212 protein-coding genes, 1 tRNA gene and 2 pseudogenes (2 of these 215 running past the window's edge) are annotated in these 230686 nt (G+C 50.5%); 98 read left to right on the top strand and 117 right to left on the bottom strand.

The features are described from left to right. A protein-coding gene (gene dut / locus G434_RS10080) for a dUTP diphosphatase (protein ID WP_000976070.1) crosses the window boundary here: on the bottom strand, positions 1 to 239 show its 5' portion. It extends 220 nt beyond the left edge of the window; 239 of the gene's 459 nt are visible here — the first part of the coding sequence; its start codon is at positions 237 to 239; its stop codon lies beyond the left edge, outside the window. Continuing rightward, complete coding sequence (gene coaBC, locus G434_RS10085) at positions 217 to 1437, bottom strand: bifunctional phosphopantothenoylcysteine decarboxylase/phosphopantothenate--cysteine ligase CoaBC (protein ID WP_000050153.1); 1221 nt, start codon at positions 1435 to 1437, stop codon at positions 217 to 219. Before coaBC ends, dut begins: the two co-directional genes overlap by 23 nt. Before the next feature lie 171 nt (positions 1438 to 1608). Between coaBC and radC the strand changes: the two genes are divergently transcribed. The 4 genes from radC to mutM all read left to right on the top strand — a co-directional run bounded on the left by radC (position 1609) and on the right by mutM (position 3825). Beyond that, positions 1609 to 2277, top strand: coding sequence for a RadC family protein (gene radC, locus G434_RS10090; protein ID WP_001297375.1), 669 nt, complete (start codon positions 1609 to 1611; stop codon positions 2275 to 2277). A 216-nt stretch (positions 2278 to 2493) separates the two neighbouring features. Further along, entirely contained in the window at positions 2494 to 2730 is a 237-nt protein-coding gene (rpmB, locus tag G434_RS10095) for a 50S ribosomal protein L28 (protein ID WP_000091955.1), read from the top strand. A 20-nt stretch (positions 2731 to 2750) separates the two neighbouring features. Further along, positions 2751 to 2918, top strand: a complete 168-nt coding sequence (rpmG, locus tag G434_RS10100) for a 50S ribosomal protein L33 (RefSeq protein ID WP_001051798.1) — start codon at positions 2751 to 2753, stop codon at positions 2916 to 2918. A 97-nt stretch (positions 2919 to 3015) separates the two neighbouring features. Then, complete coding sequence (mutM, locus tag G434_RS10105; RefSeq protein WP_001114533.1) at positions 3016 to 3825, top strand: bifunctional DNA-formamidopyrimidine glycosylase/DNA-(apurinic or apyrimidinic site) lyase; 810 nt, start codon at positions 3016 to 3018, stop codon at positions 3823 to 3825. A gap of 38 nt (positions 3826 to 3863) precedes the next feature. Here mutM and coaD read toward each other — a convergent pair whose 3' ends face one another. Continuing rightward, positions 3864 to 4343, bottom strand: coding sequence for a pantetheine-phosphate adenylyltransferase (gene coaD / locus G434_RS10110; protein WP_001171873.1), 480 nt, complete (start codon positions 4341 to 4343; stop codon positions 3864 to 3866). 7 nt (positions 4344 to 4350) lie between these two features. Next, on the bottom strand, positions 4351 to 5628 hold the full coding sequence (gene waaA / locus G434_RS10115; RefSeq protein ID WP_000891574.1) for a lipid IV(A) 3-deoxy-D-manno-octulosonic acid transferase: 1278 nt from the start codon (positions 5626 to 5628) through the stop codon (positions 4351 to 4353). 412 nt (positions 5629 to 6040) lie between these two features. On the opposite strand from waaA, the gene rfaQ reads away from it, so the two are divergent. Genes rfaQ through G434_RS10150 form a run of 7 tightly spaced genes read left to right on the top strand, consistent with a single transcriptional unit; the run spans position 6041 to position 12982 of the window. Then, the gene (gene rfaQ, locus G434_RS10120; RefSeq protein WP_000360390.1) at positions 6041 to 7099 is read left to right on the top strand and encodes a lipopolysaccharide core heptosyltransferase RfaQ; all 1059 of its coding nucleotides are present in this window, start codon (positions 6041 to 6043) and stop codon (positions 7097 to 7099) included. After that, positions 7096 to 8220, top strand: a complete 1125-nt coding sequence (locus G434_RS10125) for a glycosyltransferase family 4 protein (protein WP_000634253.1) — start codon at positions 7096 to 7098, stop codon at positions 8218 to 8220. Before rfaQ ends, G434_RS10125 begins: the two co-directional genes overlap by 4 nt. After that, entirely contained in the window at positions 8213 to 9010 is a 798-nt protein-coding gene (gene rfaP, locus G434_RS10130) for a lipopolysaccharide core heptose(I) kinase RfaP (protein WP_001300933.1), read from the top strand. The genes G434_RS10125 and rfaP overlap by 8 nt, the downstream gene beginning before the upstream one ends. A gap of 42 nt (positions 9011 to 9052) precedes the next feature. Then, on the top strand, positions 9053 to 10060 hold the full coding sequence (gene waaO, locus G434_RS10135) for a lipopolysaccharide 3-alpha-galactosyltransferase (protein ID WP_000080652.1): 1008 nt from the start codon (positions 9053 to 9055) through the stop codon (positions 10058 to 10060). A 25-nt stretch (positions 10061 to 10085) separates the two neighbouring features. Then, positions 10086 to 10793: a lipopolysaccharide core heptose(II) kinase RfaY gene (gene rfaY / locus G434_RS10140; protein WP_000639944.1), complete on the top strand. Its 708-nt coding sequence runs from the start codon at positions 10086 to 10088 to the stop codon at positions 10791 to 10793. Between the two features lie 24 nt (positions 10794 to 10817). Continuing rightward, positions 10818 to 11831, top strand: a complete 1014-nt coding sequence (locus G434_RS10145) for a UDP-glucose--(galactosyl) LPS alpha1,2-glucosyltransferase (RefSeq protein WP_000346019.1) — start codon at positions 10818 to 10820, stop codon at positions 11829 to 11831. Between the two features lie 8 nt (positions 11832 to 11839). Then, positions 11840 to 12982, top strand: a complete 1143-nt coding sequence (locus G434_RS10150; protein ID WP_000227800.1) for a lipopolysaccharide N-acetylglucosaminyltransferase — start codon at positions 11840 to 11842, stop codon at positions 12980 to 12982. A 37-nt stretch (positions 12983 to 13019) separates the two neighbouring features. On the opposite strand, the gene rfaL is transcribed toward G434_RS10150, so the two are convergent. Genes rfaL through rfaD form a run of 4 tightly spaced genes read right to left on the bottom strand, consistent with a single transcriptional unit; the run spans position 13020 to position 17209 of the window. Continuing rightward, on the bottom strand, positions 13020 to 14228 hold the full coding sequence (gene rfaL, locus G434_RS10155) for an O-antigen ligase RfaL (RefSeq protein ID WP_000204737.1): 1209 nt from the start codon (positions 14226 to 14228) through the stop codon (positions 13020 to 13022). Next, positions 14225 to 15217 (bottom strand): lipopolysaccharide heptosyltransferase RfaC, encoded by a 993-nt coding sequence (rfaC, locus tag G434_RS10160; protein ID WP_001264577.1) that lies wholly within the window; start codon positions 15215 to 15217, stop codon positions 14225 to 14227. The genes rfaL and rfaC overlap by 4 nt, the downstream gene beginning before the upstream one ends. Before the next feature lie 3 nt (positions 15218 to 15220). Continuing rightward, positions 15221 to 16267, bottom strand: a complete 1047-nt coding sequence (gene rfaF, locus G434_RS10165) for an ADP-heptose--LPS heptosyltransferase RfaF (RefSeq protein ID WP_000699227.1) — start codon at positions 16265 to 16267, stop codon at positions 15221 to 15223. A gap of 9 nt (positions 16268 to 16276) precedes the next feature. Then, positions 16277 to 17209: an ADP-glyceromanno-heptose 6-epimerase gene (gene rfaD / locus G434_RS10170; protein WP_000587750.1), complete on the bottom strand. Its 933-nt coding sequence runs from the start codon at positions 17207 to 17209 to the stop codon at positions 16277 to 16279. Between the two features lie 303 nt (positions 17210 to 17512). Here rfaD and yibB point away from each other — a divergent pair, with 303 nt between their 5' ends. The 4 genes from yibB (at position 17513) to waaH (ending at position 22150) form a co-directional block, all read left to right on the top strand. Then, positions 17513 to 18370, top strand: coding sequence for a protein YibB (yibB, locus tag G434_RS10175; RefSeq protein ID WP_000842829.1), 858 nt, complete (start codon positions 17513 to 17515; stop codon positions 18368 to 18370). Positions 18371 to 18645: 275 nt separating this feature from the next. Beyond that, positions 18646 to 19842: a glycine C-acetyltransferase gene (kbl, locus tag G434_RS10180; protein ID WP_001213834.1), complete on the top strand. Its 1197-nt coding sequence runs from the start codon at positions 18646 to 18648 to the stop codon at positions 19840 to 19842. A gap of 9 nt (positions 19843 to 19851) precedes the next feature. Next, on the top strand, positions 19852 to 20877 hold the full coding sequence (tdh, locus tag G434_RS10185) for an L-threonine 3-dehydrogenase (RefSeq protein WP_000646019.1): 1026 nt from the start codon (positions 19852 to 19854) through the stop codon (positions 20875 to 20877). Between the two features lie 238 nt (positions 20878 to 21115). After that, on the top strand, positions 21116 to 22150 hold the full coding sequence (gene waaH / locus G434_RS10190; RefSeq protein WP_000982100.1) for a UDP-glucuronate:LPS(HepIII) glycosyltransferase: 1035 nt from the start codon (positions 21116 to 21118) through the stop codon (positions 22148 to 22150). Here waaH and G434_RS10195 read toward each other — a convergent pair. From G434_RS10195 to gpmM, 3 genes are read right to left on the bottom strand one after another with little or no spacing between them, the layout of a single operon-like run. Further along, positions 22137 to 23096: a divergent polysaccharide deacetylase family protein gene (locus G434_RS10195; protein ID WP_000483832.1), complete on the bottom strand. Its 960-nt coding sequence runs from the start codon at positions 23094 to 23096 to the stop codon at positions 22137 to 22139. The two genes, waaH and G434_RS10195, sit on opposite strands and share 14 nt — an antisense overlap. 3 nt (positions 23097 to 23099) lie before the next feature. Further along, entirely contained in the window at positions 23100 to 24359 is a 1260-nt protein-coding gene (envC, locus tag G434_RS10200; RefSeq protein ID WP_000196271.1) for a murein hydrolase activator EnvC, read from the bottom strand. A gap of 33 nt (positions 24360 to 24392) precedes the next feature. Beyond that, positions 24393 to 25937 (bottom strand): 2,3-bisphosphoglycerate-independent phosphoglycerate mutase, encoded by a 1545-nt coding sequence (gpmM, locus tag G434_RS10205; protein WP_000116566.1) that lies wholly within the window; start codon positions 25935 to 25937, stop codon positions 24393 to 24395. Positions 25938 to 26181: 244 nt separating this feature from the next. On the opposite strand from gpmM, the gene G434_RS10210 reads away from it, so the two are divergent. The 6 genes from G434_RS10210 (at position 26182) to G434_RS29890 (ending at position 30888) form a co-directional block, all read left to right on the top strand. Then, complete coding sequence (locus G434_RS10210; RefSeq protein WP_001156181.1) at positions 26182 to 26613, top strand: rhodanese-like domain-containing protein; 432 nt, start codon at positions 26182 to 26184, stop codon at positions 26611 to 26613. A 142-nt stretch (positions 26614 to 26755) separates the two neighbouring features. Beyond that, the gene (gene grxC / locus G434_RS10215; RefSeq protein ID WP_000024389.1) at positions 26756 to 27007 is read left to right on the top strand and encodes a glutaredoxin 3; all 252 of its coding nucleotides are present in this window, start codon (positions 26756 to 26758) and stop codon (positions 27005 to 27007) included. 62 nt (positions 27008 to 27069) lie between these two features. Further along, positions 27070 to 27537, top strand: a complete 468-nt coding sequence (secB, locus tag G434_RS10220; RefSeq protein ID WP_000003377.1) for a protein-export chaperone SecB — start codon at positions 27070 to 27072, stop codon at positions 27535 to 27537. After that, positions 27537 to 28556, top strand: coding sequence for an NAD(P)H-dependent glycerol-3-phosphate dehydrogenase (gpsA, locus tag G434_RS10225; RefSeq protein ID WP_001076190.1), 1020 nt, complete (start codon positions 27537 to 27539; stop codon positions 28554 to 28556). Before secB ends, gpsA begins: the two co-directional genes overlap by 1 nt. 79 nt (positions 28557 to 28635) lie before the next feature. After that, the gene (gene cysE / locus G434_RS10230; protein ID WP_001277561.1) at positions 28636 to 29457 is read left to right on the top strand and encodes a serine O-acetyltransferase; all 822 of its coding nucleotides are present in this window, start codon (positions 28636 to 28638) and stop codon (positions 29455 to 29457) included. A gap of 82 nt (positions 29458 to 29539) precedes the next feature. Next, positions 29540 to 30888 (top strand): IS3-like element IS1397 family transposase gene (locus G434_RS29890; RefSeq protein WP_100190663.1). Its coding sequence is split into 2 segments (ribosomal slippage): positions 29540 to 30020 and positions 30020 to 30888, totalling 1350 coding nucleotides; the frame shifts between segments, so codons are not numbered across the junction. Positions 30889 to 30944: 56 nt separating this feature from the next. Here G434_RS29890 and trmL read toward each other — a convergent pair. The 8 genes from trmL to G434_RS10270 all read right to left on the bottom strand — a co-directional run bounded on the left by trmL (position 30945) and on the right by G434_RS10270 (position 42636). Beyond that, positions 30945 to 31418 (bottom strand): tRNA (uridine(34)/cytosine(34)/5-carboxymethylaminomethyluridine(34)-2'-O)-methyltransferase TrmL, encoded by a 474-nt coding sequence (trmL, locus tag G434_RS10240; protein ID WP_000932347.1) that lies wholly within the window; start codon positions 31416 to 31418, stop codon positions 30945 to 30947. Between the two features lie 72 nt (positions 31419 to 31490). Beyond that, positions 31491 to 32681, bottom strand: coding sequence for a quinone-dependent L-lactate dehydrogenase (lldD, locus tag G434_RS10245; RefSeq protein WP_000586962.1), 1191 nt, complete (start codon positions 32679 to 32681; stop codon positions 31491 to 31493). Continuing rightward, positions 32678 to 33454 carry a transcriptional regulator LldR gene (lldR, locus tag G434_RS10250; RefSeq protein WP_001304974.1) on the bottom strand — a complete coding sequence of 259 codons (777 nt, stop codon included), beginning with the start codon at positions 33452 to 33454 and terminating at the stop codon, positions 32678 to 32680. The genes lldD and lldR overlap by 4 nt, the downstream gene beginning before the upstream one ends. Next, positions 33454 to 35109 (bottom strand): L-lactate permease, encoded by a 1656-nt coding sequence (gene lldP / locus G434_RS10255; RefSeq protein ID WP_001297977.1) that lies wholly within the window; start codon positions 35107 to 35109, stop codon positions 33454 to 33456. Before lldP ends, lldR begins: the two co-directional genes overlap by 1 nt. Positions 35110 to 35519: 410 nt before the next feature. Then, a complete protein-coding gene (locus G434_RS27830; protein ID WP_001526446.1) occupies positions 35520 to 39737 on the bottom strand; it encodes a YadA family autotransporter adhesin in 4218 nt (1405 codons plus the stop codon). Next, entirely contained in the window at positions 39628 to 40986 is a 1359-nt protein-coding gene (locus G434_RS30985) for an ESPR domain-containing protein (protein WP_001322892.1), read from the bottom strand. The genes G434_RS27830 and G434_RS30985 overlap by 110 nt, the downstream gene beginning before the upstream one ends. 43 nt (positions 40987 to 41029) lie before the next feature. Then, positions 41030 to 41713, bottom strand: a complete 684-nt coding sequence (locus G434_RS10265; RefSeq protein ID WP_001049682.1) for a SadB/YajI family lipoprotein — start codon at positions 41711 to 41713, stop codon at positions 41030 to 41032. A gap of 560 nt (positions 41714 to 42273) precedes the next feature. Beyond that, on the bottom strand, positions 42274 to 42636 hold the full coding sequence (locus G434_RS10270; protein WP_000665680.1) for a YibL family ribosome-associated protein: 363 nt from the start codon (positions 42634 to 42636) through the stop codon (positions 42274 to 42276). Positions 42637 to 42919: 283 nt separating this feature from the next. Here G434_RS10270 and yibT point away from each other — a divergent pair, with 283 nt between their 5' ends. After that, a complete protein-coding gene (gene yibT, locus G434_RS10275) occupies positions 42920 to 43129 on the top strand; it encodes a protein YibT (protein ID WP_000517100.1) in 210 nt (69 codons plus the stop codon). 11 nt (positions 43130 to 43140) lie between these two features. Here the strand turns inward: yibT and mtlR are convergent, their stop codons facing one another. From mtlR to mtlA, 3 genes are all read right to left on the bottom strand, one after another. After that, entirely contained in the window at positions 43141 to 43728 is a 588-nt protein-coding gene (mtlR, locus tag G434_RS10280; RefSeq protein WP_000228269.1) for a mannitol operon repressor MtlR, read from the bottom strand. Beyond that, on the bottom strand, positions 43728 to 44876 hold the full coding sequence (gene mtlD, locus G434_RS10285; RefSeq protein ID WP_000645425.1) for a mannitol-1-phosphate 5-dehydrogenase: 1149 nt from the start codon (positions 44874 to 44876) through the stop codon (positions 43728 to 43730). Before mtlD ends, mtlR begins: the two co-directional genes overlap by 1 nt. A 228-nt stretch (positions 44877 to 45104) precedes the next feature. Further along, positions 45105 to 47018, bottom strand: coding sequence for a PTS mannitol transporter subunit IICBA (mtlA, locus tag G434_RS10290; RefSeq protein ID WP_000093252.1), 1914 nt, complete (start codon positions 47016 to 47018; stop codon positions 45105 to 45107). Between the two features lie 536 nt (positions 47019 to 47554). Here mtlA and G434_RS10295 point away from each other — a divergent pair. From G434_RS10295 to G434_RS10335, 9 genes are all read left to right on the top strand, one after another. Then, a complete protein-coding gene (locus tag G434_RS10295; RefSeq protein WP_000479624.1) occupies positions 47555 to 47917 on the top strand; it encodes a DUF3302 domain-containing protein in 363 nt (120 codons plus the stop codon). 2 nt (positions 47918 to 47919) lie between these two features. Next, a complete protein-coding gene (locus tag G434_RS10300; RefSeq protein ID WP_000364939.1) occupies positions 47920 to 49056 on the top strand; it encodes an HlyD family secretion protein in 1137 nt (378 codons plus the stop codon). Between the two features lie 70 nt (positions 49057 to 49126). Next, on the top strand, positions 49127 to 49735 hold the full coding sequence (locus G434_RS10305; RefSeq protein ID WP_000779792.1) for a glutathione S-transferase: 609 nt from the start codon (positions 49127 to 49129) through the stop codon (positions 49733 to 49735). 97 nt (positions 49736 to 49832) lie between these two features. Then, positions 49833 to 51224 carry an L-seryl-tRNA(Sec) selenium transferase gene (selA, locus tag G434_RS10310; RefSeq protein ID WP_000206242.1) on the top strand — a complete coding sequence of 464 codons (1392 nt, stop codon included), beginning with the start codon at positions 49833 to 49835 and terminating at the stop codon, positions 51222 to 51224. Further along, complete coding sequence (gene selB, locus G434_RS10315; RefSeq protein WP_000582424.1) at positions 51221 to 53065, top strand: selenocysteine-specific translation elongation factor; 1845 nt, start codon at positions 51221 to 51223, stop codon at positions 53063 to 53065. Before selA ends, selB begins: the two co-directional genes overlap by 4 nt. Positions 53066 to 53254: 189 nt before the next feature. Next, positions 53255 to 54406, top strand: a complete 1152-nt coding sequence (gene yiaY, locus G434_RS10320) for an L-threonine dehydrogenase (RefSeq protein ID WP_000741501.1) — start codon at positions 53255 to 53257, stop codon at positions 54404 to 54406. A 200-nt stretch (positions 54407 to 54606) separates the two neighbouring features. Then, the gene (aldB, locus tag G434_RS10325) at positions 54607 to 56145 is read left to right on the top strand and encodes an aldehyde dehydrogenase AldB (protein WP_001309845.1); all 1539 of its coding nucleotides are present in this window, start codon (positions 54607 to 54609) and stop codon (positions 56143 to 56145) included. Positions 56146 to 56422: 277 nt separating this feature from the next. After that, entirely contained in the window at positions 56423 to 56608 is a 186-nt protein-coding gene (locus G434_RS10330) for a type II toxin-antitoxin system HicA family toxin (RefSeq protein ID WP_000833473.1), read from the top strand. A gap of 16 nt (positions 56609 to 56624) precedes the next feature. Further along, the gene (locus tag G434_RS10335) at positions 56625 to 57035 is read left to right on the top strand and encodes a type II toxin-antitoxin system HicB family antitoxin (RefSeq protein ID WP_000499744.1); all 411 of its coding nucleotides are present in this window, start codon (positions 56625 to 56627) and stop codon (positions 57033 to 57035) included. A gap of 71 nt (positions 57036 to 57106) precedes the next feature. Here the strand turns inward: G434_RS10335 and G434_RS10340 are convergent, their stop codons facing one another. Then, positions 57107 to 59071 (bottom strand): glycoside hydrolase family 127 protein, encoded by a 1965-nt coding sequence (locus tag G434_RS10340; RefSeq protein ID WP_001026861.1) that lies wholly within the window; start codon positions 59069 to 59071, stop codon positions 57107 to 57109. 10 nt (positions 59072 to 59081) lie between these two features. Continuing rightward, positions 59082 to 60482: an MFS transporter gene (locus tag G434_RS10345; RefSeq protein WP_000204802.1), complete on the bottom strand. Its 1401-nt coding sequence runs from the start codon at positions 60480 to 60482 to the stop codon at positions 59082 to 59084. Positions 60483 to 60707: 225 nt separating this feature from the next. Between G434_RS10345 and G434_RS10350 the strand changes: the two genes are divergently transcribed. Continuing rightward, a complete protein-coding gene (locus tag G434_RS10350; protein WP_000891825.1) occupies positions 60708 to 61523 on the top strand; it encodes an AraC family transcriptional regulator in 816 nt (271 codons plus the stop codon). A gap of 31 nt (positions 61524 to 61554) precedes the next feature. On the opposite strand, the gene araD is transcribed toward G434_RS10350, so the two are convergent. The 9 genes from araD to yiaK form a co-directional block, all read right to left on the bottom strand. Further along, positions 61555 to 62250 (bottom strand): L-ribulose-5-phosphate 4-epimerase, encoded by a 696-nt coding sequence (araD, locus tag G434_RS10355; RefSeq protein ID WP_000893130.1) that lies wholly within the window; start codon positions 62248 to 62250, stop codon positions 61555 to 61557. Beyond that, a complete protein-coding gene (locus tag G434_RS10360; RefSeq protein WP_001309844.1) occupies positions 62244 to 63104 on the bottom strand; it encodes an L-ribulose-5-phosphate 3-epimerase in 861 nt (286 codons plus the stop codon). The genes araD and G434_RS10360 overlap by 7 nt, the downstream gene beginning before the upstream one ends. Continuing rightward, the gene (gene ulaD / locus G434_RS10365; RefSeq protein WP_000089515.1) at positions 63097 to 63759 is read right to left on the bottom strand and encodes a 3-keto-L-gulonate-6-phosphate decarboxylase UlaD; all 663 of its coding nucleotides are present in this window, start codon (positions 63757 to 63759) and stop codon (positions 63097 to 63099) included. The genes G434_RS10360 and ulaD overlap by 8 nt, the downstream gene beginning before the upstream one ends. Then, on the bottom strand, positions 63756 to 65252 hold the full coding sequence (lyxK, locus tag G434_RS10370; protein WP_000196069.1) for an L-xylulokinase: 1497 nt from the start codon (positions 65250 to 65252) through the stop codon (positions 63756 to 63758). The genes ulaD and lyxK overlap by 4 nt, the downstream gene beginning before the upstream one ends. Positions 65253 to 65255: 3 nt before the next feature. Beyond that, the gene (gene yiaO / locus G434_RS10375; protein ID WP_000776922.1) at positions 65256 to 66242 is read right to left on the bottom strand and encodes a 2,3-diketo-L-gulonate TRAP transporter substrate-binding protein YiaO; all 987 of its coding nucleotides are present in this window, start codon (positions 66240 to 66242) and stop codon (positions 65256 to 65258) included. 12 nt (positions 66243 to 66254) lie between these two features. After that, the gene (yiaN, locus tag G434_RS10380; RefSeq protein ID WP_000279612.1) at positions 66255 to 67532 is read right to left on the bottom strand and encodes a 2,3-diketo-L-gulonate TRAP transporter large permease YiaN; all 1278 of its coding nucleotides are present in this window, start codon (positions 67530 to 67532) and stop codon (positions 66255 to 66257) included. 2 nt (positions 67533 to 67534) lie between these two features. Further along, positions 67535 to 68008 (bottom strand): 2,3-diketo-L-gulonate TRAP transporter small permease YiaM, encoded by a 474-nt coding sequence (gene yiaM / locus G434_RS10385; protein ID WP_000721664.1) that lies wholly within the window; start codon positions 68006 to 68008, stop codon positions 67535 to 67537. Positions 68009 to 68125: 117 nt separating this feature from the next. Next, entirely contained in the window at positions 68126 to 68593 is a 468-nt protein-coding gene (locus tag G434_RS10390; protein WP_000576052.1) for a NanQ anomerase/TabA/YiaL family protein, read from the bottom strand. 10 nt (positions 68594 to 68603) lie between these two features. Beyond that, positions 68604 to 69602, bottom strand: a complete 999-nt coding sequence (gene yiaK / locus G434_RS10395) for a 3-dehydro-L-gulonate 2-dehydrogenase (RefSeq protein ID WP_000869020.1) — start codon at positions 69600 to 69602, stop codon at positions 68604 to 68606. 201 nt (positions 69603 to 69803) lie between these two features. On the opposite strand from yiaK, the gene yiaJ reads away from it, so the two are divergent. Both yiaJ and G434_RS10405 read left to right on the top strand, forming a co-directional pair. Then, entirely contained in the window at positions 69804 to 70652 is an 849-nt protein-coding gene (gene yiaJ, locus G434_RS10400; RefSeq protein WP_000514241.1) for an IclR family transcriptional regulator YiaJ, read from the top strand. A 101-nt stretch (positions 70653 to 70753) separates the two neighbouring features. Continuing rightward, positions 70754 to 71227, top strand: coding sequence for a 4Fe-4S binding protein (locus G434_RS10405; protein ID WP_001309843.1), 474 nt, complete (start codon positions 70754 to 70756; stop codon positions 71225 to 71227). A 38-nt stretch (positions 71228 to 71265) separates the two neighbouring features. Here the strand turns inward: G434_RS10405 and avtA are convergent, their stop codons facing one another. Both avtA and malS read right to left on the bottom strand, forming a co-directional pair. After that, positions 71266 to 72519: a valine--pyruvate transaminase gene (gene avtA / locus G434_RS10410; RefSeq protein ID WP_000144359.1), complete on the bottom strand. Its 1254-nt coding sequence runs from the start codon at positions 72517 to 72519 to the stop codon at positions 71266 to 71268. A 177-nt stretch (positions 72520 to 72696) separates the two neighbouring features. Then, positions 72697 to 74727, bottom strand: coding sequence for an alpha-amylase (gene malS / locus G434_RS10415; protein ID WP_000761238.1), 2031 nt, complete (start codon positions 74725 to 74727; stop codon positions 72697 to 72699). Positions 74728 to 75046: 319 nt separating this feature from the next. Between malS and G434_RS10420 the strand changes: the two genes are divergently transcribed. Then, positions 75047 to 75871 carry a protein bax gene (locus tag G434_RS10420; RefSeq protein ID WP_001297957.1) on the top strand — a complete coding sequence of 275 codons (825 nt, stop codon included), beginning with the start codon at positions 75047 to 75049 and terminating at the stop codon, positions 75869 to 75871. A gap of 107 nt (positions 75872 to 75978) precedes the next feature. On the opposite strand, the gene xylR is transcribed toward G434_RS10420, so the two are convergent. The 4 genes from xylR to xylF all read right to left on the bottom strand — a co-directional run bounded on the left by xylR (position 75979) and on the right by xylF (position 81005). Then, on the bottom strand, positions 75979 to 77157 hold the full coding sequence (gene xylR, locus G434_RS10425) for a D-xylose utilization transcriptional activator XylR (protein ID WP_000494484.1): 1179 nt from the start codon (positions 77155 to 77157) through the stop codon (positions 75979 to 75981). Positions 77158 to 77234: 77 nt separating this feature from the next. Continuing rightward, positions 77235 to 78416, bottom strand: coding sequence for a xylose ABC transporter permease XylH (gene xylH, locus G434_RS10430; RefSeq protein ID WP_000045987.1), 1182 nt, complete (start codon positions 78414 to 78416; stop codon positions 77235 to 77237). Further along, entirely contained in the window at positions 78394 to 79935 is a 1542-nt protein-coding gene (gene xylG / locus G434_RS10435; protein WP_001146493.1) for a D-xylose ABC transporter ATP-binding protein, read from the bottom strand. The genes xylH and xylG overlap by 23 nt, the downstream gene beginning before the upstream one ends. Positions 79936 to 80012: 77 nt before the next feature. Further along, a complete protein-coding gene (gene xylF, locus G434_RS10440) occupies positions 80013 to 81005 on the bottom strand; it encodes a D-xylose ABC transporter substrate-binding protein (protein ID WP_001306606.1) in 993 nt (330 codons plus the stop codon). Between the two features lie 365 nt (positions 81006 to 81370). Between xylF and xylA the strand changes: the two genes are divergently transcribed. The 4 genes from xylA (at position 81371) to yiaA (ending at position 85211) form a co-directional block, all read left to right on the top strand. Beyond that, complete coding sequence (gene xylA, locus G434_RS10445) at positions 81371 to 82693, top strand: xylose isomerase (protein ID WP_001149573.1); 1323 nt, start codon at positions 81371 to 81373, stop codon at positions 82691 to 82693. Positions 82694 to 82764: 71 nt separating this feature from the next. Continuing rightward, positions 82765 to 84219, top strand: coding sequence for a xylulokinase (xylB, locus tag G434_RS10450; RefSeq protein ID WP_000275357.1), 1455 nt, complete (start codon positions 82765 to 82767; stop codon positions 84217 to 84219). A 168-nt stretch (positions 84220 to 84387) separates the two neighbouring features. After that, the gene (yiaB, locus tag G434_RS10455; RefSeq protein ID WP_001377116.1) at positions 84388 to 84729 is read left to right on the top strand and encodes an inner membrane protein YiaB; all 342 of its coding nucleotides are present in this window, start codon (positions 84388 to 84390) and stop codon (positions 84727 to 84729) included. A gap of 44 nt (positions 84730 to 84773) precedes the next feature. Next, complete coding sequence (yiaA, locus tag G434_RS10460; RefSeq protein ID WP_001322902.1) at positions 84774 to 85211, top strand: inner membrane protein YiaA; 438 nt, start codon at positions 84774 to 84776, stop codon at positions 85209 to 85211. Between the two features lie 41 nt (positions 85212 to 85252). Here yiaA and wecH read toward each other — a convergent pair whose 3' ends face one another. Beyond that, positions 85253 to 86248 (bottom strand): O-acetyltransferase WecH, encoded by a 996-nt coding sequence (gene wecH / locus G434_RS10465; RefSeq protein WP_001182662.1) that lies wholly within the window; start codon positions 86246 to 86248, stop codon positions 85253 to 85255. A gap of 174 nt (positions 86249 to 86422) precedes the next feature. Here wecH and G434_RS10470 point away from each other — a divergent pair, with 174 nt between their 5' ends. From G434_RS10470 to hokA, 4 genes are all read left to right on the top strand, one after another. Next, a complete protein-coding gene (locus G434_RS10470) occupies positions 86423 to 86731 on the top strand; it encodes a YsaB family lipoprotein (protein ID WP_000980158.1) in 309 nt (102 codons plus the stop codon). Between the two features lie 94 nt (positions 86732 to 86825). Beyond that, the gene (gene glyQ / locus G434_RS10475) at positions 86826 to 87737 is read left to right on the top strand and encodes a glycine--tRNA ligase subunit alpha (RefSeq protein WP_001168544.1); all 912 of its coding nucleotides are present in this window, start codon (positions 86826 to 86828) and stop codon (positions 87735 to 87737) included. A gap of 9 nt (positions 87738 to 87746) precedes the next feature. After that, a complete protein-coding gene (gene glyS / locus G434_RS10480) occupies positions 87747 to 89816 on the top strand; it encodes a glycine--tRNA ligase subunit beta (protein WP_001291786.1) in 2070 nt (689 codons plus the stop codon). Between the two features lie 321 nt (positions 89817 to 90137). Further along, positions 90138 to 90290, top strand: coding sequence for a type I toxin-antitoxin system toxin HokA (gene hokA / locus G434_RS0125525; RefSeq protein WP_001135732.1), 153 nt, complete (start codon positions 90138 to 90140; stop codon positions 90288 to 90290). On the opposite strand, the gene G434_RS30505 is transcribed toward hokA, so the two are convergent. The 3 genes from G434_RS30505 to G434_RS10490 all read right to left on the bottom strand — a co-directional run bounded on the left by G434_RS30505 (position 90267) and on the right by G434_RS10490 (position 91261). Beyond that, entirely contained in the window at positions 90267 to 90338 is a 72-nt protein-coding gene (locus G434_RS30505) for a hypothetical protein (RefSeq protein WP_212734239.1), read from the bottom strand. The genes hokA and G434_RS30505 overlap by 24 nt on opposite strands. A 139-nt stretch (positions 90339 to 90477) precedes the next feature. Further along, the gene (gene cspA, locus G434_RS10485) at positions 90478 to 90690 is read right to left on the bottom strand and encodes a transcription antiterminator/RNA stability regulator CspE (RefSeq protein ID WP_000014594.1); all 213 of its coding nucleotides are present in this window, start codon (positions 90688 to 90690) and stop codon (positions 90478 to 90480) included. A gap of 280 nt (positions 90691 to 90970) precedes the next feature. Further along, positions 90971 to 91261 (bottom strand): HTH-type transcriptional regulator, encoded by a 291-nt coding sequence (locus tag G434_RS10490; protein WP_000455798.1) that lies wholly within the window; start codon positions 91259 to 91261, stop codon positions 90971 to 90973. A gap of 433 nt (positions 91262 to 91694) precedes the next feature. On the opposite strand from G434_RS10490, the gene G434_RS10495 reads away from it, so the two are divergent. After that, positions 91695 to 92405 carry a DUF3053 domain-containing protein gene (locus tag G434_RS10495; protein WP_000190516.1) on the top strand — a complete coding sequence of 237 codons (711 nt, stop codon included), beginning with the start codon at positions 91695 to 91697 and terminating at the stop codon, positions 92403 to 92405. Positions 92406 to 92454: 49 nt separating this feature from the next. On the opposite strand, the gene ghrB is transcribed toward G434_RS10495, so the two are convergent. Together ghrB and G434_RS10505 are read right to left on the bottom strand one after the other, a co-directional pair. Then, positions 92455 to 93429, bottom strand: coding sequence for a glyoxylate/hydroxypyruvate reductase GhrB (gene ghrB, locus G434_RS10500; RefSeq protein WP_000805006.1), 975 nt, complete (start codon positions 93427 to 93429; stop codon positions 92455 to 92457). 103 nt (positions 93430 to 93532) lie between these two features. Further along, entirely contained in the window at positions 93533 to 94192 is a 660-nt protein-coding gene (locus G434_RS10505; RefSeq protein WP_000747625.1) for an OmpA family lipoprotein, read from the bottom strand. A 152-nt stretch (positions 94193 to 94344) separates the two neighbouring features. Between G434_RS10505 and bisC the strand changes: the two genes are divergently transcribed. Beyond that, entirely contained in the window at positions 94345 to 96678 is a 2334-nt protein-coding gene (gene bisC, locus G434_RS10510; protein WP_000013999.1) for a biotin sulfoxide reductase, read from the top strand. Here the strand turns inward: bisC and G434_RS10515 are convergent. Both G434_RS10515 and tag read right to left on the bottom strand, forming a co-directional pair. Next, positions 96647 to 97087, bottom strand: coding sequence for an N-acetyltransferase (locus G434_RS10515; RefSeq protein WP_000617466.1), 441 nt, complete (start codon positions 97085 to 97087; stop codon positions 96647 to 96649). The two genes, bisC and G434_RS10515, sit on opposite strands and share 32 nt — an antisense overlap. Next, complete coding sequence (tag, locus tag G434_RS10520; protein ID WP_000438962.1) at positions 97084 to 97647, bottom strand: DNA-3-methyladenine glycosylase I; 564 nt, start codon at positions 97645 to 97647, stop codon at positions 97084 to 97086. The genes G434_RS10515 and tag overlap by 4 nt, the downstream gene beginning before the upstream one ends. A gap of 157 nt (positions 97648 to 97804) precedes the next feature. Here tag and G434_RS10525 point away from each other — a divergent pair, with 157 nt between their 5' ends. The 10 genes from G434_RS10525 to dppF all read left to right on the top strand — a co-directional run bounded on the left by G434_RS10525 (position 97805) and on the right by dppF (position 109988). Beyond that, positions 97805 to 98503 (top strand): autotransporter outer membrane beta-barrel domain-containing protein, encoded by a 699-nt coding sequence (locus G434_RS10525; RefSeq protein WP_000584468.1) that lies wholly within the window; start codon positions 97805 to 97807, stop codon positions 98501 to 98503. 228 nt (positions 98504 to 98731) lie between these two features. Then, a complete protein-coding gene (locus tag G434_RS10530; RefSeq protein ID WP_000189020.1) occupies positions 98732 to 99940 on the top strand; it encodes an L-lactate MFS transporter in 1209 nt (402 codons plus the stop codon). A gap of 323 nt (positions 99941 to 100263) precedes the next feature. Then, the gene (eptB, locus tag G434_RS10535) at positions 100264 to 101955 is read left to right on the top strand and encodes a kdo(2)-lipid A phosphoethanolamine 7''-transferase (protein ID WP_001269192.1); all 1692 of its coding nucleotides are present in this window, start codon (positions 100264 to 100266) and stop codon (positions 101953 to 101955) included. Between the two features lie 91 nt (positions 101956 to 102046). Continuing rightward, positions 102047 to 102123: transfer RNA gene (locus tag G434_RS10540), tRNA-Pro, on the top strand. A gap of 163 nt (positions 102124 to 102286) precedes the next feature. After that, positions 102287 to 103635 (top strand): IS3-like element IS1397 family transposase gene (locus G434_RS29885; protein WP_100222095.1). Its coding sequence is split into 2 segments (ribosomal slippage): positions 102287 to 102767 and positions 102767 to 103635, totalling 1350 coding nucleotides; the frame shifts between segments, so codons are not numbered across the junction. Between the two features lie 668 nt (positions 103636 to 104303). Continuing rightward, positions 104304 to 105911, top strand: a complete 1608-nt coding sequence (gene dppA / locus G434_RS10555) for a dipeptide ABC transporter substrate-binding protein DppA (protein ID WP_001222876.1) — start codon at positions 104304 to 104306, stop codon at positions 105909 to 105911. A 150-nt stretch (positions 105912 to 106061) separates the two neighbouring features. Next, a complete protein-coding gene (dppB, locus tag G434_RS10560; RefSeq protein WP_000938865.1) occupies positions 106062 to 107081 on the top strand; it encodes a dipeptide ABC transporter permease DppB in 1020 nt (339 codons plus the stop codon). 9 nt (positions 107082 to 107090) lie between these two features. Beyond that, on the top strand, positions 107091 to 107993 hold the full coding sequence (gene dppC, locus G434_RS10565) for a dipeptide ABC transporter permease DppC (protein ID WP_000084677.1): 903 nt from the start codon (positions 107091 to 107093) through the stop codon (positions 107991 to 107993). A gap of 10 nt (positions 107994 to 108003) precedes the next feature. Further along, positions 108004 to 108987, top strand: coding sequence for a dipeptide ABC transporter ATP-binding protein (dppD, locus tag G434_RS10570; RefSeq protein WP_001196486.1), 984 nt, complete (start codon positions 108004 to 108006; stop codon positions 108985 to 108987). Next, positions 108984 to 109988 carry a dipeptide ABC transporter ATP-binding subunit DppF gene (gene dppF, locus G434_RS10575; protein WP_000103574.1) on the top strand — a complete coding sequence of 335 codons (1005 nt, stop codon included), beginning with the start codon at positions 108984 to 108986 and terminating at the stop codon, positions 109986 to 109988. Before dppD ends, dppF begins: the two co-directional genes overlap by 4 nt. 29 nt (positions 109989 to 110017) lie before the next feature. Here the strand turns inward: dppF and G434_RS10580 are convergent, their stop codons facing one another. After that, complete coding sequence (locus G434_RS10580; protein WP_001309838.1) at positions 110018 to 111289, bottom strand: SLC5/6 family protein; 1272 nt, start codon at positions 111287 to 111289, stop codon at positions 110018 to 110020. 475 nt (positions 111290 to 111764) lie between these two features. On the opposite strand from G434_RS10580, the gene G434_RS29185 reads away from it, so the two are divergent. After that, positions 111765 to 111872, top strand: a complete 108-nt coding sequence (locus G434_RS29185; RefSeq protein WP_000170743.1) for a type I toxin-antitoxin system toxin Ldr family protein — start codon at positions 111765 to 111767, stop codon at positions 111870 to 111872. A 375-nt stretch (positions 111873 to 112247) separates the two neighbouring features. Further along, a complete protein-coding gene (locus tag G434_RS29875; RefSeq protein ID WP_000170736.1) occupies positions 112248 to 112355 on the top strand; it encodes a type I toxin-antitoxin system toxin Ldr family protein in 108 nt (35 codons plus the stop codon). 86 nt (positions 112356 to 112441) lie between these two features. Here G434_RS29875 and bcsG read toward each other — a convergent pair whose 3' ends face one another. Genes bcsG through bcsE form a run of 3 tightly spaced genes read right to left on the bottom strand, consistent with a single transcriptional unit; the run spans position 112442 to position 115877 of the window. Further along, positions 112442 to 114121: a cellulose biosynthesis protein BcsG gene (gene bcsG, locus G434_RS10585; RefSeq protein ID WP_000191563.1), complete on the bottom strand. Its 1680-nt coding sequence runs from the start codon at positions 114119 to 114121 to the stop codon at positions 112442 to 112444. Then, positions 114118 to 114309, bottom strand: coding sequence for a cellulose biosynthesis protein BcsF (gene bcsF, locus G434_RS10590; protein WP_000988308.1), 192 nt, complete (start codon positions 114307 to 114309; stop codon positions 114118 to 114120). The genes bcsG and bcsF overlap by 4 nt, the downstream gene beginning before the upstream one ends. Next, positions 114306 to 115877, bottom strand: coding sequence for a cellulose biosynthesis c-di-GMP-binding protein BcsE (gene bcsE, locus G434_RS10595; RefSeq protein WP_001204910.1), 1572 nt, complete (start codon positions 115875 to 115877; stop codon positions 114306 to 114308). Before bcsE ends, bcsF begins: the two co-directional genes overlap by 4 nt. A 271-nt stretch (positions 115878 to 116148) precedes the next feature. Between bcsE and bcsR the strand changes: the two genes are divergently transcribed. From bcsR to G434_RS10670, 14 genes and pseudogenes are all read left to right on the top strand, one after another. Further along, entirely contained in the window at positions 116149 to 116337 is a 189-nt protein-coding gene (gene bcsR, locus G434_RS10600) for a cellulose biosynthesis protein BcsR (protein ID WP_001063314.1), read from the top strand. Positions 116338 to 116348: 11 nt separating this feature from the next. Beyond that, complete coding sequence (gene bcsQ, locus G434_RS10605) at positions 116349 to 117101, top strand: cellulose biosynthesis protein BcsQ (RefSeq protein ID WP_000279519.1); 753 nt, start codon at positions 116349 to 116351, stop codon at positions 117099 to 117101. Beyond that, positions 117098 to 119715, top strand: a pseudogene (gene bcsA, locus G434_RS10610) (UDP-forming cellulose synthase catalytic subunit). The gene bcsQ and the pseudogene bcsA overlap by 4 nt, the downstream one beginning before the upstream one ends. A 10-nt stretch (positions 119716 to 119725) precedes the next feature. Next, a complete protein-coding gene (bcsB, locus tag G434_RS10615; RefSeq protein ID WP_001309834.1) occupies positions 119726 to 122065 on the top strand; it encodes a cellulose biosynthesis cyclic di-GMP-binding regulatory protein BcsB in 2340 nt (779 codons plus the stop codon). 6 nt (positions 122066 to 122071) lie between these two features. After that, on the top strand, positions 122072 to 123178 hold the full coding sequence (bcsZ, locus tag G434_RS10620; RefSeq protein ID WP_001302749.1) for a cellulose synthase complex periplasmic endoglucanase BcsZ: 1107 nt from the start codon (positions 122072 to 122074) through the stop codon (positions 123176 to 123178). Further along, positions 123160 to 126633, top strand: a pseudogene (gene bcsC, locus G434_RS27805) (cellulose synthase complex outer membrane protein BcsC). Before bcsZ ends, bcsC begins: the two are co-directional and overlap by 19 nt. Before the next feature lie 81 nt (positions 126634 to 126714). Continuing rightward, a complete protein-coding gene (gene hmsP / locus G434_RS10635; protein ID WP_001266310.1) occupies positions 126715 to 128703 on the top strand; it encodes a biofilm formation regulator HmsP in 1989 nt (662 codons plus the stop codon). A 182-nt stretch (positions 128704 to 128885) separates the two neighbouring features. After that, on the top strand, positions 128886 to 130172 hold the full coding sequence (gene dctA, locus G434_RS10640) for a C4-dicarboxylate transporter DctC (RefSeq protein WP_000858214.1): 1287 nt from the start codon (positions 128886 to 128888) through the stop codon (positions 130170 to 130172). Between the two features lie 219 nt (positions 130173 to 130391). Then, entirely contained in the window at positions 130392 to 131888 is a 1497-nt protein-coding gene (locus G434_RS10645) for a M16 family metallopeptidase (protein WP_001163160.1), read from the top strand. A gap of 203 nt (positions 131889 to 132091) precedes the next feature. After that, on the top strand, positions 132092 to 132517 hold the full coding sequence (locus G434_RS10650; RefSeq protein ID WP_000960686.1) for a hypothetical protein: 426 nt from the start codon (positions 132092 to 132094) through the stop codon (positions 132515 to 132517). Continuing rightward, positions 132517 to 132771, top strand: a complete 255-nt coding sequence (locus G434_RS10655; RefSeq protein ID WP_000323301.1) for a hypothetical protein — start codon at positions 132517 to 132519, stop codon at positions 132769 to 132771. The genes G434_RS10650 and G434_RS10655 overlap by 1 nt, the downstream gene beginning before the upstream one ends. 111 nt (positions 132772 to 132882) lie before the next feature. Further along, entirely contained in the window at positions 132883 to 133350 is a 468-nt protein-coding gene (locus G434_RS10660; RefSeq protein ID WP_224110744.1) for a hypothetical protein, read from the top strand. Positions 133351 to 133371: 21 nt separating this feature from the next. After that, complete coding sequence (locus G434_RS10665) at positions 133372 to 133674, top strand: hypothetical protein (RefSeq protein ID WP_000286426.1); 303 nt, start codon at positions 133372 to 133374, stop codon at positions 133672 to 133674. A 61-nt stretch (positions 133675 to 133735) separates the two neighbouring features. After that, positions 133736 to 134320, top strand: coding sequence for a hypothetical protein (locus G434_RS10670; protein WP_001244699.1), 585 nt, complete (start codon positions 133736 to 133738; stop codon positions 134318 to 134320). Here the strand turns inward: G434_RS10670 and kdgK are convergent. Further along, positions 134292 to 135221 carry a 2-dehydro-3-deoxygluconokinase gene (gene kdgK / locus G434_RS10675; protein WP_001306595.1) on the bottom strand — a complete coding sequence of 310 codons (930 nt, stop codon included), beginning with the start codon at positions 135219 to 135221 and terminating at the stop codon, positions 134292 to 134294. The genes G434_RS10670 and kdgK overlap by 29 nt on opposite strands. Before the next feature lie 231 nt (positions 135222 to 135452). Between kdgK and pdeH the strand changes: the two genes are divergently transcribed. After that, positions 135453 to 136220, top strand: a complete 768-nt coding sequence (gene pdeH / locus G434_RS10680; protein ID WP_001306594.1) for a cyclic-guanylate-specific phosphodiesterase — start codon at positions 135453 to 135455, stop codon at positions 136218 to 136220. 69 nt (positions 136221 to 136289) lie between these two features. Then, complete coding sequence (locus G434_RS10685; RefSeq protein WP_001306593.1) at positions 136290 to 138350, top strand: AsmA family protein; 2061 nt, start codon at positions 136290 to 136292, stop codon at positions 138348 to 138350. A gap of 181 nt (positions 138351 to 138531) precedes the next feature. On the opposite strand, the gene G434_RS10690 is transcribed toward G434_RS10685, so the two are convergent. The 3 genes from G434_RS10690 to G434_RS10700 form a co-directional block, all read right to left on the bottom strand. Continuing rightward, entirely contained in the window at positions 138532 to 139854 is a 1323-nt protein-coding gene (locus tag G434_RS10690; protein ID WP_001149003.1) for an MFS transporter, read from the bottom strand. 391 nt (positions 139855 to 140245) lie between these two features. Further along, a complete protein-coding gene (yhjD, locus tag G434_RS10695) occupies positions 140246 to 141259 on the bottom strand; it encodes an inner membrane protein YhjD (protein WP_000191259.1) in 1014 nt (337 codons plus the stop codon). Between the two features lie 48 nt (positions 141260 to 141307). Further along, positions 141308 to 142207, bottom strand: a complete 900-nt coding sequence (locus G434_RS10700) for a LysR family transcriptional regulator (protein ID WP_001309829.1) — start codon at positions 142205 to 142207, stop codon at positions 141308 to 141310. Between the two features lie 519 nt (positions 142208 to 142726). Here G434_RS10700 and G434_RS10705 point away from each other — a divergent pair. Next, complete coding sequence (locus G434_RS10705; RefSeq protein ID WP_001167666.1) at positions 142727 to 143329, top strand: helix-turn-helix transcriptional regulator; 603 nt, start codon at positions 142727 to 142729, stop codon at positions 143327 to 143329. A 50-nt stretch (positions 143330 to 143379) separates the two neighbouring features. Here G434_RS10705 and G434_RS10710 read toward each other — a convergent pair whose 3' ends face one another. After that, positions 143380 to 145029 (bottom strand): alpha,alpha-trehalase, encoded by a 1650-nt coding sequence (locus G434_RS10710; RefSeq protein WP_000934216.1) that lies wholly within the window; start codon positions 145027 to 145029, stop codon positions 143380 to 143382. Between the two features lie 404 nt (positions 145030 to 145433). Between G434_RS10710 and ccp the strand changes: the two genes are divergently transcribed. The 4 genes from ccp (at position 145434) to gadW (ending at position 150723) form a co-directional block, all read left to right on the top strand. Next, positions 145434 to 146831, top strand: coding sequence for a cytochrome c peroxidase (ccp, locus tag G434_RS10715; RefSeq protein ID WP_000784847.1), 1398 nt, complete (start codon positions 145434 to 145436; stop codon positions 146829 to 146831). A gap of 210 nt (positions 146832 to 147041) precedes the next feature. After that, entirely contained in the window at positions 147042 to 148442 is a 1401-nt protein-coding gene (locus G434_RS10720) for a glutamate decarboxylase (protein ID WP_000372259.1), read from the top strand. 359 nt (positions 148443 to 148801) lie between these two features. After that, positions 148802 to 149626, top strand: a complete 825-nt coding sequence (gene gadX, locus G434_RS10725; RefSeq protein ID WP_001191051.1) for an acid resistance transcriptional activator GadX — start codon at positions 148802 to 148804, stop codon at positions 149624 to 149626. A 368-nt stretch (positions 149627 to 149994) separates the two neighbouring features. Then, positions 149995 to 150723, top strand: a complete 729-nt coding sequence (gene gadW, locus G434_RS10730) for an acid resistance transcriptional activator GadW (protein WP_000150006.1) — start codon at positions 149995 to 149997, stop codon at positions 150721 to 150723. A 362-nt stretch (positions 150724 to 151085) separates the two neighbouring features. On the opposite strand, the gene mdtF is transcribed toward gadW, so the two are convergent. Together mdtF and mdtE are read right to left on the bottom strand one after the other, a co-directional pair. Continuing rightward, positions 151086 to 154199, bottom strand: coding sequence for a multidrug efflux pump RND permease MdtF (gene mdtF, locus G434_RS10735; RefSeq protein ID WP_000024845.1), 3114 nt, complete (start codon positions 154197 to 154199; stop codon positions 151086 to 151088). 24 nt (positions 154200 to 154223) lie between these two features. Beyond that, positions 154224 to 155333, bottom strand: a complete 1110-nt coding sequence (gene mdtE, locus G434_RS10740; protein ID WP_306174501.1) for a multidrug transporter subunit MdtE — start codon at positions 155331 to 155333, stop codon at positions 154224 to 154226. Between the two features lie 107 nt (positions 155334 to 155440). Between mdtE and G434_RS10745 the strand changes: the two genes are divergently transcribed. Then, complete coding sequence (locus G434_RS10745; protein WP_001205327.1) at positions 155441 to 155719, top strand: hypothetical protein; 279 nt, start codon at positions 155441 to 155443, stop codon at positions 155717 to 155719. Here the strand turns inward: G434_RS10745 and gadE are convergent, their stop codons facing one another. Then, entirely contained in the window at positions 155720 to 156247 is a 528-nt protein-coding gene (gadE, locus tag G434_RS10750; protein ID WP_000576690.1) for an acid resistance transcriptional activator GadE, read from the bottom strand. It lies immediately after the preceding gene. A gap of 796 nt (positions 156248 to 157043) precedes the next feature. Continuing rightward, on the bottom strand, positions 157044 to 157616 hold the full coding sequence (hdeD, locus tag G434_RS10755; RefSeq protein ID WP_000965681.1) for an acid-resistance protein HdeD: 573 nt from the start codon (positions 157614 to 157616) through the stop codon (positions 157044 to 157046). 254 nt (positions 157617 to 157870) lie between these two features. Here hdeD and hdeA point away from each other — a divergent pair, with 254 nt between their 5' ends. The 3 genes from hdeA (at position 157871) to G434_RS10770 (ending at position 159356) form a co-directional block, all read left to right on the top strand. Next, positions 157871 to 158203 (top strand): acid-activated periplasmic chaperone HdeA, encoded by a 333-nt coding sequence (gene hdeA, locus G434_RS10760; RefSeq protein ID WP_000756550.1) that lies wholly within the window; start codon positions 157871 to 157873, stop codon positions 158201 to 158203. Between the two features lie 115 nt (positions 158204 to 158318). Then, on the top strand, positions 158319 to 158645 hold the full coding sequence (hdeB, locus tag G434_RS10765; RefSeq protein WP_001298717.1) for an acid-activated periplasmic chaperone HdeB: 327 nt from the start codon (positions 158319 to 158321) through the stop codon (positions 158643 to 158645). A 63-nt stretch (positions 158646 to 158708) separates the two neighbouring features. Continuing rightward, positions 158709 to 159356 (top strand): MgtC/SapB family protein, encoded by a 648-nt coding sequence (locus G434_RS10770; RefSeq protein ID WP_001315061.1) that lies wholly within the window; start codon positions 158709 to 158711, stop codon positions 159354 to 159356. A gap of 51 nt (positions 159357 to 159407) precedes the next feature. Here G434_RS10770 and G434_RS10775 read toward each other — a convergent pair whose 3' ends face one another. The 6 genes from G434_RS10775 to shuT are packed head-to-tail and all read right to left on the bottom strand — an operon-like array spanning position 159408 to position 164617. Next, positions 159408 to 160178 carry a heme ABC transporter ATP-binding protein gene (locus G434_RS10775; protein ID WP_000622315.1) on the bottom strand — a complete coding sequence of 257 codons (771 nt, stop codon included), beginning with the start codon at positions 160176 to 160178 and terminating at the stop codon, positions 159408 to 159410. Next, positions 160175 to 161167, bottom strand: a complete 993-nt coding sequence (gene shuU, locus G434_RS10780) for a heme ABC transporter permease ShuU/ChuU (RefSeq protein ID WP_000910398.1) — start codon at positions 161165 to 161167, stop codon at positions 160175 to 160177. The genes G434_RS10775 and shuU overlap by 4 nt, the downstream gene beginning before the upstream one ends. Before the next feature lie 48 nt (positions 161168 to 161215). Then, positions 161216 to 161839, bottom strand: coding sequence for an anaerobilin reductase (chuY, locus tag G434_RS10785; protein ID WP_000189349.1), 624 nt, complete (start codon positions 161837 to 161839; stop codon positions 161216 to 161218). Next, positions 161839 to 162333, bottom strand: coding sequence for a heme utilization cystosolic carrier protein HutX (gene hutX, locus G434_RS10790; protein ID WP_000020046.1), 495 nt, complete (start codon positions 162331 to 162333; stop codon positions 161839 to 161841). The genes chuY and hutX overlap by 1 nt, the downstream gene beginning before the upstream one ends. Before the next feature lie 12 nt (positions 162334 to 162345). Next, positions 162346 to 163683: a heme anaerobic degradation radical SAM methyltransferase ChuW/HutW gene (gene hutW, locus G434_RS10795; protein ID WP_001095617.1), complete on the bottom strand. Its 1338-nt coding sequence runs from the start codon at positions 163681 to 163683 to the stop codon at positions 162346 to 162348. A gap of 19 nt (positions 163684 to 163702) precedes the next feature. Then, positions 163703 to 164617 carry a heme ABC transporter substrate-binding protein ShuT gene (shuT, locus tag G434_RS10800; RefSeq protein ID WP_001322813.1) on the bottom strand — a complete coding sequence of 305 codons (915 nt, stop codon included), beginning with the start codon at positions 164615 to 164617 and terminating at the stop codon, positions 163703 to 163705. Between the two features lie 683 nt (positions 164618 to 165300). On the opposite strand from shuT, the gene chuA reads away from it, so the two are divergent. Next, positions 165301 to 167283 (top strand): TonB-dependent heme/hemoglobin receptor ChuA/ShuA, encoded by a 1983-nt coding sequence (chuA, locus tag G434_RS10805; protein ID WP_000089587.1) that lies wholly within the window; start codon positions 165301 to 165303, stop codon positions 167281 to 167283. Positions 167284 to 167331: 48 nt separating this feature from the next. After that, entirely contained in the window at positions 167332 to 168360 is a 1029-nt protein-coding gene (chuS, locus tag G434_RS10810; RefSeq protein ID WP_001017183.1) for a hematinate-forming heme oxygenase ChuS, read from the top strand. A 60-nt stretch (positions 168361 to 168420) separates the two neighbouring features. Here chuS and G434_RS10815 read toward each other — a convergent pair whose 3' ends face one another. The 4 genes from G434_RS10815 to G434_RS10830 form a co-directional block, all read right to left on the bottom strand. After that, a complete protein-coding gene (locus G434_RS10815; protein ID WP_000478615.1) occupies positions 168421 to 168951 on the bottom strand; it encodes a helix-turn-helix transcriptional regulator in 531 nt (176 codons plus the stop codon). Positions 168952 to 169103: 152 nt separating this feature from the next. After that, positions 169104 to 169670: an outer membrane lipoprotein Slp gene (slp, locus tag G434_RS10820; RefSeq protein WP_001057453.1), complete on the bottom strand. Its 567-nt coding sequence runs from the start codon at positions 169668 to 169670 to the stop codon at positions 169104 to 169106. 244 nt (positions 169671 to 169914) lie between these two features. Next, positions 169915 to 171138 (bottom strand): hypothetical protein, encoded by a 1224-nt coding sequence (locus G434_RS10825; RefSeq protein WP_000020611.1) that lies wholly within the window; start codon positions 171136 to 171138, stop codon positions 169915 to 169917. A 580-nt stretch (positions 171139 to 171718) separates the two neighbouring features. After that, positions 171719 to 172720 (bottom strand): permease, encoded by a 1002-nt coding sequence (locus G434_RS10830; RefSeq protein WP_001306360.1) that lies wholly within the window; start codon positions 172718 to 172720, stop codon positions 171719 to 171721. A 107-nt stretch (positions 172721 to 172827) separates the two neighbouring features. Here G434_RS10830 and G434_RS10835 point away from each other — a divergent pair, with 107 nt between their 5' ends. Then, a complete protein-coding gene (locus G434_RS10835) occupies positions 172828 to 173124 on the top strand; it encodes an ArsR/SmtB family transcription factor (protein WP_001175589.1) in 297 nt (98 codons plus the stop codon). A 133-nt stretch (positions 173125 to 173257) separates the two neighbouring features. Here G434_RS10835 and arsC read toward each other — a convergent pair whose 3' ends face one another. The 6 genes from arsC to G434_RS30345 all read right to left on the bottom strand — a co-directional run bounded on the left by arsC (position 173258) and on the right by G434_RS30345 (position 178272). After that, a complete protein-coding gene (gene arsC, locus G434_RS10840; RefSeq protein WP_000065788.1) occupies positions 173258 to 173683 on the bottom strand; it encodes a glutaredoxin-dependent arsenate reductase in 426 nt (141 codons plus the stop codon). A gap of 12 nt (positions 173684 to 173695) precedes the next feature. Next, on the bottom strand, positions 173696 to 174985 hold the full coding sequence (gene arsB / locus G434_RS10845; RefSeq protein WP_000922631.1) for an arsenite/antimonite:H(+) antiporter ArsB: 1290 nt from the start codon (positions 174983 to 174985) through the stop codon (positions 173696 to 173698). Between the two features lie 42 nt (positions 174986 to 175027). Next, entirely contained in the window at positions 175028 to 176779 is a 1752-nt protein-coding gene (gene arsA, locus G434_RS10850) for an arsenical pump-driving ATPase (RefSeq protein WP_000670584.1), read from the bottom strand. Between the two features lie 17 nt (positions 176780 to 176796). After that, positions 176797 to 177159, bottom strand: coding sequence for an arsenite efflux transporter metallochaperone ArsD (arsD, locus tag G434_RS10855; protein WP_000855180.1), 363 nt, complete (start codon positions 177157 to 177159; stop codon positions 176797 to 176799). Between the two features lie 47 nt (positions 177160 to 177206). After that, the gene (locus G434_RS10860; protein ID WP_000008949.1) at positions 177207 to 177560 is read right to left on the bottom strand and encodes a transcriptional regulator; all 354 of its coding nucleotides are present in this window, start codon (positions 177558 to 177560) and stop codon (positions 177207 to 177209) included. A gap of 538 nt (positions 177561 to 178098) precedes the next feature. Next, complete coding sequence (locus G434_RS30345; protein WP_001297979.1) at positions 178099 to 178272, bottom strand: hypothetical protein; 174 nt, start codon at positions 178270 to 178272, stop codon at positions 178099 to 178101. A 27-nt stretch (positions 178273 to 178299) separates the two neighbouring features. Here G434_RS30345 and dinQ point away from each other — a divergent pair, with 27 nt between their 5' ends. Then, entirely contained in the window at positions 178300 to 178383 is an 84-nt protein-coding gene (gene dinQ / locus G434_RS0125480; protein ID WP_001295215.1) for a damage-inducible type I toxin DinQ, read from the top strand. A gap of 53 nt (positions 178384 to 178436) precedes the next feature. Here the strand turns inward: dinQ and gorA are convergent, their stop codons facing one another. Further along, a complete protein-coding gene (gene gorA / locus G434_RS10870; protein WP_000160811.1) occupies positions 178437 to 179789 on the bottom strand; it encodes a glutathione-disulfide reductase in 1353 nt (450 codons plus the stop codon). A 71-nt stretch (positions 179790 to 179860) separates the two neighbouring features. Then, complete coding sequence (gene rlmJ, locus G434_RS10875; protein WP_000954225.1) at positions 179861 to 180703, bottom strand: 23S rRNA (adenine(2030)-N(6))-methyltransferase; 843 nt, start codon at positions 180701 to 180703, stop codon at positions 179861 to 179863. A 202-nt stretch (positions 180704 to 180905) separates the two neighbouring features. On the opposite strand from rlmJ, the gene prlC reads away from it, so the two are divergent. Then, positions 180906 to 182948: an oligopeptidase A gene (gene prlC, locus G434_RS10880; protein WP_001309824.1), complete on the top strand. Its 2043-nt coding sequence runs from the start codon at positions 180906 to 180908 to the stop codon at positions 182946 to 182948. Positions 182949 to 182955: 7 nt separating this feature from the next. Continuing rightward, positions 182956 to 183708: a 16S rRNA (guanine(1516)-N(2))-methyltransferase RsmJ gene (gene rsmJ / locus G434_RS10885; RefSeq protein ID WP_000686620.1), complete on the top strand. Its 753-nt coding sequence runs from the start codon at positions 182956 to 182958 to the stop codon at positions 183706 to 183708. A gap of 48 nt (positions 183709 to 183756) precedes the next feature. On the opposite strand, the gene dtpB is transcribed toward rsmJ, so the two are convergent. Beyond that, positions 183757 to 185226 (bottom strand): dipeptide/tripeptide permease DtpB, encoded by a 1470-nt coding sequence (dtpB, locus tag G434_RS10890; protein WP_001098629.1) that lies wholly within the window; start codon positions 185224 to 185226, stop codon positions 183757 to 183759. A gap of 165 nt (positions 185227 to 185391) precedes the next feature. Here dtpB and G434_RS30500 point away from each other — a divergent pair, with 165 nt between their 5' ends. Continuing rightward, on the top strand, positions 185392 to 185445 hold the full coding sequence (locus tag G434_RS30500) for a protein YriB (protein WP_211180512.1): 54 nt from the start codon (positions 185392 to 185394) through the stop codon (positions 185443 to 185445). Between the two features lie 96 nt (positions 185446 to 185541). On the opposite strand, the gene uspA is transcribed toward G434_RS30500, so the two are convergent. After that, positions 185542 to 185976, bottom strand: coding sequence for a universal stress protein UspA (uspA, locus tag G434_RS10895; protein WP_000323571.1), 435 nt, complete (start codon positions 185974 to 185976; stop codon positions 185542 to 185544). A 390-nt stretch (positions 185977 to 186366) separates the two neighbouring features. Here uspA and uspB point away from each other — a divergent pair, with 390 nt between their 5' ends. Continuing rightward, positions 186367 to 186702, top strand: a complete 336-nt coding sequence (gene uspB / locus G434_RS10900) for a universal stress protein UspB (RefSeq protein WP_000626187.1) — start codon at positions 186367 to 186369, stop codon at positions 186700 to 186702. Positions 186703 to 186772: 70 nt separating this feature from the next. Here the strand turns inward: uspB and pitA are convergent, their stop codons facing one another. After that, positions 186773 to 188272, bottom strand: a complete 1500-nt coding sequence (pitA, locus tag G434_RS10905; RefSeq protein ID WP_000902780.1) for an inorganic phosphate transporter PitA — start codon at positions 188270 to 188272, stop codon at positions 186773 to 186775. 231 nt (positions 188273 to 188503) lie between these two features. On the opposite strand from pitA, the gene G434_RS10910 reads away from it, so the two are divergent. Continuing rightward, positions 188504 to 189706, top strand: coding sequence for a BaiN/RdsA family NAD(P)/FAD-dependent oxidoreductase (locus tag G434_RS10910; RefSeq protein ID WP_000439188.1), 1203 nt, complete (start codon positions 188504 to 188506; stop codon positions 189704 to 189706). A gap of 314 nt (positions 189707 to 190020) precedes the next feature. Here the strand turns inward: G434_RS10910 and G434_RS10915 are convergent, their stop codons facing one another. Beyond that, complete coding sequence (locus G434_RS10915; protein ID WP_001028899.1) at positions 190021 to 191073, bottom strand: DUF2776 domain-containing protein; 1053 nt, start codon at positions 191071 to 191073, stop codon at positions 190021 to 190023. Between the two features lie 382 nt (positions 191074 to 191455). On the opposite strand from G434_RS10915, the gene G434_RS10920 reads away from it, so the two are divergent. The 6 genes from G434_RS10920 (at position 191456) to G434_RS10940 (ending at position 200218) form a co-directional block, all read left to right on the top strand. After that, a complete protein-coding gene (locus G434_RS10920) occupies positions 191456 to 193045 on the top strand; it encodes a DUF4049 domain-containing protein (protein ID WP_000862327.1) in 1590 nt (529 codons plus the stop codon). A gap of 261 nt (positions 193046 to 193306) precedes the next feature. Next, positions 193307 to 194929, top strand: coding sequence for a DUF4049 domain-containing protein (locus G434_RS10925; protein WP_001322916.1), 1623 nt, complete (start codon positions 193307 to 193309; stop codon positions 194927 to 194929). Between the two features lie 189 nt (positions 194930 to 195118). Then, entirely contained in the window at positions 195119 to 195232 is a 114-nt protein-coding gene (yhiY, locus tag G434_RS30495; protein WP_001315057.1) for a protein YhiY, read from the top strand. 62 nt (positions 195233 to 195294) lie between these two features. Next, the gene (locus G434_RS10930; RefSeq protein WP_000361480.1) at positions 195295 to 196362 is read left to right on the top strand and encodes an HlyD family secretion protein; all 1068 of its coding nucleotides are present in this window, start codon (positions 195295 to 195297) and stop codon (positions 196360 to 196362) included. Beyond that, positions 196359 to 199094 (top strand): ribosome-associated ATPase/putative transporter RbbA, encoded by a 2736-nt coding sequence (gene rbbA, locus G434_RS10935; protein ID WP_000149141.1) that lies wholly within the window; start codon positions 196359 to 196361, stop codon positions 199092 to 199094. Before G434_RS10930 ends, rbbA begins: the two co-directional genes overlap by 4 nt. After that, positions 199094 to 200218 (top strand): ABC transporter permease, encoded by a 1125-nt coding sequence (locus G434_RS10940; RefSeq protein ID WP_001309820.1) that lies wholly within the window; start codon positions 199094 to 199096, stop codon positions 200216 to 200218. The genes rbbA and G434_RS10940 overlap by 1 nt, the downstream gene beginning before the upstream one ends. Before the next feature lie 90 nt (positions 200219 to 200308). On the opposite strand, the gene G434_RS10945 is transcribed toward G434_RS10940, so the two are convergent. From G434_RS10945 to G434_RS11105, 33 genes are all read right to left on the bottom strand, one after another. Then, complete coding sequence (locus tag G434_RS10945) at positions 200309 to 201160, bottom strand: class II aldolase (RefSeq protein ID WP_001131787.1); 852 nt, start codon at positions 201158 to 201160, stop codon at positions 200309 to 200311. Positions 201161 to 201190: 30 nt separating this feature from the next. Continuing rightward, on the bottom strand, positions 201191 to 201460 hold the full coding sequence (locus G434_RS10950; protein WP_000949584.1) for an HPr family phosphocarrier protein: 270 nt from the start codon (positions 201458 to 201460) through the stop codon (positions 201191 to 201193). Beyond that, positions 201450 to 202958 (bottom strand): FGGY-family carbohydrate kinase, encoded by a 1509-nt coding sequence (locus G434_RS10955; protein WP_001309819.1) that lies wholly within the window; start codon positions 202956 to 202958, stop codon positions 201450 to 201452. Before G434_RS10955 ends, G434_RS10950 begins: the two co-directional genes overlap by 11 nt. Further along, positions 202951 to 204309 carry a PTS galactitol transporter subunit IIC gene (locus tag G434_RS10960; RefSeq protein WP_001306345.1) on the bottom strand — a complete coding sequence of 453 codons (1359 nt, stop codon included), beginning with the start codon at positions 204307 to 204309 and terminating at the stop codon, positions 202951 to 202953. The genes G434_RS10955 and G434_RS10960 overlap by 8 nt, the downstream gene beginning before the upstream one ends. A gap of 76 nt (positions 204310 to 204385) precedes the next feature. Next, a complete protein-coding gene (locus tag G434_RS10965) occupies positions 204386 to 204667 on the bottom strand; it encodes a PTS sugar transporter subunit IIB (protein WP_000084021.1) in 282 nt (93 codons plus the stop codon). Next, complete coding sequence (locus G434_RS10970) at positions 204664 to 205137, bottom strand: PTS sugar transporter subunit IIA (protein ID WP_001377099.1); 474 nt, start codon at positions 205135 to 205137, stop codon at positions 204664 to 204666. Before G434_RS10970 ends, G434_RS10965 begins: the two co-directional genes overlap by 4 nt. Positions 205138 to 205161: 24 nt before the next feature. Continuing rightward, complete coding sequence (locus G434_RS10975) at positions 205162 to 205908, bottom strand: GntR family transcriptional regulator (protein ID WP_001322918.1); 747 nt, start codon at positions 205906 to 205908, stop codon at positions 205162 to 205164. Positions 205909 to 206106: 198 nt separating this feature from the next. Continuing rightward, positions 206107 to 206508 (bottom strand): nickel-responsive transcriptional regulator NikR, encoded by a 402-nt coding sequence (nikR, locus tag G434_RS10980; protein WP_001190062.1) that lies wholly within the window; start codon positions 206506 to 206508, stop codon positions 206107 to 206109. 4 nt (positions 206509 to 206512) lie between these two features. Beyond that, positions 206513 to 207319, bottom strand: coding sequence for a nickel import ATP-binding protein NikE (gene nikE, locus G434_RS10985; RefSeq protein ID WP_000173693.1), 807 nt, complete (start codon positions 207317 to 207319; stop codon positions 206513 to 206515). Further along, on the bottom strand, positions 207316 to 208080 hold the full coding sequence (nikD, locus tag G434_RS10990) for a nickel import ATP-binding protein NikD (protein WP_001136250.1): 765 nt from the start codon (positions 208078 to 208080) through the stop codon (positions 207316 to 207318). The genes nikE and nikD overlap by 4 nt, the downstream gene beginning before the upstream one ends. After that, positions 208080 to 208913: a nickel ABC transporter permease subunit NikC gene (gene nikC / locus G434_RS10995; protein WP_001008963.1), complete on the bottom strand. Its 834-nt coding sequence runs from the start codon at positions 208911 to 208913 to the stop codon at positions 208080 to 208082. The genes nikD and nikC overlap by 1 nt, the downstream gene beginning before the upstream one ends. Then, a complete protein-coding gene (gene nikB, locus G434_RS11000; protein ID WP_000947088.1) occupies positions 208910 to 209854 on the bottom strand; it encodes a nickel ABC transporter permease subunit NikB in 945 nt (314 codons plus the stop codon). The genes nikC and nikB overlap by 4 nt, the downstream gene beginning before the upstream one ends. Then, a complete protein-coding gene (gene nikA / locus G434_RS11005; protein WP_000493127.1) occupies positions 209854 to 211428 on the bottom strand; it encodes a nickel ABC transporter substrate-binding protein in 1575 nt (524 codons plus the stop codon). The genes nikB and nikA overlap by 1 nt, the downstream gene beginning before the upstream one ends. A gap of 110 nt (positions 211429 to 211538) precedes the next feature. Further along, positions 211539 to 212126, bottom strand: a complete 588-nt coding sequence (gene acpT / locus G434_RS11010; RefSeq protein ID WP_000285765.1) for a 4'-phosphopantetheinyl transferase AcpT — start codon at positions 212124 to 212126, stop codon at positions 211539 to 211541. 1 nt (position 212127) lies between these two features. Further along, on the bottom strand, positions 212128 to 213357 hold the full coding sequence (locus G434_RS11015; protein WP_000198470.1) for a beta-ketoacyl-ACP synthase: 1230 nt from the start codon (positions 213355 to 213357) through the stop codon (positions 212128 to 212130). Further along, positions 213354 to 214085 (bottom strand): 3-ketoacyl-ACP reductase FabG2, encoded by a 732-nt coding sequence (locus tag G434_RS11020; protein ID WP_000091666.1) that lies wholly within the window; start codon positions 214083 to 214085, stop codon positions 213354 to 213356. The genes G434_RS11015 and G434_RS11020 overlap by 4 nt, the downstream gene beginning before the upstream one ends. Then, positions 214085 to 214549 carry a hotdog family protein gene (locus G434_RS11025; protein WP_000020249.1) on the bottom strand — a complete coding sequence of 155 codons (465 nt, stop codon included), beginning with the start codon at positions 214547 to 214549 and terminating at the stop codon, positions 214085 to 214087. The genes G434_RS11020 and G434_RS11025 overlap by 1 nt, the downstream gene beginning before the upstream one ends. Then, positions 214546 to 215715 carry a beta-ketoacyl-[acyl-carrier-protein] synthase family protein gene (locus G434_RS11030; protein ID WP_001306340.1) on the bottom strand — a complete coding sequence of 390 codons (1170 nt, stop codon included), beginning with the start codon at positions 215713 to 215715 and terminating at the stop codon, positions 214546 to 214548. The genes G434_RS11025 and G434_RS11030 overlap by 4 nt, the downstream gene beginning before the upstream one ends. Position 215716: 1 nt before the next feature. Continuing rightward, entirely contained in the window at positions 215717 to 216301 is a 585-nt protein-coding gene (locus tag G434_RS11035) for a DUF3261 domain-containing protein (RefSeq protein ID WP_000595147.1), read from the bottom strand. Continuing rightward, a complete protein-coding gene (locus G434_RS11040; RefSeq protein ID WP_000180184.1) occupies positions 216298 to 218616 on the bottom strand; it encodes an MMPL family transporter in 2319 nt (772 codons plus the stop codon). Before G434_RS11040 ends, G434_RS11035 begins: the two co-directional genes overlap by 4 nt. After that, positions 218585 to 219190: a LolA family protein gene (locus G434_RS11045; protein ID WP_000670558.1), complete on the bottom strand. Its 606-nt coding sequence runs from the start codon at positions 219188 to 219190 to the stop codon at positions 218585 to 218587. Before G434_RS11045 ends, G434_RS11040 begins: the two co-directional genes overlap by 32 nt. Further along, positions 219187 to 219609 (bottom strand): acyl-CoA thioesterase, encoded by a 423-nt coding sequence (locus tag G434_RS11050; protein ID WP_000930891.1) that lies wholly within the window; start codon positions 219607 to 219609, stop codon positions 219187 to 219189. Before G434_RS11050 ends, G434_RS11045 begins: the two co-directional genes overlap by 4 nt. A 3-nt stretch (positions 219610 to 219612) precedes the next feature. Beyond that, complete coding sequence (locus G434_RS11055) at positions 219613 to 221289, bottom strand: glycosyltransferase family 2 protein (protein WP_000115628.1); 1677 nt, start codon at positions 221287 to 221289, stop codon at positions 219613 to 219615. Next, the gene (locus tag G434_RS11060; RefSeq protein ID WP_001306337.1) at positions 221280 to 221633 is read right to left on the bottom strand and encodes a 3-hydroxyacyl-ACP dehydratase FabZ family protein; all 354 of its coding nucleotides are present in this window, start codon (positions 221631 to 221633) and stop codon (positions 221280 to 221282) included. The genes G434_RS11055 and G434_RS11060 overlap by 10 nt, the downstream gene beginning before the upstream one ends. Further along, on the bottom strand, positions 221620 to 222981 hold the full coding sequence (locus G434_RS11065) for an AMP-binding protein (RefSeq protein ID WP_000815047.1): 1362 nt from the start codon (positions 222979 to 222981) through the stop codon (positions 221620 to 221622). The genes G434_RS11060 and G434_RS11065 overlap by 14 nt, the downstream gene beginning before the upstream one ends. Beyond that, positions 222978 to 223559: a COG4648 family protein gene (locus G434_RS11070; protein WP_000014366.1), complete on the bottom strand. Its 582-nt coding sequence runs from the start codon at positions 223557 to 223559 to the stop codon at positions 222978 to 222980. The genes G434_RS11065 and G434_RS11070 overlap by 4 nt, the downstream gene beginning before the upstream one ends. 4 nt (positions 223560 to 223563) lie before the next feature. Continuing rightward, positions 223564 to 223815, bottom strand: a complete 252-nt coding sequence (locus G434_RS11075) for an acyl carrier protein (protein WP_000139646.1) — start codon at positions 223813 to 223815, stop codon at positions 223564 to 223566. 11 nt (positions 223816 to 223826) lie between these two features. Beyond that, positions 223827 to 224084, bottom strand: coding sequence for a phosphopantetheine-binding protein (locus G434_RS11080; RefSeq protein ID WP_001148686.1), 258 nt, complete (start codon positions 224082 to 224084; stop codon positions 223827 to 223829). Further along, positions 224059 to 224880 (bottom strand): lysophospholipid acyltransferase family protein, encoded by an 822-nt coding sequence (locus tag G434_RS11085; RefSeq protein WP_001309817.1) that lies wholly within the window; start codon positions 224878 to 224880, stop codon positions 224059 to 224061. The genes G434_RS11080 and G434_RS11085 overlap by 26 nt, the downstream gene beginning before the upstream one ends. Then, a complete protein-coding gene (locus G434_RS11090; RefSeq protein ID WP_001306336.1) occupies positions 224877 to 225599 on the bottom strand; it encodes a beta-ketoacyl synthase chain length factor in 723 nt (240 codons plus the stop codon). The genes G434_RS11085 and G434_RS11090 overlap by 4 nt, the downstream gene beginning before the upstream one ends. 40 nt (positions 225600 to 225639) lie before the next feature. Next, positions 225640 to 226698 carry a methyltransferase gene (locus G434_RS11095; RefSeq protein WP_000273198.1) on the bottom strand — a complete coding sequence of 353 codons (1059 nt, stop codon included), beginning with the start codon at positions 226696 to 226698 and terminating at the stop codon, positions 225640 to 225642. 68 nt (positions 226699 to 226766) lie between these two features. Then, positions 226767 to 227144 carry a hypothetical protein gene (locus G434_RS11100; RefSeq protein WP_001306335.1) on the bottom strand — a complete coding sequence of 126 codons (378 nt, stop codon included), beginning with the start codon at positions 227142 to 227144 and terminating at the stop codon, positions 226767 to 226769. A gap of 391 nt (positions 227145 to 227535) precedes the next feature. Next, entirely contained in the window at positions 227536 to 228585 is a 1050-nt protein-coding gene (locus G434_RS11105; RefSeq protein ID WP_000449758.1) for an AI-2E family transporter, read from the bottom strand. A 98-nt stretch (positions 228586 to 228683) separates the two neighbouring features. Here G434_RS11105 and G434_RS11110 point away from each other — a divergent pair, with 98 nt between their 5' ends. Continuing rightward, positions 228684 to 229934 carry an MFS transporter gene (locus G434_RS11110; RefSeq protein ID WP_001322923.1) on the top strand — a complete coding sequence of 417 codons (1251 nt, stop codon included), beginning with the start codon at positions 228684 to 228686 and terminating at the stop codon, positions 229932 to 229934. A 3-nt stretch (positions 229935 to 229937) separates the two neighbouring features. Here the strand turns inward: G434_RS11110 and dcrB are convergent, their stop codons facing one another. Then, on the bottom strand, positions 229938 to 230495 hold the full coding sequence (gene dcrB, locus G434_RS11115) for a phage sensitivity protein DcrB (RefSeq protein ID WP_001245295.1): 558 nt from the start codon (positions 230493 to 230495) through the stop codon (positions 229938 to 229940). 72 nt (positions 230496 to 230567) lie between these two features. After that, positions 230568 to 230686, bottom strand: partial view of a 7-cyano-7-deazaguanine/7-aminomethyl-7-deazaguanine transporter gene (locus tag G434_RS11120; RefSeq protein WP_001100467.1) — the 3' end only. It continues 547 nt past the right edge of the window; the window shows 119 of its 666 coding nt (coding positions 548-666); the start codon falls outside the window, past its right edge; it ends in the stop codon at positions 230568 to 230570.

Below are 230686 nucleotides of genomic sequence, written 5' to 3'. Positions count from 1 at the left end.
ATACCGTGCTTATGTCCCAATCCGGAGCGCGGCAGCATCATTGCCGCCAGTGAAGGATCGGCAATATGAATCGCCAGCCCGGTCGGAACCAGCGTAGTGTCACCCGGAGCCAGTTCTACGGCGTCGTCGAGACAGGCACGCAGGTCAAGTCCGGCAGAGCCAGAGGTGGCATAAGTCGGGAGCGGAAATTCCTTCCCAACGCGCGGGTCCAGAATCTTAACGTCGATTTTTTTCATCATAACGGGTCACGATCTCGTCGAGTAATAATTGGCCAAGGAGCTCTTTGCGCTCAAGCGGTAAGACTTTATCTCCGTCCTGCCAGAAAAGGTGTAATGCGTTGTTGTCGCTGTTAAATCCTTGAGTTGGCTGGGAAACATCGTTCGCGCAGATCAGATCAAGGTTTTTACGGATACGTTTTTGCCGGGCGTATTCTTCCACATTATTTGTTTCGGCGGCAAATCCAACGACGTAGGGTCGATGGTCTTTTAGTGCGGCAACGCCTGCGACGATATCGGGGTTTTTAACCATTTTTATTGTTAATTCATCACCCTGCGTGGCCTGCTTTTTGATTTTCTCTGGGGCCACGGTAGCTGCGCGATAATCCGCCACGGCGGCGCAACCGATAAAAATATTTTGCTGCTGTACAGAAGCATTCACGGCCGCTTCCATTTCCAGCGCAGTCATCACATCAACACGTTTAACAAACGGTGGCGTCGGTAGTGAAACCGGACCTGATACCAGCGTGACGTTCGCGCCACGACGGGCAGCGGCGGCGGCGATAGCAAAACCCATCTTGCCTGAGCTGTGATTAGAGATATAACGCACCGGATCGAGCGGTTCACGCGTCGGGCCGGCGGTAATCATAATGTTCAGATGTTTCAGGTCGTTGACGGGCGAAAAATACGCTACCGCCATATCAACAATGGTTAACGGATCGAGCATTCGCCCAGGGCCGATATCACCACAAGCCTGACTGCCACTGTCTGGCCCCCAGATGAGCAAACCACGGGAAGCAAGCACCTCTAAATTATGCTGCGTGGCAGCGGCACGGTACATCTGCTGGTTCATGGCGGGGAGCACGGCTACAGGCGCAGGTGTGGCCAGACAAATCGTCGATACCAGATCATTCGCCATTCCGGCAGCAACACGGGCAATCAAATCTGCCGTGGCAGGGGCGAGAATCACTAAATCAGCCCATTTACCCAGCTCAATATGGCCCATAGCGGCTTCGGCTGCCGGGTCCAGCAGACTGTCGGAAACGGGATAACCAGAAACCGCCTGCAAGCTAAGTGGGGTGATAAAGGCTTTTGCCGCTTCGGTCATGGCTACGCGGACGTCGGCCCCGCGATCGCGCAAACGACGCACCAGTTCAGGGGTTTTATAGGCAGCAATACCGCCGCTGACGCCGAGAACGATTTTTTTACCGGCCAGGCTCATGATGATTTTTCCTGTTGGGTGACACCAGAAGTTGGCGATTTTATCACAATACTTTTGTTGTCGTGCCTTCACCTGAGAATCACTTTGCGAGGCGCTTTCCAGGATTGAAAACTGGCCGTCGATTTAACGGAACGGCTATGACAGGATGCGAGCACCACAAAGGAGGTGAAGGTGAAAAACAATGCACAGCTGTTGATGCCGCGCGAAAAAATGCTGAAGTTTGGTATTAGCGCCTTAACGGATGTCGAGCTGCTGGCGCTATTTCTGCGTACCGGAACGCGCGGTAAAGATGTATTAACCCTGGCAAAAGAGATGCTGGAGAATTTCGGCTCTCTTTATGGCTTGTTAACCTCTGAATATGAACAATTTAGTGGCGTTCATGGAATTGGCGTGGCGAAATTTGCCCAGTTAAAGGGGATTGCTGAACTGGCGCGGCGTTACTACAACGTGCGGATGCGTGAAGAAAGCCCTTTACTCAGCCCGGAGATGACGAGGGAATTTTTACAAAGCCAGCTCACGGGTGAAGAGCGGGAGATCTTTATGGTGATCTTTCTCGACTCACAACACCGGGTTATAACGCATAGCCGTCTTTTTTCCGGCACGCTAAACCATGTTGAAGTCCATCCTCGGGAAATTATCCGCGAAGCGATAAAAATAAATGCCTCGGCGCTGATCCTTGCACATAATCACCCTTCGGGTTGTGCTGAACCCAGTAAAGCGGATAAACTCATTACTGAACGGATAATAAAGAGTTGTCAGTTCATGGATTTACGCGTGCTCGACCATATCGTGATTGGGCGTGGAGAGTATGTTTCTTTTGCCGAACGCGGCTGGATTTAACCCGCTATGCGCGATCCTTCGGGATCTTTGTCTGTTCGGGACTTGAGCACATCGCTGAGTCAGCGTATACTACGCCACCTTTGAGAATCTCGGGTTTGGCATTTGGGCCTGGCAATCGAGAGTTCACATAGAACTGCGATGACCGGGCTGTAAAGCCTGACGAGGCGCCAATACCCCATACGAAGCTCGAGCTAATTTGATTTTTGGAGAATAGACATGTCCCGAGTCTGCCAAGTTACTGGCAAGCGTCCGGTGACCGGTAACAACCGTTCCCACGCACTGAACGCGACTAAACGCCGTTTCCTGCCGAACCTGCACTCTCACCGTTTCTGGGTTGAGAGCGAGAAGCGTTTTGTCACCCTGCGCGTATCTGCTAAAGGTATGCGTGTAATCGATAAAAAAGGCATCGATACAGTTCTGGCTGAACTGCGTGCCCGTGGCGAAAAGTACTAAGTACTTAGAGGAAATAAATCATGGCTAAAGGTATTCGTGAGAAAATCAAGCTGGTTTCTTCTGCTGGTACTGGTCACTTCTATACCACTACGAAGAACAAACGTACTAAGCCGGAAAAACTGGAACTGAAAAAATTCGATCCAGTTGTTCGCCAGCACGTGATCTACAAAGAAGCGAAAATCAAATAATTTTTGCTTTGATGTAACGAAAAACCTCGCCCCGGCGGGGTTTTTTGTTATCTGCCTGCCCCCATATTGACTGCATCTGTTCATTCCTGGAGATGCTATGCCTGAATTACCCGAAGTTGAAACCAGCCGTCGCGGCATAGAACCGCATCTCGTTGGTGCAACCATTCTTCATGCGGTGGTGCGCAACGGACGCTTGCGCTGGCCGGTTTCAGAAGAGATCTACCGTTTAAGCGACCAACCAGTGCTTAGCGTGCAGCGGCGGGCTAAATATCTGCTGCTGGAGCTGCCTGAGGGCTGGATTATCATTCATTTGGGGATGTCTGGCAGTCTGCGCATCCTTCCAGAAGAACTTCCCCCTGAAAAGCATGACCATGTGGATTTGGTGATGAGCAACGGTAAAGTGCTGCGCTACACCGATCCGCGCCGCTTTGGTGCCTGGCTATGGACCAAAGAGCTGGAAGGGCACAACGTTCTGGCCCATCTTGGACCGGAGCCGCTTAGTGACGATTTCAACGGTGAGTACCTGCATCAGAAGTGCGCGAAGAAAAAAACGGCGATTAAACCGTGGCTGATGGATAACAAGCTGGTGGTAGGCGTAGGGAATATCTATGCCAGCGAATCTCTGTTTGCGGCGGGGATCCATCCGGATCGGCTGGCGTCATCACTGTCGCTGGCAGAGTGTGAATTGTTAGCTCGGGTGATTAAAGCGGTGTTGCTGCGTTCGATTGAGCAGGGTGGTACAACGCTGAAAGATTTTCTGCAAAGTGATGGTAAACCGGGCTATTTCGCGCAGGAATTGCAGGTTTACGGGCGAAAAGGCGAACCCTGTCGGGTGTGCGGTACGCCGATTGTGGCGACTAAACATGCGCAGCGGGCAACGTTTTATTGTCGGCAGTGCCAGAAGTAATTCATGCGCGCCGGATGGCATACCATCCGGCATAAACGCTACGCTAACTTCGCCATCAGCGCCTGATGGACATTCTCCGGCAGGAAATGGGTGACATCGCCCTGATGGCGCGCCACCTCTTTCACCAACGATGAAGAGATAAACGACCACTCTTTCGACGGCATCAGAAACACACTTTCCAGTTCCGGCATTAAGTGGCGATTCATATGCGCCAGCTGCATTTCATATTCAAAATCCGCCACCGCACGCAGGCCACGAATCAGCACCGTAGCGTGTTGATTGCGGGCGAAGTTCGCCATCAAATCACTAAACCCGACCACTTCCACGTTCCCCAGATGCGCGGTTGCCTGCTGTGCCAGCTCCACACGCTCTTCCAGGGTAAACATCGGTTTTTTACTGGGGCTGGCGGCAATCGCCAGAATAACGTGATCGAACATTTGCGTGGCGCGCGTCACGATATCGATATGACCATTGGTAATGGGATCGAAAGTACCCGGATAAATCGCCCGTTTTTGCATAACAACCTCAATGCGTTTTCGGTGGCAGGTAAGGTTCCAGCAGTTGAAGCAGACGCTGTAGCGCGCCCTGGTTTTGATACAGTACTTCAACGGCATGACGGCCATAGAAACTACGGTAATCGGCGTCGGTGAGTAAAGAGGAAACCTCTTTTGCAAGCGTAGTGGCATCGGTAACGGTAATCAGCCCGCTTGCCTGCTCCAGCCGCGCGCAAATGTCTTTAAAGTTAAAAGTATGCGGCCCCATCAATACCGGAATAGCGTGTGCGGCAGCTTCCAGCGGATTATGCCCACCACGTTCAACCAGTGAACCGCCAACAAAGGCGAGATCGGCAATGCCATACAGTAACATCAGCTCGCCCATCGTATCGCCAACCACAACCTGCGTGCTGGTGGAGGGGACTTCCCCTGAAGAGCGTGTGATATAGCTTAGTCCAGCCTGGCGGACAAGGTTAATCGCATCCGGGAAGCGTTCCGGATGACGGGGTACCAGGATGAGCAATAAATTCGGGAATTGCTGTAACAATGCCTGATGTGCGGCGATCACCACACTCTCTTCGCCTTCGTGAGTGCTGGTGGCAATCCATACCGGGCGGTGTGGTGCCCACTGGCGGCGCAGCGTCACTGCTTTAGCAGCCAGTTGCGGCGTTACAGAAATATCGAATTTCAGGCTACCGGTAACGGTCACCTGATTATTTTTTGCGCCCAGTGATACAAAACGTGCACCATCTTCTTCATTTTGCGCAGCAATCAGCGTAATACGACGCAGCAAGCGACGGACGAATTTGCCCAGTTTGGCATAACCTGCGGCCGAGCGGGCAGAGAGTCGCGCGTTAGCGATCACCAGCGGAATTTTACGTTTATGTAGCGCCGCAATCAGGTTAGGCCATAGTTCGGTTTCCATAATCAACACTAGTTTAGGGTCGACTTTATTCAGGAAACGATTAAGTGCATCGGGCAGGTCATACGGCAGATAAACGTGCTGAACATCCTTCCCGAAAGCCGATTGTACGCGCTCCGAACCGGTTGGCGTCATGGTTGTTACGGTAATCGGTAAATCAGGATAACGATGACGCAGTGCGCGCACCAACGGGATCGCCGCCAGAGTTTCACCGACGGAGACGGAGTGCAGCATAATGCCGCCTGGTTTTAGCGGATGGCGGTAAAAACCGTAACGTTCACCCCAGCGTTTTCGATAGGCCGGAGCCTTACGTCCGCGCACCCAGAGCCGTATCCAGATCAGCGGCTGAATAAGGTAGAGAAGGGCGGTGTAAAGCAATTCGAGCATAGTAAATAGCTGACTTATGGATGTGCTGGGGATTCTATGTATTTAGCTGTGGCTTTACCATTACTTTTCCCGTTTTTGACTTAAATAGCAATTTACCCGCCAATTCTTGCTGAACATCTATACTTTTTTTGTATTTTTATGCGATTCATTGATTTCTGCAGTACGTGCAGGAAGGAATCGCAGAGCAACAGTGAAAGAATATGGTTGCTAATGATTTTATTTGATTGATTTCTTTATTGAAAATCAACAATGTGCTTAAAAATCATTCGGGTCGGATTGCCGCGAAAGAAGTGATACACTAGCGCGTCAATATCAGTGCGGTATCAGTATTCAGGTAGCTGTTGAGCCTGGGGCGGTAGCGTGCTTTTTCTGCTTCACCTTAATCGGATAATCTCAACAAAAAGAGTTACTTGTGGATAAGCCATTTCGAAGAATTTTGCTCATTAAGATGCGTTTTCATGGGGATATGTTATTAACTACTCCCGTCATTAGTTCGCTGAAAAAAAATTACCCTGACGCAAAAATCGATGTGCTGCTTTATCAGGACACCATCCCGATCCTGTCTGAAAATCCAGAGATTAACGCGCTCTACGGCATAAAAAATAAAAAAGCAAAAGCCGCAGAAAAAATTGCCAACTTTTTTCATCTCATCAAGGTATTACGTGCCAATAAGTATGACCTTATCGTTAATCTTACCGATCAATGGATGGTTGCTATACTGGTGCGCTTATTAAATGCCCGTGTGAAAATTTCCCAGGATTATCATCATCGGCAGGCTGCTTTTTGGCGTAATAGTTTCACTCATTTGGTGCCGTTGCAGGGTGGAAATGTGGTGGAAAGTAACTTATCCGTGCTGTCGCCATTGGGGCTTGAATCGTTGGTGAAGCAGACAACCATGAGTTACCCGCCTGCAAGCTGGAAACGTATGCGTCGCGAACTTGATCACGCTGGTGTTGGACAAAATTATGTGGTTATCCAACCTACGGCGCGGCAAATCTTCAAATGCTGGGACAACGCCAAGTTTTCCGCTGTGATTGATGCCTTACATGCTCGTGGTTATGAAGTCGTTCTGACGTCCGGCCCAGATAAAGACGATCTGGTCTGCGTCAATGAAATTGCGCAGGGATGCCAGACGCCACCAGTAACGGCGCTGGCCGGAAAGGTGACCTTCCCGGAACTTGGTGCGTTAATCGATCATGCGCAGCTGTTTATTGGCGTTGATTCCGCACCGGCGCATATTGCCGCAGCAGTTAATACGCCGCTGATATCGCTGTTTGGTGCGACAGACCATATTTTCTGGCGTCCCTGGTCAAATAACATGATTCAATTCTGGGCGGGAGATTACCGGGAAATGCCAACGCGCGATCAGCGTGACCGAAATGAGATGTATCTTTCGGTTATTCCGGCGGCAGATGTCATTGCTGCTGTCGATAAATTACTGCCCTCCTCCACGACAGGTACGTCGTTATGATCGTTGCTTTTTGTTTATATAAATATTTTCCCTTTGGCGGTTTGCAGCGCGATTTTATGCGTATTGCTCAGACAGTCGCCGCCCGAGGTCATCATGTTCGGGTTTATACCCAGTCGTGGGAAGGCGAATGTCCTGATGTATTTGAACTGATCAAAGTGCCGGTTAAATCGCATACCAATCACGGGCGCAATGCGGAGTATTTTGCCTGGGTGCAAAAACATTTACGCGAACATCCCGTCGATAAAGTCGTTGGATTCAACAAAATGCCGGGGCTGGACGTTTATTATGCCGCTGATGTTTGTTATGCCGAGAAAGTAGCGCAGGAAAAAGGCTTTTTCTATCGCCTGACGTCACGTTATCGCCATTATGCCGCCTTTGAGCGGGCAACCTTCGAACAGGGCAAGCCGACACAGCTGCTGATGCTGACAGATAAGCAAATCGCCGATTTCCAGAAACATTATCAGACTGAAGTGGAGCGTTTTCATATTCTGCCACCGGGGATTTATCCTGATCGTAAATATAGCCAGCAGCCAGCCAATAGCCGTGAAATCTTCCGTAAGAAGAATGGAATAACCGAACAACAATATTTATTGTTGCAGGTTGGTTCAGACTTCACGCGTAAAGGTGTCGATCGTTCCATTGAAGCACTTGCTTCGTTACCGGATTCGCTGCGCCACAACACATTGCTATATGTTGTTGGGCAGGATAAACCGCGAAAATTTGAGGCGCTGGCAGAAAAACGCGGCGTGCGCAGTAATGTTCACTTCTTCTCGGGGCGCAACGATGTCTCGGAATTAATGGCGGCGGCGGATTTATTACTGCATCCTGCCTACCAGGAAGCCGCGGGAATTGTACTGCTGGAAGCGATAACTGCAGGATTACCGGTACTAACAACAGCCGTTTGTGGCTATGCGCATTATATTGTCGACGCCAATTGCGGCGAGGCTATTGCTGAGCCATTCCGCCAGGAAACATTGAATGAGATTTTACGCAAAGCGTTAACGCAATCTTCATTGCGCCAGGCCTGGGCGGAAAATGCGCGACATTATGCTGATACACAAGATTTATACAGTCTGCCAGAGAAAGCGGCGGACATCATAACGGGTGGTCTGGATGGTTGAACTTAAAGAGCCGTTTGCCACGTTATGGCGCGGTAAAGATCCTTTTGAGGAAGTTAAAACCTTGCAGGGTGAGGTATTTCGTGAACTGGAAACTCGCCGCACTCTGCGCTTTGAAATGGCGGGCAAAAGCTATTTTCTCAAATGGCATCGCGGCACGACCCTGAAAGAGATAATCAAAAATTTACTCTCATTGCGGATGCCAGTATTAGGCGCAGACCGCGAATGGAATGCGATTCATCGACTGCGGGATGTCGGCGTTGATACTATGTATGGGGTGGCATTCGGCGAAAAAGGCATTAATCCGCTCACCAGAACCTCGTTTATTATAACTGAAGATCTGACACCAACCATCAGTCTGGAAGATTACTGTGCTGACTGGGCGACTAACCCACCAGATGTTCGCGTAAAGCGTATGCTTATTAAGCGTGTCGCGACGATGGTGCGCGATATGCATGCTGCGGGCATTAACCACCGTGACTGTTATATCTGTCATTTCCTGCTGCACTTGCCTTTTTCCGGTAAGGAAGAGGAGTTAAAAATTTCGGTAATTGACCTGCACCGGGCGCAGCTTCGCACGCGCGTTCCACGTCGTTGGCGCGATAAAGATCTTATAGGGCTTTATTTTTCTTCGATGAATATTGGCCTGACTCAGCGGGATATCTGGCGGTTTATGAAAGTGTATTTTGCCGCCCCGCTTAAAGACATTCTCAAGCAGGAACAAGGACTGCTGTCGCAAGCAGAAGCAAAAGCCACAAAAATCAGGGAAAGAACGATTAGAAAATCGTTGTAACCCGTAACTTATTTTTGCCAAAATTTTGGATACAGAATAAATATGTCTCAACTCAATGATAGTGACATCATCCTTTTTGAGTATAACTTTCATTATCAAAATATAAGATCTAAAAATACTCTTGATATCGCATTTGGTATTGACAGAAATTTTCTTTTTGGATGTGGTGTAGCCATCGCATCTATTCTATTAAACAATAGCGAAATCTCTTGTGAATTTCATGTTTTCACAGATTATATCAGTGATAAAGACAAGTTATATTTTTCCGATTTAGCAAAACAATATAATTCAAGAATTAATATTTATGTTATCAATTGTGATAAGCTGAAGTCATTACCAAGCACGAAAAACTGGACTTACGCTACATATTTTCGATTTATAATTGCAGATTATTTCTATAATAAACATGAAAAAATACTATACCTTGATGCAGATATTGCTTGCAAGGGTAGTATTAAAGAACTCTTAGATTATCAATTCTCTACTAATGAAATTGCCGCAGTTGTAGCTGAAAGAGATGTTGAATGGTGGCAGAATCGAGCCTCGGTATTAACTACACCACAATTAGCTTCTGGATATTTCAATGCTGGTTTTTTGCTGATAAATATTGATGAGTGGAATCTAAATAACATTTCGTCAAAAGCTATTGAAATGTTGCGTGACCCAGATTGGGTAAGTAAAATCACCCACCTTGATCAAGATGTACTGAATGTATTATTGAATGGTAAAGTGAAGTTTATTTCGGGGAAATATAATACCCGATATAGTATTAACTATGAATTAAAAGACAAAGTTGATAATCCAGTCAATGATGACACCGTGTTTATACACTATGTGGGACCTACAAAACCCTGGCATGAGTGGGCTGATTATCCGGTGTCACGTAGTTTTTTGATCGCCAAAGCAGCTTCTCCGTGGTGTAAAGAAGATTTACTTAAACCTGTGAATAGCAATCAGTATCGGTATTGTGCAAAACATAAATTTAAACAAAAGCATTATATGGCAGGCATTTTTAATTATTTAAAGTATTATAAAGAAAAATGCTTCTAAAGATTTAAGGTTAAAATAATTCATTATGATATATAATAAAACGATAAATGGGTTGAAAGTTTTCATAAAAGATAATGATCCCTTTTATGAGCAAGTGCTGAATGACTTTTTAACTTGCAGGGTTAAAACATTAAAAGTTTTTCGTTCTATTGATGATACTAAAGTCATTCTTATTGACACTGCTCGTGGACCTCTTGTACTTAAAGTTTATGCGCCAAAGCATAAAATGATCGAACGTTTCTTAAAATCTTGCGTAAAAAAAGATTATTATGAAAATTTAATTTATCAAACCGATCGGGTACGTGGTGAAGGCATTCAATCAATTAATGACTATTTTTTGCTTGCTGAACGTAAAACATTAAATTTCGCGCATTATTATATTATGCTCATTGAGTATATTGAAGGTGTCGGGTTAAATGAGTATTTGGAAATTTCTGAAGATCTGAAGGAACAATTATCAGAATCGATAAAAGAGTTGCATCAGCATGGAATGGTGTCTGGCGATCCTCATAAAGGAAATTTTATAGTATCCGAAAAAGGTTTAAGACTAATTGACCTTTCAGGTAAAAAAACAACCGCAGTTTTAAAAGCAAAAGATCGCATTGATCTTGAACGGCACTATAATATAAAAAATGAATTGAAAGACTTTGGCTATACATATCTCATATTCAAAAAGAAAATTAAAAAAGCAATCAGGGATGTAAAAGTAAAACTAGGATTGAAGAGCAAATAATGATTATGATGAAGGGTAATTAAATTGGATTTTAAACATCTTACTCAATTTAAAGATATAATTGAACTGGACAAGCGCCCCGTTAAACTTGATGAACGGGAAACGTTTAATGTCTCATGGGGTATTGATGAGAACTACCAGGTTGGGGCTGCGATTTCAATTGCTTCAATTCTTGAAAATAATAAACAAAACAAATTTACCTTTCACATAATCGCTGATTACTTAGACAAAGAGTATATTGAATTATTATCACAATTAGCAACGAAGTATCAAACAGTAATTAAATTATATCATATTGATTCTGAGCCATTGAAGGCGCTACCTCAATCAAATATCTGGCCAGTATCTATTTATTATCGTTTGCTTTCATTTGATTATTTTTCTGCGCGATTGGATTCATTATTATATCTTGATGCTGATATCGTCTGTAAGGGTTCATTGAACGAGTTAATAGCATTAGAGTTTAAAGATGAATATGGGGCTGTGGTAATTGATGTAGATGCTATGCAAAGTAAAAGCGCTGAGCGTTTATGTAATGAGGATTTTAACGGTAGCTATTTTAACTCTGGTGTAATGTATATTAATTTACGGGAATGGTTACAACAAAGACTAACGGAGAAATTTTTTGATCTATTATCAGATGAGTCAATTATCAAAAAATTAAAGTATCCGGATCAAGATATTTTAAACTTAATGTTTTTACATCATGCTAAAATATTACCGAGAAAATATAATTGTATTTATACTATAAAGTCAGAATTTGAAGAAAAAAATAGTGAATATTACACCCAGTTTATTAATGATGAAACTGTCTTCATACATTATACTGGTGTAACTAAGCCATGGCATGATTGGGCGGACTACGCATCTGCAGATTATTTTCGTAATATTTATAATATATCTCCATGGAGAAATATACCTTATAAAAAAGCTGTTAAAAAACATGAGTACAAAGAAAAATATAAACACTTGCTTTACCAGAAAAAATTTCTCAATGGTGTTTTTACAGCAATTAAATATAATGTTATGAAAGGTTAATATTCGAGATGGTTGATAAAATAATATTTACAGTTACTCCTATTTTTTCAATTCCTCCCCGCGGAGCGGCCGCTGTTGAAACGTGGATGTATCAGGTTGCTCAGCGTACCAATTTCCCAAATCGCATTGTTTGTATCAAGAATCCAGGATACTCAAATTACACCTTTGTTAATGATAATTGTAGTATTCATAGGGTTGGATTCAGTCGCATATATAAGCGGTTATTTCAAAAATGGACAAGACTTGATCCTCTACCATATTCACAGAGAATATTGAATATTGCCCATGATTTTCCTATAACGAAAGAAAGTATTATTGTAGTTCATAATAGCATGAAGCTATACACTCAAATTCGTAAGCGAGCTCCTCAGGCAAGAGTGGTTATTCATATGCATAATGCATTTGAACCAAAATTGCTTGAGCAAAATGTTAAAATGATAGTGCCTAGTTTATACTTGAAAAAGTATTACCAATCTTATTTAGCAAATGCAGATATTGAGATTGTACCAAATGGAATTGATTTAGAAACCTATCAATCTACTTTTCAGCCGATCACTAGAAGCGAACTTAATATCTCCCCTGAAGAGAAAATTATTTTTTATGCTGGGCGTATCGTCCCTGACAAAGGCATATTACTGTTGATGCAATCATTCGAAAAATTGGCCGTTGCTCACAAAAATTTAAAATTAGTTGTGATTGGTGATTATACAGAAATGAGTAAAAGTGACAAAGGTGCATATCAACACAATGTCAGGGAAATTGCAAAACGTTTGAAGGATCGTTGCATTATGTTAGGAAGCATACCGCCTGAAAAGATGCATTGTTATTACCCACTGGCAGATTTAGTTGTCATTCCTTCCCAGTTCCAGGAACCATTTTGCATGGTGGCAATTGAAGCTATGGGGGCTGGTAAGCCTGTTTTAGTGAGTACGCGTGGGGGGATGACGGAATTTGTCAAAGAAAATACTACGGGATTCCATTTAAAAGAACCTATGACTGCAGACTCCATAAGCAGCGATATTTTAAAAACGTTAGCGAATCCTGAATTAACAGCAGTTGCAAAGCAAGGTCAGGATTTTGTGTTTGATCACTACAGTTGGGATGGCGTAACTCAAAGATTCGAAGAGGTCATTCATAATTGGTTTGAATAAATAAAAAGGCCGCATTATGCAGCCTTTTTTATTTTTTTTACTTGTTTTTCATTGCTAATAATAAGCCGGCGTAAACGCCTAATAAATTTGGTTCAATTTGTTCTACGTTTCCACGGATAACAAAATAACCTATAAAAGATAGTAAGATTATATAATATGCATTATATGGTGAGCGGTTTTTATTCTGGACGCCATTTTTTATACACTCTTTCAATATTGCGCAGTATAGCATCATAAGACTTATCAGCCCTAATAAACCAGTGCCAAACCAGATGAATAGCGCAAAATTATGTGGCCCTATCGATTGTCTAAAGGTCCATTCTGGATAATCAACGACACGTTTATTATAGACATCTTTATATGCAACGTTACCGTAACCGTAACCAATAACAGGATTTTCTAATATTAGATCGAGTGCGCTGCCTTGAGTACCATTTGCATAGCGATAAGAACTATTAGTTTGTTGAAGTTTATACGTTAGATTTGCGGTCATCTCCTTATGTGTGAAAATAACCGATAATGCAATGATGGAAACCATTACTCCTACTAATAGTAACTTCCATTGTTTAAACATCAGAATCCATATTAATCCAATGACTAACACGGAAAGCCAGGCTCCTCTGGATAAAGTTCCTAATATCAGAAAAATAAAAATAACGCTTAGAACCGCAAAAGAAATGCGGTATTTTGCTGATTTGATAAGCCAGAGATTTAACAATGCAGGAAATAAAAAGACCATCGAGTCAGAAATGCTACGGTGTCTATAATCTGCAAATGGCATTACCCCTTGTTGATAGTCCTTATAATAGGCAATCAATTCAGAAAAACAACGTAAGCCCAACGCACTTATAAATGAGAAGAAAACGATTTTTTCGACATCTTCTCTTTTCTCGTCTCTCAATATGACCGGTATTGCTATTGTGCATAGTAAAGTATTTTCAATGATAGCTTTGAAAATTTCCTTCATGCTAGCACCTGCATCTGGGGATTGAAGAAGTGATAGCAATGCAGCAATAGTTAATATGGCAACACTACCAAAAAGACATGTTTTAAATAGTGAAAGATAGTGTTTTGGCCGTTTGCAGAGATAGACGATTGTCGTTATTGTCATAAGAATAACAATAAGATGTTTATACCTTGTAATCCCACCCAAAAAATAGGTGGTAATGAATAAGAATACGAGAGCTCTGTTCCAGTACGCTATCCAGTTTTTTTTCTCGAGAGAGAAAAATAATGTTGAGGTCATCTTATCTCCGATGTCAACTTATTGGTTATTATTTCAAGATTTAAATTTTGAAAAACGGTTTGAGCTGGCAAATCTGCAAGAGACATACTTGTAGAACGACACTCTACTTGATTCTTCCCATACCCGCCAATTAATCCCGGATCGGTAGGTCCATAAACCGTGATATTGGGTCTATCCAGTGCCGCCGTTAAATGGCTTAACCCCGTATCCACCGACACTACAAATTTAGCCCCGGCCAGCACGCGGGCAACGCCTTCCAGACTCATCTTCGGCAATACTTCAACATAAGCAAATCCTTCCGCCAGTCGTTTCGCCCGTTCTTCCTCATGCGGCGCGCCCCACGGAAGTTTAATCCGTATTCCTGAATCTGCCAGTAAACCAATCAAATCTCGCCAGTGTTCTTCCGGCCAGTGTTTATCATCACGGGTCGTCGCATGAAGAAATACGGCATATTCGCCAGCATCTGTAGGCAGGTTCGTCAGGAAATGCTGTGCAATAGCATAATCGCCCTGGGTTTGCGGTTTGCTATAGCCCAGACTTTTGGCAAACAGTTCGCGGGTGCGTTCTACGGCGTGCTGCTGTTTCGCAATATGATGCTTACGATTGTAAAACAAGCTTGCCAGTGGTTCGCGAGCGGTTTGCCAGTCCATTCCATGCTTTACGCCATGTGCCAGACGCGTCACCAGCGCCGCGCTTTTTACCAGCCCCTGAGCGTCGATAACTGCGTCATAGTTCTCTGCTTGTAGCGCTTCACGAAACGCTTTCCGTTCAGCTTTTATGGGAGCCGAGAACCAGGCTTTACGCCAGCGACGTATTGCCACAGGAATAACTCGCTCAACAGCGGCGTGCCAGGAAGGAATTTGTGCGAACCCTTCTTCCACCACCCAGTCAAACTTAATCCCTGGGATTGCCTGCTGGGCATCAGTGAGTGCGGGCAACGTATGGAGAACATCGCCCATCGACGATGTTTTAACGATCAAAACCCGCATCCGTCAGGCTTCCTCTTGTAACAATAGCGCGTTGAGTTCTTCCAGTGCGCGCTGGGGAGTAATGTCGATCAAGCTCTGGTGATAACCCTCCGCAGCGTCACCTTTACGCACTTTGTGATAGCCGGTAATCAGGCGGATCACGCGTGCTTTATGGGATAGCGGCGGTGTGAAGTCCGGGCTACTCGGACCATACAGGGCAACCAGCGGACGATTGAGCGCCGCCGCAACGTGCATCAGGCCAGAATCGTTAGTGACAATGGCTTTACAGGCTGCAATCAGGATAACCGCTTGATCAAGCTGTGTTTCCCCCGCCAGGTTCCGGCACCATGCCTGCTGCTCGGTATTCAAAGCGGCAAGAATCTCATTGCCCGCTTCATGATCTTTCGCCGAGCCAAACAGAACCACCTGATAACCTTCATCAATCAGCTGCTTTGCCAGTTCCGCATAGTGGTAGTGTGGCCAGCGTTTTGCCGGACCAAACTCCGCACCCGGGCAAAAGCCAATCATCGGACGTTCTGATGAAAGCGAAAATTGATTACAGGTATATGATTTTTCACCTTCGCTCACCTGCAACTGCGGCCATAACAATGGCTGCGGCAGATCTTGTGCTGTACGCATAATGCCTTTGTCATAGGCCAGCGCGACATAGCGTTCCACCATTAGCGGCCAGGCTTCTTTATCGAGCACGCGTACATCGTTAAGTAAACCGTAGCGCATCTCGCCGCGCCAGCCGGTGCGATGAGGAATACCCGCGAAGAAAGGCACTAATGCGGACTTGAAGGAGTTGGGTAAGACGTAGGCGCGGTCGTAGCGCTTTTCACGCAGACTATGACCCAGTTTGCGGCGTTCGCCGATTTCCAGCGCTCCGTGACCGAGAGGCATAGGGATAGCTTCGTTAACTTCCGGCATCCGCGATAATAATGGACGGCACCATGCCGGTGCCATCACGTCGATTATCGCCTGGGGATAGCGCGCCTGGAGCGTGCGATAGAGACTTTGCGACATCATCATGTCGCCAACCCAAGACGGGCCGATCACCAGTATTTTCATGCAGAGCTCTTATGCGTCGCGATTCAGCCAGGCCATGTATTCCGTTACACCTTCAGCAACGGTTTTGAACGGTTTGTCGTAACCCGCCGCGCGCAGATTTGTCAGATCAGCCTGAGTGAACGCCTGATAGCGGCCTTTCAGTTTATCCGGGAACGGAATGTATTCGATCTGCCCTTTCTTGTGATAAGCAAGCGTAGCATCTGCTACTGCCTGGAAGGATTCTGCACGACCGGTGCCGAGGTTGAAGATACCGGAAACGCCATTTTCCAGGAACCACAGGTTTACATCTGCTACGTCGCCCACATAGACGAAGTCACGTTTGAAGTTCTCGCTACCTTCAAACAGCTTCGGTGATTCACCGTTGTTAAGCTGAGTGTTGAGATGGAAAGCGACGCTCGCCATGCTACCTTTATGGCCTTCACGCGGTCCATAAACGTTGAAATAGCGGAAGCCAACAATCTGCGAGTTCGCTTCAGGCAGGATTTGGCGAACATATTCATCAAACAGGAATTTTGAGTAACCGTAGACATTCAACGGTTTTTCATATTCGCGGGATTCAATAAAGTCGGAGGTGCGACCGCCGTAAGTGGCTGCAGAAGAAGCGTACAGGAACGGGATTTCGCGCTCAAGGCAGTAGTGCAGCAGCTCCTTGGAGTATTGATAGTTGTTATCCATCATATATTTGCCGTCCCACTCGGTGGTGGAAGAGCACGCGCCTTCGTGGAAAATCGCTTCGACATCGCCGAACTCTTCGCCAGCCATAATCTGGATCAGGAAGTCTTCCTTATCCATATAGTCCGCGATATCCAGATCCACCAGGTTCACAAACTTGGTGCCGTCTTTCAGGTTGTCCACCACCAGAATATCGGTGATGCCTTTGTCATTCAGGGCTTTAACGATGTTGCTGCCGATAAAGCCCGCGCCGCCGGTAACGATGATCATAACTGTAACCTTCGAATTATGGAGTCAGAGACAATCTCAGACACGAATGTCTGTAATCATACCATCACATCCGAATCCCTTCAGCCCTTTACATAGAGATGCAAGGATGCTAATTGCAACAAACTAGTTTGGGTTTTAGCCAGTCCTTCATGGCGGATGTTGGATTTGCACGTGAATAGTGCTTTAGTATCAATATTCCGATGTATGATAAATAACTGAAACATTTGAATGGATAATATACAGTATACATTCTGTTAATATTTATGATATAATTCTTTTTTTATATTAATGGTCTTATTAGTAATGAAATCATCCACCACAATTATCACTGCATATTTTGACATTGGTAGAGGGGATTGGACTGCTAATAAAGGGTTCCGTGAAAAACTAGCTCGTTCAGTTGATGTTTATTTTAGTTACTTTGAGCGTCTGGCCGCACTTGAAAATGAGATGATTATTTTCACTTCTCCCGATTTGAAATCAAGGGTTGAAGCGATTCGCAACGGAAAACCAACAACGGTTATCGTTATCGATATAAAAAAGAAATTTAGATATATCAGAAGTCGTATCGAAAAAATTCAAAAAGATGAGTCGTTTACAAATAGACTTGAGCCTCGACAATTAAAAAACCCAGAGTACTGGTCACCAGAGTATGTTTTGGTATGTAACCTTAAGGCCTATTTTGTAAATAAAGCTATCAACATGGGCTTAGTGAAAACGCCTCTTGTTGCGTGGATAGATTTTGGCTATTGCCGTAAGCCAAATGTAACTCGAGGATTGAAAATTTGGGATTTCCCATTTGATGAAAATAAGATGCATCTTTTCACTATAAAAAAAGGGCTTACTGTCACATCTCAACAACAGGCTTTTGATTTCATGATTGGCAATCATGTATATATTATTGGTGGCGCAATTGTTGGTTCACAGCATAAATGGAAAGAATTCTATAAATTAGTTCTGGAAAGTCAAAAAATAACCCTAAACAATAACATTGTGGACGATGACCAGGGCATCTTTGTCATGTGCTATTACAAACGTTCCGATCTCTTCAACCTAAACTATCTGGGGAGAGGAAAATGGTTCGATTTGTTTCGCTGCTTCAGGAGTAACACTTTAGGGGCAAAAATGCAGGCGCTGAGAATTTTCCTTTCAAGAAAATAGGTTTCCCTCCATTAGTGGGTAGCGTTTTGATGCCAACTGAGATAGGAAAAAATGATGCTTTGGCATCATTTTTTCTTTTTATATCAATGCAGTAAAATCACTCATCATTATGCCCAGCCAAAACTGTACAGTTTTTCTACTATCTATAGGTGTTGAGAGACATCAAGATTCACGTTATTTATCCTGAATTTTGCAGAAGTGTTAACGCGTCATCTCGTCGCAACCTATAAGTTTGGGTAATATGTGCTGGAATTTGCCCTGTCTGGAGAATCGCAATGCGTGGAGAATTTTATCAGCAGTTAACCAACGATCTGGAAACCGCACGGGCGGAAGGGTTGTTTAAAGAAGAGCGCATTATTACGTCTGCGCAGCAAGCAGATATCACTGTGGCTGATGGAAGCCACGTCATTAACTTTTGTGCCAATAACTATCTCGGACTGGCGAATCATCCGGATCTGATTGCGGCGGCAAAGGCGGGAATGGATTCTCACGGTTTCGGCATGGCTTCGGTGCGTTTTATTTGCGGCACTCAGGACAGCCATAAAGAGCTTGAACAAAAACTGGCGGCCTTCCTGGGGATGGAAGATGCGATTCTCTACTCTTCCTGCTTTGATGCTAACGGTGGCCTGTTTGAAACGCTGTTGGGCGCGGAAGACGCCATTATCTCCGACGCACTGAACCACGCGTCTATTATTGATGGTGTGCGTCTGTGCAAAGCTAAACGCTATCGTTATGCCAACAACGATATGCAGGAGCTGGAAGCACGTCTGAAAGAAGCGCGTGAAGCCGGTGCGCGTCATGTGCTGATTGCCACCGATGGTGTGTTCTCGATGGACGGCGTGATTGCCAATCTGAAAGGCGTTTGCGATCTGGCAGATAAATATGATGCCCTGGTGATGGTAGATGACTCCCACGCGGTAGGTTTTGTCGGTGAAAACGGTCGTGGTTCCCATGAATACTGCGATGTGATGGGCCGGGTCGATATTATCACCGGCACGCTCGGTAAAGCGCTGGGCGGGGCTTCTGGTGGTTATACCGCGGCGCGCAAAGAAGTGGTTGAGTGGCTGCGCCAGCGTTCTCGTCCGTATCTGTTCTCCAACTCGCTGGCACCGGCCATTGTTGCCGCTTCCATCAAAGTGCTGGAGATGGTTGAAGCGGGTAGCGAGCTGCGTGACCGTCTCTGGGCGAACGCGCGTCAGTTCCGTGAGCAAATGTCGGCGGCGGGCTTTACCCTAGCGGGAGCCGATCACGCCATTATTCCGGTCATGCTTGGTGATGCGGTAGTAGCGCAGAAATTTGCCCGTGAGCTGCAAAAAGAGGGCATTTACGTCACCGGTTTCTTCTATCCGGTCGTTCCGAAAGGTCAGGCGCGTATTCGTACCCAGATGTCTGCGGCGCATACCCCTGAGCAAATTACGCGTGCAGTAGAAGCATTCACGCGTATTGGTAAACAACTGGGCGTTATCGCCTGAGGATGTGAGATGAAAGCGTTATCCAAACTGAAAGCGGAAGAGGGCATCTGGATGACCGACGTTCCTGTACCGGAACTCGGGCATAACGATCTGCTGATTAAAATCCGTAAAACAGCCATCTGCGGGACTGACGTTCACATCTATAACTGGGATGAGTGGTCGCAAAAAACCATCCCGGTGCCGATGGTCGTGGGCCATGAATATGTCGGTGAAGTGGTAGGTATTGGTCAGGAAGTGAAAGGCTTCAAGATTGGCGATCGCGTTTCTGGCGAAGGCCATATCACCTGCGGTCACTGTCGCAACTGTCGTGGCGGTCGTACCCATCTGTGCCGCAACACGATCGGCGTCGGCGTTAACCGTCCGGGCTGCTTCGCCGAGTATCTGGTGATTCCGGCGTTCAACGCTTTCAAAATCCCTGACAATATCTCCGATGATCTGGCTTCCATTTTTGATCCCTTCGGTAACGCCGTGCATACCGCGCTGTCGTTTGATCTGGTGGGCGAGGATGTGCTGGTCTCTGGTGCAGGCCCGATTGGTATTATGGCGGCGGCGGTGGCGAAACACGTTGGTGCACGTAACGTGGTGATTACTGATGTTAACGAATACCGCCTTGAGTTGGCGCGTAAAATGGGTGTCACCCGTGCGGTTAACGTCGCTAAAGAGAACCTCAATGATGTGATGGCAGAACTGGGCATGACCGAAGGCTTTGATGTCGGTCTGGAAATGTCCGGTGCGCCGCCAGCGTTTCGTACCATGCTCGACACCATGAACCACGGCGGTCGTATTGCGATGCTGGGTATTCCACCATCTGATATGTCTATCGACTGGACCAAAGTGATCTTTAAAGGCTTGTTCATTAAAGGTATTTACGGTCGTGAGATGTTTGAAACCTGGTACAAGATGGCGGCGCTGATTCAGTCTGGCCTCGATCTCTCGCCGATCATTACCCATCGTTTCTCTATCGATGATTTCCAGAAGGGCTTTGACGCCATGCGTTCGGGCCAGTCCGGGAAAGTTATCCTGAGCTGGGATTAACACAAACAAGGGCTGGTATTCCAGCCCTTTTTCCTGAGGATAATCCGTTAAATATGTAAAATCCTGTCAGTGTAATAAAGAGTTCGTAATTGCGCTGATCTCTTATATAGCTGTTCTCATTATCTCTCTACCCTGAAGTGACTCTCTCACCTGTAAAAATAATATCTCACAGGCTTAATAGTTTCTTAATACAAAGCCTGTAAAACGTCAGGATAACTTCAGAGGTTGTCGGTAATTTATGATGAACAGCACCAATAAACTTAGTGTTATTATCCCGTTATATAATGCGGGTGATGATTTCCGCACTTGTATGGAATCTTTAATTACGCAAACCTGGACTGCTCTGGAAATCATTATTATTAACGATGGTTCAACGGATAATTCTGTTGAAATAGCAAAGCATTACGCAGAAAACTATCCGCACGTTCGTTTGTTGCATCAGGCGAATGCTGGCGCATCGGTGGCGCGTAATCGTGGGATCGAGGTGGCGACGGGCAAATATGTCGCTTTTGTCGATGCTGATGATGAGGTGTATCCCACCATGTACGAAACGCTGATGACCATGGCGTTAGAGGACGACCTCGACGTGGCGCAGTGCAACGCTGACTGGTGTTTTCGTGAAACGGGAGAAACCTGGCAATCCATCCCCACCGATCGCCTTCGCTCAACCGGCGTATTAACCGGCCCGGATTGGTTGCGGATGGGGCTTTCTTCCCGCCGTTGGACTCACGTTGTCTGGATGGGGGTTTATCGCCGCGATGTTATTGTTAAAAATAACATTAAATTTATTGCCGGATTACATCATCAGGATATTGTCTGGACAACAGAATTTATGTTTAATGCGCTGCGTGCGCGATATACCGAGCAATCGTTATATAAATATTATCTGCATAATACGTCAGTGAGTCGGTTGAATAGACAAGGGAATAAAAACCTTAATTATCAACGTCACTATATTAAGATTACCCGCCTGCTAGAGAAATTAAATCGAAATTATGCCGACAAAATTACGATTTATCCGGAATTTCATCAGCAAATAACTTACGAAGCATTGCGTGTTTGCCATGCGGTGCGCAAAGAGCCGGATATTATTACCCGCCAACGGATGATTGCTGAGATATTTACTTCCGGTATGTATAAGCGCCTGATTACCAATGTGCGCAGCGTGAAGGTGGGTTATCAGGCGTTACTGTGGTCTTTCCGCTTATGGCAATGGCGCGACAAAACGCGGTCGCACCATCGCATTACGCGTAGCGCCTTTAATTTACGCTAGCGTTAAGCTTCGCCGCTTCAGGCTGTTTGCCCCAGCCTTGCCACTGATGCTGGAAGTAAACGATCAGCGTGCTCTGGCTGATGCTTTCGCTTAATACTTCAAAGAAGCGATTAGCATAAACAGGTTCCAGCGGTTTCTTCGGTTTGCAGAGCTTCACGCCACGGAACGGATTACGCGGTGTGTCGGGCACAGTGTTTTTCGGCGGTGTAGACGTATCAACCTGCGGTTCATTCAGCAAGCTGCTGGCTTTCACCAGCGTAATGTCTGGCGGCAGGTTATAAACCATCTGTTGTAACACGCGTACCGTGGAAGGGTGAGGATGCCCAATGGCAATGGTCGAACCGTTGCGACGTGCCAGGTCAATTGCGCGATTGAATTGCACACGGATGTCCGCTTCATTTTGCGAATCGTCGAGGAACACTTTCCGTTTGATCACCTTCACGCCAGTGCCTTGCGCTGCGCGCATCGCCTGGGTATTACCGATGGTTACGCTGTCGAGGAAGTAAAGATTGTAACGCTCCAGCGCCTGCATCACTTTCTGCATACCAAACAGGTTAGAGGTCATCTTGCTGCCCATGTGGTTGTTGATCCCCACGGCATAGGGCACGTTATTGACCGCACTACGAATAATGCGCTCAATTTCGTCGCTGCTCATCTCCGGGCGTAGCGTATTTTTCTCCAGCGGCTGTTTACTCAGTGGTGCCATCGGTAGATGAATCAACACTTCGTGACCGCTGTTATGCGCTTTGGTCGCCATCTCTCTGGCGTGCGGTGAATCGGGTAATACAGCGACGGATATAGCGGAAGGCATCGCCAGCACCTGGTTTTCGTTGTGCGGGCGATACCCAAAATCATCAATGACGATGGCAAGCTTGCCAGCAATTACGGGGGAGGAGAGCGCCAACAGAGCGGCAAATGCAAGAACGTTACGACGAAATGGAAACAAAACTTATCTTCCCAACCACGGCTGTGGATTGACCGCCTGACCCTGGCGGCGAATTTCGAAATAGAGTGAAGGCCGACCCTGACCGCCACTGCTGCCCACCAGTGCAATCGGCTGGCCCGCGCGAACCTGCGAACCAACGCTCACCAGTGCGCTCTGATTATAGCCGTAAAGACTCATGTCGCCTTTACCATGCTCAACCACCACCACCAGACCGTAGCCTTGCAGCCAGTCAGCCAGAATCACCCGACCGTCGGCAATTGCTTTAACTTCAGTACCTTCAGAGGCACCGATAACCATTCCTTTCCAGCGTAATTCACCCTGTAGCTGCTCGCCATAGCGATGCAGCGTCGGCCCGCGAACTGGCCAGAATGCCTGACCACGCGGCGCACCCAGGCCACCAGTTCGGGACATCAGCGATTTTTCGCTTTCGGTCGGTTTGTAGGTGGTGCCTTTGCGCGTCGCTTCTTTCTGGCGGTCGCGAACCGCCTGGGCCTCACGCGCTTCTCGTTCAGCACGCGCTTTCGCCGCGGCTTCCGCACGGGCAATGCTGTTACGCAGACGGGATTCGTTGGCGCGCAGCTCGCTCAACTGTTGCTGACCTTGCTGGATGGAAGACTCCAGCCCTGCCAGCGTCTTTTTACGCTCGTTCAGCGCCTGGGTCAGCTTCGCCTGTTGGGCGCGCTGCTCATACAACAGCGTTTGTTGCTCGCTCTGTTTCTCTTCCAGCTCGGCGCGTTGCATAGCGACTTCTTCACGCGTTTGTTTCAACTGAGCAATGGTTTCTTGTCGCGCCTGGTTGAGATAGCCGAAATAAGCCTGTAAACGCTGTCCACGCTGGCTTTCTTCACCGCTGAGAATCAGCTGAATACCGGTATGCTCGCCCTGACGGAATGCGGCATCCAGTTGTGCGGCGAGGCTGCGCTCCTGGGCGGCTTTTTGCTGCTCCAGTTTGGCAATCGACGCGTTCATCTCATCAATCTGTTTATTCAGTTGATTGAGCGTGTTTTGCGTTTCGCGCAGCTTACGGGTGGCTTCCGAGATCGCTTCTTCCTGCTTTTTCAACTGAGCAAGCAGGCTGGAGCGTTGTTGTTGCTTTTGGCGTACCGCGCGCTCTTTCGCGGCGATATCGGCCTGAATAGATTTGAGTTGGTCACGCTCATCCGCGTGGGCGGAAAAGGCGCACAACAATACGCCAGCGCTAAGAACGCTGGCGTAGATGATGGGCCTGATTGCAAACCTGCGCGGTTTCACGGCCCGTGTCATGGTATTAATCGCCTTTCCCCTCATGGGGAGGGATTATTCCACGATGAACAGCGGCTTACCAGTCATCTCTTGCGGGATTTCCATACCCATCAGCGACAACATGGTCGGCGCGATGTCAGAAAGTTTGCCGCCTTCAACCGCTTTCACGTTCTTATCACCAACATAAATCAGCGGAACTGGCAGGTTGGTGTGTGCCGTGTGTGCCTGACCCGTTGCCGGATCGCGCATCTGTTCAGCGTTACCGTGGTCAGCGGTGATCAGCAGTTGTCCACCCACGGACTCAACTGCTTTCGCGACTTCTTCCACGCAGTGATCCAGCGCTTCAACCGCTTTAACCGCCGCTTCCATCACCCCGGTGTGACCTACCATGTCGCCGTTCGGATAGTTACAGATAATGGTGTCGTATTTGCCGCTCTTGATTGCCGCAACCAGTTTTTCGGTCAGCTCTGCGGAGCTCATTTCCGGTTGCAGATCGTAGGTAGCCACTTTCGGTGAGTTGATCAGAATGCGATCTTCGCCTTTGAACGACTCTTCTACGCCACCGTTGAAGAAGAAAGTAACGTGGGCATATTTTTCGGTTTCGGAAATACGTAACTGAGTTTTGTCGTTTTTCGCCATCCACTCGCCGAAGGTGTTAACCAGGGAAGCGGGTGGGTAAGCAACCGCAGTTTTGATGTCAGCGGCGTATTCGGTCAGCATCACGAAATCGACGTTAACCACTTTCTTACGCGCGAAGCCATCGAAATCAGCGTTCACGAATGCACGAGTGATTTCACGTGCGCGGTCAGCACGGAAGTTCATGAAAATCAGCGCATCGCCGTCTTCCATTGCCGCGTCTGGCTGACCTTCTGCACGGATAACGGTCGCTTTCACGAATTCGTCGTTTTCGTCGCGAGCATAAGCAGCCTGCAAACCAGCAACGGCGGTATCGGCCTGGAACTCACCCTGCGCCAGAGTTAGCAGGTCATAAGCTTTTTCAACGCGATCCCAACGGTTATCGCGGTCCATGGCGTAGTAACGACCAATGATGGACGCTACGCGGCCTTTGCCCAGTGCGGCAAATTTTTCTTCGAATTTTTTCAGCGAGGATTCGGCACTGCGCGGTGGAGTGTCGCGACCGTCAAGGAATGCGTGCAGGTAGATTTTTTCTGCGCCGCGTTCAGCGGCCAGTTCTACCATCGCCATGATGTGATCTTCGTGGCTGTGTACGCCGCCTGCGGACAGCAGACCCATAATGTGAACTGCTTTGCCTGCGTTTTTCGCTTTATCTACCGCGCCAGTCAGTACCGGGTTAGCGAAGAAAGCGCGATCTTTGATTTCAACGTCCAGACGAGTCAGGTCCTGATACACGATGCGGCCGGCACCCAGGTTAACGTGGCCTACTTCGGAGTTACCCATCTGACGGTCAGGCAGACCGACTTCCAGACCGGAAGCGTCGATCAGGGTATGCGGACGATTGGCCCACAGTGCATCCATTACCGGGGTTTTAGCACTAAAAATGGCGTTATCCTGCTGTTCTTCACGATAGCCATAGCCATCCAGAATCACCAGTACCATAGGTTTTTTAGAAACCGACATTGCGACAACCTCATACTCAAGAGTCAAAATTTGCGTAATTTTACTACAGCTGAATCGATAAAATAGCCTCTGAAGATCAAAATATACGACCGCTCGCAGCAAGCCGATGCCAGATTTGCGCTTTTTTTTCGTCGCGCCCCGCAAAATTGCATTCCAGTTAACGCGCTGGCTGTATTTGCCGCACCGCGCAGGTATACTCCTTTCCTGGTTTTTTTAATCACTACGTCGGGAGTTGTTACCCCCCATGCAAGAAATTATGCAATTTGTTGGCCGTCATCCCATACTGAGTATCGCCTGGATCGCGTTACTGGTGGCGGTTCTTGTGACTACGTTTAAGAGCCTGACCTCGAAAGTGAAGGTGATTACTCGTGGTGAAGCTACGCGTCTGATCAACAAAGAAGATGCTGTGGTTGTGGATTTACGTCAGCGTGATGACTTCCGTAAAGGCCATATCGCAGGTTCTATCAACCTGTTGCCGAGCGAAATCAAAGCCAACAATGTTGGTGAGCTTGAGAAGCACAAAGACAAACCGGTTATCGTGGTAGACGGTTCTGGCATGCAGTGCCAGGAGCCTGCAAACGCGCTGACGAAAGCTGGTTTTGCGCAAGTATTCGTGCTGAAAGAGGGCGTTGCTGGCTGGGCTGGCGAAAACTTACCTCTGGTGCGCGGCAAATAATTTACCTGTCGTCTTTCATGATGCAGGCCGTTAGCTGCAATTAGGCCCCCAGCGACTTATTGTTATAAGCTTCTGGGGACACTCCATTTTGCAGCCGCCCTGCAACAAGAAATTTTCAGGGTAAAAAAACAGGAGCTAAGTTATGGCCAATGTTGAAATCTATACCAAAGAAACCTGCCCGTATTGCCATCGTGCGAAAGCACTGCTGAGCAGCAAGGGCGTGAGTTTTCAGGAGTTACCGATCGATGCCAACGCCGCTAAGCGTGAAGAGATGATCAAACGCAGCGGTCGCACCACGGTTCCCCAGATTTTTATTGACGCACAGCACATTGGCGGCTGTGATGACTTGTATGCATTGGATGCACGTGGTGGACTGGATCCCCTGCTGAAATAACGTGTGAACGTTGGCATTACATTGCGCAGTATTTAAGGACAACACTTAAGGGTTTTCTACACATGTCAGAACAAAACAACACCGAAATGACTTTCCAGATCCAACGTATTTATACCAAGGATATTTCTTTCGAAGCGCCGAACGCGCCGCACGTTTTCCAGAAAGATTGGCAGCCAGAAGTTAAACTTGATCTGGATACGGCATCTTCTCAACTGGCAGATGACGTTTACGAAGTGGTACTGCGTGTTACCGTAACGGCCTCCCTGGGCGAAGAAACCGCGTTCCTGTGTGAAGTTCAGCAGGGCGGTATTTTCTCCATCGCGGGTATCGAAGGCACCCAGATGGCACATTGCCTGGGTGCATACTGCCCGAACATTCTGTTCCCGTATGCTCGTGAGTGCATCACCAGCATGGTATCCCGCGGTACATTCCCGCAACTGAACCTTGCGCCGGTTAACTTCGATGCGCTGTTCATGAACTATTTGCAGCAGCAGGCTGGCGAAGGTACTGAAGAACATCAGGATGCCTGATGAACCAACGTAATGCTTCAATGACTGTGATCGGTGCCGGCTCGTACGGCACCGCTCTTGCCATCACCCTGGCAAGAAATGGCCACGAGGTTGTCCTCTGGGGCCATGACCCTGAACATATCGCAACGCTTGAACGCGACCGCTGTAACGCCGCGTTTCTCCCCGATGTGCCTTTTCCCGATACGCTCCATCTTGAAAGCGATCTCGCCACTGCGCTGGCAGCCAGCCGTAATATTCTCGTCGTCGTACCCAGCCATGTCTTTGGTGAAGTGCTGCGTCAGATTAAACCGCTGATGCGTCCTGATGCGCGGCTGGTGTGGGCGACCAAAGGTCTGGAAGCGGAAACCGGGCGTCTGTTACAGGACGTGGCGCGTGAAGCGTTAGGCGATCACATTCCGCTGGCGGTTATCTCTGGCCCAACGTTTGCGAAAGAACTGGCAGCAGGTTTACCGACGGCTATTTCGCTGGCCTCTACCGACCAGACCTTTGCTGATGATCTCCAGCAACTGCTGCACTGCGGCAAAAGTTTCCGCGTTTACAGCAATCCGGATTTCATCGGTGTGCAGCTTGGCGGCGCGGTGAAAAACGTCATTGCCATTGGCGCGGGAATGTCCGACGGTATCGGTTTTGGTGCGAATGCGCGTACGGCGCTGATCACTCGTGGGCTGGCTGAGATGTCGCGTCTTGGCGCGGCGCTGGGTGCCGATCCTGCCACCTTTATGGGCATGGCGGGGCTGGGCGATCTGGTGCTTACCTGTACCGACAACCAGTCGCGTAACCGCCGTTTTGGCATGATGCTCGGTCAGGGCATGGATGTACAAAGCGCGCAGGAGAAGATTGGTCAGGTGGTGGAAGGCTACCGCAATACGAAAGAAGTCCGCGAACTGGCGCATCGCTTCGGCGTTGAAATGCCAATAACCGAGGAAATTTATCAAGTATTATATTGCGGAAAAAACGCGCGCGAGGCAGCATTGACGTTATTAGGTCGTGCACGCAAGGACGAGCGCAGCAGCCACTAAACCAAGGGAACCTTTGTTACCTCTATGACCCGGCCCGCGCAGAACGGGCCGGTCATTATCTCATCGTGTGGAGTAAGCAATGTCGTGTGAAGAACTGGAAATTGTCTGGAACAATATTAAAGCTGAAGCCAGAACGCTGGCGGACTGTGAGCCAATGCTGGCCAGTTTTTACCACGCGACGCTACTCAAGCACGAAAACCTGGGCAGTGCACTGAGCTACATGCTGGCGAACAAGCTGTCATCGCCAATTATGCCTGCTATTGCTATCCGTGAAGTGGTGGAAGAAGCCTACGCCGCCGACCCGGAAATGATCGCCTCTGCGGCCTGTGATATTCAGGCAGTGCGTACCCGCGACCCGGCGGTGGATAAATACTCAACCCCCTTGTTATATCTGAAAGGTTTTCATGCCTTGCAGGCCTATCGTATCGGTCACTGGCTGTGGAATCAGGGCCGCCGCGCACTGGCAATATTTCTGCAAAACCAGGTTTCTGTAACGTTCCAGGTTGATATTCACCCGGCAGCAAAAATTGGCCGCGGTATCATGCTTGACCACGCCACGGGCATCGTTGTGGGTGAAACGGCGGTGATTGAAAACGACGTATCGATTCTGCAATCTGTGACGCTTGGCGGTACGGGTAAATCTGGTGGCGACCGTCATCCGAAAATTCGTGAAGGTGTGATGATTGGCGCGGGCGCGAAAATTCTCGGCAATATTGAAGTTGGGCGCGGCGCGAAGATTGGCGCAGGTTCCGTGGTGCTGCAACCGGTGCCGCCGCATACCACCGCCGCTGGCGTTCCGGCACGCATTGTCGGTAAACCAGACAGCGATAAACCGTCAATGGATATGGATCAGCATTTCAACGGTATTAACCATACGTTTGAATATGGGGATGGGATCTGACGTCCTGTGATTGTGCCGGATGCGATGTAATTGAACTGCACCCCAAATGTTGGACATAATCTGACATCTGAAGGTGCAGTTTATGAAACATTCATTTGAAGTAAAACTTGCCGCTGTAAATCACTACCTGGCTGGTCATGCAGGCATCATTTCTACGGCAAAACTCTTTCAACTTTCTCACACCAGCCTCTCACACTGGATTAATCTTTTTCTTCTTCACGGTCCTCGGGCACTGGATTGCAGACACAAGCGTAGCTATTCTCCTGAAGATAAACTTTGCGTGGTTCTTTATGCTCTCGGGCATTCTGAGTCTCTACCCCGGGTAGCTGCCCGGTTTAACATTCCCAGCCACAACACGGTTAAAAACTGGATAAAAGGCTACCGCAAATCTGGTAATGAGGCCTTTATCAGGCGCAGGAAGGAGAAAAGCATGACCCGTTCTGATGATACCCATGAAAACGAGGCAAACATGACGCCGGAAGAGATGAAGAATGAGCTGCGTTATCTTCGCGCAGAAAATGCATATCTGAAAGCCATGCAGGAGCATCTCCTGGAAAAAAAGCGCCAGGAGCTGGAGAAAAAACGAAAGTCATCCGGAGCCTGAGGTGCGGACACTGCCAGTCTGACCTGTTAAAGGCTGCAGGGCTGGCCAGAAGCACGCTGTACTACCAGCTGTCACTGCAGAAGGCTAAGGACAAGTATGCTGATGTGAAACAGCTCATAGCCTCCATCTTCCATGAACACCGGGGATGTTATGGGTACCGGCGGATCCATTGTGAGCTTCAGAAAAGAGGTCTTAAGTTCAGTGGCAAAACGGTGCGAAAACTGATGCAACAGCTCGGCCTGAAGTCTCCTGTGCGCCTGAAGAAATACCGGTCTTACCGGGGAAATATGGGACTCGCTGCAGAAAATATCCTTCAGCGGCAGTTCAAAGCGGAAGCTCCCTGTGAGAAATGGGTGACAGATATCACCGAATTCAGGGCTGGCGGACAAAAACTGTACCTGTCCCCGATACTTGATTTGTTTAACGGGGAAATCGTGGCGTGGGAAACGGCCTGCAGGCCTACAGAGGAGCTGGTGAAGCGGATGTTAAATAAGGGGCTGGAAAGCCTTGCTGAAGGGGAGAAACCGCTGCTCCACAGTGATCAAGGATGGCATTACCGGATAAAAAGTTATCAGTCCGCCCTGGCGGACAGAGGGTTAGTGCAGAGCATGTCGCGCAAGGGCAACTGCCTTGATAATGCGGTAATGGAGAACTTCTTTGGTCACCTGAAAGAAGAAATGTACTATCGCCGGGACTACAGAAATGTAGAAGAGCTGGAAAATGCCGTTAACGAATACATAACTTACTGGAATCAAAAAAGAATAAAACTCAGTCTTGGGGGACTCAGTCCGGTAGAATACCGGACTGAGCATCAAAAAGCCGGTTAACTGAAACTGTCCAGGTTTTGGGGTTCAGTTCAAATCATCTATCCGGCATACAGTAACTAATCTCTCAACACCGCTCCCGGATATCCCAGCTGCCGCCAGGCTTCATACACCACGACCGACACCGCATTGGACAGGTTCATGCTGCGGCTGTCCGGCACCATTGGAATGCGAATTTTTTGTTCAGCGGGCAGGGCATCGAGAATGCTTGCTGGCAGGCCGCGCGTTTCCGGGCCGAACATCAGATAATCGCCATCCTGATAGCTTACGGCGCTGTGAGCAGGCGTACCTTTCGTGGTGAGGGCAAACAGGCGCTGGGGATTTTCTGCTTCGAGGAACGCGCGATAGTCATGATGACGCGTAACGGCGGTAAACTCGTGATAGTCCAGCCCCGCGCGGCGCAGGCGCTTATCGTCCCAGGCAAATCCCATCGGTTCGATGATATGCAGACGAAAGCCGGTATTAGCGCAAAGACGGATGATGTTGCCAGTATTTGGCGGAATTTCTGGTTCGTAAAGTACGATGTTTAGCATACTGCCCCCTTAGTGCGGGGGCAGGATAGCAGAAAATTGGTGATTGGTACGGCCTTTTCCCCTCACCCCCAACTATGCCGCATTCCCTTTCGCCATCGGAGCCAGTGCCGCAGGCAACTCTTTACCCAGCCCTTGCACCAGCGAATCTTGCGTAATTTCACTGATCGATTTCGCGCCAGTCAGCGTCATTGCCACTTTCATCTCTTTCTCGATTAGATTAAGCAGATTTGCCACGCCCGCCTGGCCCGCTGTTGCCAGCGCATACAGGAAAGCACGACCCAGCAGTACGGTGTCGGCACCGAGCGCAATCATACGCACGACATCAAGCCCGTTACGAATCCCGCTATCCGCCAGAATGGCGATATCACCTTTCACGGCATCCGCAATAGCAGGCAGTGCACGGGCAGAAGAGAGCACACCGTCCAGCTGGCGGCCACCGTGGTTAGAAACCACAATTCCATCAGCACCAAAACGTACTGCATCGCGCGCATCTTCCGGATCGAGGATCCCTTTGATCACCATCGGGCCATCCCAGAAATCGCGGATCCACTCAAGGTCTTTCCATGAGATGGACGGATCGAAATTATTCCCCAGCCAGCCGATGTAATCTTCCAGTCCGGTCGGTTTGCCGAGGTAAGCCGAGATATTACCTAAATCATGTGGACGACCGTTCAGGCCCACATCCCACGCCCATTGCGGATGCGTCACCGCCTGTAAGTAACGGCGCATTGCCGCATTTGGGCCGCTCATACCCGAGTGTGCATCACGGTAACGCGCGCCCGGTGTCGGCATATCCACGGTGAAAACCAGCGTCGAGCAGCCTGCCGCTTTTGCTCGCTCCAGTGCGTTACGCATAAAGCCGCGATCGCGCAGCACATAAAGCTGGAACCACATCGGACGTTTAATGGCTGGAGCGACTTCTTCAATCGGGCAAACGGAAACCGTCGAGAGAGTAAACGGAATGCCATGCGCATCCGCCGCTTTGGCAGCCTGAACTTCGCCACGACGCGCATACATGCCACACAAACCCACCGGAGCCAGCGCCACCGGCATCGACAATTTCTCATTAAACAGCGTCGTTTCCAGGCTTAAGTCAGACATGTTTTTCAGAATACGCTGGCGCAGCGCCACTTCTGACAAATCTTCCACGTTGCGGCGCAGCGTGTATTCAGAATATGCACCCCCATCCATATAGTGGAACAGGAACGGCGGCAGAATGCGTTGTGCTGCGGCGCGATAATCGCTGGCTGCGGAAATAATCATGCGTTTTTCTCCCTCGAATGCTCATTATGGTCACCAGGCAGGCGGGTAATGCGTGCATGGCGAGCTTGATCTTCATCGAATCGTTTCATGGTGGTGTGAACAAAGCTAAGGTGCGCCATCATTGCTTTACGCGCCCCGTCAGCATCACCGGCAAAAATGGCGTCAATGACTGCCTGATGTTGTTCGGTCAGCTGTGAAAAAACCGGGGGTACCAGATACATTCGCTGGCGGCTATGCTTCACAGAGGATTGCAGGACATCGAAGAAACCGCGCATGGTTTGCAGCAGCACGATGTTATGTGAGGCTTCGGCAATCGCCAGATGAAAACGAACGTCCGCTTGTGAGGCGAGATCCGGGTCTTCACTTAGCGTTGCTTCAAAGCAAAGCTGAATTTTCTCTTTTTCGCCTGGTGTGGCGCGCATTGCCGCATGCCACGCGGTGCTGGCTTCAATGGCGTAGCGGGCTTCCAGAATATCGAAACTGTAATCCGGATCATCGGCCATCAGCGTTTTCAGCGGTTGGACGATGTTTTGCTCCGACCATGTGTCATGACGCCAGCGAATAAACGTCCCGCCGCCGCGTCGACTAAGCAGCACGCCTTCGCTCACCAGTTTTGCCAGCGCCTCGCGCAGTGAATTACGTGATACGCCGAGTTGCATCGCCAGTTGACGTTCAGCGGGCAACTTCATGCCCGCCTCCAGGTTTTTTTCATCAATCAGCGCCCGCACACGATCGGCAACCTCGTCTGACAGGCGTCTGGGTAAAACAATCATTAAGGAATCATCCACGTTAAGACATAAGCCTGAAGCGTGGTGATCACGCCCACCATACAGGTGAAGATCAGGCTGTGTTTGACGGTAAAGCGGAACAGATCTGACTCTTTGCCTACCAGGCCTACCGCCGCACAGGCGATAGCGATAGATTGCGGAGAGATCATCTTACCGGTGACACCACCGGTGGTGTTGGCGGCAACCAACAACAGGTCAGAAACGCCAATTTGTTGTGCTGCAGTGGCTTGCAGGGCGGCGAACAGGGCGTTAGATGAGGTATCCGATCCGGTCAGGAAGACACCAAGCCAGCCGAGGAACGGCGAGAAGAAGGTGAATGCATGGCCGGTGTGCGCCAGTGCCAGCGCCAGCGTTGATGATAGTCCGGAATAGTTCGAGATAAAGGCGAACGCCAGCACCATACCGATGGAGTAGATAGGCAGAGCCAGTTCTTTCAGCGTGCTGCCGAAGGTGCTGATAGCGTCAGATGGTTTCATCTTCAGCCAGACAATCGAGAGCAGGGCAGCAAAAAGAATGGCGGTACCGGTGGCAGAGAACCAGTCGAACTTAAACACGGCGGCATACGCTGTCGCTTCACTGACCACTGGCGGCATACGGGCAACCAGTTTATCGAGGTACGGCACCGGAATATTGATCACCCATTCATACAGCGCACCACCCGAAGCGAACAGGGCTTTAAACGGTGGAATACTCCACAGCGTTACGGTGGCGGTCAGGAACAGGAACGGTGTCCAGGCGCGAAGCACCTGACCTGCGGTGTAACCGGTGTGAGCCAGCGTCATATCAACCTGTGACGCCCCCAAGTCACCGAAGCGGAATACGCGCACTGGTTGCCAGCGTTTGAGGAACAGCGTCAGGCAGAGCAGTGATACCAGCGAAGAGATAATGTCTGGCAGTTCCGGCCCAATGAAGTTAGAGCTGAGGTATTGAGCAATGGCAAACGAACCACCTGCAACCACGACCGCAGGCCACGTTTCTTTGATTCCGCGCCAACCGTCCATAATCGCCATGATCCAGAACAGCACGATAATGGTCATAAACGGCAGCTGACGCCCCACCATCTGACCAATCTCAAAGCTGTCGATGCCTGTTACCTGCCCGGCGACCAGAATCGGAATGCCCATCGCGCCAAATGCCACTGGCGCGGTGTTAACAATCAGGCACAGTCCGGCGGCGTAGAGTGGTTTAAAGCCCAGACCGACCAGCAATGCGGCGGTAATTGCTACCGGAGCGCCAAAGCCTGCGGCTCCTTCAAGGAAAGCGCCGAAACAGAAACCGACGATCAGCATTTGCAGGCGCTGGTCAGGGGTTATCGAAAGAATAGACGAGCGGATGATGTCAAACTGCCCGGTTTTCACCGAGATCTTATAGACGAACACTGCCGCAATAATGATCCACGCGATGGGCCACAAACCGTAGAAGAAGCCATAAACCACCGAGGCCAGCGCGTTAGCGACCGGCATTTTATAGAACAGCAAAGCCACGGCAAGGGCGATTGCCACCGTCCATGAGGCGGCGACATAACCTTTGAGTTTGAGCTTAATCAGCGCAAAGAAGAAAAACAGGATGGGAAGCGATGCTATCAGACTGGAAAGCCAGATATTCCCGGCGGGATCGTAGTTTTGTTGCCAGAGATTCATTGCAGGTCTCCTGCAGTCCACGCACATCGTGTAATGAGTCTGATGCTCATCTCCTTGTCACACGTTGTGTAAAAGTGGTACTGCCAATTGTGTTGTGTAGGGATAATGACAATGAATGGTTAACTAAATGTTATGTATTGGCAACATTGATGTGAGTTTTAATTGGAGATCTGTGAACCAGAGGTCAGATAAGCGAAGAATTGGTAGGGCCAATCTTGGGAGAGAGGTAATGAAGAAAAGGGCAATTCCCATCAGAGAATTGCCCCAGATTGTTGAACTGGTGCGCCTTATCTTGCCGGATGCGGCGTGAACGCCTTATCCAACCTACAGGAATGTGCTGAATCACCCCGTAGGCCTGATAAGCGTAGCGCATCAGGCAATGTGGCGTTTACCCATTCGTTAATGGATGATTACCACTGAATACCGGCACCGAGCGCGGCGGAGTATTCACCCTGGCTATTGGTACTACCTTGTAATTTGTAGACCCAACGACCATTGGCGCTCACCATCGACACACCTAAAGCAACAGCCGATTCACCATTGTAAGTACCGCCACCAATAGAGGCCATGCTGGCACCTGGAGTGTAAGCCTGCGGCAGACCGGTCATTGCCATTGCAGAAGCGATACCACCGCTCAACTTGCTTTCGGTTTTGGACAGTTTGTTATCCATCTCAACCATCCGCTGATCGGTATATTGCTTCGTTTCCTGCACGCTTTGCTTCAGCTGCGCATAGTTCACTGCGTCGTTGTTGTTCACGCCAGCGGAGACGTTGCTGATGCGAGTCGTACCGCCATTACCACCACCGAGAGTGATGTTGCTGTAGTCTACAGAGCCATCAGCTTTGGTGTCGTAACGAACGCCGCCTGCCTCAGAAGACTTCAGCTGCGAAACGTTAACCGCATCGGTGGCATTAACACCTGCAGCAACGTTGGTGATACGACGCTGGTTGGTAGAAGAACCCACAGAGATGGTATTTTCTTCGTTGGCCACGGAGCCTGTACCCAGCGCGACGCTGTTGTCAGCGGCAGCAATGGAACCAGAACCAATCGCAACACTATCTTTACCCTGCGCGTTGGCATCTACGCCATCGGTGTTGGTCTTGAAGTATTTGGTGCTACCGGTGGTTACGATATCGCCAATGCCGTTTTCGATATTGGTAACGCGAGTATCCAGATTCGTCACCTGATTGTTCAGGTTAGTAATGCTCTGGGTATTCTGGGAAACCTGCGCGTCCGTTACTTTCAACTGACCTACGTTAACCGCATCGGTATCCGCTGAACCAGCCGCGACGTTGGTGATCTGACGTTGACCGTCTTCACTGCCGACAGAGAATTCACCGACAGAATTCTGCGGTGCGTCCATGTTGTAGGCGGTGTAATCAGTTTGCGCACCACGGGTGGTCTGGGAACCACTACCCATCGCAATACTGTTTGCATGATTTGCACTCGCGTTGCTACCAATAGCAATGCCATTAAGTGCATTCGCGTCCACGTAGGCACCATAACCGATACCAATACCCACATTACCATTAACGATAGTTTTCGCGCCCATTGCTAGCGAGTCTTCACCTACTGCCAGTGAATCTTCAGCTGTTGAGTTAGCGTGGAAGTATTTGGTCGGCGTGGTAGCGACTGCACCAATGGCATTTTGCAACTGGCGAACCGTAACGGCGTCATGGGCTTCGGAACCATCGGCTACGTTGATGATTTGACGATATTTACCGTCATCACCAATAGACAACGCACCAAGTAGTTCGCCATCCGTGGTGTCATAACCAATCACAACACCTTCTTCCGACACGCTGGTGTCACGAGAACCTTTAACTATTACACGGCTGGAAACAGAACTGCTACCCAGGGCGATACCCGTATCAACGGAGCTGCTGCTACCTTGACCAATGGCTACGCTGCTTTCGCCTGAGGCGACAGCGTTATAACCCACAGCCGTAGCGCCAATACCTGAAGCGCTGGCATCGTTGAACGCTAAGCCGTTGTCGTTGGTACGTACATAGTTAATGCCCGCACCGTTATCTTCGATGTAGGTTTCGCTGGTGTTACCGGCAAGCTGATTGATGATTTCGCTGTTCTGCTGGATCAGCATATTGGTGTTAAACAGCTGAGAACCGTTGATGGCGTCAGTGCTGCCTTCGCCAATGTTACCATCAGCAACATTTGTGATGATGCTGGCCTTGCCGTCATGGCTGGCGTTGTAGGCACCTGCGCCGTCATTGGCTGTTGCATCCCACAGCAGAGCGTTATCGTCGAGCGCATCCAGGGCGTCACCGACGTTGTTGTACTCGGCATTTGCAATGGTGTAAGTCGGCGCAGTAATAGAACCATCAGCGTTAACTTCTGCGTCACCACCCAGGGCATCGGCAATGTACTTGTTGGTGGTATACAGTTGTGAACCGTTAATGGCATCGCTGCTGGTGGCAGAGATTGCACCGTTAGCGACGTTAGTGATTACACTGGCTGTTTTATCTTTTCCGTGAGCGGCGCTAAATGCACCATTGCCATCATTGGCTGTTGCATCCCACAACAGAGCGTCATCCAGCGTGGTATCGATCGCTTCCAGCGCGTCACCGACGTTGCTGTAACTGCCGCCAGCGATGGCATAAGTCGGTGCGGTGATTGTGCCGTCAGCATTGACTTCTGCGTCACCACCCAGAGTATCGGCAATGTACTTGCTGGTGTCATAGAGCTGTGAGCCGTTAATAGCGTCGCTGCTGGTAGAGGAAATTGCACCGTCTGCAACATTAGTAATGATGCTGGCTGTGTTATCTGTCCCGCGACCGGCGCTAAACGCACCGTCACCGCCCTTGGCGGTCGCATCCCAGAGTAGGGCGTCACCGAGTGATGTGCTAAATGACGTGTTAATGGCAGCCAGAGCATCACCGACGTTATTGTAATCAGTACCACCAATAGTGTAGGTTGGCCCGGTTAATACACCCGCATCGCTGATATCAGCACCACCGCCAAGGTATGACGTAAATGAATCAGCTAAGCCATAAAGTTGTGAGCCATTAATAGCGTCAGTGCTATCAGAGGATACAGTGCCTGCCAGTAAGTTGGTGATTTTGCTGTCAGTACCGTTGGTGCCGTGTTTGGCACTGAATGCACCCGCCGTAGCGTTCCACAGCAGGGAATCGTCACCGAGACTGTCAACAGCGTCAGTCAGGTTGGTGATGTTGGTGGTGTTCGTGGCGATATTGGTGGTGTTGGCTGCCACGGCATCGTTAGTGGTTTTGAGCTGAGAGCCGTTAACCGCGTCAGTGCTGCCAGCCGTCAGGTCACCGTCTTTGACGTTAGTGATTTTGCTGGTGGCATCAGTACCGTGCGCGGCGCTGAATGCCCCCGCAGTAGCGTTCCACAGCAGGGAATCGTCACCGAGGCTGTCAACAGCGTCAGTCAGGTTGGTGATGTTGGTGGTGTTCGTGGCGATATTGGTGGTGTTGGCTGCCACGGCATCGTTAGTGGTTTTGAGCTGAGAGCCGTTAACCGCGTCAGTGCTGCCAGCCGTCAGGTCACCGTCTTTGACGTTAGTGATTTTGCTGGTGGCATCAGTACCGTGCGCGGCGCTGAATGCCCCCGCAGTAGCGTTCCACAGCAGGGAATCGTCACCGAGGCTGTCAACAGCGTCAGTCAGGTTGGTGATGTTGGTGGTGTTCGTGGCGATATTGGTGGTGTTGGCTGCCACGGCATCGTTAGTGGTTTTGAGCTGAGAGCCGTTAACCGCGTCGGTGCTGCCAGCCGTCAGGTCGCCAGCGGTGACGTTGGTGATTTTGCTGGTGGCATCAGTACTGTGTGCGGCGCTGAATGCCCCCGCTGTAGCGTTCCACAGCAGGGAATCGTCACCGAGGCTGTCAACTGCGTCAGTCAGGTTGGTGATGTTGGTGGTATTCGTGGCGATATTGGTGGTGTTGGCTGCCACGGCATCGTTAGTGGTTTTCAGCTGAGAGCCGTTTACCGCGTCAGTGCTACCAGCCGTCAGGTCACCGTCTTTGACGTTGGTGATTTTGCTGGTGGCATCGGTACCGTGCGCGGCGCTGAACGCGGTGCCATTCCACAGCAGGGCATCGTCTTTAAGGTCGCCAACGGAATCCGTCAGGTTGGTGATGTTGGTGGTGTTGGTTGCCACATTATCGTTAGTGGTTTTGAGCTGAGAGCCGTTAACCGCGTCGGTGCTGCCAGCCGTCAGGTCACCGTCTTTGACGTTGGTGATTTTGCTGGTGGCATCGGTGCCGTGCGCGGCGCTGAACGCGGTGCCATTCCACAGCAGGGCATCGTCTTTAAGGTCGCCAACGGAATCCGTCAGGGTATTGATACTGTTAGTGTTGGTGGTGATATTGGCAGTATTGGTCGCTACGTTATCGTTGGTGGTTTTCAGCTGAGAACCGTTAACCGCATCCTTACTGGTATCAGAAATAGCGCCGTCTTTAACGTTGGTGATGGTACTGGTAGTATCTGTACCATGTGCCGCACTATATGCCTTTTTAAGGGAGTCCCATTGTAACGTATTATTGTCCAGGCCCGTTAAGGCGTCGCCAACAGTGCCGAAAATACCACTTTTCAGCCTGTAATTTGGGGAAGTAACGACGCCTTGCGCATTGACGGTAGCCCCCCCCACCAAGATTGTCCGCTACTGACTTACTGATAGCATAAAGCTGTGATCCATTGATGGCATCAGTACTGGTAGTGCTGATATCACCTGCTGCCATATTGACAATTTGTCGCTGAGCTGTTGTGTTACCCACAGAAACAGTATCCGCGTCAGTCGCTACAGAACCAGCACCCAGAGCAACTGAATTTTTCCCCTGAGCACTGGCTTGAGCACCAATTGCAGTGCCATTTTCTAAACCGGCATAACTGCCTTGTCCAAGAGCAATAGCATTTACACCACCTGTAATACTACCATTACCCAGCGCGATAGCATTTGCGCCGTCAGCTTTATTCCCTTGACCGATGGCAATTGCGCCAGCCGCTACTGCCTGACTTTGATTGCCCAGAGCAATCGTGTTGTCGACATCTGCAATACTGCCGGAGCCCAACGCGATACTATTAAGTCCATTTGCCTCCGCGTTAGTACCAACTGCCGTCGCATTTTCAGCAGCTTTGCTCTCTGCACCCATAGCAATCGCGTTTGCGGCGTTGGCGGCGGATAGTCTACCGAATGCGAGGCTGTCTACGCCAGCTGCAGCACTGTTGCGGCCTACTGCAATCGCGTTAGCTGCAGATGCGGCGCTACTTGCACCCAGCGCCATTGCATATTCTTTCGACGCATTAGCCGTGGCTCCGAGGGCGATACTCATAATTCCTAAGGCCTTGCTTTCACGTCCAAATGCGATGGCGTCATCAGCACCAGTCTCTGCGTGATCCCCTTGTGCAATAGAAAATTCACCTACTGAGTTCGCATAACGACCAAGTGCGATTGAAAATCCACCCGTTGACGTTGCCGATGCACCTATAGCGAGGCTTCGCTCACCTGCTGAGGTAGTGTTAATCCCTAACGCCACTGATGCTTCGCCAAGCGAATGGGTCTTAGCACCGAGGGCTGTTGACCACCTTCCGTCAGCAGTTGAGTGATAACCTACTGCGGTGCTGGAGCCACCCCCGGTGTCTGTAAAACTATTTGCTTTTGCATCTTCACCGATAGCAACCCAGCCTGTTCCTGTTCCCTGGCCATAATTGACGCCCTGACCGTTGTCCCTTCCTGCCTGAGCCTGTACCCCAAACGACGACAACATTCCCCCAGCAACCAGGGCAGAAATTAACAGCTTACTGCGCCCGGATTTCTTGCCACGGCTTTTTGCCGTTTCACTGGCAACGGTGTAACTGCCTGTTGCCGGATTCCAGATAACTTTAAAAATTTTGTTCATTATTGATGCTCTCTATTCCTTGATATAAGCGCAGAAGCTGCATTTATTTTTTGTTTTTTCGCTGCCGAGTTTCAGCAGATTGAACAGTGTCGAACTGGAGATTGGCCATATTGATGGACAACTTCAGATACTTCAGGTTATTAGGCGAAACGCCTTTTAATGTCAGATTAATGTCTTGCCATTGACCAGGCATTAATTGCAGAGTGGAATTCATGGTGGTGTTGAAAAGTAATTGTTGCCACTTTGCCAGAGCTTTGGCATCGGTGGGTCTTTCATTGCCCCATGTCGCATGAAAGCCAATATTTGATACGGGAACGCTTAAAAGGTTAACCAGCGAAATACGAATAACACTGCCATTTTCAACCGCATCAATAGCCAGCACCCGGCCTGCCAAACCGACCGATCCGTTATTTAAAATGAAATATTGTGTTTGTGCTGGGTTAAATTCTGTAAAGACAAATTCGTCCTGCTTGTCTTTAACCGCTTTCACCACGCTAGCGAGCGTCTTGGTACTATTTATGACAGTAGTTTGTTGTTTTTCAAAATGTTCTATCTTTCGCTTATCGAGTTCCTGCTGTTTCTCAAGCGCCTCAATTTTGCTTTTTTGCAACTCTTGCTGTGTAACGAGGTCGTCGACCTTACTCGCTTTTTCAATATAGTCACACCCTGCCAATAAGCAGAGAGGCACTATTATTAACACGCTTAACAGTGTTTTCTTTAGGTTCATAGGATGAATTCCTTTTCATAATCCCGATACGTTGATAATTACAGTACAATCATTTTTTTTATGAATGATTAGAGTGGGGCATATCCGCCAAATAAATTTGTTAGAGAATTTTTGTATTAATGGGTTGTGCGAATATGTTTTTAAGTGTCAAACAATTTTAGTTTGTAGCCAATAAATAAATTGATCGCGCGGATTTTAATGATCGGTGTCAATCAATGTCAAATGTTTCACCGGATAAAGGCCCGGGGCAGGGAAAGATAAATATTCAGTTGAGTGATGTTTTATTGCGAATTTTGCGATGCTGATAGAAAAATTTAAATAATTAATTATGTTTCAAGCATTGATATGCGGCAATTCATTGTTAATATTGATACATCATTCTTTAATTTGTACCTGATTTTCAGAATTTAGCCTGCTCCGGGCGCTCAGAAGTGTAGGTGGCGTTGAATATATAATGTTAAGAACGTTATAAATATTCGATCTCTGAAACAGGCTCCTGCATGTGCCAGCAGGAGCGAGTAAATCGTGAGTGGCTGTAATTACAGCGACGAGAAAGGAACTTAAAACGCAGTCTTAGAGAACCCTGTCATCTCTTGTAGGCCCATTTCGCGGCCCAGCGCGGTCATTGGGTGCACAACGACCAGTCCGCGAACGCTCTTCTTCAGTTTGCCCATATCAGCTTGCTCTTTTTTAGTAATCGCGCGCTGGAACGGCATCTTCATCAGCTTCTGTGCTTCCTTACTGAGTTTCTGGCTGTGAACTTCGCGCAGGCGAGCAATTTCTGCTTCCAGAGTGGCTTTTTCTTTTTCCAGCTCGGCATATTTGTCTGCGGCTTCAACCAGTGACAGATCGGCTTGCTGATGGCGGATAGCGTCCAGGCGATCGCTAAGACGTTTGATTTCGTTTTTTTCGACTTCTTTCATGTGATGACTTCTGATAAAGATAAATTTATAGCCCCTAGTATGCGCGACCAGGTGCTTTGTTCACAACTGATGACATTGCAATAGTTCTATAACGTAAACATTAACATGCTTAAAAACTAAGCAATTTATTGATTAATTAAGAAATTTAAAGAAAAAAGATAGTTAATAGAAACGGATGATTATTGAGGATTGAGCACGTTTTCCTTAATGTCATTTATACCGGGATCTAAACTAAAATTGGCGGCCGCGCATTCCCGGCGCGGGGTAATACGGAGATATCATCATGGGCAAATTAGGTGAAAACGTTCCGCTTCTTATCGATAAAGCCGTAGATTTCATGGCATCGAGCCAGGCGTTCCGGGAGTATCTGAAAAAACTACCTCCCCGTAACGCGATTCCGTCCGGAATACCTGATGAAAGCGTGCCGTTATATCTACAACGTCTGGAGTATTATCGTCGGCTTTATCGGCCGAAGCAGGTAGAGGGGCAGTAAGCAGACGTTGCTTACTTTTGGAAGGCTTTTTTTAAGCTGATTTTGGAAATCAGCTCTGTCAGTGAAAGGACCATTGTTGATCGCACAGCCTGTTGGTAACGCTGAATTTGCATTGCATACAAACTGGAGTCTGCAGGTTCAAACTGTGGCGGCGGTGGTAACGCCGCCACGCAATGCAGTTCACCAAAGGGTCCAAGGATTTCGTCGTCGGTAAACGCGTACTCGTTGCCGTCGTGATTTAGCTCTTCACGCAATGCCATCAGTAGCTCCGCATCTTCGTATTCCTGGCGGTTAATGACGCCCAACCCGTAAATGAGTTTTAAACGCACAGAAAGATCGCCCAGCGGACCGTCGCCGTCGAGTAACGGTTCTACAGCATACTTCACCGCGTAATCGTCTTTGCGGAATACCTGAAGCACCAGAAGATTTACCGCCTCGGTCAAAAGCTCGACGGCGGTGATCAGAAAGCTTCGCACGGTTTTGCCAGCATTCAGACGCTCAAGCACACGGTTTTCAAAGGCCTGGGTTTGTTCCATTGTTGCCTGCATATCTGACAATCTGTTATTCGGGCGCAGGGTATCCTGCGCCTGGTCCACCATTATTGCATTGCTTTATAAGCGGTTACCGCCTCGGATACAACCTCGCTGTTGGCATCAAGACCGGAAATCTGTGCCAGCGCCGCCTGCGGACCTTTGTCAGCGATCAGTGCTGCCAGTTCCTGAGCCTGCGGATCATCTTCACTGCGGAAGTGCATTGCAGCGGCAATACCTTCAATCAGGTTTTTATGTGGCAGACCATATTCCAGCGTTCCGAGCAGTGGCTTGATCAGACGGTCGCCAGCACTCAGTTTACGCAGCGGCTGACGGCCTACGCGCTCTACATCATCTTTCAGATACGGGTTCTCGAAACGACCGAGGATTTTCCGGATGTACGCCGCATGTTTGTCTGCGTCAAAGCCGTAGCGCTTGATCAATACTGCACCACTTTCTTCCATCGCACCTTTTACCACCGCGCGGATTTTCTCGTCGAGAATAGCGTCACGAATGGTCTGATGACCGGCCAGTTTTCCGAGGTACGCGGTTATAGCATGACCCGTGTTCAGGGTGAAGAGTTTACGTTCGACAAATGCCATCAGGTTGTCAGTTAACTCCATGCCTGGGATGTTCGGCAGCGCGCCTTTGAACTGGGTTTTATCAACAATCCATTCGCTGAATGTTTCTACCGTCACTTCCAGCGGATCGTTGGTTGCAGAAGCCGAAGGCGGCACGATGCGGTCAACGGCGGAATCGACAAAGCCAACGTGTTCTTCTACCCACGCTTTGGCATCTTCCGGCAGGGCGTTCATTACATGGCCTTTCAGCTGCGTGGTGCCGCGTACCATGTTTTCACAGGCGATGATGTTCAGCGGGGATTCATTACCTTGTTCTTTACGTTTCACCAGCCCTTTGGCGATTGCCGGGGCAATACGTTCCAGCACAACCGGACCAACGGCGGTAGTGACTAAATCAACCTGAGCAATCAGATCAACGACATCATCACCAATGCTGCTGACGGCATTGACGCCGGAAACGGTATCTACCTGCTCGGTTTCACCGACCACATGAACCTGATAGCTATGACGGGCATTCAGGGCATCAAGTACCACCTGATTGACATCGGCAAACGTCAGTTGGATACCCGCGTCTGCCAGCAGTTTACCGATAAAGCCACGACCGATATTACCTGCGCCAAAATGTAATGCTTTCATAGTATTAACCTTCATCAATGTTTTTACCCGAGAGGGCTGGGGTGAGGCTTTTCCCTCACCCAAACCCTCTCCATGTGGAGAGGGGCCGTGCCGGATGCGGCGTAAACGCCTTATCCGGCCTACAAGAACGTGCAAATTCAACAAACTGCGCTTTGTTTTGTAGGCCTGATAAGCGTAGCGCATCAGGCAATAAGCCCCACCTTCTCCATGTGGAGAGGTGGGATTGGATTACTTACGACCTGCCAGCAGTTCCAGCACTTCATCCACGCTGGTGGTGTGTGCCAGACGCTCGATGACAGACTCATCATCCAGTGCATTGGTCAGGCTGGTGATAACCTGAATGTGCTCGTTGTTACGGGCAGCAATACCAATCACCAGACGGGCAATGTCATCTTCTTCTTCACCGAAGCGCACGCCTTCCGGGTACTGGCAGAACACCACGCCCGTTTTCAGTACGCGATCTTTTGCTTCAACCGTACCGTGTGGCACCGCGATAGACTCACCCAGATAAGTCGGGGTCAGTTTTTCACGATCCAGCATCGCCTGAACGTATTCCGGCTCAACGTAACCGCCTTTCACCAGCTGCTCGCCAGCAAAACGAATCGCTTCTTCTTTGGTTGCCGCTTTGCGACCGAGGAAGATGTTCTCCGCGCCCAGTTTGAACAGGTTAGCACTGGAATCGTCAAAGCTGTCTTTCAGACTGTCTTTCACTTTCACTTCGTTTTCAGTATGGCGCTGGGCAGCAACCAGACGTTCGGTCAGGCTGGTGTACAGGCCGCTGTCGAGGAAGTTGGTCAGCGAAATATGCTGTGCCTGCGGAACCTGGCGCATAGCGCGTTCGGTCAGGTCACGGTGAGTGATGACCAGGTCCACATCTGGCGGCAGGTTGTTGATCGCGCTGTTAGTGACCGAAATCTGCGACAGACCTGCATCCTGAATTTTCTTACGCAGCACACCTGCGCCCATCGCACTGGAACCCATACCGGCATCACAGGCAACGATGATTTTACGTACGTGGCTCAGGTCGTTAGTCACATCGCCCGCAGACAGCGGAGACGCGCCTTTAGACTCAGCTTTCATGTCCTGCATACGACGAGTTGCTGCTTCAATATCATCTTCTTCTTTCACTTTGCTGGTTTTCAGCAGAATGGCAGAGACAACGAAGGAGACAGCCATCGCCGCACACACACCCGCGATGTTAGCGAAGTATGCACCTTTTGGTGTCATCGCCAGTACAGCAAGGATAGAACCCGGAGATGCCGGAGAAACCAGACCACCGCCCAGGATAGTCAGCGTGAACACGCCAGTCATACCACCGAGGATAACGGCCAGAATCAGACGCGGATTCATCAGCACATACGGGAAGTAGATTTCGTGGATACCGCCCAGGAAGTGGATGATTGCCGCACCGCCCGCAGACTGTTTAGCGCTACCACGCCCAAAGAACATGTACGCCAGCAGCACGCCCATACCCGGACCTGGGTTAGCTTCAATCAGGAAGAAGATGGATTTACCCAGTTCATGGGACTGCTGAATACCCAGCGGCGAGAAGATACCGTGGTTAATGGCGTTGTTGAGGAACAGGATTTTCGCCGGTTCAACAAAGATAGACGCCAGCGGCAGCATGTCATGGACAACCATGAAGTTAACGCCCGCAGCCAGCATTTTAGACAGAGCTTCAACAATCGGGCCAATGCCGAGGAATGCCAGAATAGCGAGGATCATCCCGATGATGCCTGCGGAGAAGTTATTCACCAGCATCTCAAAACCGGATTTGATCTTACCGTCTACCCAGCGGTCGAAGTGCTTAATGCACCAGCCGCCCAGCGGACCTGCAATCATAGAACCGAGGAACATCGGCATATCTGCGCCGACGATAACGCCCATGGTGGTGATGGCACCGACTACACCGCCACGTTCGCCGCCTACCAGCTTACCACCGGTATAACCGATCAGCAGCGGCAGGAGATAAGTGATCATCGGCCCGACCAGCTTCGCCAGCGTTTCGTTCGGTAACCACCCTGTTGGAATAAATAACGCGGTGATGATACCCCACGCGATAAACGCGCCGATATTTGGCATCACCATGTTGCTGAGGAAACGACCAAAGCTTTGCACTTTGATCTTAATATCGGATGACATAAAAACACCCCTTCTTATGTTTGCTGTCGCGCAGGCTGGAAGCCCGAGGTTTTTTGTTAATGTGGCGGCAGAGGTAGCCGGACCTTGTAGATACTGCGAAATCTGGCACTGAATCGGTTAACTGTCCAGTCGACGGCCTTTTGTGTGATATCAGTCACATAAATATAGGGGGTAGAGAGGTAATTGACGTGATGCTCATCACAAAACGACTGTGTAAAAAAGCAACAAGGCGGCGATTTTCGCTAAAAATGGCATTTAAATGTGAGTAATGTCACATTTTTGTTTTGTTAGTTTGTTGAATCTTTGTGATCTGAATCACAAGATATTTTCTTACGGCGTTCACCTGATGTGATCTGCAGCATGTTATGCCTTCGTCATAAAATCGTTATGTAACTAAGCAACTCATCACCTCTAAAAATTATTCTTTGGTGTTATGGCGAGAATCGCGAACCCGAATTATTGTCAAAATATCAGCCTGACTCCCTTCTGGCTGCCAGCCAAAAAACAACACCGATAAACGTGAATCCGAGGCAGATATGTTTCTAAACTATTTCGCGTTGGGAGTGCTGATCTTCGTCTTTCTGGTGATTTTTTATGGAATCATCGCGATACATGACATCCCTTATCTGATTGCCAAAAAGCGCAACCATCCCCATGCCGACGCTATTCATACGGCGGGCTGGGTGAGCCTGTTTACTCTACATGTTATCTGGCCGTTCCTGTGGATCTGGGCGACGCTCTATCAACCGGAGCGCGGCTGGGGCATGCAGTCACATGTTGCGTCGCAAGAGAAAGCGACTGACCCGGAAATCGCCGCACTTTCTGACCGAATTTCCCGGCTGGAGCACCAACTCGCCGCCGAGAAAAAGACTGACTATTCCACGTTCCCGGAGATCTAAATATGGATCTATTGATTGTTTTAACTTACGTGGCGCTGGCGTGGGCGGTCTTTAAAATCTTCCGCATTCCGGTGAATCAGTGGACGCTGGCGACGGCGGCGCTGGGAGGCGTGTTTCTGGTGAGTGGTTTGATTTTGTTGATGAACTACAACCACCCTTACACTTTTACCGCGCAAAAGGCAGTGATAGCGATCCCCATCACGCCACAGGTGACGGGAATTGTTACTGAAGTCACCGACAAAAATAATCAGCTTATTCAAAAGGGCGAGGTGCTTTTTAAACTCGACCCGGTTCGTTACCAGGCGCGAGTTGACAGACTTCAGGCTGACCTGATGACGGCGACGCATAATATAAAGACGCTGCGCGCGCAGCTCACTGAAGCGCAGGCCAACACCACCCAGGTTTCAGCGGAGCGCGACCGTCTGTTTAAAAATTATCAACGTTATCTGAAAGGCAGCCAGGCGGCGGTGAATCCGTTCTCGGAACGTGACATCGACGATGCGCGGCAAAATTTCCTCGCGCAGGATGCGCTGGTGAAAGGCTCGGTGGCGGAGCAGGCGCAGATCCAGAGCCAGCTCGATAGTATGGTTAACGGCGAGCAATCGCAGATTGTGAGCTTAAGAGCGCAACTTACTGAAGCAAAATATAACCTTGAGCAGACTGTCATTCGCGCGCCGAGCAATGGCTACGTTACTCAGGTACTGATCCGCCCAGGTACATACGCAGCTGCCTTGCCGTTGCGTCCGGTGATGGTTTTCATCCCCGAGCAAAAACGGCAAATTGTCGCCCAATTTCGGCAAAACTCGCTGTTACGTCTGAAACCCGGCGATGATGCGGAAGTGGTGTTTAACGCGCTACCTGGGCAGGTGTTCCACGGCAAACTGACCAGTATTTTACCTGTCGTGCCAGGCGGTTCTTATCAGGCGCAGGGGGTATTGCAATCATTAACGGTCGTGCCCGGCACGGACGGTGTGCTGGGAACCATTGAACTGGACCCTAACGATGATATCGATGCCTTACCCGACGGCATCTACGCCCAGGTGGCGGTTTACTCCGACCATTTCAGCCATGTTTCGGTGATGCGGAAAGTGCTGCTAAGAATGACCAGCTGGATGCATTATCTTTATTTGGATCATTGAGACTTATATCACCTGTGTTTTGCGTGAGCCTGAGCCATACTGATATTTTTCCTCGCACAAAGGACTCGGCATGAAACTCGTCGGTAGCTACACCAGCCCGTTTGTACGCAAACTTTCTATTCTGTTGTTAGAAAAGGGCATAACTTTCGAATTTATTAATGAACTGCCCTATAACGCGGACAACGGCGTGGCGCAATTTAACCCGTTAGGGAAAGTGCCGGTGCTGGTGACCGAAGAGGGCGAATGTTGGTTTGATTCGCCGATCATCGCTGAATATATTGAATTAATGAATGTCGCTCCGGCGATGTTGCCGCGCGATCCGCTGGAGTCGTTGCGGGTGCGCAAAATTGAGGCGCTGGCGGATGGCATTATGGATGCCGGGCTGGTATCGGTGCGTGAACAGGCGCGTCCGGCGGCGCAGCAGTCTGAAGATGAATTGTTACGCCAGCGGGAGAAAATCAACCGCAGTCTGGATGTGCTGGAAGGATATCTGGTCGATGGCACGCTCAAAACCGATACGGTCAATCTGGCGACTATCGCCATTGCCTGTGCCGTCGGATATCTCAATTTCCGCCGCGTTGCGCCAGGCTGGTGTGTCGACCGCCCACACTTAGTCAAACTGGTCGAAAACCTGTTTAGCCGCGAAAGTTTTGCTCGCACCGAACCGCCAAAGGCTTGATGCGCGATATGTCCTCCTGACCCATCTCACGTTACAATCCGTGGTTATGTTAAACGCCCTTCTCCGTGTGAGAGGGCCTTGATCAGCCAGGTTTCCTATGACAACCGAAACGCGTTCCCTCTATAGTCAACTTCCGGCTATTGATCGCTTATTGCGCGATAGCTCCTTCCTTTCTTTGCGTGATACTTATGGTCACACCCGCGTGGTGGAATTGCTGCGTCAGATGCTTGACGAAGCGCGAGAAGTGATTCGTGACAGCCAGACGCTGCCCGCATGGTGTGAAAACTGGGCGCAAGAAGTCGATGCCCGACTGACAAAGGAGGCGCAGAGCGCGCTGCGTCCGGTGATCAACCTGACGGGAACCGTGCTGCATACCAATCTTGGGCGAGCTTTACAGGCGGAAGCCGCAGTGGAAGCCGTTGCGCAGGCTATGCGTTCGCCAGTGACCCTCGAGTACGATCTGGACGACGCCGGACGCGGACATCGCGATCGGGCGCTGGCGCAGCTGCTGTGCCGCATTACGGGAGCGGAAGATGCCTGTATCGTTAATAACAATGCGGCGGCGGTGTTATTGATGTTGGCGGCCACTGCTAGCGGGAAAGAGGTGGTGGTTTCTCGCGGCGAACTGGTGGAGATTGGCGGCGCGTTTCGTATTCCTGATGTCATGCGTCAGGCAGGCTGCACCCTACACGAAGTAGGGACCACCAACCGCACGCACGCGAATGATTATCGTCAGGCGGTGAATGAAAATACCGCACTGTTGATGAAAGTACATACCAGTAACTACAGCATTCAGGGATTCACCAAAGCGATAGATGAAGCGGAACTGGTGGCGCTCGGCAAAGAACTGGATATTCCCGTGGTGACTGATTTAGGCAGTGGCTCGCTGGTCGATCTTAGCCAGTACGGTTTGCCGAAAGAGCCAATGCCGCAGGAGTTGATTGCGGCGGGCGTCAGTCTGGTGAGTTTCTCCGGCGACAAGTTGTTAGGCGGGCCGCAGGCAGGGATTATCGTTGGTAAAAAAGAGATGATCGCCCGCCTGCAAAGCCACCCGCTGAAGCGTGCATTACGCGCGGATAAAATGACCCTCGCGGCGCTGGAAGCCACGGTGCGTCTTTATTTACACCCTGAAGCTCTGAGTGAAAAATTACCGACCCTGCGCCTGCTTACCCGCAGCGCAGAGGTCATTCAAATCCAGGCACAACGTTTACAGGCTCCCCTTGCCGCACATTACGGCGCGGAGTTTGCGGTACAGGTTATGCCATGTCTTTCGCAGATTGGCAGTGGTTCGCTGCCGGTTGATCGCCTGCCGAGCGCCGCATTAACGTTTACACCCCATGATGGACGCGGTAGCCACCTTGAGTCATTAGCCGCCCGCTGGCGTGAATTGCCAGTGCCGGTGATTGGTCGTATTTATGACGGACGATTGTGGCTGGATTTACGCTGCCTTGAAGATGAGCAACGGTTTTTGGAGATGTTGTTGAAATGATTATTGCGACTGCCGGACACGTTGACCACGGCAAAACAACCTTATTGCAGGCGATTACTGGCGTAAATGCCGACCGTCTGCCGGAAGAAAAAAAGCGCGGCATGACCATCGATCTCGGCTATGCCTACTGGCCGCAGCCGGATGGCCGTGTGCCTGGTTTTATCGACGTACCCGGTCATGAAAAGTTTCTTTCCAACATGCTGGCTGGCGTTGGTGGTATCGATCACGCGCTATTGGTGGTGGCGTGCGATGACGGCGTGATGGCACAGACCCGTGAGCATCTGGCGATTTTGCAGCTGACCGGTAACCCGATGCTGACAGTGGCGCTGACCAAAGCCGATCGCGTGGACGAAGCGCGTGTTGATGAGGTTGAACGCCAGGTAAAGGAGGTGCTGCGGGAATACGGTTTTGCTGAGGCAAAACTGTTTATCACCGCAGCAACCGAAGGTCGGGGAATTGATGCCCTGCGCGAGCATTTGCTTCAGTTACCAGAACGTGAACACGCCAGCCAACATAGTTTCCGCCTCGCGATCGACCGTGCATTTACCGTAAAAGGTGCCGGGCTGGTCGTCACCGGTACGGCGTTAAGCGGGGAAGTGAAGGTAGGCGATTCACTATGGCTGACTGGTGTAAATAAACCGATGCGCGTGCGTGCGCTGCATGCGCAAAATCAGCCAACAGAAACTGCCCATGCCGGTCAGCGTATCGCGCTTAACATCGCGGGTGATGCGGAAAAAGAGCAGATTCACCGTGGTGACTGGCTGCTTGCCGATGCGCCGCCGGAGCCTTTCACACGGGTGATTGTCGAGCTTCAAACCCATACACCGCTGACCCAGTGGCAGCCGCTGCATATTCACCACGCCGCCAGCCACGTCACGGGACGCGTTTCGCTGCTGGAAGATAACCTTGCCGAGCTGGTGTTCGACACGCCGCTATGGCTGGCGGATAACGATCGCCTGGTGCTGCGCGATATCTCGGCCCGCAACACGCTGGCGGGGGCGCGTGTGGTGATGCTTAACCCGCCGCGTCGCGGTAAGCGTAAGCCGGAATATCTGCAATGGCTGGCGTCTCTTGCACGGGCGCAGAGCGATGCCGATGCGTTATCTGTTCATCTGGAACGCGGAGCGGTTAACCTTGCGGATTTCGCCTGGGCACGGCAGCTCAACGGCGAAGGGATGCGCGAACTGCTGCAACAGCCTGGCTATATTCAGGCTGGTTATAGCTTGTTGAATGCGCCGGTTGCCGCCCGCTGGCAGCGGAAAATTCTCGACACATTAGCGACTTATCATGAGCAACATCGCGATGAACCTGGTCCTGGGCGCGAACGTCTGCGACGTATGGCGTTGCCAATGGAAGATGAAGCGCTGGTACTGTTGCTGATTGAAAAGATGCGCGAAAGCGGCGACATCCTCAGTCATCACGGTTGGCTGCATCTGCCGGATCATAAAGCGGGCTTCAGCGAAGAGCAGCAGGTCATCTGGCAAAAAGCAGAGCCGCTGTTTGGTGACGAACCGTGGTGGGTGCGTGACCTGGCAAAAGAGACGGGAACCGACGAGCAGGCAATGCGCCTGACGCTACGCCAGGCGGCGCAGCAGGGGATAATTACCGCGATCGTTAAAGATCGTTATTACCGTAACGATCGGATTGTCGAGTTTGCCAATATGATCCGCGATCTCGATCAGGAATGTGGTTCAACCTGCGCGGCGGATTTCCGCGATCGTTTAGGTGTTGGTCGAAAACTGGCAATTCAAATTCTGGAATATTTTGACCGCATTGGTTTTACGCGTCGTCGGGGAAATGATCATTTATTGCGCGACGCATTATTATTTCCGGAAAAATAAGGAAATGATTAATTAAGTTTTAAAATAAATTAATACAAAATTCTTATGAATTTAAAAAAAGCACATTGTTTAATGAATACAATGTGCTTTTTATTAGATTAATTTTGATAAACAATAATACTGATCATATTTTCGAATGAAAATCCTCAGTAAGCTGCCCGCCCTTTTTTACACTTTCAGGAGTGTGTTATGGCAGCTTCAACCTTTTTTATTCCTTCCGTGAATGTTATTGGTGCTGATTCATTGAATGATGCAATGAATATGATGGCAGATTATGGATTTACCCGTACCTTAATTGTCACTGACAATATGTTAACGAAATTAGGTATGGCGGGTGATGTGCAAAAAGCACTGGAAGAACGCAATATTTTTAGCGTTATTTATGATGGCACCCAACCTAACCCAACCACGGAAAACGTCGCCGCAGGTTTGAAATTACTTAAAGAAAATAATTGCGATAGCGTGATCTCCTTAGGCGGTGGTTCTCCGCACGACTGCGCAAAAGGTATTGCGCTAGTGGCAGCCAATGGCGGCGATATTCGCGATTACGAAGGCGTTGACCGCTCTGCAAAACCGCAGCTGCCGATGATCGCCATCAATACCACGGCGGGTACGGCCTCTGAAATGACCCGTTTCTGCATCATCACTGACGAAGCGCGTCATATCAAAATGGCGATTGTTGATAAACATGTCACTCCGTTGCTTTCTGTCAATGACTCCTCTCTGATGATCGGTATGCCGAAGTCACTGACCGCCGCAACCGGTATGGATGCCTTAACACACGCTATTGAAGCGTATGTTTCAATTGCTGCAACGCCGATCACTGACGCTTGCGCACTGAAAGCGGTGACCATGATTGCCGAAAATCTGCCGTTAGCCGTTGAAGATGGCAGCAATGCTAAAGCGCGTGAAGCAATGGCTTATGCCCAGTTCCTCGCTGGCATGGCATTCAACAACGCATCTCTTGGTTATGTTCATGCGATGGCGCACCAGCTGGGCGGTTTCTACAACCTGCCACATGGTGTATGTAATGCCGTTCTGCTGCCACACGTTCAGGTGTTCAACAGCAAAGTCGCTGCTGCGCGTCTGCGTGACTGTGCTGCTGCCATGGGCGTTAACGTGACAGGCAAAAATGACGCGGAAGGCGCAGAAGCGTGCATCAATGCCATCCGTGAACTGGCGAAGAAAGTGAATATCCCGGCAGGCCTGCGTGACCTGAACGTGAAAGAAGAGGATTTCGCGGTACTGGCCACCAATGCCCTGAAAGATGCGTGTGGGTTTACTAACCCGATTCAGGCAACTCACGAAGAGATTGTGGCAATTTATCGCGCTGCGATGTAATCATCATTCCCCCAATGGCTGGCTAATTGTCAGCCATTTTTTAAACTATCTCAAAATTTGCGATTTTTGAGAGAGTTTTAGTTATCTCTGTAACCCTTGCCCGTAAATTCGTGATAGCCGTCGTAAAGCTGTTACCGACTGGTGAAGATTTCGCCAGTCACGTCTACCCTTGTTATACCTCACACCGCAAGGAGACGATCATGACCAATAATCCCCCTTCAGCACAGATTAAGCCCGGCGAGTATGGTTTCCCCCTCAAGTTAAAAGCCCGCTACGACAACTTTATTGGCGGCGAATGGGTAGCCCCTGCCGACGGCGAGTATTACCAGAACCTGACGCCGGTGACCGGGCAGCGGCTGTGCGAAGTGGCGTCTTCGGGCAAACGAGACATCGATCTGGCGCTGGATGCTGCGCACAAAGTGAAAGATAAATGGGCGCATACCTCGGTGCAGGATCGCGCGGCGATTCTGTTTAAGATTGCCGATCGAATGGAACAAAACCTTGAACTGTTAGCGACGGCTGAAACCTGGGATAACGGCAAACCCATTCGCGAAACCAGTGCTGCTGATGTACCGCTGGCGATTGACCATTTCCGCTATTTTGCCTCGTGTATTCGGGCGCAGGAAGGCGGTATTAGTGAAGTGGATAGCGAAACTGTGGCTTATCACTTCCACGAACCGTTAGGCGTGGTGGGGCAGATTATTCCGTGGAACTTCCCGCTGCTGATGGCGAGCTGGAAAATGGCTCCCGCGCTGGCGGCGGGCAACTGTGTGGTGCTGAAACCCGCACGTCTTACCCCGCTTTCTGTACTGCTGCTAATGGAAATCGTCGGTGATTTACTGCCGCCGGGCGTGGTGAACGTGGTCAACGGTGCAGGTGGGGAAATTGGCGAATATCTGGCGACCTCGAAACGCATCGCCAAAGTGGCGTTTACCGGCTCAACGGAAGTGGGTCAACAAATTATGCAATACGCCACGCAAAACATTATTCCGGTGACGCTGGAGCTGGGCGGCAAATCGCCAAATATCTTCTTTGCTGACGTGATGGATGAAGAAGATGCCTTTTTTGATAAAGCGCTGGAAGGCTTTGCACTGTTTGCCTTTAACCAGGGCGAAGTTTGCACCTGTCCAAGCCGTGCTTTAGTGCAGGAGTCTATCTACGAACGCTTCATGGAACGCGCCATCCGCCGTGTTGAAAGTATTCGTAGCGGTAACCCGCTCGACAGCGTGACGCAAATGGGCGCGCAGGTTTCTCACGGGCAACTGGAAACCATCCTCAACTACATTGATATTGGTAAAAAAGAGGGCGCAGACGTGCTCACCGGCGGGCGGCGCAAGCTGCTGGAAGGAGAACTGAAAGACGGCTACTACCTCGAACCGACGATTCTGTTTGGTCAGAATAATATGCGCGTGTTCCAGGAAGAAATTTTTGGTCCGGTGCTGGCGGTGACCACCTTCAAAACGATGGAAGAAGCGCTGGAGCTGGCGAACGACACACAATATGGCCTGGGCGCGGGTGTCTGGAGCCGCAACGGTAATCTGGCCTATAAGATGGGGCGCGGCATTCAGGCTGGACGCGTGTGGACCAACTGTTATCACGCTTACCCGGCACATGCGGCGTTTGGCGGCTACAAACAGTCGGGCATCGGACGCGAAACCCATAAGATGATGCTTGAGCATTACCAGCAAACCAAGTGCCTGCTGGTGAGCTACTCGGATAAACCGTTGGGGCTGTTCTGATATAAGAAGCTGGTCGCATTGGGTATTCATTGCCTGATGCGACGTTTGCGCGTTTTATCAATTCAAATGTCTACGTCTTGAATGACTGAATATTGATTGAACTTAATTACGAGTCTCCTCGCATATTTTCTACCAATTACTGCACACCGTTATTCTTCTTCCGAGTGGCATTCCTGAGTCAACTTTATCCCCCTGACGGCCCATATAAATCGCGCTATCGTGATTGTTATCGCTAATTGTGTGTGTATCGTGTGTATAATCATGGAAGGGCAGGGATGTGAAAAGTGCAGACGTGATCGCCATCCTGAAGCAGCATGGCTGGGAACATATTCGAACCCGTGGCAGTCATCATCAGTTCCGCCACCCTGTTCATCCGGGTCTGGTGACGGTTCCGCACCCTAAAAAAGATATTAAGCCCGGTACGCTGGCGCAAATTGGGCGTCAGGCTGGTTTAACATTTTAAAATTTCAGGAGGCAATATGTTTTATCCCGCCTATATCCACAGTGATCCTGACGGCAGCGCCAGTGGTTTTTTCCCTGATGTTCCAGGCTGTTATTTTGCTGGTGATACGCTGGACAACGCTTTCCAGGATGCGCGAAGTGCACTGGTCGCGCACTTCGAAACCTTATGCGAGATGAATGAAGAGTTGCCGCTTCCAGGCTCTGTGGAAACACATCTGGTCCAGCGTGCGCAGGACTTTATTGGCGGGCAATGGTTGCTGGTGGATATCAATATGAATCAGTTCGAAGGTCGGGCTGAACGTATCAATATTACGATGCCGAAAAGGTTACTGAACAAGATTGATACCTACGTGCGCAATAACCCAGACTACGCCAACAGAAGTGCGTTTCTGGCAGAAGCTGCCCGGCGTGTATTGCCGGGCGTTTAATCTCGCGTTTCGATGGTTAGCGGGCAACCGCACCGATATGTTGATACTGATAAGACGCGTTAAGCGTCGCATCATGCGCTGGTTTCCTCATTCACCCAGATCCGCATTTCGCCTTCACCCCGGTTAGCCCAGCTAAACCACGGGATAAACGTCAGAGTTTGCGGCTGGCGTTTGGCTGGCGCACTGTCGTAATGCCACAGCGGTTGCTGCTCTGGATTGCTCTGTTCATACCGGTAACCCGGTGCCTGGATTAAGATCTTATGGCTGAACAATCCCTTGCCTTCAAAGGTCGTAAATGGCGCATCGGCGGGCAGCCACAGGTTATGCAGTGACTCGCCGTTGTCGGCCTGTTCCAGGCAATACACCAGCGGGCCGCGCTGAATCGCCACTTTTCCGGCGACGTGACGCACCAGAGGGTTACCGTAAACGCGGCGTACCGGCATCGGCAAAGTCAGATTCAGCGTATCGCCCTCCTGCCATTCGCGGGTAATGTGCAAATACCCTTTACGAATATCCTGCTCGACCTCTTCCCCATTCAATATGATCTGCGGCTGTGTGCACCAGTCCGGCAGACGTAAAGCCAGCGTATGACGCACCGGCTGGGGCGATTCAACCGCAATTGTCACCTGTTCCTGCCACGGATAGTTCCCGCTAACCCGCAGGCACAACGTGCCATTTTCTACCGGCACTTCCATGCTGTTTCCTGCGTAGATGTTGATATACAACGCATCTTCACGCGGCGTGTAGAGATAATGACCAATCGAGGTCAGTACGCGGGCGATATTTGGCGGACAACAAGCGCAGCCAAACCAACGCTGGCGGAGCGGTTTAACGTGATCGTAGATATGGTTGAATTTCAGCGATTTTGGATGTACTTCCAGCGGATTCACATAGAAGAAATGTTTGCCATCCAGTGCCATGCCGCCGAGCACAGTGTTGTACAGCGCGCGCTCCATCACATCGGCATATTGACTGTCGCCTTCCATTTCCAGCATTCGCCGGGCAAACATCATCAGGCCGATGGAGGCGCAACTTTCAGCGTATACCGTGTCATTCGGCAGATCGTAATCGCTGCTGAACGCTTCACCGCTGCTTTGTGAGCCAATGCCGCCGGTAATATATAACTGACGCTGGGCCATATTGTTCCACAGCCGCAGGCAATCCTGACGCTTGCTTTCATCGTGACTTAAACGCGCCAGATGTGCGACGCCAGTCATCAGGTAGACAAAGCGTACTGCATGTCCGATGGCGGTTTGTTGCTGTGCGATGGGCAAATGCGCCTGGCTGTAGGCTTTATCTTTCACCATCCACGCCGGGCCGTAGGTGTGCCAGTGCGAGGTCTGCCCGCGCTTTTCATATTCCTGGTCGTAATAGTGCGGTTGCGCACCACGCTGTTCGACAAAATAGTTCGTCAGCGCCAGGTAGCGCGGCTCTTCGGTCACTTCATACAGGCGCATTAGTGCCAGTTCAATTTCCGGGTGACCAGGATAACCGTGTAACTTACTTTCACCTGGACCAAATACGCTGTCGATATGATCGGCCAGACGGCAAACCACTTCCAGCAAGCGCCGCTTGCCCGTGGCCTGGAAGAAGGCGACTCCGGCTTCAATCAGATGACCGGCGCAGTAAAGTTCATGACACTCCGCCAGATTGCTCCAGCGTTCTTCGGGCGCTTTTACCGTAAAGTAAGTATTGAGATAGCCATCTTCGCACTGGGCGGAGGCGATCAGTTCAATCACCTCGTCAGCAGTTTTTTCCAGTTCGGCATCCGGCTTCTGGCACAGCGACCAGGCTACCGCTTCCAGCCATTTGGCGACGTCGCTGTCCTGAAACACCATCCCGTAAAATTCACCGTCTTGCAGTCCTGCGGCAATGCGAAAGTTTTCAATCGCATGGCTGGGTTCCGCTTCTGGGATACGATCGTTCAAGGCGTCCCACTGATAAGGAATCACCACATCGCGGACCAGTTGTTGGTACTGACCGAGGAACGGATCGCTGACCGTCAGTTTATGCAGATCGACTTCCGAAATGTTCATCTTGTGCTCCTTAAGGCTGTACATGACGCTGACGCAGGTCGCTAGCAATGCGTGACATCATAGGGTTATTGAGTTTGCAAAAGCGGATCGCCATCGCCAGCAGCAGGTGGAATAGCGCAGGCAGCAATGTTTCCATTGCTGTGATCCCGCCAAGCGAACTGGCGGTCTGGTTTTCCACGCCTGGCTGGTAGGCGACAAAAATAAACAGCAGGCTGATGATCCCGGCGCTGGAGGCCCAGGCCAGCTTGATGAAAAACAGATTGAAGGCGAAGTTCATGCCGGAAGAACGTACGCGGGTTTTCCACTCGCCGTAGTCATCGGCAAAGGCCATCAATGAGAAGTGCAGTGGCAATGTGAAGCCAAGAATCACGCCATTACCGAGGATCACCGCCAGCCACAGCGTTTGATAAGCCGGGCCAGAGGGCAGGAACCACATCAACACCGCCAGCGCAGCGAGGAGCAGGTTGGTGTAGTAGTAAATTTTGACGGTATCGAAACGTCGCGTTAACGGGCTGACAATCACCGAGCCGATAATGGAGGCGAAGGTGACCATAGTGAAGAACAGCGACGTGTAGCCCGTACTGCCTTGTAAGACGTAGGTAATGAAGTACATATACCCACCGCCGCGAATATTAAAGACGTTAATCAGCAGGAAAGACATGACCAGCATCAGCAGCAGTTGGTCGTTGTTTCGCAGCCCGGCAAGATGTTCGCGCAGGGTAAATTTCCCCATTGTGGAGAGTGGTACCCGTTCACGAACCCAGAAGAAACAGCACAGGAACATCACCACAGCGATGGCGCACAGCACGCCGACGCCCAGTTGATAGCCGCGCGCGGCATTACCCTGACCGAAGAGATCCACCATCCACGGTAAGCCTACCGAAACCAGAAATCCCGCTACACCGCAGAGAACGAATCGCCAGGACTGGCAGGAGATCACTTCATTGTGGCGGGTGGTCATGGTGTTGATCAGCGCGCAGTACGGCACGTTGATGGCGGTATAACCGACTGAAAGGAGCAGGTAAGTGCCGAACGCCCAGGCGATTTTTACTCCCATGCTGGCATCTGGCACGGTGAACGTCAGGATGCCGATAATGCCGATGGGAATGGCAATCCATAACTGCCACGGACGAAAGCGCCCCCAGTGACTTTGCGTCCGGTCGGCAATGACGCCCATCACCGGGTCGGAGATGGCATCAAACACGCGCAGTGCAATAAACAGCGTGCCGACCAGCGCCGGAGTTAAGCCAAAAACGTCGGTGTAGAAAAAGGTGAGAAAGTTCATGATCAGGCAAGTTATTACGGTGCCGCCTGCGTCACCCAGGCCGTAGCCTATTTTTTCCCGTACAGATAACGCATCGTCAATTTTACCTTTAGCGATATCAGCGGTAGTAATCGGTGTAGAGGTCATAGATATTCCTCGTGAATAGGGAGCAATTTTTAGTTTTATTGCAATGACCTGATTAATTCTGCCGTGAACGGGAATATCAACAAGGCGAGAAAAGAGTAAAAAAAGGTGACGATTCCGACCTGAATTTAAAAGTGTGAATTGGATCAGGTGAAATTAATGTTTTTGATTAATAATCAAAAGGTAATGTGTTTAATCATTAATGAATAAGCGGGAAATTACATATCAATGCTCGAATTATCCATGACGTTACCGATTAAAGTGCAAAATGGTGGATTATTTATTTCCCGTGGCGTAGGGAGGCATCCGGCAAGGCGGCTGGAGTCATGGGAAATTATCTTTGTCGAAAAAGGTCGATTAGCGATTCAGGAAGAAGAGCGGATATTTCTGGTCGATGCGGGAGAGAGTTTATTACTCTGGCCGAACCGACAGCATGTTGGGGTAGAGGATTTTCCCGCCGATCTCAAATTTTACTGGCTGCATTTTGAGGTTAAAGCGCCGGATAGCGACCCGCGCTGGCTCACTCATCTTAGCGTGCCGCAACAAACAAAGGTTGCCGATCGGCAGGCGCTGGTGGCCCTGTTTCGCCAGTTCTTAAGCGAACAGGAAAAGCATCAACGCACTCCGGCGCTGGAGTTTATTGTGCTGCTGATTTTGCAGCAACTCACCCGTGACGCGCGTCTTGATGAACAGGCCGATGCCGCAGGTACCACGCTTGCCTGGAAAGCGCAGAAACTGATCCGCACGCAATATCATCGCCCGCTTTCCACGGCGCTTTTAGCCCGCGAGCTGTACTGCAATGCCGATTATCTTGGGCGCGTCTACCGGCGGGTGTTTCATCTGACGTTAACAGAAGCAATTCATCGCCAGCGAGTGCGCGAAGCCGAAAAGCTGTTAATTAGCGAAGCGCGATCGCTCACTGAAGTGGCTGCGTTGTGCGGGTTTAATGACGTTGGCTATTTCCGACAGATTTTTCGCAAACACACCGGTTTAACGCCAGCTGCGTGGAAGCGACGTTACAGCAAGGAACATATCAATTCGTAGTGCCGGGGCAATGAAGCCCCGGCGTGAGGGATTACTGCCCGTAATAGGCATTGGCCCCATGCTTACGCAGGTAGTGCTTATCTAACAGTTCGTTTTGCATCGCAGGGAGCTGCGGCGCAAGCTGACGCGAGAACAGGCCCATATAGGCACACTCTTCCAGCACCACGGCGTTATGCACTGCATCGGCGGCATTTTTTCCCCAGGCGAACGGGCCGTGAGAATGTACCAGAACCGCCGGGATTTGCGCTGGACTCCTGCCGCGTTCTTCGAGGGTTTCAATGATCACTTCGCCAGTCTGGTATTCATACTCGCCGTTGATCTCTTCTGCGGTCATCAGGCGCGTGCAGGGGATGGCTCCATAGAAGTAATCGGCGTGCGTGGTGCCCCAGGCGGGGAGATCCAGCCCGGCCTGTGACCAGATGGTCGCGTGGCGCGAGTGGGTATGCACAATGCCACCGATTTCGGCATAGCGACGGTAGAGCGCCAGATGCGTTGGCGTGTCGGACGAGGGCTTTTTGCTGCCTTCCACCCCCTTACCGCTGGCTATCTCAACCACCACCATATCGTCGGCGGTCATCACGTCGTACTCGACGCCGGAAGGTTTGATTACCATCCATTGCCGCGTTTCGTCTACCGCGCTGACATTGCCCCAGGTGAACGTCACCAGATGGTGAGCGGGAAGCGCCAGATTCGCCGCCAGCACGTCGGCTTTCAGTTGCTCTAACATATAAATCCAGCCTCCTGCATACGCGCTTCAATCCAGCGCCGCGCCTGAATAATCTCCAGCACCGGCTCTTTGGCTTTTTCGGTCCACATCTCAATCAGGAAAGAACCGCGATAGTTCAGTTCATGCAGCGTTTTGAAGATGCCAACGAAATCGACGCAGCCTTCGCCAAACGGCACATCACGGAACTGTCCGGGATTTTGCCCGGTGACTGGCAGGGTGTCTTTCAGATGGATTGCGGCAATACGGTCAATGCCCAGTTTCAGTTCGGCGGGAACATCATTGCCCCAGGCGCTGAGGTTGCCGACGTCCGGGTAGACGGTGAACCACGGCGAGGCGAGCATCTCGTCCCACTTTTTCCATTTGCTGATGGAGTTCATAAACGCGGTATCCATAATCTCCACCGCCAGCATTACTTGTGATGCCGCCGCCTGTTCGACCGCCCACGCCAGCCCTTCAGCAAAACGTTGCTGGGTGCCTTCGTCGTGGTCTTCGTAATAGACGTCATAACCCGCCAGTTGAATGGTGCGAATGCCGAGATCGCGCGCCAGGCGAATCGCTTTACTCATGATTTCCCGCGCCCGTTCGCGCACCGCCTTGTCCCGGCTGCCAAAGGGAAAGCGACGATGTGCGGACAGGCACATCGACGGAATGGCAACACCCGTTTCGATCATCGCAGTGACCAGCGAAGCACGTTGTGCGGCGTTCCAGTCAAGGCGTGACAAACGTTCGTCGGTTTCATCCACCGACATTTCGACAAAATCAAAACTGCAGCTTTTCGCCAGCACCAGCCGCTCAGGCCAGGAGAGATCTTTCGCCAGCGCTTTTTCATAAATACCTAACGGATGATTACGCACGCGCGCCTCCCCAGATAGCGTCGATTTGCGCATGGAAATCGCCAGCCACCTGCGCCGGATTTGCTGCGCCTGCCAGCGCCCGCCCGGCAATAAACGCTTTCACGCGGATATCTTTAAACAGCGGCAGGTCAGCAGGGGTAATCCCGCCGGTAATGGAAAGCTCAAGGCCGATATCGGAAAGCGCCTTCATACGTGCCAGATCGGCTTCGCACCACTGTTGCCCGCTGGCTTGCGCGTCACGACCGCGATGATAAATGGCCTGCCGCACGCCAATACGATGCCAGTCGCGGGCGTCGTCCAGCGTCCAGTTGCCGAACAGTTCTATCTGAATTTCACCACCGCAGCGTTGCGCCATGGCGTGGCCTTTTTCCACCGTCGCGAGCGGCGCGGCGCAGATGATGGTCATCCAGTTAGCGCCTGCGCCAAATGCCTGTTGCGCGAGCGTTTCACCGGCATCGGCGACCTTCCAGTCAGCGACGATGATTTTGTCCGGGCACTGTTCGCGCAAGGCTTTCACCGCGCCAAGCCCTTCGTTTAAACAGAGAATGGTGCCCGCTTCGACGATATCGACGCTGTCTTTTAACAGCGTCACGTCGCGCTGTGCGTCTTCAAGTGATGAGTGGTCGAGGGCCAGTTGCAGAAGTGGTCGGCTCATAATGTGTGCTCCTTGATGCGGGCGTGAAAGCCCTGAAGTGCGGCAATGAGATGCTGATAGCGTTGGTATTTTTGTTGGTAAAGCTGATGGGCGGTCATATCCGGCAGCAGTGTGCGCACCGGGTGCTGTTGATCGCGCTGGGCTTCGCTGAAGTTGTGATAAACCCCGGTGCCGACGCGGGCGGCAAGCGCCGCGCCAAAACAGCCGGTTTCTTCCACCTGCGGCAGTTCGATACGCAGCCCGCTGACGTCCGCCAGCATTTGCATCCAGACATCGGAGTGCGCCGGGCCGCCAGTGACGCGCAGGGTGTGCACATCAGTAAAACGTTCGCGCATCCGGTTGAGATGGGTCATATGGCTGAACACTACGCCTTCATAAATGGCCTGCAACAGGTGTGCGCGGGTGTGAATGGCCTGCATCCCGTAGAAACCGCTAGTCATCTCGAGTCCGGCGTTGCTGCCGTACAGGAACGGCAGGAAAAAGAGATCGCCCCCGGCCTTCGGCAAGCTGGCAACGGCCTGGTTAATCTCATCAAACGAGATTTCTCCCCACTGTGCGGTAAACCATTCGAGGTTGCCGGAAGAGGTAGGGCTGGCTTCGTGAACGATAAATTGACCATCGTTAACGTAGCGACCATAGACATACGGATGCGCTTCACCGTCACGTAAACCACGGGTTATGCCGCTGGTCACCGCCCAGGTGCCCATCACCGCATTAAGGGTAAATTCGTCTTCGATCCCGGCACAGAGTGCGGTGGAAACCACATCAAACAGGCCGCCGACAACGGGCGTACCCGCTTTCAGACCGGTCAGTGCGGCTGTCTGAGCGGTGATCTCCCCGCAGATTTCGGCAGATCCGACAACAGGCGGCAGGGCGTGGTTGATTTCAGCGATCCCAAGCCAGTCGGTGAGGCACGGGTCATATTCCCCAAGACTCATGTTGTAGAGATTGGACTCGGAAATATTGCTCTCTTCACAGCCTTTGACGCCGGTTAAACACCAGCGCAGGTAGTCGTGCGTCATCATCACGCAGCCAATTTGCGCGTAGCGTTCCGGTTCGTGCTCTTTCAGCCAGCGTAACAGCGACACCGGATGCCCGGTCCACAAGGTTTGTCGCGTCAGCGGGTAGAGTTTTTCCGGGATGCCATCTTCCTGCCAGCGACGAACGATTTCCATCGCCCGGCGATCCGAGGACAAAATAGCATTCCCGAGCGGCTTGTCGTTTTTATCCAGTAAAAACAACCCCTTTCCCTGTGCGGAGATACCGATACCCACTATTTGTTCCCCGCTAACGCCAGTATGAGTAAGCAGGGCGCGAATGACAGCCATGCAGCATTGCCACAGTTCTGCCATATCGCGCTCTGCCCAACCTGGCTGCGGGCTTAATGCGCACAGCGGCAGGCGCTGCACGCCTGCCTCCCGGCCTTCGCGGTCATACAGCCCGGCTTTCAGCCAGCTACCGCCACAATCTAACCCCAGCCAGTATTGCGTCATGGTTTATTGCACCTCATCCACGGCTTTCAGCAGGTCAGCGCCCTGCGGAACATCTTTTACAAACATGTCGCGGACCTGAGTACCCAGCGCGTCGCTAAAGGCTTTGCGGTCGAGATCGGTGATGACTTCCACGCCCGCATCTTTCATACCGTCGATGATTTTTTGCTGATCTTCGGCAACCAGTTTGCGCTGATAGTTACCCGCTTCTTGTGCAGATGAAACTAGCGCCTGCTGGAACTCCGGGCTTAAGCCATCAAACTTCGCTTTGTTGATCACCACCAGAAGTGGCGAATAGGCGTGGTGCGTCAGAGAAAGGTACTTCTGTACTTCGAAAAATTTTGCTGACCAGACGACGTTGATAGGGTGTTCCTGAGCGTCGATAGTGCGGGTTTCCAGCCCGGTATAGACTTCGGCAAACGGCATCGGAATCGGGTTAGCGCCAAAGACTTTGAATGCGGCGATATTCATCGGGCTATTGTTGGTGCGAATTTTCAGCCCTTTCAGGTCGGCGGGGGTTTTAACCGGTGCGCGCGAGTTGGTGACATCGCGCCAGCCGTTTTCCCAGTAAGCGAGCACTTTCAGACCTTTACCTTCAAGGGAGACTTTCAGGTCATCACCGACTTTGCCGTCGAGCGTTTTATGCGCGTGGGCGGTATCGCGGAACAGGAAAGGGACATCAAGCAAGTTCATCACTGGTGATAACCCGGCAAAGTTATTCGAGCCGGACATTTCCATATCGATGGTGCCGCCACGCACGCCGCTGATCATCGCCTGCGCATTACCGAGGGTGCTATCCGGAAACAATTTTAATTTCAGTTCGCCTTTGGTTTTTTCCTGTAATAATTCATTGAATTTTTTCGCCGCAATATGTTGCGAGTCGGTTTGTGATGTTTCATAACCGAAACGTAAAGATTGTGCCGCCAGAGAAGATGTGCTGAACGCCGCCACTCCGGCAATTAATAATGCGTAGGTTACAGAGCGTAATTTCATAATATTTTCCTTTTAATTAATCCATTTCAAAGGGAGGATGATGAGATCGGGAATAAAAACAAATACGACTAATAATGAATATAAAACCAGGACGTAAGGGAAAACGCCTCTGACTGCATCATCGAATTTGAGTTTTGCCACCCCTGAAATAACGTTAAGCACATTACCGATAGGCGGTGTAATTAAGCCGATTGAGCAGTTAATGATAAACATGACACCGAAATAAATCGGATCGATTCCTGCCTCTTTAACTAAAGGCATTAATACCGGGGTAAGAATTAATACCGTCGGCGTTAAATCCATGACCATGCCGACAATCAGGATAGCCACCATAATGACGATAAACAGCAGACGCGGTGAATCGACCAGCGGTTGCAGTAAATCAGAAACCATCATCGGCAGTTCAGCAATGGTGATCAGCCAGGCGGAAACTTGTGCCGAGGCCACCAGAAACATCACCACTGAGGTCGTTTTCGCTGCGCCAATGAGCACATGCCAAAGTGTGGCGAAGGTCATTTCACGGTAAATAACTGTGGCGACAAACAGCGCATAGAAAGCAGCAACGGCCCCGGCTTCGGTAGGGGTAAACAGACCGGAGCGAAACCCGCCAATAATGATGACTGGAAGAAACAGCGCCCAGATACCGGAGACAAAAGAGTGCCAGATTTCCTGCATCGTCGCTTTTTGCTGGCGGGGTAAGTTAAGACGACTGGCCTGCCACCACCAGGTAAGCATCAGCGTTGCGCCCATCATCATGCCAGGGGCAATGCCCGCCATAAACAGCTTACTGATGGATAATCCGCTGGAAACGCCGAAAATAATAAACGGAATGGAAGGGGGAATAATTGGCGCGATAATGCCGCCAGAGGCAATCAGCCCCGCCGCCCGGTTGACCGGGTAGTTGGCGCTGCGCATCATCGGCACCAGTAGAGCGGCAACGGCGGCGGTATCCGCAACGGCAGAACCAGAAAGGCTTGCCATAATCATAGCCGCCAGCACGCCGACGTAGCCCAGCCCGCCTGGTTTATGCCCCACCAGTTTCATCGGCAGGTCAACAATGCGTTTTGACAAGCCGCCCGCATTCATGATTTCACCCGCCAGCACAAAGAACGGAATCGCCAGCAGGGAGAAGCTGTCGGCTCCGTTCACCAGCGTTTGTGCCATGATCTGGACATCAAACATCTCCAGCCAGAACATTAACGCCGCCCCGCACAACAACAGTGCCCAGGCAATAGGCAAACCGATAGCAATACCACCCAACAGACAGCCCAGAAAAATCAGCACAGCCATGATTAAGCTCCTTGCGGTGGCGACGTTAGAGAATTGCTACGCGTGATGAGTTGATATAAATGACGCAGTTCAAAGAATGCGATAACGAGGCTGGTGGGCAGACAAGCGGCATACATCAGGCCGATAGGCAAACCGAGGATCGGTGAATAATCGCTCCAGTCCTGAATTGTTTTTAGCGTTGCGCCCCAGGCCAGTGCGCCACAAATAAATAAGATTAAGGAATGGGTAACCAGAGCGACTCGTCGCTGCCATGCGGGGGAGAGTTTCTCCACCAGAAAGGTGACCTGAACGTGGGCGTTATCCATAAAAGCCACAATCGCGCCAATAAATGTTAACCAGACAAATAAATAACGCGACAATTCATCTACAGATAAAATACTTGTTTGAAAACCATATCTTAAAATAATGTTTATAAACACAATACAGGAAAGTACGGCGAGATTAATCGCCAGTATTGCTTCAAGTATTTTTTTCATAGCTATTCCTTGAGGCTATGTTTGTCATAATTCAAGTTGCATGTGCAGCAACCTGAATTATTAATATGGTTAGAGTAATGACATTACCCAGGCGTTCTGTCATGGACGCTTATCCGTTTAATTCAGCGCCGTTAATGCGACTTTAACCACAATTTTTCGTATCTCGGAGGCTGTTTGCAGAATACAACCTGGGCGATGAACATCCTGAGGGAAGAAAATGGCGTAACTACCGGGTGTCATTTTAATAAATGATTCGTTTTCGCAATGGTGATAAAAAATAATATCTCGTTGCTCTAATAACGACTCACTGACTTTATTATTTCCCGTATCAATAGCAATGCCGATTTTCTCCTCGCCCCACGCCAGATATTGAATATCAATATAGCGACGATGGACTTCCGGGCGATTTTCTTCTGCCGGGCGCGTCGTTAAATCGATAATTTGCGCATAAATATTTTTGCCGTCGATTTCGACAACGCCCGGCTCCAGGGCGTTGAAATCGGTAGCGCGCAGAAAATCGAGCGCCTTTTCAATGGCGGCAGGCAAACGACACGGGTCAGGCTGCGCGATATGTCCAAAAATCATGCTTATCTCCTTATAACGCCTGGATTTTTGCCCACACGCTGTCATCAACGGTAATACCGTTACGGCGGTTTTCGGCTAGCAGGGTGGTAAATTCATGGCCGGGTAAGCGGATGGCCTGGTTTTCATCGGCGCGTTCAGCGGTGGTGATGTAATCCATGATGCGTTGCAGCTTGGCATCGCGGGTGGCACCGTCGATCAATTTATCCACTTCAATGGCGATAAAGATTTGCGAAACACCATATTCGTCGCTGTTATCCTGGGTGACTTCGGCAACCGATGCGCCGTCGGAAAGCAGGGTGGCTATCATATCCAGCACGATCGACATACCGGAACCTTTCCAGTAACCCATCGGCAAAATGCGGCGATTTTTCTCGATAACGCCAGGTTCTTTGGTCAAATTGCCCTCATCATCAAAGCCACCATCTACCGGGAGCTGACGACCTGCCAGGCGGTTAACTTCTAACATGCCGTAGGAAAACATCGACATCGACATATCGACCATGGTGATCGGCGTAGAAGGAATGGCGACGATCAGCGGGTTAGTGCCGATGCGACACTCTTTTGCGCCCCACGGCGGCATTACGGCGATGGAGTTGGTCCAGCAAATGCCAATATAGCCTTTTTCCGCCGCCTGCCAGCCGTAGCTACCGCCGCGCATCCAGTGGTTGGCATTACGTAGTGCTACCAGACCAATACCGTGATCGGCAGCCAGTTCAATGGCGCGATCCATCATCTTTTTCGCCGTCAGATTGCCGATTGAACGCTGAGCGTCCCATTGCTCGATAGCGCCAAGAGTGGTTATACGTTTGGCTTCGGCATCAGGAATGATATCGCCATTATCCAGTTGTTGGATGAAGCGTGGGAAGCGGTTAACACCGTGAGAATAAACGCCGGATTCGGTGGTGCGGGCGAACATCTCGGCACAGGCATCAGCCGTTTCGCTGTCAACGCCGCGTGAAATTAAGACTCGATTAAAGGCTGCTTTTAACTGCTCAAATGTCACTTTCATCCTTGGCTTCCTTGTTTTTTTTGATCGCTTTTTTGGCATAAAATTTCAATATGCGAAATCTGATTTCAAATATATCGATCGCTTTTTAACAAAGCAATCTGATTGATGAATTTCAAAAAACTTAAAAATCAAGTGGTTATAAATTATCTGTCGAGATCGTGAACTACGACACACTTTGCGCTACCATCAGGACGCGACAAAATGGGGAAAGAAGTGATGGGAAAAAAAGAGAACGAGATGGCGCAGGAAAAAGAGCGTCCAGCCGGAAGCCAGAGTCTGTTTCGCGGGTTGATGCTGATTGAGATTTTGAGCAACTATCCAAACGGTTGTCCGTTGGCGCATCTTTCGGAGCTGGCTGGTTTAAATAAGAGTACCGTCCATCGCTTATTGCAGGGATTACAATCCTGCGGCTATGTGACCACCGCGCCCGCCGCAGGGAGTTACCGCCTGACTACCAAATTTATTGCCGTCGGGCAGAAGGCGCTGTCTTCGCTGAATATCATTCATATCGCCGCTCCGCATCTTGAGGCACTGAACATCGCCACTGGTGAAACCATTAACTTCTCGAGCCGCGAAGACGATCACGCTATTTTGATTTATAAGCTGGAACCCACAACCGGGATGCTGCGAACCCGTGCCTATATAGGCCAGCATATGCCGCTCTACTGTTCCGCAATGGGCAAGATCTACATGGCGTTTGGTCACCCGGACTACGTGAAGTCATACTGGGAAAGCCATCAGCATGAGATCCAGCCGTTAACCCGCAATACCATTACCGAGCTGCCCGCGATGTTCGACGAACTGGCGCACATTCGTGAAAGCGGAGCGGCGATGGACAGAGAAGAAAACGAACTCGGCGTCTCTTGTATTGCTGTTCCGGTGTTTGATATTCATGGGCGGGTGCCGTACGCCGTGTCGATTTCTCTTTCGACATCGCGTCTGAAACAGGTGGGGGAGAAAAATCTCCTGAAACCACTGCGTGAAACCGCGCAGGCTATTTCTAATGAACTGGGATTTACTGTCAGGGACGACCAGGGCGCGATCACATAACGCTTTGGACAAGTGCCAAAACTTTAACATTTCCTTCGTTGGATCAAAGCAGTAGAGACGCGCTCTCTGGCACTCTGCTGTTTTAGTGCAAAGGAGTGATCATGAACCGGTTTATTATTGCAGATGCGACGAAATGTATCGGTTGCCGTACCTGTGAAGTGGCTTGCGCAGTGTCGCATCAGGAAAATCAGGATTGCGCTGCGTTGTCACCAGACGAGTTTATTTCCCGTATTCGTGTCATTAAAGACCACACATGGACCACGGCTGTAGCCTGCCATCAGTGTGAAGATGCACCGTGCGCGAATGTCTGCCCTGTTGACGCGATAAGCCGCGAACATGGGCATATTTTCGTTGAACAATCACGTTGCATTGGGTGTAAAAGCTGTATGCTGGCTTGCCCGTTTGGTACGATGGAGGTCGTTTCTTCGCGCAAAAAGGCGAGGGCGATTAAGTGCGATCTGTGCTGGCATCGGGCGACGGGACCGGCCTGTGTTGAAGCCTGCCCGACAAAGGCGTTGCAGTGCATGGATGTTGAGAAAGTGCAGCGGCATCGGCTACGGCAGCAGCCTGTTTGAAACGTTTTTCCGGCGTTTCTCAACGCCGGAATAGCGTATTAATGGCTTTCAGCCCAGGCGCGTTCAATCTCTTCTGCCAAAATCTTCACACCCGCCTCAATTTTCTCCGGCTCTGGTACGTAGTTCATGCGCATACATTGATGCGTATGCGGCCACGGTTTATCCAGCCCTGGGAAGAAGTTGTGCCCCGGCACCATCAGCACGCCGCGTGCTTTCAGGCGCTGATAGAGCTGCTCGGTCGTAATGGGCAAATCCTTAAACCATAGCCAGAGGAAAATGGCTCCTTCCGGTTTATGAATCAGGCAGCGATCTTCCGGTAAATAGCGGCGAATGATGGCGATAGTTTCCTGAACACGCTGGTAGTAAAACGGTTTGATGACTGTTTCAGACAGGCGCAGCAGATCGTTACGCTTAATCATTTCACACATCATCGCCGGACCAATACCGCCAGGTGCCAGGCTGATAATGCCGTTCATATTGGTGATGGCGGTGATGATTTTTTCATTGGCGATGATAATGCCGCAGCGGGAGCCAGGTAGACCCAGCTTGGAAAGACTCATGCACAGTACGATATTCGGATTCCACAGCGGGCGCGCTTCGCTGAAGATGATACCCGGGAACGGGACGCCATAAGCGTTATCAATCACCAGCGGAATGCCATGTTGATTCGCCAGCGCGTCAAGCTTCAGCAACTCTTCGTCAGTAATCACATTGCCTGTTGGATTCGTCGGCCGGGAGACGCAAATCATCCCGGTTTCTTCGCCAATATGCAGATGCTCAAAATCGACGTGGTATTTAAACTGGCCTTCCGGCAGCAGTTCAATATTCGGACGCGCAGAGACAAACAGATCTTCTTCCAGTCCGGCGTCAGCGTAGCCAATGTATTCCGGTGCCAGCGGAAACAGCACTTTTTTGACCCGACCATCGGCACGGCGTCCGGCGAACAGATTAAATAAGTAGAAAAACGCGCTCTGGCTGCCGTTTGTTAGTGCAATATTCTGTGGTTCGATATCCCAACCCAACTTCTCGCGCAGCATTCCGGCAAGCAGTGTGAGTAGCTCCGTTTTCCCCTGTGGACCGTCGTAATTGCACAGTGCATCAGTCGCTTTGCCACTTTCCAGCATGTCGGTCAGTAGCGTCTGGAAGTAGTCCTGCATTTCCGGGATCTGCGCCGGATTACCGCCGCCGAGCATAATCGCGCCGGGCGTGCGTAAACCGTCGTTCAGATCTTCCATCAGCAGCGTAATGCCGGAGTGGCGGGTAAATTTGTCACCAAAAAGGGAGAATGTCATAGCGGGATATCTGTCGAACTCTGTAGCAAGGAAGGTAACAATAACGCTACATTTGCTGGGGTGCAAATCGCTCTGTTGAAGAGGGAGCGGTGCTTTATCCTGCAACGCTGATTAGAGCTGACATTTTATCCTGGTTGGCGGCTTCCCGAGGTACTGACGAACGGGAAGCCGGAAAAGTCACTGTTGCCCAGCCCAGATGACCAGCACTTTATCGTCGCCATGCTCACGAACAAAGCCGTAGCCCTGCTTCAGCGAAAGTGTCGTTTGTTTGCCCGCGCCAATTGCGGGATGGCGGGCGCGGAACTGGCTGATTTTCTGCCAGTGCGCGACGCTGGCGGCAGATTTACCGCTAACATCCTGCCAGTTCATATCCGAACGCGTACCTTGCAGCGGATCCGAACCGGTGGGGCCGAACGGACGCGAGGATTCATCACCATAAAAGATTTGTACCGCGCCTGGCGCTAATAATAATAACTCTGCTGCTTTGTCGCCCCCTTCACGGAACAGGCGGGTATCATGCGACGAGAGGTAGCTCAACACGTTGAAATCCTGCAATTTCTCCGCCATTTGCTGCCAGGTCGTATCCATCTGCGCCAGACAATCGACTGCTTTAGCCGCCTGCTCCTGATAATCGAAATTGATCATCGCATCGAAGCCGTGGCGATAGTAGTCACTTTGCATCACGCCGTGGCCCCAGGCTTCACCGGTCATCCAGAAAGGTTTGTCATCTAATGCTTTGTCGGGGTTAGCTTTTTTCCATTCGCGAAGCGCGGCGCTGGCTTCGGTTTTCAGTTGCTGCCAGGCGGGCAACTCAACATGTTTGGCGGTGTCGACCCGAAAACCATCAATCCCATAGTCGCGGACCCACTGACTTAACCAGTGGGTTAAGTAATCGCGAGGGGTAAAGCCGTCGATGACTTTAGCGTGGGTATCCGTTTTGTTTTTATAGAACACTGGCAGACCAGAAGCGGTCGTTGATTCGGTTTTGATATCCGGCAAAAAGGCCAGCGACATAGTGAGATCGTCGAATCCAGGATTGTCGTAATCGCCGATATCGGTTCTGATCCAGTTTTTTCCCCACCATTTATCCCAGCCTGTTTTGTCGCTGAAATTAATGTAATCGTTAAAGCTATGCCAGGTTTGCCCGGCGGCAGGTTTCCAGTCGCTCCAGCGTTCACCCAACGTTTTTTTCACTTCGTCACCAGAAAGATATAACGCGCCAAACTGATACTCCTGCATATCCGCCAGTGTGGCATAGCCGGTGTGGTTCATCACGACATCAAAGAGAATACGAATACCGCGCTGATGCGCGCTATCAACCAGTGTCCGTAGATCGGCTTCACTGCCCATATTGGCATCAAGATTCGTCCAGTCCTGTGTGTAATAACCGTGGTAGGCATAATGCGGGAAATCGCCTTTTGTACCGCCGCCGACCCAGCCGTGAATTTGCTCAAATGGGGCACTTATCCATAAAGCATTGACGCCCAGCTGCTGGAGGTAATCCAGTTTGTTGGTCAGGCCGCGTAAATCGCCGCCGTGAAAAGTGCCAATTTCTGCCATACCGTCTTTATGACGTCCGTAACTCTGGTCATTACTGGGATCGCCGTTTTCGAAACGATCTGTCAGCACAAAGTAAACCGTGGCGTTATGCCAGTCGAAAGGGGCAGGGGCGTCAGTTTCCGCCCGTTCCAGCAGGAGTAAACCGTTGCTGGTGGCAGCGGGTTGTAACGTTATTTGACCGTTCTTCACGATCGCAATTTGCTGGCTGTAATAATCCCGGACTGCGGCTCCCTCCGGAAAAGTGGCGCTGACATCCAGTGTGAGCGGTAATCCATCCCATATCGGGCATTCACGGACCAGGCTTGCTACCGGTTCGACGGCGTTCTGGATGGAAATCATCAATGTTGGTGTACCGGAGCGGGTGTCTAGTTGCAGCGTATATTCGCCGTCCCTGAACAATCGCCATTGAGGCGGCGTGTTGCTACAAGGTTGCAGGGAAAGCATCTGATTGAGTTTTATCGCATCCGCAGGCTGCCAGCACTGTTGGTCAAAATTTAGCGTTAGTGGACGCGTACCTTTGGGCAACTGCGCGTGGCTGACAAATGTTCCCGTCCCCTGTTCGCTAAAGGCGGGAAACCCCGGAGAAGTCCAGCTGGCGGCAACGGCGAAGCCAGGAAGGAGTGTCAGAAAACAGGCGGCGAGTTTCATGGCGGATGAGTCCTTATTGCTGCGATTTCAGACAGTTTGCCAGCGATAAGCCAGACAAAACTCATCCCTGAGCGGTAAGTCCACAGGATGAGAAGCAAGGGTGAGCGATCGCGCGCAAAAAACGGCTGAATTTTGCGATAAACCCCACATTTTCTGCGATTTAGCGCCAATCTGAATCGTTAACTCGTGACATAGTTTCAGATTTGGACTATTCCTTGGGGTGCTCTTGACAGCTATTTTTGATATGATTTGAGATTCAACTCTCAAATTTGTAAAAAATATAAGGTGTTGGAATGATTAAATCCGACCAGGAGACCTGATGATTTTGACTCCCATACGACGATATGGGGCGATGATTCTTATGTTACTCACTCTGGTGTTTTCGAGTGAGGTGTTAGCGAAGACGCACACAACAACAGCGAGTCAAAAGTCCCACTTAACTAAAGCTAGTAATAAACAGGTAAGCAGTAAACAAGAGTATTCTCGCAATAGTGCAAAGAGTAGTTCACTTCCTGATTTGCGAAAATACCCTTCCGGAACACCAAGGAAAAAGGCGTTTCTCCGGACTGTAATGCCTTACATTACCAGCCAAAATGCGGCCATTACTGCGGAACGTAACTGGCTCATTTCAAAACAGTATCAGGGCCAATGGTCACCTGCTGAGCGTGCGCGTCTGAAAGACATCGCCAAACGCTACAAGGTGAAGTGGTCTGGTAATACGCGAAAAATCCCGTGGAATACCTTGCTTGAACGCGTAGACATTATCCCCACCAGTATGGTAGCGACGATGGCTGCAGCAGAAAGCGGTTGGGGAACGTCGAAGCTGGCGCGCAACAACAACAATCTGTTCGGCATGAAATGCATGAAAGGACGTTGTACTAATGCGCCGGGTAAAGTGAAGGGGTACTCACAGTTTAGTTCTGTCAAAGAATCGGTGAGCGCCTATGTTACTAACCTGAATACGCATCCGGCTTACTCTTCGTTCCGTAAATCGCGTGCACAGCTGCGTAAAGCAGATCAGGAAGTGACTGCCACAGCGATGATTCACAAGCTGAAGGGCTACTCGACCAAAGGGAAGAGTTATAACAACTACCTGTTCGCAATGTACCAGGATAACCAACGGTTAATCGCGGCACATATGTAATTGCATTTCCTCGAGCCTTATCCGATTTGTCTGTCGGATAAGGCTTTTGCTCGCATCAGGTGGCTGTGCTGAGTTCCCTGATGCTACGTCGACAATTCTCATCATCGCTACAACATGACCTCGCTATTTACATCGCGATACTCTTTTGGCGTCGTGTCATATGCTTTTTTAAAAACAGAGTAGAAATATTGCAGCGATGGATAACCGCACATTTGCGATATCTCATTGATCGACAAGGTGGTTGAAATCAGCAGACTGCGCGCTTTCTCCAGCTTCTCGGCATGAATCATGGCATGGATGGTTTCACCCACCTCTTCTTTAAAACGCTTCTCAAGATTGGAGCGCGAGATCCCGACCGCATCCAGTACCTGATCCACTTTAATCCCTTTACAGGCGTGATTACGAATGTAATGCATGGCCTGAATAACGGCGGGATCGGTCAGCGAGCGGTAATCTGTTGAGCGCCGTTCAATGACGCGAACTGGCGGGACCAAAATCCGCTGTAGCGGCATTTCTTCTTTATCTAATAATCGATGCAATAGTTTTGCCGCCTGATAGCCCATTTGCCGTGCGCCCTGAGCGACCGAAGAAAGGGCGACACGCGACAGATAGCGGGTCAGTTCTTCGTTATCGATGCCAATCACGCATAATTTTTCCGGTACGGGAATATGTAGATGTTCACATACTTGCAGAATATGCCGCGCCCGGGCGTCAGTAACGGCAATAATTCCGGTTTGCGGTGGGAGCGTTTGTAGCCAGTCTGCCAGCCGATTTTGCGCGTGTTGCCAGTTCTCTGGCGCGGTTTCTAATCCCTGATAAACCACTCCGCGATACTTTTCTTCGGCGACAAGCTGACGAAATGCATATTCGCGTTCAGTGGCCCAACGTTTACCGCTTGATTCCGGAAGACCATAAAAAGCAAAGCGGTTAACGCCTTTCTCTTTTAAATGCAAAAATGCGCTTTCAACCAGCGCATAGTTATCGGTGGCAATGTAATGAACGGGTGGGTAACTTTCGGCAAGGTGATACGAGCCGCCAACCCCAACAATGGGGACGTCGACATCAGCCAGCGCTTGCTCGATCTGTTTGTCGTCGAAGTCGGCAATGACGCCATCTCCTAACCAGTCCTTGATTTTATCAATGCGGGCGCGGAAATCTTCTTCAATGAAAATATCCCATTCCGATTGTGACGCCTGTAAATATTCCCCTACGCCTTCTACTACCTGCCGGTCATAGGCTTTATTGGCATTGAACAGTAATGTGATGCGGTGACGTTTAGTAAACATGGTTCTTTTCCTGCTGAATCATGCAAAAACTCAAAACCGGTAATACGTTACCGGCTTTGAGAAAATTTTTATCAAAATCAAGAACGGCGTTTGGTTGCGGAGTCCATCCATACTGCCAGCAACAGAATCGCACCTTTAACGATATACTGCCAGAAGGTCGGTACATCCATCATGCTCATGCCGTTATCCAGTGAAGCCATGATGAATGCCCCCATTACCGCTCCGGCCACGCTCCCGACGCCGCCTGCCAGACTGGTGCCGCCAATCACACATGCGGCAATTGCGTCCAGTTCGGCGATATTTCCCGCAGAAGGTGAACCAGCGCCAAGTCGAGAACTGAGGATTAATCCGGCGATAGCGACCATTAATCCGTTAATAGCGAATACGGCAAGTTTGGTGCGTTCAACGTTAATCCCGGAGAGACGTGCTGCTTCCAGATTGCCGCCGATGGCATAAATGCGTCGTCCAAATGCCGTCCGCGTTGCCATAAACATTCCGCCGAGTAACAGCAACGTCAGCAGCAGAACAGGAGTGGGAACGCCACGGTAATCGTTCAACAGCCAGATTGCGCCTAAGACGATAATCGCCGTTAATGCCTGGCGACCGACAACTGCGGTAGAGGTCGGAGACTGCAAACCCAAAGCCTGACGGCGCATTCTTCCGCGCCATTGCCAGCCAACAAAAGCCATTAAGCCAAGCGCGCCAATGATGAAGCCGGTGCTGGCGGGTAGATAGCTTTGCCCGATTTGTGACATCGCGGCGCTGGTGGGGGAAACAGTCGTGCCGTTGGTGATGCCAATGAGTATGCCGCGAAATGCCAACATGCCCGCGAGGGTGACAATAAATGAAGGGACTTTGCGGTACGCGACCCACCATCCGTTCCAGGCACCGAGAAGCAGTCCCAGAACCAACGTCACAATGATGGTAAGTGGCAAAGGCCAGCCTAGCCAGACGTCACAAATCGCCGCGACGCCACCTAATAGCCCCATCATTGAGCCGACGGAAAGGTCGATTTCAGCAGAAATTATGACGAACACCATTCCTACCGCGAGGATGCCGGTAATCGCGGTCTGGCGTAACAGGTTGGAGACGTTACGAGCGCTTAAGTAGGCACCATCGGTGGTCCAGGTAAAGAACAGCATGATTGCGATGATAGCTGCAATCATCACGAAGACCTGCAAATTCAGTGACTTCAACCCGGAAAAGCCACCGGATGTCGGTACGGCCAATTTCACTTCAGACGGATTGCTTTTCGACATGATGTTCGCTCCTCAATGCGGCTTCCATCACCTGCTCCTGAGTCAGGTTATGATTTATCAGGTTGGCTTTTAGTTTCCCTTCATGCATCACCAGTACACGATCGCTAAGGCCGAGCACTTCAGGTAATTCGGAAGAGATGACAATAACGGCAATACCCTGCTGGACGAGTTGGTTAATTAATTTGTAGATCTCGTATTTCGCGCCAATATCGATACCCCTGGTAGGCTCATCAAGAATGAGAATGCGCGGGTTGAGTAACAGGCAGCGAGCGAGGATCGCTTTTTGCTGATTACCGCCGCTCAAACGTCCAATAGCAAGGTCGGGGGACGACGTTTTAACTTTGAGTTGCTGGATTGATTCCAGAATACATTTTTGCTCTGCCGCGTCATCAAGCTGGCTAATACCGCCGGTAAATTTATTGAGTGCGGCGAGGGTAATATTTTTACCAACCGCCATTACCGGAACGATACCGTCGCGCTTTCTGTCTTCGGGGACCATCGCAATCCCCTGGGCGATGGCTTGCTGACAATTACGAATATCTACCTGTTTGCCATCAATATAAATTTTTCCTTCCCATTGTCCGGGCCACACGCCAAACAGGCACTGAATGGTCTCTGTACGTCCGGCACCAACGAGTCCGGCAATACCTAATATTTCGCCACGTTTCAGGGAAAACGAGACATCATTAACTCGTTTAATATGACGATTAACCGGATGCCATGCCGTCAGATGTTCAATACGTAATATTTCATCTCCGGTGGTATGTGGTTCATTAGGGTAAAGCGCGGTTAACTCTCGCCCGACCATCATGGTGATAATATCGTCTTCACTCATTCCGGCAGCATCACGCGTACCAATGTGCTGACCGTCGCGAATAACGCAAATCGTATCGGAAATCGCTTTGACTTCGTTGAGTTTGTGCGAAATATAAATACAGGCGATACCGTGCTGTTGCAGATCGCGAATAATATCCAGTAAAATCGACGTTTCCTGCTCAGTTAATGAGGCTGTCGGTTCATCGAGAATTAACAAACGCACCTGTTTATTAAGTGCCTTGGCAATTTCAACCAGTTGTTGTTGCCCAAGCCCTAAATCGCCAACGCGGGTATCAGGTGAAATGGATAAACTGACCTGTGCGAGCAGCTTCTGACAGCGTAGCGTCATCAGGTCATAATCCATAATGCCATTGTGGGTTATTTCGTTACCCAGGAAGATATTTTCCAGCACGGTCAATTCTTTCACCAGGGCCAATTCCTGGTGAATGATGGCGATACCTTTGCGTTCGGTATCGCGGATGTGACTCGCCTGAATCTCTTCTCCCGCAAAAATAATTTCGCCTTCGTAGGAGCCATGGGGGTAAATACCACACAGCACTTTCATCAGCGTTGATTTACCAGACCCATTTTCCCCACAGAGTGAGACGATTTCGCCAGCATTCAACCGCAAGCTGACGTTATCAATCGCCTTCACACTGCCGAAGGTTTTGGTAATGTTCTTCATTTCAAGTAGATAAGGCATAACGACTCCACCTAAGCCAATTCATTCACGCGGCATGGAGAGAAATCACGCCCCCGCTCCTCGCCGGGGCGTAACGCTTACAGCTCGCTCTCTTTGTGGAATCCGTCTTTAACTACCGTTTCTTTGATGTTGTTTTTATTCACATCGATCGGTGTCAGCAGGCGGGAGGGAACATCTTTCAGACCATTATTCAGAGTGGTATCTGCTTTTGGTTCCTGACCATTGCCCAACTCAACGGCAATTTCTGCGGCAGTATTTGCCAACAATGTAATAGGTTTATACACCGTCATAGTTTGCGTACCGGCAGCAATACGTTTAATACCTGCGAGATCCGCATCCTGGCCGGAAATTGCTACTTTCCCTGATAAACCTTGCGCGCTTAATGCCTGAATTGCCCCACCTGCGGTGGCATCGTTTGAGGCAACTACAGCATCAATTTTGTTATTATTGGCGGTTAGCGCGTTTTCCATAATTTTCAATGCGTTTTCCGGTAACCAGCCATCAACCCATTGGTCACCAACGACTTTAATTTTTCCGGAATCAACGTAAGGTTTTAACACTTTCATTTGCCCGGCGCGGAACAGCTTGGCGTTGTTATCTACCGGCGAGCCGCCCATCAGGAAGTAATTACCTTGCGGAACAATATCGACCAGGGCTTTTGCCTGTAGTTCACCGACTTTTTCGTTATCGAAAGAAATATAAAAATCGATATCCGCATCGTTAATCATACGGTCGTAAGCTAATACTTTAATACCTTCTTGTTTGGCTTCTTTTACAACGTTACTTAATACCTGACCGTTATACGGAATAATGACAAGAACATCGACGCCCCGGTTAATCATGTTTTCAATCTGCGACATTTGTGTTTCTTCATTGCCATTTGCAGACTGTACAAATACTTTCGCGCCGAGAGATTCTGCCTTTTTCACAAAAATATCTCGATCTTTTTGCCAGCGTTCAAGACGGAGATCATCAATCGCCATACCTATTTTGACTTCTTTGGCGTGTGCCGCAACGTTGGTAAGCAGAAGTGAGGTGCAAAGGGTGAGTAGAATGTTCTTTATTTTCATGGTGTAGGGCCTTCTGTAGGTAGAGGACAGCTTTAATAAGTAACAATCACCGCGATAAACGTAACCAATTTTTAGCAACTAAACAGGGGAAAACAATTACAGATTTTTATCTTTCGATTACGATTTTTGGTTTATTTCTTGATTTATGACAGAGATCTTACTTTTGTTGCGCAATTGTACTTATTGCATTTTTCTCTTCGAGGAATTACCCAGTTTCCTCATTCCATTTTATTTTGCGAGCGAGCGCACACTTGTGAATTATCTCAATAGCAGTGTGAAATAACATAATTGAGCAACTGAAAGGGAGTGCCCAATATTACGACATCATCCATCACCCGCGGCATTACCTGATTATGGAGTTCAATATGCAAGCCTATTTTGACCAGCTCGATCGCGTTCGTTATGAAGGCTCAAAATCCTCTAACCCGTTAGCATTCCATCACTATAATCCCGACGAACTGGTGTTGGGCAAGCGTATGGAAGAGCACTTGCGATTTGCCGCCTGCTACTGGCACACCTTCTGCTGGAACGGGGCGGACATGTTTGGTGTGGGGGCGTTTAATCGTCCGTGGCAGCAGCCTGGTGAGGCACTGGCGTTGGCGAAGCGTAAAGCAGATGTCGCATTTGAGTTTTTCCACAAGTTACATGTGCCATTTTATTGCTTCCACGATGTGGATGTTTCCCCTGAGGGCGCGTCGTTAAAAGAGTACATCAATAATTTTGCGCAAATGGTTGATGTCCTGGCAGGCAAGCAAGAAGAGAGCGGCGTGAAGCTGCTGTGGGGAACCGCTAACTGCTTTACAAACCCTCGCTACGGTGCGGGTGCTGCGACGAACCCAGATCCAGAAGTCTTTAGTTGGGCGGCAACTCAAGTTGTTACAGCGATGGAAGCAACCCATAAATTGGGTGGTGAAAACTATGTCCTGTGGGGCGGTCGTGAAGGTTACGAAACGCTGTTAAATACCGACCTGCGTCAGGAGCGTGAACAACTGGGCCGCTTTATGCAGATGGTGGTTGAGCATAAACATAAAATCGGCTTCCAGGGCACGTTGCTTATCGAACCGAAACCGCAAGAACCGACTAAACATCAATATGATTACGATGCTGCGACGGTGTATGGCTTCCTGAAACAGTTTGGTCTGGAAAAAGAGATTAAACTGAACATTGAAGCTAACCACGCGACGCTGGCAGGTCACTCTTTCCATCATGAAATAGCCACCGCCATTGCGCTTGGCCTGTTCGGTTCTGTCGACGCTAACCGTGGCGATGCACAACTGGGCTGGGACACCGACCAGTTCCCGAACAGTGTGGAAGAGAATGCGTTGGTGATGTATGAAATTCTCAAAGCAGGCGGTTTCACCACCGGCGGTCTGAACTTCGATGCCAAAGTACGTCGTCAAAGTACTGATAAATATGATCTGTTTTACGGTCATATCGGCGCGATGGATACGATGGCGTTGGCGCTGAAAATTGCAGCACGCATGATTGAAGATGGTGAGCTGGATAAACGCATCGCGCAGCGTTATTCCGGCTGGAATAGCGAATTAGGCCAGCAAATCCTGAAAGGCCAAATGTCACTGGCAGATTTAGCCAAATATGCTCAGGAACACAATTTGTCTCCGGTGCATCAGAGTGGTCGCCAGGAGCAACTGGAAAATCTGGTAAACCATTATCTGTTCGACAAATAACGGCTAACTGTGCAGTCCGTTGGCCCGGTTATCGGTAGCGATACCGGGCATTTTTTTAAGGAACGATCGATATGTATATCGGGATAGATCTTGGCACCTCGGGCGTAAAAGTTATTTTGCTCAACGAGCAGGGCGAGGTGGTTGCTTCGCAAACGGAAAAGCTGACCGTTTCGCGCCCGCATCCACTCTGGTCGGAACAAGACCCGGAACAGTGGTGGCAGGCAACTGATCGCGCAATGAAAGCCCTGGGCGATCAGCATTCTCTGCAGGACGTTAAAGCATTGGGTATTGCCGGCCAGATGCACGGTGCAACCTTACTGGATGCCCAGCAACGGTTATTACGCCCTGCCATTTTGTGGAACGACGGGCGCTGTGCGCAAGAGTGCGCTTTGCTGGAAGCGCGAGTTCCGCAATCGCGGGTGATTTCCGGTAACCTGATGATGCCCGGATTTACTGCGCCTAAATTGCTATGGGTTCAGCGGCATGAGCCGGAGATATTCCGTCAAATCGACAAAGTATTGTTACCGAAAGATTACTTGCGTCTGCGTATGACGGGGGAGTTTGCCAGCGATATGTCTGACGCAGCTGGCACCATGTGGCTGGATGTCGCAAAGCGTGACTGGAGTGACGTCATGCTGCAGGCTTGCCACTTATCTCGTGACCAGATGCCCGCATTATACGAAGGCAGCGAAATTACTGGTGCTTTGTTACCTGAAGTTGCGAAAGCGTGGGGTATGGCGGCGGTGCCAGTTGTCGCAGGCGGTGGTGATAATGCAGCTGGTGCGGTTGGTGTAGGAATGGTTGATGCTAATCAGGCAATGTTATCGCTGGGGACGTCGGGGGTCTATTTTGCTGTCAGCGAAGGGTTCTTAAGCAAGCCAGAAAGCGCCGTACACAGCTTTTGCCATGCGCTACCGCAGCGTTGGCATTTAATGTCTGTGATGCTGAGTGCAGCGTCGTGTCTGGATTGGGCTGCGAAATTAACGGGCCTGAACAATGTCCCAGCTTTAATCGCGGCTGCTCAACAGGCTGATGAAAGTGCCGAGCCAGTTTGGTTTCTGCCTTATCTTTCCGGCGAGCGTACACCACACAATAATCCCCAGGCGAAGGGGGTTTTCTTTGGTTTGACTCATCAACATGGCCCCAATGAACTGGCGCGAGCAGTGCTGGAAGGCGTGGGTTATGCGCTGGCAGATGGCATGGATGTCGTGCATGCCTGCGGCATTAAACCGCAAAGTGTTACGTTGATTGGTGGCGGGGCGCGTAGTGAGTACTGGCGTCAGATGCTGGCGGATATCAGCGGTCAGCAACTCGATTACCGCACGGGGGGGGATGTGGGGCCAGCTCTGGGCGCAGCAAGGCTGGCGCAGATTGCGGCGAATCCAGAGAAATCGCTCATTGAGTTGTTGCCGCAACTGCCGTTAGAACAGTCGCATCTACCAGATGCGCAGCGTTATGCCGCTTATCAGCCACGACGAGAAACGTTCCGTCGCCTCTATCAGCAACTTCTGCCATTAATGGCGTAAACGTTATCCCCTGCCTGACCGGGTGGGGGATAATTCACATCTATATATCTCAGTAATTAATTAATATTTAGTATGAATTTATTCTGAAAATCATTTGTTAATGGCATTTTTCAGTTTTGTCTTTCGTTGGTTACTCGTAATGTATCGATGGTAGATATGGAGATCGTTATGAAAACCTCAAAAACTGTGGCAAAACTATTATTTGTTGTCGGGGCGCTGGTTTATCTGCTTGGGCTATGGATCTCATGCCCATTGTTAAGTGGAAAAGGCTATTTTCTTGGCGTGTTAATGACAGCAACTTTTGGTAACTATGCATATCTTCGCGCAGAAAAACTCGGGCAACTGGATAATTTTTTTACCCACATCTGCCAGTTAGTCGCGTTAATCACTATCGGTCTCTTGTTTATCGGTGTTTTAAATGCACCTATCAATGCTTATGAAATGGTGATCTACCCCATCGCCTTTTTTGTCTGCTTGTTTGGTCAAATGCGTTTGTTTCGCTCGGCATGAGCAACATAAAGCTCTTACACATTCAGGAATGAAGGAATACTGTGATGGACAACAAAATATCAACCTATTCACCGGCCTTTAGTATTGTGTCATGGATAGCTCTCGTTGGTGGTATCGTTACCTATCTGTTAGGGCTATGGAATGCAGAGATGCAGTTAAATGAAAAAGGATATTATTTTGCCGTACTGGTATTAGGACTGTTTTCTGCTGCGTCTTATCAAAAGACCGTTCGGGACAAGTATGAAGGCATACCGACCACTTCCATTTATTATATGACCTGCCTGACTGTCTTTATTATCTCTGTTGCATTACTGATGGTAGGTCTGTGGAATGCGACATTATTACTCAGCGAGAAAGGTTTTTATGGACTGGCTTTCTTCTTAAGCTTGTTTGGTGCAGTAGCGGTGCAGAAGAATATTCGTGATGCCGGAATAAACCCACCAAAAGAAACACAGATTACCCAGGAAGAATACAGCGAATAATTCACATAAGCCCGGTCAGTCCAATGTGACCGGGCTTTTATTTAACTCACTAGTCTGTTTCTGTCGATTCGTTGTACCAGCATAGAAAGTAACAAACTCGCTGCCAACGTCGCGCAAAAGATCCAAATAATATCGAGTATTGGCCAGTTTTTAAGCTCAATCCCCCGGGTGCGCAGTGCATGGATAATCAAGGCGTGGAATCCGTATATACCCAACGAATGGCGGGAGATTAAGCCAAGTCCGCGAACAGTACGCGTATCAAGCGTGTTTTTAACCAGAGTCAATAGCGTGGTTGCGCAGATAAAAACCATCGGCCCACAGTAAAGATACCAGGTATCGGCAAAATTTCCGCGCCACTGCAATTCATATAATGTCCCGCGAGAGATAATAAAAACCCCCGTCGCAAACAGTGCGGCGCACACCCACGACAGTGCTTTATGCTGTGTGTCCATCATCCCTATAGCGCGGCCCAACATGCCATACAGGATGTAGTAAAAAGTATCGCCATTGATATATAAGTTAATTGGCAGCCATTCAAAACCGTCAATTTTCTGCGGCACTGTGTTTGGGTTAGCGATAATGCCAATCACCACCATTAGCACCAGCAACATTTTTCCGCCGACGTTCTTCACCTGAATCAGCGGTGAAACCAGATAAATCACCGCAATCGCGAAGAAAAACCACAAGTGGTAAAACACTGGCTTTTGCAGCAGGTTTTTCAGCGCTAACTCCATATTGATGGAGGTAAACAGCGCAATGTAGAGCAGTGCGATTGCGCTATAAAAAAGCAGACATAAGCCGATACGCAAGAAATGGCGCGGCTGGGCGCTGCGTTCGCCAAAAAAGAGATAGCCGGAAATCATGAAAAATAGCGGCACGCTGACACGAGAGGCAGAATTCAGAACATTGGCGATATCCCATGTGACGGGGCTAACACTATGAGCATTGGTCACATACCAGGTAGTGGTGTGAATCATCACCACCATTAAACACGCTATCCCTCGCAGGTTATCAATCCAGTAAATTTTGGGCTGCATCTGTGTCTCTGTATCTGGTTAAAAAAAGTCTGACCGATAAATCATTCGGTTGGCGCACTGGAATAATCTGAGTTTTATCACTACAGCTTATAGAGGCTTAAGGAAATTCGTAAGATATCAGCCACTATACCGATATAAATAATAAGACTCACCTGCAAACCAGACGGTAATTTAATGATGATGAACTCTTTCTTTCCGGCAATGGCGCTTATGGTGCTTATGGCGCTAGTGGGTTGTTCTACACCGCCACCCGTGCAGAAAGCACAACGGGTAAAGGTTGATCCTCTGCGTTCGTTGAATATGGAAGGGCTATGCAAAGATCAGGCGGCAAAACGCTATAATACAGGTGCGCAAAAAATCGACGTCACCGCATTTGAACAGTTCCAGGGGAGCTACGAAATGCGCGGTTATACCTTCCGTAAAGAGCAGTTTGTCTGTTCTTTTGACGCAGATGGCCATTTTTTGCATCTTTCCATGCGTTAAGCCCTGCTTTTTCCCGTTTCGTACTGTATATCTTCCATCCAGCGGGTATACTGATCCCTTCCTTTAAATCCACACGTATCCAGCACGAAATAATATGCAAAAGTTTGATACCAGGACCTTCCAGGGCTTGATCCTGACCTTACAGGATTACTGGGCTCGCCAGGGCTGCACCATTGTTCAACCATTGGACATGGAAGTCGGCGCGGGAACCTCTCACCCAATGACCTGTCTGCGCGCGCTGGGGCCAGAACCGATGGCGGCTGCTTATGTCCAGCCTTCTCGTCGCCCGACCGATGGTCGCTACGGCGAAAACCCCAACCGTTTACAGCACTACTATCAGTTCCAGGTGGTCATTAAGCCATCGCCGGACAATATTCAGGAGCTGTACCTTGGTTCTCTGAAAGAGCTGGGCATGGACCCGACCATCCACGACATCCGTTTCGTGGAAGATAACTGGGAAAACCCGACGCTGGGTGCCTGGGGGCTGGGCTGGGAAGTGTGGCTGAACGGCATGGAAGTGACGCAGTTCACTTACTTCCAGCAGGTTGGTGGTCTGGAGTGTAAACCGGTTACCGGCGAGATCACCTACGGTCTGGAACGTCTGGCAATGTACATTCAGGGCGTAGACAGCGTTTACGACCTGGTCTGGAGCGACGGCCCGCTGGGTAAAACCACCTACGGCGACGTGTTCCATCAGAACGAAGTGGAGCAGTCCACTTACAACTTCGAATACGCGGATGTGGACTTCCTGTTCACCTGCTTTGAGCAGTACGAGAAAGAAGCGCAGCAGCTGCTGGCGCTGGAAAATCCGCTGCCGTTGCCAGCCTACGAACGTATTCTGAAAGCCGCCCACAGCTTCAACCTGCTGGATGCGCGTAAAGCCATCTCCGTCACCGAGCGTCAGCGCTATATTCTGCGCATTCGCACCCTGACCAAAGCAGTGGCAGAAGCATACTACGCTTCCCGTGAAGCCCTCGGCTTCCCGATGTGCAACAAAGATAAGTAAGAGGCGGCTATGTCTGAGAAAACTTTTCTGGTGGAAATCGGCACTGAAGAGCTGCCACCAAAAGCACTGCGCAGCCTGGCTGAGTCCTTTGCTGCGAACTTTACTGCGGAGCTGGATAACGCTGGCCTCGCACACGGCACCGTTCAATGGTTTGCTGCTCCGCGTCGTCTGGCGCTGAAAGTAGCTAACCTGGCGGAAGCGCAACCGGATCGTGAAATCGAAAAACGCGGCCCGGCGATTGCCCAGGCGTTCGACGCTGAAGGCAAACCGAGCAAAGCGGCAGAAGGCTGGGCGCGTGGTTGCGGTATTACCGTTGACCAGGCTGAGCGTCTGACTACCGATAAAGGTGAATGGCTGCTGTATCGCGCCCACGTGAAGGGCGAAAGCACCGAAGCACTGCTGCCGAATATGGTTGCGACTTCGCTGGCGAAACTGCCGATCCCGAAACTGATGCGCTGGGGTGCAAGCGACGTGCACTTCGTGCGTCCGGTGCACACCGTGACCCTGCTGCTGGGCGACAAAGTTATTCCGGCTACCATTCTGGGCATTCAGTCCGATCGCGTGATTCGCGGCCACCGCTTTATGGGCGAGCCGGAATTCACTATCGACAATGCCGATCAATACCCGGAAATTCTGCGTGAGCGCGGGAAAGTCATCGCCGATTACGAAGAACGTAAGGCGAAGATTAAAGCCGATGCCGAAGAAGCGGCGCGTAAGATTGGCGGTAACGCTGACTTAAGCGAAAGCCTGTTGGAAGAAGTCGCTTCGCTGGTGGAATGGCCGGTTGTGCTGACCGCAAAATTCGAAGAGAAATTCCTCGCGGTGCCGTCTGAAGCGCTGGTTTACACCATGAAAGGTGACCAGAAGTACTTCCCGGTGTATGCGAACGACGGCAAACTGCTGCCGAACTTTATCTTCGTTGCCAACATCGAATCGAAAGATCCGCAGCAAATTATCTCTGGTAACGAGAAAGTCGTTCGTCCACGTCTGGCGGATGCCGAGTTCTTCTTCAACACCGACCGTAAAAAACGTCTGGAAGATAATCTGCCGCGTCTGCAAACCGTGCTGTTCCAGCAACAGCTTGGCACACTGCGTGACAAAACTGACCGCATCCAGGCGCTGGCTGGCTGGATTGCTGAACAGATTGGCGCTGACGTTAACCACGCAACCCGTGCGGGCCTGCTGTCCAAGTGCGACCTGATGACCAACATGGTCTTCGAGTTCACCGACACCCAGGGCGTTATGGGGATGCACTACGCGCGTCACGATGGCGAAGCGGAAGATGTTGCAGTGGCGCTGAACGAGCAGTATCAGCCGCGCTTTGCCGGTGATGACCTGCCGTCTAACCCGGTAGCCTGTGCGCTGGCGATTGCTGACAAGATGGATACTCTGGCGGGTATCTTCGGTATCGGTCAGCATCCGAAAGGCGACAAAGACCCGTTTGCGCTGCGTCGTGCCGCACTTGGCGTGCTGCGTATTATCGTTGAGAAGAACCTCAATCTTGACCTGCAAACCCTGACCGAAGAAGCGGTGCGTTTGTATGGCGATAAGCTGACAAATGCCAACGTGGTTGATGATGTTATCGACTTTATGCTCGGTCGCTTCCGCGCCTGGTATCAGGACGAAGGTTACACTGTTGACACCATCCAGGCGGTACTGGCGCGTCGTCCGACTCGTCCGGCTGATTTCGATGCCCGAATGAAAGCGGTATCGCACTTCCGTACCCTGGATGCAGCTGCAGCACTGGCGGCGGCGAACAAGCGTGTATCTAACATTCTGGCGAAATCTGACGAAGTGCTGAGCGACCGCGTGAATGCCTCTACTCTGAAAGAGCCGGAAGAAATTAAACTGGCGATGCAGGTTGTGGTGCTACGTGACAAGCTGGAGCCGTACTTTGCGGAAGGTCGTTACCAGGATGCGCTGGTCGAACTGGCAGAGCTGCGTGAACCGGTTGATGCCTTCTTCGATAAAGTGATGGTCATGGTTGATGACAAAGAATTGCGTATCAACCGTTTGACCATGCTGGAGAAACTGCGCGAACTGTTCCTGCGCGTTGCGGATATTTCGCTGTTACAGTAATAACGCCATTATTAAAAAGCCTGCCATCTGGCAGGCTTTTTTATCGCTAAATAATAGAGCAACCTTTAATAATCTTCTGCTGAATAAAGATTGTCTCATATATTAATTTTATGAGATTTTTTTAGGATTATATCAAGGAGAAGAAACGAACTTATTAAGCTAGAATAGCTGCGGGTGCTTGAGACTGTTTGTCTCAGGTATTCACCGAAAGGCAGACAGAGAAAAGCCCCACCTGACTATAAATCAAAGTGAGGCCCCTCTATGCATAGACACCATAAGGTTAGCCTCTTACTCGTTGGAAATCAACACAGGGGGCTGGGAATGCCGCAGAAATATAGATTACTTTCTTTAATAGTGATTTGTTTCACGCTTTTATTTTTCACCTGGATGATAAGAGATTCACTGTGTGAATTGCATATTAAACAGGAGAGTTATGAGCTGGCGGCGTTTTTAGCCTGCAAATTGAAAGAGTAAGCGTCTTCGGCGGGAAATTATTCCCGCCTTTCTTACGGTGTTGCGCATTCTCATTGCACCCAAATTTATTCTTCACAAAAATAACACTAGATTCTATTACGCGATCGATTATTTATTTCCTGAAAAACAAATAAAAAAATCCCCGCCAAATGGCAGGGATCTTAGATTCTGTGCTTTTAAGCAGAGATTACAGGCTGGTTACGTTGCCAGCTGCCGGGCCTTTAGCGCCGCTTTCGATGGTGAAGGACACTTTCTGACCTTCGTCCAGAGATTTGTAACCATCGTTCTGGATAGCAGAGAAGTGTACGAACACGTCTTTAGAGCCATCGTCAGGAGTGATGAAGCCGAAGCCTTTGTCAGCGTTGAACCATTTTACGATACCAGTCATTTTACCGGACATAGTGTATTACCTTTAATAATTAAGTGTGCCTTTCGGCGATATGGCGTGCTTTACAGATTTTGAAGCGTTAAAGGAATGTGCACTACGAGGGGTATCAACGATAACTCTTGAAGGGACTTGCCTTACTACACTGCTTTAATGGTCTGTACGTCAAACCGTTGATGTGCATTAAGCCACGCATTGGCGGGTGATGCAACAATTATTTTTCATATTTATGATTAATCGGTTGGAAAACGGTCCTGTCATCAGGACCGTAAACAGCAATAAAGTGGATAAAAGTCTATTCCATCAACTGCTTACTTAATGCCGGGTTGGCTTGAATCAAACGCATCAATTTTAGTTCGGCACTTGAAGGCTTCACGCGTCTGGATTCCCATTCCTTTACCATGGCGACTGATACGCCCAAAACCCGGGCGAAATCATCGATTTTTAACCCTGTCCCTTTTCGTAACTGCTCAATTTCGGTACAGGACGTTGTTCTGTGCGTCAGGGTAATTTTCTGCGTTTCATCTTTAAAAACAATCTGTTCCAGGCTGCTCAACAGCTCATGCATTGGATCTTTATATTCCATTGAAAACTCCTCAAATCACACTGCGGGATCGTGAATTGCATCGAAGCTCATTAAGAATAGTCGGGAAAAACAGACACAGCGGGGTGTAGTCAGGGCATGCTCTGGCTATGATTCGATTCAGCCAGTCATTTAGCGTGACTTATAGCCACCTAACGATCTGATAAATGCCGATATATCTCTTACCACTCCCGGTTTGTAAAGATTTCGAAAATCTAACGTTCTGAGAAGGCGTTAATCTCTGGCAACAAAAAAAGCAACGGCACTATCATTTTTTAACAATGAAACAACAAATTAACCTTGTTTCATTTTCTCCATGATTTTACCAGGAAGATTACGTAGAAAGGGTATCCTGCAAGCTTGTCCTGGACTATCCTTGTCACGTCAGACACGCGTGTGTCGTTGTGCGCTTTTTTTGGGTGAAAGGAGTAAGAAAATGGCGACAGGAAAGTCCTGCTCTCGCTGGTTTGCGCCTCTTGCGGCGTTATTAATGGTAGTTAGCCTGAGTGGGTGTTTTGATAAAGAAGGCGATCAGCGTAAAGCGTTTATCGACTTCCTGCAGAATACAGTGATGCGTAGCGGTGAACGTCTACCTACCCTGACTGCCGATCAGAAAAAACAATTTGGTCCTTTTGTCTCTGATTACGCGATTCTGTATGGTTATTCACAGCAGGTGAATCAGGCGATGGATTCCGGTCTGCGCCCGGTTGTAGACAGCGTTAACGCAATTCGCGTACCGCAGGATTACGTTACGCAAAGCGGCCCACTGCGTGAAATGAACGGTTCTCTGGGTGTACTGGCGCAACAGCTGCAAAATGCGAAGTTGCAGGCCGATGCTGCGCACTCTGCGCTAAAACAGAGCGATGACCTGAAACCGGTCTTCGATCAGGCATTCACCAAAGTGGTAACGACGCCAGCTGATGCGTTGCAACCGTTGATTCCGGCGGCACAAACTTTCACGCAACAACTGGTGATGGTTGGAGACTACATTGCTCAGCAAGGTACTCAGGTGAGCTTTGTCGCAAATGGCATCCAGTTCCCGACTTCGCAGCAGGCAAGTGAATATAACAAACTGATTGCGCCATTACCGGCACAGCATCAGGCGTTTAATCAGGCCTGGACTACAGCAGTTACTGCAACCCAATAAAGAGTAAAAGCCCGAGCGATTATCGGGCTTTACTCCACGCAGTCGCGGCTTAGTCCGCGACGTGCGGATTTACACAGTTCTTCTCAACCTTTCCTTGTAACGCATCAATCAAGTTATCCACGGCACAGGCAGCCATGCCATAACGCGTCTCATGAGTGGCTGAACCAATATGCGGTACCGCGACGACGTTGGCCATTGAGAGCAACGGCGAATCTACAGACAGTGGCTCTTGTTCGAAGACATCCAGCCCGGCGGCGTGAATTTCGCCTTTCTGCAATGCAGCAATCAGTGCATTTTCATCAACCACCGGGCCACGTCCGGCATTAATGAAAATGGCGGAGGATTTCATTTTGCCGAATTGTTCTGCGCCAAATAGATGATACGTCTCATCAGTTAACGGCAGGATCAGGCAAACGAAATCTGACTCTTGTAACAGTGAATCCAAATCGCAGTAGCGGGCGTTGAAGCGTTCTTCTGCTTCTTTATGGTGGCGGCGCGCGTTATAGAGGATGGGCATATTGAAGCCAAAGTGCGCACGTTGTGCCAGCGCCATGCCGATCCGTCCCATCCCGACAATGCCCAGTGTTTTATGGTGAACGTCAGTGCCGTACCAGTCCGGGCCTATGCTCGCGGTCCATTCGCCTGCTTTTACCCGTTCTGCTACCTCCACAACCCGACGAGCGGTAGACAACACCAGCGCCATCAGCGTATCGGCGACGGTTTCTGTTAATACGGTTGGCGTGTGCATCAGCAGAATTTTTCGGGCGGTAAGCGCATCGACATCAAAATTGTCATAGCCGACGGAGATCGTTGATGTGGCACGCAGTTTCGGCATTTTTCCCAGCAATGCGGCATCAACATTCTCGTTTGAACCCAGTAAACCTTCAGCTTCGGCAAAAATTGCTGCATTTTGTTCGATGGTTTGTGGGCTGAGGTTTGCCACCTGGTGAACGGTGAAATGCTCTTGCAGGCGTTGCAGTAAATCATCAGGTAAGGCTTTGTAGAGGATAACGGACGGCTTCATGCTTCTCTCCATTCACTGATAAGGCGATCACCTTAGCCTGAAATATGATGAAGGAAAACTGAAGAATGCCAGGTGATTTCTGCATCACCTGGCATGAAAGGGATTACAGCGGGCTTAAGGTAATTTCTACACGGCGGTTTTGCGCCTTACCTTCTGCGGTGCTGTTGCTGGCGATTGGGTTAGCCGGGCCAAGGCCCTGAGTACGGATGCGGCTGGCGTCCACGCCCTGGGTGATCAACGCGCTGGCAACGGAATCCGCACGCTGCTGGGAGAGACGCATGTTCAGGTCGTGACCACCCGTGCTGTCGGTATAACCAATCACGTTAACCGCCGTTTTCGGATACTCTTTCAGCACCATTGCCACGCCGGTCAGGGTGTTAGCGCCTGCCGGTTTCAGGGTCGCGCTGCTGCTGTCGAAGGTCACATTGTTCGGCATATTGAGGATAATGTTATCCCCGCTGCGGGTTACGCTAACACCAGTGCCGCGCATTTTGTCACGCAGCTTCGCTTCCTGCACATCCATGTAATAACCCACGCCGCCGCCCAAAGCTGCGCCTGCTGCTGCGCCAATCAGCGCGCCTTTACCGCGATCTTTCTTCGAAGAAGAGAGCGCACCAATACCCGCGCCAACGAGAGAGCCCAGACCTGCGCCGATAGCAGATTTACCTGCTTCGCGTTCGCCAGTGTAAGGGTTAGTTGTGCAGCCAGATACCGCCAGAGCGCCACTCACTACGGCGGCAATAAGATAAACACGTTTCTTCATTGTTAATCCTTAATAACCTTTTTATTCTTTGCCACGGGTTCCGTGGCGGGAGATTATGCCGCGTGAACATGAAGATTATTCCTGGGAATACTCGGAAATTTGTAAGTAATATTTAACTGCTCAATACATCTAACCTTTCAGGAGCCTTCGGTTTGGCCAACTCATCCTCACGATATTCCGTTCTGACTGCCGCCCACTGGGGGCCCATGCTGGTTGAAACCGACGGCGAAACCGTGCTTAGCTCGCGTGGCGCGTTAACCACAGGAATGGAAAACTCCTTGCAGAGCGCGGTTCGCGACCAGGTTCACAGCAATACGCGGGTACGATTTCCAATGGTGCGCAAAGGCTTTCTTGCGTCACCGGAAAAACCGCAAGGCATTCGCGGGCAGGATGAATTTGTTCGTGTGAGTTGGGATGAGGCGCTGGATCTTATTCACCAACAACATAAACGCATTCGTGAGGCTTATGGTCCGGCATCGATTTTTGCTGGTTCCTACGGCTGGCGTTCAAACGGCGTGCTGCATAAGGCCTCGACATTATTACAACGCTATATGGCGCTGGCAGGCGGTTATACCGGGCATCTGGGGGATTATTCGACCGGTGCAGCACAGGCGATCATGCCGTATGTCGTGGGGGGCAGCGAAGTTTATCAACAGCAAACCAGTTGGCCGTTGGTGCTGGAACATAGCGATGTCGTGGTGCTGTGGAGTGCTAACCCACTCAATACGCTGAAAATTGCGTGGAATGCATCCGATGAGCAGGGGCTTTCTTACTTTTCTGCACTGCGTGACAGCGGGAAAAAGCTGATCTGCATTGATCCAATGCGATCGGAAACCGTTGAGTTCTTTGGCGATAAAATGGAGTGGGTGGCACCGCACATGGGCACCGATGTTGCGCTGATGCTGGGGATCGCCTATACGCTGGTGGAAAATGGTTGGCACGACGAAGCGTTTCTGGCGCGTTGCACCACCGGTTATGCCGTCTTCGCCTCTTATTTGCTGGGCGAGAGTGACGGAATAGCCAAAACCGCCGAATGGGCGGCAGGGATTTGTGGGGTTAACGCAGAGAAAATCCGCGAGCTGGCGGCTCTTTTCCACCAAAACACGACCATGCTGATGGCTGGCTGGGGAATGCAGCGTCAACAGTTTGGTGAGCAAAAACATTGGATGATCGTCACGCTGGCGGCAATGTTGGGGCAAATCGGCACACCCGGCGGCGGTTTTGGTCTTTCTTATCATTTTGCCAATGGTGGTAACCCCACGCGGCGTTCTGCGGTGCTCTCTTCCATGCAGGGCAGCTTGCCTGGCGGCACCGATGCGGTAGATAAAATCCCTGTTGCCCGCATTGTTGAAGCACTGGAAAACCCTGGTGGCGCATATCAACACAACGGTATGAACCGACATTTCCCGGATATTCGTTTTATCTGGTGGGCGGGCGGTGCCAACTTTACTCATCATCAGGATACCAATCGCCTGATCCGTGCCTGGCAAAAACCGGAGCTGGTGGTGATCTCTGAATGCTTCTGGACGGCTGCGGCGAAACACGCGGATATCGTTCTGCCTGCGACTACCTCTTTTGAGCGTAATGATCTCACCATGACCGGTGATTACAGTAATCAGCATCTGGTGCCGATGAAACAAGTGGTGCCGCCACGTTATGAAGCGCGTAATGATTTTGATGTCTTTGCCGAGTTGAGTGAACGTTGGGAGAAGGGCGGCTATGCGCGGTTTACGGAAGGACAAAGTGAGCTGCAATGGCTGGAAACGTTTTATAACGTTGCCCGGCAGCGCGGGGCAAGCCAGCAGGTTGAATTGCCGCCATTTGCTGAGTTCTGGAAAGCCAACCAGTTAATTGAGATGCCGGAAAACCCGGACAGTGAGCGGTTTATTCGCTTCGCCGATTTTCGCCGCGATCCGCAGGCGCATCCATTAAAAACCGCCAGCGGCAAGATTGAAATCTTCTCGCAGCGTATTGCCGATTACGCTTATCCGGATTGCCCTGGGCATCCAATGTGGCTGGAGCCGGACGAATGGCAGGGCAATGCCGAACCGGAACAGTTGCAGGTACTTTCTGCTCATCCGGCACATCGTCTGCACAGCCAGCTGAATTACAGTTCTCTGCGCGAATTGTACGCGGTGGCAAATCGTGAGCCTGTCACCATTCATCCTGACGATGCCCAGGCGCGCGGCATACAAGATGGCGATATTGTTCGGTTGTGGAACGCACGCGGGCAAATTCTTGCCGGAGCGGTCATTAGCGAGGGAATTAAACCTGGCGTGATTTGTATTCATGAAGGGGCTTGGCCGGATCTGGATTTAACCGCTGACGGTATTTGTAAAAACGGCGCGGTGAACGTTCTGACCAAAGATCTCCCCAGCTCGCGGCTGGGGAATGGCTGTGCGGGTAATACGGCGCTGGCATGGCTGGAAAAATACAACGGTCCGGAACTGACACTTACAGCGTTTGAACCACCGGCCAGCTCATAATCCAGGTGGGTAGTTGGGTTTCATCCTGCCATGCGCAGTCGACAATGTGAAAACCCTGCGCATGGTAGAAATCTATCGCCGGTTGATTTTTTTGATAAACCTCCAGCATCAGATGGGGATGGCGCTGCTGCACATACTGCATCAGCGCCTTACCAATACCGCGTCTGACGGCCTTCGGTGCGACAAACATTGCAGCCAGAAATCGGCCTTCCATAATGCTGACAAAACCGAGAAACTTACCGTCTTCTTCCCAGACCCAGTTTTGCGCGTTGGCAAGATAGGCATCCCGCACCAGCGGAATGCAATCACGCCAGTAATTCGCTTTTATAAAGGGATGCCCCCAGGTTGTACTTTCCAGCCACAGTTCGAGGATCGCGGGGAGTTCTGAACGTTGCGCTTCCCGAATCATGGTTTATTTCCCGGATAGCAACAGCAGCCAACCACATGATCATTCACCAGCCCACATGCCTGCATAAAGGAGTAACAGATTGTGGTACCAACAAACTTAAAACCACGCTTTTTCAGGGCTTTAGATAGAGCGTCGGAGGCGGGCGTAGATGTAGGGATTTCGCTCAACGTTGTGGCTTGTGTCACCTGTGGTTGATGATTGACAAACGACCAGACAAAGTCGGCAAACGGTTCGCCGTTCTGTTCCATTTGCAGGTACGCCCGCGCATTACCAATAATTGCCTGAATTTTCCCGCGATGGCGGATAATCCCGGCGTCCTGTACCAGTCTTTCGACATCCTCTTCCTGCATTGCAGCCACCTTCACCGGATCGAACTGATGAAAGCTGGCGCGATAGTTTTCGCGTTTTTTGAGGACGGTGATCCACGATAACCCAGCCTGCTGCCCTTCAAGGCAGATCATTTCGAACAGTTTTTTACTGTCAGTTTCAGGCACGCCCCATTCATTATCATGGTAGGCAATATAAAGCGGGTCCTGACTCACCCAGCCGCAACGTTCCATACTTTCCCTCGCTATGTACCCGATCGTAAAAATTTCAGCCGCTTTTCTTGACGCATCGGTGAAAAAGTCAATATTTAATACAGGGCTACTATGCCCGATATCCTTCATACAATGACAATAATATTGCCGAATTCGGCTCTTCCCTGGAGTCGTGTTAATGATCATAAAAAAAAGCGGTGGTCGCTGGCAGCTAAGCCTGCTGGCGAGTGTGGTAATCAGTGCCTTTTTTCTCAACACAGCTTACGCCTGGCAACAAGAATATATCGTTGATACGCAACCCGGACATTCCACAGAGCGTTACACCTGGGATAGTGATCATCAACCTGATTACAACGATATTTTGTCGCAACGTATTCAAAGTAGCCAAAGGGCGCTGGGACTGGAAGTCAATCTGGCGGAAGAAACTCCTGTGGATGTGACCAGCAGTATGAGTATGGGCTGGAATTTTCCTTTATATGAGCAGGTTACAACCGGCCCGGTCGCGGCATTACATTACGATGGCACAACCACCTCGATGTATAACGAGTTTGGCGACAGTACTACCACGCTGGCCGATCCGTTATGGCATGCCAGCGTGAGTACCTTAGGCTGGCGTGTTGACTCCCGGCTTGGCGATCTCCGACCCTGGGCGCAAATCAGCTATAACCAGCAATTTGGCGAGAATATCTGGAAGGCGCAATCAGGCCTGAGCCGGATGACGGCGACAAACCAGAACGGCAACTGGCTGGATGTCACCGTAGGCGCTGATATGTTGCTCAATCAAAATATTGCTGCCTATGCGGCGCTATCTCAGACAGAAAATACCACTAACAATAGCGACTATCTGTATACGATGGGGGTTAGTGCCAGATTTTAACGTTATAGATACAATTGAAACCATTGGATAACAACAGTTGTGGCGATAGTGGGTGCTAACTTACTAAATAATAAATTTGGTGAATAATTGTCGAGTCATTCATTCCTGAACTAATGCATTTCATTCCGTTCTGATGGCATTTCATGCCGTTTTTCCCCAGGCATAAAGTGCACTTCGTTATGGTTGTCAGCAGAGATTTTTCCTTTTTATTACTGCAGGAATACTGCCATGACACCTTCAAATTATCAGCGTACCCGCTGGTTGACACTCATCGGTACTATCATTACCCAGTTTGCGCTGGGGTCGGTTTATACCTGGAGCCTGTTTAACGGCGCGCTTTCTGCCAAGCTGGATGCGCCGGTAAGCCAGGTCGCTTTCTCTTTCGGCTTGTTAAGTCTGGGGCTGGCAATTTCATCTTCTGTTGCGGGGAAATTACAGGAACGTTTTGGCGTTAAACGCGTCACTATGGCTTCCGGCATTTTGCTGGGATTAGGCTTCTTCCTGACAGCGCATTCTGACAACCTGATGATGCTGTGGTTAAGCGCCGGTGTGCTGGTCGGTCTGGCGGATGGCGCGGGTTACCTGCTGACGCTCTCTAACTGCGTGAAGTGGTTCCCGGAGCGTAAAGGTCTGATCTCCGCGTTCGCTATCGGTTCTTATGGTCTGGGTAGCCTGGGGTTCAAATTTATCGACACGCAGCTGCTCGAAACGGTGGGTCTGGAAAAAACATTTGTGATTTGGGGAGCGATTGCGCTGGTGATGATTGTTTTCGGCGCAACGTTAATGAAAGACGCACCAAAACAGGAAGTGAAAACCAGCAATGGTATCGTGGAGAAAGATTACACGCTGGCAGAGTCGATGCGTAAACCGCAGTACTGGATGTTAGCGGTAATGTTCCTGACTGCCTGCATGAGCGGCCTGTACGTGATTGGGGTAGCGAAAGATATCGCCCAAAGTCTGGCACACCTTGATGTGGTTTCCGCAGCCAATGCAGTCACTGTTATTTCCATCGCCAACCTTTCAGGTCGTCTGGTTCTGGGGATACTGTCTGACAAAATCGCCCGAATCCGTGTTATCACCATTGGTCAGGTGATTTCGCTGGTGGGTATGGCGGCCCTGCTGTTTGCACCATTGAATGCAGTGACGTTCTTTGCAGCGATTGCCTGCGTGGCGTTTAACTTTGGCGGCACTATCACGGTGTTCCCGTCACTGGTCAGTGAGTTCTTCGGCCTCAATAACCTGGCGAAAAACTACGGTGTGATTTATCTCGGTTTCGGTATCGGCAGCATTTGTGGGTCGATTATCGCCTCACTGTTTGGCGGCTTCTATGTGACCTTCTACGTGATTTTCGCCCTGCTGATTCTGTCACTGGCGCTCTCTACGACGATTCGTCAGCCAGAGCAGAAAATGTTGCGTGAGGCGCATGGCTCCCTTTAATCATCTGCCGCGAGCTACTGGGCTTTAGCCTTAGTGTGAATCAAACGCTTCAACGCAATGTATAAACAATGACGCGTAAAATTTGGGCCAGTTAACTGGCCCTTTTTACTGCTTTTTGTAACGCTAAAGTCTCTTTTCAAACTTGCATTTTTGTAAATTTGTGCTTCGTGCACACTCTTTCCCCACACTTTTTCCCTTTGCTGTGGTCTACTTATTCGCGCGTGTAGATTTTACTTATCTGACTACCTCCGCACTTTTCCCCTGCCGGGCCTGAAAAGCCGTTAAGCAGGGTGTTATCACCTGTTTGTCCAGGGTTTGTTTGCATGAGATACATCAAATCGATTACACAGCAGAAGCTGAGCTTTTTGCTTGCAATCTATATTGGCCTTTTTATGAATGGCGCGGTTTTTTACCGCCGCTTCGGCAGCTATGCGCACGATTTTACCGTCTGGAAAGGCATTTCTGCTGTTGTTGAACTGGCTGCCACCGTACTGGTAACCTTCTTTTTACTGCGTCTTCTTTCGCTGTTTGGCCGCCGTAGCTGGCGTATTCTGGCGTCGCTGGTGGTGCTCTTTTCCGCAGGTGCCAGCTATTACATGACCTTCCTTAATGTGGTCATTGGTTATGGCATCATCGCTTCCGTCATGACCACCGATATCGACCTGTCAAAAGAAGTTGTTGGTCTGAACTTTATTCTCTGGTTAATCGCCGTTAGCGCATTGCCTCTTATCCTTATCTGGAATAACCGCTGTCGCTACTCCTTGCTCCGACAACTGCGAACCCCAGGGCAGCGTATTCGCAGCCTGGCGGTCGTCGTACTGGCGGGTATTATGGTTTGGGCACCGATTCGTTTGCTGGATATCCAGCAGAAGAAAGTGGAGAGGGCGACCGGTGTTGATTTGCCCAGCTATGGCGGCGTCGTAGCGAACTCTTATCTGCCATCAAACTGGCTTTCGGCATTGGGGCTGTATGCCTGGGCGCGGGTCGATGAATCTTCCGATAATAATTCATTGCTTAACCCGGCGAAGAAATTCACTTACCAGGCACCGCAAAACGTTGATGACACTTATGTCGTGTTTATCATTGGTGAAACCACGCGTTGGGACCATATGGGCATTTTCGGCTATGAGCGTAATACCACGCCGAAGCTGGCCCAGGAGAAAAATCTGGCGGCGTTCCGTGGTTACTCCTGTGATACCGCAACTAAACTCTCACTGCGTTGCATGTTTGTACGTCAGGGGGGCGCGGAAGATAATCCGCAGCGCACATTAAAAGAACAGAACATTTTCGCGGTGCTGAAGCAGTTAGGATTCAGTTCTGATCTCTACGCTATGCAAAGCGAAATGTGGTTCTACAGCAACACGATGGCAGACAACATTGCTTATCGTGAGCAGATTGGTGCGGAGCCACGTAACCGTGGCAAGCCGGTAGATGATATGTTGCTGGTAGACGAAATGCAGCAATCGCTGGGGCGCAACCCGGATGGCAAGCATCTGATCATTTTGCATACCAAAGGTTCGCACTTTAACTACACCCAGCGTTACCCGCGCAGCTTTGCGCAGTGGAAGCCGGAATGTATTGGTGTTGATAGCGGCTGTACCAAAGCGCAGATGATCAACTCCTATGACAACTCGGTGACCTATGTGGATCACTTTATCTCCAGCGTGATTGATCAGGTTCGCGATAAGAAAGCGATTGTGTTCTACGCAGCTGACCACGGTGAGTCAATTAATGAACGCGAGCACCTGCACGGCACGCCGCGTGAACTGGCACCGCCGGAGCAGTTCCGCGTGCCGATGATGGTCTGGATGTCAGATAAATATCTGGAAAATCCGGTCAATGCGCAGGCATTTGCGCAGCTGAAAAAAGAAGCCGACATGAAAGTGCCACGCCGTCATGTAGAGCTGTACGACACCATCATGGGGTGTCTTGGCTATACTTCACCTGATGGTGGAATTAACGAAAACAACAACTGGTGCCACATCCCGCAGGCAAGAGAGGCGGCGGCTAACTAAGAGGCCTGCTGACTTTCTCGCCGATCAAAAGGCATTTTGCTATTAAGGGATTGACGAGGGCGTATCTGCGCAGTAAGATGCGCCCCGCATTCGGTGATTGGCGCAGCCTGGTAGCGCACTTCGTTCGGGACGAAGGGGTCGGAGGTTCGAATCCTCTATCACCGACCAAATTCGAAATGCCTGCTCAGCGAGCAGGCTTTTTTGCATTTGTAGCTCATGAGGATGAGAACCTCCGGGGGCAGGGAGGTTCGACTCGACGTAGGCCTGATAAGACGCGCCATGAACTGCACCCCAAATGTTGGACATAATCTGACATCTGAAGGTGCAGTTTATGAAACATTCATTTGAAGTAAAACTTGCCGCTGTAAATCATTACCTGGCTGGTCATGCAGGCATCATTTCTACGGCAAAACTCTTTCAACTTTCTCACACCAGCCTCTCACACTGGATTAATCTTTTTCTTCTTCACGGTCCTCGGGCACTGGATTGCAGACACAAGCGTAGCTATTCTCCTGAAGATAAACTTTGCGTGGTTCTTTATGCTCTCGGGCATTCTGAGTCTCTACCCCGGGTAGCTGCCCGGTTTAACATTCCCAGCCACAACACGGTTAAAAACTGGATAAAAGGCTACCGCAAATCTGGTAATGAGGCCTTTATCAGGCGCAGGAAGGAGAAAAGCATGACCCGTTCTGATGATACCCATGAAAACGAGGCAAACATGACGCCGGAAGAGATGAAGAATGAGCTGCGTTATCTTCGCGCAGAAAATGCATATCTGAAAGCCATGCAGGAGCATCTCCTGGAAAAAAAGCGCCAGGAGCTGGAGAAAAAACGAAAGTCATCCGGAGCCTGAGGTGCGGACACTGCCAGTCTGACCTGTTAAAGGCTGCAGGGCTGGCCAGAAGCACGCTGTACTACCAGCTGTCACTGCAGAAGGCTAAGGACAAGTATGCTGATGTGAAACAGCTCATAGCCTCCATCTTCCATGAACACCGGGGATGTTATGGGTACCGGCGGATCCATTGTGAGCTTCAGAAAAGAGGTCTTAAGTTCAGTGGCAAAACAGTGCGAAAACTGATGCAACAGCTCGGCCTGAAGTCTCCTGTGCGCCTGAAGAAATACCGGTCTTACCGGGGAAATATGGGACTCGCTGCAGAAAATATCCTTCAGCGGCAGTTCAAAGCGGAAGCTCCCTGTGAGAAATGGGTGACAGATATCACCGAATTCAGGGCTGGCGGACAAAAACTGTACCTGTCCCCGATACTTGATTTGTTTAACGGGGAAATCGTGGCGTGGGAAACTGCCTGCAGGCCTACAGAGGAGCTGGTGAAGCGCATGTTAAATAAGGGGCTGGAAAGCCTTGCAGAAGGAGAAAAACCGCTGCTCCACAGTGATCAAGGGTGGCATTACCGGATAAAAAGTTATCAGTCTGCCCTGGCAGACAAAGGGTTAGTGCAGAGCATGTCGCGCAAGGGCAACTGCCTTGATAATGCGGTAATGGAGAATTTCTTTGGTCACCTGAAAGAAGAAATGTACTATCGCCGGGACTACAGAAGTGTAGAAGAGCTGGAAAATGCCGTTAACGAATACATAACTTACTGGAATCAAAAAAGAATAAAACTCAGTCTTGGGGGACTCAGCCCGGTAGAATACCGGACTGAGTATCAAAAAGCCGGTTAACTGAAACTGTCCAGGTTTTGGGGTTCAGTTCAGCCAGCGTCGCATCAGGCAACGGCACCGCACTTATTGTCGGATGCGGCGTGAACACCTTATTCGACCTACACACCACACATTTCCCTGCCAAAATTGCGCCCCATATCTCACTATCCATTAACGGATTTGTGACAGAAACCATTGTCTTTTTTTATATTTGCTTAAATCTTTTTTTGCGTTACTTATGACTGGCGCTGGCATTTTCCGCTGTGCGTTTTAGCGTTCATGGTATTAATCGCTCAGATATCCACCTTTTCCTCAGATTTTTTTCACTAAATGCATAAAACTTAATCACCAATTGTTGCTAAATATTAAGCTGATTGTTCTGGTCATGTTGGAGTAGCACAAATTTCTCTGCTGCAAATAGCTGTTTGAAGTTTTTTTAATCTTTGTTTGTGGATTCTCACCGTTGGTGTAAATCCCGGTTGGCTGTATTGACGTTTTCACATTCTGTTGACAGATTGTAGGTCACGAGGGGCATTTTATGGAGGATCCGCACTGTTACACTGATGTTAATTAGTACGGCATCCCCACCTCATAACGTTGACCCGACCGGGCAAAAAACAAAAAAGGTCAGGCAGCGACAACCCACTGCAAAGGGTTAAAACAACAAACATCACAATTGGAGCAGAATAATGCGTATTTCCTTGAAAAAGTCAGGGATGCTGAAGCTTGGTCTCAGCCTGGTGGCTATGACCGTCGCAGCAAGTGTTCAGGCTAAAACTCTGGTTTATTGCTCAGAAGGATCTCCGGAAGGGTTTAACCCGCAGCTGTTTACCTCCGGTACCACCTATGACGCCTCTTCCGTGCCGCTTTATAACCGCCTGGTTGAATTTAAAATCGGCACCACCGAAGTAATCCCGGGCCTCGCTGAAAAGTGGGAAGTCAGCGAAGACGGTAAAACCTATACCTTCCATCTGCGTAAAGGTGTGAAGTGGCACGACAACAAAGAATTCAAACCGACGCGCGAACTGAACGCCGATGACGTGGTGTTCTCGTTCGATCGTCAGAAAAACGCGCAAAACCCGTACCATAAAGTTTCTGGCGGCAGCTACGAATACTTTGAAGGCATGGGCTTGCCGGAGCTGATCAGCGAAGTGAAAAAGGTGGACGACAACACCGTTCAGTTTGTGCTGACTCGCCCGGAAGCGCCGTTCCTCGCTGACCTGGCAATGGACTTCGCCTCTATTCTGTCAAAAGAATATGCTGACGCGATGATGAAAGCCGGTACACCGGAAAAACTGGACCTCAACCCAATCGGCACCGGTCCGTTCCAGTTACAGCAGTACCAAAAAGATTCCCGTATCCGCTACAAAGCGTTTGATGGCTACTGGGGCACCAAACCGCAGATCGATACGCTGGTTTTCTCTATTACCCCTGATGCTTCCGTGCGTTACGCGAAATTGCAGAAGAATGAATGCCAGGTGATGCCGTACCCGAACCCGGCAGATATCGCTCGCATGAAGCAGGATAAATCCATCAATCTGATGGAAATGCCGGGGCTTAACGTCGGCTATCTTTCATATAACGTGCAGAAAAAACCACTTGATGACGTGAAAGTTCGCCAGGCTCTGACCTACGCGGTGAACAAAGACGCTATCATCAAAGCGGTTTATCAGGGCGCGGGCGTGGCAGCGAAAAACCTGATCCCGCCAACCATGTGGGGCTATAACGACGACGTTCAGGACTACACCTACGATCCTGAAAAAGCGAAAGCCTTGCTGAAAGAAGCGGGTCTGGAAAAAGGTTTCTCCATCGACCTGTGGGCGATGCCGGTACAACGTCCGTATAACCCGAACGCTCGCCGCATGGCGGAGATGATTCAGGCAGACTGGGCGAAAGTCGGCGTGCAGGCCAAAATTGTCACCTACGAATGGGGTGAGTACCTCAAGCGTGCGAAAGATGGCGAGCACCAGACGGTAATGATGGGCTGGACTGGCGATAATGGGGATCCGGATAACTTCTTCGCCACCCTGTTCAGCTGCGCCGCCTCTGAACAAGGCTCCAACTACTCAAAATGGTGCTACAAACCGTTTGAAGATCTGATTCAACCGGCGCGTGCTACCGACGACCATAACAAACGCGTTGAACTGTACAAGCAAGCGCAGGTGGTGATGCACGATCAGGCTCCGGCACTGATCATCGCTCACTCCACCGTGTTTGAACCGGTACGCAAAGAAGTTAAAGGCTATGTGGTTGATCCATTAGGCAAACATCACTTCGAAAACGTCTCTATCGAATAATTAAAAGCCATACCCGGTGGCGCTGTGCCTCTGCGTGCAGCGCCATCCGGCAGCAATACTTCATTCCCTGCCCGACCTGGGCGGGAATTGATTTGTGAGCAATACAGACACGCAGTTCCAGGCTGCGGGTCACTACAGAGAATCCGGGTTATGTTGCAGTTTATTCTCCGACGTTTGGGACTCGTCATCCCCACGTTTATCGGTATTACCCTTCTCACATTTGCCTTTGTCCACATGATCCCGGGCGATCCGGTGATGATCATGGCGGGCGAACGTGGGATCTCCCCAGAGCGTCACGCGCAGCTGCTGGCTGAACTCGGCTTAGATAAACCGATGTGGCAGCAGTATCTCAATTACATTTGGAGCGTAATGCACGGCGATTTAGGCATTTCGATGAAAAGCCGCATCCCGGTTTGGGAAGAGTTCGTGCCGCGCTTTCAGGCCACGCTGGAGCTTGGTGTCTGCGCGATGATTTTTGCGACTGCGGTCGGTATTCCAGTCGGTGTGCTGGCTGCGGTTAAACGCGGTTCCATTTTCGATCACACGGCGGTTGGTCTGGCGCTGACCGGCTACTCGATGCCGATCTTCTGGTGGGGCATGATGCTGATCATGCTGGTTTCGGTGCACTGGAACCTGACGCCCGTCTCCGGTCGCGTGAGCGACATGGTGTTCCTCGATGATTCCAATCCGTTAACCGGTTTTATGCTGATCGACACCGCCATCTGGGGTGAAGACGGTAACTTTATCGATGCCGTCGCCCATATGATCTTGCCCGCCATTGTGCTGGGTACTATCCCGCTGGCGGTCATTGTGCGTATGACACGCTCCTCGATGCTGGAAGTGCTAGGTGAAGATTATATCCGCACCGCGCGCGCCAAAGGGCTGACCCGCATGCGGGTGATTATCGTCCATGCGCTGCGTAACGCGATGCTGCCGGTAGTGACCGTTATCGGCCTCCAGGTGGGAACATTGCTGGCGGGGGCGATTCTGACCGAAACCATCTTCTCGTGGCCCGGTCTGGGGCGCTGGTTGATTGACGCACTGCAACGCCGCGACTATCCGGTAGTGCAGGGCGGCGTATTGCTGGTGGCGACGATGATTATCCTCGTCAACTTGCTGGTCGATCTGCTGTACGGCGTGGTGAACCCGCGTATTCGTCATAAGAAGTAAGGGGACATCATGTCACAGGTTACTGAAAATAAAGTGATTAGCGCACCGGTGCCGATGACCCCGTTACAGGAGTTCTGGCACTATTTTAAACGCAACAAAGGCGCGGTCGTCGGGCTGGTTTACGTCGTCATCGTGCTGTTTATCGCGATCTTTGCCAACTGGATTGCACCCTATAACCCGGCGGAACAGTTCCGCGATGCACTGCTCGCCCCGCCAGCCTGGCAGGAAGGCGGCAGCATGGCGCACTTGCTGGGCACCGATGACGTAGGCCGTGATGTGCTGTCGCGTCTGATGTACGGTGCGCGATTGTCACTGCTGGTTGGCTGTCTGGTAGTTGTGTTATCGCTGATTATGGGCGTTATTCTCGGCCTGATCGCCGGTTACTTCGGAGGCCTGGTCGATAACATCATCATGCGCGTGGTCGATATCATGCTGGCGCTGCCAAGTTTGCTGTTGGCACTGGTGCTGGTGGCAATTTTCGGCCCGTCGATTGGTAACGCCGCGCTGGCATTGACCTTCGTTGCCTTGCCGCACTATGTGCGCTTAACCCGCGCCGCCGTGCTGGTGGAGGTGAATCGCGATTACGTTACCGCGTCTCGCGTGGCAGGTGCCGGGGCGATGCGTCAGATGTTTATTAACATCTTCCCGAACTGCCTTGCGCCTCTGATTGTTCAGGCGTCGCTCGGTTTCTCTAACGCCATTCTCGATATGGCTGCTCTTGGTTTCCTCGGCATGGGGGCGCAGCCGCCAACGCCGGAGTGGGGCACCATGCTCTCCGACGTGTTGCAGTTCGCGCAAAGCGCCTGGTGGGTCGTGACCTTCCCGGGTCTGGCGATCCTGCTGACGGTGCTGGCATTTAACCTGATGGGTGACGGTCTGCGTGACGCGCTCGATCCCAAACTGAAGCAGTAAGAGGTTCGAGATGGCGTTATTAAATGTAGATAAATTATCGGTGCATTTCGGCGACGAAAGCGCACCGTTCCGCGCCGTAGACCGCATCAGCTACAGCGTAAAACAGGGCGAAGTGGTCGGGATTGTGGGTGAGTCCGGCTCTGGTAAATCGGTCAGTTCGCTGGCGATTATGGGGCTGATTGATTATCCGGGCCGCGTAATGGCGGAAAAGCTGGAGTTTAACGGTCAGGATTTACAGCGTATCTCAGAAAAAGAGCGCCGCAACCTGGTGGGTGCCGAAGTGGCGATGATCTTCCAGGACCCGATGACCAGCCTTAACCCGTGCTACACCGTGGGTTTCCAGATTATGGAAGCGATTAAGGTGCATCAGGGCGGCAACAAAAGTACCCGCCGTCAGCGGGCGATTGACCTGCTGAATCAGGTCGGTATTCCCGATCCGGCTTCGCGTCTGGATGTTTACCCGCATCAGCTTTCCGGCGGCATGAGCCAGCGCGTGATGATCGCCATGGCGATTGCCTGTCGGCCAAAGCTGCTGATTGCCGATGAGCCGACCACCGCGCTGGACGTGACCATTCAGGCGCAAATCATTGAACTACTGCTGGAGCTACAGCAGAAAGAGAACATGGCGCTGGTGTTAATTACCCATGACCTGGCGCTGGTGGCGGAAGCGGCACATAAAATCATCGTGATGTATGCAGGCCAGGTGGTGGAAACGGGCGATGCCCACGCCATCTTCCATGCGCCGCGTCATCCATATACTCAGGCATTGCTGCGTGCGCTGCCGGAATTTGCTCAGGACAAAGAACGTCTGGCGTCGTTGCCAGGTGTTGTTCCCGGCAAGTATGACCGCCCGAACGGCTGCCTGCTTAACCCGCGCTGCCCCTATGCCACTGACAGATGTCGCGCTGAAGAACCGGCGCTGAATATGCTCGCTGACGGGCGTCAGTCCAAATGCCATTACCCACTTGATGATGCCGGGAGGCCGACACTATGAGTACGCATGAGGCCACCTCGCAACAACCGCTGTTGCAGGCTATCGACCTGAAAAAACATTATCCGGTGAAGAAAGGTATGTTCGCGCCGGAACGTCTGGTGAAGGCGCTGGACGGCGTTTCGTTTAACCTTGAACGTGGCAAAACGCTGGCAGTAGTAGGTGAATCTGGCTGCGGTAAATCGACCCTCGGTCGGTTGCTGACGATGATCGAAATGCCCACCGGTGGTGAGCTGTATTACCAGGGGCAGGATCTGCTCAAGCACGATCCGCAGGCGCAGAAGTTGCGTCGGCAGAAAATCCAGATCGTCTTTCAGAATCCCTATGGTTCGCTAAATCCGCGTAAAAAAGTTGGGCAAATTCTTGAAGAGCCGCTGCTTATTAATACCAGCTTAAGCAAAGAACAGCGTCGGGAAAAAGCCCTGTCGATGATGGCGAAAGTCGGCCTGAAAACCGAGCATTACGACCGCTATCCGCATATGTTCTCCGGCGGTCAGCGTCAGCGTATCGCCATTGCCCGTGGTCTGATGCTCGACCCGGATGTGGTGATTGCCGATGAACCGGTTTCTGCGCTGGACGTTTCAGTGCGTGCGCAGGTGCTGAATCTGATGATGGATTTGCAGCAGGAGTTGGGGCTGTCTTATGTCTTTATCTCGCACGACCTGTCAGTGGTTGAGCACATTGCCGATGAAGTGATGGTGATGTACCTGGGCCGCTGCGTGGAGAAGGGAACGAAGGACCAAATCTTCAATAATCCGCGTCATCCGTACACTCAGGCGCTACTCTCCGCGACGCCGCGCCTGAACCCGGACGATCGCCGCGAGCGCATCAAGCTCACCGGTGAACTGCCAAGCCCGCTCAATCCACCGCCGGGCTGCGCGTTTAACGCCCGCTGTCGTCGGCGCTTCGGCCCCTGCACCCAGTTGCAGCCGCAGCTAAAAGACTACGGCGGTCAACTGGTAGCTTGTTTTGCTGTTGATCAGGATGAAAATCCGCAGCGGTAACTCACAAAACCGGGGCCATGCGCTCCGGTTTACTCAATCAGCTTCAACAGTGGCGACAAGCATAACAAAATGCCGTACAGCAGAATCAGCCAGGCTTTAAACCCGCGAAGTTTTTCCAGTTGTGCGACTTTATAGATCAGGAAAAACGGAATGAGGCACGACACAATGCCATATAACGGGCTTCCCAACTGAAAGAACACCAGCACCGATACACGAAACGAAACCCAAATCGTCAACGTAATGACGATAAAAGCGCAGATCGCCAGAGTCAGCATGCGTGAGTTAATTTTCTTGGTATCAATAATTCGGCTTAACAGATTGAGAATAATGCCTTTAATGGCCTCGTGGAAACCGAGATAAATGCCAAAGAATGCGGTCAGTACGGCAAAGATATTCAGCACCGTAGAGGTGATATGAATGATATGCCCAGGGATCACCTGCGCGGCCAGTGCCAGTGCCGAGATATTTTGTTCAAAGGCAGAAACGGCTTCTTCGTGGCTAATTGAGAAGGTAAACGAAAAGGCAAAAAACAGGATCACCGCAATGAGCGTGATATAACTAATTCGGTGGGTACGCAGCGCGAGCCGGGTTGCCAGTACTTTATCCGCTTCCCGTTTACGATAGGCAATATTCATTGGGTTAAGTACCTGAATAAATACCGCAGAAAAGAAGCAAAAGGGAATGGTAAGCAGGACATCGCGGAAAAAGACGGAGGCTTGCGGGAAGGCGGTTATATTGGCGAAATTCCAGTGCGGGATCATCGCAAAACCGAACACGACGATAATCCCTACTTTGACCACCACCATTGGCCCGGAAATCTTAAACAGTAATCGTTCACCACCAGACGCAATTGCCACCAGTACGGCGAAAATGGCGACTTTATAAAGTAGAGATTGTGAAAGATCGGCATCGGTTAAACCGAAGGTTTTCAGGTACGAGGCGCTGTCGAAAACCACGGAGAGAGAGTAGATAAAAATCCCGTGGATAATCATCAAAAAGTAGATAACCCCGAGGAAAATTCCCCAGTTCTTCCCCAGGTAATGACTGATAATATCGGTGTAGTCATTACAGGAATCGCTTTCAGAAAGGGTTTTTAAATAAATGTCCTGCACTACCCAGGTGGCAGGATAAGCAATGATCGCTGCGGTAATAAATACCCAAATTCCCTTCAAGCCAATTTGTACTGGCATCAGCACGGTTCCGGCACCAATCGCCATGCCTATGCATAATAAAACCCAGCCGAAGTCGTAGCGTGTAAACGGCAATTTCTGATTGTGTTTCGGTAGTGTGTTGTGCTGCATAAAGTCCTGTCCAGAAAGAAGTCGGCCTCGCAAAAATGAATAAACCCAGTTTCTCTTGCGCAACAGGTGGAGAAGTCGAATACGCAGTATGTAAAAAATGAGGCAACAGATTCACTGGGGAGGTCGCGAGGAGGCGCAATTCTACAAAATTGCGCATTTCACTACCAGTCTGGAGTCAGCTCGGATATGAACTGCAACTATTGCAAATAAAGAAATTAAGCTGGAAGGCATCGCGCAATGAGGAAGATTGCCGGGTGCTGACGGTAAAAAGCAATCGTAGAATCAGCGGCAAGCCGGAAAGGTTCCGGTGAGGCGCAATGTTGCGGGGGCTTTATCCCTGGTGGCATTGGTTGCTGGAGAGAGAAAACCCCCGCACGTTGCAGGTATGCACCTGACAACATCACGGGGGCCATTCTTGAACCTACACAACTCAAGAATAGCCGCGAAACGTTGTCATTACAACAGAGGCGGCTATATGACGCTCGCAGAGCTGGGCATGGCCTTCTGGCACGATTTAGCGGCTCCGGTCATTGCTGGCATTCTTGCCAGCATGATCGTGAACTGGCTGAACAAGCAGAAGTAACGTGTCAGACGGGCGTCAGGCTGCCGTAATGGCAATTTGCGCCCGGATCAGGCCGCAGGGATAAAACTCTGCGGCCTTTTTCGTAAGAAAAATGCAACGGCTGCAAGCGGATAATATTCTGCGGAATGCGCAGCACAGAGTGAAGAAGTGATGGATTTCGACGAACAAAAATGGCCGTAGAATCAGCGGCAAGCCGGAAGGGTTCCGGTGAGGCGCAATGTTGCGGGGGCTTAATCCCTGGTGGCATTGGTTGCTGGAGAGAGAAAACCCCCGCACGTTGCAGGTATGCACCTGACAACATCACGGGGGCTAATCTTGAACCCAAACAACTCAAGAATAGCCGCGAAACGTTGTCATTACAACAGAGGCGGCTATATGACGCTCGCAGAACTGGGCATGGCCTTCTGGCATGATTTAGCGGCTCCGGTCATTGCTGGCATTCTTGCCAGTCTGATCGTGAACTCGCTGAATAAGCGGAAGTAACGTGTCATGCGGGCGTCAGGCTGCCGTAATGGCAATTTGCGCCCGGATCAGGCCGCAGGGGTGAAACTCTGCGGCCTTTTTCGTTCTTATTGCGGGTAAGGCACCCAGTCGCCGCCGTTCAGGCGAACGTACGGTTTATCCTGGTATTGAATAACTACTGCATTTGAGTTCTCGGAGACCGGTGCTGTTTGTGGCAACCCACTGGTGAGTTTTTTCCAGTCAACATTGTCTTCGGAGAAAATCTTGCCATCAAGAACGCGAACCACCAGATCGGAGATAGCCAGGAAGCTGCTCGGTTGGTCGATGACAATCGGTGCCCCCTGATGTGGTGCCTTCATGCCGAAGAATTTCACCCCAACGGGGACGTCTGTGATAGACGGGCTAGGGATATCACGTAGGCCAGATACCTGCATTCTGTCGCCCTTCAGCGCGCCGCCGTGTTCCGGCACCACGACCACCATCACTTTACGACCCGATTTCTCCAGTTCAGTAAAGAAGGCGTCCAGTTCATCAAAGAATTTCTGCGCCCGCGCTTTGTAATCCGCTGTTTTGCTGACGCCCGGATAATGGTTGCCGTCATGCAGTGGAAGCGTGTTGTAGAACGTGGCACTACGGCTGTTTTTATCTTTTTCGGTAACGTCCAGCCAGCGGTTAAGCACGGCGGTATCGTCATAAACCGGCGAACCATCAAAGCCCAGCAAAATAACCGGCAGATTTGTTTGATCCATCAATTCGGTCTGCATGCCGCCATTTTCGCGAACTTCTTTCAAAAAACCGCCGAACTGGCCGTTATGTCCCATCATCAGGTGCTGGGTAAAGCCCAGTTTCGACAGGTTATCAAACAGATAGCAGTCGTTATTTGCCGGTTGATACAGATTAGTGTGCGAAGTCTGCCCGCAGCTGGCGCGCAGTAAACGGATCGCCGCCGGGCCACTGTAGGAGGTGGCGGAGTTAAAGTTCTTGAACTCAATATCGAAATGCGACCACAGCGGATGCGACATCAACCCGGCGGCTTCTATATCCGACCAGGAAAGCGAACAGATATTAATCACCAGTAGTTCAAATGGCTGAGCATCAGCAGGCAGCGAAGATGGGAAGATCGATTTACGTTTCGCCTCTGCGTTATAGAAATTATTCAGCCAGGCGTTAAGGTTCGCCGTTGTTGGCGGTGCTGTTTGTGCGGGCATATCACCCACTACCGGTGCGCCACCCGTCGCGGCAACGGTTGCCGCTGCGTTACCACCCGTCGTTGTTACAGTGGTCGTCGGTTGACCGGCAGGCCACAAGGAGAAACTTGGTCCCGCCAGGGTAAGTACGTTCAGCCATAGCAGAATGGCAACCACAAAAACGGTAATGCGAATCCATTGTGACAGGAATAACCAGGCCACTAATAAAACAAAAATGGCCCCAATCATCTGCCAGTTAATAAAGCGTGTGACAAGGTCGATTAAATAATCGGAACTGAACCCCGCCACCTGCGAACCCTGGCTCATTATGCTTTCCGGGCCAGGCAACCAGGTGTCATGCCAGAACAAAGCAAAGCCGATCGGCAGGGCAATCCAGTGGCGTAAGCGATGCAGGCTGTAGCGCGGAATGGGCATCAGCAGAAACGCGGCAAACACCAGATTGAGGAGCGGATGGAAGTTAAGATATCCCGCCCACAACAGGCCGAACTTAACCAGAAAATAGAAGTTCCAGCCGGAAAGGCCGCGCCAGTATTGCCAGAGGGAAGAAGGCATGGCGGTATTTTGCGTAAATTGAGTCATTTTTTGGTTGCCCTGGCTTTTTCCGTGCGGCGTAACGTCCCGGCCGGTTTAACATAACGAGGTTTAGCAAAGAACAAACGTAAGGTGTCGCGAATGCGTCGCAAAGAGTGCCGCGCCAGATAGCCCAGCGGGAAAAATATCAGTGCGCAAACGACAATAATTTCAATGATATCGCTGATGGTCATCATGATGAGCGCTCCACAGCATCATCTAACAGTCGCATTGGTTCTGGTATTCGTCGCCAGTGGCGACCATCGTGCTCGGCATTAATGACCGGTTTAGAATTTTGCGTTAAAGGCAGCGGCATGCCCCATTGTTCTGGGGCAAGCAGGCGCATCTGCACCAGCTCGGCACTGATTTGATCATCTTCAAACCAGACCATACGGTTTGAGAAAATGTCGCCAGTCGGCAATGGGAAAATATGATTCAACGCGGTATCCAGATCGTTAATCCGACAGAATGAGAGAAACAGCACCAGCCGATTACCGCCAATAGTCATGATATCGCCGGTGCGGTTAGGGCGACACAGCGTCAGGGCTTGTTCAACGCGGATACCCGGTACCGGACGTAGGGCAACCAGAACGCCTTTACCGTGGGCAGGTAATAGAGGGTTATTCATCATGTTGTTGACGGCATTACAGAACACATCCCACTTCTGGAAACCACGCAGTTTGAGCGGCTGGGTCATTGACAGCAAGGTAGTGATATCTTCCGGCACATAGCGACTAAACTTCTGCCCTTGCACGCTTTCGATCATCGTCAGACAGCGGGAGAGTGGGGCATTCCATGGGATAACCATATTTGCACCGCAGGCCAATAACAAACGTTCATCGGTGGCGCGCAGGCTTGCGGTATTTTCCCGTACGAGGATTTTCATCGCACTACCGCGCTGGCGACGCAGGGTATGAATGCTGCGGGCCAGTGGCTCGATTTGCGCATTTTGCTGTAAAGAAAAGACCACCGTCGCCGCCTGAGCGGTACGGGCTTCATTGAACAGGACTTCGTTATTGTTGAACAGTTGCCAGTGTTCCGATAGCGGTGGCGCACCTTCCAGTACAGCAACATTACTCAGAATGCGTTTTTCGTCGCTGCGTGGTTGGATCTCCGCCTCTTCGCTTTGAACTAATGTCCAGATCCCCTTTTGTTGCTGAACGCTAAGCTGCTGACGGGCGCTGACCCCTTTTTCGTTGCACCAGAAGGCAATATCCAGCAAATGTTGGTCGCCCTGAAAACGCAAACTGGCAAGACCAAAAAGTGAACGGTATTCCTCAAGCAACAATGAAAATTGTTTATCGTTATTATTTCCGGGATTAATTACCAAAAGCGAACAATGGTTTAATCTGCTCCATTTATTCATTTTATCCAACCATAAGCGAAGCCGCTCGGCAGGAATGTTTTGCCATGCGTTATTTGCGCAAACAAGAATAAAAAGGTAATTATGGGGATCAATAGAACACTGCAAATCACGGGCCAAATAGTATAGACCTTTTTCATGATTTAGCATTGAAAATAATTTTATTTTTTCCGGTCCTTGAGAATCATCTAATTGAAAGATTTTCGCCGGATCGCTGTCCATGCTAATGACCGCGACGTGTGCGGTTTCAGCCTGGGATGCAATTGTTTGATTCGCCAGACTGATAGCATCTTCATGGCGATCGACGTTAAACCACCAGACGCCGCCTGCTGGCATATGTCGCAGCTCATCCCATAATGATGAGATACCGATAGAGAATACAGGGTCCACAATGTCCCTCATGTCATCATTTTGTCTGATTATCAGTTTACTAGCGAAAGCTAAGAAATAAACCTACCATTGAAATTAAAACTTATCAGATTTAGCATGTGAATCAATTTAGCAGGTCACAAGACGTGTGATTTTAGTCTTTTCGTTTTTAACTTTTTTTGTTGCGTAACGGAAAGTCAAAAAGTGAGCAAATTCCCGTCTCGCCGTAAACAATAAACCGGCGAAATGCTCACGGTTAGAATTGTCTCATGAACGGTACGGTTATTTCATAGGGATCAAGCAAATGAATAACAATGAACCAGATACTCTGCCTGATCCCGCGATAGGCTATATCTTCCAGAATGATATTTTGGCGTTAAAGCAGGCATTTTCACTGCCTGATATTGATTATGCCGATATTTCCCAACGCGAACAGTTGGCCGCGGCATTAAAACGCTGGCCGTTGCTGGCAGAGTTTGCGCAACAAAAGTAGGGGATTGGTGAATGGCCGTACTGGGATTGCAGGGGGTGCGGGGAGGCGTGGGGACAACAACCATCACCGCCGCATTAGCCTGGTCATTACAAATGTTGGGAGAAAATGTCCTGGTGGTCGATGCCTGCCCGGACAACTTGTTGCGCCTGTCATTTAACGTTGATTTTACCCACCGTCAGGGCTGGGCCAGAGCTATGCTGGATGGCCAGGACTGGCGTGACGCTGGGTTGCGCTATACCTCGCAACTCGATTTGCTGCCTTTTGGTCAGTTATCCATTGAAGAACAAGAAAATCCACAGCACTGGCAAACCCGGCTGAGCGATATTTGCTCCGGCTTACAGCAACTAAAAGCCAGCGGGCGTTACCATTGGATTTTAATCGACTTACCGCGTGATTCCTCGCAGATAACCCACCAGCTGCTGAGTTTGTGCGATCACTCGCTGGCAATCGTCAATGTGGATGCCAACTGCCATATCCGGCTGCATCAGCAGGCTCTGCCGGATGGCGCGCATATTTTGATTAATGACTTCCGTATCGGCAGTCAAGTTCAGGACGATATTTACCAGCTTTGGTTGCAAAGCCAGCGCCGATTACTGCCGATGCTCATTCATCGTGATGAAGCGATGGCTGAATGCCTGGCGGCTAAGCAACCAGTCGGTGAATATCGCAGTGATGCGCTGGCGGCTGAAGAGATACTGACGCTGGCTAACTGGTGCCTGTTGAACTATTCCGGGCTGAAAACGCCAGTCGGGAGTAAATCATGAGTATCCTGACCCGGTGGTTGCTTATCCCGCCGGTCAACGCGCGGCTTATCGGGCGTTATCGCGATTATCGTCGTCACGGCGCGTCGGCTTTCAGCGCGACGCTCGGCTGTTTTTGGTTGATCCTGGCCTGGATTTTTATTCCGCTGGAGCACCCGCGCTGGCAGCGTATTCGCGCAGAACATAAAACCTGTATCCGCATATCAACGCCTCGCGTCCGCGTCCGCTGGACCCGGTCCGTTATCTCATTCAAACATGCTGGTTACTGATCGGTACATCGCGCAAAGAAACGCCGAAACCGCGCAGGCGGACATTTTCAGGTCTACAAAATATTCGTGGACGTTACCATCAATGGATGAACGAGCTGCCTGAGCGCGTTAGCCATAAAACACAGCATCTCGATGAGAAAAAAGAACTCGGCCATTTGAGCGCAGGGGCGCGGCGGTTGATCCTCGGTATCATCGTCACCTTCTCGCTGATTCTGGCGTTAATCTGCGTTACCCAGCCGTTTAACCCGCTGGCGCAGTTTATCTTCCTGATGCTGCTGTGGGGTGTAGCGCTGATCGTACGGCGGATGCCGGGGCGCTTCTCGGCGCTAATGTTGATTGTGCTGTCGCTGACCGTTTCTTGCCGTTATATCTGGTGGCGCTACACCTCTACGCTGAACTGGGACGATCCGGTCAGCCTGGTGTGCGGCTTAATCCTGTTGTTTGCCGAAACTTATGCGTGGATTGTGCTGGTGCTCGGCTACTTCCAGGTAGTATGGCCGCTGAATCGTCAGCCGGTGCCCTTGCCGAAAGATATGTCGCTGTGGCCGTCGGTGGATATCTTTGTCCCGACTTACAACGAAGATCTCAACGTGGTGAAAAATACGATTTACGCCTCGCTGGGTATCGACTGGCCGAAAGACAAGCTGAACATCTGGATCCTTGATGACGGCGGCAGGGAAGAGTTTCGCCAGTTTGCGCAAAACGTGGGGGTGAAATATATCGCCCGTACCACTCATGAACATGCGAAAGCGGGCAACATCAACAATGCGCTGAAATATGCCAAAGGCGAGTTCGTGTCGATTTTCGACTGCGACCACGTACCAACGCGATCGTTCCTGCAAATGACCATGGGCTGGTTCCTGAAAGAAAAACAGCTGGCGATGATGCAGACGCCGCACCACTTCTTCTCACCGGACCCGTTTGAACGCAACCTGGGGCGTTTTCGTAAAACACCGAACGAAGGCACGCTGTTCTATGGTCTGGTGCAGGATGGCAACGATATGTGGGACGCCACCTTCTTCTGCGGTTCATGTGCGGTGATTCGCCGTAAGCCGCTGGATGAGATTGGCGGCATTGCTGTCGAAACGGTAACCGAAGATGCGCATACTTCTCTGCGTTTGCACCGTCGTGGCTACACCTCTGCATATATGCGTATTCCGCAGGCGGCGGGGCTGGCGACCGAAAGTCTGTCGGCGCATATCGGTCAGCGTATTCGCTGGGCGCGCGGGATGGTGCAAATCTTTCGTCTCGATAACCCGCTCACCGGTAAAGGGCTGAAGTTTGCTCAGCGGCTATGTTACGTCAACGCCATGTTCCACTTCTTGTCGGGCATTCCACGGCTGATCTTCCTGACTGCGCCGCTGGCGTTCCTGCTGCTTCATGCCTACATCATCTATGCGCCAGCGTTGATGATTGCCCTGTTCGTGCTGCCGCATATGATCCATGCCAGCCTGACCAACTCCAAGATCCAGGGCAAATATCGCCACTCTTTCTGGAGTGAAATCTACGAAACGGTGCTGGCGTGGTATATCGCACCACCGACGCTGGTGGCGCTGATTAACCCGCACAAAGGCAAATTTAACGTCACCGCCAAAGGTGGACTGGTGGAAGAAGAGTACGTCGACTGGGTGATCTCGCGGCCCTACATCTTCCTTGTTCTGCTCAACCTGGTGGGCGTTGCGGTAGGCATCTGGCGCTACTTCTATGGCCCGCCAACCGAGATGCTCACCGTGGTCGTCAGTATGGTGTGGGTATTCTACAACCTGATTGTTCTTGGCGGCGCAGTTGCGGTATCGGTAGAAAGCAAACAGGTACGCCGATCGCACCGCGTGGAGATGACGATGCCCGCGGCAATTGCCCGCGAAGATGGTCACCTCTTCTCATGTACCGTTCAGGATTTCTCCGACGGTGGTTTGGGGATCAAGATCAACGGTCAGGCGCAGATTCTGGAAGGGCAGAAAGTGAATCTGTTGCTTAAACGCGGTCAGCAGGAATACGTCTTCCCCACCCAGGTGGCGCGCGTGATGGGTAATGAAGTTGGGCTGAAATTAATGCCGCTCACCACCCAGCAACATATCGATTTTGTGCAGTGTACGTTTGCCCGTGCGGATACATGGGCGCTCTGGCAGGACAGCTATCCGGAAGATAAGCCGCTGGAAAGTCTGCTGGATATTCTGAAGCTCGGCTTCCGTGGCTACCGCCATCTGGCGGAGTTTGCGCCTTCTTCGGTGAAGGGCATATTCCGTGTGCTGACTTCTCTGGTTTCCTGGGTTGTATCGTTTATTCCGCGCCGCCCGGAGCGGAGCGAAACGGCACAACCATCGGATCAGGCTTTGGCTCAACAATGATGATAACGCGATGAAAAGAAAACTATTCTGGATTTGTGCAGTGGCTATGGGGATGAGTGCGTTCCCCTCTTTCATGACGCAGGCGACGCCAGCAACGCAACCACTGATCAATGCTGAGCCAGCTGTAGCCGCCCAGACGGAACAAAATCCGCAGGTTGGGCAAGTGATGCCGGGCGTGCAGGGCGCTGATGCGCCAGTCGTGGCGCAGAACGGTCCTTCGCGTGATGTGAAGCTGACCTTTGCGCAAATTGCGCCGCCGCCGGGCAGCATGGTGCTACGTGGCATTAACCCGAACGGCAGCATTGAGTTTGGTATGCGCAGCGATGAAGTGGTAACGAAGGCGATGCTCAATCTCGAATACACGCCATCGCCATCGTTACTGCCTGTCCAGTCGCAGTTAAAGGTTTATCTCAATGATGAACTGATGGGCGTGCTGCCAGTGACCAAAGAACAGTTGGGTAAAAAAACGCTGGCACAAATGCCAATTAACCCACTGTTTATTACCGACTTCAACCGTGTGCGGCTGGAGTTTGTCGGTCATTATCAGGACGTGTGCGAAAACCCGGCCAGCACCACGCTTTGGCTGGATGTTGGGCGGAGCAGTGGACTGGATCTGACCTATCAGACCCTGAATGTGAAGAATGATCTGTCACACTTCCCGGTACCATTCTTTGACCCGCGTGATAACCGCACCAACACCTTGCCGATGGTCTTTGCGGGTGCGCCGGATGTCGGGCTGCAACAAGCATCTGCCATTGTTGCCTCGTGGTTTGGTTCGCGTTCTGGCTGGCGTGGGCAGAACTTCCCGGTGCTCTATAACCAACTGCCGGATCGGAATGCCATTGTCTTTGCAACCAACGACAAACGGCCGGACTTCCTGCGCGATCATCCGGCGGTAAAAGCCCCGGTGATTGAGATGATCAACCATCCGCAGAATCCTTACGTCAAACTGCTGGTGGTGTTTGGTCGTGACGACAAAGACCTGTTGCAGGCAGCGAAAGGTATCGCTCAGGGTAACATCCTGTTCCGTGGTGAAAGCGTGGTAGTGAATGAAGTGAAACCGCTGCTACCGCGTAAGCCGTACGATGCGCCGAACTGGGTGCGTACCGATCGTCCGGTCACCTTTGGTGAACTGAAAACCTATGAAGAACAGTTGCAATCCAGCGGTCTTGAGCCAGCAGCGATTAATGTTTCGCTAAACCTGCCGCCAGATCTCTACCTGATGCGCAGTACCGGCATTGATATGGATATTAATTACCGCTACACCATGCCGCCGGTGAAAGACAGTTCGCGGATGGATATCAGCCTGAATAACCAGTTCCTGCAATCCTTCAACCTGAGCAGCAAACAGGAGGCGAATCGCCTGCTGCTGCGGATTCCGGTATTACAAGGTTTGCTGGATGGCAAAACGGATGTCTCTATTCCGGCGCTGAAACTGGGCGCGACCAACCAGCTGCGCTTTGACTTTGAGTATATGAACCCGATGCCGGGCGGTTCGGTGGATAACTGCATTACCTTCCAGCCGGTGCAGAATCATGTGGTGATTGGTGATGATTCCACCATCGACTTCTCGAAGTATTACCACTTCATCCCGATGCCGGATCTACGCGCCTTTGCTAACGCGGGCTTCCCGTTCAGCCGGATGGCGGATCTGTCACAAACCATCACCGTGATGCCGAAAACGCCTAACGAAGCACAGATGGAAACCTTGCTGAATACTGTTGGTTTTATCGGTGCACAGACGGGCTTCCCGGCGATTAATCTGACGGTGACCGATGATGGCAGCACCATTCAGGGCAAAGATGCCGACATCATGATCATCGGTGGTATCCCGGACAAATTAAAAGACGACAAGCAGATCGACCTGTTGGTGCAGGCGACCGAAAGCTGGGTGAAAACGCCGATGCGCCAGACCCCGTTCCCCGGCATTGTTCCGGACGAGAGCGATCGCGCGGCAGAAACCCAGTCAACGCTGACCTCTTCCGGTGCGATGGCGGCGGTGATTGGCTTCCAGTCGCCGTATAACGACCAGCGCAGCGTGATTGCGCTGCTGGCAGATAGCCCACGCGGTTATGAAATGCTTAACGATGCGGTGAACGATAGCGGCAAACGCGCCACCATGTTCGGTTCGGTCGCGGTGATCCGCGAGTCCGGTATCAATAGCCTACGCGTTGGCGACGTCTATTACGTTGGCCATCTGCCGTGGTTCGAACGCTTATGGTATGCGCTGGCAAACCATCCGATTCTGCTGGCGGTGCTGGCGGCAATCAGCGTCGTGCTGCTGGCATGGGTACTGTGGCGTCTGCTGCGTATTATCAGCCGTCGTCGTCTTAACCCGGATAACGAGTAATTGAAGATGAATGTGTTGCGTAGTGGACTCGTGACGATGCTGCTGCTGGCTGCCTTTAGTGTTCAGGCAGCCTGTACCTGGCCTGCCTGGGAGCAGTTTAAAAAGGATTACATCAGTCAGGAAGGGCGCGTCATCGACCCCAGCGACGCGCGCAAAATCACCACCTCCGAAGGACAAAGTTACGGCATGTTCTTTGCCCTGGCGGCTAACGACCGTGCAGCTTTCGATAATATTCTCGACTGGACGCAGAACAATCTCGCTCAGGGTTCTTTAAAAGAACGTTTGCCCGCATGGCTGTGGGGCAAGAAAGAGAACAGTAAGTGGGAAGTGCTGGACAGCAATTCGGCTTCCGATGGTGATGTCTGGATGGCCTGGTCGTTGCTGGAGGCGGGGCGTTTGTGGAAAGAGCAGCGTTATACCGACATCGGCAGCGCGTTGTTAAAACGTATTGCGCGGGAGGAAGTGGTGACGGTGCCTGGGCTGGGTTCCATGTTGTTGCCGGGCAAAGTGGGTTTTGCAGAGGATAACAGCTGGCGTTTTAACCCCAGCTACCTGCCGCCGACGCTGGCGCAGTATTTCACCCGCTTTGGCGCACCGTGGACCACGCTGCGCGAAACCAATCAACGTTTATTGCTGGAAACCGCCCCGAAAGGCTTTTCGCCAGACTGGGTGCGCTATGAGAAAGACAAAGGCTGGCAGCTAAAAGCCGAAAAAACATTGATCAGCAGCTACGACGCGATCCGCGTTTACATGTGGGTAGGCATGATGCCTGACAGCGATCCGCAAAAAGCGCGGATGCTCAACCGGTTTAAACCGATGGCGACATTCACCGAGAAAAACGGCTATCCGCCAGAAAAAGTGGATGTGGCTACGGGGAAAGCGCAGGGTAAAGGACCGGTCGGTTTTTCTGCCGCCATGCTGCCCTTTTTACAAAACCGCGATGCGCAGGCCGTTCAGCGCCAGCGCGTGGCCGATAACTTTCCCGGCAGCGATGCCTATTACAACTATGTGCTGACCCTGTTTGGACAAGGCTGGGATCAACACCGTTTCCGCTTCTCGACAAAAGGTGAGTTATTACCTGACTGGGGCCAGGAATGCGCAAATTCACACTAAACATATTCACGCTTTCCCTCGGTCTGGCCGTCATGCCGATGGTCGAGGCAGCACCAACCGCTCAGCAACAGTTGCTGGAGCAAGTTCGGTTAGGCGAAGCGACCCATCGTGAAGACCTGGTGCAACAGTCGTTGTATCGTCTGGAACTTATTGATCCGAATAACCCGGACGTCGTTGCCGCCCGTTTCCGTTCTCTGTTACGTCAGGGCGATATTGATGGCGCGCAAAAACAGCTCGATCGGCTGTCGCAGTTAGCGCCGAGTTCAAATGCGTATAAATCGTCGCGGACCACAATGTTGCTTTCCACGCCGGATGGTCGTCAGGCACTGCAACAGGCAAGATTGCAGGCGACTACTGGTCATGCAGAAGAAGCTGTGGCGAGTTACAACAAACTGTTCAACGGTGCGCCGCCGGAAGGTGACATTGGCGTCGAGTACTGGAGTACGGTGGCGAAAATTCCGGCTCGCCGTGGCGAAGCGATTAATCAGCTAAAACGCATTAATGCGGATACGCCGGGCAATACGGGCCTGCAAAACAATCTGGCACTATTGCTGTTTAGTAGCGATCGCCGTGACGAAGGTTTTGCCGTCCTGGAACAGATGGCGAAATCAAACGCCGGGCGCGAAGGGGCCTCTAAAATCTGGTACGGGCAGATTAAAGACATGCCCGTCAGCGATGCCAGTGTGTCGGCGCTGAAAAAATATCTCTCGATCTTTAGTGATGGCGATAGCGTGGCGGCTGCACAATCGCAACTGGCAGAACAGCAAAAACAGCTGGCCGACCCTGCTTTCCGCGCTCGTGCGCAAGGTTTAGCGGCGGTGGACTCTGGTATGGCGGGTAAAGCCATTCCCGAACTACAACAGGCAGTGCGGGCGAACCCGAAAGACAGTGAGGCTCTGGGGGCGCTGGGCCAGGCGTATTCTCAGAAAGGCGATCGCGCCAATGCGGTGGCGAATCTGGAAAAAGCCCTCGCCCTGGATCCGCACAGCAGCAACAACGACAAATGGAACAGTCTCCTGAAAGTAAACCGCTACTGGCTGGCGATCCAGCAGGGCGATGCTGCGCTGAAAGCCAATAATCCTGACCGGGCAGAACGCCTGTTCCAGCAGGCGCGTAATGTCGATAACACCGACAGCTATGCAGTGCTGGGGCTGGGCGATGTGGCGATGGCGCGATAAGATTACCCCGCCGCTGAGCGCTATTATCAGCAGACCCTGCGTATGGACAGCGGCAACACTAACGCCGTGCGCGGGCTGGCGAATATATACCGCCAGCAATCGCCAGAAAAAGCTGAAGCGTTTATCGCCTCGCTCTCTGCCAGTCAGCGGCGAAGCATTGATGATATCGAACGCAGCCTGCAAAACGACCGTCTGGCACAGCAGGCAGAGGCACTGGAAAACCAGGGCAAATGGACGCAGGCGGCAGCACTTCAGCGGCAACGACTGGCGCTGGACCCCGGCAGCGTATGGATTACTTACCGACTTTCGCAGGATCTCTGGCAGGCCGGACAACGCAGCCAGGCTGATACGTTAATGCGTAATCTGGCGCAGCAGAAGCCGAACGACCCGGAGCAGGTTTACGCTTACGGGCTGTATCTCTCTGGTCATGGCCAGGACAGAGCGGCGCTGGCGCATATCAACAGCCTGCCGCGCGCGCAGTGGAGCAGCAATATTCAGGAGCTGGTTAATCGACTGCAAAGCGATCAGGTACTGGAAACCGCTAATCGCCTGCGAGAAAGCGGCAAAGAAGCTGAAGCGGAAGCGATGCTGCGCCAGCAACCACCTTCCACGCGCATAGACCTCACGCTGGCTGACTGGGCGCAACAACGACGTGATTACACCGCCGCTCGCGCTGCATATCAGAATGTCCTGACGCGGGAGCCAACTAACGCCGATGCCATTCTTGGTCTGACGGAAGTGGATATTGCTGCCGGTGACAAAGCGGCGGCACGTAGCCAGCTGGCGAAGCTGCCTGCCACCAATAACGCCTCGCTGAACACTCAGCGGCGCGTGGCGCTGGCACAGGCGCAGCTTGGCGATACCGCAGCGGCGCAGCAGACATTTAATCAGTTGATCCCGCTGGCAAAATCTCAGCCGCCGTCGATGGAAAGTGCGATGGTGCTGCGCGACGGTGCGAAGTTTGAAGCGCAGGCGGGCGATCCAAAGCAGGCGCTGGAAACCTACAAAGACGCGATGGTCGCATCCGGTGTGACCACGACGCGTCCGCAGGATAACGACACCTTTACCCGGCTGACCCGTAACGACGAGAAAGATGACTGGCTGAAACGCGGCGTGCGCAGCGATGCAGCGGACCTCTATCGCCAGCAGGATCTTAACGTCACCCTCGAGCACGATTACTGGGGGTCGAGCGGCACCGGTGGTTACTCCGATCTGAAAGCGCACACTACCATGTTGCAGGTGGATGCGCCGTATTCTGACGGGCGGATGTTCTTTCGTAGTGATTTCGTCAATATGAACGTCGGCAGTTTCTCCACTAATGCCGATGGCAAATGGGATGACAACTGGGGCACCTGTACATTACAGGACTGTAGCGGCAACCGCAGCCAGTCGGATTCCGGTGCCAGCGTGGCGGTCGGTTGGCGAAATGACGTCTGGAGCTGGGATATCGGCACCACGCCGATGGGCTTCAACGTGGTGGATGTGGTCGGCGGCATCAGTTACAGCGATGATATCGGGCCGCTGGGTTACACCGTTAACGCCCATCGTCGGCCCATCTCCAGTTCTTTGCTGGCCTTTGGTGGGCAAAAAGACTCTCCGAGCAATACCGGGAAAAAATGGGGCGGCGTGCGTGCCGACGGCGTGGGGCTAAGCCTGAGCTACGATAAAGGTGAAGCAAACGGCGTCTGGGCATCGCTTAGCGGTGACCAGTTAACCGGTAAAAATGTCGAAGATAACTGGCGCGTGCGCTGGATGACGGGCTATTACTATAAGATCATCAACCAGAATAATCGCCGTGTGACCATTGGTCTTAACAATATGATCTGGCATTACGACAAAGACCTGAGTGGCTACTCACTCGGTCAGGGCGGTTACTACAGCCCGCAGGAATACCTGTCGTTTGCCATACCGGTGATGTGGCGGGAGCGCACGGAAAACTGGTCGTGGGAGCTGGGGGCGTCTGGCTCGTGGTCGCATTCACGCACCAAAACCATGCCGCGTTATCCGCTGATGAATCTGATCCCGACCGACTGGCAGGAAGAAGCTGCGCGGCAATCCAACGATGGCGGCAGCAGTCAGGGCTTCGGCTATACGGCGCGGGCATTACTTGAACGACGTGTTACTTCCAACTGGTTTGTCGGCACGGCAATTGATATCCAGCAGGCGAAAGATTACGCACCCAGCCATTTCCTGCTCTACGTACGTTATTCCGCCGCCGGATGGCAGGGTGACATGGATTTACCGCCGCAGCCGCTGATACCTTACGCCGACTGGTAAGTTTTCAGATAGCGCCTCTCTTAATGCCGCTGCGATCGGGTATACTCGGGCGGCAATCTGGGATTTCCGGGGGGAGACAATTTGCGCGTAAGTCGCTCGTTAACAATCAAGCAGATGGCAATGGTGGCAGCCGTTGTCCTGGTGTTCGTTTTTATTTTTTGCACCGTTTTGCTGTTCCATCTGGTCCAGCAGAATCGCTATAACACGGCTACGCAACTGGAAAGCATTGCTCGCTCTGTCCGCGAACCCTTATCTTCAGCTATTTTGAAAGGCGATATTCCCGAAGCGGAAGCTATTCTTGCCAGCATTAAACCGGCAGGCGTGGTCAGCCGTGCCGATGTAGTGCTGCCTAACCAGTTCCAGGCGCTGCGTAAAAGTTTTATTCCAGAGCGTCCGGTGCCGGTAATGGTTACTCGCCTGTTTGAGCTACCGGTTCAAATCTCGCTGGGTGTCTACTCGCTCGAACGTCCGGCAAATCCGCAGCCAATTGCCTATCTGGTGCTACAGGCGGATTCCTTCCGCATGTATAAGTTCGTGATGAGCACCCTCTCAACGTTAGTGACCATTTACTTACTTTTGTCGTTAATATTGACGGTGGCGATTAGCTGGTGCATTAACCGCCTGATTTTGCATCCGTTACGCAATATTGCTCGCGAACTTAACGCCATCCCTGCCCAGGAGCTTGTTGGTCACCAACTGGCATTACCACGTCTGCATCAGGACGATGAAATCGGTATGCTGGTGCGCAGTTACAACCTCAACCAGCAATTGCTGCAGCGCCATTATGAAGAACAGAACGAAAACGCGATGCGCTTCCCGGTGTCGGATTTGCCGAACAAAGCCTTGCTGATGGAGATGCTGGAGCAGGTTGTCGCGCGTAAACAAACCACCGCGCTGATGATCATCACCTGTGAAACCCTGCGTGATACTGCGGGCGTGCTGAAAGAGGCGCAACGAGAAATTCTGCTGCTGACGCTGGTGGAAAAACTCAAATCGGTACTGTCGCCACGTATGATCCTCGCGCAGATTAGTGGTTATGACTTTGCTGTCATTGCCAATGGTGTACAGGAACCGTGGCACGCAATCACTTTAGGTCAGCAAGTGCTCACTATCATGAGCGAGCGCCTGCCGATTGAACGTATTCAACTCCGTCCGCACTGTAGCATTGGCGTGGCGATGTTCTACGGCGATCTCACCGCCGAACAGCTTTACAGTCGTGCTATTTCTGCGGCATTTACCGCTCGCCATAAAGGCAAGAATCAGATTCAGTTCTTTGATCCGCAGCAGATGGAAGCCGCCCAGCAGCGGTTGACGGAAGAGAGCGATATCCTTAATGCACTGGAAAATCATCAGTTTGCGATTTGGTTACAGCCACAGGTCGAGATGACCAGCGGTAAACTGGTCAGTGCGGAAGTGTTACTGCGTATCCAGCAACCGGATGGCAGTTGGGATCTGCCGGATGGCTTAATCGATCGCATTGAATGCTGTGGGCTGATGGTTACCGTTGGTCACTGGGTGCTGGAAGAGTCCTGTCGACTGCTTGCTGCCTGGCAAGAGCGCGGCATTATGCTGCCCTTGTCGGTAAACCTCTCAGCGCTGCAACTGATGCACCCGAATATGGTGGCGGATATGCTGGAACTGTTAACCCGCTATCGCATTCAGCCGGGAACACTGATTCTGGAAGTGACAGAAAGCCGACGTATTGACGACCCTCATGCTGCGGTGGCAATCCTCCGTCCGCTGCGCAATGCCGGAGTTCGGGTGGCGCTGGATGATTTCGGCATGGGCTATGCGGGGCTGCGTCAGCTGCAGCATATGAAATCGTTGCCAATCGACGTACTGAAAATCGACAAAATGTTTGTTGAAGGCTTGCCGGAAGATAGCAGCATGATTGCTGCAATTATCATGTTGGCGCAAAGCCTGAACTTACAAATGATTGCCGAAGGCGTGGAGACTGAAGCACAACGCGACTGGCTGGCAAAAGCGGGCGTTGGTATTGCCCAGGGCTTCCTTTTTGCTCGCCCACTCCCTATTGAAATCTTCGAAGAGAGTTACCTGGAAGAAAAGTAGCTACCCCAAACTGATTACAAAACTTTAAAAAGTGCTGGTTTGTGCGAGCCAGCTCAAACTTTTTAACCTTTTTGTTTCAATTATGATCCAGGTACATTTCTGTGATGTTGTCTGGGTGTTATTTTAAGGCCGCAGGTACCCCATAACCTTACAAGACCTGTGGTTTTACTAAAGGACACCCTATGAAAACCTCTCTGTTTAAAAGCCTTTACTTTCAGGTCCTGACAGCGATAGCCATTGGTATTCTCCTTGGCCATTTCTACCCTGAAATAGGCGAGCAAATGAAACCGCTTGGCGACGGGTTCGTTAAGCTCATTAAGATGATCATCGCTCCTGTCATCTTTTGTACCGTCGTAACGGGCATTGCGGGCATGGAAAGCATGAAGGCGGTCGGTCGTACCGGCGCAGTCGCACTGCTTTACTTTGAAATTGTCAGTACCATCGCGCTGATTATTGGTCTTATCATCGTTAACGTCGTGCAGCCTGGTGCCGGAATGAACGTCGATCCGGCAACGCTTGATGCGAAAGCGGTAGCGGTTTACGCCGATCAGGCGAAAGACCAGGGCATCGTCGCCTTCATTATGGATGTCATCCCGGCGAGCGTCATTGGCGCATTTGCCAGCGGTAACATTCTGCAGGTGCTGCTGTTTGCCGTACTGTTTGGTTTTGCGCTCCACCGTCTGGGCAGCAAAGGCCAACTGATTTTTAACGTGATCGAAAGTTTCTCGCAGGTCATCTTCGGCATCATCAATATGATCATGCGTCTGGCACCTATTGGTGCGTTCGGGGCAATGGCGTTTACTATCGGTAAATACGGCGTCGGCACACTGGTGCAGCTGGGGCAGCTGATTATCTGTTTCTACATTACCTGTATCCTGTTTGTGGTGCTGGTATTGGGTTCAATCGCTAAAGCGACGGGTTTCAGTATCTTCAAATTTATCCGCTACATCCGTGAAGAATTGCTGATTGTACTGGGGACTTCATCTTCCGAGTCGGCGCTGCCGCGTATGCTCGACAAGATGGAGAAACTCGGCTGCCGCAAATCGGTGGTGGGGCTGGTCATCCCGACAGGCTACTCGTTTAACCTTGATGGCACATCGATATACCTGACAATGGCGGCAGTGTTTATCGCCCAGGCCACTAACAGTCAGATGGATATCGTCCACCAAATCACGCTGTTAATCGTGTTGCTGCTTTCTTCTAAAGGGGCGGCAGGGGTAACGGGTAGTGGTTTTATCGTGCTGGCGGCAACGCTCTCTGCGGTGGGCCATTTGCCGGTAGCGGGTCTGGCGCTGATCCTCGGTATTGACCGCTTTATGTCAGAAGCTCGTGCGCTGACTAACCTGGTCGGTAACGGCGTAGCGACCATTGTCGTTGCTAAGTGGGTGAAAGAACTGGACCACAAAAAACTGGACGATGTGCTGAATAATCGTGCGCCGGATGGCAAAACGCACGAATTATCCTCTTAATCTCACCACTTATGCCCGCACTCCCTTCCCCGAGTGCGGGTGTTTGCGCATAATTGACCCCTGTGCCTGAACTTACCACCTGGGTGAGTTCAGGTTTATTTCACTTCTTCCGTGACATTTTCATGTTCTTGCGGTCTAACACGAAGTGTTTTTAACGTCATTTAGACTGACCGACAACGGGCAGTTTTTTATTACCAGGATAGTTGATCAGGGGTTCACATGCAGGGCACAAAAATTCGACTTTTAGCGGGCGGTTTGCTGATGATGGCCACTGCTGGCTATGTGCAGGCAGATGCGCTCCAGCCTGATCCAGCATGGCAACAGGGGACGCTTTCCAACGGTTTACAGTGGCAAGTGCTGACCACGCCCCAGCGTCCCAGCGATCGTGTTGAAATTCGCCTGCTGGTTAATACCGGTTCGCTCGCCGAAAGTACACAACAGAGCGGTTACAGCCACGCCATCCCTCGTATTGCGTTAACGCAAAGCGGTGGCCTTGAAGCAGCACAGGCGCGTTCATTGTGGCAGCAGGGGATCGACCCTAAACGCCCGATGCCGCCGGTAATTGTCTCTTATGACACCACGCTGTTTAATCTGAGTTTGCCCAATAACCGTAACGACTTGCTAAAAGAAGCGCTCTCTTATCTGGCAAATGCCACTGGCAAACTGACTATCACGCCAGAAACCATCAACCACGCGCTGCAAAGTCAGGACATGGTGGCAACCTGGCCTGCCGATACTAAAGAGGGCTGGTGGCGCTATCGTCTGAAAGGATCAACCTTGTTAGGTCACGATCCTGCCGATCCGCTGAAACAACCCGTTGAAGCGGAAAAGATTAAAGATTTCTATCAGAAATGGTACACCCCGGATGCAATGACGCTGCTGGTGGTGGGAAACGTGGATGCGCGCTCGGTCGTCGACCAAATCAATAAAACGTTTGGCGAACTGAAAGGCAAACGTGAAACACCGGCTCCGGTGCCGACGCTTTCTCCGCTGCGTGCGGAAGCGGTGAGTATTATGACTGACGCGGTGCGTCAGGATCGGTTATCCATCATGTGGGATACGCCGTGGCAGCCGATTCGTGAATCAGCCGCACTGCTGCGCTACTGGCGTGCGGACCTGGCCCGTGAGGCGCTGTTCTGGCATGTTCAGCAAGCGTTAAGCGCCAGTAACAGCAAAGATATCGGTCTTGGATTTGACTGTCGTGTGCTGTATCTGCGTGCGCAGTGTGCCATTAACATCGAATCACCAAACGACAAGCTGAGCAGCAACCTTAATCTGGTGGCGCGTGAACTGGCGAAGGTTCGCGATAAAGGTCTGCCGGAAGAAGAGTTCAATGCGTTAGTGGCGCAAAAGAAACTGGAGCTGCAGAAACTGTTTGCCGCCTATGCGCGAGCTGATACCGATATTCTGATGGGTCAGCGGATGCGTTCGTTGCAAAATCAGGTCGTTGATATCGCGCCGGAGCAATATCAGAAACTGCGCCAGGACTTCCTTAACAGCCTGACGGTGGAGATGTTAAATCAGGATCTGCGTCAGCAGTTGTCGAACGATATGGCGTTAATACTGCTGCAGCCGAAAGGCGAGCCGGAATTTAACATGAAAGCGTTGCAGGCGGCCTGGGATCAAATCATGACCCCATCTACTGCCGCTGCGACCACCTCTGTCGCCACGGATGACGTTCATCCTGAAGTGACGGATATTCCACCCGCACAGTAATAAATAACCCGGCAGCGTTTCTTCTGCGCTGCCGGGATTAACGGTAATAAATTAGTTACCGTGATATAACCGCAGATATTTTTCCGGGCACGGCGGTAGCGCGCAGATAACCATTCATTATTAAAATAAACTTACCGTAGAGTGGGTTTAATTATTTATTAGCTGAATAAATTATACCTGTGCCTACTGGAAGGAGTGAGTTTATGCTTGTGTTAAAATCACAATCGATTGGATTCAGGATTTCCACAACTTATTTATCTTTAACATATACAGAGTCTGATGGCGTCAACATTAAAGTAGATGCTCTGGAGTTAATATCAACAGAGAAAGATTATGTTCAAATTGAACTGGTCTTCACTACAGTTGCTGAAGTTAAGTGTGCTACCGTCAATTTTCATGAAGCCAACTATAACAATATTGTTATTAAGAAGGTTGATGGTGAAAATCTGGACTCCGGTATATATCAAGTAATGAATTCTGTACCGCTTGAAGAAAAAGAGAGATTATATGACCCTAAAAAACGGTTAAAGTTAAAACATTATATTATAGCAGGTTATGATAGTTATGTTGAGATTTTAGCTACTGGTTTTAGCTGTATACGATGCCAGGCAATAGATGGTGTTAAATAATGGCCTATCATATAGAAATATTGAAAATTGAAGAAACTGATAAAGTAGTAAAATATGAATTTGGACCTACATCTTCTGACTATTGTAGATCTGATTACGGCGAGTTCGTGATAGATAAAAGAACGGGTGAGATGACATTAGTCAGAATGGTTAAAAACGATTCGGCTAATAAATTTTATTTGCGAGCGAGTTTTAAGATTCTGACCTGTTGGCGAAAGGGCTATTTGCCAAAAAATGAGGAATGGGCTTCTTAATAAGTAACTTTGCATAATAAGTAAATTTTCCCATTTTTGGGGGGGCAGTCGTTGATTCTTACACAGTTTATGTTATGGGTGCCAAATTTAGGATAGGCTATGGATTTTCACTTGGATATTTTACTCCCTACACGATTCGCTCCAGAGGAACTAGATCTACAAGAGGTTATGGTTCACTGGGGTGGGGAAACCTTTCATCGCGACCCTCCGGTATACGCCTGGTGTAATCATCATCTTTTGCAGAGATGCAATCTACCGATTACTTATGGCCCACCTTTAGATGAGCACATAGACTTTAATGAATATCATGTTTACAACTTCAATGGTTCTTTAGTCGATGACCTGGAAATGGCTGTGAATAAAGGAAAGGATATTTCAACCAATCCTATAATTAAATTTATTAACAACCTGGTTAGCAAAAATTACGGGGGGTGGGTAATCTTGTCATTAGATGATGAAAAAATAGAAGTGATTAAAAATATAAGCTTCCAGTATTCTTTTCTATCATTATTAGTTGATGGACTAAAATGGGAAAGATCGCATGGGGTGGCAATATTATATAATTCACACTTAATTTAATTAATGAATGAATGGAAACATATGTATCGTGTAAAGGTTGTTTGGCTTACAGAAAATGAAGGTGGCAGAAGGAGCGCACCTCCTATCGGTAGATATTATCCCGTCTCCAGGTTTCCAGAGGAGAAAACTGACTGGCAAAATAATGCATGGAGCGTTGTTTTTGAATTGGAAAAACCTAATGTAACCGATGGACGTATCGTTTCAATGGGGTGCGTTCAGTTCCTTTTCGATACCGCCCCTGAACAATGGATGACTAAGTACGAGGCATTTGAGATCTACGAAGGACCAAGAAAAGTCGCAGATGTATTATTGATAGGGAATTAATTTTATTTATGTCAGACTATTTAATTATATTTGCGACCTCAACGCATTTTCAGGAGTATAAATGCGTAACAAAAAACGCATACTATTCTTGCTAACAGTCATTCTTTGCTTAACAGGTCTTTATTCCTGCAACAAAAACTTTCTCTTACTCTGGGATGCCAATAATATGTATGTCAGCACAAGAAATAATATCGATAAAGACAAGGTAAAAATAGAATTCGGTATCAGCGTCAACACGATCAACCGAGAAACTGATGCCGAATTATTTGCTGACAAAGATAAGTATGCAGTGCTCTTCGATGGTAGCCTGAAAAATAAGATGATAAACGAATACGGAGAAAATGATTTTTTAATTACCTACGATAACCGCTGCTATTTATCATTTCGTCAATTTAAAACCAATCGTCGTCATCAACATGACTATTATTTTGGCTTCTTTAACAACAATGGGAATGTCTTCGTCACGGTCGAAATTAAAGGTGAGAACCCGCTTAAATTTACGCGTAGTTTGAATGATATGCGTCAGCAGTTTACTTCAAATTATCAGCATAGTTCGGTTCACCCCTGCAAGGCGATTAACGGAGAACGAATATCTACCCGTTCTCCGTCAAAAACCATTATTCCGGCATTGCCTCACGCGGGATAATCGCGCCGCGATACTGAATAACGGTACTTGCGGTCAGGTGCCCGCGTTTCGCCGCGTTTTCCGCACTGCCGCCCGTCAAACGTACCGCCAGATAACCGGCACTGAAAGAGTCGCCAGCTGCGGTGGTATCGATCACTTTTTCTTTCGGCAGTTTCACCGCCGGAACATCCACTAACCCTTCGCCAGCAATGGACACCAGGCAAGAATCCGCCCCGCGTTTCACCACCACTTCTTTCACGCCCGCGTTATGGGTGCGCGCAATGACGTCTTCCACCGGCTGTTGACCCCATAGCGCGTCTTCGTCGTCCAGCGTCAGGAAGGCGATATCCGTGCATTCCAGCATTTGCTGGTACACCTGCTGTGTCTCTTCTTTGCTGGCCCACAGGCGCGGACGATAGTTATTGTCGAAAATTACTTTTCCGCCGTTGGCGCGGCATTCGCGCAACAAAGAAAGCAGTTTCTCGCGGCTGGTCGGGCTTAAGATCGCCAGGCTAATCCCGCTCAGGTAGAGATAATCGAAATTCGCCAGCTCTTCGCAAATCGCCGCAGACTGCTCGCTCTCCAGCCAGAATTTGGCGGCGGCTTCGTTACGCCAGTAGTAGAACGTACGTTCGCCGGTGCTGTCGGTTTCAATGTAGTAAAGGCCCGGAAGACGGTTTTCCATCCGTTGGGTCAGGGAAGTATCAACGTTCTCGCCGTGCCAGGCGTCCAGCATTTGCTGGCTAAAACTGTCCGTTCCCAGCGCCGTTACGTAATGAACGGTTAATGCCGCAGGATCGACCTGACGGGCGATATAGACGGAGGTGTTCAGGGTATCGCCGCCGAAACCGCGCTTAACGTCCGCGCCTTTCTCGGAAAGCTCAATCATGCATTCGCCAATCACGGCAATCTTTTTGGACATAGTCGTGAACCTGATCTGTAAAAAATTAGCGTTAGTTTGCGCTGTGGTGGTTTGCTGGTCAACCATATTAAAACAGTGTTCCATTATTTTTTTGAGCCAGAACGTATTCCTGAAAGATTCCGTTGTGGAGTGGGGAAATTTAACCCGGCCAGGCGGTAAAGTTCTGCCCTTGCGCGCCGATAATCTTTGTCGAGTCCGGGCAGCATCACTTTTAAACACAGGACATCTTTGATGATAAGGCAGGTTATCCAGCGAATAAGCAACCCTGAAGCAAGTATCGAGAGCTTGCAGGAACGGCGTTTTTGGTTGCAGTGTGAGCGTGCTTACACCTGGCAGCCGATCTATCAAACATGCGGGCGGTTAATGGCCGTGGAGCTATTAACGGTGGTCACGCATCCCTTGAACCCTTCGCAACGCCTGCCGCCGGATCGCTATTTTACTGAAATCACCGTCAGCTATCGGATGGAGGTTGTGAAAGAGCAGATTGATTTGCTGGCGCAAAAAGCCGACTTCTTTGTAGAGCACGACCTGCTGGCATCGGTCAATATTGATGGCCCTACGCTCATCGCCCTGCGTCAGCAACCAAAAATCCTGCGCCAGATTGAGCGTCTTCCCTGGCTGCGTTTCGAACTGGTGGAACACATCCGTCTGCCGAAAGATTCAACCTTTGCCTCGATGTGTGAATTTGGCCCGCTGTGGCTGGATGATTTTGGCACCGGGATGGCAAATTTCTCTGCGCTAAGTGAAGTGCGTTATGACTACATCAAAATCGCGCGAGAGCTGTTTGTGATGCTGCGTCAGTCGCCGGAAGGACGCACACTCTTTTCTCAGCTTTTACATCTCATGAATCGCTATTGTCGCGGGGTGATCGTCGAGGGCGTAGAAACGCCGGAAGAGTGGCGTGATGTTCAGAACTCGCCCGCATTCGCCGCACAAGGCTGGTTTCTTTCACGCCCGGCACCGATAGAAACGCTGAATACGGCGGTTCTGGCGCTATAAGCTGCCTCATTTTCCGCCTGGCTGGACTATCTTTAGGACTGGCACAGGAAGAATATGAGGAAGCGAACGATGAGCAAGGCAGGCAAAATAACCGCTGCGATTTCAGGGGCTTTCTTGTTGTTGATTGTCGTGGCGATCATTTTGATTGCAACTTTTGACTGGAATCGCCTTAAACCGACCATCAACCAGAAAGTCTCTACTGAACTGAATCGTCCGTTCGCTATCCGTGGCGATCTGGGCGTGGAGTGGGAGCGACAAAAACAAGAAACTGGCTGGCGCAGCTGGGTGCCGTGGCCCCATGTACACGCGGAAGACATCATTCTTGGCAATCCACCGGATATTCCCGAAGTCACGATGGTGCATTTGCCACGCGTAGAGGCAACGCTGGCACCGTTGGCGCTGCTGACCAAAACGGTCTGGCTACCGTGGATCAAACTGGAAAAGCCCGACGCACGCCTGATTCGCCTCTCTGAAAAGAACAATAACTGGACCTTTAATCTCGCCAACGATGACAACAAAGACACGAATGCAAAGCCGTCGGCATGGTCGTTTCGGCTGGATAATATTCTGTTCGATCAAGGGCGGATCGCCATTGATGACAAAGTAAGCAAAGCGGATCTGGAAATTTTTGTCGATCCGTTAGGCAAGCCGCTGCCGTTCAGCGAAGTTACTGGATCGAAAGGTAAAGCGGATAAAGAAAAGGTGGGCGATTACGTTTTTGGCCTGAAGGCGCAGGGACGTTATAACGGAGAGCCGCTCGCGGGTAAGGGGAAAATTGGCGGTATGCTGGCGCTGCGTGGCGAAGGGACGCCGTTTCCGGTACAGGCTGATTTCCGCTCTGGTAACACCCGTGTTGCTTTTGATGGCGTTGTGAATGACCCAATGAAGATGGGTGGTGTCGATTTACGGCTTAAATTTTCTGGCGATTCGCTGGGTGATCTCTATGAACTGACGGGCGTTCTGCTGCCCGATACCCCGCCGTTTGAAACGGATGGTCGGCTGGTAGCGAAAATCGACACTGAAAAATCGTCGGTCTTTGATTATCGCGGTTTTAATGGGCGCATTGGCGATAGCGATATCCACGGTTCTCTGGTCTACACCACCGGCAAGCCACGACCAAAACTAGAAGGTGATGTCGAGTCGCGGCAATTGCGGCTGGCGGACCTGGGACCGTTGATTGGCGTTGATTCCGGGAAAGGAGCTGAAAAGTCGAAACGGTCTGAACAGAAGAAGGGTGAAAAAAGCATTCAGCCTGCGGGCAAAGTGCTGCCTTATGACCGCTTCGAAACCGATAAATGGGACGTTATGGATGCCGATGTTCGCTTCAAAGGGCGGCGCATTGAGCATGGCAGTAGCCTGCCGATTAGCGATCTTTCTACTCATATCATCCTCAAAAATGCTGACCTGCGCCTGCAACCGCTGAAATTTGGCATGGCGGGCGGCAGCATTGCGGCGAATATTCATCTGGAGGGCGATAAAAAACCGATGCAGGGGCGGGCGGATATTCAGGCTCGTCGGCTGAAACTGAAAGAACTGATGCCCGATGTAGAACTGATGCAGAAGACGCTGGGGGAAATGAACGGTGACGCGGAACTACGCGGTAGCGGTAACTCGGTGGCGGCGCTTTTAGGCAACAGTAACGGCAACCTGAAACTGCTGATGAATGACGGGCTGGTGAGCCGCAACCTGATGGAGATTGTCGGGCTGAATGTCGGTAACTACATTGTCGGTGCGATATTTGGTGACGATGAGGTGCGGGTGAACTGTGCGGCGGCGAATCTGGATATTGCCAACGGCGTGGCGCGTCCGCAGATTTTTGCTTTCGATACTGAGAACGCGTTGATTAACATTACCGGCACGGCAAGTTTTGCTTCGGAACAGCTGGATTTGACTATTGATCCGGAGAGTAAAGGAATTCGGATTATCACACTGCGTTCGCCGCTGTATGTGCGTGGGACGTTTAAAAATCCGCAGGCTGGGGTGAAAGCCGGGCCGTTGATTGCTCGCGGAGCCGTTGCGGCGGCACTGGCAACGCTGGTTACGCCAGCGGCGGCGTTACTGGCGCTGATCTCACCTTCCGAAGGGGAGGCTAATCAGTGTCGGACGATATTGTCGCAGATGAAGAAGTGATGATAATTGCCGGATGTCTGACATCCGGCAATTAAACAGATTTAGAGTGTTGGCAAAGTGTGCTTTGTTCATGCCGGATGCGGCGTGAACGCCTTATCCGTCCTACAAATCTTTGCGAATTCAATATATTGTATGGAAATTCAGGCCTGATAAGCGTAGCGCATCAGGCTTTTCACTCTTATTACAACGATTGATGTCGCGTCTCATGGGTCAGCAGTAGGGCGATTAAGGTCAAGCCAGCCATCGCCGCCAGATATAACCCCACCGCACCTAACCCGTAGTTAGTCTGCAACCAGGCTGCGATATACGGCGCAACGGAAGCCCCGAGAATCGACGCTACGTTGTAAGAGAACGATGCTCCGGTGTAACGCACTTCTGTCGGGAACAGCTCTGGTAACAGCGCGCCCATCGGCCCGAAGGTCAGTCCCATCAGACTTAACCCCAGCAGCAGGAAGGCAAAAACCAGAATCGGGTTGCCAGAACCGAGCAGCGGGTTAAAGGCGAACAGCGCGAACAGGATGATCAGCGTGGTGATGATTACCATGCTTTTACGGCGACCAAAGGCATCAGCCAGTAATCCGGCGACTGGCACCATCACGCCAAAACCAATAACTGCCATCATCAGCATCCACAACACTTCGTTACGCGGCAGGCCAAGCCCAACTGGCGCGGCGGCGGTACTAAAGGTCATAGAGTAGACCGTCATGATGTAAAACAGCGTATAGGTTGCCAGCATGATGAAGGTACCGAGCACCGTGACGCGTACGTGTTTGGTCAGCAGCGTACCCAGCGGGATCTTCACCTGCTTTTTCGCTTTAGCGACTTTCTCAAACACCGGCGACTCATGCAGCGACACGCGAACATACAGGCCGATAATGACCAGCACCGCTGAGAAGATAAATGGCACACGCCAGCCCCAGCTCATAAACTGCTCGTCGGTCAGTAGCCAGGAAAGCAGCAAGAAAGTGCCGTTGGCAAAGAAGAAGCCAATCGGTGCGCCCAGCTGCGGGAAGGAGCCATACAGTGCACGTTTGCGCGGTGGGGCGTTTTCAGTCGCCAGCAGCGCCGCGCCGCCCCATTCACCGCCTAAGCCCAGACCCTGACCAAATCGAGCCAGCGCCAGCAGCAGCGGGGCGAAAATACCAATCGTGGCATAGCCCGGCAGCAGACCAATCACCACGGTCGAAATCCCCATCGTTAGCAACGAGGCGACCAGCGTCGCTTTACGCCCAACGCGATCGCCAAAATGACCAAAAACGGCAGAGCCAATGGGGCGCGCGACGAAGGCGATGGCGAAGGTGGCGAGCGACTGGAGCGTTGCTGCCGTAGGATCGCCCTGTGGGAAGAAGATATGCGGAAACACAATAACGGCCGCAGTGGCGTAAATGTAAAAGTCGAAAAACTCAATGGCCGTGCCAATGAGAGAGGCGACAAGGACTTTATTACGCGAGTTGATCGGCGTGTATTCTTGCTCGTGGTCGAGTGTTGTGGCTGTTGCTTGCATAATCTTTTCTTATTTTTTGGCTAACGAATAGCCATATTACGCACAGCAAAAGTGATATTTCAATGTGTAACAAATCGCGGAAATGGTCAAAAACCAGGCAAAAAGGGGATAATGTTTAGGCCAGTGATTTTTCTTCTATGAAATGCTTCACATAATTTTATAAATAGTGGATAAAACTGGTTTCAGGTTAAATAAAAGTTACCAACTGGATTTATATGCTGGGGTTATGAGTTGGTATGAAATTGTTTGCTCCTGAAGAAATGTAGTTTCAGGTGGTTATGTGCATGTCATTGCCTGGTCTCTGGCTGGCTTGTACCCCCTCACCCTAATCCTCTCCCCGAAGGGGCGAGGGGATCGACCGTGCGTTTATCAGGCATTATAAACCATTGAATTACCGCTGCGTTTTCCCCGGCATTCGCGGGTCATCTTTATATTCGGCGGTGGCAATCCACGCCGCGCAAAACAGCGTCAAACGGGCGAAGAAGTAGAAAAACGCCATCAGTCCCAGCACGGAACCAAATGCTGCGCCAGAGGGGGATTTCATCAGCGATGGCAGGGTGTAGGTCATCACGATTTTAATCACTTCAAAACCAATCGCAGCCAGAAATGTTCCGCGAATCAGGGCTTTTTTGCGCGGACGGTGGCGCGGCAAGCGCCAGAAGATCCAGAAGAAAAGCAGATAGTTGGCGAAGATGGAAATCGCCAGGCCAATCAACCGCCACGTCGGTTTCAGCCACTCAATGCTGTTCAGGTGCAGGGCGCTAATAATCATTTGCTGCGCCGAACCGGCAACCGAGGTGATCGAAAGCGTCACAATCAGTGCAATCAACAAACCAATCAGCGAAATAAAATCACGCAGATATTTTACCCAGAACTTCTCCTGATCTTGCGGCGAGCGTTCCCAGACATCGCGCGACTGGGCGCGAATCGCTTCACGCAGGTTACCCATCCAGTTGATGCCGGAATAAAGCGCCACCGCCAGGCCGACAAGCCCTACGGTAGTACGCTGCTGAACGGCGGTGTTGATGGTGTTTTTCAACGTGGCGGCTAGCGTCGGATCGCTGATGTTTTGCAGAATTTTGTCGAAGATATCCTGTAGCAACATCGGATGGGAGGCCAGCACAAAGCCCCCTGCGGCAAACGACACCATCAAAATCGGGATCATCGATAAAAATGAGAAATAGGTGATAGCCGCACCAAACTGGTTACCCAGCCGATCGTTAAAGCGTTCTGTTGCGCGAATCAGGTGCGCAATAACCGGTTGGCGTTGGACTTTTTCGGCAGTGGTGGTGACGGTTTCCAGCGCCTGGCTAACTTTGCCGCCTTTCTCGCTATTATCCAACTGCTTAATCGGCTCGTGCTCCAGATCCTGGGTGGGACGTTTGATCTCGTTTTCCTGCGTCATCCGCTCTTTTGTCCTTCTGTCGTGGTCATTCTTAAAAAGTATAGTCGGTCAGTCCAGGTACTCTTTCATTACGCCAGCCAGCCACTGCATAAACAGGTTTACACGCCGGGAAAGCTCCCGACGCTGCGGATAAATCAGCGAAAGGGAGAGCGGCTCGGCACGGTAGCCAGGCAACACTTCAATAAGCCGCCCGGCACGCAGGGCTTCGCGCACGGCAATGCGCGGGATCTGAATAATCCCCAGACCGGCAAGACCGGCGGCGAGATAGTTTTCGCGACTGTTTACCGTCAACATGCCGCCAGACTTAAACCACTGGACGCCATTAACGCTGGCAACCTCAAAACCTAACGGATGTACACCCAGGTGCGGTGTGTAACGCACTATTGCGTGCGAAGTCAGATCGTCGGGGCTTTGAGGATAACCAAAGCGCGTCAGATAGTGTGGACTGGCACAATTGACCACGGTCAGTTTGCCGAGGGGACGGGCGATAACGCCATCTTCCGGTGACGCGCCAGTGCGTATCACGCAATCAAAACCATCGTGAAGAATATCTACCGGACGGTCATGGCTACTCAGCTCCAGCTCAATTCCCGGATGCAGATAGAGAAATTCCGACAGACGCGGCAGTAACAGGCTTTTCGCGATTCCTGGCGGGATGTCGATGCGTAATTTACCGCTGATACTGGTGGCATCCTGTTGAAACAGACCGTCCAGTTCGTTGAGATTACTCAACACATCTTTTGCCCGTTGATAATAGGTCATGCCTTCTGGCGTGAGTTTGACCCGCCGCGTGGTGCGCTGGAGAAGCTGGGTGCCAAGTTGATGTTCCAGTGCCTGTATCTGGCGCGAAACACTTCCCTTTGGCAAAGCAAAGAAATCCGCTGCGCGGGAAAAACTTTCCAGCTCAGCGACTTTGATGAACAACTGCATTGCGTGAATTTTATCCATTTCTTTGACCGATTGTTGTTCACAGCGAAACAGTAGCGCGCATATCGCATTGTTTATTGTTTTTTCTAACATCTTATGCCGGGTTTCACAATGTTGTCATGACGAATGTGGCGATTTCTCAGCAGGAAAAGGGCGGAATAGCTTTATGAGAAAGGTGAATTTCCCTAAACAGAGCGTTTTTTTCAGCGATTCCCTTTAAAGTGAACAGAGGACGTGTTGGCTATTTGTGCTTATTTTTGTCTCATTGCCGTTTGTTATTTTTGCTTGTGGTCGCGGAGTTTCATTTTTAATTGCATGCGTACTAACCATCAATATAAGGAAATCCTCAAAATTGTTTTAAATAGTGCCCTCGACATGTAATTTCAGGCGTTTAGCTGTAACTATTTATATCGGTAACTATTTTCTACGCGTCATCTCTGTAGAATGGCCACCGCCAAATGGCGAATTCTTATTTTTTCTCGCGGGTAATACCCTTCCACTACTTAAGTCTTTTTAACGTATTCAGGTGGAGATTCAGTTATGCAAATAGTCATGTTTGACAGGCAGTCAATATTTATTCATGGAATGAAAATCAGTTTACAGCAGCGTATTCCAGGAGTGAGTATTCAGGGGGCCGGTCAGGCAGACGAGTTATGGCAAAAGCTGGAAAGTTACCCTGAAGCCTTAGTGATGCTCGATGGCGATCAGGATGGTGAGTTTTGCTACTGGTTGCTGCAAAAAACCGTGGTGCAATTTCCTGAGGTTAAGGTGTTAATTACGGCGACGGATTGTAATAAACGGTGGTTACAGGAAGTTATCCATTTTAATGTGCTGGCCATTGTGCCTCGTGATTCAACCGTCGAGACATTTGCGTTGGCGGTAAATAGTGCGGCGATGGGGATGATGTTTCTGCCTGGAGACTGGCGGACGACTCCGGAAAAGGACATTAAAGATCTCAAATCGTTAAGCGCCCGCCAGCGGGAGATTTTAACCATGTTAGCGGCGGGCGAATCAAATAAAGAGATCGGCAGGGCGCTGAATATCAGTACCGGAACGGTAAAAGCGCATCTGGAATCCCTGTATCGCCGTCTGGAAGTGAAAAATCGCACCCAGGCGGCAATGATGTTAAATATCTCCTCCTGAAGAGGATAATTTTACAGCCAGCAGGAAGTTAGCGGCTGGCTGTAAAAATATTATGGTTCGCCGTACAAACCAATTAAACGGCGTACCACACCGTTAGTCCAGCCAAACCCATCCTGCAACGGATACTCGCCACCGCCGCCTTCGCGGGGAACACCATCGGCAATATGGTATTTCTCGATCAGTTTGTGCTGTTCCAGATAGAACTGATTCACCGTCTTCAGCCAGCTGCGCGCGATTTCATCACCCAGAAGGTCATCGCCATACATTTTAAATCCCTGAATCGCCATCCATTGTAACGGTGCCCAGCCGTTGGGTTTATCCCACTGTTCACCGGTTTCGTACTCGCTTGCCAGAATCCCGCCAGGTGTCAGTAACCGACTGCGCACGGCGTTTGCCAGACGATCGGCCTGTTCATGGTTCGCCATACCGACATAGAGCGGCACAATGGCGGCAGCGGAAAACAGCGCCAGTTGTTCGCGTCGCCAGTCGTAATCGCGGTAGATACCGTTTTCATCATCCCAGAGGTAACGGTTTACCGCATCGCGACGGGCACTGGCTTTCTGGCGGAACAGCGCTTCTGTCTCTTTCTCGCCTTTCAGCGCCGAGATGTTGGCGATGGCGCTCTCCAGTTTAAACAGGAAGGCATTCAGATCGATGGGGATGAACTGGGTGGTACGAATGCTCGCCAGACGACCAGTATCACGCAGCCAGCGGGAAGAGTAATCCCAACCGGAGGCCGCCCCCGCGCGTAAATCGCGGTACACCTCGTTGGGCGGGCGACCAGAATGTTTCGCGGTTTCAACGTCCTCAAGCCAGGATTCGTCACGCGGTGTGTCGCGATCGTCCCAGTAACGGTTGAGCAGCGATCCGTCCGGCATCCGCACAACATGGCGATAGGCCTGATTAGGGATCAACGATTCTGCACCGTCCATCCAGAAGGCATATTCCATTTTCAGGTGGTCGAGATAGCGGCGCGCACCGCGTACACCATCTTCTTCAAACAACTCCACCATCAGCGCAAAAACCGGTGGTTGCGAGCGGCTCAAATAATAGGTGCGGTTGCCGTTGGGGATGTGACCGTAGTTTTCGATCATCCAGGCGAAGTTATCGGCCATGCATTTCAGCAAATCTTCCCGACCACTTTCCGCCAGCCCCAGCATGGTGAAATAGGAATCCCAATAGTAGGTTTCGCTAAAACGGCCGCCCGGGACAATATATGACTGCGGCAGCGCCAGCAGAGAAGACCACGGAATGTGATCCTGTGGTTCGCGGGTTAGCACCGGCCACAGCTGGTCGATATGCTCTTTCAGGGAATTTTGCGGGTCCGATACATACTCGCTGGAGTAGACCTCCGGTAGCCAGAAGTGGTTTTCAACAAACTTGCGCAAGTCAAAATCACGATGACGGCGCACTTTACGGTAGCGGATTAAAATATCCAGCGGGTCCATTTTAGGTGCGCAGTCGGGAAAGGTTTTACTGTCGGGGAAAATTTTCGCCGACTGAACATGCTCGAACAGTTCGAGATAGCGATCGGCAGGCGTCAGCGCATCAGAGGCGGGCAGCCCTTCAATCATCTCGGGTTCCGGTTCTGCCTCGATCATCTCATCCAGTTTTAATTCATACGGGTCCAGCTCATAGCAGAGATCGACCTCGATCATCAGTTCGTCTGGATTAGGGTTTTGAATTTTCTGATTGAGCATAAGGATCCAACCTCCGAAATTCGTCGCTAATTATCGGGCTTTTCTTTAAGGGTAGTCATTCGCTCCGCCTGGTGGGCGACAAAGCGTGCGGTAGATCACGTTTATTAACTTGTCAAAAAATATAACGCACTAATATCAATGGAATTTATAAAAATACGGATTTGGTTTTGTTTTTCATTTTCAGAACATTCAATCCTGCTCTCGCCGCAATCATGATATGCCATTTCTGATCTGGGTAATAGGCACAGGCTATCTTATTGATAGTTTATATTCATGTAATTGATTGATTCCTATCAAAAAGCGTATCTCCCTGTTTTTTATGATGGCTTTGTCTCGCAGAGACGTTTGCAGCATTCTGGAAAATTTTCTGGGTCACAATAACTCACCACCGTGAGGGAAGAATAATGAAAATGGTCTCACGTATTACCGCGATCGGCCTGGCTGGCGTCGCGATTTGCTATTTAGGGTTATCTGGTTATGTGTGGTACCACGATAATAAACGCAGTAAACAGGCCGATGTTCAGGCATCTGCTGTCAGTGAAAATAATCAGGTTTTAGGCTTTCTCCGCGAAAAAGGATGCGATTATTGCCATACGCCTTCGGCAGAATTACCTGCCTATTATTATATTCCCGGCGCGAAACAGTTGATGGATTACGACATAAAGCTTGGATATAAATCTTTTAACCTCGAGGCCGTGCGTGCGGCTCTGTTGGCTGATAAACCCGTTTCGCAAAGCGATCTGAATAAGATTGAATGGGTGATGCAGTATGAAACTATGCCGCCAACGCGTTATACCGCGCTACACTGGGCGGGTAAGGTGAGTGATGAAGAGCGGGCGGAAATACTGGCCTGGATTGCAAAACAGCGCGCGGAATATTACGCCAGCAATGATACTGCTCCGGAGCATCGCAATGAACCGGTGCAGCCCATCCCGCAAAAACTGCCTACCGATGCGCAAAAAGTGGAGTTGGGTTTTGCGCTGTATCACGATCCCCGTTTATCGGCTGATAGCACCATTTCATGCGCTCATTGCCATGCGTTGAATGCGGGGGGCGTCGATGGCAGAAAAACATCGATTGGTGTTGGTGGCGCAGTGGGCCCGATTAACGCGCCGACGGTATTTAACTCAGTATTTAACGTTGAGCAGTTCTGGGATGGTCGTGCGGCAACATTGCAGGATCAGGCTGGTGGACCGCCGTTGAATCCGATTGAAATGGCGTCGAAATCCTGGGACGAAATTATTGCTAAGCTGGAAAAAGATCCGCAGCTTAAAGCGCAGTTCCTCGAAGTCTATCCGCAAGGTTTCAGTGGCGAAAATATTACTGATGCCATTGCTGAATTTGAGAAAACATTAATTACGCCGGATTCCCCATTTGATAAATGGTTGCGTGGAGATGAGAATGCGCTGACGGCACAACAGAAAAAAGGCTATCAATTATTTAAAGATAATAAATGTGCAACTTGTCATGGTGGTATTATTCTCGGCGGACGTTCCTTCGAACCGTTGGGGCTGAAAAAAGACTTTAACTTTGGTGAAATTACGGCGGCGGATATTGGTCGTATGAATGTTACTAAAGAAGAGCGCGATAAATTGCGTCAGAAAGTACCCGGTTTACGTAACGTTGCACTAACGGCACCGTACTTCCATCGCGGTGATGTGCCGACGCTGGACGGGGCGGTGAAACTGATGTTGCGCTATCAGGTAGGCAAAGAGCTGCCGCAGGAGGATGTGGATGATATCGTAGCTTTCCTGCACAGTCTGAACGGGGTTTACACGCCGTATATGCAGGATAAACAATAATTAATTTAATCGCCCGAACAGGAATGTTTGGGCGATTTTCATTACGATAATAAAGTCTGTTTTTAATATTATCATGTTAAATGTTTATATTATAAAAAGTCGTTTTTCTGCTTAGGATTTTGTTATTTAAATTAAGCCTGGAATGCCTTGCTTCCATTGCGGATAAATCCTACTTTTTTATTGCCTTCAAATAAATTTAAGGAGTTCGAAATGGACCAGAAGCTGTTAACGGATTTCCGCTCAGAACTACTCGATTCACGTTTTGGCGCAAAGGCCATTTCTACTATCGCGGAGTCAAAACGATTTCCGCTGCACGAAATGCGCGATGATGTCGCATTCCAGATTATCAATGATGAATTATATCTTGATGGCAACGCTCGTCAGAACCTGGCCACTTTCTGCCAGACCTGGGACGACGAAAACGTCCATAAATTGATGGATTTGTCGATCAATAAAAACTGGATCGACAAAGAAGAATATCCGCAATCTGCAGCCATCGACCTGCGTTGCGTAAACATGGTTGCCGATCTGTGGCATGCGCCTGCGCCGAAAAATGGTCAGGCCGTTGGCACCAACACCATTGGTTCTTCCGAGGCCTGTATGCTCGGCGGGATGGCGATGAAATGGCGTTGGCGCAAGCGTATGGAAGCCGCAGGTAAGCCGACCAACAAACCAAACCTGGTGTGCGGTCCGGTACAAATCTGCTGGCATAAATTTGCCCGCTACTGGGATGTGGAGCTGCGTGAGATCCCTATGCGCCCCGGTCAGTTGTTTATGGACCCGAAACGCATGATTGAAGCCTGCGACGAAAACACCATCGGCGTGGTGCCGACTTTCGGCGTGACCTACACCGGTAACTATGAGTTCCCGCAGCCGCTGCACGATGCGCTGGATAAATTCCAGGCCGACACCGGCATCGACATCGACATGCACATCGACGCCGCCAGCGGTGGCTTCCTGGCACCGTTCGTCGCCCCGGATATCGTCTGGGACTTCCGCCTGCCGCGTGTGAAATCGATCAGTGCTTCAGGCCATAAATTCGGTCTGGCTCCGCTGGGCTGCGGCTGGGTTATCTGGCGTGATGAAGAAGCGCTGCCGCAGGAACTGGTGTTCAACGTTGACTATCTCGGTGGTCAGATTGGGACTTTCGCCATCAACTTCTCCCGCCCGGCGGGTCAGGTAATTGCACAGTACTATGAATTCCTGCGCCTCGGTCGTGAAGGCTATACCAAAGTACAGAATGCTTCCTACCAGGTCGCTGCCTATCTGGCGGATGAAATCGCCAAACTGGGGCCGTATGAGTTCATCTGTACCGGTCGCCCGGACGAAGGCATCCCGGCGGTTTGCTTCAAACTGAAAGATGGTGAAGATCCGGGATACACCCTGTACGACCTCTCTGAACGTCTGCGTCTGCGCGGCTGGCAGGTTCCGGCCTTCACTCTCGGCGGTGAAGCCACCGACATCGTGGTGATGCGCATTATGTGTCGTCGCGGCTTCGAAATGGACTTTGCTGAACTGTTGCTGGAAGACTACAAAGCCTCCCTGAAATATCTCAGCGATCACCCGAAACTGCAGGGTATTGCCCAGCAGAACAGCTTTAAACACACCTGATAACATAACGTTGTAAAAACCGAATGCCCAACCTTTAAAAAACAGTTGGGCATTCGGTTGCTTATTAATCGCAATAATATATTGGCTGTCTATTCATCGTGTTGATAAGATATATGTTATATGAATGTTTATTCAATGTAACGGATATTTTTCATGTCACTACAAGGTATTATTTGCTTACTATTAATTTCACTGCGTTCTTAAGCGCGCCTTTTGTATTATAAATCCAGTCATCCTGCCCGTAGATTATCATCCTGTTTTCCCGCTTCGTTAAAATTTATTTATCAATCAATTTGACTTAAGAGGGCGGCGTGCTACATTAATAAACAGTAATATGTTTATGTAATATTAAGCCAACTATGCAATCACTACATGGGAATTGTCTAATTGCGTACGCAAGACATAAATATATTCTCACCATGGTTAATGGTGAATATCGCTATTTTAATGGCGGTGACCTGGTTTTTGCGGATGCAAGCCAAATTCGAGTAGATAAGTGTGGTGAACATTTCATATTAGTTTCAAGGGATACGCTTTCATTATTTCTCCCGATGCTCAAGGAGGAGGCATTAAAACTTCATGCACATAAAAAAGTTCCTTCATTACTCGTTCATCACTGTACCAGAGATATTCCTGTTTTTCAGGAAGTTGCGCAACTATCGCAGAATAAGAATCTTCGCTATGCAGAAACGCTACGTAAAAGAGCATTAATCTTTGCGCTGTTATCTGTTTTTCTGGAGGATGAGCAGTTTATACCGCTACTTCTGAACGTTTTGCAACCGAACATGCGAACACGAGTTTGTACGGTTATCAATAATAATATCGCCCATGAGTGGACACTAGCCCGAATCGCCAGCGAGCTGTTGATGAGTCCAAGCCTGTTAAAGAAAAAATTGCGCGAAGAAGAGACTTCATATTCACAGTTGCTTACTGAGTGTAGAATGCAACATGCTTTGCAACTTATTGTTATACATGGCTTTTCAATTAAGCGAGTCGCAGTGTCCTGTGGATATCACAGCGTGTCGTATTTCATTTACGTCTTTCGAAATTATTATGGGATGACGCCCACAGAGTATCAGGAGCGATCGGCGCAGGGATTGTCGAACCGTGACTCGGCGGCAAGTATTGTTGCGCAAGGGAATTTTTACGGCACTGACTGTTCTGCGGAAGGAATAAGATTATAGAGTTTTACTCAGACATAAAAAAAACCCGGCATAGGGGACCGGGAAGAGGATAGTCTGCCGTCTCCAGACTAATAAACCGTTATAACACTCCCTGTTGGCACGGGAAACTTTGTGCTCTCAGTAAGTTAAATATAACTTTTACTGGAAATAAGATCAGCCATTTTTTTATAAACATAAGCTATACGCTGTGCGAAAATATATTCGTGTTGCATTTACTTATTATCAATTAACTGTTATGCAAAACTACTTTGTGGATAAATTTTGGTCCTACCAAATCTGGCAGTTTTTGCGCTAAGAAACAGTCTGGCATCATTTCATTAGTATACTGAAATTGAAATAATCGCAGTAATGAAATATAAGGGATAGTCATGACTCATGTCTGCTCGGTGATCCTCGTTCGTCGTTCATTCGATATTTATCATGAACAGCAAAAAATATCGTTGCACAACGAGAGTATCCTGTTACTGGATAAAAATTTGGCAGACGATTTTGCGTTTTGTTCACCGGATACGCGACGACTGGATATCGATGAGCTGACAGTTTGCCATTACTTACAAAATATTCGTCAGATACCACGCAATTTAGGGTTACATAGCAAAGACCGTCTGTTAATTAACCAGTCACCCCCCATGCCGCTGGTGACGGCGATCTTTGATAGTTTCAATGACTCCGGGGTAAATTCGCCGATACTGAGCAAAATGCTCTATCTTTCCTGTTTATCGATGTTTTCTCATAAGAAAGAACTGATCCCCTTACTTTTCAATAGTATCAGTACTGTTTCAGGAAAAGTTGAACGCCTTATTAGCTTTGATATCGCTAAACGTTGGTATCTGCGCGATATCGCGGAAAGAATGTATACCAGCGAGAGTCTAATCAAAAAAAAGTTGCAGGATGAAAATACCTGTTTCAGTAAAATATTACTCGCCTCCAGGATGTCGATGGCCAGACGATTACTCGAGTTACGTCAAATTCCTCTGCATACTATTGCGGAAAAATGTGGCTATAGCAGTACATCGTACTTTATAAACACATTTCGACAATATTATGGTGTAACGCCACATCAGTTTGCGCAACATTCGCCAGGTACCTTTTCCTGACATATTTTGCATTTGAATATTGGTCAGGATCTCACACCTGCTTCATGTGAAACTCTTCCCTGATGATTTCTGCCGGGCTACCGGCTAGTTCTCTTTCGCAGTTTGCCAGGCGGTATAGGTATTTTCAGGAGGAAAAGACTCGGCATGTTTGGGATTATTAAGCTGACAATTCATACGATTACGGGAATGTGGGTCACTATTGTGTTATTCAAATTGATGACGAATGGCTGGAGTGGTTTCTACTTTCAGTGCTGTGTACTAAGCCTGGTATTCCTGACGGTTAGCTGGTTGTTGAGTGGTGAATGGTTGGCAGGAAAGAGTAAGGCTGAACCCTCACGTTCAACCTTACTCTCATTTACACGTTACGCTTTTTTAAAGCGGGCAAAGAGATGTTCCACTACAACGAAAAAGACCGGAACGAAGTAAATTGCCAGCACTGTTGCGGCAAACATCCCGCCCATCACGCCGGTACCTACCGCGTTTTGCGCGCCAGAACCGGCACCATGACTGATAACCAGCGGCAGCACGCCGAGAATAAAGGCCAGAGAGGTCATCAGGATTGGGCGTAAACGCATTCGCGCCGCTTCGATGATCGCCTCTATCGGCGTTTTCCCTTCTTTCTGCATCATCTCAACGGCAAATTCGACAATCAGGATGGCGTTTTTGGCGGAAAGCCCGATGGTGGTCAGCAAACCAACCTGGAAGTAGACGTCATTACTTAAGCCGCGTAGATCGGTGGCTAGTAATGCGCCAACGACGCCTAACGGTACAACCAACATCACCGAGAACGGAATTGACCAGCTCTCATAAAGTGCGGCGAGGGCGAGGAACACCACGACCAGTGAAATGGCATACAGCGCGGGAGCCTGATTTGAGGATAACGCTTCCTGATACGACAGTCCGGTCCATGAGTAGCCGACGCCTGCCGGAAGTTTAGCGACCAGGTCTGCCATAAATTTCATGGCGTCACCGGTACTTTTCCCGGCCGCCGCTTCACCTAAAATCTCCATTGACGGGATGCCGTTGTAGCGTTCCAGTCGCGGTGAACCATAGGTCCATTCGGTAGACGAATAGGCCGAAAGCGGTGCCATCGTGCCAGAGGCGTTGCGTACATACCATTGGTTGATGTTATCCGGCAACATACGGAACGGCGTGCCTGCCTGGACATACACTTTTTTCACCCGCCCCTGGTTGAGGAAGTCGTTCACGTAGCTGCTGCCGAAGGCGGTGGAAATTGTCTGGTTGATATCAGACAGCGCCACACCCATTGCCTCAGCTTTCGCGGCGTTGACGTTCACTTTGAACATCGGCGTATCTTCCAGTCCGTTCGGACGTACCCCGGTGACTTGATTCGGTGATTGCGCTGCCAGTGATAATAGCTCGTTTCGCGCCTGGGTCAGTTTTTCGTGCCCCAGGTTGCCGTTGTCCAGCAGTTCCATATCAAAACCTGACGCGGTACCCAGTTCAGCCACCGCGGGTAAGTTGAACGGGAAGACGACGGCTTTATTGATACTGCTTAACGCAATCATTGCCCGCTGAATGATCGCGGTAACCGAGTTTTCCTCACCGACACGTTCAGACCACGGTTTGAGGCTGATAAACGCCAGACCGTTGTTTTGCCCCTGGCCGCTGAAGCCAAAGCCGCCAACGGTAAACACCGACTGAACATTATCTTTCTCTTTAGTCAGATAATAATCCGTCACCTGTTGCAGCACTTTCGTGGTGTTAACCATGGTGGCACCGGAAGGTAACTGCGCGGTGGTCATAAATACCCCCTGATCCTCTTCTGGTAAGAAAGAGGTCGGCGTACGCAGGAACAGCACCGCCATCCCGGCGCAAATCAGCAGGTAGACCACCATGTAGCGACCGGTACAACGCAACAGCGAGCGGGTGCTATTGGTATAGTGCTGAGTTGATTTTTCAAACAGCGTGTTGAAGCGTGCGAACAGGGCGTTAGGTTTATGACCGCCTTCCGGCGCGGCTTTCAGAATGGTGGCGCACAGGGCAGGGGTCAGGCTCATTGCCACAAATACTGAAAGCAGCATGGAGGAGATCAGCGTGATGGAGAACTGGCGGTAGATCTCCCCGGTTGCACCGCTCATAAAGGCCATCGGCATAAACACTGCGGAAAGAACAACGGCAATCCCGACCAGCGCACGTTGGATCTGCCCCATCGATTTATGCGTTGCTTCCTTCGGCGGTAGCTTATCTTCCGCAATGACACGCTCGACGTTCTCCACCACCACGATGGCGTCATCCACCAGTAACCCTATCGCCAGCACCATCCCGAACATAGTTAACGTGTTGATGGTGAAACCGACCGCCGACAAGATCGCAAACGTCCCGAGAATAACCACCGGTACGGCAATCGTCGGGATGATTGTGGCACGGAAATTCTGCAAAAACAGATACATGACCAGGAAGACGAGGATGATAGCCTCAACCAGTGTTTTAAAAACTTCCTGAATAGAAATTTCGATAAACGGCGTGGTGTCGTAAGGATAAACCGTCTTCAGACTTGCGGGGAAATAGGCTGATAAGCGGTTCAGCTCCTCTTTGACTGCCCGCGAGGTATCCAGGGCGTTTGCTCCGGTAGCCAGTTTGATGGCGATCCCGGCAGCAGGTTTGCCGTTATAGCGCGCCACGGTGGAATAATCTTCCGCTCCAAGTTCGACGCGGGCGACATCACGCAGCAGCACTTGCGAACCATCTTGCTGAACTTTCAACAGGATTTTGCCAAATTCTTCCGGCGTTTGCAGACGCGTCTGCACAATGATCGAGGCGTTTAGCTGCTGGTCTGCCGCCTGTGGCATGCCACCCAATTGCCCACCAGAAATCTGGTTGTTCTGCACCTTAATCTGGGAAATAACATCGGAAGGTACCAGATTGTATTTATTGAGTTTTTGCGGGTCCAGCCAGATACGCATGGCGTACTCGGAACCAAAGAGCTGTACGCTACCAACGCCCGCGGTACGGCTTAGCGGGTCTTTGATATTAGACGCTACATAGTCCGCGATATCGTACTGGTTGAGGCTGCCGTTATCAGAAATAAACGCCGCTACCATCAGGATATTACTGCTCGACTTATCGACGCTAATCCCCTGCTGCTGCACCGCTTCAGGTAATGAAGGCATAGCGAGCTGCAGTTTATTTTGCACCTGAACCTGTGCGATATCAGGAGATGTCCCAGTCTCGAAGGTCAGAGTAATAGAGGCATTACCCGCCGCATCACTGGTTGAAGACATGTACATCAGGCCATCAAGCCCATTCATATTTTGCTCAATCACCTGAGTGACCGAGTCTTCTACCGTTTGCGCATCGGCACCTGGATAGGTAGCGCTGATGGTAATGGTCGGTGGCGCAATCTGCGGATACTGCGCAACCGGTAAGTTCATGATCGCCAGACCGCCTGCAAGCATCATAATAATGGCAAGTACCCAGGCAAAAACCGGGCGATCAATAAAATAGTTAGCCATGAAAGTCCCCTTAAGCCTGCAACGTTATTGTTTCGATTCGGTGCTGGCGTTTTCCTGGCTGGAGGAAATTGCTCGTGCTTTGATACCCGGACGAATGCGTTGCAAACCGGAAACAATCACCCGATCGCCAGCCTGTAAGCCAGAGGTGACGACCCACTGGTCGCCGATGGCTTTGCTGGCTTCAATTTCGCGTAGCTGCACAACATCGTCTTTATCCAGAATGAGCGCCGTTGCTTTACCCTGGGCGTTGTGGGTGACACCTTCCTGCGGCACCAGTAATACATTCTGGCGGCTACCTTCATCCACTAATGCCGTGACATACATGCCAGGCAGCAAGTCACCATTTGGGTTGGGGAAAATCGCCCGTAACGTCACGGAGCCCGTGGTTTCATCCACCGTCGGGTCGGAGAATTTCAGCGTGCCGGTCTGGCTGTAACGTTTACCATTTTCCAGATTGAGCTGTACTGGCGTACTGCCCTGAACCTGTTTGATTTGCCCACTGGCGACCTCTTCTTTCATACGCAAGAAATCCTGCACCGACTGCGTGAGATCGACATAAATCGGGTCCAGACGTTGTACGGTAACCAGCGAATCTGCCTGATTAGCGGTAACGAGTGCGCCGACGGTCACCGACGATTTCCCGCTGACGCCCGTAATCGGCGAGGTGACATTTGCGTATTGCAGGTTGATAGTCGCCTGTTCAACAGCCGCTTTGGCGACGGTGACATTGGCTTCTGCTTCATTCAACTGGGTGCGCGCGGTGTCGTAATCCTGACGGCTAACGTAGTTGGTCTTCAGCAACGATGCCTGGCGGTTAAAGGTGATGCGGGCATTGCTGGCGGTAGAGAGCGCTTTCGCCAGCGTGCCTTTGGCGGAGTTCAGCTCGGCCTGTAAAGGTGCAGGATCAATCTGATACAGCGAATCGCCCTGGTTCACTTTATCGCCTTCGATAAAGTTGCGTTTAATGATAATACCGCCCACCTGGGGACGTATCTCGGCAACTTCATAAGGAACGGTTCTACCGGGTAATTCGCTCAACACATTGACCGAACCGGGGGAGAGCGTGACGACACCGACCTCAGGCGTCATGGCGGCGGCGTTTTCCGCCGATTTGTCATCGCAGGCGGTGAGCATCGCGCCGCAGAATAACAACGGTATTAACAGCTTTCTTCTTCTGTTCATTTTAGTCCCTGAAAATTCTTGAGAAATAACGGTTCTTTAAATTGCGCGCGAGGAGAGATATGAGGGATTTACAGACCAGCGGCATAGTGGGGTTGTCAGCCAGTAAGGTGGGATACAGGCATAGTGATCGACATGGTGAGGTCAACGACAAAAAAAATGTTGCCGTTCTGCCAACAGTTCCTGCCAGCATTCGGGCAACGAAGGGTTCTACTGGTGGATACACATACCAGGGGAATAAAGTCGTTTTCGCCTCTCCTTTAGTAATCACCGGGGGTAATGAAATCAGCATCTGCATCCCTCGTCATGCCAGCCATCAATTTCAGTTGCTTATGTCCTGACTAAAAATAAGATGTGATACCCAGGGTGACGATGTCGCTCATACGTCTTAGTTTCAGCTTGTACATAATGTTGAATTTCTGAATCTTTAATGTTTGTTGCGAAATATTGAGCGTCGACGTGATATTGCTTTCATTTTTATTTTTCAGAATCAGTTGCATAATTTTGAACTGATTATGTGAAAAACATAATTGTGAATTCTTATGGGGCAAGTGTTTACCATAAGTAATCTCAAGAAGATTTTTGATACTTTCTTTGCGGCTGACAAAATAAATAGGCGCTTTAGCTTTTAGTTTACTGATGTGATAAGGTGCCAAAACAATAATTCTCTCGGCATCTAATTTCTCCAGAAATTTAATCGCTTCTTCATCAAGGATATGATTGTGATAGGTATCAATGATAACCTTGAAGGGTTTATTGCCTACTTTTTTGATCTCTGACAGGGAATTGATTTTTATCATTTCGTGATTATCTTTCAACTGCCAAAAGCCCTGTAAAAGAAAAGAATCTTTCGTCATGAGAAAAATCATAACTTGCTCCTTAGCCGTTATCGTTTCGAACATGTCATCCTTTTCATTATTTACATCCTTGTCCGAATCGTTGTTCAATATAGTAAACGCCTATAAGAACTTTGCCCTTCGTGAACTAATACGTTTATTAACACTAATCAATACTTCAGATTTATCCATCACGCACTCCATATATTGATCCTAAGTAAGATTCCTGGTTGTTAACAGTTTGTAAATAGTAAACAAAAAGTTAACGTTTGCGGATTACTGCCCAAGAATAAGTTATCAATAACCAGTTTGTGATCTCTGAAGAATATTACTAAAGTTAAAATGTAATCCGATTTAAATATCGAGTCTCCTTGTTTCGACTTAAGCTGGCAATTGGATTGCCAGCTTTCTTTTAACGCATTGAAATTACCTGAGTAAATAACTCATTCATGTCTTCAGGTTTTTATATAGCGTCTGGAGACACGGATATTTATGCAATGTAATCAACGCCTGTTGCAAAAAATGAACCCGGATTACTTATTTAACCGCCCATAGCATCAACGCTTACGGAACTCTTTGTTCACTTTCCCACAGCACTTTTAAAACATTAAACCTGACTACGGAAAATATCAGCCATGATAATGTTTGAAATGGCTAATTTGCCATGGAATGAAAAAATCAGATGAAATTCAGTAGGTTGAAATAATCATCAGCAGGTAATTATTTCAATGATAGTGCGCAATTGATCTACAACGCTGTGTAGCGGAGAGAGTATTAATCGGATCATAGTCACATCAAGTGACTATGATCCGGGTGACAACTGGGATAATTATTGCTGCTTAACGAACAAACTGGCGAAGCTGAACAGGCTGGCGGCGCTAAATATCAGTTCAATACCCACCAGTGTGGAAACCAAAGTTACAGACACCATCGGCGTTGCACCAAGGAATATCCAGGCAATGACGATATCCAGCACACCAATAACGAGCTGTAGCCAGCTGCCTTTCATTGAACGCTGACGATACCAACTCATCAGGCGAATAACCCCTGCAACACAGAACAAACCGGCAATAAATGCCGCAATGGCAAAAATGCCCAGCTCCGGTGCGCGGATGAAGAAATAGCCGATCAATAAATAGGCGACTGCGACGAGGAAACCGGATAATACCGGCCAGAAATTATGACTGCGGTTGCTGAATAATCCAACAATAAGCGCAACGCCCGAGCATATTAATAATGCACCCACTACCGTGCTTAAAATATCGCCAGAGACGAACGGGAAACTGATACACAGCAACCCGACGATAAACAGCAACACGGCAATAAACTGGATTGCTCTGCGATGCTTTTTCAGCATCTCCAGATCAAACTTCAAAATTGTTGCCTTATCTATATATAACATAGAACCACCCTATAAAATTAAGAAGAAAATCCCCTGCTATCAATCTATGCCAAAAACGCGTCTAAGAATGCAGTCGATTTAATAAAAATTTCCTAATTACAGTATCTGATGCATCTGTAACTCATTGTATTGAAATAAAAATATCTGATTTTGATATTTTCCATCAACATGACATATACAGAAAACCAGGTTATAACCTCAGTGTCGAAATTGATTCGTGACGGCTCTTTCACTTTATAGTTGAGGATATTACGATGAAAAAAGTATTAGGCGTTATTCTTGGTGGTCTGCTTCTTCTGCCAGTTGTGAGCAATGCAGCGGATGCGCAAAAAGCAGCTGATAACAAAAAACCGGTCAACTCCTGGACCTGTGAAGATTTCCTGGCTGTGGACGAATCCTTCCAGCCAACTGCAGTTGGTTTTGCTGAAGCGCTGAACAACAAAGATAAACCAGAAGATGCGGTTTTAGATGTTCAGGGTATTGCAACCGTAACCCCAGCTATCGTTCAGGCTTGTACTCAGGATAAACAAGCCAACTTTAAAGATAAAGTTAAAGGCGAATGGGACAAAATTAAGAAAGATATGTAATTCCGGGAATGCGTTACATCGTACTTCCTTGCATATTGAACAGGCCGGAATATCTTCTTTAAAAGCAGCTATTCCTCCTGTTCATATATAATCTCTATATTGAATGGGTTACAAAATGAATATTTCATCTCTCCGTAAAGCGTTTATTTTTATGGGCGCTGTAGCGGCTTTGTCACTGGTGAACGCACAATCTGCGCTGGCAGCCAATGAATCCGCTAAAGATATGACCTGCCAGGAATTTATTGATCTGAATCCAAAAGCCATGACACCGGTTGCATGGTGGATGCTGCATGAAGAAACAGTATATAAAGGTGGCGATACCGTTACTTTAAATGAAACCGATCTCACTCAAATTCCTAAAGTGATCGAATACTGCAAGAAAAACCCGCAGAAAAATTTGTATACCTTCAAAAATCAAGCATCTAATGACTTGCCGAATTAATGAGGTACAAGTAAAAAGGAGTAGCAAGTTGAGCCATCTTGCTGCTCCTTTTTGCATTTTTATATGACAGCAGAATTTATTATACGTCTTATACTCGCAGCAATTGCCTGTGGCGCTATTGGCATGGAAAGGCAAATGCGCGGCAAAGGAGCAGGGTTACGCACACATGTATTAATTGGCATGGGAAGCGCCCTGTTTATGATTGTTTCGAAATATGGTTTTGCTGACGTACTGTCTTTAGATCACGTCGGACTCGACCCCAGCCGTATTGCTGCTCAGGTGGTGACGGGCGTCGGGTTTATCGGTGCAGGTAACATTCTCGTTCGTAACCAAAATATTGTAGGTCTGACGACGGCAGCAGATATCTGGGTGACCGCCGCCATTGGTATGGTTATTGGTAGCGGTATGTACGAACTGGGCATTTATGGTTCAGTGATGACCTTACTGGTGCTGGAAGTCTTCCATCAATTAACCTTCCGCCTGATGAACAAAAATTACCATTTACAGCTGACATTAGTGAACGGTAATACGGTATCAATGCTCGACTGGTTTAAGCAGAAAAAAATAAAAACGGATTTAGTTTCGTTGCAGGAAAATGAAGATCATGAAGTGGTCGCCATTGATATCCAGCTTCATGCCACGACGTCGATAGAAGATCTGTTGCGATTATTAAAAGGTATGGCAGGGGTGAAAGGCGTTTCAATTAGCTAATCTGTATAGTTATTTATTCACAGGAGTACCAGAGCGGTACTCCTGTTGGTTTTAATGATCGAGGACGATAAGGGGTGAATGGTTGGCAGGATCTTTAAGTACGGTAATATCCGCGCCGTAGAGCATTGTCAGCGCCTGCTGTGTCAATACGTCCTGCGGTTTACCATTTGCGATAACCTTTCCTTTTTGCATTAATACAATACGGTCTGCATAACGCGCGGCAAGATTTAGATCGTGCAATACGCAGCAAACATTGAACTGCCGTTCGTGAACTAGCTGGCGTAATAAACGAAACAAGTGCTGCTGATGGTGAATATCCAGCGCCGAAGTTGGTTCATCAAGAAATAACCATTTCGGTGAGGGAGTAGGTTCCCAGAGTTGCACCAGCAGGCGCGCTAATTGCACGCGCTGTTGTTCACCACCGGATAATTGCCGATAGTCGCGGTTTGCTAACGCCTGACAGTCACATAACGCCATTATTTGTGCTGTTTCATTATCCTGATTACCAGTACGATGCGGATGCCGCCCCATCTGGATAACTTCTTGTACGCTGAATGGAAACGCCATGTGGCTATTTTGACGCATCACGGCCCGGTGTTTCGCCAGTTCAGTAATCGACCATTCATTTAATGGCTTATTAAACAACCGACATTCGCCGCTATCAGGTTGAAGATAGCCGGTTAACTGGCGAAGCAGCGTAGATTTTCCCGCACCATTAGGGCCGAGAATGGCAACAATTTCCCCACCGGGAAAAGTCAGCGAGACATTATCAGTCAGACGCCGCCCCTGAAGGCTATAAACCAGATTCTGGGCGCTGATCATGTGATCCTCCGGTTGCGCAGAATCAACCACATAAAATAAGGACCACCAAGCAGGCTGGTTAATAATCCCACGGGCATTTCTGCTGGCTGTACCAGCGTGCGGGCAAGCGTGTCTGCCATCAGCAATAAACAGGCTCCGGCGAGGGCGGAGCAAGGGATTAGCCAGCGGTGATTTGCCCCGGTAGTCATACGAATCAGATGCGGGATCACCAGGCCAATAAAGCCGATAATGCCGCTTACCGATACGGCGGCACCAACGAGCAGTGAGCTCACTAACAGTAATTGCTGGCGTTTACGCTTAACGTTCACGCCGAGGTAGTGGGCTTCTTCATCACCGAGCTGCAGTAAATTCAGCGTTCCGGCGAGACAAGTTGTTGCGATAATGGCCGGTAGGATGAATGAACTGGCAACCAATAACGTCGGCCATTGCGCCTGTCCAAGATTGCCCATCATCCACAATGTGAGTTGTCGTAGCTGCTGCTCATCGCCGATATAGCTCAGTATGCCGATCGCTGCGCCGCACAGGGCATTGATGGCGATACCGGAGAGTAATAATTGCATCATGCTGCCATCGCGATGGCGCTGCGTGATGAGAAAAATGATGGTGCAGACCACTAAACTTCCGGCAATGGCAAACACCATTTGCTCATAGAGCACCAGCGCCACGGGGAAGGAGAAGGGCAGCACAATAGCAACGCCGACCATTAATGCAGAACCGCTACTGACGCCGAGTAATCCAGGGTCAGCCATTGGGTTGCGAAAAAGCCCCTGCATAATTACCCCGGCGGCTGCCAACGCTGCACCTACCAGCACCGCCAGCAAAACCCGTGGTAGACGAATATTGAGCCAGATATCGCGGTATTCCTCATCAAAAAGGGCATCAAAACTGATCTTTAACGCTCCCTGACTGGCACCGAACAGCACCAGAGCGAGCAATAATAGTGATAGCCCCATAAAGATCCTGGCGGAAGAGAGTGAATCCTTGAGCACGCAAAACTCCGTTACGACATTACGGCGCGGAGATTCCGCGCCGGGGTATCACGCCGGTTTCAGGTCCGGTTCAATCAGACTGTGGACCTGCTGGTTAAGTGCTGGCGCATTTGCCAGTTCATGGATATGTGCGGCGACATCGGCACGGTGAACAAAACCATGACACTCCTGATTTTGTATCCGTTGTGCTTTGCCCGTTGCCGCCCCATCAAGCAGACCGCCAGGGCGGAGAATGGCGTAATCAAGCTGGCTGGTTTGCAACCAGCTTTCCGCCAGCGTTTTTTCCCGTACCGCCTGACCAAACGCAGCCTTTGCCCGCTCCGATAAAAACGGCCAGCTATCGCCGCATCCCAAAGAGGTCACCAGAATCATGCGACTGATGCCGGCCTTTTCGGCCTCATCAATCACTGTTCTGTGCGCCAGATAATCCTGAGCTCCTCCCATTGTTGAGATGATAAGCGCATCCGGGCCAGCTGCGCGGCAAGCAGCCGCAACTACGCTGGCATCACAGGCGTCGCCTGTAAAAACCTGTACGCCTTGTTGCGCCAGTTTCGTGGCGGCATCGGCATGACGAATGACAGCAACGACCGGACGTTGTTCCGCCAGCGCCAGTTCAAGCGTTCTGGCACCCACACCTTTTCCGCCTGCGCCAAAGAGTAGCCACGGCGTCATCAGGCGTGTTCCTTTAACGATGCCGCCAGAGCATGGAAAGCGTTGACCTGTTCGCTCAGGAGCTGACGATGGTCATCCCTGCCGAGGAAGATTTTCAGCATGGCGCTGCCTTCCTTATTGAAAAAGAGAATAGAGGCGGTGTCCATGCCCATAAATTTACGTTCGATCAAGGCAATATGCGTGCAGTTTTCTGCTTTGATATGCCCGGACATGCCGTGCTTTCCGCGTAGGTTGAAATAGCCGTGGCGGTGGAAACCCGAAGGCAGTTCGCCGCTAAATTCGAGGATTACATCGGCAGTATGTACTAACGTGGTGACGTTGCCCCATTCGCAGACGGTATCCCAGACAGTATCGAATTTATCGCCTGACACTATGGTAGAGGAGGGTAGATTTCTCACTACCTCCAGCAGTGTGGTGTTGTATTGTTCGGCTACCACCTCCAGCGTACCGTCCGGCTCCGTTTTCAAAAATTCTTGTAACGAGACATGGCTCATAAATCACTCCTGTTATGGTTTTTCACGCACAATCGCTGGCGCATTAAGTACCTGAATTAGTTCATTAAGAGACTGCAAAATATTGCTTGCCCAGAAACGACCTTCATTAGTCAGCCGCAGGCAAGTTGACGCATCGCGGCTTAAGCCTTTTTGGTGCCATTGAGCCAGTAACGGCGCGAGTTTTTCGGCATGTGGCGTAAGTTCATCCAGCGGTACACGCGCTGTTTCAACACCTGACTGCAAGGTATGACGCCATTGCGCATTACGTTCGGCGTTACGCATGATCATCATCAGCGGTTTTTTGCCTGCCGCGACGGATTCATGCCAGGTCTGCAGATTGCGTTCGTTCATCCAGGAGTAACCATTAATCGAACCGCCGGCTCCGGAACCAAAGGCCAGACAATCGGCACCTTGTTTTATCAGCAGGTTATAGAGATTGCGTTCGCGTGTGGTACGGCCCCAGTGGCTGTTACTGATGCAGCGCCAACCGGCATCGTCCATAAAATCACACCCTTGCAGATAAAGATCGCGACGTTCTGCCGGTGAGGGTACGGTAGTGCGCCCATTTTCCACGGCTTTGCCCAGCGGTGTATTGGGCAGGACATTGAGCGCATAGAGATCGACGCCGTCGAGACCGATATCGCGAGCAATAGCCAGATCTTCTCCCCAGGTTTGCGCATCCTGACCCGGCAGGCCAAACAGCAGGTCACAGACCACCGCAGCACGGTCACGTTTGACCAGGCTTTCCATAAACGCAATGGCGGTTGGGCCATCCGAGGTGCGGGCCATTTTCTTGCGGATTTTGCTGTTAAACGACTGGATACCAATTGAGAAGCGGTTTGCTCCTGCATCAAGACAACCATCGATTCGCTCAGCGTCAAAATTCAGTACCCGGCCTTCGATAGTGATTTCACAATCAGGGGCCAGTGGCAGCTTTTCTCGTAATGTGGTGATGATTCTGGCCAAATCGTGTGCCGAAAGCGCGGAAGGCGTACCGCCACCGAAATAGACCGCGTGGATGGGGGCAGACTGATGCAATACGCTGTCCGCTTCCATTTCTATTTCACGAATCAGGGCGTCGGTATAATGAGCACACGCATCTTCATTAAAACGGTTCTGATAAAAGCCACAAAACGTGCAGTGTGTCGCACAAAAAGGAATGTGTAGGTAAATCAGTCGCTTACGAGGTGATGCCGTTTGATTGATCATCTCTTGCCAGGTCTGTGCCAGTTGCTCTTTGGCAACCGGAATGGCTCCACGAAACGGCATCATGGCGCGCCTGTCTTTAAATGGCTGATCACCGTCTAAAGCAAAATGTGGCGTGAGATCCAGGGTGTTATTTGTGTTCATTCGTCTGATTTAAATCCATTTATTGCGGCCAAAGCTGCTGGTGTAAAGACTCAACGACATCAGCAATACGCGGACCCATTCCCAGAATCAGGTTTTGATCAACGGTGATAATGCGCTGGTTTTTCCATGCGGCAGTGTGGGTAATTCCGGCAATAGAACGTAGCCGATTAATATCGCCATCGACCATTTGTGAGGTTACGACAATCACTTCTGGATTGGCCGCAATCAGTGATTCTGCACTGTAGCTTTTGTACTGCTGGTGGGTTGCGACGTTTTCTGCTCCGGCAAGCGAAAGAATGGCGTCCGCGACGCTGCCTTTACCGGCAACCTGTGGCGCACTTCCGCCTGCGGAGAGAATAAACATGGCTTTAACCGGGGCTTTTTTGGCCGCCACGTTTTGCTGTACTCGCTCCAGGCGTTGGTTGATCTGTGTCACCAGCGCCTCGCCTTGTTCAGGAACCTGTAGCGTTTTTGCCAGTTGGCGAATGTTGGCGTACATCTGCTGAAGGGTGGCAGGCACACGCGGCAGGGTGACGACGTTGACTTTCTGCGCTCGTAGTTGGTCGAGCACAATTTGTGGCCCGGCATCCTGCCAGGTAATTACGCTATCCGGGCGAAGTGACAAAATGCCTTCGCTGCTGAGTTGTTTCCAGTAGCCAATATGCGGCAGTTTGGCGGTTTCTGGTGGATAAGATGTCGTTTCATCGACACCAACCACGCGTTCGCCAGCGCCCATCGCGTAGATTAGCTCCGTCAGCGATCCTCCTGCGACCACGATACGTTCGGCAGCCGTTACGCTAAAAGCCCAGCTAAGAGCCAGTACTGCCGTAAACAATTTTTTTCGTTTTACCGCGGTCTTCGCGGCAGAGGCCACGGCTGAAATACATAACGTCAGTGGGGAAAAAAGAAACGGCCTGGTGATGATCCTTGGCATAATATGAGAACTCTTATCAAATTGAGAATGATCATGATTATCATTTGAGTTATATATGAAATACAACCGTCGATTCAATACGCAAGGCGTTACAAGCGTATTTATTTTTGATTTTTATCAAGATGCTTCGTCAGCTAACGTTCTTGTTACCGACTAAATTTCAGCGCGGGAAAAAGCTGAGAACCCAGAGATATCGAGGCTTGCAGAGCAAAGCGAAGAGAAAATTATCACTGTTAACGACAAAGTTTAGTGATGAGGTCATGGGGGAATAACCATAAAAATAAAGTGGTTTCCAGGGCGCAGGATAAGTTTCATAACCCCCTGTTTATTGTGTTAATGGCGGTTAAAAAAAAGCTTGATCATAAAAAATTGATCGATAATAATTCTCATTATCACGTTTGCATTTAACAAAATACGGCCATATGGATAACAAAGCCATATCATTTACAAGGGGTAACGCACAGCGCTCTTCACTCCTGATGGGGCATATCGTTTTGCCTGACAAAGAGGGCGTGCTTTTGCGTATTTGCCGAGATACCAGGCAATTTCATGGGATATAAACGCCTGTAAACTCACCCGGCGAATATTATCGCTCTGAATTTTAAATAAATTTATTTTTCGCCAGCCACCCCGGTATTAACCCAGGCAGCCAGCATTTTTTATTTTCCTCATGGAGAATCGCTATGTCACGTCCGCAATTTACCTCGTTGCGTTTGAGTTTGTTGGCTTTGGCTGTTTCTGCCACCTTGCCAACGTTTGCTTTTGCTACTGAAACCATGACCGTTACGGCAACGGGGAATGCCCGTAGTTCCTTCGAAGCGCCTATGATGGTCAGCGTCATCGACACTTCCGCTCCTGAAAATCAAACGGCTACTTCAGCCACCGATCTGCTGCGTCATGTTCCTGGAATTACTCTTGATGGTACCGGACGAACCAACGGTCAGGATGTAAATATGCGTGGCTATGATCATCGCGGCGTGCTGGTTCTTGTCGATGGTGTTCGCCAGGGAACGGATACCGGACACCTGAATGGTACTTTTCTTGATCCGGCGCTGATCAAGCGTGTTGAGATTGTTCGCGGACCTTCAGCATTACTGTATGGCAGTGGCGCGCTGGGTGGGGTGATCTCCTACGATACGGTCGATGCAAAAGATTTATTGCAGGAAGGACAAAGTAGTGGTTTTCGTGTCTTTGGTACTGGCGGCACGGGGGACCATAGCCTGGGATTAGGCGCGAGCGCGTTTGGGCGAACTGAAAATCTGGATGGTATTGTGGCCTGGTCCAGTCGCGATCGGGGTGATTTACGCCAGAGCAATGGTGAAACCGCGCCGAATGACGAGTCCATTAATAACATGCTGGCGAAAGGGACCTGGCAAATTGATTCAGCCCAGTCTCTGAGCGGTTTAGTGCGTTACTACAACAACGACGCGCGTGAACCAAAAAATCCGCAGACTGTTGAGGCTTCTGATAGCAGCAACCCGATGGTTGATCGTTCAACAATTCAACGCGATGCGCAGCTTTCTTATAAACTCGCCCCGCAGGGCAACGACTGGTTAAATGCAGATGCAAAAATTTACTGGTCGGAAGTCCGTATTAATGCGCAAAACACGGGGAGTTCCGGCGAGTATCGTGAACAGATAACAAAAGGAACCAGGCTGGAGAACCGTTCCACTCTATTTGCCGACAGTTTCGCTTCTCACTTACTGACATATGGCGGTGAGTATTATCGTCAGGAACAACATCCGGGCGGCGCGACGACGGGCTTCCCGCAAGCAAAAATCGATTTTAGCTCCGGCTGGCTACAGGATGAGATCACCTTACGCGATCTGCCGATTACCCTGCTTGGCGGAACCCGCTATGACAGTTATCGCGGTAGCAGCGACGGCTACAAAGATGTTGATGCCGACAAATGGTCATCTCGCGCGGGGATGACTATCAACCCGACTAACTGGCTGATGTTATTTGGCTCATATGCCCAGGCATTCCGCGCCCCGACGATGGGCGAAATGTATAACGATTCTAAGCACTTCTCGATTGGTCGCTTCTATACCAACTATTGGGTGCCAAACCCGAACTTACGTCCGGAAACTAACGAAACTCAGGAGTACGGTTTTGGGCTGCGTTTTGATGACCTGATGTTGTCCAATGATGCTCTGGAATTTAAAGCCAGCTACTTTGATACCAAAGCGAAGGATTACATCTCCACGACCGTCGATTTCGCGGCGGCGACAACTATGTCGTATAACGTCCCGAACGCCAAAATCTGGGGCTGGGATGTGATGACGAAATATACCACTGATCTGTTTAGCCTTGATGTGGCCTATAACCGTACCCGCGGCAAAGACACCGATACCGGCGAATATATCTCCAGTATTAACCCGGATACCGTTACCAGCACCCTGAATATTCCGATCGCTCACAGTGGCTTCTCTGTTGGGTGGGTTGGTACGTTTGCCGATCGCTCAACACATATCAGCAGCAGTTACAGCAAACAACCTGGCTATGGTGTGAATGATTTCTACGTCAGTTATCAAGGGCAGCAGGCGCTCAAAGGCATGACCACTACTCTGGTATTGGGCAACGCCTTCGATAAAGAGTACTGGTCGCCACAAGGCATCCCACAGGATGGTCGTAATGGAAAAATTTTCGTGAGTTATCAATGGTAATCATCTGCCCCGATATTTCGGGGCATTTATCTGGAAGGAAGAGAGACAATGAACCACTACACACGCTGGCTTGAGTTAAAAGAACAAAATCCCGGAAAGTACGCGCGTGACATCGCAGGTTTAATGAATATTAGCGAAGCAGAACTGGCATTTGCACGCGTCACGCACGATGCGTGGCGGATGTGCGGCGATATCCGTGACATTCTGGCGGCGCTCGAAAGTGTTGGCGAGACCAAATGTATTTGTCGTAATGAATATGCAGTCCATGAGCAAGTTGGTGCGTTCACAAACCAGCATTTGAACGGACATGCCGGATTGATCCTCAATCCGCGCGCGCTGGATTTGCGTCTGTTTCTCAATCAATGGGCCAGTGTTTTTCACATTAAAGAAAATACGACTCGTAGCGAACGCCAGAGTATTCAGTTCTTTGATCATCAGGGCGATGCATTACTAAAAGTTTATGCCACCGACAATACCGATATGGCGGCATGGAGTGAGCTTCTGGCACGGTTTATCGCCGATGAGAATACGCCGCTTGAGTTAAAAGCCGGTGATGCGCCAGTCGTTCAAATGCGAGCCGATGCCAGTGTGGTTGAGCAAGAGTGGCGGGCGATGACCGACGTTCATCAGTTTTTTACGTTGCTCAAGCGCCACAACCTGACGCGCCAACAGGCGTTCAATCTGGTGGCAGACGATTTGGCCTGCAAAGTATCCAACAGTGCGTTGGCGCAAATTCTTGAATCTGCACAGCAGGATGGCAATGAAATCATGGTGTTTGTTGGCAACCGTGGCTGCGTACAGATTTTCACTGGCGTGGTAGAAAAAGTGGTGCCAATGAAAGGTTGGCTGAATATTTTTAACCCGACGTTTACTCTTCATCTATTAGAAGAGAGCATTGCTGAAACCTGGGTAACCCGTAAGCCTGCTAGTGACGGTTATGTGACCAGTCTGGAATTGTTTGCCCATGATGGTACGCAGATAGCGCAACTTTATGGTCAACGTACAGAAGGCGAACAGGAGCAAGCGCAATGGCGTAAGCAAATTGCTTCGCTGATACCGGAAGTCGTTACTGCATAACGTATAATTAACGGGAGGTCTGGCTATTTATTGCTGGGCCTCTTTATATTAATCAATCGATCACACCAGATAATCAATATGCTGATGGCGTACCAACTCATTGATCCGCTTAAGATTGAGGATCATCATGATATTGTGTTTATGGCAGTAGAACGTTTTTAGCGATATTTTCAGTTTCTCCAGAATATCTTCCGTTGTCATTTGATTCGCAATGCAGCTCAGAACCTGATGCTGCTTGCGCGAAAGGGACACATCCGCTTCAGGCACAGAGCAGTAACTGCCATTGATGAGTGCGACAAAGTCGATAATGGTGATAGTTCGCGGAACAAAGGTCACCGGTACTTTCCCCAGGCAGCGTTTAATATTAAAGGGAGAGAAAATAATCACATGGACAGGTTTTAATCGTTCAATTTGAGTGAGCAAATTAGAATGAAATACATTATTCATTAATGTATCAATAATGACGAAGGCATGCTGATGCAACATTACGTCGATCTCTTCTTCGTTCTGTATATGAACGACATTACCTTTACTCAGAATGTTTTTCATCGCAGTGAAGAACATCGTATCCCTGGTAATTATAAGAAACATAACCGACTCCTGGTGCGGACATTAACTTTATAATCAGTTTGCCAAAGGTAATTAACAGGACAGGGCTTATAATAATAGTTAGCTGGCTGTGTATTAATTTGATGTAATGCATGATGCAGATGCTGAGAAAGCATCTGCATCTCTCGGTGGTGTTATTTGACCAGCTCAGGTGTTACCTGACTCACCGCATTGGTGTAGTAAGGCGCGCCCCAGCCCGGTTCCGGCCAGAATGCACCATAGCCGTAATCCCACAGGTTATAGGTGGTATTAACCACTTCTCTCAAATGCCACACCTGGATGCCCTGCATATTCACTTCCAGGAAGTTATACGGGACTTTATTGATAAAGCCAGGTTGTTCACCCTGAATGGTACCGAGGATGGTAACAAAGTGATTACGATAGTTCACTGGATCAAGGAAGCCGCTTTGTCTGGCGAGCAGTCGGCCCTGATAGTTGGCTTCAATATCAGGCTTCGCATAGCTATCCAACGGTAATACAGCGATTTCTAACAACGTATCCGTTTTGCCATTGATAACGTTGATAACCTTCCCGCCAAAGCGCGCTTGTTGACCAACATATAACCCCGGCTGGTTATGAACAGCAACAAAACTTTTTTGAATATCAGGTTGGTTATTGCCTTTGATATTTTGCGGAATTGAACTACATGCGGCAAGCAAAAATGAAAGGCTGAGGATGAGTGCACCTTTTGTCATGTTCATGTTACTATCCTTATCAACAAATATTAAAACCATAATAGATATTTCTTTATAGTTTTCATCTGATTCTGAGGCGATATGCCTGATAGTAACGTAAACCTGTCTGATGTTTATATCCCTTCTGTTTAGTTTAATTCTGTTAATTTTGGGGCGTGACATGAGTATCCATCGCCCCATAAAATAGCCTTTTTTTAAAGGTACATAAAATCTATTTTTATTCAATGATTATAAAGTGCTAATGTTCATATTATGGGATTATATTCTGGTAATGATTTGATAAGCGAATTCTTTTGCCAGTTGGTGTTTCTATTTCCACCCCATAATTTATAGTTTTTTCATCAGGTAGAGATCTCTTTAAATAAGGTGCGTATGACATTTTTTTTGGGTTAAGCGTCTCGTATTGAAATACTACGAATTGATATTCAGACATTTCTGCCCATGTTTGAATTTTATTGTATCGGGAGAGTGTCGTAAAGGCTTTAACTTGCTTATAACATTGTTTTTGGAATTCTTGCTGATATTTTAATATGTCATTATATGAAAGATTGGTTATCCTGGCCTCTAAGAATTTAATTATTGTCGAAGCAATTTCCGCTTTTGCTCGTAAAAAGTTGTCATTAATGGTTAATAATGTTGAAAATAAACCTTCGATTTGTTTGTCAAGATATTGTTCGTCTTTATATAATTTTGGGGTAGGGTGTTCTTTATGTGAAAAAATAGTGTCACCTAAATTTGCGTCAGTGAAATTTATATTAAGTAGATCTTCGAAATAAAACCTTGACAAGGTTAGAACGAACCCGGACAGATCCTGTCCTGTCATATTGAAATCAATAAAGTTGGTTCCGGCAAAGACTTTCATCCTGTTTTTATTTTCACTGTGCTCAATATATAACTTCGTCATTTTTTGATACAGGTTTTGAATATCTTTTATATTAGTCGGTAAGTCAGCTCGTTGTTCAGCAATAAAATTAGTATCTGAAAATATGGTTTGGACACTGAATGTTATGGGTATTCCCTCTTCTACGCTAATTTTAGTTATGATTGCCTTGTCGGGTTTAGGATTAGCGACAACAATGATTCGACATTCAGCACTTTTGTTTTTTTCGTATCTAATGTTATTAATCTGATTAAGTATTGATTGTGTCTGTTGCGTAAGTTGTGTCGAACTTATCGTTTCAATGTTAGTAATAAGACTTACAAGTTGAGCCACAACTTTTGAGTAGTCTGCATTTGTATCTGTAGTGTTCGTGTGGCACGCATTAATTTGTTGGAGTTGGTGTTGTGCTAAATCAAATTGTTCAGGGTTGTATCCTTCTCCAGAGAATGTGGAATTAATGTGTTGTTGTTCTTCCCAATTATCACAAGGCCACTTCGGTGTGTCCGGCGTTTTAACATTATCGGTATTTGTTGTGCAGTTATAAATATCGCCGTGATATGTATTTATTATACCTGGGGTAAAGTCAATTGACATAACATTCCTTATTGTTCATCTATTTCGCTAAATTTTTGTAAATCGGAGAATTAGAGCAGGAATGGATTTTCTTCTACGCGGAAATAAACACAGTGCGTCATATCTTCCTGATATAATTACCTTTAACTTCCCTTTCATTTCCACCCAGTAATATTTGTGTATAAAAAAAAGGCAGTGATAGTATCGTAAAGGAAACCGTTAACAACTATCAAAAAGCGCTCATTTTAAAAAGTTATGATGTTCTCCGATAGTGTGTGAAGTGATATTTTTGTGATGTTTTAGATGTGTAATAATGAACCAGGTTAAAGTGTATTTAAAAATGTGTTGTATTGGCGACTGAAATCTGCCCTTTAAAAGGGGGGATAGCACTGAAACAAAGAGACATTGCTTCTCCGATAAAATGTCAGAGAAGCATGATTGCGTGGTGATTGTCGATTGATGACTTACTGACGGATCCGTCATCATTCTCAAAGCATTAGTTAAGTTATTTGTGATTTTTAAGGATTATCCTATCTATGATTTTCTACTCAGAAGGATAAGGCACTCACAATGCTCCTTATAGTTTACTGCTGGCATCTATTTAAAATAGCATTTGAGTCAAATAGCCCATCAAGATAGCCATACCTAATATAACCGTCAGGAATGCAACTATCATCGGTATTCTGAACATTGATTTAAGTAATATCACTTCCGTCAGGCTTGCTCCGGCACTGCCGATGATTAATGCCATTAATGCTCCCAGACCCATTCCTTTTGTCATCAGAACAGATGCCAGAGGGATAACCGCCTCTGCCCGGATATACAGCGGAATTCCGACAACGGCGCTCAATGGGATGGCGAAGGGATTATCTGCCCCTGCATGAGCGGCAATCCACTGTGAGGGGATAAAGCCATAAATAAAAGAGCCTAGTAATACCCCTAACACAAGATATGGCAGTACGTCTTTAAACTGCTGCAATGCATCTTTGATGGCTAATTTTATGGGATTAATACTTGCCACTGCTTTGGTACTGCAACAGTTAACTGCGGGTTTCTCAATGACTTTAGCCGCTGGACTACAGCAACTCACTTTTATGGGCGTATATGTCGTCCCTGGCGAAGTTTTGGCTGGAGCACAACAATTTGCTGATGAGCTTTTACTGGCAATGATATGACGTTCAAACCCCAGAGAATCGAGGATAATACTGGCAAGTACGGAGATGCCGGCGGCGATAATCGCGTACAACAAGGTAACTTTCCAGCCAAAGGTTACCCACATTAGTCCGACGATAATGGGATTAAGTAACGGTGAAACAAATAAAAAAGTGAGGGTCGGACCGAACCCGGCTTTCGCTGACAACAATCCACGTAACATGGGGATTGTCGAGCAACTACAGAACGGGGTAACGGCTCCCAACAGAGCCGCCAGGAGATAGCCTCTCCCTTTTCTGGCCCCCATCATCTGCTGGATTTTATGGTCTGGCACCTTTTGTCTTATCAGGCTGACACCGGCACTAATCACTATAAACAGCAAAGAAAGCTCGACGGCGAGAAACACAAACATCTCTGCGGCATCTTGCAGCATCGCAAGCCAACTACTCATACGTAACCTCATTGAATGAATCCATATTTCCAGAATAATCGAAATGAAATTCAGATCAAGATATTTCTGGTATTATCGAAATATCAACCAGACAAAGGGGGTGTCATATGCAGTTGGAAGAAGTTGCTAAAGCGCTGAAAGAGCTAGGTCACCCGACCCGTTTGTTCATATTCAAACACCTGGTCAAAGCGGGGGAACAAGGTTTGCCGGTCGGTGAGTTGCAAAAGCAGCTTGGGATACCCGGCTCTACACTCAGTCACCATATTTCAGCACTGGTATCGGTAGGGCTGGTCAAACAAAACCGTGAGAGTCGGACGCTGATGTGTGTTTCGCAATACGCAATGCTGGAAGCGATAATTGAATTCTTACGCGAGGAGTGCTGCGTAAATAGCAAAATTGCCTGATGCGCTACGCGCTACAGATTTCATGCCATATATTGAATTTGCACGGTTTTGTAGGTCGGATAAGACGCGTTAGCGTCGCATCCGACATAAACGAAGCGCACTTTACCAACTATCGGCAGTGGATATCGCCGCTTTATTTCAGGCGTTTACCCGCTTCATCAACCACTTTCTCGCCATCTTCCTTGGTGAACGCGCGTTGTTGCGCATCTGGCAGAATTTCCAGCACCACTTCTGAAGGGCGGCACAGGCGAGTTCCCAGCGGCGTCACCACAATCGGGCGATTAATCAGAATCGGGTGCTGAAGCATAAAGTCGATTAGCCGATCGTCAGTAAATTTATCTTCTGCAAGGCCCAGTTCCTCATACGGCTCGACGTTTTTACGCAACAGCGCGCGTACGGAAATCCCCATATCGGCAATGAGTTTGACCAGCTCATCGCGCGTTGGCGGTGTTTCCAGATAATAGATAATGGTCGGTTCTGTACCGCTGTTGCGGATCATCTCCAGCGTATTACGCGACGTACCGCAGGCCGGGTTGTGATAAATGGTAATGTTGCTCATATCAATATCTCATTACAAAGTGAAAGAGAGGCGTAGCGCCAGCGCAGCCAGCGTCACAAAAAGCACCGGCAGGGTCATGATAATTCCTGTACGGAAGTAATATCCCCAGCTGATAGTCATATTCTTCTGCGAAAGTACGTGCAGCCAGAGTAGCGTAGCCAGGCTACCAATTGGGGTAATTTTCGGTCCCAAATCGCAGCCAATCACGTTGGCATAAACCATCGCTTCTTTGATAACGCCAGATGCCGTGCTGCCATCAATGGACAACGCGCCAACCAGTACCGTCGGCATATTGTTCATAATAGAAGAGAGGAAGGCGGTGAGGAATCCGGTGCCGAGCGTCGCGGCCCACAGGCCGTTTTCCGCCAGCACGTTGAGTACGCCAGAAAGATATTCCGTTAGTCCGGCATTGCGCAGGCCATAAACCACCAGATACATGCCGAGCGAGAAGATGACAATCTGCCAGGGCGCACCGCGCAGGACTTTACCCGTATTAATTGCATGACCGCGTTTAGCGACGGCAAATAATATCAGCGCGCCCACTGCCGCAATGGCGCTTACCGGAATGCCGAGCGGTTCCAGGACGAAAAATCCCACCAGCAGAAACAGTAAAACAAACCAGCCAGTTTTGAACGTAGCAGGATCTTTAATCGCTTCTGCGGGCGATTTCAGCAGCGCCATGTCGTAGTTCTGCGGAATATCTTTGCGGAAATAAAGATGCAACATCACCAGCGTGGCAACAATTGCGGCGATATCCACCGGCACCATCACCGATGCGTATTCGCGAAAGCCGAGGCCAAAGAAATCTGCGGAAACGATATTCACCAGGTTGGAGACAATAAGCGGCAGGCTGGCGGTATCGGCAATGAACCCGGCCGCCATCACAAACGCAAGCGTAGTGCCTTTACTGAATCCTAAAGCCAGCAGCATGGCGATGACAATTGGCGTTAAAATCAGCGCCGCGCCATCATTGGCAAACAGAGCTGCAACGGCGGCACCGAGCAGGACAATCCAGGTGAACAGCAAGCGACCGCGTCCATTGCCCCAGCGTGAGACGTGCAGCGCCGCCCATTCAAAAAAGCCGGACTCATCCAGCAGCAGGCTGATGATAATGACGGCAATAAACGCCGCCGTCGCGTTCCAGACGATATTCCACACCACCGGAATATCACCCGGATGAACCACGCCCGTAAGCAACGCCAGTACCGCGCCGAGCGTTGCACTCCAGCCGATGCCTAAACCTTTCGGCTGCCAGATAACCAATACGATGGTCAGGACAAAAATAGCGCCTGCCAGTAACATACACCCTCCTGACAGGGCGACATGGTCGCCCTGTATAAAAAATTAACTTGCCAGCTTTCTGAGTTTTTCGATACCCGTAGGTTCTTGTGCGAATAGAGGGACCAGCGCTACACGCTTAGCATGTCGGGCCATCACCGCCTCAATTTGTGGTCGTTCCTGCGTTGCTCGCTGACACAGTAGCGACGAACGAGTTTCCGCAATAGAAAGGCAGTTATTGATTATCCAGCCCCAGGGATGAATCCCTGCGCGTTTAAGATCGGCCTGCAAATTAGCCGCTTCCAGTACGGGTGTGGTTTCAGGCAGCGTAACCAGCAGCACTTTGGTGCGTTGCGGATCCTGAAGTTGCATCATTGGCGTAGTAAAGTGACCTTTTTCGCCCATTTTTTTCGCAATTTCACGGTGATAAGCCCCGGTGGCATCCAGCAGTAACAGCGTGTGACCGGTTGGTGCGGTATCCATCACCACAAAACGTTTACCCGCCTCACGGATCACGCGCGAGAACGCCTGAAATACAGCAATCTCTTCGGTGCAGGGAGAGCGTAAATCCTCTTCCAGCAGTCGTTTCCCCGCTTCATCGAGATCTTTTCCCTTTGTCTCAAGGACATGCTGGCGATAGCGCTCGGTCTCTTCCTGCGGATTGATCCTGCTGACCTGTAGGTTGTTAAGTGTGCCGTTTAGGGTAGTGTTAATGTGGGCAGCAGGATCGGAGGTTGTAAGATGCACATCGAATCCCATATCTGCCAGCCTGACGGCGATAGCTGCGGCCATTGTGGTTTTCCCCACGCCGCCTTTTCCCATCAGCATGATCAGACCGTGTTCACTGCGGGCAATATCATTCACTAACTCAGAGAATGACATGTTTTCAGAGAATTGCTGGCGCACCTGGCCAGAGAGTGGGGCAGGCTCGAAACGGGTATTAAAAAGACCTTTTAATGCAGGCACGCCAACCATGTTCACCGGTTGAAGAAAGAGGGTATCTGCTGGAATGGTCGATAAACCGGCGGGTAAATTTACCAGGGCTTCCTGCTCACGCTGAACTATTGCCATTGCTAGTGGGTCATTTTGCTGCCCGGACTCAGGCAATACGCCGTTGATCACCAGATACTGATTTTTAAGACCAATCGCTGCCAGTTCTTCATGAGTGCGAGCGACTTCCTGCAATGTTGATTTTTGCAGGCGTGCAACCAGCACCAGGCGGGTACGCTCAGGATCGGATAATGCTTCTACCGCATCAGCGTACTGCTCACGCTGTTTTTCCAGCCCAGCCATCGGGCCAAGACAGGAGGCACCATCGGGATTACTTTCAATAAAACTGCTCCAGGCACCGGGGAGCTGCAGAAGTCGTATGGTATGGCCCGTTGGCGCGGTATCAAAAATGATGTGATCAAAGCGGGCCAGCAGAGAGGCATCGGTCAGTAAACCGGTGAACTCATCGAACGCCGCGATCTCTGTCGTACATGCTCCCGAAAGTTGTTCGCGTATACTATTTACAACCTCCTCAGGGAGAAGTCCTTTGATAGGGTCAACGATTCTGGCCCGATACTGTTCAGCGGCTTGCTGAGGGTCAATTTCCAGCGCTGACAAATCGGGAACCGCTGTCACAGGAGTAATAGCGTTACCAATAGTTTGATTAAATACCTGACCGACATTCGACGCGGGGTCGGTGCTGACAAGCAGAACCCGTTTTCCCTGTTCCGCCAGATGGATAGCAGTTGCGCAGGAAATTGACGTTTTACCTACACCTCCCTTACCGGTAAAAAACAGATAAGGCGGGATATTCTGTAAGAATTTCATATGTCCCCCTGACCGGCTCAACAACAGTCGGTTTTTCCGCCACAGCAGTGTGTTGGTGCCAGCCCCACCTTCTCCAGCGGGATCCCAAACCAGCGGGCTAGCTCGGCGCGTTTCGGATAACGGCCCGCCATCACGGTTTCGCCTCCCAGTAAGATCAAGGGCAATCCTTCCGCCCCGGAAGCCTCAAGAAACGCTTTCGCTTTTTCGTTTTGCACGAAACTCATCGGTTGCTGCGCGAGATTGTAACGTTCGACCTGAACACCGCGGCTTTTCAGCCATTGCACATCTGCGGAAAAATCGACCAGCACCTGATCAACATCAGAACCACAGACGCCGGTACTGCAACACATCGCCGGATCAAACACCGTTAACGTCTTCATCTTCGACACCTCACATTCGGAAAATCATATATATCCAGGCAAATTTTTTAACTGCAGCTTGCTTTACCGTCTGCAGAGCAGTTGGCTGCGGCCAGCTTACGGGCGATAGCCTGCACGTCGTCCAGTTGGCTTAATCTTGTTTGCTCAATAATTTTCGCTGCCCATGCTGGAATATGCGGCGATAAGCGGTAATGAACCCACTTACCTTGCTTGCGATCCAGCAATAGCCCGCATTCACGCAGCAATGCCAGGTGGCGGGAGATCTTGGGCTGCGACTGGTCGAGAGCAGTGCAGAGATCGCAGACGCATAACTCTCCCAGTTCGCTGAGCAGTAAAACGATGCCCAGACGGGTTTCATCGGCAAGAATTTTGAACAGTTGGATGGGTAACAGAAATGACATATTGCGCTCCTGATTGTTGCAGGTAGTGTCTCTCTTCGAATCGGATAAGTCAAAAACATATATGGTTTAACGAATGTGTAAGTGCAGAGGAAGGTAATAGGTGTGAATTTTGAGTTGGGTATTCATTTGAAAGGAGGTCTGAATCAGGACGTAAAAAAACCGACTTTGCGTCGGTTTTTTACTCTTCAGCCTGAGTTGGTGGCTCTGGCTGGAGTGAGAGAGCTCTTATCTAACAGCTCAATACTATTAGCCAGTGGCTAACATTGCAAGAATTAGCGATTTCTTCAGCTGGCGGAGGGGGCACTTCGGTATATATCGCAGTGACGATTTATATACTTTCACTGGGTCATCGTCATATTAAGCCTTGTCCGAATCCGGATGTAAAAAAACCGACTTCGCGTCGGTTTTTTTACTCTTCAGCCCTGAGTTGGTGGCTCTGACTGGAGTGAGATAGTCATCATCTAACGCATCAATGCTAATACCATACTGAAACTATTGCAAGGACATGCTGGTTTTATAACCCGCAAGTACTGTATGATTATCCAGTTAGCTCTGAGACATTTTCACTCTGGCAATGCGCATAAACGCTTTCAAAGTCCTGGTCAGAAGTACGGGTGGTGCCGTTAACTGATGCTCTGGCCGGAGTGAGATAGTCGTCATCTAACAATGAGACATGCGCCGTGACAGGCAGTGGATGAGTAAGCGGATGCATTCTCACTCCATCGCATGGAGAAAACGGGTGATTGATAAAGCAATCATCGTTCTTGGAGCGTTAATTGCGCTGCTGGAACTGATCCGCTTTCTGCTTCAGCTTCTGAACTGATAGCGGAAACGTAATTAAGGGCTAAGAGCACACTACTCTTAGCCCTTTAACATTTAACGCATTGTCACGAACTCTTCTGCCGCTGTCGGGTGAATGGCAACCGTGTTGTCGAAGTCTTTTTTGGTTGCGCCCATCTTCAGCGCCACCGCGAAGCCCTGCAACATTTCATCCATACCAAAACCAATGCCGTGAATTCCGACAATCTTCTCTTCCGGTCCAACGCACACCAGCTTCATGCGGCACGGCTGGCGATGAGTGGTGACGGCGGTATACATTGCGGTGAAAGAGGATTTATACACTTTCACCTGATCGTCGCCGTACTGCTCGCGCGCCTGCGGTTCCGTTAAACCAACAGTACCAATCGGCGGATGGCTGAAGACCACGGTCGGAATGTTGCTGTAATCCAGATGCTCATCCGGCTTGTTATTAAACAGGCGTTCAGAGAGACGGCGACCCGCTGCAACTGCCACCGGTGTCAGTTCTACTGCACCCGTGTTATCGCCCACCGCGTAAATACCTTCAACGTTGGTGTTTTGATATTTATCGACGACGATATAGCCTTTTTCGTTGGTTTTAACGCCAGCGGCTTCCAGGTTGATGTTGTCATTGGCAGGCTCGCGACCAATCGCCCAAATCAGGCAATCCACCGTTTCACTGCGCCCATCTTCCAGCTCCAGCGTCAGGCTACCATCAGCATTTTTCACTACTGCTTTCGGGATGGCGTTGGTGTGCAACTGCGGGCCTTCGGCGTTCATCACTTCGACCAGCGTTTCAGAGATCATCGGGTCGAAGCTGCGCAGCGGCGCATGTTTACGCACAAACAGATGCGTTTTCGCGCCGAGGCCGTTAATCACGCCAGCCAGCTCAACGGCGATGTAACCCGCGCCAACAACCGCCACGCGCTCTGGCAAAGCAGGAAGGGCGAAGAAGCCATCAGAATCAATACCGTATTCCACGCCCGGAATATCCGGGTGGCTCGGACGACCGCCGGTGGCGATGAGGATATGATCGGCCGTGATGGTTTCACCGTTAACTTCCAGCGTTTTGGCATCAACGAAGCGGGCAAAGCCTTTGATTACATCAACGTTATTTTTACCGAGCACGTTTTCATAGGAAGTATGAATTCGGTCGATATAGGCGGTACGGCTGGCGATCAACGTTTCCCAGTTGAACTTATTGATGGTGGTATCGAAACCATAATCCGGGCCGTACATGTGGATCGCTTCACGGATTTGCGCCGCGTGCCACATCACTTTTTTCGGCACGCAGCCGACGTTCACGCAGGTGCCGCCCAGCTCTTTGGCTTCAATCAGCGCGCATTTCTGGCCGTACATAGCCGCGCGGTTGATGGAGGCGATACCGCCGCTGCCGCCGCCGATGGCGATGTAATCATAGTGTTTAGTCATGACATATTGTCCTTATCGTTGATTACCGCGATTGTAGCGCGAGACGTAATAGGTGCCAGCAATGGCTGCAATTACTCCGGTACGATCCAGCTTACGGTGGCGTGCCCGGTGCCTGCCGGAACCAGTTTGCTGTGCAGCCACGGCAGCACGTTATTCATCTGCTGTTCCAGCTTCCACGGCGGATTAATCACAATCATGCCGGAAGCGGTCATGCCACGGCGATCGCTGTCTGGCAGTACCGCCAGTTCAATTTGCAGAATTTTGCGAATGCCGGTCGCTTCCAGGTCGTGGATCATGCGCTTAATTTGCTGGCGCAGCACCACCGGATACCACAGTGCGTAAGTGCCAGTGGCGAAACGTTTGTAACCTTCTGCTATCCCGCTGACCACCGCCTGATAGTCGGTTTTCATTTCATACGGCGGATCGATAAGGATTAAACCACGGCGGGAAACCGGCGGCAGTTTGGCCTTAAGCTGCTGGAAGCCATCGGCTTTTTCGACGCGCGCACGGCTGTCTTTCTGAAATTCAGAACGCAGCAACGGGTAATCGCTCGGGTGCAGTTCGGTCAGTTGCAGGCTGTCCTGTTCACGCAGTAACTGACGGGCAATCAACGGTGAACCGGGGTAGTAACGCAACTGACCGCTACGGTTAAAGTGTTTTACCACATTGATGTACGCCTCCAGCTCTGCAGGCAAATCGTCCTGCTGCCAGATACGGGCGATACCTTCGAGATATTCGCCGGTACGCTCGGCATGTTCGCTGCCTAACTGATAACGCCCGGCCCCTGCGTGGGTATCGAGATAGAGAAACGGTTTATCTTTCTCTTTCAGCGACTCGATGATCAGGCTCTGAACGGTATGTTTAAGGACGTCGGCGTGGTTGCCAGCGTGAAAGCTGTGGCGATAACTGAGCATGGGTAAAGGTGTTCCGGTAAGTAAAAATCGGCCCGTATTCGGGGCGCACAAAAGCCTATCAGGACAGTATACCGAAAAGAGGCCGCCGCCGCGAAAGCGTAACGTTTCTCATTGAAATTCACTACACTTAACCCCATGCTACACACATTATGTAAAGCGCCTGTTGAGCGCTTCCTTAACCTCTTTAACCAGGACTGCGCTAATGACGAATCCGTTACTGACTCCCTTTGAATTGCCTCCGTTTTCTAAAATTCTCCCGGAACATGTCGTTCCAGCCGTGACTAAGGCGCTGAACGACTGCCGCGAAAATGTGGAGCGCGTAGTAGCGCAAGGGGCACCGTACACCTGGGAAAATCTCTGCCAGCCGTTGGCGGAAGTGGACGATGTGCTGGGGCGTATCTTCTCCCCGGTCAGCCATCTGAACTCGGTGAAAAATAGCCCGGAACTGCGTGAAGCGTACGAACAAACCCTGCCGCTGCTGTCAGAATACAGCACCTGGGTAGGGCAACATGAAGGGCTGTATAAAGCATATCGCGACCTGCGCGATGGCGATCATTACGCCACGCTGAACACGGCTCAGAAAAAAGCGGTTGATAACGCACTGCGCGACTTCGAACTCTCTGGCATCGGTCTGCCGAAAGAGAAACAGCAGCGTTACGGCGAAATTGCTACCCGTCTTTCTGAACTGGGCAATCAGTACAGCAACAACGTCCTCGATGCGACGATGGGCTGGACCAAACTCGTTACCGACGAAGCGGAGCTGGCGGGGATGCCAGAAAGCGCGCTGGCTGCGGCAAAAGCCCAGGCTGAAGCGAAAGAGCTGGAAGGTTATTTGCTGACACTGGATATCCCAAGCTACTTGCCGGTAATGACCTACTGCGACAACCAGGCTCTGCGCGAAGAGATGTATCGTGCTTACAGCACCCGCGCTTCCGATCAAGGCCCGAACGCCGGTAAGTGGGACAACAGCAAGGTGATGGAAGAGATCCTCGCGCTGCGTCACGAACTGGCGCAACTGCTGGGTTTTGAAAACTACGCCTTTAAATCCCTTGCCACTAAAATGGCAGAAAACCCTCAGCAGGTGCTGGATTTCTTAACCGATCTGGCAAAACGCGCGCGTCCGCAGGGCGAAAAAGAGCTGACACAACTGCGTGCCTTCGCCAAAGCGGAATTTGGCGTCGATGAGTTGCAGCCGTGGGATATCGCATACTACAGCGAAAAACAGAAACAGCACCTCTACAGCATCAGTGACGAACAACTGCGTCCGTACTTCCCTGAAAACAAAGTGGTTAACGGCCTGTTTGAAGTGGTGAAACGTATTTACGGTATCACCGCTAAAGAGCGTAAAGATGTTGATGTCTGGCATCCGGATGTACGTTTCTTCGAACTGTATGACGAGAACAACGAACTGCGCGGCAGCTTCTATCTCGACCTGTACGCCCGTGAGAACAAGCGCGGCGGGGCGTGGATGGATGACTGCGTAGGCCAGATGCGTAAAGCCGACGGTTCGCTGCAAAAACCGGTCGCGTATCTGACCTGTAACTTCAACCGCCCAGTAAATGGTAAACCGGCACTGTTTACTCACGACGAAGTGATCACCCTGTTCCACGAGTTCGGTCATGGTCTGCACCATATGCTGACCCGCATTGAAACCGCTGGTGTTTCCGGGATCAGCGGGGTGCCGTGGGATGCGGTCGAACTGCCGAGCCAGTTTATGGAAAACTGGTGCTGGGAGCCTGAGGCGCTGGCGTTTATCTCCGGTCACTATGAAACCGGCGAACCGCTGCCGAAGGAGCTGCTGGATAAAATGCTGGCGGCTAAGAACTACCAGGCGGCGCTGTTTATTCTGCGCCAGCTGGAGTTCGGCCTGTTTGATTTCCGCCTCCATGCCGAGTTCCGCCCGGATCAGGGAGCGAAAATCCTCGAAACTCTGGCAGAAATCAAGAAACTGGTTGCCGTAGTACCGTCTCCATCCTGGGGCCGTTTCCCGCACGCTTTCAGCCATATTTTCGCCGGTGGTTATGCCGCAGGTTACTACAGCTACCTGTGGGCCGACGTGCTGGCGGCAGATGCCTTCTCGCGCTTTGAGGAAGAGGGCATTTTCAACCGTGAAACCGGACAGTCGTTCCTCGACAACATTCTGAGCCGTGGCGGTTCAGAAGAGCCGATGGATCTGTTCAAACGCTTCCGTGGTCGTGAACCGCAGCTGGATGCGATGCTGGAGCATTACGGCATTAAGGGCTGATCATTCAGTGAAAATCTGCTTAATTGATGAAACAGGCACCGGAGACGGTGCCTTATCTGTTCTGGCGGCCCGCTGGGGGCTGGAGCACGATGAAGACAACCTGATGGCGCTGGTGTTAACGCCGGAACATCTGGAATTGCGCAAGCGTGATGAGCCAAAACTTGGCGGCATCTTTGTTGATTTTGTTGGCGGAGCGATGGCGCACCGACGCAAATTCGGCGGCGGACGTGGGGAGGCAGTGGCGAAAGCGGTGGGCATTAAAGGCGATTATTTGCCGGATGTGGTGGATGCCACTGCAGGACTTGGGCGCGATGCCTTTGTGTTGGCTTCAGTCGGCTGCCGCGTGCGGATGCTGGAGCGTAATCCGGTGGTTGCTGCATTGCTCGACGACGGCCTGGCGCGTGGTTATGCGGATGCGGAAATCGGCGGCTGGTTGCAGGAGCGGTTGCAGTTAATTCACGCTTCCAGCCTGACGGCGCTGACCGATATTACTCCGCGCCCGCAGGTGGTCTATCTCGATCCGATGTTCCCGCATAAGCAGAAAAGCGCGTTGGTGAAAAAAGAGATGCGAGTCTTTCAGTCGCTGGTGGGGCCGGATCTTGATGCCGATGGATTGCTGGAGCCTGCACGCTTGCTGGCGACCAAACGCGTGGTGGTAAAGCGCCCGGACTACGCGCCGCCGCTGGCGAATGTCGCCACGCCAAACGCGGTAGTGACCAAAGGGCATCGCTTTGATATTTATGCCGGAACGCCGGTGTAAAAGTAAAGCAGGGTAGCGTTATCGCTACCCTGCTTTCTGCAAGAATAATTAATGGCTTTCGGGCGTCGCAATCATTCGTTTCAGCCACGGCACCATCAGCAGCATCACCACCGCAACGCCCAGCGTAACCAGGCCAATCTTACCAAACACGTTGGTATAGACGGGCAACGTCTCAAGCGGATCGGTAATGTTGTCTGGTACTGCGGTAAATGTTGCCACATAGCCGCCCAGCAAGAACGCGGCAGCCTGCGTCAGGAACCACATCCCGAGAATAAAGCCCATCAAATGCTGCGGCACCAGGGCAGCAATCATCGCCAGACCCAGGGCGCTAATAAACAGTTCACCCAGGCTCTGGAATAAGTAAACCAGCACAATAAACCACGGCGATGTCAGCCCCTGGGCATCCGCAAACCACATTCCCGCAGCTGCAGCCGTCAAAAAGCCCAGTGAGCACATAAACATGCCGAGAGTAAATTTCATCGGCATAGAGAGATCTTTGCCTTTGTTACCCAGATGCGTGTAAATGCCTGCCAGTATTGGGCTGGCGAGTACCACCCAGAACGGGTTAAGCGCCTGGAAGCTGACCGGGTTGATGGAAAAGCCGAGAATTTCATGATGCACGTTGTTGATGGCAAAGAAGTTCAGCGACGTTGGCATCTGGGCGTAGAGAATGTAAAACACCACCGCTTCGAGCATCAGGACAAAGGCGACAAACATTTTATTGCGCCCGGTTTTATCCAGCTTGAATGCCTGACGAAAGAAAATGATGGTGACGACGATGGAGAGAACAATCAGCACCAGATTGGCGACTTCTACGTTGTGCATCAGCCATGCACAGACGAAGATCATCACCACGCTGCCAAGTAACACGTACAACAGTTTGCTGAAGCTCATCGGCCGGAAGTCGGGTTCAGAACCAATGTCTTTCACCATTCCGCGACAGGCGATGTAAACCAATAGCGCGATAATTAATCCTGCACCGCACAGGTTGTAGGTGACTGAATAGCCGAATCTATCAGCGATCACAGGGGCCAGCGATAACGCTATCAACGAGCCGATGTTGATCGACATATAGAACAGGGTAAATGCGCCATCAAGCCGCGGATCTTTCGGCGGATAGCACTTCGAAAGCAAGCTGGCTGGGTTAGCTTTAAACAGGCCGTTACCGACAGCGATAGTCCCCAGGGCGATGAAAATCAGGTCAGGCTTAAGTAGCGACAGGCCGGTCATGAAGTAGCCAATCGCCAGCACAAGTGCTCCGAGAACAATGGTGCGTTTGGTCCCCAGCAGGTGGTCGCCGACATAGCCGCCAATGGAAATGAGGCCATAGACCAGCGCAGCAAAAGCACCAAAAGTGACAAAAGCCTGTTCTTGCGAGAATCCAAGCTGCTTAACGAAGAAAACCGCCAGTACGCCCTGCACGCCGTAGTAGCCGAATCGCTCCCATAACTCGACAAAAAAAATCATGAAAAATGGGCGAGGTTGCTGCAGCATCCCCATGGGTGTTGTTGTATTCATATTTATTAACCTTCCAATACCATCCTGAAAAGTATGAACGCGTAAGGGATAACGCGCGAAAAAGTTTACATCTGTCAGAGATTCTTAATATTGATGCGGTGAATAGATTAATACACTATTACAACAGAAAATAACCAGCTGATCACACTAATGATGGAAAATATGATGGTGTTAAATGTTGTATTGGCAGGGGATTTTGATTGCGTACGCAGACCGTAGGCCAGATAAGGTGTTTACGCTGCAAGGTAACAAGGCGCGCCAAAAAGCAAAACGCCCGCATATGCGGGCGTTCAGGAACACGTCGTAGAGGGAAGATTATTCTTCTTCGTCGCGCAGCGGAACAATCAGCATATCAACGTGAACGGTGTTGATCAGCTGACGTGCGGAAGACATCAGTTTGCTCCAGAAGTCCTGGTGGTGACCACAAACCACCAGATCCATATCGTATTTCTTGATTGCATCGACCAGAACCTGGCCCAGATCGCCGCTGCCGCTCAGGGTTTCAGTGATTGGGTAGCCTGCATTAGTGGAAAGCTCGGTCAGCGCATGATGTGTCTCTTCAGAGATGCGTTTCTGCATATCACCCAGATTCACATCAATAAGCCCGGTGTATAGGTCAGAGTAGTTTACATCTACGTGGATCAGAGAAACTTTCGCATTGTAGGGGCGAGCCATAGAGACTGCTTTCTCTACCAGAACTTTGCTTTCCGGGGAGAGATCGACCGCGATGAGAATGTGTTTATAAGCCATAGTGTTACTCCTTCCATAAAGTTGTCGATGACTGGCCAGCTAGCGTTTCTTGTGCCGTTACGTCACCCGCGTCCTGCGAACTACGTGCGCGGGGCTAACCCAGCCGTAAAGATTCAGTGTTAAGACCATCCTTACCTTATAGCGACCCGGATGATCCGTCAATCCGCCTTGCTTACCCGTTAGATAAACAAATTTTCGACATGAATATATTGATAGTGGTTAACCTTCTGGAAAAAAAACAACCTGATCTCCTACACTATCTATAGAGCCGCTCGGATGTTGGTCACCACAAAAGCGGTTTCTCCAGGACCTGGTGTTAACTGATTGGCAGCGTATCGGGAGCGGTAGCCCCGGGGTGGAACTCCGCGGGCAGGTCGCCGGGGAGGAGGTATGATAAGCACCGTCGCATTATTTTGGGCTTTATGTGTCGTTTGCATTGTTAACATGGCGCGCTATTTCTCATCACTACGCGCGTTGTTAGTGGTACTGCGTAACTGCGATCCATTGCTCTATCAATATGTTGATGGAGGGGGCTTTTTTACCTCACATGGCCAACCCAACAAACAGGTGCGTCTCGTTTGGTATATCTATGCCCAACGTTATCGCGATCATCACGATGATGAGTTTATTCGCCGCTGTGAGCGGGTGCGTCGGCAGTTTATTCTGACCAGCGCATTGTGTGGTCTGGTGGTGGTCAGCCTGATTGCATTGATGATTTGGCATTAAGCACTTCAGCAAAAATAACGCATAAAAAAAGCGGGCCAGTAAACTGACCCGCTCGTTTTGGTGCGTGCGATTACAGGAACTGCAAGGAGAGCCAGTACAGCCCGCCGGAAAGCAGTACCGCAGCCGGAAGGGTAAACACCCAGGCCATCAGAATACTGGTTACGGTTTTACGCTGTAAGCCGCCGCCATCTACCACCATCGTCCCCGCGACAGAAGAGGAGAGTACGTGAGTAGTGGAAACCGGCATCCCGGTATAACTTGCCAGGCCGATGGACACTGCCGCCGTCATCTGGGCAGACATCCCCTGAGCGTAGGTCATGCCTTTCTTACCGATTTTCTCACCGATAGTCGTTGCCACACGACGCCAGCCAATCATCGTACCGATACCTAACGCCAGCGCGACCGCCATGATGATCCACACCGGCGCATACTCGATGGTGCTAAGCATGTCGGACTTCAGTTTCTTCAACAGGCGCTGATCGTCTGCACTCACGCCAGGCATCTTCACCACTTTGTCGATAGTGTCAGAAACGCACAGCATAATGCGGCGCATCTGGCTACGTTGATCAAGCGACAGCTTATCGTAGCTTTCCACATCGGTAGTCAACATGCCTTTCAGGCGGTTGAGCGCGTTAATGGTATTCGACGGATGGCAATGGAACTCCGCAGGTTGCGTTGCGCCAGCTTCCGGAGCCGGTACTAACTGATCAGCACCGGTAGCCTGTTTCAGCAGCGCAGGATGCTGCTCAAAGTAAGCTTCGACGTTGTTGATGGCATCACGGGTACGGGTGATTTCGTAGCCAGTGGCATTCATATTCACCACGAAGCCTGCTGGTGCGACGCCAATCAATACCAACATAACCAGACCAATGCCTTTCTGACCATCGTTCGCGCCGTGCGAAAACGCCACGCCGATAGCGGAAAGGATCAGCGCTATACGCGTCCAGAACGGCGGCTTTTTCTTGCCGTCTTTCTTTTCACGCTCCGCTGGGGTCAGGTGGATACGGGCGCGTTTCTTGGTGCCGCTCCAGTAGCGACGCAGCAAGAAAATCAGACCGCCAGCAAACACCAGGCCGACAATAGGGGAAACGATCAGAGAACCGAAAATACTTAATACTTTCGGGATATTGAGTGCATCCACCACTGACGTCCCGGTCATCAACGCATTGGTTAAACCAATCCCGATGATCGCGCCAATCAGCGTATGAGAGCTGGATGCAGGTAAACCAAAGTACCAGGTACCCAGGTTCCAGATAATCGCCGCCAGCAACATAGAGAACACCATGGCAAGGCCATGAGACGATCCCATATTAAGCAGCAGATCCGTCGGCAGCATATGCACAATGGCATAGGCAACACTCAGACCACCCAGCAAAACACCCAAGAAGTTGAACACCGCCGCCATAACCACGGCGAGCTGAGAACGCATCGCGCGGGTATAGATAACGGTTGCCACGGCGTTGGCTGTGTCATGGAAACCATTGATGGCTTCGTAGAACAGCACAAAAGCCAGTGCAAGCAATAATAACAGCCCGGTATGCAAATCCAGGCCAGCAAACAAATGTAGCATAGGACGTTACGCCATTTTGAGGACATGAACGCGGCGCATTATCAGTGACTTTCGCGGCGCGGGCAAAGTGAAATATAGACTTTTTTTGATTTGCCTCCTGTATGGATTTCACTCAAAAAATAATTATCTTATATAATTCAGGTAAATACTTCCTTTTAGTAATATTGATGCTGGTGCGACCACTGAGGAATCTTTACAATTCACGCCCGTTTTTTCTTAGAGGAGCGCAACGTGGAAAGGTTTGATGCCATTATTATAGGCGCTGGTGCGGCGGGTATGTTCTGTTCTGCGCTGGCAGGTCAGGCAGGACGCCGGGTTCTGCTGATCGATAATGGTAAAAAACCAGGGCGCAAAATCCTCATGTCTGGCGGTGGGCGCTGCAACTTTACCAATCTTTATGTCGAACCGGGCGCTTATCTGAGCCAGAATCCGCATTTTTGTAAGTCTGCACTCGCGCGTTTTACCCAGTGGGATTTCATTGATCTGGTCAATAAACACGGCATCGCCTGGCACGAGAAAACGTTAGGGCAACTCTTCTGCGATGACTCCGCGCAGCAGATTGTCGACATGCTGGTGGATGAGTGCGAGAAGGGCAATGTGACCTTCAGATTGCGTAGCGAAGTGCTGAGCGTGGAGAAGGATGATACAGGCTTCACGCTTGAACTGAACGGCATGACTGTCGGTTGCGAAAAGCTAGTCATCGCGACCGGTGGACTGTCAATGCCGGGGCTGGGCGCGTCGCCGTTTGGTTATAAGATTGCCGAACAATTTGGCCTCAACGTGCTGCCGACCCGCGCGGGTCTGGTGCCATTCACTCTGCATAAACCGTTGCTCGAAGAGTTACAGGTGCTGGCAGGCGTGGCGGTGCCTTCCGTGATTACCGCTGAAAACGGCACCGTTTTCCGTGAGAACTTACTCTTCACCCACCGCGGCTTATCTGGACCGGCGGTGTTGCAAATTTCCAGCTACTGGCAACCGGGTGAATTTGTCAGTATCAATCTGCTACCGGATGTGGACCTCGAAACCTTCCTGAATGAACAGCGTAATGCACATCCGAATCAGAGCCTGAAAAACACACTGGCGGTTCATCTACCGAAGCGGTTGGTTGAACGTTTACAACAACTCGGGCAAATCCCGGATGTTTCGCTAAAACAGCTCAACGTGCGTGACCAACAGGCACTGATTAGCACATTGACCGACTGGCGCGTACAACCCAACGGCACTGAAGGCTATCGCACTGCCGAAGTGACGCTCGGCGGCGTGGACACCAACGAACTCTCTTCACGGACGATGGAAGCGCGCAAAGTGCCTGGGCTGTACTTCATCGGCGAAGTGATGGACGTCACCGGCTGGCTGGGGGGCTATAACTTCCAGTGGGCGTGGTCGAGTGCATGGGCTTGTGCGCAGGATTTGATTGCAGCGAAGTCGTCCTGAGCTATTTCCTAAAGATGAAAATTATTAGAGTCGCATTAAAAATGAGCTAATTTTGATAGTGGTTATCTTGTGATTATTTTCTAATGAGCCTGTGAACTGAAACCCTCCATGCTTAATATAAGGTGGAAGGAAAGGTGATTAAAACTCCCCCAGTGGCCAGATCTTTATAAAATATGAACAGGTTGAAAAAATCAGCAACTTTGCTGTTTTTTTATACTTAACCACTATGCATTAATTCTGCGTTATTTCATGATACCTGAGAAAAACCAGCGTTACGCAAATGGTCAACGCTGGTTTTATCCGGTACGTTGCAATTATTTTTTAGCAGAACCTGCTTCTAATATTGAAACGATTGAGAACAACGTAAAGCATACCGCTCCCAAACCGACCAGAACCCGCGAAGGAATAAAATACCCTATGTCGGTCTGCGCCATTTCTGCAAGAAACGATGCCAGGAAAAGGCAAAACAGGCAGGTGAAGACGGGAATCATCGGTATTCTGTTGGCTAACGAACAGGTACGTCTCCAGACCAGTGCCAGTAGCCAGACTTTTGAGAATATGCTGTAACAGATCATTCCGAGGCAAATGAGGATAATGCCGGGAGCCAGTCGGGCGCTTGCATCGGAGCTGACTAACACGTATATGCCCTGCAGCACCGTGATTGAGCCGAGAATAATAACCCAATAACACCACAGCCAGTGTTCTTTGGATGAGAACGTATTACGTGTTTGATGGACAATTGTGGCAACAAGGCCAATTAGACAGGCACAGATTGCGGTTAACCCAAGCAATACGTGACCGGCGACATAATGCGGAGTTATGTCGGCACTACGTAACAGCGTAATAGACCAAATGAAACCGAGCAGGGTGAGTAAAACGGGAACGGCAATGAGGCAATTACCGATTAATGAAGAATAAGCCTGTACCGGTGTTCCATCGCTCTTGCTCCCTGCTGCGTTTTTGGGAATGAGCAGAAAGTGACCGGATGACGCTGCCACTGTCGATACACAGGCGGCAATCATACCAACGCCAAAAATAACATGGCCGGCAACAAACTCGTCTGCCATCACATCATTGCCTGCTAACAGTGCCCAACCCCATATCATGGTGATAATTGACCCCGCATAGCCAATAATGGGGAACAATGTATTGTAAAACGTATTAACGCCGCGCGTGAGCTGCGAAATGATAATAAATGCGGTAGTGAATAATGCCAGGCATATGGCTGCCAGGGAAATCAGCACATGACCCGCGACGAAATACTCACTTTGCCCAGAACTTTCCAGCACAAAGCCACCTAACGCGATACAAATTAAGCCCATAATTAAAGGGATTAATTTGAAAAGCCACCCGATATATATGTTCACTTTAAACTCCTCAGGTATCCCTGCTAATATTGAAATGTGCATTAATGATAATTTCAGCCTGTTAATACAATGACGAGATATCATTAAAGACAAATGCATAGCATAACTATAGCGGGATTTACTTTGCAGAGCGCTACTTTTCAGCGTTCAAAAGGCCATGGTAAATAAATATTTATCCTAAGATTAATTCTTATTCTGTTGTTTTTTACAATTATCTTCCAGGGAGGGATTCTTTTTCATTATTTGGTAAAAGACCGGATGGTATCGGTGCTTAAAATCATCGAACATATAAGTATTATTGCTTTGTATCATCGTAAAAATGTCTTTCAGACATGTGTCATTTATTTTGTTACTAACAAGTCAAAAATATCACGGGTTATTTATGAAAGTATTTCACAATATATTTAAGCACTTCTCTTCAAACCATCAAGATAAGCATTCAGATAAAGTTAACAGTCATCAACACCATGGCAATGTTGATAAAAAACATCGTTCAAAGATAGTTGAAATTGATAAGCTGGATAAACATTCGCAAATAGATAACGATTTTGGCCTGCATATCATCTATTTCCTGCAACATGGCTGCTGGAACGTAACTGAACATAGTCCTCAGATAGAAAAACTGTGGTTTTACAATAGTGAGCCATCTATAGATATTAAAGAATATAATAGTTTCGCCGATAATACTACTGACACGTTTATCTTTACAATTATACCAGACAATAACCATGTGATAAAATTATCGTCTCCCATTACCGTTACGATTGAGCGTAAGGACGGTTATTATTTTATTAATTTCTCCGGGGATAAATCAGACATAATTTATAAAGTTGATGGGTTTTCTATCATACCTGAAAATTTTTTTACTCTTCTTAGCGGTAATTTTAAAGCTGACTGGCGTTGGGCTGTCTCTAAAGAGACGTTTACTAAGGAAAAGTTTGATAGCTATGTTGAATCTGTTTTTTCAAAAATAGACTTTTATAAACAGTGTGGTGTGATTAACCCAAAAAATCCCAACACGGCTTATTTTGGCGATACAGATGGAAGAGTGGGCGCTGTACTTTATGCATTGCTCGTTTCAGGGCATATAGGCATCAGGGGAGAGGGGTGGAGTTTATTATGTCAATTATTAAAACACGAAGACATGGCGTCATTCGCATATGAAAATAAAAAATTGAAAAAACTCTTCACTTTATTAGATACGAGAGACATGATCTTGAATGAGTTGCATCAACATGTTTTTTTAAAAGGCGATGCGATTACCCCTTGTATCTTCCTTGGGGATCATACAGGCGATAGATTTAGTACTATTTTTGGTGATAAATATATCCTTACTTTGCTAAATTCTATGCGAAATATGGAGGGTAATAAAGATAGTCGTATAAATAAAAATGTTGTCGTTCTGGCTGGAAATCATGAAATCAATTTTAATGGTAACTATAGTGCACGACTAGCAAATCATAAACTCTCTTCCGGTGATACATATGACTTAATTAAAACGCTCGATGTTTGTAATTATGACTCAGAAACGAAAGTTTTAACCAGTCATCACGGAATAATAAGAAATGAAGAAAATGAATGTTATTGTCTAGGTGCTTTGCAGGTTCCATTTAATCAGATGAAAGACCCAATTGATCCTGAGGAATTAGCAAATATATTTAATAAAAAACATAAACAACACATGGATGATCGTCTTATCCATCTAATTAGAAGCAATGCTATAGCATCCACACCTGTATATGACAATTATTTTAATAACACTACTGCTTTCAGACCAAAACCTGAAGATATCTTCAAATGTGGACAGACGCTCAAAAAAAGTAAACAGAAATATGGCCATTATGGATTAGGGGTAGATCAGCATCAAAAAATTGATAATTATACCATGGGGCTAAATTCCTGGAAGATAGCACCTAACGAACGTGGTGATAAAAAAGGTGTCCCAGGGCTTAGTTGTTTTCAATCTCATTAAAACTCTATGAATACGGTGGTATATCTTTTTAATCCTGCCAGTATTTCATAGTTTTTCTTAATCGATTGTAGAGGCATATACTGATGACGCCTCTACAATCTTTAGGGACTTTCTCTACTATGAGATAAGAAATTTCATATTATGCTTTAAGGCTGAATGATTTGTGCAAAATATAATTATTTTCCCGTCGAACATGAGGTGTATGTCATAAGATTAAATGATAACTATGTATTCCTTGCGGTGAATTATATGAGGTAAAAGATGAAACTTAGAACTGTGGCAGGTACTAACGACAGTATAACGACTATCGCAACAAATGATATGGTGCAAGAGCATGTTACTAACTTCACTAAAGAACTGTTTGGGTATATTGCAAATGGTATAGGTGATGATATATCAAGTATTGCCAGGACAATGCTCGGTGAAGTTGTGGAAAAAATTGATGATTGGCAAATAGAACGTTTCCAACAATCTTTTCAAGATGACAAAATTTCATTTACCATAGAAACGAATCATTCAGAAAAATATAGTATGCTATCGGGCATGCGTGCCCATATTCTACGTAGGAATAATAGTTATCAGTTTATTGTGACAATTAATAGTAAAAATTACGGTTGCCCTCTTGATGATACCGATATTAATTGGTACAGCATTGTTTATTTACTTAATAATATGACAGTAAATGATAATGCTAATGATGTTGCAGTTACTGAGTCGTACAAACCCATCTGGAACTGGAAAATATCGCAATATAATGTATCTGATATTAAATTCGAAACAATTATAAAACCCCAGTTCGCTGACAGAATCTATTTCTCCAATTGTTCACCCGTTGATCCCACAAGTACCAGACCAACCTATTTTGGTGATACCGATGGCTCAGTCGGTGCAGTTTTGTACGCGCTTTTCGCAACGGGACATTTGGGAATTATGGCTGAAGGAGTAAATTTTCTTAGCCAGTTGCTTAATATAGAAGATGAAGTTCTCAACGTTTTATTAAGGGAAAAAATTAATGAGGAACTAGACATTAATGTTAATACAATAATCAGTATTCTGAACAGAAGAGATGTGGTTTTAGAAAGTTTTCAGCCATATTTAGTTATTAATCAGGGCGCAGTGACGCCATGTACGTTTCTGGGTGACCAAACCGGCGATCGATTTAGTAATATCTGTGGCGATCAATTTATCATCGATTTGTTAAAACGCATAATGAGTATTAATAAAAATGTTCATGTATTAGCTGGTAATCATGAAACGAATTGCAATGGTAACTATATGCAGAACTTCACGCGTATGAAACCACTTGATGAGGATACCTACGCTGGGATAAAAGATTATCCTGTATGTTTCTATGACCCCAAATACAAAATAATGGCAAATCATCATGGGATAACTTTTGATGATCAGCGAAAACGTTACATTATAGGACCGATAACAGTCTCTATTGATGAAATGACCAATGCTCTCGATCCGGTCGAATTAGCGGCAATTATTAATAAGAAGCATCATGCCATCATTAATGGTAAAAAGTTTAAAACTAGCCGGGCTATCTCTTGTCGATCCTTTAATCGTTATTTTTCTGTTTCGACAGATTACAGGCCTAAACTTGAAGCACTATTAGCATGCTCACAAATGTTAGGTATAAATCAAGTTGTTGCACATAACGGAAATGGTGGGAGAGAACGCATAGGTGAAACGGGGACAGTTTTAGGTCTTAACGCCCGTGACAGTAAACATGCTGGAAGAATGTTCAGCATGCATAATTGCCAAATTAACCCTGGTGCAGGGCCTGAGATAACCACTCCCTGGAAGTCTTACCAGCATGAAAAAAACAAAAATGGACTTATGCCTTTGATTAGAAGGCGCACAATGTTACAGCTCTGAACCATAGACAACATGAATATTAATGTTACTATCTGGTTGAGACTGTTGATAAAACGTAATAAGGAATGCTCTGTTCCTGCAACTGAACAGGCGTGAAACGCTATCCAACAGGATGGATACCGTTTTGTCAGCCAGTTTTATAGATCACACTTATGAGTATGCGTGTTTCATTTACGGCCAGGAATGCTGATGATGACAACATTACTACCCGTTTTCACTAAGCCTTCCACGTTGGCGCTCAATGCTCTGCGCGCTGGTCGTATTTGCCGTTTCCTTCTTATCCCGGATGGAAGAATCCGCTGAACGTCGTTCGGCGGCAGTTGTAACACGCGTCGTTTGATTACAGGGATTATGGCGGGTCGATTATGGATAAGAGTAAGCGCCATCTGGCGTGGTGGGTTGTCGGGTTACTGGCGGTGGCCGCTATCGTGGCGTGGTGGCTGTTGCGCCCGGCAGGTGTGCCGGAAGGTTTTGCCGTCAGTAATGGGCGCATTGAAGCGACGGAAGTGGATATCGCCAGTAAAATTGCCGGGCGTATCGACACCATTCTGGTGAAAGAAGGCCAGTTTGTTCGCGAAGGCGAAGTGCTGGCGAAGATGGATACTCGCGTGTTGCAGGAACAGCGACTGGAAGCCATCGCGCAAATCAAAGAGGCACAAAGCGCCATTGCCGCCGCGCAGGCTTTGCTGGAGCAACGGCAAAGCGAAACTCGTGCCGCACAGTCGCTGGTCAATCAACGCCAGGCCGAACTGGACTCCGTTGCCAAACGTCATACGCGTTCCCGCTCGCTCGCCCAACGAGGGGCTATTTCTGCGCAACAGCTGGATGACGACCGCGCCGCCGCTGAGAGCGCCCGAGCTGCGCTGGAATCAGCAAAAGCCCAGGTTTCGGCTTCTAAAGCCGCTATAGAAGCGGCACGCACCAATATCATTCAGGCGCAAACTCGCGTCGAAGCCGCGCAAGCCACTGAACGGCGTATTGCCGCAGATATCGATGACAGCGAACTGAAAGCCCCGCGTGACGGACGCGTGCAGTATCGGGTTGCCGAGCCAGGCGAAGTGCTGGCGGCAGGCGGTCGGGTGCTGAATATGGTCGATCTCAGCGACGTCTATATGACCTTCTTCCTGCCAACCGAACAGGCGGGCACGCTGAAACTGGGCGGTGAAGCCCGGCTGATCCTCGATGCCGCGCCAGATCTGCGTATTCCGGCGACCATCAGTTTTGTCGCCAGCGTCGCCCAGTTCACGCCAAAAACTGTCGAAACCAGCGATGAACGGCTGAAACTAATGTTCCGCGTCAAAGCGCGTATCCCACCGGAATTACTCCAGCAGCATCTGGAATATGTCAAAACCGGTTTGCCGGGCATAGCGTGGGTGCGGGTGAATGAAGAACTTCCGTGGCCTGACGACCTGGTGGTGAGGTTGCCGCAATGACGCATCTGGAACTGGTTCCCGTCCCGCCTGTCGCGCAACTGGCAGGCGTGAGCCAGCATTATGGAAAAACCGTTGCGCTGAACAATATCACTCTCGATATTCCGGCCCGCTGCATGGTCGGGCTGATTGGCCCGGACGGCGTCGGGAAGTCGAGCTTGTTGTCGTTGATTTCCGGTGCCCGCGTCATTGAGCAGGGCAATGTGATGGTGCTGGGCGGCGATATGCGCGACCCGAAGCATCGACGCGACGTTTGCCCGCGCATCGCCTGGATGCCGCAGGGGCTGGGCAAAAACCTCTACCACACCTTGTCGGTGTATGAAAACGTCGATTTTTTCGCCCGCCTGTTCGGTCACGACAAAGCGGAGCGGGAAGTGCGAATTAATGAGCTGCTGACCAGCACCGGGTTAGCACCGTTTCGCGATCGTCCTGCAGGTAAACTCTCCGGCGGGATGAAGCAAAAACTGGGGCTGTGCTGTGCGTTAATCCACGACCCGGAATTGTTGATTCTTGATGAGCCAACAACGGGGGTTGACCCGCTCTCCCGCGCCCAGTTCTGGGATCTGATCGACAGTATTCGCCAGCGGCAGAGCAATATGAGCGTGCTGGTCGCCACCGCCTACATGGAAGAGGCCGAACGCTTCGACTGGCTGGTAGCGATGAATGCCGGAGAAGTGCTGGCAACCGGCAGCGCCGAAGAGCTGCGGCAGCAAACGCAAAGCGCCACGCTGGAAGAAGCATTTATAAATCTGTTACCGCAAGCGCAACGCCAGGCGCATCAGGCGGTAGTGATCCCACCATATCAACCTGAAAACGCAGAGATTGCCATCGAAGCGCGCGATCTGACCATGCGTTTTGGTTCCTTCGTTGCCGTTGATCACGTCAATTTCCGCATTCCACGCGGGGAGATTTTTGGTTTTCTTGGTTCGAACGGCTGCGGTAAATCCACCACCATGAAAATGCTTACCGGATTGCTGCCCGCCAGCGAAGGTGAGGCGTGGCTGTTCGGGCAACCGGTTGATCCAAAAGATATCGATACTCGCCGTCGGGTGGGCTATATGTCGCAGGCGTTTTCGCTCTATAACGAACTCACCGTGCGGCAAAACCTGGAGTTACATGCCCGTTTGTTTCACATCCCGGAAGCGGAAATTCCCGCGCGAGTGGCTGAAATGAGCGAGCGGTTTAAGCTCAACGACGTTGAAGATGTTCTGCCGGAGTCATTACCGCTCGGCATTCGCCAGCGGCTTTCGCTGGCGGTGGCGGTGATTCATCGCCCGGAGATGTTAATCCTCGATGAGCCTACTTCTGGTGTCGATCCGGTGGCGAGGGATATGTTCTGGCAGTTGATGGTCGATCTCTCGCGCCAGGACAAAGTGACTATCTTCATCTCCACCCACTTTATGAACGAAGCGGAACGTTGCGACCGTATCTCACTGATGCACGCCGGAAAAGTGCTCGCCAGCGGTACACCGCAGGAACTGGTTGAGAAACGCGGAGCCGCCAGTCTGGAAGAGGCATTTATCGCCTATTTGCAGGAAGCGGCAGGGCAGAGCAGCGAAGCCGAAGCGCCGCCCGTGGTACACGACGCCACCCACGCGCCGCGTCAGGGATTTAGCCTGCGCCGTCTGTTTAGCTACAGCCGCCGCGAAGCGCTGGAACTGCGGCGCGATCCGGTACGTTCGACGCTGGCGCTGATGGGAACGGTGATCCTGATGCTGATAATGGGTTACGGCATCAGTATGGATGTGGAAAACCTGCGCTTTGCGGTGCTCGACCGCGACCAGACCGTCAGTAGCCAGGCGTGGACGCTCAATCTCTCCGGTTCCCGTTACTTTATCGAACAGCCGCCGCTCACCAGTTATGACGAGCTTGATCGTCGGATGCGTGCGGGCGATATCACGGTGGCGATTGAGATCCCTCCCAATTTCGGGCGCGATATCGCGCGTGGTACGCCTGTGGAACTCGGTGTCTGGATTGACGGTGCGATGCCGAGCCGTGCCGAAACGGTAAAAGGTTACGTGCAGGCCATGCACCAGAGCTGGCTACAGGATGTGGCGAGCCGACAATCCACACCCTCCAGCCAAAGCGGGCTGATGAACATTGAGACGCGCTATCGCTATAACCCGGACGTAAAAAGCCTGCCAGCGATTGTTCCGGCGGTGATCCCGCTTCTGCTGATGATGATTCCGTCAATGCTAAGCGCCCTTAGCGTGGTGCGGGAAAAAGAGTTGGGGTCGATTATCAACCTTTACGTGACTCCCACCACCCGTAGCGAATTTTTGCTTGGCAAACAGCTGCCGTACATTGCGCTGGGGATGCTGAACTTTTTCCTGCTCTGCGGCCTGTCGGTGTTTGTGTTTGGCGTACCGCATAAAGGCAGTTTCCTGACGCTCACCCTGGCGGCGCTGCTGTATATCATCATTGCCACCGGAATGGGGCTGCTGATCTCCACCTTTATGAAAAGCCAGATTGCCGCCATTTTCGGTACGGCGATTATCACGTTGATCCCGGCGACACAGTTTTCCGGGATGATCGATCCGGTAGCTTCGCTGGAAGGTCCAGGACGTTGGATCGGCGAGGTTTACCCGACCAGTCATTTTCTGACTATCGCCCGCGGGACGTTCTCGAAAGCGCTGGATCTGACTGATTTGTGGCAACTTTTTATCCCGCTGCTGATAGCCATACCGCTGGTGATGGGCTTAAGCATCCTGCTGCTGAAAAAACAGGAGGGATGATGCGCCATTTACGTAATATTTTTAATCTGGGTATCAAAGAGTTGCGCAGTCTGCTCGGTGATAAAGCGATGCTGACGCTGATTGTCTTCTCGTTTACGGTATCGGTGTATTCGTCAGCGACCGTTACGCCAGGATCGTTGAACCTCGCGCCGATCTCTATTGCCGATATGGATCAATCGCAGCTGTCGAACCGGATCGTTAACAGCTTCTATCGCCCGTGGTTTTTGCCACCGGAGATGATCACCGCCGATGAGATGGATGCCGGACTGGACGCCGGGCGTTATACCTTTGCGATAAATATTCCGCCTAATTTTCAGCGTGATGTCCTCGCCGGACGCCAGCCAGATATTCAGGTGAACGTCGATGCCACGCGCATGAGCCAGGCATTCACTGGCAACGGTTATATCCAGAATATTATCAACGGTGAAGTGAACAGCTTTGTCGCGCGCTACCGTGATAATAGCGAACCGTTGGTATCGCTGGAAACCCGGATGCGCTTTAACCCGAACCTCGATCCCGCGTGGTTTGGCGGGGTGATGGCGATCATCAACAACATTACCATGCTGGCGATTGTGCTGACCGGATCGGCGCTGATCCGCGAGCGCGAACACGGCACGGTGGAACACTTACTGGTGATGCCGATAACGCCGTTTGAGATCATGATGGCGAAGGTCTGGTCGATGGGGTTGGTGGTGCTGGTGGTGTCGGGATTATCGCTGGTACTGATGGTGAAAGGCGTGCTGGGCGTACCGATTGAAGGCTCGATCCCGCTGTTTATGCTGGGCGTGGCGCTCAGTCTGTTTGCCACTACGTCGATCGGCATTTTTATGGGGACGATAGCGCGTTCAATGCCGCAACTGGGGCTGCTGGTGATTCTGGTGCTGCTACCGCTGCAAATGCTTTCCGGTGGATCCACGCCGCGCGAAAGTATGCCGCAGACGGTGCAGGACATTATGCTGACCATGCCGACGACACACTTTGTCAGCCTCGCGCAGGCCATTCTCTACCGTGGTGCCGGATTCGAAATCGTCTGGCCGCAGTTCCTGACGCTGATGGCAATTGGCGGCGCATTTTTCACTATCGCGCTGCTGCGATTCAGGAAGACGATTGGGACAATGGCGTAAATACAGTTGCCCGATGCGTAAGCTTATAGGGTCTACGCATCGGTACAATTTATTGAATTGTAGTTGTTTTACGCCGCATCCGGCGAGGATTTACTTAACCAACCGATGCCCCTCATTCATCATCAGGATTTTGCTATACACATCTTCCTCGACGGCGTTTTTTGCTGATGCCATCACTCGTGCCAGATTCGCCTCGTTGTGATTATTCACATACGCTTTGCCGACGGCGGTGATAAACGCTTTGCGCAGATCGCTGGCGATATTTACTTTAGCGACGCGATAATTAACAAAGCTGCGCAATATCTCCGGGGCGATACCGGAGCCGCCGTGAATAACCAGCGGCACCGGGCAGACTTCGGCAATGCGCTTCAGCAGGGGGATATCGATCCGCGGTATATCGTCCAGACCATGTACGTTGCCAATAGAAACTGCCAGCATGTCGCAACCGGTGCGCTCGACAAAGGTCTTCACCTTTTCCGGTTCCGTTTTGCAATCGGCTTCGCTGACGTGATCATCTTCTTTGCCGAGAATCGCCCCCAGCTCCGCTTCAACCGGTACGCCATAGGATTTACAGAAATCGACAGCTTCCTGGGTGAAAGCGATATTCTCTTCAAAAGAGAATGCGGCACCGTCAATCATGACCGAGGTAAAGCCCGCGCGCACCGCCTGTTTAACATCCTCCTGAGTTTTCCCGTGATCCAGATGAAGACTGACCGGAACATCCATTTTATCGGCGTGACGTTTCACGATTTCATAAATGTAATCGTATCCCGAGAGTTGTGCATTGGTGGGCGCAATCTGAATGAAGTTAGGCAATCCCGAACGCTCAATAGCGTTTAAAATTGAAATTGTCGTCTCCAGATTGGTGGTATTAAACGCGCCCGCTAATACCCGTTTTTCCTGAATGCGGTCGAGCAGTATCCGTCCATTAACTAATGGCATTTGAAAACCTCATCTTTTAATATCAGTTAATTATTCAGCTTCACCGAAGCGGTCACGAAATAAGGTGGTGAGAGTTTGTATTGCCTCATTTTCATCATCGCCTTCGCAGCGTATTTCCACCGTTTTGCCGCCTTTTATTCCGGCGCGCATAATATTCATCATGCTGGTGGCATTAATATCATTACCCTCATAATGCAGCGTCACTTTACAGCTAAACTTTTTGGCGGCTTTCACCAGACACGCCGCCGGACGTGCATGCAGGCCAGTACTGTTTCTGACCTCCACGGTTTTACTCAACATAGTGCTCCTCCCGATGGTGTAATGGCATCACGCCTTCTTGCTGTAATTTCAACTGATACCAGCTTTTCCATTTGTGCTGATAACGCTGTAATTGATGGTATCTCGCCCGATTCGGTAACAAACGTTGGGCTATGGTAACTTGCGGCGGTGGAATATCCGGTGCGGCAGTTAATAATGCTCCGACAGAAACCGCCTCGTTAAATGCAATTGCTTCAACCGGACGCTGTAAAATATCCGCTTTTAATTGCAGCCAAAGGGGATTTTGGGTTGCCGGACCTATCACTTTTAACGCGCTGGTGCCAGGCACATTAAAACAGGCGAAGCAGTTGGCAAATTCCATGGTTAATCCCAGTGAGACGCTGGCAATTAACATGTCGATATTTAACGTATCGCCAAGCCCATAAAATAATCCACGAGTATGGCGATTTTTATAGGGCGAACCCGAACCGCGAAGATGTGGAATAAAGAGGGGAATGTCATCGAGCGACCAGTTCCCCGCCAGGTAATCCGCATGTCCGCGAGTAAGTGATGCGGCGATCTCCTCATCGGTTAGCCGGAACGTGTTACGCAGCCACTCCAGAGCGAAACCGCCCACGGGCAGCGACGCAAACAGGGTGAACTGGTTTGCAAGCGAATAACAGCCGTTTGCCAGCTTGTCACGTTTGGCCTGTTCATCCAGCGTCGGTTGTGTATCCAGTTGCAGAATGCCTTCTGTGGTCCCCGTCGAGTTAAGGATATCGCCCGGCATCATCTGCAACGCTCGCGCACCCACCATATGGTCATGTCCGGCCAGCGTCACGCTGACCGGTTGCGAGAACCCAACCGTTTTGCAGAGCGACTCGCTGACCCATCCGGCGTGTTCGCCTGGCTGCACCAATGGCGCAAATGCTGAACAGGGAACGTGTAACAACGCCGCCGCTTTCGCTGACCATTCGCCTTTGCGCACGTCAAGACACAGCGTGCGGCTGGCTAAGGTGATATCCGTGCGCTGTTCGCCGGTCAGCCGCCAGAGCAGTACTTCCGGCGCATGTAGCCAACGCAGGCCGCGGCGATTACGCAGTGGGTAATGTTCCAGCAACCAACGCATTTTGAAGGCAGAGTAATTGCTGTGCAGCGGTAACCCGCAAATGTCATAAAGTGCCGCACTGTCTGCCTCGCTAAGTGTAGCCAGATACTCTTCACCGCGACGGTCATACCATGCCAGCATTGGCGTCAGGATCTCGCCATGCTCGTCAAGGAACACGCCTGACTCGCCAAAACTGGCAATGCTTATCCGCCTGACTGGCAGCGGCGAAGCGGCGTTCAGTTGCGCTATCGCCTGGCGGACCTCCTGCCAGAGGGCGTCGATATCGAAATCGACATTGCCCTGTGGGGAGATCTGTTTTGCCGTCACGAATTTATGCGCGCCCAACGTCGTTGCGTCCAGGCAGGAAAAGCAGGTGACTTTGCAATTGGTGGTGCCAATATCGATAACGATAGCTGCGCTGTTATCAGGCATAAACCGTGCTCCGCGTCATTCGGAAAATACCATACAGTACCAGGGCGATAACCGGCACCAGACCAATGGCGATGAGATTGCCGTTGAAGATTTCCAGCAGCCAGAAGCGGAACGGGTTACCGCCATCAAGGAAACTGGAGACCTGGCCGCTGGAGCCTTCGGCAAATTTGAAATTAACGTCTTTCGCCATTCCGGTAATAAACGGCGCGATTTTAGTCGCAATCCACAGATCGGCAATAATCACCGGAATCGCCGCCAGAACGGTGCGGAAAATGTTGCCACGGCTGGCTAAAGCAATCATCGACGCCATTACCGCCAGGTTGGCAAGGTCGCCAAGCGGCAGGACTTCATTACCCGGAAGGACAAACGCGATAAAGACCGAGATTGGCGTCAGCAGCAGGGCGGTGGAGATAATCGCTGGGTTACCTACGGCAACGGCGATATCCAGGCCGATATAGAGATCGTCACGGTCAGGGTATTTGGCATTGAGATACTTTTTAATGGCTTCAGACAGCGGTAATAAACCTTCCATCAGAATGCGAACCATGCGTGGCAGGATGAACATCACACCGCCAATGCTGATGCCAAGCAGCAAGACTTTTTTGAAATCGTATCCGGCAATTACGCCGAGCAGAATGCCCAGAATAGTACCAACCATCATCGGTTCGCCGAATATGCCAAACTTTTTCTGTACGGTTTCCGGATCGATATGAATACGATTGAGGCCGGGGATATGGTCGATGATTTTGTCGACCAACAGACCGACCGGAAAGAACACCACCGAAGAGAGCGTCGGCAAAGAGATCCCTTCCAGGCCAAAGTATTTTTGTACCAGTGGCGCAGACCAGTCGGCGAGTTTAAGTACTACCACCGCAGCAATCGCCGCTGCCAGCAAACCAAAGAACAGGCTGCCGGTGCTGTAATAAACCAGCGTACCGGCAAGGGCAAAATGCCAGTAGTTCCACATATCTACGTCAACGGTGCGGGTTTTATTTAACGCCAGCATCGCCACGTTAATCAGAATAGTCAGGGGAATAACAAACGGGGCAATTGGCGAACCCCATGTAATAGCGGAAAGCGGCGGCCAGCCTAAATCCACCACCGGTAAATTAATTCCGGTGCGTTCAACCATCGCCTGGGCCGCTGGCCCGACATTGCTGGTAAGAATATCGAAAATGGCATAAATACCGACAAAACCAATGCCGACCGTTAATGACGAACGTAAGGCTTTAGCGGGTTTTACTTTAAAAAAGAGAGCAAGAATAAATAACACCAACGGCAACATTACCGTGGGACCAAATCCCAATATATATTGCACAATATTATAGAGGGTATGCGCGATATCGTTCATAATAAACCTCTTTTTCAGGCGAGAGCGCACCTCGCGTTAGCGCCTGATGGAGTGGGTTGAAATTAATTATTATTAATTACTTTTTAAGGATCGAAACAATTTGCGCCAGTACTTTCTCTTCGCCAATACCGGTAATAATCGGCAAGCCGTTAACCACCGGGACGTCGAGTTCATAAGGCACTTTAGTCGTTGAGACTACCAGTGCTACGCCGTCAGTATTTCCAGGTAAAGAGGCAACGTTGGTTTGGGAATAATTGACGTTAAGACCGTGCTCTTTACAATATTCCATGACTTTTTCTGTTACCGCCGTGGATGTGGCAATACCCGTGGCGCAGACAAATAAAATGGTTTGACTCATATTTCACCTCGTTCTTTCATTTTGTTTAAGATTACTGTGTGTATTTCTGTTGTTTCCATCGTAAGCAGGGCGCGCATAAAGGGCGTATCCTGAATCATCTCCATAATCCAGCCCAGGGCATTTAATTGTTTATTACTTTCACTTAAGGCGAGCAAAAAAATCACCCTGACATGTACGGGGTCAGGATCGCCGCCCATATCGGCAAACTCTACCGGTTCCGGAAGGATGCCGACGGCAATTGCATTGTGCCTGACATATTTATGGTCCGTGTGCGGAATGGCGACGCACGGTGGTTCGGTAGGCAGCCCCGTTGGGTACGTCGCCTCACGTTTCAGTACGTGATCGGCAAAATCAGGGACCACCAGCTCAGCAGCAACCAACGGTTGCGCTAACTGACGGATGATCTGTTCAACGCTTAACCCTGCCGGAAGTCGTTGAATATAATTTTCCTGAAACTGTATGCCTTGCATTTTATTCCTCATAAAAAAGTGTATTTAACTCAATTCCCGCCGTTGCAGCACGGTGCCCAGATAATATTTATTTCCTTTTAACCAGACGTTGCCAAACTCAACGGGTAACTCTCGGGAGAAAAAGACTAATTGCTCCAGATGCAAAACGGGTACATCTTCACAGATATCTAAAAAATGACCGCGTTCATTACCAATTAATCGCGCGGCATAGCGACTTTCCGAGTAACGAATTTTTCTTTTCGACAAACTTTCTATTGTTGGAAATAAATTGTGTTGATTAAAATCGATTTCCACGATGCCGGGGCATAGCTCAATATTGATACGGTTCTCTATCAGCATCGCTTTTTCATCACCAATTGAACGTAAACGCTCAAGGTAAAGAATATCCTGACCGGGCGTTATTCTTAATTTCTCTGCCACATAACGATTAGCCGGTTCAATCCGTGACGTAATAACTTCAGTGGTAAAGTGTATTTTCTGGCTTTCCAGCGATTCCGCGAATGACAATAATCCTTCACCTAACGGATATGCCACGTTCTCTTTTTTGACAAATGTTCCCTTCCCCTGGACCTGAATCAACACGCCTTGTTTTACCAGTTGGGCGACAGCTTTTTTAACGGTTCCCCGACTCACTTCCAGCATATCCATAATCTGGTATTCCGAAGGAATGCGATCGTCTTCCACCAGATCCCCGGTATAAATATTTTCTCTTATCCACTCCACCACTTGTTGATAGAGCGGTATTTGTGACGACTTACTCAATGATTTCATGGCGCGCACCTGAACATTTACAGTTGTCTATGGACAATCATGGACAACTTCAAGCGTATAGTAGGTGAACAGGCGAAAAAGAGGATCGAAGCGTCTCACATTTTAGGGGACTAAATCGTGATCAAAAAAATGTGACGTGAGTCGATATTTGGCAGAAGTCTACTGCGCCGTCAGGAAATAACGGCGCGTTGGGAGGTGTTAATCTTCCTTCGGCAGGCACTGCAAATGCCCGTGCCGCACGCCGCGCTGGGCGATGACGTCATCGGCAAAATGCTGCACGTCGCCCATGTCACCTTTCAACACGGCGATTTCCAGACAGTCGTCGTGATTAATGTGCACATGCAGCGTGGCGACTGAGAGATCGTGGTGATGGTGCTGGGTGGAGACAATACGGCTGGCTAAGTCGCGTTTTTCGTGTTCATACACATACGACAGCACCGCGAAACCTTGCGTGCCGTGCTGCTGGGTAGCTTCCTGCGCCAGGGCGCTACGCAGAATATCGCGGATAGCTTCGGAACGGTTGTTATAGCCACGACGCTGGCTCAGGCTGTCCAGCGTCTCCAGTAAATCGTCATCAAGCGTGATGGTAACTCGTTGCATAGACTTAAACCTTTTCTGTGGCGCGACGGCGCACGGGGTATGCGGGTAATACCGCGTTTTGTAGCACACGTCCGGCGTCAGAGGAAAAGGTTAATTTATCTCCCACCACCTGGGTTTCGACGATTTGCCCGTTGTCCATCACCATCACTCGCTGGCAAAAGCGTTCCACCAGGCGTAAGTCATGAGTGATGAACAGGCAGGCAGTGCCAAACTGTTGTTGTAGCTTTTTCAGCAGGCGAATGACGCCCGCCTGTAACACGAGATCAAGGTTAGAAACGGCTTCATCCAGAATCAGTAGTTTCGGTTCGACCGCCAGCGCGCGAGCCAGGCAGACGCGCTGGAGCTGACCGCCGCTTAACTGCGGTGGGCGTTTGTCTAGAACGCTGTCATCGAGATCGACCGCCTTCAGCATTTCGCTGGCGCGTGCCAGTTGTTCCGATTTTTTTAGCGATAGCAGGTGGCGCATCGGCTCGCGCAGGATCTCGCGCACGGTTTTGCGCGGATTCACGGCGCTGATGGAGTCCTGAAATACCATCTGAATATCGCGGCGGAACGCTTTACGCTGGGCGCGATTGAGCTTTGCCAACGGTTCGCCGCGCCAGCTAATATTCCCTTGTGAGGGAGACTCTAAGCCTACCAGCAGCCGCGCGAGAGTGCTTTTTCCGCAGCCGCTGCGCCCCAGCAGAGCGACGGTTTCGCCGCTTTTCAGAGTCAAAGAAACGTTATTCAGCACCGCCTGGTGTTGATGTTTGCCGCTAAATCCACCGTGCGCATAGTGATGGGAAAGGTCGGAGACGTTAAGTAAAGTCATGATGCCAGCTCCATACCGTAGAGGGCGAGATGAGCGGAAACCAGGCTGCGCGTTACCGCATGTTTGGGGGCATTAAACAGCGTTTCTACATCGCCCTGTTCGACAATTTTACCGTGTGACATCACCGCCACGTCATCCGCCAGACGCGCCACAACGCCCATATCATGGGTCACCAGCAGCATTCCCGGCGCTTGTTTTTGCATAATGCTTTCCAGCAGATCGAGGATGCGCGCCTGTGCTACCACGTCGAGATCGGTGGTCGGTTCATCGGCGATGATAAACGGCGATTCACACAACACCGCCATCGCAATCATCATGCGCTGCAACATGCCGCCGCTCATCTCGAACGGGTACAGCTTCAACACGCGCGCGGCGTTTTCCAACCCCACCGCTTCTAAAGCAGCGGTAAGCGTGGCGTCATCGGCGGGTTTCCCTAACGCCAGGCAGGTTTCCCGCGCGTGGGTGTGCATGGTGTGAAGCGGATTAAAGGCGCTGCGCGGGTTCTGCATGATGGTGGCAATTTTGATGCCGCGCAGGGCGCAGGGAGAAACCGGTTTGCCATCGGCTAAAATTTCCCCCGCCGTCTGGCGAACGCCTGCGGGCAGAATGCCCAGTGCGGCGGCGCAGGTTAATGATTTCCCGCTGCCGCTACTGCCGACTAACGCCAGCACGCGCCCGCGTTGCAGAGTTAACGATACGCCGTGCACCAGCGGTTGCGCGGCCTGTAGCGCGATATTACGTAGTTCAATCTGTTGCGGCATTAGTGTGCGTGCTCCGTCACCAGATGAGGGTCCAGATGATCGCGCAGTGCGTCACCCACCAGGTTAAAGGCCATCACGCTGATAAACAGCGCCAGCCCCGGCCAGAACATTTGCAGCGGCTGGGTCCAGATATACTGGCGCGCGTCGTTAATCATCACGCCCCATTCGGCGGTAGGCGCGGTCACGCCGAGGCCGAGGAAGGACATCCCCGCGACGTGGAGCATCATATGACCAATATCCAGCGTCGCCAGCACCAGCAGCGAGGGGATCACCGCGCCTGCCAGATGATCGACAAACACCCGCACATGGCCCGCGCCGGAAAGCCGTGACGCCAGCACAAACTCGCGCTGGCGTAGCGAAATCACCAGGCTGCGCACCATGCGCGCATACCACGCCCAGTGCGACAGGGCGATGGCGATAATCACGTTGGTCAACCCGGTGCCGAGTACGCCGACCATAAAGAACGACAGAATCGAAGTCGGGAAGGTCATAAACATATCCGCGACGCGCATGGTGGCCTGATCAACGCGCCCGCCAATCAGCCCGGCGCTGCCGCCAATAACTAGCCCTAATGTCAGCACCAGCAGCAGGCAGGCCATTACCGAGCCGAGCGACACGCGGGTCGCCGCCATCAGCCGCGAGAAAATATCGCGCCCTAAATGATCGGTACCCAACCAGTGCTGCGCATCCGGCGAAAGCAGGCGCGACGGCAAATCAATCGCCTGGGGGTCATACGGCAGCCACCACTGGCTGGTGAGCGCAATCAGCGCCAGCAGGGCGATAATGATCAGCGCCAGGCGTACCGACCAGCGGGAAGAGAGGAAAAAGTTCACGCGTGGGCTCCTTCATGACGACGAATGCGCGGGTCCAGCGCGGCGTTGAGCAAATCGACAATCAAATTACAGACCACAAAAACCACCACCATCATCAGCGTAAAGCACTGGATCACCGGATAGTCACGGTTAAAAATCGCCGACACCGCATAGCGCCCGACGCCCGGCCAGGCAAAGATGTTTTCGATAATCATCGTCCCGCCAATCAGTTCGCCAATGTGCATCCCCACGGCGGTGATCATCGGCAGCGAGGCATTGCGCAGAATATGACGACGCTCGGTCTGTTTGTCATTCAGGCCGCGTAGCCGCGCCCAGGTGACGTGACGCTGACCGGCGACGTCCAGCATACTGGCGCGCAGCAGCCGCGCGTTAATCGCCAGCGACATAAAGGCAATGGAAACCGCAGGCAAAATGATGTGCTGCCAGCCGCCGTAGCCCATCGCGGGTAGCCATTGCAGATATACCGAAAACGCCATCACCAGCAAAAACGCCAGCCAGAAGTTGGGCATCGACACGCCGAGAAACGCGATGAAACGGACGGCGAAATCGGGCAAGCGATCGCGGTGGCGTGCAGCCCAGATACCGAGCGGCACGGAGGTGAGCAGAATTAATACCAGCGCCGCACCCGCCAGTTCCAGCGTGGCGGGCAGGAAGTTCAGCATATCGTCCAGCACCGGGCGTTGGCTGGCGAATGAGATACCGAAATCAAGATGCAGCGCCTTCCATAGCCAGGTGCCGTATTGCACGTACAGCGGCTGATCCAGCCCCAGCATGGTGCGGGTAGAGGTCAGCATCTCCGGCGTCGGCGGCAGGTTAGATAAACGCAAATAATCAAGCGCCGGGTCGCCGGTGCCGAGGCGCAGCATCAAAAAAATGATCACCGAGGCGGCGAGCACCATCGGGATCAGCAGCAGAAAGCGGCGTAATACGTAACGCAACATTAAGGTTTCACCGGTTTAATCTGTTCGAACGGAATTTCGGTGGCGATCGGCGCGTAGGGGATGTTACCCAGCTCCGGTTTTGATACCACCATCATTGAGATGTAACTGATAGGCAGATAAACCGCCTCGTCATGCAGACGGGTCAGAATGTCGCGATACAGCGCCTGACGTTGCGTTTCGTCATGGGTTGCCAGCACTTCGCCGATCTCTTTATCAATCAGCGGCTTGTCGGCTAATCCTTGCTGTGCCTGGAAATCAGCGTGCGACGGTACGCGCATTGAACTCAGGAAGGCGTGTGGATCGTATGGCGCGCCCCAGGTGCGGTGGAAAATCATGCCAAAACGACCGTCGCGCTGACGAGCATAGATACTGCTCTCTTCTTCGCCAATCAGCGAGACATCTGCGCCAACCTGGCGCATATCAGCCTGAATGATTTCCGCCATCGATTTACTTAACGCATCGGTGCCGATGAACGACAGTTCAATGCGCAGCGGCTGACCATTTTTCTCGCGGATGTCTTTGCCCGCAGGCAACGTCCAACCGGCTTTTTCCAGCAACGCTTTCGCTTTCTGCGGATCGTACTGGCGCGGTTTCAGGCCGAGGTTGGCGTAGGGTACAGAAGGAGCAAACAGGGTGTCGGCGACCTGCTGGGTGCCATACAACGCGTTATCAATCAGCGATTTTTTGTTTACCGCGTAATTAAGAGCTTCACGTACGGCCAGCTCGTTGGTGGGGGCTTTGGCGGTATTGAGCGCCAGCATCACGGTTTCGATCGGCTGTGACAGTTGGGTGTGGTAAGCCGGGTTCTGGCTAAAGCGGGCGAAGGTATCGAGCGGTAATAACCCTTCGTTTCCGTACAGCAGGTCGATATCGCCAGTTTCAAACGCCACCGCGCGGGTAGTCGGGTCCGGGATCACGTTAAAGGTGATCTTTTTAATCGCTGGCTTTTCGCCCCAGTAGTTTTCGTTACGGACGAAGACATCGTACTGATTCAGTTTCGATTCCTGTAAAACCCACGGCCCGGTGCCAATCGGCGCTTTAATTCCGTTCATGGTTTCGTGGTTTTTAAACTGCGAGGGTGCGATAAAACGGAAAGGACGGGGCAGGGCCAGTTCTTGCAGGAAAGGATAGTAGGCGCTTTTCAGGGTGATTTGCAGCTCGTTTTTACTGAGTGCTTTGACATCAACAATCTGGTTTGCCAGCTCCAGCCAGGCGTGACGTTGACGGTTATCGAGCACTGCGCGGAAGTTTTCTGCCGCCGCCTCTGCATCAAACGGTTCGCCGTTGGAGAATTTCACGTCATCACGCAGGGTGAAGGTCCAGGTTTTGCCATCTTCAGAATGAGTCCAGCTTTTTGCCAGCCACGGGATCACCGAACCGTCTGCCTGATATTTCACCAATGGTTCATAAACCATGCTCTGGGCGAACATCTGGTTAGGCGTGTAAAGGTGCGGGTTTAGTGGCCCGACATTCACCGGCCAGGCGGTGGTGATTTCATCTGGTGCAGCGGCATGGACGATAAAAGACGCACAAGCCAGCAGCGCAAATAGAGTGCGGCGGAGTGTAGAGAACATGGTAACCCCAATGGATTAAAATAGATGGCGGAAATAAGTATGACGATTTTAAGTATTCGTCATACTGATTACCTGTTCTGGATCAATAGATGGGCAGTCGGGTGGGCGGATCAGTTAACTGAATCGATCCATTGCACACTGTCGGCGGAGAGCGTAAAGGGGGTAGGGGTGCAGATCGCCAGGCTTAAATTTTCTAGCTGACAATGGCTGACTGACAGTGATGAGTGATAGGTGCTGTCTACGCTGACGATTTGCCAGGCGCTGCCGCCACGCTGTTTAACGATGGCTTCTTTGCGCGTCCAGATGCGCCAGAACATTTCCAGTTGCTGATCGGGATGCACGGCGTCCATCTCAGCGTGTTCCCCGAGGCTGAACACGGCGTTCGCCAGCCAGCGCCAGTTGGCGCGCGGGCGAATCACTTCGATATCGCAGCCGACTTCGCCTTCATCGCTCAACAGCAGGGCGATATCGTCACCGCTATGGCTTAAGTTGAACCATAGCGGCGTTTCCGGCGCGAATGCCGGTTTGCCTTGTTCGCCATAGATGATCTCCGGTAGCGGGGAAAGCGTGTGCGAAAGTAATGCACGCCCCGCCAGCCAGCGTTCGCGTCGTGGACCTTGCGGTGCTTGATCGCGTAAAGCCGGTGGCAGTGGAGCTGCGCTTAAGGTCGAAACTTTCCCCAGAACTATCCGATACATATCAGGGCCAACGTTTAATGATGATGGATGTATTAATGCCGCCAAAGGCAAAGTTGTTACTCTGCAAAAACTCACAATCAACCTTGCGGGCTTCATGCATGATGTAATCCAGCGCGCCACAGTTCGGGTCTGGTTTATTCAGGTTTAGCGTAGGCGCAAACCAACCTTCGCGCATCATTTGCAGACTCATCCAGGCTTCGAGCGCGCCACAGGCACCAAGCGTATGACCAAAATAACTTTTCAGCGAGGAGAGCGGCACATTATCACCGTAAATGGTTGCTGTCGCCAGACTTTCTGCCATATCACCACGATCGGTCGCCGTACCATGCGCCGAAATATAGCCGATATCACTTGCACTTAACCCGGCGATTTTTAACGATTTTTCCATACAATATTGCATGGTCTCACGCTGAGGCTGGGTAATATGTGCCGCGTCGCAGTTAGTCGCAAAGCCGACGATTTCACCGTAAATGGTCGCGCCGCGCGCTTTGGCGTGCTCCAGTTCTTCAAGAATCAGCGTACCTGCGCCTTCACCAATCACCAGCCCGTCGCGGTTTTCATCGAACGGTGAAGGTGTGGTTTTCGGCGCATCATTGTGCTGGCTGGTGGCGAAAAGTGTATCAAATACCGCTGCTTCTGAAGGGCATAACTCTTCGGCACCACCAGCAACCATCACCGTTTGATAACCGTGGCGAATGGCTTCCCACGCATAACCGATCGCCTGGCTGCCGGAGGTACAGGCGCTGGAGGTCGGGATCACCCGCCCGCGCAGGCCGAAAAACAGACCGGTATTAACGGCGGTGGTGTGCGGCATCATCTGTACATAGGTGGTGCCGGTGATGTTATTGGTGTGCTTTTCCGTCAGCATGGTGGCAAATTCGCTCACCGGACCGGTACTGCCGGTCGATGAACCGTACGCAATGCCCGTTTCGCCGCTGGTTAATATCGGATCGCCAATCAATCCTGCCTGCTCTAACGCCAGCTCGCTGGCACGGGTCGACATTTGCGACACGCGGCCCATCGCACGGATACGCTTGCGGGTGTAGTGCTCCGGTAGCGTGAAATCATCAACAGGCGCGCCAAGCAGGGTGTGCAGACCATCGTAGACCTGCCACTCCGGCATTTTGCGCACTGCATTCTCATACGCCAGCAGACGCGCGGAAACGTCCTGCCAGTTTTCACCAAAGGCAGTCACGCCGCCCATTCCTGTAATCACTACGCGACGTGTCATAACATCCCTCCGTTGATGGAAATAACCTGGCGGGTGACGTAACCCGCAATATCAGACATTAAATAGCTGGCAAGCCCGGCAACTTCTTCCGCCTGGCCCATGCGTTTCATGGGGATCATCGACATTGCCTCTTTCAGGGCGCTCTCTTCCATTTCGATCATCCCGGTATCAATAAGCCCCGGCGCGATGCAGTTGACGGTGATTTTGCGCTTCGCGAGTTCGATAGCCAGTGCTTTTGTTGCGCCGATAATTCCGGCTTTGGCAGCGCTGTAGTTCACCTGTCCGCGATTGCCCATCACGCCGGAAACCGAGGACAGCGTGATGATGCGTCCACCCTGGCGTGTGCCGATCATCGGCATAATGCACGGCTGAATAACGTTGTAGAAACTGTCGAGATTGGTGTGGATCACCGCATCCCAGTCGTCATCGCTTAAAGCCGGAAAAGCGGCATCGCGGGCGATCCCGGCGTTACTAACCACGCCGTACCAGGCACCGTTTTGCGCGATTTCGTGCTCCAGCACTTCCCGACACTGTTCGCGGTTTGCGACGTCGAAACTGAGCAAACGCCCGTTACCCCCGTTGGCGACAATGGCATTTAGCGTTTCCTGAGCGCCTGTGGCGTCACGGTGATAGTGAACGCCAATATTAAAGCCGTCTGCCGCCAGTTGGCAGGCGATGGCGCGACCAATGCCTTTGCTGGCACCAGTAACCAGAACTGAACGACTCATCAGGACGCTCCTTGTTGAAACAGGGTGGTAAGTTCTTCCGCGGTCGGCTGGAAGGTGTTAATGCGGCCCGTTGCCGTGCCGTTGTTGATGCTGCACTCAAAACTGCCGAAGCGATCGTCTTGCATCAGGAGTTTGACGGTAATGGTCAGCGTCTGGCCTGCGGGCAGAATGCCAGCGGCGCAAAGCAATTCACGTGCGCCCAGTACCATCCCTAACTCAATACTGTTTTTGCCCTGCTGGTGGCGATGCCAGCCAGACCAGACGCCGACGGTTTGCGCCATCAATTCAAGGGCAAACCAGCCAGGGAGATTGCCGTCCGGGTCGAGAAACGGTGCCAGTACGCCACTGGGCGAGACCGTTACACGGCACACCGCGCTGTCATCGCTGACGCTCACCACTTCTTCCAGCAGTAACATGGGCGCGTCGTGGGGCAGATAAGCGCCGGGGGATAAATAGTGGCTCACGAAACCCTCCCGAGCAGAATGCTGGCGTTATTGCCGCCAAAGGCGAAGGAATTGGACAGGATCACCGGACGTGCCAGCGGCTGTGGTTGTTCGATAATGCCGCACGGTGGCAGCGTGGGATCGCGCGGCGACAGGCTGAAGTCCTGAGCGGGCAGCGGTAAATCACGCTCTAAGATCAACATACTGATTGCCGCTTCGGTAATGCCCGCTGCGCCCAGCGTGTGTCCGGTCAAATGTTTGGTGGAGCTGCACGGTACGCGTTCGCCAAACAGGGCGTTTACCACCATCGATTCAATCTGGTCGTTGAGTTGTGTGGCGGTGCCGTGCAGGTTGATATAGCCCACCTCATCCGGCGTAAGCTGCGCATCAGCCAGCGCCTGGTTAATGGCGCGAATTGCGCCTTCGCCCTGTGGATGCGGGGCCGAAATATGATAAGCGTCGCTCGATTCACCGACGCCCAGCAAGGCGATGGGCTGCGGTTCGCGGGTCAACAGCATCAGCCCCGCACCTTCGCCAATGGTGATGCCCGCGCGGTCACGACCAAACGGCTGACATAAGGTTGGCGAGAGCGATTCGAGGCTGTGAAAACCGTTAATCGGCATTCGGCTCAGGGTGTCTGCACCACCCACAATGGCGGCATCGACCAGCCCCGCCTCGATAAGCCTGCGCCCGCTGATCATCGCTCTGGCACTGGAGGAGCAGGCGGTTGAAAGGGTATAAGCTGGGCCGTCGAGCGCCAGCCAGTGGCTGAGAAAACGCGACGGATCGCCGAGCTCTTGTTGTGCATAGTGCCACGTGGTGCTCGGCTGCCCGTGGGTGCGCAGGTTAACGTGCGTGTCGCCTTCATGCAGGCCGGAGGTGCTGGTGCCAAGCACAATCGCGATGCGCTCGCGGCCATATTTCGCAATAGCGTCATCAACCTGCGGCTGGATCTGCGCCAGCGCCGCCAGCAGGATCTGATTGTTGCGCGAGCGGTGCGCAGCGAATTTTTCCGGGATAACCGGAAGCTCGCCATCCACGCCAGCCAGGACCGCCTGCGGATGCCCCTGCAACCAGCCTGCGCGCGGGCGCATGCCGGGAGCGACACCGCGAGTCAGGTTGGCTGCGATATCGTCAAGGTTATTTCCCAGGGCGTTGATCATGCCGACGGCGGAAATGTAAATCATATCAGTCACCTAAATATTGAATGGTGATGTGGTATTTAAAGACATGCTGTTCAATGCTGATTGGCACGCGTTTTCCCTGGCGATTCAGATAGGTGATTTCCGTGACCAGTTTGCCGCTGGCGTTACGCAGTTCGCGTTTGTCACCGTTGTCGCGAAGCGTCCATCCAGCGGGGAGTTGCGGTTGCCAGGCGCTAATCGGCCAGTGGCTAAGCATCACGTCAGCCAGCACCTGACTTGCGGGCGGCAACTGTGGGACGACGATGGATTGCTCGGCGCGTAGCCCTTGCGCATCGTAGGTCACCAGAAACAGACGAATGCCGACCGACGACAGCCCGGCAAGGGTGATTTTCTGGTCGTCGGCGTTAAGCATCACTAGCAGAGACTGGGTTTTGCCGTTGAAGCTGCCGCTCAATAGTTGCTGGGAATTAACGGCGGGCGAAATCCCTGGTGCCGGCAGCGTGATGCGCGTGCCAGGTTGCAGCCACGCCTGTGGGCGACCTTCCTGTTCCGGTTGCGAGTGGCTACAGCCGGTGAGGATAAGCGTAGCGGTCAGGGCGAACGCTCGCCAGAATGTGGGTTTGATCATTTTTTTGTTCTCTTTTTATCGGGCATAGCCAGCGGCGAAAGCAGGAAGGCGGTGAAAATACCGCTCACCAGCACAATGCCAAAACTGCTGATGGCCTGGGTGGCGCTGAATACCAGCATTCCCAGCGCCAGCAAGGTGGTGAGCATTGCCAGCGTGATCGCCAGTAGGGAAGTTAACGGTGTACCGCGCGGATTACTGAAAAACAGCGTGTAATTGATGCCGATGCCAAGCACCAGCACCAGCGCCAGTAGCGAAAAGAGATTCACCGCCTGCCCGCTCATCGCCAGCACTGCCAGACCGCAGCCCAGCGAAAGTACCGAAGGCACCAGGCTGATAAGCCCTTTGCGCCAGCCGAGGCGGGCCACTGCGCCGCAGGCAATCACCGCCAGCGCCACCAGCAACAAACCGGTTAAGACGTAGCGGTAAAGTGCGAACAACTCATCAAAGGTGCTTTTGCGATCAACCCAGGCAATGCCGCCAGGGTAATCGCTGGCGATTTCCTGCAACAACGCGCTACTTTTAACCCCTTCAACCGGCACCAGTACGCCGCTTTCGCCGTTTTTCAGCGTCAGCCACAGCAGACGCCAGCCTTCACTGGCGGGGCTTGCCAGCCATTCATCGACCTTCACTGGCATGGCGTTGAGATCCGGATTCACTGCCGCCAGCCCGGCATTTTGCAGTGCTTTTGTTACTGTCGGGGCAGCCGTTTTCAGCAGATGTAAATCTTCCTCCTGCCGCGCCAGGGAGTTCAGCGGAATGGTGCGGTAGTTGCTGATAAGCCCCTCTTTTTTCGCATTCTCCAGCGAGGCGGTAAATTTCTCCAGCCGCCGCAATGTTTGCTGTGGAGAGTCGCCGTAAACTACAAACCATTTTTGATCGACGCTTTGTCCGGTCAGGGCGGTAATGGCTTTCTCCTGGGCCAGAATATGCTGCGGTAGCGCCTGTAACTGCGAGATATCGTCGTCGACGCGCAGCATTGACATCCCCGCCAGCGAAAACAGCGCCAGCGCGACGGGCAGACCCAGCGACAGTTTTTTATTACGCCGCCACGCAGCCAGCCAGCGCAGCATCAGCGCCATCGCCGGAACCGGACGCACCGGCAGGCCACGGCACAGCCACGGATGCCAGAACAGGACGGTCAGACAGGAGGCGCTCAACCCGACGGCGGCAAAAATCGCCATCTGGCGAATGCCGGGGAAGGGGGCGAGCATCATAATCAGATACGCCGCCACGGTGGTGAGCAGCGCCAGCAGCAGGGCATTGCGCACTTTCGCCAGGCTTTGCCACGGCGAAACGTCATTGCCGTGCACCATCCGCTCGGTGAGGTAATAGAGCGTGTAGTCAGCGGAAATGCCGATAACGCTCATGCTCATCACCAGCGTCATCAGGTGTAATTCGCCGAAAATCAACAAGGTGGCGACCGTTCCCGCCAGCGCGCCGATGCCGATGGAAATCACGCAAAGCAGCAATGGGCGTAAAGAGCGGAACACCGCCACAATCAGTAATATCACCCCCAGCAGCGTTGCCACGCCCAGGTTGGAGATATCCTGCTTCGCCTGTTGGCTGGCGTAATCGCTGTAAAACACCGTGCCGCGCGAGAGCAACTGCGCCTGCGGGTAACGCGTTTTCAGATCCTTTTCCAGCGTATTCAGGGTCGTGATGAGCTGGTGGGTTTGCTGCATATCAAACGACGATCCCGCCAGTTCGCCGTGCAGCAGATACCAGTAGTTGCCCTGGGGATCCTGCGTCACCAGCCAGCCGTCCATCAGCCGCAAACGCTGGCCGTTTTTCGCCATCGCCAGCTGCGAGCCACGCATTAACATCAGCGGATCGTTTTGCAGCTCCTTACCGCTTACCCCGGAGAACGCAGAATAAAGCTGGGAGAGGATCCACTGCGCCTGCGCTTCGCCGCCGTTTTGCAGGCGCGCGCGGGTGTCGGGGTCAACCAGGCCGTTGCGGTGCTGCCAGAAAAACGCTCCCCACGCCTGCTGGCTGGCGGCATCCATTGGCCCTTTAACGTCGCCGAGCGCAGCGGATTTTTGCAGCAGCGTCAGCCACTCCTGAGCCACCCTGGGATTAGCCTCTTTACCGGGGCTGACCAGCCACACCAGTTGGCGGTCCAGACGCTGCATAAAGCCGTCATTCAGCGCTGGAGGAATATCGCCCATCGCCTGTTTGGGTAACATAGCCAGCACGCTACTGTTCAGTCGTGATTGCGGCAACAGGATCAGCAACGCCGCCGCCATGACCAGGCAGACGATCCCCCATAACAGCGCCGGGCGTTTACTGGGCGGCAAAACGTTGGCGTTCGTCATCGGTCAGTTGCGCTGGCGTCAGTTGATGTTGGGTAAGAGCGATATCGGTGCGATCGCCCTGTTTATCATTAAGCTGAATGCTCTCCAGATAGGTTTGCCCGGCGAGATCGATGGTGTTGAAAATTTTATCCAGCGGCGTGGTGGTCGGCGTCAGGCGCAGTGTCCAGCGGCCTTCGCCTTTGTCAGCAAATTCGACGCGGAAATTTTGTTCCAGCACTTTGCGATCGGCCTGGAACAGCGCGCGCAGCAGGTGGTTAAACTGGAACATCTGCGGGTTATTTTCTGCCGTGATGATTTGCGGCGGCTGACCGTTGATCACCTGCACCATGCGTTTATCGTCCAGCAATAGTTGCATGGGAAATGGTGAGGTTTGATCCCACAACAGCCCCTGGTCGCGGGCGATCAACATCTGGCCCTGAGATCGTAGCGGCTGCGGCAGATCTTTAATCGTCCGGGTTTGATCGAAATGAGCGCGGATCACCGGCTGTTCGGTAAAGCGTTGCTGAAGATCGTCCAGGTTCAGGGCGCTCACAAACGGGCTAATCAGCAGCGCCAGCAGTGGTAAAAATTTCATGGTTTGACTCCCATGCGTTCAAACAAAATATCGGGGCTGACAAAGCACAGTTCGCGGCTTTGCTCGTCGACCGCGACCTGAATGGTGTATCCGGTGGTGGCGCGTTTGCCCGTTTCGGCATCGAAAATCTGATAGCCAATCCGCAGACGGTTTTCGAACTCTTCGATATGTGCACGCACGCGGATGCGTTGCTCAAAGGTGAGGGCGTGGCGATATTTCACCCGCGCATCGACCACTGGCCACAAATAACCGGACTCTTTCATCTGCCGATAGCCGTAATTGAACTGGTTGAGCAGCGCCTCGCGGGCCACTTCAAAGTAGCGAAAATAGTTACCGTGCCAGGCCACGCCCATCATATCGACGTCGTGAAAGGGAATGGTCAGCTCGACTTCAGCGGTAAATCGGGGATCGTTAAGCACCCTTTACTCCTTGTCCTGGACTTCCGGCAGTTGCCAGAAATCGAAAAAATTAAACCAGTCGAGGGGCGACTGGAGCGCGTAATGTTCCAGACGCGCGGCGTAATGATCGATAGCGTTTTGCAGCGCCTGCTGGCGTTCGCCACGCGGCAACAGCAGCGGGTCGGCAAAGGTTTCGCAGTGAATATGCAGCTTGCCGTGCTGGCGCAGGGCGAAAATCAGATTCACCGGGCAGCGCAAAATAGACGCAAGAATAAACGGCCCCTGTGGGAAAGGCGCAGGCTGGCCCATAAACGGACTCCAGCAGACGCGCCAGTCGCCGCCGCGTTGCGGGTTGACGGCGATGCGGTCACCGACAATCGCCACCCATTCGCCGTTATCCAGCTTCTCTTTCAGCAGGATGGCGGTTTCCGGGCCGATATCTGTTACCGGGAGCAGGTTGATGCCTGCCTGCGGGGCCATCTCCTGCATTATCTGTTTAAAGCGTTGGGCGTTTTCGCTAAACACCAGCGCGTTAATGGTTTTGTAGCCCTGAATTTTTGCCAGCGCCCGGCACACTTCCACATCGCCAAGATGCGAGGCCAGCAGCAATTTGCCGCGCGGATCGCTGACGTTAAGTGCCGCTTCTGCGCCTGGTGCAAACAGCACATCACGCCCGAGTTGCAGCTCGCCGCGCCAGCTGGCGATTTTGTCGAGCATGGCGTTGCCGAAACGTAGAAAATGCTGATAGCTGTTGAGTTTTGCTGCCTGTGGTTGTTGTTGGCGCACACGGGCGAGCCAGTCTTGCGACGCTTTACGTGCACGAGCAGCGGTGAGCCAGTAGACGCCCACCACCGGGTAAAGCAGCGCGGTAAACGCAGTTCTTCCCAGCAGACGCCAGACCAGCAGCATCAGGCGCATTCCCCATAACCCTTTCACTTCGCTCTGCCGCGCCCAGTGGCTGGAAGAGTGGCGCATCAGCAGTGAAGGAATACGCGGCAACATGCCGAAAAACAGACGTGTGTGCATCAGCGAGATGCGGACGTTATCTTTCAGGGCATCAAAATGCGAAAGCCCGTCCAGCGGATAGGTGACGCGGGTCGGCACGAAATAACTGGTATTTCCCTGCCAGTAGAGGCGCACCATCACTTCGGTGTCAAAATCCATCCGCTTGCCGATGGTAGCGTATTTTGCCAGTTGCAGCGTTGGCGCAACCGGATAAACGCGAAAGCCGCACATACTGTCTTTCAGTTGCAGGGAGAGCGTTTCGATCCATACCCACACGTGGGTGACCCAGCGCCCGTACAGCCGTGAGCGGGGGATGGAGTCATCGTAAATCGGCTGGCCGGAGATCAGCGCCGCAGGCTGCTGTTCAGCGAGTGCCAGCAGTTTAGGGATGTCTTCAATCGCGTGCTGACCGTCAGCATCCACCTGCACCGCATGGCTGAAGCCCGCGTCTGCCGCTGCCTGTAAGCCACGCATCACTGCCGCGCCTTTGCCTGCGTTTTCTGCCAGGCGAATTAAGGTCACGCCAGGCTGTTCGGCAACCAGATTATCCAGTTGCTGTTGCGTGGCGGCATCGCTGCCGTCATCCACTACAATACAGGGCAGATTAAATGGCTTAAGACGCGCCAGCACGCCCGGCATCATCGCGCCGTGGTTGTAGCAGGGGATCAACACGCAGGGAGAAAAGTTTACCGACATAGGCGGATCTTCCCGCTACTGGCGGTGTGGCGGGCGTCACCGTCGTGACGCTGATAGCTAAAGCTCAGAATCTGGCGTTCTTCCTGCCAGTTAAGCGTGAGCGTGACGCGGTTGTCCGGCAGCAACGGGGACTGGAATTTGATGTTCTGAATAGAGTGAAAACGCCAGCCAGGCGCGAGCAGAGTGAGCGCGTAGCTCATCGCCCAGTCGATTTGTGCAACTCCTGGGAGTAACGGCTGCACGGCAAAATGGCCGCGAAACCAGAACAGATCTGCCCTGAGATGCAAAACAATCTCAAGGTGATTCGCTTGTGCCTGATGGCGCTCGATTTCATGGGGCTTCATGAAATAACTCCTGTAATTGCGCATAGACACGCTTGTTCATACTGTTTACTGGCATTTCATCAATAACGCGCCAGTAACGCGGAATAGCAACTGGCTCCAGCGTCGGGCGCAGTAATCGCCGCCAGGTCATTTCCTGGCTATGCCCGCCGCCGTTCTGCCATTGCAGGCGAGCTTCGTCATCCAGCACCAGCAAAACGCCGATGCTCTGACGCCCGCCGCGCGTAACGGGAACTGCCGCCGCCTCGCGAATGCCGTCCAGCGCCAGCAGACGTTGTTCTACTTCCTGCAGAGAAATACGTTTTTCTTCAATCTTAACGATGCGCCCACGACGCCCCATCAGATGGAACTGACCGTCCTGGCTAAACTGCAAGAGATCATCGAGTAACAGGCCGTTATCTTCCGCTATCAGCGGTGAAAAGAGACGAAATGCTTCACCTTCGGCCTGGAAGTGCATACCTGGAAAGGGCAGCCAGCGGCGTTGCTCTTGTTCGCGGTAACGCCAGGCAATGACGCCGGTTTCCGTGCTGCCGTAGATTTCATCAGGCCAGACGCGCAGCCAGCTCGCGGTGTGTTTTACGTCCTGCCACGGCAGCTCACCGCCAGCAGAGAGAAGCACCTGAACGGGCGGCGGAGAAAGCTGGGTATCCAGCCGTTTCAAAAATGCCGGGCTGCTGATGAAGATATAGCGATGCTGGTGACTCAATGCGGCAAACTGTTCGACATACCAGAGCATGGCGGCGTGCAGCGGTAATCCCAGCGCCATTGGCAGGAAAACGCGAAAAGTCAGGCCGTACAGATGCTGCGGCAATACGGAACCGACGACACGACATCCGGCAAGACGTGCGCCTAATCGTTCAGCCAGCAGTTCTGCTTCACGGTCCAGCAAATGAACAGGTTTAATTACCCGCTTTGGCTGCCCCGTAGAACCGGAGGTAAATAGCTCGATATAAGCGTCTGGCGCTATAGCGGCAAAGGTGAATGATTGTGTCGCGACTTGTGGGGAACTTGCTACCAACAGCAATGAACCTTGCCAGTTAAGATCGCTGTCGCTAAGTACACCATCGAACAGTTCACGTTGTTCATTAAGCTGGATGACACGGTTATGCCCCGGAAGCACCGGCGTTTTTCCGGCGTGTAGCGTGGCAAGCAGGGCAACGATAAACAAATAACTGTTCTCAAAGCACAGCGCCCAGCGTTCACCCGGCTGTTGCTGCAAGCGGCAGATAAGTTGCGCGACATCGTGACGCAAATCGCCCAGTGTCCACGAGCTTTCGTCCAGCCACGCAATGGGCGTGTCATCAGGGCGTGGCGCAGTCAGCCAGCGTGCAAGCGGTAAGGTCTGCTTCATGAGCGATCTCTTTTTATCACCTGACGGCGCACCAGCCATTCACCTGCCATTAACGTTCCCATCAAAAAATAAGCAATCATGCCGTTCCAGGCGGTCCATAACGACATATCGCCATAAAGCGCGGTAAAGAGGGCAATTCCGCCGTTAATGATGAAAAAGCCGCACCAGATTTGCGTGACACGGCGGGTATAGCGCACGCCCTTTTCCGGGAGGTCTGGCTCCTGCAAACGTGCCAGCCGCTCAACTATCGGCATTGTCGACCACAGCGAACCGCCAAAAACCGCCAGCATGATCGCGTTAACCACTACCGGGTAAAACAGCAGTAGCTGGTGCGTTTTCAACAGAAAGCTGGCGACACACAATGCGATGCCCACGACAGCGACGATTTGTGTGACGGCTTGTAGCGGCCCCGCCCGGCGACGGGTCTGGCGCAGGCGCAACAATAGCAGCAACGCTATTAGCGGCAACAACCAGTGCAGGCCGTTATGCGCCAGGCCAAACCAAATCACAAACGGCCAGGCGAGCAGCAATAATCCAGTCAGCAGCTTAATCATCGGTAGCGAGCGAATGCCCGACATCAGATCAGGCTTCTTGTAGCAGGCGTTCTACAGCCTCTACGACATCCTGAACTGTGCGCACTGCTTTAAACTCTTCCGGCTTGATTTTCTTACCGGTTTTCTTTTGCAGGTGCACAATCATGTCAACGGCGTCGATGCTGTCCAGTTCCAGATCTTCGTACAGGCGCGCTTCAGGTTTGATGTCCTGCGGATCGATTTCAAACAGCTTAACCAGCAGGGCTGAGACTTCCTGATAGACGGTTTGTTGTTCTGTCATGATGGCTTTCCTCAGGCGCGTTGCGCAGCAATGAAAGAGGCCAGAGTGGCGACGGAGAAAAAGTGCTGACGCATCTCTTCGCTTTCGGCTGAGAGCACCACGCCGTACTCATTTTTTACTGCCAGTCCCAGTTCCAGGGCATCGATGGAATCCAGTCCTAAACCGTCGCCGAACAGCGGCGCATCGGTCTCGATATCATCAGGAGTCAACTCGTCCAGATTGAGGGTGCTGATGATGAGGTTTTTAATTTCCAGATAAAGCGCTTGCATTATTTATTCCTGAGAGAGGTAAACAACCTTGTTGTAATAGAAGCAAAAGATGCCGGTTTAACTGCCTTGCTGCCAGCGCCGGTTCTTGTGAAGTTGCATCGTAAAATTTATTGATTTCAACCCGACCATGGACTTCAACCGTAAAAAACGGCCGGTCAGGTGGAACGTCATACCATTTACTTTGTTTATCCAGCAGATGCTCGCTACAGCCGATCGTCACGATGCGTAAATCGCTGGCACAGCGCACGGCAATATTCGCCGCCCCGCGCTGCAGCGTCATTTTTTCACCGGGCTTCGTTCGCGTGCCTTCGGGGAAAATCAGGATAGTGTCACCCTGTGCCAGTCGCTGTTGGCAGCGGGGTAACAGGGTTTCAGCTTCGCTGTTGATTAAATAATCTGCCGCCCGCACGACGCCGCCAAGAAAAGGATTTTTTAACAGCGCGCTTTTCACCAGGCAGTCAGTTTCTGGCATGACTGACGCCAGCAGCACGTAATCGATCAGCGTGGGATGATTGGCTACGACGAGGCAACCGCGTTCCTGACGTAAAATTTCAGCGCCATCAATACGATAATCCAGCACGCCAAGCCCTTTCGCGACAGTTAAAAACAGGCGAAAACTGGCGGCAATGCTGCGACGCGCCAAACGACGGCGGCGGGAAGTATCCCACACCAAAACTAACAATATGTTAAACCACACGACAGAAAGCAGCAGGCCGCCGAGACCAAACAGGGCAAAACATAACCCGGTCATGACCAGTCGCCAGGTCCACTCCAGACGTGACATCAGCTTACTCATCTGCGGCTCCAGCGCCATTGCACGCGCTCGCCAGGCAGTGAAAATGCGTCTGCATTTTGTAAATAATGCTGTAAAAACAACATGCTTTGCGGCAGTGATGTTTCATTGCCCGCAATGGCTGACTGCGTTTCACATTGCCAGTCATCGCCAGATTCAATCACCAGCGCGACGGCGTACGGCCAGGTCGGCATTTCTGATGGCAGTTGTGGGTGATAAAACTCGGGCAGAAAACCGTCAAAATCGACCATCAACACGCGCTGGTATCCCGCTTGTAACAGGCTAAGCACTTCACACAAACCTTGCTGGAAAGTGTCGCGACCAGCAGAAAGCGATGACGAAACTATCGGCTGTTTGGCCGCAATGGTCAGGTTACCCACGGAAGAGTTGTGTACGGAGAGCGCGAAGTCGGTCGGAGAAAGCGCCTGTTCGGTTGCCAGTGCATGAACAATGCGGTAATTGCGCTCCAGTTCGCCATGACGACTGGTATACAAAACGGCGTCTGGCTGATGGCGGCGTAGCATTGCCAGACCGCATTCAACAGCCAGTTTGCTGCCTGAACTAAGGCGGCGGGCGGTCATCATTGGCAGTTCACTTAATTTTGCCAACGGCGCGGCAGGGTCAATCGCCCACGGCTGGCGCGACCATGCTTGCCATTGCTGCGCTTCGCTAAGTCCAGGCGCCAGTGCCTGCCAGTCGGTAATATTTAATGTAAATTTCATCAACGCGCGCCCGCGGTAAACCAAAATTATTAAGTGACGATTATTTCTTTTGGCATATCAAAAGTGTATGCCCAACGCCTAAATTATCGTGGCGCTCTGCTACCTGGAATCCTGCTTTATTCAGATAGTCGTAAAATTTCTCTGCACTATAGAAACGGCTGTTACCGTTTGCCATGCAGGTAAAATAAAGTGAGGACGCGTTCAGGCTAAATGATGCTGCTTCAAACCGCTGCGCATCCCAGAACAACTCCATGATGCAAACTTTTGCGCCAGGCTTCATTACGCTGGCGATTTTGCTGAGTATGCTAATTATTTGTTCGGGTGAAAAACAGTCTAAAAATTGGCTCATCCACCAGATATCAGCCTCGCCCGGTAATGGGGCATCGCTTAGCATATCCACCGCATGGAAATCTATGCGATCAGAAAAACCTGCATTCGCGATATTTTCTTTCGCTAGTACGATTTGTTGTGGCAGATCTAATAACGTCACGGCGATGTTTTCATTGTATTTGCAGCAACGCAAAGCCCACTTACCCGTATTGCCGCCTACATCGTACAATGTTGTGGGGTTGTTGGCGAATACATAAGGCAGTGCGGCGTTAAATGCGCCATCTGAATAGTAATGATCAAACGCAAACCAGCTTTCACGAGCGGCGTCTGGTAATTGTGAAAGTGCCGGATATATCGTCGACCAGTCGCCAAATACTTTTAACCCGGACGGTTTTCCTTCATTGAGTGAATCGGCGAGGAAGAAGAGCCCCTGGTAACAGACATCCTGGGTGAAATCCATATTCACGCGAGTCATAGTGTCATGCAGGAGGTAATGACCGATTTTCGCCAGGTAATACATTCCCTCTTTACAGGTAATAATTCGCCCGCTTAAGCCCATATCTAACAGAACGCTGGCCGCATATTCGTTGATATGGCTATGTTCGGTGATATCAGCCAGCGTTGCGCCATGTTTGCCTTGCCGATCCAGATATGAAAGTACACCCGCATTACGTAGGCAGAGTGCTGTTTGAAAAAGCATAGGGGCAAAGGCAATGCGTTGAGCTTCGGTAATCGCATCCAGTGCGCTAAGAGAATCCTGTTCGTACATGTTGGGCACAACCTGTTAAGAGGGAATTAAATTATTATCGGACCGCAGCGGCCCGACTTTAGGAAGAATTATAAATCTGCGCCCGCTGACAAATTCAGTTGAATATCTTTGTCGAGATTGCGGACCCAGCGATTGTAGTTTTTATGAATTTGTCCGCCTGACGCTTGTAGGTTCTGGCTATTTTCATAATTGATATCGTAGCTGGATGCCGTGTAGTTAATGCGAATTTCGGCTGAATGATCGCGTGACTGTTGACGTGCTTTAATTACGCCTTGTCCGGCTTCGGACATAATCCATTTGCGTTCAACGCCAGCTTTCAGAATCGCTTTTTTCACTTGTTCCTGGGTATGACCAGCGCTGACGGTTGAGTGAACCTGATCAATTGGCGCAGTACGCGCGCAACCCGCTAAAGCACCCACAACAGCAATAGCCGCAAACCATTTCATGTAATGTCTCATTAGAACCCCATTAAAGTATTGTTTTTACGAGTAAAGCAAGATTTAACTGTAATTGCTGGCATCACTATTCTTTATTTAGCGAAAAAATTACTTGTGAGATAAGTCAGTAAGTGCACATCAGAGTAAAAATTTCTGAAATGACTAAATTACTGCCAGCGGGGACCAACTATAAGTGAGTGAGAAAAATGAGGCAATAAAAATAACACAATGTTATCAGTGCATTCTTTGAGAAGGATTTAATCGCTATTCGGCGTTTATATATATTTGACTTAAGGAATGGTTTTTATAAATTAATTGTCTGAATAATGTTTCTTCATTTCCTCAAATCAAATGGCCACTGTTAGATAAACGGTGGCCATTGCCTGCTCAGGAGGTGCTATTAACCCGGTAATCGACTTTTCGGTCTGCCCGGTCCCAGTAAAATCGCCAGTTTGCTACCGCCTTTGGTGGTTTCCATCCAGATTTTACACACGCTGGTTAATGGTACCGAAAGTAGCATCCCTACCGGGCCGAGCAGCCATCCCCAAATTAACAATGAAAGAAATACCACCATGGTGGACATCCCCAGGCGATGGCCCATCATCCGTGGTTCTAAAATATTGCCGATGACCATATGGACCACTAAAAACAATGCGCCGACCAGAATACATTCGTAAACGCCATTAAACAGCAGCACCTGAATCATTGGCGGTACGGCGGAAATTACCGCGCCGATATTGGGCACGTAGTTGAGCAAAAACGCCAGTACTGCCCACATCAGCGCAAACTGTACGCCCATTAGCGCCAGCCCCAGCCAGACGATTACGCCTGTCCATAAACTTAGCAGCGTCTTTAACGCCAGATAATGCGAAACACCTTTTAAGGCGCGGTGTAGTCCGGCGATGTGAATCTGTGGATTATTCAACGCAAAACGCATTTTGTAAGGGACGTGGCGCACTTCAAACAGCATGAAAACTACGGTCATCACCAGCAAAAGCACGCTCGCCATTGCCCCGGAAAGCCCGGTCATTAGCGCCGTGGTGAAGGTAACCACTTTTTCCGAGTCCATCCGCTGCAGCATTCGCTCCGGTGACATATGCAAATTAAGAAAAGGCAACATCTCCTGCAATTTAAAAAGTTTGCGCGTTAGCTCCTTATTAAACTTCGGCAGCATAGAGATAAATTCGTTAAACGATGCCGCCAGTACGCCGACCAGCGCAGTTAGTGCGATCAGCATCACCACCACCACAATCGTAATGGCAACGGGGCGTTGTACTCCCCGACGAATAAACCAGGTGACGAGCGGGTTGAGGACGATGGCAAAAAACAGCGCCAGTAACAGCTGCACAATGATATCTGCCGCTGCGTGAATGCCCGCGAGGATCACTACCAGCGAGGCCAGCTTGAGCAGAATGTGCATGCCCGTTTTATCGGGTTGAGGGGTTTCCATTGGGGCTTCCTTGTGACTTTTTGTATTAAGTGTAGCGGGAGTCACGCCAGCAATATTCTGATTCTTACTGCTGATTTTCACGTCAGCACGTGGTAAAAATGAAACACTGTTGTAAAAATGTGGTGATCCTCATGCCCGAACCCGTAGCCGAACCCGCGCTAAACGGATTGCGCCTGAATTTGCGCATTGTCTCTATAGTCATGTTTAACTTCGCCAGCTACCTCACCATCGGGTTACCGCTCGCTGTATTACCGGGCTATGTCCATGATGTGATGGGCTTTAGCGCTTTCTGGGCAGGATTGGTTATCAGCCTGCAATATTTCGCCACCTTGCTGAGCCGTCCTCATGCCGGACGTTACGCCGATTTGCTGGGGCCCAAAAAGATTGTCGTCTTCGGTTTGTGCGGCTGCTTTTTGAGCGGTCTGGGGTATCTGACGGCAGGATTAACCGCCAGTCTGCCCGTCATCAGCCTGTTATTACTTTGCCTGGGGCGCGTCATCCTTGGGATTGGGCAAAGTTTTGCCGGAACGGGATCGACCCTGTGGGGCGTTGGCGTGGTTGGCTCGCTGCATATCGGACGGGTGATTTCGTGGAACGGCATTGTCACTTACGGGGCGATGGCGATGGGTGCGCCGTTAGGTGTCGTGTTTTATCACTGGGGCGGCTTGCAGGCGTTAGCGTTAATCATTATGGGCGTGGCGCTGGTGGCCATTTTGTTGGCGATCCCGCGTCCGACGGTAAAAGCCAGTAAAGGCAAACCGCTGCCGTTTCGCGCGGTGCTTGGGCGCGTCTGGCTGTACGGTATGGCGCTGGCACTGGCTTCCGCCGGATTTGGCGTTATTGCCACCTTTATCACGCTGTTTTATGACGCTAAAGGTTGGGACGGTGCGGCTTTCGCGCTGACGCTGTTTAGCTGTGCGTTTGTCGGTACGCGTTTGTTATTCCCTAACGGCATTAACCGTATCGGCGGCTTAAACGTAGCGATGATTTGCTTTAGCGTTGAGATAATCGGCCTGCTACTGGTTGGCGTGGCGACTATGCCGTGGATGGCGAAAATCGGCGTCTTGCTGGCGGGGGCCGGGTTTTCACTGGTGTTCCCGGCATTGGGCGTAGTGGCGGTAAAAGCGGTTCCGCAGCAAAATCAGGGGGCGGCGCTGGCAACTTACACCGTATTTATGGATTTATCGCTTGGCGTGACCGGACCACTGGCTGGGCTGGTGATGAGCTGGGCGGGCGTCCCGGTGATTTATCTGGCGGCGGCGGGACTGGTCGCAATCGCGTTATTACTGACGTGGCGATTAAAAAAACGGCCTCCGGTGGAAGTTCCTGAGGCCATCTCATCATCTTAAAACTTACTGAATAACCAGCGTATTAATGATGTTTTCTGCGGTGGTCTGTGCTTTTTGCTGATCGTCAGCTGGCAGCGTAATTTGCATGGTCAGCAGTTGATTACCCACGTTACCCAGAATAACGGAAGAGTACGCCGTCTGGCCTTTCGCGGAGATAATGCTGTCTAACTGCTGCATTTTGTGACCTTTCAGCTCAATGGCTTTATTGGTTACCACTTGCAGCTGCGGATCGCGGCTACGTTGCTGATCTTCCAGGCGCTTCGCCAGCACCGCCAGATCTTCTTTCGGATCATCGCCCATGATGACGATGACTGCTTTTTGCCCGGTGGCGTCGGACCAGACATGCATGTTATTAGCCTGCGTTCCCAGCTTACCGCTCTGGTCGGTCATATCCGCTGGCAGCGAGAAACTTAACTTGCCATCAAGCAGGTTGACGGGATTCCCGGTAGCGTTACTTTCCGCGACCGAACCCTGCGCCGTAGCGTTAGTGTCTTTATCATCACAGGCCGCAAGCCCCATAACCAGCAGGCCAATTCCGACATATTTAACCAGATTGCGCATTGACTTCTTCCTTTCGATAAACGGCCATAACGGCTCATTCATCCATCTTATCACAACTCTGATAACGAACCTTTAACTCGCCTGCAAAGCGTTGATTTCGGATTTATCTGCCAGTCTTTTCAACAGCATATTGAGTAATACGCCATACATTGGTAGGAAGAAAACGATACTGATTAACACTTTGAAACAGT

This window comes from Escherichia sp. KTE172, from assembly GCF_000408845.1.
Lineage (GTDB): Bacteria > Pseudomonadota > Gammaproteobacteria > Enterobacterales > Enterobacteriaceae > Escherichia > Escherichia coli.
Note: the sequence above shows the minus strand (reverse complement) of the source record. Positions and strands in the feature narration are given on the sequence as shown.

What these genes read in the sequence shown, in the direction of transcription:
- dppD (WP_001196486.1), top strand. Translation starts at nt 108,004, where the DNA reads ATGGCGTTATTAAATGTAGATAAATTATCGGTGCATTTCGGCGACGAA.
- yiaB (WP_001377116.1), top strand. Translation starts at nt 84,388, where the DNA reads ATGAAAACCTCAAAAACTGTGGCAAAACTATTATTTGTTGTCGGGGCG.
- G434_RS11060 (WP_001306337.1), bottom strand. Translation starts at nt 221,633, where the DNA reads ATGAAGCCCCATGAAATCGAGCGCCATCAGGCACAAGCGAATCACCTT.
- G434_RS10970 (WP_001377099.1), bottom strand. Translation starts at nt 205,137, where the DNA reads ATGCAAGGCATACAGTTTCAGGAAAATTATATTCAACGACTTCCGGCA.
- waaA (WP_000891574.1), bottom strand. Translation starts at nt 5,628, where the DNA reads ATGCTCGAATTGCTTTACACCGCCCTTCTCTACCTTATTCAGCCGCTG.
- yiaK (WP_000869020.1), bottom strand. Translation starts at nt 69,602, where the DNA reads ATGAAAGTGACATTTGAGCAGTTAAAAGCAGCCTTTAATCGAGTCTTA.
- gadW (WP_000150006.1), top strand. Translation starts at nt 149,995, where the DNA reads ATGACTCATGTCTGCTCGGTGATCCTCGTTCGTCGTTCATTCGATATT.
- G434_RS10405 (WP_001309843.1), top strand. Translation starts at nt 70,754, where the DNA reads ATGAACCGGTTTATTATTGCAGATGCGACGAAATGTATCGGTTGCCGT.
- G434_RS10825 (WP_000020611.1), bottom strand. Translation starts at nt 171,138, where the DNA reads ATGTCAATTGACTTTACCCCAGGTATAATAAATACATATCACGGCGAT.
- G434_RS10515 (WP_000617466.1), bottom strand. Translation starts at nt 97,087, where the DNA reads ATGATTCGGGAAGCGCAACGTTCAGAACTCCCCGCGATCCTCGAACTG.
- G434_RS11035 (WP_000595147.1), bottom strand. Translation starts at nt 216,301, where the DNA reads ATGATCAAACCCACATTCTGGCGAGCGTTCGCCCTGACCGCTACGCTT.
- G434_RS10650 (WP_000960686.1), top strand. Translation starts at nt 132,092, where the DNA reads ATGCTTGTGTTAAAATCACAATCGATTGGATTCAGGATTTCCACAACT.
- malS (WP_000761238.1), bottom strand. Translation starts at nt 74,727, where the DNA reads ATGAAACTCGCCGCCTGTTTTCTGACACTCCTTCCTGGCTTCGCCGTT.
- hutW (WP_001095617.1), bottom strand. Translation starts at nt 163,683, where the DNA reads ATGAACACAAATAACACCCTGGATCTCACGCCACATTTTGCTTTAGAC.
- G434_RS10150 (WP_000227800.1), top strand. Translation starts at nt 11,840, where the DNA reads ATGGTTGATAAAATAATATTTACAGTTACTCCTATTTTTTCAATTCCT.
- rfaF (WP_000699227.1), bottom strand. Translation starts at nt 16,267, where the DNA reads ATGAAAATACTGGTGATCGGCCCGTCTTGGGTTGGCGACATGATGATG.
- G434_RS10700 (WP_001309829.1), bottom strand. Translation starts at nt 142,207, where the DNA reads ATGGATAAAATTCACGCAATGCAGTTGTTCATCAAAGTCGCTGAGCTG.
- rfaY (WP_000639944.1), top strand. Translation starts at nt 10,086, where the DNA reads ATGATATATAATAAAACGATAAATGGGTTGAAAGTTTTCATAAAAGAT.
- arsA (WP_000670584.1), bottom strand. Translation starts at nt 176,779, where the DNA reads ATGAAATTCTTACAGAATATCCCGCCTTATCTGTTTTTTACCGGTAAG.
- rpmG (WP_001051798.1), top strand. Translation starts at nt 2,751, where the DNA reads ATGGCTAAAGGTATTCGTGAGAAAATCAAGCTGGTTTCTTCTGCTGGT.
- G434_RS30345 (WP_001297979.1), bottom strand. Translation starts at nt 178,272, where the DNA reads ATGCATCCGCTTACTCATCCACTGCCTGTCACGGCGCATGTCTCATTG.
- grxC (WP_000024389.1), top strand. Translation starts at nt 26,756, where the DNA reads ATGGCCAATGTTGAAATCTATACCAAAGAAACCTGCCCGTATTGCCAT.
- envC (WP_000196271.1), bottom strand. Translation starts at nt 24,359, where the DNA reads ATGACACGGGCCGTGAAACCGCGCAGGTTTGCAATCAGGCCCATCATC.
- nikR (WP_001190062.1), bottom strand. Translation starts at nt 206,508, where the DNA reads ATGCAACGAGTTACCATCACGCTTGATGACGATTTACTGGAGACGCTG.
- mdtE (WP_306174501.1), bottom strand. Translation starts at nt 155,333, where the DNA reads ATGCTCACCGCCTGCGATGACAAATCGGCGGAAAACGCCGCCGCCATG.
- G434_RS10925 (WP_001322916.1), top strand. Translation starts at nt 193,307, where the DNA reads ATGAAACTTAGAACTGTGGCAGGTACTAACGACAGTATAACGACTATC.
- G434_RS10645 (WP_001163160.1), top strand. Translation starts at nt 130,392, where the DNA reads ATGCAGGGCACAAAAATTCGACTTTTAGCGGGCGGTTTGCTGATGATG.
- bcsF (WP_000988308.1), bottom strand. Translation starts at nt 114,309, where the DNA reads ATGATGACCATCAGCGATATCATTGAAATTATTGTCGTTTGCGCACTG.
- cspA (WP_000014594.1), bottom strand. Translation starts at nt 90,690, where the DNA reads ATGTCCGGTAAAATGACTGGTATCGTAAAATGGTTCAACGCTGACAAA.
- xylA (WP_001149573.1), top strand. Translation starts at nt 81,371, where the DNA reads ATGCAAGCCTATTTTGACCAGCTCGATCGCGTTCGTTATGAAGGCTCA.
- G434_RS10505 (WP_000747625.1), bottom strand. Translation starts at nt 94,192, where the DNA reads ATGAAGAAACGTGTTTATCTTATTGCCGCCGTAGTGAGTGGCGCTCTG.
- G434_RS10210 (WP_001156181.1), top strand. Translation starts at nt 26,182, where the DNA reads ATGCAAGAAATTATGCAATTTGTTGGCCGTCATCCCATACTGAGTATC.
- G434_RS10655 (WP_000323301.1), top strand. Translation starts at nt 132,517, where the DNA reads ATGGCCTATCATATAGAAATATTGAAAATTGAAGAAACTGATAAAGTA.
- G434_RS29875 (WP_000170736.1), top strand. Translation starts at nt 112,248, where the DNA reads ATGACGCTCGCAGAACTGGGCATGGCCTTCTGGCATGATTTAGCGGCT.
- G434_RS29185 (WP_000170743.1), top strand. Translation starts at nt 111,765, where the DNA reads ATGACGCTCGCAGAGCTGGGCATGGCCTTCTGGCACGATTTAGCGGCT.
- G434_RS10670 (WP_001244699.1), top strand. Translation starts at nt 133,736, where the DNA reads ATGCGTAACAAAAAACGCATACTATTCTTGCTAACAGTCATTCTTTGC.
- G434_RS30985 (WP_001322892.1), bottom strand. Translation starts at nt 40,986, where the DNA reads ATGAACAAAATTTTTAAAGTTATCTGGAATCCGGCAACAGGCAGTTAC.
- G434_RS10770 (WP_001315061.1), top strand. Translation starts at nt 158,709, where the DNA reads ATGACAGCAGAATTTATTATACGTCTTATACTCGCAGCAATTGCCTGT.
- yhiY (WP_001315057.1), top strand. Translation starts at nt 195,119, where the DNA reads ATGATGACAACATTACTACCCGTTTTCACTAAGCCTTCCACGTTGGCG.
- G434_RS10270 (WP_000665680.1), bottom strand. Translation starts at nt 42,636, where the DNA reads ATGAAAGAAGTCGAAAAAAACGAAATCAAACGTCTTAGCGATCGCCTG.
- selB (WP_000582424.1), top strand. Translation starts at nt 51,221, where the DNA reads ATGATTATTGCGACTGCCGGACACGTTGACCACGGCAAAACAACCTTA.
- nikA (WP_000493127.1), bottom strand. Translation starts at nt 211,428, where the DNA reads ATGTTCTCTACACTCCGCCGCACTCTATTTGCGCTGCTGGCTTGTGCG.
- G434_RS10125 (WP_000634253.1), top strand. Translation starts at nt 7,096, where the DNA reads ATGATCGTTGCTTTTTGTTTATATAAATATTTTCCCTTTGGCGGTTTG.
- rfaD (WP_000587750.1), bottom strand. Translation starts at nt 17,209, where the DNA reads ATGATCATCGTTACCGGCGGCGCGGGCTTTATCGGCAGCAACATCGTT.
- G434_RS11065 (WP_000815047.1), bottom strand. Translation starts at nt 222,981, where the DNA reads ATGAAGCAGACCTTACCGCTTGCACGCTGGCTGACTGCGCCACGCCCT.
- dppF (WP_000103574.1), top strand. Translation starts at nt 108,984, where the DNA reads ATGAGTACGCATGAGGCCACCTCGCAACAACCGCTGTTGCAGGCTATC.
- mtlR (WP_000228269.1), bottom strand. Translation starts at nt 43,728, where the DNA reads ATGGTGGACCAGGCGCAGGATACCCTGCGCCCGAATAACAGATTGTCA.
- G434_RS11105 (WP_000449758.1), bottom strand. Translation starts at nt 228,585, where the DNA reads ATGGAAACCCCTCAACCCGATAAAACGGGCATGCACATTCTGCTCAAG.
- prlC (WP_001309824.1), top strand. Translation starts at nt 180,906, where the DNA reads ATGACGAATCCGTTACTGACTCCCTTTGAATTGCCTCCGTTTTCTAAA.
- G434_RS11090 (WP_001306336.1), bottom strand. Translation starts at nt 225,599, where the DNA reads ATGAAATTTACATTAAATATTACCGACTGGCAGGCACTGGCGCCTGGA.
- bcsB (WP_001309834.1), top strand. Translation starts at nt 119,726, where the DNA reads ATGAAAAGAAAACTATTCTGGATTTGTGCAGTGGCTATGGGGATGAGT.
- G434_RS10705 (WP_001167666.1), top strand. Translation starts at nt 142,727, where the DNA reads ATGCAAATAGTCATGTTTGACAGGCAGTCAATATTTATTCATGGAATG.
- ulaD (WP_000089515.1), bottom strand. Translation starts at nt 63,759, where the DNA reads ATGAGCCGACCACTTCTGCAACTGGCCCTCGACCACTCATCACTTGAA.
- G434_RS10835 (WP_001175589.1), top strand. Translation starts at nt 172,828, where the DNA reads ATGCAGTTGGAAGAAGTTGCTAAAGCGCTGAAAGAGCTAGGTCACCCG.
- rpmB (WP_000091955.1), top strand. Translation starts at nt 2,494, where the DNA reads ATGTCCCGAGTCTGCCAAGTTACTGGCAAGCGTCCGGTGACCGGTAAC.
- G434_RS11095 (WP_000273198.1), bottom strand. Translation starts at nt 226,698, where the DNA reads ATGTACGAACAGGATTCTCTTAGCGCACTGGATGCGATTACCGAAGCT.
- bcsG (WP_000191563.1), bottom strand. Translation starts at nt 114,121, where the DNA reads ATGACTCAATTTACGCAAAATACCGCCATGCCTTCTTCCCTCTGGCAA.
- G434_RS10580 (WP_001309838.1), bottom strand. Translation starts at nt 111,289, where the DNA reads ATGCAGCACAACACACTACCGAAACACAATCAGAAATTGCCGTTTACA.
- G434_RS10975 (WP_001322918.1), bottom strand. Translation starts at nt 205,908, where the DNA reads ATGAAATCATTGAGTAAGTCGTCACAAATACCGCTCTATCAACAAGTG.
- G434_RS10420 (WP_001297957.1), top strand. Translation starts at nt 75,047, where the DNA reads ATGATTTTGACTCCCATACGACGATATGGGGCGATGATTCTTATGTTA.
- rfaC (WP_001264577.1), bottom strand. Translation starts at nt 15,217, where the DNA reads ATGCGGGTTTTGATCGTTAAAACATCGTCGATGGGCGATGTTCTCCAT.
- yiaJ (WP_000514241.1), top strand. Translation starts at nt 69,804, where the DNA reads ATGGGGAAAGAAGTGATGGGAAAAAAAGAGAACGAGATGGCGCAGGAA.
- bcsZ (WP_001302749.1), top strand. Translation starts at nt 122,072, where the DNA reads ATGAATGTGTTGCGTAGTGGACTCGTGACGATGCTGCTGCTGGCTGCC.
- G434_RS11085 (WP_001309817.1), bottom strand. Translation starts at nt 224,880, where the DNA reads ATGAGTAAGCTGATGTCACGTCTGGAGTGGACCTGGCGACTGGTCATG.
- rfaL (WP_000204737.1), bottom strand. Translation starts at nt 14,228, where the DNA reads ATGACCTCAACATTATTTTTCTCTCTCGAGAAAAAAAACTGGATAGCG.
- rfaP (WP_001300933.1), top strand. Translation starts at nt 8,213, where the DNA reads ATGGTTGAACTTAAAGAGCCGTTTGCCACGTTATGGCGCGGTAAAGAT.
- G434_RS10710 (WP_000934216.1), bottom strand. Translation starts at nt 145,029, where the DNA reads ATGCTCAATCAGAAAATTCAAAACCCTAATCCAGACGAACTGATGATC.
- shuT (WP_001322813.1), bottom strand. Translation starts at nt 164,617, where the DNA reads ATGCCAAGGATCATCACCAGGCCGTTTCTTTTTTCCCCACTGACGTTA.
- G434_RS10300 (WP_000364939.1), top strand. Translation starts at nt 47,920, where the DNA reads ATGGATCTATTGATTGTTTTAACTTACGTGGCGCTGGCGTGGGCGGTC.
- arsB (WP_000922631.1), bottom strand. Translation starts at nt 174,985, where the DNA reads ATGTTACTGGCAGGCGCTATTTTTGTCCTGACCATCGTATTGGTTATC.
- dppA (WP_001222876.1), top strand. Translation starts at nt 104,304, where the DNA reads ATGCGTATTTCCTTGAAAAAGTCAGGGATGCTGAAGCTTGGTCTCAGC.
- chuA (WP_000089587.1), top strand. Translation starts at nt 165,301, where the DNA reads ATGTCACGTCCGCAATTTACCTCGTTGCGTTTGAGTTTGTTGGCTTTG.
- glyQ (WP_001168544.1), top strand. Translation starts at nt 86,826, where the DNA reads ATGCAAAAGTTTGATACCAGGACCTTCCAGGGCTTGATCCTGACCTTA.
- G434_RS11020 (WP_000091666.1), bottom strand. Translation starts at nt 214,085, where the DNA reads ATGAGTCGTTCAGTTCTGGTTACTGGTGCCAGCAAAGGCATTGGTCGC.
- uspA (WP_000323571.1), bottom strand. Translation starts at nt 185,976, where the DNA reads ATGGCTTATAAACACATTCTCATCGCGGTCGATCTCTCCCCGGAAAGC.
- tdh (WP_000646019.1), top strand. Translation starts at nt 19,852, where the DNA reads ATGAAAGCGTTATCCAAACTGAAAGCGGAAGAGGGCATCTGGATGACC.
- wecH (WP_001182662.1), bottom strand. Translation starts at nt 86,248, where the DNA reads ATGCAGCCCAAAATTTACTGGATTGATAACCTGCGAGGGATAGCGTGT.
- bcsE (WP_001204910.1), bottom strand. Translation starts at nt 115,877, where the DNA reads ATGAGGGACATTGTGGACCCTGTATTCTCTATCGGTATCTCATCATTA.
- lyxK (WP_000196069.1), bottom strand. Translation starts at nt 65,252, where the DNA reads ATGACGCAATACTGGCTGGGGTTAGATTGTGGCGGTAGCTGGCTGAAA.
- rbbA (WP_000149141.1), top strand. Translation starts at nt 196,359, where the DNA reads ATGACGCATCTGGAACTGGTTCCCGTCCCGCCTGTCGCGCAACTGGCA.
- waaO (WP_000080652.1), top strand. Translation starts at nt 9,053, where the DNA reads ATGTCTCAACTCAATGATAGTGACATCATCCTTTTTGAGTATAACTTT.
- eptB (WP_001269192.1), top strand. Translation starts at nt 100,264, where the DNA reads ATGAGATACATCAAATCGATTACACAGCAGAAGCTGAGCTTTTTGCTT.
- xylR (WP_000494484.1), bottom strand. Translation starts at nt 77,157, where the DNA reads ATGTTTACTAAACGTCACCGCATCACATTACTGTTCAATGCCAATAAA.
- dcrB (WP_001245295.1), bottom strand. Translation starts at nt 230,495, where the DNA reads ATGCGCAATCTGGTTAAATATGTCGGAATTGGCCTGCTGGTTATGGGG.
- xylG (WP_001146493.1), bottom strand. Translation starts at nt 79,935, where the DNA reads ATGCCTTATCTACTTGAAATGAAGAACATTACCAAAACCTTCGGCAGT.
- nikE (WP_000173693.1), bottom strand. Translation starts at nt 207,319, where the DNA reads ATGACTTTACTTAACGTCTCCGACCTTTCCCATCACTATGCGCACGGT.
- ghrB (WP_000805006.1), bottom strand. Translation starts at nt 93,429, where the DNA reads ATGAAGCCGTCCGTTATCCTCTACAAAGCCTTACCTGATGATTTACTG.
- yibT (WP_000517100.1), top strand. Translation starts at nt 42,920, where the DNA reads ATGGGCAAATTAGGTGAAAACGTTCCGCTTCTTATCGATAAAGCCGTA.
- dctA (WP_000858214.1), top strand. Translation starts at nt 128,886, where the DNA reads ATGAAAACCTCTCTGTTTAAAAGCCTTTACTTTCAGGTCCTGACAGCG.
- nikD (WP_001136250.1), bottom strand. Translation starts at nt 208,080, where the DNA reads ATGCCGCAACAGATTGAACTACGTAATATCGCGCTACAGGCCGCGCAA.
- yhjD (WP_000191259.1), bottom strand. Translation starts at nt 141,259, where the DNA reads ATGACGCAGGAAAACGAGATCAAACGTCCCACCCAGGATCTGGAGCAC.
- G434_RS10470 (WP_000980158.1), top strand. Translation starts at nt 86,423, where the DNA reads ATGATGATGAACTCTTTCTTTCCGGCAATGGCGCTTATGGTGCTTATG.
- yiaM (WP_000721664.1), bottom strand. Translation starts at nt 68,008, where the DNA reads ATGAAAAAAATACTTGAAGCAATACTGGCGATTAATCTCGCCGTACTT.
- lldR (WP_001304974.1), bottom strand. Translation starts at nt 33,454, where the DNA reads ATGATTGTTTTACCCAGACGCCTGTCAGACGAGGTTGCCGATCGTGTG.
- secB (WP_000003377.1), top strand. Translation starts at nt 27,070, where the DNA reads ATGTCAGAACAAAACAACACCGAAATGACTTTCCAGATCCAACGTATT.
- G434_RS10965 (WP_000084021.1), bottom strand. Translation starts at nt 204,667, where the DNA reads ATGAGTCAAACCATTTTATTTGTCTGCGCCACGGGTATTGCCACATCC.
- G434_RS10340 (WP_001026861.1), bottom strand. Translation starts at nt 59,071, where the DNA reads ATGAACATTTCGGAAGTCGATCTGCATAAACTGACGGTCAGCGATCCG.
- pdeH (WP_001306594.1), top strand. Translation starts at nt 135,453, where the DNA reads ATGATAAGGCAGGTTATCCAGCGAATAAGCAACCCTGAAGCAAGTATC.
- kdgK (WP_001306595.1), bottom strand. Translation starts at nt 135,221, where the DNA reads ATGTCCAAAAAGATTGCCGTGATTGGCGAATGCATGATTGAGCTTTCC.
- coaBC (WP_000050153.1), bottom strand. Translation starts at nt 1,437, where the DNA reads ATGAGCCTGGCCGGTAAAAAAATCGTTCTCGGCGTCAGCGGCGGTATT.
- G434_RS10490 (WP_000455798.1), bottom strand. Translation starts at nt 91,261, where the DNA reads ATGGAATATAAAGATCCAATGCATGAGCTGTTGAGCAGCCTGGAACAG.
- G434_RS10920 (WP_000862327.1), top strand. Translation starts at nt 191,456, where the DNA reads ATGAAAGTATTTCACAATATATTTAAGCACTTCTCTTCAAACCATCAA.
- G434_RS11040 (WP_000180184.1), bottom strand. Translation starts at nt 218,616, where the DNA reads ATGACGAACGCCAACGTTTTGCCGCCCAGTAAACGCCCGGCGCTGTTA.
- mutM (WP_001114533.1), top strand. Translation starts at nt 3,016, where the DNA reads ATGCCTGAATTACCCGAAGTTGAAACCAGCCGTCGCGGCATAGAACCG.
- G434_RS11080 (WP_001148686.1), bottom strand. Translation starts at nt 224,084, where the DNA reads ATGCAAGCGCTTTATCTGGAAATTAAAAACCTCATCATCAGCACCCTC.
- lldD (WP_000586962.1), bottom strand. Translation starts at nt 32,681, where the DNA reads ATGATTATTTCCGCAGCCAGCGATTATCGCGCCGCAGCACAACGCATT.
- hdeA (WP_000756550.1), top strand. Translation starts at nt 157,871, where the DNA reads ATGAAAAAAGTATTAGGCGTTATTCTTGGTGGTCTGCTTCTTCTGCCA.
- chuS (WP_001017183.1), top strand. Translation starts at nt 167,332, where the DNA reads ATGAACCACTACACACGCTGGCTTGAGTTAAAAGAACAAAATCCCGGA.
- avtA (WP_000144359.1), bottom strand. Translation starts at nt 72,519, where the DNA reads ATGACATTCTCCCTTTTTGGTGACAAATTTACCCGCCACTCCGGCATT.
- G434_RS11055 (WP_000115628.1), bottom strand. Translation starts at nt 221,289, where the DNA reads ATGTCGGTAAACTTTTCTCCCTGCGTGTTGATCCCCTGCTACAACCAC.
- G434_RS10690 (WP_001149003.1), bottom strand. Translation starts at nt 139,854, where the DNA reads ATGCAAGCAACAGCCACAACACTCGACCACGAGCAAGAATACACGCCG.
- cysE (WP_001277561.1), top strand. Translation starts at nt 28,636, where the DNA reads ATGTCGTGTGAAGAACTGGAAATTGTCTGGAACAATATTAAAGCTGAA.
- gpmM (WP_000116566.1), bottom strand. Translation starts at nt 25,937, where the DNA reads ATGTCGGTTTCTAAAAAACCTATGGTACTGGTGATTCTGGATGGCTAT.
- G434_RS10950 (WP_000949584.1), bottom strand. Translation starts at nt 201,460, where the DNA reads ATGTTGAGTAAAACCGTGGAGGTCAGAAACAGTACTGGCCTGCATGCA.
- G434_RS11075 (WP_000139646.1), bottom strand. Translation starts at nt 223,815, where the DNA reads ATGACAGAACAACAAACCGTCTATCAGGAAGTCTCAGCCCTGCTGGTT.
- glyS (WP_001291786.1), top strand. Translation starts at nt 87,747, where the DNA reads ATGTCTGAGAAAACTTTTCTGGTGGAAATCGGCACTGAAGAGCTGCCA.
- G434_RS11030 (WP_001306340.1), bottom strand. Translation starts at nt 215,715, where the DNA reads ATGATTTACATTTCCGCCGTCGGCATGATCAACGCCCTGGGAAATAAC.
- selA (WP_000206242.1), top strand. Translation starts at nt 49,833, where the DNA reads ATGACAACCGAAACGCGTTCCCTCTATAGTCAACTTCCGGCTATTGAT.
- G434_RS10815 (WP_000478615.1), bottom strand. Translation starts at nt 168,951, where the DNA reads ATGTTTCTTATAATTACCAGGGATACGATGTTCTTCACTGCGATGAAA.
- gpsA (WP_001076190.1), top strand. Translation starts at nt 27,537, where the DNA reads ATGAACCAACGTAATGCTTCAATGACTGTGATCGGTGCCGGCTCGTAC.
- slp (WP_001057453.1), bottom strand. Translation starts at nt 169,670, where the DNA reads ATGAACATGACAAAAGGTGCACTCATCCTCAGCCTTTCATTTTTGCTT.
- mtlD (WP_000645425.1), bottom strand. Translation starts at nt 44,876, where the DNA reads ATGAAAGCATTACATTTTGGCGCAGGTAATATCGGTCGTGGCTTTATC.
- yiaO (WP_000776922.1), bottom strand. Translation starts at nt 66,242, where the DNA reads ATGAAATTACGCTCTGTAACCTACGCATTATTAATTGCCGGAGTGGCG.
- nikB (WP_000947088.1), bottom strand. Translation starts at nt 209,854, where the DNA reads ATGTTGCGTTACGTATTACGCCGCTTTCTGCTGCTGATCCCGATGGTG.
- arsC (WP_000065788.1), bottom strand. Translation starts at nt 173,683, where the DNA reads ATGAGCAACATTACCATTTATCACAACCCGGCCTGCGGTACGTCGCGT.
- aldB (WP_001309845.1), top strand. Translation starts at nt 54,607, where the DNA reads ATGACCAATAATCCCCCTTCAGCACAGATTAAGCCCGGCGAGTATGGT.
- G434_RS11070 (WP_000014366.1), bottom strand. Translation starts at nt 223,559, where the DNA reads ATGTCGGGCATTCGCTCGCTACCGATGATTAAGCTGCTGACTGGATTA.
- G434_RS10530 (WP_000189020.1), top strand. Translation starts at nt 98,732, where the DNA reads ATGACACCTTCAAATTATCAGCGTACCCGCTGGTTGACACTCATCGGT.
- bcsR (WP_001063314.1), top strand. Translation starts at nt 116,149, where the DNA reads ATGAATAACAATGAACCAGATACTCTGCCTGATCCCGCGATAGGCTAT.
- hdeD (WP_000965681.1), bottom strand. Translation starts at nt 157,616, where the DNA reads ATGTTATATATAGATAAGGCAACAATTTTGAAGTTTGATCTGGAGATG.
- hokA (WP_001135732.1), top strand. Translation starts at nt 90,138, where the DNA reads ATGCCGCAGAAATATAGATTACTTTCTTTAATAGTGATTTGTTTCACG.
- G434_RS10685 (WP_001306593.1), top strand. Translation starts at nt 136,290, where the DNA reads ATGAGCAAGGCAGGCAAAATAACCGCTGCGATTTCAGGGGCTTTCTTG.
- xylB (WP_000275357.1), top strand. Translation starts at nt 82,765, where the DNA reads ATGTATATCGGGATAGATCTTGGCACCTCGGGCGTAAAAGTTATTTTG.
- yiaA (WP_001322902.1), top strand. Translation starts at nt 84,774, where the DNA reads ATGGACAACAAAATATCAACCTATTCACCGGCCTTTAGTATTGTGTCA.
- hutX (WP_000020046.1), bottom strand. Translation starts at nt 162,333, where the DNA reads ATGAGCCATGTCTCGTTACAAGAATTTTTGAAAACGGAGCCGGACGGT.
- G434_RS11100 (WP_001306335.1), bottom strand. Translation starts at nt 227,144, where the DNA reads ATGAAATGGTTTGCGGCTATTGCTGTTGTGGGTGCTTTAGCGGGTTGC.
- G434_RS11045 (WP_000670558.1), bottom strand. Translation starts at nt 219,190, where the DNA reads ATGAAATTTTTACCACTGCTGGCGCTGCTGATTAGCCCGTTTGTGAGC.
- xylF (WP_001306606.1), bottom strand. Translation starts at nt 81,005, where the DNA reads ATGAAAATAAAGAACATTCTACTCACCCTTTGCACCTCACTTCTGCTT.
- G434_RS10525 (WP_000584468.1), top strand. Translation starts at nt 97,805, where the DNA reads ATGATCATAAAAAAAAGCGGTGGTCGCTGGCAGCTAAGCCTGCTGGCG.
- yiaN (WP_000279612.1), bottom strand. Translation starts at nt 67,532, where the DNA reads ATGGCTGTGCTGATTTTTCTGGGCTGTCTGTTGGGTGGTATTGCTATC.
- araD (WP_000893130.1), bottom strand. Translation starts at nt 62,250, where the DNA reads ATGTTAGAGCAACTGAAAGCCGACGTGCTGGCGGCGAATCTGGCGCTT.
- coaD (WP_001171873.1), bottom strand. Translation starts at nt 4,343, where the DNA reads ATGCAAAAACGGGCGATTTATCCGGGTACTTTCGATCCCATTACCAAT.
- G434_RS10305 (WP_000779792.1), top strand. Translation starts at nt 49,127, where the DNA reads ATGAAACTCGTCGGTAGCTACACCAGCCCGTTTGTACGCAAACTTTCT.
- waaH (WP_000982100.1), top strand. Translation starts at nt 21,116, where the DNA reads ATGATGAACAGCACCAATAAACTTAGTGTTATTATCCCGTTATATAAT.
- G434_RS10495 (WP_000190516.1), top strand. Translation starts at nt 91,695, where the DNA reads ATGGCGACAGGAAAGTCCTGCTCTCGCTGGTTTGCGCCTCTTGCGGCG.
- G434_RS10860 (WP_000008949.1), bottom strand. Translation starts at nt 177,560, where the DNA reads ATGTCATTTCTGTTACCCATCCAACTGTTCAAAATTCTTGCCGATGAA.
- G434_RS10720 (WP_000372259.1), top strand. Translation starts at nt 147,042, where the DNA reads ATGGACCAGAAGCTGTTAACGGATTTCCGCTCAGAACTACTCGATTCA.
- uspB (WP_000626187.1), top strand. Translation starts at nt 186,367, where the DNA reads ATGATAAGCACCGTCGCATTATTTTGGGCTTTATGTGTCGTTTGCATT.
- acpT (WP_000285765.1), bottom strand. Translation starts at nt 212,126, where the DNA reads ATGTATCGGATAGTTCTGGGGAAAGTTTCGACCTTAAGCGCAGCTCCA.
- G434_RS10940 (WP_001309820.1), top strand. Translation starts at nt 199,094, where the DNA reads ATGCGCCATTTACGTAATATTTTTAATCTGGGTATCAAAGAGTTGCGC.
- G434_RS10960 (WP_001306345.1), bottom strand. Translation starts at nt 204,309, where the DNA reads ATGAACGATATCGCGCATACCCTCTATAATATTGTGCAATATATATTG.
- mdtF (WP_000024845.1), bottom strand. Translation starts at nt 154,199, where the DNA reads ATGGCTAACTATTTTATTGATCGCCCGGTTTTTGCCTGGGTACTTGCC.
- G434_RS10945 (WP_001131787.1), bottom strand. Translation starts at nt 201,160, where the DNA reads ATGCCATTAGTTAATGGACGGATACTGCTCGACCGCATTCAGGAAAAA.
- G434_RS10350 (WP_000891825.1), top strand. Translation starts at nt 60,708, where the DNA reads ATGCTCGAATTATCCATGACGTTACCGATTAAAGTGCAAAATGGTGGA.
- gadX (WP_001191051.1), top strand. Translation starts at nt 148,802, where the DNA reads ATGCAATCACTACATGGGAATTGTCTAATTGCGTACGCAAGACATAAA.
- G434_RS10955 (WP_001309819.1), bottom strand. Translation starts at nt 202,958, where the DNA reads ATGCCTGATAACAGCGCAGCTATCGTTATCGATATTGGCACCACCAAT.
- G434_RS11110 (WP_001322923.1), top strand. Translation starts at nt 228,684, where the DNA reads ATGAAACACTGTTGTAAAAATGTGGTGATCCTCATGCCCGAACCCGTA.
- trmL (WP_000932347.1), bottom strand. Translation starts at nt 31,418, where the DNA reads ATGCTAAACATCGTACTTTACGAACCAGAAATTCCGCCAAATACTGGC.
- kbl (WP_001213834.1), top strand. Translation starts at nt 18,646, where the DNA reads ATGCGTGGAGAATTTTATCAGCAGTTAACCAACGATCTGGAAACCGCA.
- pitA (WP_000902780.1), bottom strand. Translation starts at nt 188,272, where the DNA reads ATGCTACATTTGTTTGCTGGCCTGGATTTGCATACCGGGCTGTTATTA.
- xylH (WP_000045987.1), bottom strand. Translation starts at nt 78,416, where the DNA reads ATGTCGAAAAGCAATCCGTCTGAAGTGAAATTGGCCGTACCGACATCC.
- G434_RS10930 (WP_000361480.1), top strand. Translation starts at nt 195,295, where the DNA reads ATGGATAAGAGTAAGCGCCATCTGGCGTGGTGGGTTGTCGGGTTACTG.
- G434_RS10390 (WP_000576052.1), bottom strand. Translation starts at nt 68,593, where the DNA reads ATGATTTTTGGACATATCGCGCAGCCTGACCCGTGTCGTTTGCCTGCC.
- gorA (WP_000160811.1), bottom strand. Translation starts at nt 179,789, where the DNA reads ATGACTAAACACTATGATTACATCGCCATCGGCGGCGGCAGCGGCGGT.
- yiaY (WP_000741501.1), top strand. Translation starts at nt 53,255, where the DNA reads ATGGCAGCTTCAACCTTTTTTATTCCTTCCGTGAATGTTATTGGTGCT.
- mtlA (WP_000093252.1), bottom strand. Translation starts at nt 47,018, where the DNA reads ATGTCATCCGATATTAAGATCAAAGTGCAAAGCTTTGGTCGTTTCCTC.
- G434_RS10775 (WP_000622315.1), bottom strand. Translation starts at nt 160,178, where the DNA reads ATGATCAGCGCCCAGAATCTGGTTTATAGCCTTCAGGGGCGGCGTCTG.
- G434_RS10745 (WP_001205327.1), top strand. Translation starts at nt 155,441, where the DNA reads ATGAGGGATTTACAGACCAGCGGCATAGTGGGGTTGTCAGCCAGTAAG.
- G434_RS10265 (WP_001049682.1), bottom strand. Translation starts at nt 41,713, where the DNA reads ATGAACCTAAAGAAAACACTGTTAAGCGTGTTAATAATAGTGCCTCTC.
- dppB (WP_000938865.1), top strand. Translation starts at nt 106,062, where the DNA reads ATGTTGCAGTTTATTCTCCGACGTTTGGGACTCGTCATCCCCACGTTT.
- G434_RS10345 (WP_000204802.1), bottom strand. Translation starts at nt 60,482, where the DNA reads ATGACCTCTACACCGATTACTACCGCTGATATCGCTAAAGGTAAAATT.
- gadE (WP_000576690.1), bottom strand. Translation starts at nt 156,247, where the DNA reads ATGATTTTTCTCATGACGAAAGATTCTTTTCTTTTACAGGGCTTTTGG.
- dppC (WP_000084677.1), top strand. Translation starts at nt 107,091, where the DNA reads ATGTCACAGGTTACTGAAAATAAAGTGATTAGCGCACCGGTGCCGATG.
- G434_RS10830 (WP_001306360.1), bottom strand. Translation starts at nt 172,720, where the DNA reads ATGAGTAGTTGGCTTGCGATGCTGCAAGATGCCGCAGAGATGTTTGTG.
- G434_RS10335 (WP_000499744.1), top strand. Translation starts at nt 56,625, where the DNA reads ATGTTTTATCCCGCCTATATCCACAGTGATCCTGACGGCAGCGCCAGT.
- lldP (WP_001297977.1), bottom strand. Translation starts at nt 35,109, where the DNA reads ATGAATCTCTGGCAACAAAACTACGATCCCGCCGGGAATATCTGGCTT.
- arsD (WP_000855180.1), bottom strand. Translation starts at nt 177,159, where the DNA reads ATGAAGACGTTAACGGTGTTTGATCCGGCGATGTGTTGCAGTACCGGC.
- tag (WP_000438962.1), bottom strand. Translation starts at nt 97,647, where the DNA reads ATGGAACGTTGCGGCTGGGTGAGTCAGGACCCGCTTTATATTGCCTAC.
- ccp (WP_000784847.1), top strand. Translation starts at nt 145,434, where the DNA reads ATGAAAATGGTCTCACGTATTACCGCGATCGGCCTGGCTGGCGTCGCG.
- G434_RS10295 (WP_000479624.1), top strand. Translation starts at nt 47,555, where the DNA reads ATGTTTCTAAACTATTTCGCGTTGGGAGTGCTGATCTTCGTCTTTCTG.
- dtpB (WP_001098629.1), bottom strand. Translation starts at nt 185,226, where the DNA reads ATGAATACAACAACACCCATGGGGATGCTGCAGCAACCTCGCCCATTT.
- G434_RS11015 (WP_000198470.1), bottom strand. Translation starts at nt 213,357, where the DNA reads ATGACACGTCGCGTAGTGATTACAGGAATGGGCGGCGTGACTGCCTTT.
- hdeB (WP_001298717.1), top strand. Translation starts at nt 158,319, where the DNA reads ATGAATATTTCATCTCTCCGTAAAGCGTTTATTTTTATGGGCGCTGTA.
- G434_RS10665 (WP_000286426.1), top strand. Translation starts at nt 133,372, where the DNA reads ATGTATCGTGTAAAGGTTGTTTGGCTTACAGAAAATGAAGGTGGCAGA.
- yibB (WP_000842829.1), top strand. Translation starts at nt 17,513, where the DNA reads ATGAAATCATCCACCACAATTATCACTGCATATTTTGACATTGGTAGA.
- chuY (WP_000189349.1), bottom strand. Translation starts at nt 161,839, where the DNA reads ATGACGCCGTGGCTACTCTTTGGCGCAGGCGGAAAAGGTGTGGGTGCC.
- rlmJ (WP_000954225.1), bottom strand. Translation starts at nt 180,703, where the DNA reads ATGCTCAGTTATCGCCACAGCTTTCACGCTGGCAACCACGCCGACGTC.
- bcsQ (WP_000279519.1), top strand. Translation starts at nt 116,349, where the DNA reads ATGGCCGTACTGGGATTGCAGGGGGTGCGGGGAGGCGTGGGGACAACA.